The 230,686-nt window shown below is 38.2% G+C and carries 195 protein-coding genes and 1 tRNA gene (1 of these 196 cut by a window edge); 105 read left to right on the top strand and 91 right to left on the bottom strand.

What is annotated here, in order from left to right; translation table 11 throughout:
• Positions 1-99, bottom strand: the 5' portion of a protein-coding gene (locus tag C9J40_RS06430) for a DUF6435 family protein (RefSeq protein WP_006644842.1). It extends 78 nt beyond the left edge of the window; only the first 99 of its 177 coding nucleotides appear in the window; it begins with the start codon at positions 97-99; the stop codon falls past the left edge of the window.
• 154 nt (positions 100-253) lie between these two features.
• On the opposite strand from C9J40_RS06430, the gene C9J40_RS06425 reads away from it, so the two are divergent.
• Positions 254-1,006 (top strand): TatD family hydrolase, encoded by a 753-nt coding sequence (locus C9J40_RS06425; protein WP_107246221.1) that lies wholly within the window; start codon positions 254-256, stop codon positions 1,004-1,006.
• Positions 1,007-1,125: 119 nt separating this feature from the next.
• Here the strand turns inward: C9J40_RS06425 and C9J40_RS06420 are convergent, their stop codons facing one another.
• The 6 genes from C9J40_RS06420 to C9J40_RS06395 all read right to left on the bottom strand — a co-directional run bounded on the left by C9J40_RS06420 (position 1,126) and on the right by C9J40_RS06395 (position 8,429).
• A complete protein-coding gene (locus C9J40_RS06420; protein WP_107206711.1) occupies positions 1,126-2,115 on the bottom strand; it encodes a hypothetical protein in 990 nt (329 codons plus the stop codon).
• A gap of 216 nt (positions 2,116-2,331) precedes the next feature.
• Positions 2,332-2,772 (bottom strand): hypothetical protein, encoded by a 441-nt coding sequence (locus C9J40_RS06415; protein WP_107206710.1) that lies wholly within the window; start codon positions 2,770-2,772, stop codon positions 2,332-2,334.
• A 190-nt stretch (positions 2,773-2,962) separates the two neighbouring features.
• Positions 2,963-4,342 (bottom strand): D-alanyl-D-alanine carboxypeptidase family protein, encoded by a 1,380-nt coding sequence (locus tag C9J40_RS06410; RefSeq protein ID WP_107206799.1) that lies wholly within the window; start codon positions 4,340-4,342, stop codon positions 2,963-2,965.
• Positions 4,343-4,698: 356 nt separating this feature from the next.
• Positions 4,699-5,613, bottom strand: a complete 915-nt coding sequence (locus C9J40_RS06405) for a DnaJ C-terminal domain-containing protein (RefSeq protein ID WP_107206709.1) — start codon at positions 5,611-5,613, stop codon at positions 4,699-4,701.
• A 236-nt stretch (positions 5,614-5,849) separates the two neighbouring features.
• The gene (gene dnaK / locus C9J40_RS06400) at positions 5,850-7,745 is read right to left on the bottom strand and encodes a molecular chaperone DnaK (protein WP_107206708.1); all 1,896 of its coding nucleotides are present in this window, start codon (positions 7,743-7,745) and stop codon (positions 5,850-5,852) included.
• Positions 7,746-7,988: 243 nt separating this feature from the next.
• The gene (locus tag C9J40_RS06395) at positions 7,989-8,429 is read right to left on the bottom strand and encodes an Hsp20 family protein (RefSeq protein ID WP_107206707.1); all 441 of its coding nucleotides are present in this window, start codon (positions 8,427-8,429) and stop codon (positions 7,989-7,991) included.
• A 656-nt stretch (positions 8,430-9,085) separates the two neighbouring features.
• On the opposite strand from C9J40_RS06395, the gene C9J40_RS06390 reads away from it, so the two are divergent.
• Together C9J40_RS06390 and C9J40_RS06385 are read left to right on the top strand one after the other, a co-directional pair.
• On the top strand, positions 9,086-10,327 hold the full coding sequence (locus C9J40_RS06390; RefSeq protein WP_107246219.1) for an efflux RND transporter periplasmic adaptor subunit: 1,242 nt from the start codon (positions 9,086-9,088) through the stop codon (positions 10,325-10,327).
• Between the two features lie 2 nt (positions 10,328-10,329).
• Positions 10,330-13,452: an efflux RND transporter permease subunit gene (locus tag C9J40_RS06385; protein ID WP_107246218.1), complete on the top strand. Its 3,123-nt coding sequence runs from the start codon at positions 10,330-10,332 to the stop codon at positions 13,450-13,452.
• A 60-nt stretch (positions 13,453-13,512) separates the two neighbouring features.
• On the opposite strand, the gene C9J40_RS06380 is transcribed toward C9J40_RS06385, so the two are convergent.
• Both C9J40_RS06380 and C9J40_RS06375 read right to left on the bottom strand, forming a co-directional pair.
• Positions 13,513-14,805, bottom strand: a complete 1,293-nt coding sequence (locus C9J40_RS06380; protein ID WP_107246216.1) for a YadA-like family protein — start codon at positions 14,803-14,805, stop codon at positions 13,513-13,515.
• A gap of 280 nt (positions 14,806-15,085) precedes the next feature.
• Complete coding sequence (locus tag C9J40_RS06375) at positions 15,086-15,406, bottom strand: hypothetical protein (protein WP_107206703.1); 321 nt, start codon at positions 15,404-15,406, stop codon at positions 15,086-15,088.
• Between the two features lie 269 nt (positions 15,407-15,675).
• Here C9J40_RS06375 and C9J40_RS06370 point away from each other — a divergent pair, with 269 nt between their 5' ends.
• The 11 genes from C9J40_RS06370 to C9J40_RS06315 all read left to right on the top strand — a co-directional run bounded on the left by C9J40_RS06370 (position 15,676) and on the right by C9J40_RS06315 (position 24,714).
• Positions 15,676-16,041 (top strand): hypothetical protein, encoded by a 366-nt coding sequence (locus C9J40_RS06370; protein WP_107246214.1) that lies wholly within the window; start codon positions 15,676-15,678, stop codon positions 16,039-16,041.
• Positions 16,042-16,128: 87 nt separating this feature from the next.
• Positions 16,129-16,314: a hypothetical protein gene (locus C9J40_RS06365; protein WP_107206701.1), complete on the top strand. Its 186-nt coding sequence runs from the start codon at positions 16,129-16,131 to the stop codon at positions 16,312-16,314.
• A gap of 196 nt (positions 16,315-16,510) precedes the next feature.
• Positions 16,511-16,834, top strand: a complete 324-nt coding sequence (locus C9J40_RS06360; protein ID WP_107206700.1) for a metalloregulator ArsR/SmtB family transcription factor — start codon at positions 16,511-16,513, stop codon at positions 16,832-16,834.
• Between the two features lie 52 nt (positions 16,835-16,886).
• Entirely contained in the window at positions 16,887-17,606 is a 720-nt protein-coding gene (gene arsH / locus C9J40_RS06355) for an arsenical resistance protein ArsH (RefSeq protein WP_107246212.1), read from the top strand.
• Between the two features lie 4 nt (positions 17,607-17,610).
• Complete coding sequence (gene arsB / locus C9J40_RS06350) at positions 17,611-18,672, top strand: ACR3 family arsenite efflux transporter (RefSeq protein ID WP_107206699.1); 1,062 nt, start codon at positions 17,611-17,613, stop codon at positions 18,670-18,672.
• Positions 18,673-18,676: 4 nt separating this feature from the next.
• Positions 18,677-19,096, top strand: a complete 420-nt coding sequence (gene arsC / locus C9J40_RS06345) for an arsenate reductase (glutaredoxin) (protein WP_045130602.1) — start codon at positions 18,677-18,679, stop codon at positions 19,094-19,096.
• Positions 19,097-19,623: 527 nt separating this feature from the next.
• Positions 19,624-20,748, top strand: a complete 1,125-nt coding sequence (locus C9J40_RS06335; protein WP_107246208.1) for a hypothetical protein — start codon at positions 19,624-19,626, stop codon at positions 20,746-20,748.
• A gap of 507 nt (positions 20,749-21,255) precedes the next feature.
• Entirely contained in the window at positions 21,256-22,788 is a 1,533-nt protein-coding gene (locus C9J40_RS06330; RefSeq protein ID WP_107246206.1) for a phospholipase D family protein, read from the top strand.
• 182 nt (positions 22,789-22,970) lie between these two features.
• Entirely contained in the window at positions 22,971-23,525 is a 555-nt protein-coding gene (locus C9J40_RS06325) for a dienelactone hydrolase family protein (protein WP_107246204.1), read from the top strand.
• Positions 23,526-23,636: 111 nt separating this feature from the next.
• A complete protein-coding gene (locus C9J40_RS06320) occupies positions 23,637-24,200 on the top strand; it encodes a pyridoxamine 5'-phosphate oxidase family protein (RefSeq protein WP_369918800.1) in 564 nt (187 codons plus the stop codon).
• Between the two features lie 136 nt (positions 24,201-24,336).
• Complete coding sequence (locus tag C9J40_RS06315) at positions 24,337-24,714, top strand: hypothetical protein (protein WP_107246203.1); 378 nt, start codon at positions 24,337-24,339, stop codon at positions 24,712-24,714.
• A gap of 131 nt (positions 24,715-24,845) precedes the next feature.
• Here C9J40_RS06315 and C9J40_RS06310 read toward each other — a convergent pair whose 3' ends face one another.
• The gene (locus tag C9J40_RS06310; RefSeq protein ID WP_107246201.1) at positions 24,846-26,201 is read right to left on the bottom strand and encodes a DUF4397 domain-containing protein; all 1,356 of its coding nucleotides are present in this window, start codon (positions 26,199-26,201) and stop codon (positions 24,846-24,848) included.
• Between the two features lie 968 nt (positions 26,202-27,169).
• Between C9J40_RS06310 and C9J40_RS06305 the strand changes: the two genes are divergently transcribed.
• The 10 genes from C9J40_RS06305 (at position 27,170) to C9J40_RS06260 (ending at position 38,759) form a co-directional block, all read left to right on the top strand.
• Entirely contained in the window at positions 27,170-27,745 is a 576-nt protein-coding gene (locus C9J40_RS06305) for an outer membrane beta-barrel protein (RefSeq protein ID WP_107206691.1), read from the top strand.
• Between the two features lie 21 nt (positions 27,746-27,766).
• The gene (locus C9J40_RS06300) at positions 27,767-30,688 is read left to right on the top strand and encodes an Ig-like domain-containing protein (RefSeq protein ID WP_107246199.1); all 2,922 of its coding nucleotides are present in this window, start codon (positions 27,767-27,769) and stop codon (positions 30,686-30,688) included.
• Between the two features lie 616 nt (positions 30,689-31,304).
• The gene (locus C9J40_RS06295; RefSeq protein WP_107246197.1) at positions 31,305-31,910 is read left to right on the top strand and encodes a fimbrial protein; all 606 of its coding nucleotides are present in this window, start codon (positions 31,305-31,307) and stop codon (positions 31,908-31,910) included.
• 196 nt (positions 31,911-32,106) lie between these two features.
• Positions 32,107-34,485, top strand: coding sequence for a fimbria/pilus outer membrane usher protein (locus C9J40_RS06290; RefSeq protein WP_158259546.1), 2,379 nt, complete (start codon positions 32,107-32,109; stop codon positions 34,483-34,485).
• A 13-nt stretch (positions 34,486-34,498) separates the two neighbouring features.
• On the top strand, positions 34,499-35,200 hold the full coding sequence (locus C9J40_RS06285; RefSeq protein WP_158259545.1) for a fimbria/pilus periplasmic chaperone: 702 nt from the start codon (positions 34,499-34,501) through the stop codon (positions 35,198-35,200).
• Positions 35,201-35,228: 28 nt separating this feature from the next.
• The gene (locus tag C9J40_RS06280; protein ID WP_107206686.1) at positions 35,229-35,735 is read left to right on the top strand and encodes a fimbrial protein; all 507 of its coding nucleotides are present in this window, start codon (positions 35,229-35,231) and stop codon (positions 35,733-35,735) included.
• A gap of 23 nt (positions 35,736-35,758) precedes the next feature.
• On the top strand, positions 35,759-36,460 hold the full coding sequence (locus C9J40_RS06275) for a fimbria/pilus periplasmic chaperone (RefSeq protein ID WP_107206685.1): 702 nt from the start codon (positions 35,759-35,761) through the stop codon (positions 36,458-36,460).
• 47 nt (positions 36,461-36,507) lie between these two features.
• Positions 36,508-37,530, top strand: coding sequence for a hypothetical protein (locus C9J40_RS06270; protein WP_107246192.1), 1,023 nt, complete (start codon positions 36,508-36,510; stop codon positions 37,528-37,530).
• Positions 37,531-37,814: 284 nt separating this feature from the next.
• Entirely contained in the window at positions 37,815-38,000 is a 186-nt protein-coding gene (locus C9J40_RS06265) for a hypothetical protein (protein WP_107246190.1), read from the top strand.
• Between the two features lie 105 nt (positions 38,001-38,105).
• Positions 38,106-38,759: a hypothetical protein gene (locus C9J40_RS06260; protein WP_146144956.1), complete on the top strand. Its 654-nt coding sequence runs from the start codon at positions 38,106-38,108 to the stop codon at positions 38,757-38,759.
• 195 nt (positions 38,760-38,954) lie between these two features.
• Here the strand turns inward: C9J40_RS06260 and C9J40_RS22220 are convergent, their stop codons facing one another.
• The 5 genes from C9J40_RS22220 to C9J40_RS06240 form a co-directional block, all read right to left on the bottom strand.
• Positions 38,955-39,392, bottom strand: a complete 438-nt coding sequence (locus tag C9J40_RS22220) for a hypothetical protein (protein ID WP_233220302.1) — start codon at positions 39,390-39,392, stop codon at positions 38,955-38,957.
• A gap of 159 nt (positions 39,393-39,551) precedes the next feature.
• A complete protein-coding gene (locus C9J40_RS22335) occupies positions 39,552-39,683 on the bottom strand; it encodes a hypothetical protein (RefSeq protein ID WP_255418312.1) in 132 nt (43 codons plus the stop codon).
• Between the two features lie 217 nt (positions 39,684-39,900).
• Positions 39,901-41,784 (bottom strand): methyl-accepting chemotaxis protein, encoded by a 1,884-nt coding sequence (locus tag C9J40_RS06250; protein ID WP_107246187.1) that lies wholly within the window; start codon positions 41,782-41,784, stop codon positions 39,901-39,903.
• Between the two features lie 401 nt (positions 41,785-42,185).
• A complete protein-coding gene (locus C9J40_RS06245; protein WP_107206680.1) occupies positions 42,186-42,587 on the bottom strand; it encodes a thiol-disulfide oxidoreductase DCC family protein in 402 nt (133 codons plus the stop codon).
• Between the two features lie 16 nt (positions 42,588-42,603).
• Positions 42,604-43,047 carry a DUF3429 domain-containing protein gene (locus C9J40_RS06240; protein WP_107246185.1) on the bottom strand — a complete coding sequence of 148 codons (444 nt, stop codon included), beginning with the start codon at positions 43,045-43,047 and terminating at the stop codon, positions 42,604-42,606.
• Between the two features lie 176 nt (positions 43,048-43,223).
• Here C9J40_RS06240 and trmY point away from each other — a divergent pair, with 176 nt between their 5' ends.
• The 7 genes from trmY (at position 43,224) to C9J40_RS06205 (ending at position 52,314) form a co-directional block, all read left to right on the top strand.
• On the top strand, positions 43,224-43,820 hold the full coding sequence (gene trmY / locus C9J40_RS06235; protein ID WP_107206678.1) for a tRNA (pseudouridine(54)-N(1))-methyltransferase TrmY: 597 nt from the start codon (positions 43,224-43,226) through the stop codon (positions 43,818-43,820).
• Between the two features lie 403 nt (positions 43,821-44,223).
• Positions 44,224-45,684 carry a peptide MFS transporter gene (locus tag C9J40_RS06230; RefSeq protein WP_107206677.1) on the top strand — a complete coding sequence of 487 codons (1,461 nt, stop codon included), beginning with the start codon at positions 44,224-44,226 and terminating at the stop codon, positions 45,682-45,684.
• Positions 45,685-45,839: 155 nt separating this feature from the next.
• Positions 45,840-47,171 carry a DASH family cryptochrome gene (locus C9J40_RS06225; RefSeq protein ID WP_107206676.1) on the top strand — a complete coding sequence of 444 codons (1,332 nt, stop codon included), beginning with the start codon at positions 45,840-45,842 and terminating at the stop codon, positions 47,169-47,171.
• A gap of 2 nt (positions 47,172-47,173) precedes the next feature.
• Positions 47,174-48,727: a cryptochrome/photolyase family protein gene (locus tag C9J40_RS06220; protein WP_199188052.1), complete on the top strand. Its 1,554-nt coding sequence runs from the start codon at positions 47,174-47,176 to the stop codon at positions 48,725-48,727.
• 65 nt (positions 48,728-48,792) lie between these two features.
• Entirely contained in the window at positions 48,793-50,109 is a 1,317-nt protein-coding gene (locus C9J40_RS06215) for an AarF/ABC1/UbiB kinase family protein (protein WP_107246182.1), read from the top strand.
• A 219-nt stretch (positions 50,110-50,328) separates the two neighbouring features.
• Complete coding sequence (locus C9J40_RS06210; protein WP_107206673.1) at positions 50,329-51,318, top strand: patatin family protein; 990 nt, start codon at positions 50,329-50,331, stop codon at positions 51,316-51,318.
• 78 nt (positions 51,319-51,396) lie between these two features.
• A complete protein-coding gene (locus C9J40_RS06205; RefSeq protein WP_107246180.1) occupies positions 51,397-52,314 on the top strand; it encodes an alpha/beta fold hydrolase in 918 nt (305 codons plus the stop codon).
• A 96-nt stretch (positions 52,315-52,410) separates the two neighbouring features.
• Here C9J40_RS06205 and C9J40_RS06200 read toward each other — a convergent pair whose 3' ends face one another.
• Both C9J40_RS06200 and C9J40_RS06195 read right to left on the bottom strand, forming a co-directional pair.
• Positions 52,411-53,265: a hypothetical protein gene (locus tag C9J40_RS06200; RefSeq protein ID WP_107206671.1), complete on the bottom strand. Its 855-nt coding sequence runs from the start codon at positions 53,263-53,265 to the stop codon at positions 52,411-52,413.
• Positions 53,266-53,500: 235 nt separating this feature from the next.
• Entirely contained in the window at positions 53,501-54,439 is a 939-nt protein-coding gene (locus C9J40_RS06195; protein ID WP_107206670.1) for a Dyp-type peroxidase, read from the bottom strand.
• A 464-nt stretch (positions 54,440-54,903) separates the two neighbouring features.
• Between C9J40_RS06195 and C9J40_RS06190 the strand changes: the two genes are divergently transcribed.
• The 7 genes from C9J40_RS06190 to C9J40_RS06160 all read left to right on the top strand — a co-directional run bounded on the left by C9J40_RS06190 (position 54,904) and on the right by C9J40_RS06160 (position 61,905).
• Positions 54,904-55,101: a hypothetical protein gene (locus C9J40_RS06190; protein WP_107206669.1), complete on the top strand. Its 198-nt coding sequence runs from the start codon at positions 54,904-54,906 to the stop codon at positions 55,099-55,101.
• Positions 55,102-55,392: 291 nt separating this feature from the next.
• Entirely contained in the window at positions 55,393-55,827 is a 435-nt protein-coding gene (gene trxC, locus C9J40_RS06185) for a thioredoxin TrxC (RefSeq protein ID WP_107206668.1), read from the top strand.
• Positions 55,828-56,318: 491 nt separating this feature from the next.
• Entirely contained in the window at positions 56,319-57,584 is a 1,266-nt protein-coding gene (locus tag C9J40_RS06180) for a NupC/NupG family nucleoside CNT transporter (RefSeq protein ID WP_107206667.1), read from the top strand.
• Between the two features lie 252 nt (positions 57,585-57,836).
• Positions 57,837-58,463 (top strand): hypothetical protein, encoded by a 627-nt coding sequence (locus C9J40_RS06175; RefSeq protein WP_107246178.1) that lies wholly within the window; start codon positions 57,837-57,839, stop codon positions 58,461-58,463.
• Between the two features lie 232 nt (positions 58,464-58,695).
• Positions 58,696-60,510 carry a protein translocase subunit SecD gene (gene secD, locus C9J40_RS06170; RefSeq protein ID WP_107246176.1) on the top strand — a complete coding sequence of 605 codons (1,815 nt, stop codon included), beginning with the start codon at positions 58,696-58,698 and terminating at the stop codon, positions 60,508-60,510.
• 4 nt (positions 60,511-60,514) lie between these two features.
• Positions 60,515-61,417: a protein translocase subunit SecF gene (secF, locus tag C9J40_RS06165; RefSeq protein ID WP_107206664.1), complete on the top strand. Its 903-nt coding sequence runs from the start codon at positions 60,515-60,517 to the stop codon at positions 61,415-61,417.
• A 167-nt stretch (positions 61,418-61,584) separates the two neighbouring features.
• The gene (locus tag C9J40_RS06160) at positions 61,585-61,905 is read left to right on the top strand and encodes a hypothetical protein (RefSeq protein WP_107206663.1); all 321 of its coding nucleotides are present in this window, start codon (positions 61,585-61,587) and stop codon (positions 61,903-61,905) included.
• Between the two features lie 297 nt (positions 61,906-62,202).
• Here the strand turns inward: C9J40_RS06160 and C9J40_RS06155 are convergent, their stop codons facing one another.
• Positions 62,203-62,493, bottom strand: a complete 291-nt coding sequence (locus C9J40_RS06155; protein WP_107206662.1) for a hypothetical protein — start codon at positions 62,491-62,493, stop codon at positions 62,203-62,205.
• 505 nt (positions 62,494-62,998) lie between these two features.
• Between C9J40_RS06155 and C9J40_RS06150 the strand changes: the two genes are divergently transcribed.
• On the top strand, positions 62,999-63,925 hold the full coding sequence (locus tag C9J40_RS06150; RefSeq protein ID WP_107206661.1) for a cation diffusion facilitator family transporter: 927 nt from the start codon (positions 62,999-63,001) through the stop codon (positions 63,923-63,925).
• Between the two features lie 214 nt (positions 63,926-64,139).
• On the opposite strand, the gene C9J40_RS06145 is transcribed toward C9J40_RS06150, so the two are convergent.
• The gene (locus C9J40_RS06145; protein ID WP_107206660.1) at positions 64,140-65,159 is read right to left on the bottom strand and encodes a lipoate--protein ligase; all 1,020 of its coding nucleotides are present in this window, start codon (positions 65,157-65,159) and stop codon (positions 64,140-64,142) included.
• Positions 65,160-65,888: 729 nt separating this feature from the next.
• Entirely contained in the window at positions 65,889-66,584 is a 696-nt protein-coding gene (locus C9J40_RS06140) for a MaoC family dehydratase (protein WP_107206659.1), read from the bottom strand.
• Positions 66,585-66,933: 349 nt separating this feature from the next.
• Here C9J40_RS06140 and C9J40_RS06135 point away from each other — a divergent pair, with 349 nt between their 5' ends.
• Complete coding sequence (locus C9J40_RS06135; protein WP_107246174.1) at positions 66,934-68,649, top strand: choice-of-anchor I family protein; 1,716 nt, start codon at positions 66,934-66,936, stop codon at positions 68,647-68,649.
• Between the two features lie 88 nt (positions 68,650-68,737).
• On the opposite strand, the gene C9J40_RS06130 is transcribed toward C9J40_RS06135, so the two are convergent.
• Genes C9J40_RS06130 through C9J40_RS06105 form a run of 6 tightly spaced genes read right to left on the bottom strand, consistent with a single transcriptional unit; the run spans position 68,738 to position 76,785 of the window.
• Positions 68,738-70,861, bottom strand: coding sequence for a type I secretion system permease/ATPase (locus C9J40_RS06130; RefSeq protein WP_107206657.1), 2,124 nt, complete (start codon positions 70,859-70,861; stop codon positions 68,738-68,740).
• A 1-nt stretch (position 70,862) separates the two neighbouring features.
• Entirely contained in the window at positions 70,863-72,791 is a 1,929-nt protein-coding gene (locus C9J40_RS06125; RefSeq protein ID WP_107246173.1) for an EAL domain-containing protein, read from the bottom strand.
• A gap of 13 nt (positions 72,792-72,804) precedes the next feature.
• Positions 72,805-73,458 (bottom strand): transglutaminase-like cysteine peptidase, encoded by a 654-nt coding sequence (locus C9J40_RS06120; protein WP_107206655.1) that lies wholly within the window; start codon positions 73,456-73,458, stop codon positions 72,805-72,807.
• Positions 73,459-73,473: 15 nt separating this feature from the next.
• Positions 73,474-74,064 carry an OmpA family protein gene (locus C9J40_RS06115; RefSeq protein WP_107246171.1) on the bottom strand — a complete coding sequence of 197 codons (591 nt, stop codon included), beginning with the start codon at positions 74,062-74,064 and terminating at the stop codon, positions 73,474-73,476.
• Positions 74,065-74,075: 11 nt separating this feature from the next.
• Positions 74,076-75,380, bottom strand: coding sequence for a TolC family outer membrane protein (locus C9J40_RS06110; protein ID WP_369918792.1), 1,305 nt, complete (start codon positions 75,378-75,380; stop codon positions 74,076-74,078).
• A 10-nt stretch (positions 75,381-75,390) separates the two neighbouring features.
• On the bottom strand, positions 75,391-76,785 hold the full coding sequence (locus tag C9J40_RS06105) for an HlyD family type I secretion periplasmic adaptor subunit (RefSeq protein WP_107246167.1): 1,395 nt from the start codon (positions 76,783-76,785) through the stop codon (positions 75,391-75,393).
• 421 nt (positions 76,786-77,206) lie between these two features.
• Between C9J40_RS06105 and C9J40_RS06100 the strand changes: the two genes are divergently transcribed.
• The 6 genes from C9J40_RS06100 (at position 77,207) to C9J40_RS06075 (ending at position 97,599) form a co-directional block, all read left to right on the top strand.
• Complete coding sequence (locus tag C9J40_RS06100; RefSeq protein WP_107246165.1) at positions 77,207-92,140, top strand: retention module-containing protein; 14,934 nt, start codon at positions 77,207-77,209, stop codon at positions 92,138-92,140.
• A gap of 242 nt (positions 92,141-92,382) precedes the next feature.
• Positions 92,383-93,717: an N-succinylarginine dihydrolase gene (astB, locus tag C9J40_RS06095; protein ID WP_107246163.1), complete on the top strand. Its 1,335-nt coding sequence runs from the start codon at positions 92,383-92,385 to the stop codon at positions 93,715-93,717.
• A 376-nt stretch (positions 93,718-94,093) separates the two neighbouring features.
• The gene (locus C9J40_RS06090; RefSeq protein WP_107207525.1) at positions 94,094-94,615 is read left to right on the top strand and encodes a DUF2058 domain-containing protein; all 522 of its coding nucleotides are present in this window, start codon (positions 94,094-94,096) and stop codon (positions 94,613-94,615) included.
• A 356-nt stretch (positions 94,616-94,971) separates the two neighbouring features.
• Entirely contained in the window at positions 94,972-96,675 is a 1,704-nt protein-coding gene (locus C9J40_RS06085; protein WP_107207526.1) for a phospho-sugar mutase, read from the top strand.
• A 225-nt stretch (positions 96,676-96,900) separates the two neighbouring features.
• Positions 96,901-97,077: an ATPase gene (locus C9J40_RS06080; RefSeq protein ID WP_005365948.1), complete on the top strand. Its 177-nt coding sequence runs from the start codon at positions 96,901-96,903 to the stop codon at positions 97,075-97,077.
• Positions 97,078-97,284: 207 nt separating this feature from the next.
• The gene (locus C9J40_RS06075; protein WP_107246162.1) at positions 97,285-97,599 is read left to right on the top strand and encodes a hypothetical protein; all 315 of its coding nucleotides are present in this window, start codon (positions 97,285-97,287) and stop codon (positions 97,597-97,599) included.
• A 79-nt stretch (positions 97,600-97,678) separates the two neighbouring features.
• On the opposite strand, the gene C9J40_RS06070 is transcribed toward C9J40_RS06075, so the two are convergent.
• Both C9J40_RS06070 and C9J40_RS06065 read right to left on the bottom strand, forming a co-directional pair.
• Positions 97,679-97,924: a hypothetical protein gene (locus C9J40_RS06070; RefSeq protein ID WP_005365946.1), complete on the bottom strand. Its 246-nt coding sequence runs from the start codon at positions 97,922-97,924 to the stop codon at positions 97,679-97,681.
• 218 nt (positions 97,925-98,142) lie between these two features.
• The gene (locus C9J40_RS06065; protein WP_107246160.1) at positions 98,143-99,087 is read right to left on the bottom strand and encodes a questin oxidase family protein; all 945 of its coding nucleotides are present in this window, start codon (positions 99,085-99,087) and stop codon (positions 98,143-98,145) included.
• 238 nt (positions 99,088-99,325) lie between these two features.
• Here C9J40_RS06065 and C9J40_RS06060 point away from each other — a divergent pair, with 238 nt between their 5' ends.
• Entirely contained in the window at positions 99,326-100,219 is an 894-nt protein-coding gene (locus tag C9J40_RS06060) for a hypothetical protein (protein WP_107246158.1), read from the top strand.
• Between the two features lie 41 nt (positions 100,220-100,260).
• Here C9J40_RS06060 and C9J40_RS22330 read toward each other — a convergent pair whose 3' ends face one another.
• A complete protein-coding gene (locus C9J40_RS22330; RefSeq protein ID WP_255418313.1) occupies positions 100,261-100,383 on the bottom strand; it encodes a hypothetical protein in 123 nt (40 codons plus the stop codon).
• Positions 100,384-100,564: 181 nt separating this feature from the next.
• Positions 100,565-100,638, bottom strand: a tRNA-Gly gene (locus C9J40_RS06055).
• A 747-nt stretch (positions 100,639-101,385) separates the two neighbouring features.
• On the opposite strand from C9J40_RS06055, the gene C9J40_RS06050 reads away from it, so the two are divergent.
• Both C9J40_RS06050 and C9J40_RS06045 read left to right on the top strand, forming a co-directional pair.
• Positions 101,386-102,684 (top strand): lipopolysaccharide biosynthesis protein, encoded by a 1,299-nt coding sequence (locus tag C9J40_RS06050; RefSeq protein ID WP_107207530.1) that lies wholly within the window; start codon positions 101,386-101,388, stop codon positions 102,682-102,684.
• 45 nt (positions 102,685-102,729) lie between these two features.
• On the top strand, positions 102,730-103,131 hold the full coding sequence (locus tag C9J40_RS06045; protein ID WP_107207531.1) for an ACT domain-containing protein: 402 nt from the start codon (positions 102,730-102,732) through the stop codon (positions 103,129-103,131).
• Between the two features lie 16 nt (positions 103,132-103,147).
• Here C9J40_RS06045 and C9J40_RS06040 read toward each other — a convergent pair whose 3' ends face one another.
• The 3 genes from C9J40_RS06040 to C9J40_RS22115 all read right to left on the bottom strand — a co-directional run bounded on the left by C9J40_RS06040 (position 103,148) and on the right by C9J40_RS22115 (position 105,093).
• Entirely contained in the window at positions 103,148-104,140 is a 993-nt protein-coding gene (locus C9J40_RS06040) for a nickel/cobalt transporter (protein ID WP_107246156.1), read from the bottom strand.
• A gap of 19 nt (positions 104,141-104,159) precedes the next feature.
• Positions 104,160-104,804 (bottom strand): DUF1007 family protein, encoded by a 645-nt coding sequence (locus C9J40_RS06035; protein ID WP_233217767.1) that lies wholly within the window; start codon positions 104,802-104,804, stop codon positions 104,160-104,162.
• A 145-nt stretch (positions 104,805-104,949) separates the two neighbouring features.
• The gene (locus tag C9J40_RS22115; RefSeq protein ID WP_199187177.1) at positions 104,950-105,093 is read right to left on the bottom strand and encodes a hypothetical protein; all 144 of its coding nucleotides are present in this window, start codon (positions 105,091-105,093) and stop codon (positions 104,950-104,952) included.
• Positions 105,094-105,475: 382 nt separating this feature from the next.
• Between C9J40_RS22115 and lptA the strand changes: the two genes are divergently transcribed.
• A complete protein-coding gene (gene lptA / locus C9J40_RS06030; RefSeq protein ID WP_107207533.1) occupies positions 105,476-105,973 on the top strand; it encodes a lipopolysaccharide transport periplasmic protein LptA in 498 nt (165 codons plus the stop codon).
• 131 nt (positions 105,974-106,104) lie between these two features.
• Complete coding sequence (locus tag C9J40_RS06025) at positions 106,105-106,572, top strand: GNAT family N-acetyltransferase (RefSeq protein WP_107207534.1); 468 nt, start codon at positions 106,105-106,107, stop codon at positions 106,570-106,572.
• Between the two features lie 69 nt (positions 106,573-106,641).
• Here the strand turns inward: C9J40_RS06025 and C9J40_RS06020 are convergent, their stop codons facing one another.
• A complete protein-coding gene (locus C9J40_RS06020) occupies positions 106,642-107,793 on the bottom strand; it encodes an iron-containing alcohol dehydrogenase (RefSeq protein ID WP_107246155.1) in 1,152 nt (383 codons plus the stop codon).
• A 227-nt stretch (positions 107,794-108,020) separates the two neighbouring features.
• On the opposite strand from C9J40_RS06020, the gene C9J40_RS06015 reads away from it, so the two are divergent.
• The 7 genes from C9J40_RS06015 (at position 108,021) to C9J40_RS05980 (ending at position 118,063) form a co-directional block, all read left to right on the top strand.
• Entirely contained in the window at positions 108,021-108,935 is a 915-nt protein-coding gene (locus C9J40_RS06015; RefSeq protein WP_107246153.1) for an AraC family transcriptional regulator, read from the top strand.
• A 170-nt stretch (positions 108,936-109,105) separates the two neighbouring features.
• Positions 109,106-109,720 carry an NAD(P)H-dependent oxidoreductase gene (locus tag C9J40_RS06010; RefSeq protein ID WP_107207537.1) on the top strand — a complete coding sequence of 205 codons (615 nt, stop codon included), beginning with the start codon at positions 109,106-109,108 and terminating at the stop codon, positions 109,718-109,720.
• A gap of 11 nt (positions 109,721-109,731) precedes the next feature.
• On the top strand, positions 109,732-111,672 hold the full coding sequence (locus tag C9J40_RS06005; protein ID WP_107207538.1) for a monovalent cation:proton antiporter-2 (CPA2) family protein: 1,941 nt from the start codon (positions 109,732-109,734) through the stop codon (positions 111,670-111,672).
• Positions 111,673-112,173: 501 nt separating this feature from the next.
• Positions 112,174-114,315 (top strand): TonB-dependent siderophore receptor, encoded by a 2,142-nt coding sequence (locus C9J40_RS06000; RefSeq protein ID WP_233217765.1) that lies wholly within the window; start codon positions 112,174-112,176, stop codon positions 114,313-114,315.
• A 54-nt stretch (positions 114,316-114,369) separates the two neighbouring features.
• Complete coding sequence (locus C9J40_RS05995; protein ID WP_233217780.1) at positions 114,370-114,942, top strand: YfiR family protein; 573 nt, start codon at positions 114,370-114,372, stop codon at positions 114,940-114,942.
• Positions 114,932-116,941: a diguanylate cyclase domain-containing protein gene (locus C9J40_RS05990; protein WP_107246151.1), complete on the top strand. Its 2,010-nt coding sequence runs from the start codon at positions 114,932-114,934 to the stop codon at positions 116,939-116,941. The genes C9J40_RS05995 and C9J40_RS05990 overlap by 11 nt, the downstream gene beginning before the upstream one ends.
• Before the next feature lie 732 nt (positions 116,942-117,673).
• The gene (locus C9J40_RS05980) at positions 117,674-118,063 is read left to right on the top strand and encodes a hypothetical protein (RefSeq protein ID WP_107246149.1); all 390 of its coding nucleotides are present in this window, start codon (positions 117,674-117,676) and stop codon (positions 118,061-118,063) included.
• Positions 118,064-118,129: 66 nt separating this feature from the next.
• Here C9J40_RS05980 and C9J40_RS05975 read toward each other — a convergent pair whose 3' ends face one another.
• From C9J40_RS05975 to C9J40_RS05955, 5 genes are read right to left on the bottom strand one after another with little or no spacing between them, the layout of a single operon-like run.
• Complete coding sequence (locus C9J40_RS05975) at positions 118,130-118,876, bottom strand: ABC transporter ATP-binding protein (RefSeq protein WP_233217764.1); 747 nt, start codon at positions 118,874-118,876, stop codon at positions 118,130-118,132.
• Position 118,877: 1 nt separating this feature from the next.
• Complete coding sequence (locus C9J40_RS05970; RefSeq protein WP_107207543.1) at positions 118,878-120,152, bottom strand: ABC transporter permease; 1,275 nt, start codon at positions 120,150-120,152, stop codon at positions 118,878-118,880.
• A gap of 2 nt (positions 120,153-120,154) precedes the next feature.
• Complete coding sequence (locus C9J40_RS05965) at positions 120,155-121,369, bottom strand: ABC transporter permease (protein WP_107246148.1); 1,215 nt, start codon at positions 121,367-121,369, stop codon at positions 120,155-120,157.
• Positions 121,366-122,640 carry a TolC family protein gene (locus C9J40_RS05960; RefSeq protein WP_107207545.1) on the bottom strand — a complete coding sequence of 425 codons (1,275 nt, stop codon included), beginning with the start codon at positions 122,638-122,640 and terminating at the stop codon, positions 121,366-121,368. Before C9J40_RS05960 ends, C9J40_RS05965 begins: the two co-directional genes overlap by 4 nt.
• On the bottom strand, positions 122,640-123,770 hold the full coding sequence (locus C9J40_RS05955) for an efflux RND transporter periplasmic adaptor subunit (RefSeq protein ID WP_107207546.1): 1,131 nt from the start codon (positions 123,768-123,770) through the stop codon (positions 122,640-122,642). The genes C9J40_RS05960 and C9J40_RS05955 overlap by 1 nt, the downstream gene beginning before the upstream one ends.
• 575 nt (positions 123,771-124,345) lie before the next feature.
• On the opposite strand from C9J40_RS05955, the gene C9J40_RS05950 reads away from it, so the two are divergent.
• The 3 genes from C9J40_RS05950 (at position 124,346) to C9J40_RS05940 (ending at position 128,047) form a co-directional block, all read left to right on the top strand.
• The gene (locus tag C9J40_RS05950) at positions 124,346-124,984 is read left to right on the top strand and encodes a 2OG-Fe dioxygenase family protein (RefSeq protein ID WP_107207547.1); all 639 of its coding nucleotides are present in this window, start codon (positions 124,346-124,348) and stop codon (positions 124,982-124,984) included.
• Complete coding sequence (locus C9J40_RS05945) at positions 124,962-126,200, top strand: cysteine desulfurase-like protein (protein ID WP_107207548.1); 1,239 nt, start codon at positions 124,962-124,964, stop codon at positions 126,198-126,200. The genes C9J40_RS05950 and C9J40_RS05945 overlap by 23 nt, the downstream gene beginning before the upstream one ends.
• A gap of 410 nt (positions 126,201-126,610) precedes the next feature.
• A complete protein-coding gene (locus C9J40_RS05940) occupies positions 126,611-128,047 on the top strand; it encodes a glyceraldehyde-3-phosphate dehydrogenase (protein WP_107246146.1) in 1,437 nt (478 codons plus the stop codon).
• A gap of 221 nt (positions 128,048-128,268) precedes the next feature.
• Here the strand turns inward: C9J40_RS05940 and C9J40_RS05935 are convergent, their stop codons facing one another.
• The gene (locus tag C9J40_RS05935; protein ID WP_105061985.1) at positions 128,269-128,517 is read right to left on the bottom strand and encodes a hypothetical protein; all 249 of its coding nucleotides are present in this window, start codon (positions 128,515-128,517) and stop codon (positions 128,269-128,271) included.
• A gap of 559 nt (positions 128,518-129,076) precedes the next feature.
• Between C9J40_RS05935 and C9J40_RS05925 the strand changes: the two genes are divergently transcribed.
• The 3 genes from C9J40_RS05925 to C9J40_RS05915 all read left to right on the top strand — a co-directional run bounded on the left by C9J40_RS05925 (position 129,077) and on the right by C9J40_RS05915 (position 131,027).
• Entirely contained in the window at positions 129,077-129,928 is an 852-nt protein-coding gene (locus C9J40_RS05925) for a DMT family transporter (protein ID WP_107207551.1), read from the top strand.
• Between the two features lie 386 nt (positions 129,929-130,314).
• On the top strand, positions 130,315-130,515 hold the full coding sequence (locus C9J40_RS22215) for a hypothetical protein (protein WP_233220301.1): 201 nt from the start codon (positions 130,315-130,317) through the stop codon (positions 130,513-130,515).
• 29 nt (positions 130,516-130,544) lie between these two features.
• On the top strand, positions 130,545-131,027 hold the full coding sequence (locus tag C9J40_RS05915; protein ID WP_107246143.1) for a rod shape-determining protein: 483 nt from the start codon (positions 130,545-130,547) through the stop codon (positions 131,025-131,027).
• A 2-nt stretch (positions 131,028-131,029) separates the two neighbouring features.
• On the opposite strand, the gene C9J40_RS05910 is transcribed toward C9J40_RS05915, so the two are convergent.
• The 4 genes from C9J40_RS05910 to C9J40_RS05895 all read right to left on the bottom strand — a co-directional run bounded on the left by C9J40_RS05910 (position 131,030) and on the right by C9J40_RS05895 (position 133,358).
• Positions 131,030-131,716 (bottom strand): DNA alkylation repair protein, encoded by a 687-nt coding sequence (locus tag C9J40_RS05910; protein ID WP_304590045.1) that lies wholly within the window; start codon positions 131,714-131,716, stop codon positions 131,030-131,032.
• An 11-nt stretch (positions 131,717-131,727) separates the two neighbouring features.
• On the bottom strand, positions 131,728-132,306 hold the full coding sequence (locus C9J40_RS05905) for a DJ-1/PfpI family protein (protein ID WP_107246139.1): 579 nt from the start codon (positions 132,304-132,306) through the stop codon (positions 131,728-131,730).
• 271 nt (positions 132,307-132,577) lie between these two features.
• Positions 132,578-132,895, bottom strand: coding sequence for a fumarate hydratase (locus C9J40_RS05900; protein ID WP_107207556.1), 318 nt, complete (start codon positions 132,893-132,895; stop codon positions 132,578-132,580).
• Between the two features lie 229 nt (positions 132,896-133,124).
• Positions 133,125-133,358 carry a hypothetical protein gene (locus C9J40_RS05895; RefSeq protein WP_233218509.1) on the bottom strand — a complete coding sequence of 78 codons (234 nt, stop codon included), beginning with the start codon at positions 133,356-133,358 and terminating at the stop codon, positions 133,125-133,127.
• 105 nt (positions 133,359-133,463) lie between these two features.
• Between C9J40_RS05895 and C9J40_RS05890 the strand changes: the two genes are divergently transcribed.
• Together C9J40_RS05890 and ykgO are read left to right on the top strand one after the other, a co-directional pair.
• A complete protein-coding gene (locus C9J40_RS05890) occupies positions 133,464-133,721 on the top strand; it encodes a type B 50S ribosomal protein L31 (protein ID WP_006644960.1) in 258 nt (85 codons plus the stop codon).
• Positions 133,722-133,723: 2 nt separating this feature from the next.
• Positions 133,724-133,867, top strand: coding sequence for a type B 50S ribosomal protein L36 (gene ykgO / locus C9J40_RS05885; protein ID WP_005365863.1), 144 nt, complete (start codon positions 133,724-133,726; stop codon positions 133,865-133,867).
• A gap of 104 nt (positions 133,868-133,971) precedes the next feature.
• Here ykgO and C9J40_RS05880 read toward each other — a convergent pair whose 3' ends face one another.
• Positions 133,972-134,247 (bottom strand): nitrogenase-stabilizing/protective protein NifW, encoded by a 276-nt coding sequence (locus C9J40_RS05880; RefSeq protein ID WP_107246137.1) that lies wholly within the window; start codon positions 134,245-134,247, stop codon positions 133,972-133,974.
• 146 nt (positions 134,248-134,393) lie between these two features.
• Between C9J40_RS05880 and C9J40_RS05875 the strand changes: the two genes are divergently transcribed.
• The gene (locus C9J40_RS05875; RefSeq protein WP_107246135.1) at positions 134,394-135,035 is read left to right on the top strand and encodes a LysE family translocator; all 642 of its coding nucleotides are present in this window, start codon (positions 134,394-134,396) and stop codon (positions 135,033-135,035) included.
• 173 nt (positions 135,036-135,208) lie between these two features.
• Here C9J40_RS05875 and C9J40_RS05870 read toward each other — a convergent pair whose 3' ends face one another.
• The 3 genes from C9J40_RS05870 to C9J40_RS05860 form a co-directional block, all read right to left on the bottom strand.
• A complete protein-coding gene (locus C9J40_RS05870) occupies positions 135,209-135,685 on the bottom strand; it encodes a DM13 domain-containing protein (RefSeq protein WP_105061996.1) in 477 nt (158 codons plus the stop codon).
• 290 nt (positions 135,686-135,975) lie between these two features.
• Complete coding sequence (locus C9J40_RS05865; RefSeq protein ID WP_107246133.1) at positions 135,976-136,764, bottom strand: phosphoribosylglycinamide formyltransferase; 789 nt, start codon at positions 136,762-136,764, stop codon at positions 135,976-135,978.
• Positions 136,765-136,976: 212 nt separating this feature from the next.
• A complete protein-coding gene (locus C9J40_RS05860) occupies positions 136,977-137,759 on the bottom strand; it encodes a phosphoribosylglycinamide formyltransferase (RefSeq protein WP_107207561.1) in 783 nt (260 codons plus the stop codon).
• A 279-nt stretch (positions 137,760-138,038) separates the two neighbouring features.
• Between C9J40_RS05860 and C9J40_RS05855 the strand changes: the two genes are divergently transcribed.
• The gene (locus C9J40_RS05855) at positions 138,039-138,371 is read left to right on the top strand and encodes a hypothetical protein (protein WP_107207562.1); all 333 of its coding nucleotides are present in this window, start codon (positions 138,039-138,041) and stop codon (positions 138,369-138,371) included.
• Positions 138,372-138,454: 83 nt separating this feature from the next.
• Here the strand turns inward: C9J40_RS05855 and C9J40_RS05850 are convergent, their stop codons facing one another.
• A complete protein-coding gene (locus C9J40_RS05850) occupies positions 138,455-138,808 on the bottom strand; it encodes a HopJ type III effector protein (protein ID WP_107207563.1) in 354 nt (117 codons plus the stop codon).
• A gap of 67 nt (positions 138,809-138,875) precedes the next feature.
• Positions 138,876-139,268: a DUF2750 domain-containing protein gene (locus C9J40_RS05845; protein ID WP_005365846.1), complete on the bottom strand. Its 393-nt coding sequence runs from the start codon at positions 139,266-139,268 to the stop codon at positions 138,876-138,878.
• 167 nt (positions 139,269-139,435) lie between these two features.
• On the opposite strand from C9J40_RS05845, the gene C9J40_RS05840 reads away from it, so the two are divergent.
• The gene (locus C9J40_RS05840; protein WP_107246132.1) at positions 139,436-140,971 is read left to right on the top strand and encodes a phospholipase D family protein; all 1,536 of its coding nucleotides are present in this window, start codon (positions 139,436-139,438) and stop codon (positions 140,969-140,971) included.
• A 298-nt stretch (positions 140,972-141,269) separates the two neighbouring features.
• Complete coding sequence (locus C9J40_RS05835; protein ID WP_107207565.1) at positions 141,270-142,613, top strand: sigma-54 dependent transcriptional regulator; 1,344 nt, start codon at positions 141,270-141,272, stop codon at positions 142,611-142,613.
• A 91-nt stretch (positions 142,614-142,704) separates the two neighbouring features.
• Here the strand turns inward: C9J40_RS05835 and C9J40_RS05830 are convergent, their stop codons facing one another.
• Positions 142,705-143,571 carry an endonuclease/exonuclease/phosphatase family protein gene (locus C9J40_RS05830; RefSeq protein ID WP_107246130.1) on the bottom strand — a complete coding sequence of 289 codons (867 nt, stop codon included), beginning with the start codon at positions 143,569-143,571 and terminating at the stop codon, positions 142,705-142,707.
• Positions 143,572-143,865: 294 nt separating this feature from the next.
• On the opposite strand from C9J40_RS05830, the gene C9J40_RS05825 reads away from it, so the two are divergent.
• Positions 143,866-144,288, top strand: coding sequence for a hypothetical protein (locus C9J40_RS05825; RefSeq protein WP_107207567.1), 423 nt, complete (start codon positions 143,866-143,868; stop codon positions 144,286-144,288).
• 50 nt (positions 144,289-144,338) lie between these two features.
• Here C9J40_RS05825 and C9J40_RS05820 read toward each other — a convergent pair whose 3' ends face one another.
• Positions 144,339-145,445, bottom strand: coding sequence for a diguanylate cyclase (locus C9J40_RS05820; RefSeq protein WP_107207568.1), 1,107 nt, complete (start codon positions 145,443-145,445; stop codon positions 144,339-144,341).
• 328 nt (positions 145,446-145,773) lie between these two features.
• Here C9J40_RS05820 and nrdD point away from each other — a divergent pair, with 328 nt between their 5' ends.
• From nrdD to C9J40_RS05800, 4 genes are all read left to right on the top strand, one after another.
• On the top strand, positions 145,774-147,900 hold the full coding sequence (nrdD, locus tag C9J40_RS05815; RefSeq protein ID WP_107207569.1) for an anaerobic ribonucleoside-triphosphate reductase: 2,127 nt from the start codon (positions 145,774-145,776) through the stop codon (positions 147,898-147,900).
• A gap of 105 nt (positions 147,901-148,005) precedes the next feature.
• On the top strand, positions 148,006-148,476 hold the full coding sequence (gene nrdG / locus C9J40_RS05810) for an anaerobic ribonucleoside-triphosphate reductase-activating protein (protein ID WP_107207570.1): 471 nt from the start codon (positions 148,006-148,008) through the stop codon (positions 148,474-148,476).
• A gap of 529 nt (positions 148,477-149,005) precedes the next feature.
• On the top strand, positions 149,006-151,093 hold the full coding sequence (locus C9J40_RS05805) for an EAL domain-containing protein (protein ID WP_107246129.1): 2,088 nt from the start codon (positions 149,006-149,008) through the stop codon (positions 151,091-151,093).
• A gap of 106 nt (positions 151,094-151,199) precedes the next feature.
• Complete coding sequence (locus C9J40_RS05800; RefSeq protein WP_045084205.1) at positions 151,200-151,463, top strand: DUF2960 family protein; 264 nt, start codon at positions 151,200-151,202, stop codon at positions 151,461-151,463.
• Positions 151,464-151,525: 62 nt separating this feature from the next.
• Here the strand turns inward: C9J40_RS05800 and C9J40_RS05795 are convergent, their stop codons facing one another.
• Both C9J40_RS05795 and rarD read right to left on the bottom strand, forming a co-directional pair.
• Positions 151,526-151,888 carry a nucleotide pyrophosphohydrolase gene (locus C9J40_RS05795; RefSeq protein ID WP_107246127.1) on the bottom strand — a complete coding sequence of 121 codons (363 nt, stop codon included), beginning with the start codon at positions 151,886-151,888 and terminating at the stop codon, positions 151,526-151,528.
• 80 nt (positions 151,889-151,968) lie between these two features.
• Positions 151,969-152,877, bottom strand: a complete 909-nt coding sequence (gene rarD, locus C9J40_RS05790; RefSeq protein WP_107246258.1) for an EamA family transporter RarD — start codon at positions 152,875-152,877, stop codon at positions 151,969-151,971.
• Between the two features lie 273 nt (positions 152,878-153,150).
• Here rarD and C9J40_RS05785 point away from each other — a divergent pair, with 273 nt between their 5' ends.
• Complete coding sequence (locus C9J40_RS05785) at positions 153,151-153,504, top strand: DUF2750 domain-containing protein (protein WP_006644976.1); 354 nt, start codon at positions 153,151-153,153, stop codon at positions 153,502-153,504.
• 55 nt (positions 153,505-153,559) lie between these two features.
• Here C9J40_RS05785 and C9J40_RS05780 read toward each other — a convergent pair whose 3' ends face one another.
• Positions 153,560-154,324, bottom strand: coding sequence for a 1-acylglycerol-3-phosphate O-acyltransferase (locus tag C9J40_RS05780; RefSeq protein WP_107246125.1), 765 nt, complete (start codon positions 154,322-154,324; stop codon positions 153,560-153,562).
• 367 nt (positions 154,325-154,691) lie between these two features.
• Positions 154,692-155,120, bottom strand: a complete 429-nt coding sequence (locus tag C9J40_RS05775) for a GNAT family N-acetyltransferase (RefSeq protein ID WP_233217772.1) — start codon at positions 155,118-155,120, stop codon at positions 154,692-154,694.
• 276 nt (positions 155,121-155,396) lie between these two features.
• Between C9J40_RS05775 and C9J40_RS05770 the strand changes: the two genes are divergently transcribed.
• Positions 155,397-155,906: an NlpC/P60 family protein gene (locus tag C9J40_RS05770; protein WP_107246257.1), complete on the top strand. Its 510-nt coding sequence runs from the start codon at positions 155,397-155,399 to the stop codon at positions 155,904-155,906.
• Between the two features lie 45 nt (positions 155,907-155,951).
• Here the strand turns inward: C9J40_RS05770 and C9J40_RS05765 are convergent, their stop codons facing one another.
• The 3 genes from C9J40_RS05765 to C9J40_RS05755 form a co-directional block, all read right to left on the bottom strand.
• Positions 155,952-156,476: a protein disulfide oxidoreductase gene (locus C9J40_RS05765; protein WP_107246123.1), complete on the bottom strand. Its 525-nt coding sequence runs from the start codon at positions 156,474-156,476 to the stop codon at positions 155,952-155,954.
• A gap of 29 nt (positions 156,477-156,505) precedes the next feature.
• Positions 156,506-158,611: a protein-disulfide reductase DsbD gene (locus C9J40_RS05760; RefSeq protein ID WP_107246121.1), complete on the bottom strand. Its 2,106-nt coding sequence runs from the start codon at positions 158,609-158,611 to the stop codon at positions 156,506-156,508.
• Positions 158,612-158,811: 200 nt separating this feature from the next.
• Positions 158,812-159,363: a hypothetical protein gene (locus C9J40_RS05755; protein ID WP_107246120.1), complete on the bottom strand. Its 552-nt coding sequence runs from the start codon at positions 159,361-159,363 to the stop codon at positions 158,812-158,814.
• A gap of 75 nt (positions 159,364-159,438) precedes the next feature.
• Here C9J40_RS05755 and C9J40_RS05750 point away from each other — a divergent pair, with 75 nt between their 5' ends.
• A complete protein-coding gene (locus C9J40_RS05750) occupies positions 159,439-159,918 on the top strand; it encodes a glutathione peroxidase (RefSeq protein ID WP_107207578.1) in 480 nt (159 codons plus the stop codon).
• A gap of 3 nt (positions 159,919-159,921) precedes the next feature.
• Here the strand turns inward: C9J40_RS05750 and C9J40_RS05745 are convergent, their stop codons facing one another.
• Complete coding sequence (locus C9J40_RS05745) at positions 159,922-160,848, bottom strand: CHAD domain-containing protein (RefSeq protein ID WP_107246118.1); 927 nt, start codon at positions 160,846-160,848, stop codon at positions 159,922-159,924.
• A 223-nt stretch (positions 160,849-161,071) separates the two neighbouring features.
• Between C9J40_RS05745 and hppD the strand changes: the two genes are divergently transcribed.
• From hppD to rimK, 3 genes are all read left to right on the top strand, one after another.
• Positions 161,072-162,142 carry a 4-hydroxyphenylpyruvate dioxygenase gene (gene hppD / locus C9J40_RS05740; protein WP_107246116.1) on the top strand — a complete coding sequence of 357 codons (1,071 nt, stop codon included), beginning with the start codon at positions 161,072-161,074 and terminating at the stop codon, positions 162,140-162,142.
• 163 nt (positions 162,143-162,305) lie between these two features.
• A complete protein-coding gene (locus C9J40_RS05735; protein ID WP_107246115.1) occupies positions 162,306-162,767 on the top strand; it encodes an ATP-dependent zinc protease in 462 nt (153 codons plus the stop codon).
• A gap of 5 nt (positions 162,768-162,772) precedes the next feature.
• On the top strand, positions 162,773-163,675 hold the full coding sequence (gene rimK / locus C9J40_RS05730) for a 30S ribosomal protein S6--L-glutamate ligase (RefSeq protein WP_107207582.1): 903 nt from the start codon (positions 162,773-162,775) through the stop codon (positions 163,673-163,675).
• 73 nt (positions 163,676-163,748) lie between these two features.
• Here rimK and C9J40_RS05725 read toward each other — a convergent pair whose 3' ends face one another.
• On the bottom strand, positions 163,749-165,278 hold the full coding sequence (locus C9J40_RS05725) for a phospholipase D family protein (RefSeq protein ID WP_107207583.1): 1,530 nt from the start codon (positions 165,276-165,278) through the stop codon (positions 163,749-163,751).
• Positions 165,279-165,495: 217 nt separating this feature from the next.
• Positions 165,496-166,512, bottom strand: a complete 1,017-nt coding sequence (locus C9J40_RS05720; protein ID WP_107207584.1) for a Preprotein translocase subunit SecY — start codon at positions 166,510-166,512, stop codon at positions 165,496-165,498.
• Positions 166,513-166,962: 450 nt separating this feature from the next.
• On the opposite strand from C9J40_RS05720, the gene C9J40_RS05715 reads away from it, so the two are divergent.
• The 3 genes from C9J40_RS05715 to ansB all read left to right on the top strand — a co-directional run bounded on the left by C9J40_RS05715 (position 166,963) and on the right by ansB (position 169,001).
• Positions 166,963-167,409 carry a hypothetical protein gene (locus tag C9J40_RS05715; RefSeq protein WP_233217771.1) on the top strand — a complete coding sequence of 149 codons (447 nt, stop codon included), beginning with the start codon at positions 166,963-166,965 and terminating at the stop codon, positions 167,407-167,409.
• Between the two features lie 57 nt (positions 167,410-167,466).
• Entirely contained in the window at positions 167,467-167,718 is a 252-nt protein-coding gene (locus C9J40_RS05710; protein WP_107246113.1) for a hypothetical protein, read from the top strand.
• 215 nt (positions 167,719-167,933) lie between these two features.
• Complete coding sequence (ansB, locus tag C9J40_RS05705; protein ID WP_107246112.1) at positions 167,934-169,001, top strand: L-asparaginase 2; 1,068 nt, start codon at positions 167,934-167,936, stop codon at positions 168,999-169,001.
• A 99-nt stretch (positions 169,002-169,100) separates the two neighbouring features.
• Here the strand turns inward: ansB and C9J40_RS05700 are convergent, their stop codons facing one another.
• Positions 169,101-169,880: a thioredoxin domain-containing protein gene (locus C9J40_RS05700; RefSeq protein WP_107246110.1), complete on the bottom strand. Its 780-nt coding sequence runs from the start codon at positions 169,878-169,880 to the stop codon at positions 169,101-169,103.
• Positions 169,881-170,145: 265 nt separating this feature from the next.
• Here C9J40_RS05700 and aphA point away from each other — a divergent pair, with 265 nt between their 5' ends.
• Positions 170,146-170,865 carry an acid phosphatase AphA gene (gene aphA, locus C9J40_RS05695; RefSeq protein WP_107246109.1) on the top strand — a complete coding sequence of 240 codons (720 nt, stop codon included), beginning with the start codon at positions 170,146-170,148 and terminating at the stop codon, positions 170,863-170,865.
• A gap of 43 nt (positions 170,866-170,908) precedes the next feature.
• Here aphA and C9J40_RS05690 read toward each other — a convergent pair whose 3' ends face one another.
• On the bottom strand, positions 170,909-171,241 hold the full coding sequence (locus C9J40_RS05690) for a DUF3392 domain-containing protein (protein WP_107207589.1): 333 nt from the start codon (positions 171,239-171,241) through the stop codon (positions 170,909-170,911).
• Positions 171,242-171,497: 256 nt separating this feature from the next.
• Between C9J40_RS05690 and arfB the strand changes: the two genes are divergently transcribed.
• From arfB to C9J40_RS05675, 3 genes are all read left to right on the top strand, one after another.
• Positions 171,498-171,911: an alternative ribosome rescue aminoacyl-tRNA hydrolase ArfB gene (arfB, locus tag C9J40_RS05685; protein ID WP_107207590.1), complete on the top strand. Its 414-nt coding sequence runs from the start codon at positions 171,498-171,500 to the stop codon at positions 171,909-171,911.
• A gap of 130 nt (positions 171,912-172,041) precedes the next feature.
• Positions 172,042-172,491, top strand: coding sequence for a hypothetical protein (locus tag C9J40_RS05680; protein ID WP_107246107.1), 450 nt, complete (start codon positions 172,042-172,044; stop codon positions 172,489-172,491).
• Positions 172,492-172,581: 90 nt separating this feature from the next.
• Positions 172,582-173,469 carry an aspartoacylase gene (locus C9J40_RS05675; protein WP_107246106.1) on the top strand — a complete coding sequence of 296 codons (888 nt, stop codon included), beginning with the start codon at positions 172,582-172,584 and terminating at the stop codon, positions 173,467-173,469.
• Between the two features lie 87 nt (positions 173,470-173,556).
• Here the strand turns inward: C9J40_RS05675 and C9J40_RS05670 are convergent, their stop codons facing one another.
• The 4 genes from C9J40_RS05670 to C9J40_RS05655 form a co-directional block, all read right to left on the bottom strand.
• On the bottom strand, positions 173,557-174,309 hold the full coding sequence (locus tag C9J40_RS05670; protein WP_107246104.1) for an ABC transporter ATP-binding protein: 753 nt from the start codon (positions 174,307-174,309) through the stop codon (positions 173,557-173,559).
• A 1-nt stretch (position 174,310) separates the two neighbouring features.
• On the bottom strand, positions 174,311-175,354 hold the full coding sequence (locus C9J40_RS05665) for an iron ABC transporter permease (RefSeq protein ID WP_107246102.1): 1,044 nt from the start codon (positions 175,352-175,354) through the stop codon (positions 174,311-174,313).
• The gene (locus C9J40_RS05660) at positions 175,351-176,508 is read right to left on the bottom strand and encodes an ABC transporter substrate-binding protein (protein ID WP_107246101.1); all 1,158 of its coding nucleotides are present in this window, start codon (positions 176,506-176,508) and stop codon (positions 175,351-175,353) included. Before C9J40_RS05660 ends, C9J40_RS05665 begins: the two co-directional genes overlap by 4 nt.
• A gap of 251 nt (positions 176,509-176,759) precedes the next feature.
• The gene (locus tag C9J40_RS05655) at positions 176,760-177,230 is read right to left on the bottom strand and encodes a hypothetical protein (RefSeq protein WP_107246099.1); all 471 of its coding nucleotides are present in this window, start codon (positions 177,228-177,230) and stop codon (positions 176,760-176,762) included.
• 369 nt (positions 177,231-177,599) lie between these two features.
• On the opposite strand from C9J40_RS05655, the gene C9J40_RS05650 reads away from it, so the two are divergent.
• Both C9J40_RS05650 and C9J40_RS05645 read left to right on the top strand, forming a co-directional pair.
• Positions 177,600-178,199: a nuclease-related domain-containing protein gene (locus C9J40_RS05650; protein ID WP_107207597.1), complete on the top strand. Its 600-nt coding sequence runs from the start codon at positions 177,600-177,602 to the stop codon at positions 178,197-178,199.
• A gap of 292 nt (positions 178,200-178,491) precedes the next feature.
• Complete coding sequence (locus C9J40_RS05645) at positions 178,492-179,604, top strand: NADH:flavin oxidoreductase (protein WP_107207598.1); 1,113 nt, start codon at positions 178,492-178,494, stop codon at positions 179,602-179,604.
• Positions 179,605-179,655: 51 nt separating this feature from the next.
• On the opposite strand, the gene C9J40_RS05640 is transcribed toward C9J40_RS05645, so the two are convergent.
• The 5 genes from C9J40_RS05640 to C9J40_RS05620 all read right to left on the bottom strand — a co-directional run bounded on the left by C9J40_RS05640 (position 179,656) and on the right by C9J40_RS05620 (position 190,295).
• Positions 179,656-180,858, bottom strand: a complete 1,203-nt coding sequence (locus C9J40_RS05640) for an EAL domain-containing protein (protein ID WP_107207599.1) — start codon at positions 180,856-180,858, stop codon at positions 179,656-179,658.
• Between the two features lies 1 nt (position 180,859).
• Positions 180,860-184,789, bottom strand: coding sequence for a transporter substrate-binding domain-containing protein (locus tag C9J40_RS05635; RefSeq protein ID WP_107246098.1), 3,930 nt, complete (start codon positions 184,787-184,789; stop codon positions 180,860-180,862).
• A gap of 20 nt (positions 184,790-184,809) precedes the next feature.
• Positions 184,810-186,411: a response regulator gene (locus tag C9J40_RS05630; protein ID WP_107246096.1), complete on the bottom strand. Its 1,602-nt coding sequence runs from the start codon at positions 186,409-186,411 to the stop codon at positions 184,810-184,812.
• Positions 186,412-186,700: 289 nt separating this feature from the next.
• Positions 186,701-188,554, bottom strand: coding sequence for an ABC transporter ATP-binding protein (locus tag C9J40_RS05625; protein WP_107246094.1), 1,854 nt, complete (start codon positions 188,552-188,554; stop codon positions 186,701-186,703).
• 310 nt (positions 188,555-188,864) lie between these two features.
• Positions 188,865-190,295 (bottom strand): sodium-dependent transporter, encoded by a 1,431-nt coding sequence (locus C9J40_RS05620; protein WP_107207603.1) that lies wholly within the window; start codon positions 190,293-190,295, stop codon positions 188,865-188,867.
• Between the two features lie 514 nt (positions 190,296-190,809).
• Here C9J40_RS05620 and C9J40_RS05615 point away from each other — a divergent pair.
• Positions 190,810-191,496, top strand: coding sequence for a DNA alkylation repair protein (locus tag C9J40_RS05615; RefSeq protein ID WP_107246092.1), 687 nt, complete (start codon positions 190,810-190,812; stop codon positions 191,494-191,496).
• 84 nt (positions 191,497-191,580) lie between these two features.
• On the opposite strand, the gene C9J40_RS05610 is transcribed toward C9J40_RS05615, so the two are convergent.
• On the bottom strand, positions 191,581-192,075 hold the full coding sequence (locus C9J40_RS05610) for a peptidylprolyl isomerase (protein ID WP_107207605.1): 495 nt from the start codon (positions 192,073-192,075) through the stop codon (positions 191,581-191,583).
• A gap of 80 nt (positions 192,076-192,155) precedes the next feature.
• The gene (locus C9J40_RS05605) at positions 192,156-193,001 is read right to left on the bottom strand and encodes a patatin family protein (RefSeq protein WP_107246091.1); all 846 of its coding nucleotides are present in this window, start codon (positions 192,999-193,001) and stop codon (positions 192,156-192,158) included.
• A 179-nt stretch (positions 193,002-193,180) separates the two neighbouring features.
• On the opposite strand from C9J40_RS05605, the gene C9J40_RS05600 reads away from it, so the two are divergent.
• Positions 193,181-193,840, top strand: a complete 660-nt coding sequence (locus tag C9J40_RS05600; protein WP_107207607.1) for a site-specific DNA-methyltransferase — start codon at positions 193,181-193,183, stop codon at positions 193,838-193,840.
• Between the two features lie 27 nt (positions 193,841-193,867).
• On the top strand, positions 193,868-194,482 hold the full coding sequence (locus C9J40_RS05595) for a cold shock and DUF1294 domain-containing protein (RefSeq protein WP_107246089.1): 615 nt from the start codon (positions 193,868-193,870) through the stop codon (positions 194,480-194,482).
• Positions 194,483-194,573: 91 nt separating this feature from the next.
• Here the strand turns inward: C9J40_RS05595 and C9J40_RS05590 are convergent, their stop codons facing one another.
• The 4 genes from C9J40_RS05590 to C9J40_RS05575 form a co-directional block, all read right to left on the bottom strand.
• The gene (locus C9J40_RS05590) at positions 194,574-195,209 is read right to left on the bottom strand and encodes a hypothetical protein (RefSeq protein ID WP_107246087.1); all 636 of its coding nucleotides are present in this window, start codon (positions 195,207-195,209) and stop codon (positions 194,574-194,576) included.
• A 321-nt stretch (positions 195,210-195,530) separates the two neighbouring features.
• Entirely contained in the window at positions 195,531-196,172 is a 642-nt protein-coding gene (locus C9J40_RS05585; RefSeq protein WP_107246085.1) for a hypothetical protein, read from the bottom strand.
• A gap of 347 nt (positions 196,173-196,519) precedes the next feature.
• Positions 196,520-197,074 (bottom strand): hypothetical protein, encoded by a 555-nt coding sequence (locus C9J40_RS05580; protein WP_107246084.1) that lies wholly within the window; start codon positions 197,072-197,074, stop codon positions 196,520-196,522.
• Positions 197,075-197,108: 34 nt separating this feature from the next.
• On the bottom strand, positions 197,109-197,771 hold the full coding sequence (locus tag C9J40_RS05575) for a hypothetical protein (RefSeq protein ID WP_107246082.1): 663 nt from the start codon (positions 197,769-197,771) through the stop codon (positions 197,109-197,111).
• A 797-nt stretch (positions 197,772-198,568) separates the two neighbouring features.
• Here C9J40_RS05575 and C9J40_RS05570 point away from each other — a divergent pair.
• Complete coding sequence (locus C9J40_RS05570) at positions 198,569-200,278, top strand: L,D-transpeptidase family protein (RefSeq protein WP_107208399.1); 1,710 nt, start codon at positions 198,569-198,571, stop codon at positions 200,276-200,278.
• Positions 200,279-200,468: 190 nt separating this feature from the next.
• Here the strand turns inward: C9J40_RS05570 and C9J40_RS05565 are convergent, their stop codons facing one another.
• On the bottom strand, positions 200,469-200,807 hold the full coding sequence (locus C9J40_RS05565) for a cytosolic protein (protein WP_107208400.1): 339 nt from the start codon (positions 200,805-200,807) through the stop codon (positions 200,469-200,471).
• 285 nt (positions 200,808-201,092) lie between these two features.
• Here C9J40_RS05565 and sigZ point away from each other — a divergent pair, with 285 nt between their 5' ends.
• The 5 genes from sigZ (at position 201,093) to C9J40_RS05540 (ending at position 208,776) form a co-directional block, all read left to right on the top strand.
• Entirely contained in the window at positions 201,093-201,683 is a 591-nt protein-coding gene (gene sigZ, locus C9J40_RS05560; RefSeq protein WP_107246081.1) for an RNA polymerase sigma factor SigZ, read from the top strand.
• Positions 201,684-201,899: 216 nt separating this feature from the next.
• On the top strand, positions 201,900-203,573 hold the full coding sequence (gshA, locus tag C9J40_RS05555; RefSeq protein ID WP_107246079.1) for a glutamate--cysteine ligase: 1,674 nt from the start codon (positions 201,900-201,902) through the stop codon (positions 203,571-203,573).
• Complete coding sequence (locus tag C9J40_RS05550; protein WP_107246077.1) at positions 203,570-205,405, top strand: ABC transporter ATP-binding protein; 1,836 nt, start codon at positions 203,570-203,572, stop codon at positions 205,403-205,405. The genes gshA and C9J40_RS05550 overlap by 4 nt, the downstream gene beginning before the upstream one ends.
• Positions 205,395-207,224, top strand: a complete 1,830-nt coding sequence (locus tag C9J40_RS05545) for an ABC transporter ATP-binding protein (RefSeq protein ID WP_107208404.1) — start codon at positions 205,395-205,397, stop codon at positions 207,222-207,224. Before C9J40_RS05550 ends, C9J40_RS05545 begins: the two co-directional genes overlap by 11 nt.
• 28 nt (positions 207,225-207,252) lie before the next feature.
• Complete coding sequence (locus tag C9J40_RS05540; RefSeq protein ID WP_107246075.1) at positions 207,253-208,776, top strand: glutathione synthase; 1,524 nt, start codon at positions 207,253-207,255, stop codon at positions 208,774-208,776.
• 247 nt (positions 208,777-209,023) lie between these two features.
• Here C9J40_RS05540 and C9J40_RS05535 read toward each other — a convergent pair whose 3' ends face one another.
• Positions 209,024-209,683 (bottom strand): cytidine deaminase, encoded by a 660-nt coding sequence (locus tag C9J40_RS05535; RefSeq protein WP_233217823.1) that lies wholly within the window; start codon positions 209,681-209,683, stop codon positions 209,024-209,026.
• Between the two features lie 586 nt (positions 209,684-210,269).
• Between C9J40_RS05535 and C9J40_RS05530 the strand changes: the two genes are divergently transcribed.
• Together C9J40_RS05530 and C9J40_RS05525 are read left to right on the top strand one after the other, a co-directional pair.
• On the top strand, positions 210,270-210,644 hold the full coding sequence (locus C9J40_RS05530) for a cupin domain-containing protein (RefSeq protein WP_107246073.1): 375 nt from the start codon (positions 210,270-210,272) through the stop codon (positions 210,642-210,644).
• 312 nt (positions 210,645-210,956) lie between these two features.
• On the top strand, positions 210,957-211,547 hold the full coding sequence (locus C9J40_RS05525) for a hypothetical protein (protein WP_107246072.1): 591 nt from the start codon (positions 210,957-210,959) through the stop codon (positions 211,545-211,547).
• Positions 211,548-211,757: 210 nt separating this feature from the next.
• Here the strand turns inward: C9J40_RS05525 and gcvP are convergent, their stop codons facing one another.
• The gene (gene gcvP, locus C9J40_RS05520; protein ID WP_107246070.1) at positions 211,758-214,637 is read right to left on the bottom strand and encodes an aminomethyl-transferring glycine dehydrogenase; all 2,880 of its coding nucleotides are present in this window, start codon (positions 214,635-214,637) and stop codon (positions 211,758-211,760) included.
• Between the two features lie 119 nt (positions 214,638-214,756).
• A complete protein-coding gene (gene gcvH / locus C9J40_RS05515; protein ID WP_107208410.1) occupies positions 214,757-215,137 on the bottom strand; it encodes a glycine cleavage system protein GcvH in 381 nt (126 codons plus the stop codon).
• 350 nt (positions 215,138-215,487) lie between these two features.
• Between gcvH and C9J40_RS05510 the strand changes: the two genes are divergently transcribed.
• Together C9J40_RS05510 and gcvT are read left to right on the top strand one after the other, a co-directional pair.
• Positions 215,488-216,114: a helix-turn-helix domain-containing protein gene (locus C9J40_RS05510; protein WP_005365619.1), complete on the top strand. Its 627-nt coding sequence runs from the start codon at positions 215,488-215,490 to the stop codon at positions 216,112-216,114.
• Positions 216,115-216,199: 85 nt separating this feature from the next.
• The gene (gene gcvT / locus C9J40_RS05505) at positions 216,200-217,318 is read left to right on the top strand and encodes a glycine cleavage system aminomethyltransferase GcvT (RefSeq protein WP_107246068.1); all 1,119 of its coding nucleotides are present in this window, start codon (positions 216,200-216,202) and stop codon (positions 217,316-217,318) included.
• Positions 217,319-217,380: 62 nt separating this feature from the next.
• Here the strand turns inward: gcvT and C9J40_RS22110 are convergent, their stop codons facing one another.
• From C9J40_RS22110 to C9J40_RS05480, 6 genes are all read right to left on the bottom strand, one after another.
• The gene (locus C9J40_RS22110; protein WP_199188051.1) at positions 217,381-217,545 is read right to left on the bottom strand and encodes a hypothetical protein; all 165 of its coding nucleotides are present in this window, start codon (positions 217,543-217,545) and stop codon (positions 217,381-217,383) included.
• Positions 217,546-217,692: 147 nt separating this feature from the next.
• A complete protein-coding gene (locus tag C9J40_RS05500; RefSeq protein ID WP_107246066.1) occupies positions 217,693-218,802 on the bottom strand; it encodes a M20/M25/M40 family metallo-hydrolase in 1,110 nt (369 codons plus the stop codon).
• Positions 218,803-219,069: 267 nt separating this feature from the next.
• A complete protein-coding gene (tyrS, locus tag C9J40_RS05495) occupies positions 219,070-220,344 on the bottom strand; it encodes a tyrosine--tRNA ligase (RefSeq protein ID WP_107208413.1) in 1,275 nt (424 codons plus the stop codon).
• A 29-nt stretch (positions 220,345-220,373) separates the two neighbouring features.
• A complete protein-coding gene (locus C9J40_RS05490) occupies positions 220,374-221,597 on the bottom strand; it encodes an amino acid permease (protein WP_107208414.1) in 1,224 nt (407 codons plus the stop codon).
• Between the two features lie 158 nt (positions 221,598-221,755).
• Positions 221,756-223,669, bottom strand: a complete 1,914-nt coding sequence (locus tag C9J40_RS05485) for a pyridoxal-dependent decarboxylase (RefSeq protein WP_107208415.1) — start codon at positions 223,667-223,669, stop codon at positions 221,756-221,758.
• Positions 223,670-223,891: 222 nt separating this feature from the next.
• A complete protein-coding gene (locus tag C9J40_RS05480) occupies positions 223,892-225,334 on the bottom strand; it encodes an APC family permease (protein WP_107208416.1) in 1,443 nt (480 codons plus the stop codon).
• Between the two features lie 1,151 nt (positions 225,335-226,485).
• On the opposite strand from C9J40_RS05480, the gene C9J40_RS05475 reads away from it, so the two are divergent.
• Entirely contained in the window at positions 226,486-227,178 is a 693-nt protein-coding gene (locus tag C9J40_RS05475; protein WP_107208417.1) for an FCD domain-containing protein, read from the top strand.
• A gap of 156 nt (positions 227,179-227,334) precedes the next feature.
• Positions 227,335-228,516: an amino acid aminotransferase gene (locus C9J40_RS05470; RefSeq protein WP_107246064.1), complete on the top strand. Its 1,182-nt coding sequence runs from the start codon at positions 227,335-227,337 to the stop codon at positions 228,514-228,516.
• A gap of 56 nt (positions 228,517-228,572) precedes the next feature.
• On the opposite strand, the gene C9J40_RS05465 is transcribed toward C9J40_RS05470, so the two are convergent.
• Positions 228,573-228,953 carry a PH domain-containing protein gene (locus C9J40_RS05465; protein WP_107208419.1) on the bottom strand — a complete coding sequence of 127 codons (381 nt, stop codon included), beginning with the start codon at positions 228,951-228,953 and terminating at the stop codon, positions 228,573-228,575.
• A gap of 389 nt (positions 228,954-229,342) precedes the next feature.
• On the bottom strand, positions 229,343-230,449 hold the full coding sequence (locus C9J40_RS05460) for a DSD1 family PLP-dependent enzyme (protein WP_107246062.1): 1,107 nt from the start codon (positions 230,447-230,449) through the stop codon (positions 229,343-229,345).
• Positions 230,450-230,686 lie beyond the last annotated feature (237 nt).

Below are 230,686 nucleotides of genomic sequence, written 5' to 3'. Positions count from 1 at the left end.
GATATCGCCATTCCTTTGAGCATGCATGGCTTCTTCAAGTAGCATTGAGTGGCGTTTCTTTAATTTTTTAGCGGGATTATTTTTAAACCAAGAAAACATGTATATAACTCCAATAATTATATTTATATCGTATACGCAGTATGCGTAATAAAAGATTAATTAAGCTAGAGACTAACTTTAATTATGTTAAGATTTTGAATAGTAAGCGTTATTATTTTTTATTGTTTGTCTTATCTCGATTTGGAATACTACTGTGTTAATTGATATTCACTGCCATTTAGAAGGTGTATTAGCGGTCGATAGGGAGCGGTTTTTTAAGCAAAGCGGCAAAATAGGTGCCGTATCTATGACCAAGGCAAGTGCGTTAGAGTTGATACGCTTAAAACAACAATATTCAGAGCAGATTTATCTCTTTCTTGGTATTCACCCTGAGAAAGATGTCAGTGAACAAGAGATCCAAGCTGTTATCGATCTGATATACCAACATCGTCATTTATTATCTGGTATTGGTGAAATCGGCATTCCTTTTTTCTACTTAGACGAGAAAACAGAGCAAGAAAAACACCTTATTAAACAGCAGGGAAGTGAACGCTTAGCCCGTTTTGTTAAGATTGCAGCAGAGCTAGAACTACCTGTCAATTTGCATGTAGTAGAAGATGATATTCATTATGCGCTGCCTATTTTAAATACCTATCAAATCAAAGGGGCGTTGTTCCATTGGTATGAAGGCAGTGACGAAGACCTCGCCTTACTTCATCAACAAGCGCATTTCATTTCAGTAAGTCCTTGGATCTTTGTCGATCCTCATTACTTAGAGTTTGTTAAGAAAATTCCGCTTGATATGCTGTTGGTGGAGTCTGATTCGCCGTGTAAATACAATGGTGTGGAGGGGGAGCCAAATATGATCAATCAAGTGATTGACGTATTAGCAGAGCATCATCAATTATCACGGGATGTAATGGCGACACTAATCCATGAAAATACCCAACGCTTTCTGAGAATTTGAATCTGATGGTTTGCAGGTTGTTTTTGAGTGCGGATATCTAGTTGACATATGAAAAGCAAAGCCGCCTTTAATATATTAAATCATGGAATATATGAAAGGCGGCTTTTATTGTGCTGTGTTTAGCAAAGTAGAGGGTTGCGCTTGGTCGCTTTAAGTACCCCAAGTTTGCTCAATAACTGTTTTTCAATACGATTCGGTGAGCGTCTGAAATAGAACAAATACTCGGTCATAACAGTCAGTTCTGCTTTTTCATTAACCGTTAACGCATCTACGCTTGCTAGTAACAAATCAACAGACTCAAGCTCTGTTATTTCACATTGTTTCTTTTTATGAAGTTGCTCATAGAAGAACTCTAAATTGATATCACACTCTTGTTTATAGCTCTGTCTTACCGCAATTAAACGGAGTAAAGCAATAATGTAAGCTTGGCTCATCTCTTTAGCTTCAAGTTCTGCTAACTGGTTAAGTACGTACACGCGTGCCGAAATACGTAATCGCACTTCGCTAAGGGCTTTTTGTTGTACCCATGCGTCCCAAAACCCCGTAATTAAGGTAGAAACCAACGGAATGTAAACACGCACGCTACTACGTGATAGTGATTTTTGTAGTAATGCCTTGATAATAAAATTACTGAGTATGTCTTTACCGGTATACAAGGCAACTTTGATATAGCGAAATTTACTAAACTGTTTATAAGGTTTTATTCCATGAATATTCTCAACGGGCTCTGACAGCTCCATAACCGCACGCACTAATGATGCTTTCATTCTGTCACAAAACTGGTATTTAGCTGACGCACGATTGATGAGAATTGCAGTGGTAATAAATCCAACCTCAAATAGTAAAAATAATTCTAAGCTGATAAAGACAATGTTAATAACAACGAGTCTAAGTAGGTTATCTAAGGCTAACCAGTTTTCTCCGAGTAACTCTAAATAGATTTCGAAAGAAACGATAAAAAAGGTTGTGATGAATCCAATAAAAAAAGAAAGCACAACACATAACTGACACAGTTTTTTATCATTTATTGTTTTAAAGAGACCCTGAGTTATGGGTAAATAACGCTCAACACGTTTGAGTCCCCAGTTTTCAATTTTTGCTTCAATCATGTTGAATATATCAAGCTCTTATAGAACATAATAATAGGTGAGCATTTTAATTTGTTGAGGGTGAAACACATAACTAATTTCTATAAGCGGATTAAAAATACGCAGTTAGAAAAAATATCTAACTGCGATTTAAAATAATGAGTTGCTTTTAACGCATAATCACACAAGAAAAAGAATACAATGAAACAATGTTTATTGTAAGTGCTGCGTTAATTGCTACTTAGCAAGAAAACCAACGTGTGATAATTGTTTTTTTGCTGATTGTTCTGATGACTCATTTGATGATATTGGCGGTGTTTGTTCTGGCGTTTTCGCTGCTCGAGGAAGTAGACGGAACACGGGTTGACCATCTTCTTTTCTCACAAAAGCAACATCACGATAAAGTAGCTCGTTATCACTTTTAATGGCATCTAATTGTTGATCTTTAATCAGTGATAATGGGCCAATCATGGCTGTACAGTGATAGATTTTATGCTCGTAGTTATTAAATAATTTACAAGGTTGATCGAGTACAAAAGTTTCACCTGGTTCTAAATGACGGCTGTTTTCTACTGCGCGGTTGATGTCCGAGATGCTAGCAAATACTGTTGTTGATAAGCTTAATAACACAATACTCGCTAGCCTTGCTAAGGGATATTTCGATTTAAAAGTAGGCATAATGATTATCCAAACAAAAAGCCAATACCTTATTCATTTCGACTAAAATATTGGCTTTATTAGTATGATGGCTATTAAGACGGGAGTGTACTTCCGTCATGGGAAAATAAAAAGACAATTATCACAACGTCGTTTTTATTTACCACCGAGTGTTTGTTCTATAATCCAAACCCCGCCTAATTTTCTGAGTCTACAGCCCGTGAGATGCTAGCAAGTTATGGGTGTACATTGAGATACTAGCCCAGATTCGGGTGAACCAGCCGCCTTGCTGAACACTGTTGAGCGCGACAAGTGGTTCGGTTTTAATAACTTTGCCATTATAAGTGACAGTCATTTCACCTAACTTTTCACCCTTATCAACCGGTGCTTTGATGTCATGGTCAAATTGGAGATCAGTTTTCAGACCTTTTTCATCAACACTTGAAGGAAGAACCAAGGTTAATGGCTTCTCAAGACCTAAAGAGACTTTATCTTGTTGTCCTCCCCAAACGTGTTGTTCAGAAAGTTTGCTGTTTGCTGCATATAAAGTGTCTTGCTTGAAGAAGCGGAAGCCATAATTGAATAGCCCTTTGCTTTGCGCTGCGACATCATTCAGTGATTGCGTGCCCAGAACAACCGCAACCAACTTCATTGGGTTATCTGGCATTTGAGCAGAGCTTACCAGAGAGTACCCAGCGGCTTCTGTACTACCCGTTTTCATACCCGTCGCATATTGATAAGTGAACAATAAGCGATTGAAATTTGGTTGGCGGATATGATTGTATTCAAAATACTTCTGACTGAAAAAATGAAAGTATTGAGGGTAGTCGTTCATGATGTGCTCTCCGAGAAGACCAAGATCATAAGCGGTTGAGAAATGTGCTGGTGCTGGCAGACCCATAACAGTGGTGAAGTGGGTATTGTGCATACCTAACTTCACTGCCGTTGCGTTCATCATCGAAACGAATGAAGATTGCGATCCCGCGACGTAATTAGCCAGTGTTACAGCGGCATCGTTCCCCGATTCAACAATCACACCCTGAATAAGATCTTTCACTGACACATAAGAACCGGGCTTCAAGAACATTCTTGAACCACCAGTGCGCCACGCGACTTCTGGTACGAGTACTTTTGAGTCAAGTGAGATTACACCGTCAGCCAGTTTTTGCTCAACAATGTACATTAGCATTAACTTCGTGGTGCTGGCTGGGGCCATACGCATGTTGCCATTGTTGGATGCAATAATTTGTCCAGTATTGGCATCGATTAAAATGAACGCCCGTGCTTTAAGACTAGGTGGGAATACGCCTGTCTGAGCCCACTTCTGTACCATAGTTTGTGGGATCCCATTCGCACCGCCGGCTTCTGCTGGAGCAGGAGGCACTTGCACATTTTCTGGGATATTGACTTTTACGTCGATAGCACCAAAGTTATTGAGTGGAGCTTTTGCTTCTTTGTATTGTGTTGCCGCATAGTAATCACTATCAGGCATGGTGTTCGCCGCATCGTTGCTAGGCGTGGCAAATACTGTACTGGAGGAAAATAATGCAGCGATTGCTACTGCTAAGGAAAGCTGTTTAATAGTTGTCATAAGGGTTTTAAATTTACAGTTATTCACAAAAAGCGCGATATAAAAAAGCGATTAGATTGGATACTGACTTCAGCAGGTAATTACTGCCCGTTGAGTCTATCCATCACTACCACGGCAATGGTGAGTGCTTTTCCGTTCTATTCAGCTTTACGATGACTTTGGTCACGGACCGCATTATCCATAATGATGTCCTGAGCGAGTGACCTGAATACTGTTGATAGCTATAACCAATCATGGTGCTTAAGCCCTGCCTTCTCAGCAAGTCATGCGTTCCCCGTATTGGTTATAGCCCTCGTATCTTGTCTACTTCTATCCTACCAGCTGAATCATTATGGAAACCTGAACGATAATGATGTTTATGCAGCAGCAAATTCGGCAAGTAGTTCTTTTTGACGTTCACTTAGGTTTTGTGGTGTTTCAATGACTAATTGAACAATTAAATCGCCAGTGTTGCCTTTACGATCTGTGACTCCTTTGCCTTTTAGGCGGAATTTACGACCGGTTTGTGTCCCTTCAGGAATCTTAAGGCTAATCGCACCATTTAAGGTATTTACTTCAATCTTGCCACCTAATGCAGCAGTCACAAAGTCGGTAGTCGCTTTACAATGTAAATTATTACCTTCGCGCGTGTAACGTGGATGAGGGCGAATATTCATTTGAATAAATACATCACCTTGCGGGCCACCGTTGATGCCAGGGTGACCTTTACCACTTAAGCGAATTCGACCGCCATCTTCAATGCCTGCAGGGATTTTGATATTCAGCTTTTTATTTACTTGGCTTGTGCCTTCAAATACGGGTAAATCAATAACACGAGATGCACCGCTAATTGCATCTTCTAAATCAATTTCCATGGTGTATTGAAGATCTTCGCCTTTTTGTGGGCGAGTGGAATGACGGCTACCAAATCCTCCACGACCACCGCGAGCATTTGAGAACATATCACCAAATGCGCCACCAAAAATATCTTCAAAATCACCGTAACCGCCACCTTGGAAACCACCGTGATGACCGCCACCATGATGTCCACCGCCCATACCTGGGTTATCAAACGCAGCATGACCAAATTGATCGTAGGCTGTGCGCTTTTCTTTGTCGGTTAAAATTTCGTAAGCTGCTTTTACTTCTTTAAATTTGTCTGCAGCCGTTGGATCATCCGGATTTTTGTCTGGGTGAAACTTCATTGCGAGCTTTTTGTACGCTTTTTTAATTTCCTTTTCTGATGCCGTTTTGGCGACACCTAGAACTTCATAAAAATCACGTTTTGACATTAGTAACACCTCTTATCTCAACTGAGATAACTATCTGGAATATTCTTTGCTAATCATACCTAAAAACGATAGCTGATTTAAGCGTAATCAACGATTAAAGGCACAGATAGTTAGCCAAATTAGATTTACATTTTGTCTGTTGTTATTGTAGAAAAGGGCGAGAGATGTTGATCTCTTCGCCCGTCTCTATTCATTGCGATTGATTGCTACCAATGATAGCAAACTATCGTGAGTAATTACTTCACTTCTTCAAACTCTGCATCTACAACATCGTCGTCTTTTGCATTGCTCTGAGCATCAGCTTGTTGCTGAGTGTTCGCTTGAGTTTGGGCATGCTCCATTAGCTTTTGTGCTGCAGTCATCAATGCTTGAGTGTGTTTTTCAATGGCGTCTTTATCATCGCCAGATTTCACACTCTCAAGTGCAGAGATAGCTGCTTCAACGCTTTCTTTATCTGTTGCTGGTAAATTATCGCCTGCTTCAGTTAACTGTTTGCGTGTGCTGTGGATCATGTGGTCAGCTTGGTTACGCGCTGTGACCAGTTGTTCAAATTGCATATCAGCGTCTTTGTTCGCTTCAGCTTCTTGAACCATTTTCTCAATCTCAGCCTCAGTTAAACCACCTGATGCTTGAATCGTGATTTTTTGTGCTTTGCCTGTCGCCTTATCGGTTGCTGATACATTCAATATACCATCAGCATCTAAGTCGAATGTCACTTCAATTTGTGGCATACCACGAGGTGCTGCTTGAATACCTTCAAGGTTGAATTGACCAAGTGACTTATTGTGCATCGCTTGCTTACGTTCACCTTGTAGTACGTGAATGGTGACCGCACTTTGGTTATCTTCCGCCGTTGAGAACACTTGTTCAGCTTTGGTTGGGATCGTGGTGTTCTTATTAATCAATGCTGTCATCACACCACCCATGGTTTCAATACCAAAGGATAATGGTGTTACATCAAGAAGAAGCACATCTTTCACATCACCCGCTAATACACCACCTTGAATTGCAGCGCCCATAGCAACAGCTTCATCAGGGTTTACATCTTTACGTGGCTCTTTACCAAAGAAATCAGCAACGGTTTTCTGTACTAGTGGCATACGTGTTTGACCACCCACTAAGATAACGTCAGTGATATCACTTACATTCAAGTTAGCGTCTTTAAGTGCTGATTTTACAGGGCTTAAAGTACCTTGTACTAGCTCATCAACCAGTGATTCCAATTTTGCACGTGTGATCTTAATATTCATGTGCTTAGGACCAGTAGCGTCCGCAGTCACATAAGGTAGATTCACATCTGTTTGTTGTGCAGAAGAAAGCTCAATTTTTGCTTTTTCAGCGGCTTCTTTTACACGTTGCATTGCAAGTGGATCATTGCGTAAATCAATACCTTGATCTTTCTTAAATTCATCAACAAGGTAGTTGATCATACGAGTATCGAAATCTTCACCACCAAGGTGTGTATCACCATTGGTTGCTAACACTTCAAAGGTTTGCTCGCCATCAACGTTATCAATTTCGATAATAGAAATATCAAAGGTACCGCCACCTAAGTCGTACACTGCGATAGTGCGATCGCCACCTTTTTTATCTAAACCATAAGCAAGCGCTGCTGCTGTTGGCTCATTGATAATACGTTTAACTTCCAGCCCAGCAATACGGCCAGCATCTTTGGTTGCCTGACGCTGTGCATCATTAAAGTAAGCAGGTACTGTAATTACCGCAGCAGTTACTTTTTCACCTAAGTATTCTTCTGCTGTTTTCTTCATTTTTTTCAAAACTTCAGCAGAAACCTGAGGTGCCGCCATTTTTTGACCTTTTGCTTCTACCCATGCATCGCCGTTGTCAGCTTTAACAATTTTGTATGGCATAACAGAAAGATCACGTTGAATTTCTTCGTCTTCAAAACGACGACCAATTAAACGCTTAATAGCAAATAACGTATTTTCAGGATTGGTTACTGCCTGACGTTTTGCAGGTTGACCAACTAAGGTTTCACCATCTGTATATGCGATCACAGAAGCTGTAGTACGTTCACCTTCCGCATTTTCAATAACACGTGGCATGTCGCCGTCTAATACAGAAACACAAGAGTTAGTTGTACCTAAGTCAATACCGATAATTTTACTCATAAATCTTTTCCTCATTGTATCGCATTGATTAGTTATTCTTATCTGAACTATGTTCGATATTTTATTGGGGATAAGAATGTTGTTGGTTGAAGTGCTGACTTCAAGCCAAAGATCAATGCAATTTAAATATGATTTCCCGATAGGGGATGAATATAGTGAGCTATCAACCTGTCGAATTTAGGTCGAAAAAAGGTGATAGCTCTAAATATGTTATCTACTCAAGGCTAATTAATAGCGTTGAAATTATTCTTCAGTTGGCAGTGTCGCCGCTTTACCGATAGAAATTTTACGTGGTTGCATTGCTTCAGGTACTTCACGTTCTAAATCGATATGAAGTAAACCATTCTCTAAGTTTGCACCAACAACTTTTACGTAATCTGCAAGTTGGAATTTACGTTCAAAGTTACGCTCAGCAATACCTTGATAGATAAAATTTTTGTTTTCTTCAGGAGCCTTAGTTCCTGTTACAACAAGCATATTTTCATTTTGAGTAAGATCTAAGCGATCCTCAGAGAAACCAGCCACCGCCATTGTAATGCGGTAATTATTCTCGTCAGTTTGCTCGATATTGTACGGAGGGTATCCGGTTGCCTGTGCTTTGTTGTTGCTTGCTTCAACGAGGTTGAATAAGCGATCAAAACCAATAGCGTGGCGGTATAGGGGAGTGAAATCTACATTACGCATAATAACTATCCTCAATAATAAGCAATAGTCTTAGTGTCGACAGAAGGTATATAAAGTTGTCGTTTATCACTAAGTGGATCTGTCTAAGATCCGTAAAAACAAAACTAATAAGGGTTTCCCTAATAAGGCGAATCCTATTAGCATTTCGAACTCCATTTGGCAGTTCGTGTAATTAATATATGCTTCCGTGATTGTGCGGTCAATACTTTTTAATAAGTTTTTCTAATCTTTTTGTTGGTTGGTGTATAACTGATTGATTTCACAAGTTAACCATAACTAAAAAAGTTTAGCTTCTCTCTCAATATGTACGATTTACAGCTTTAATAAAGGTAAATTGGTTTATTCAAATGGTGTCTCTACACAAGAAATAAGGGTTGGAAAGTGATTTTCAAGGGGCTGTAATGCGTAAAGTTCAACCTTTAATTACTTGGGTTAAACGTTTTAAAAGTATGGTGTGTGCAGATAAAGTAGTAATGATAGATCACATAATTAACGATGGGATGTATAAATATTCAAAAATAAGAATGACATAGTGAACAAACTCACACTCTATTACGTACGGTTTAATATTACGTTTCTACTTTTGAGCATTCATCTATGCTCTACAATAGAAACAAGATCTGATTATTGAAATGCGCTGATTAGGGATTAAAAGCATGCATGTAATGGTAAGACGATTACTACCTTTGGTTATTATCGCAATATTTATTGTGGCGTCAGTGTTGTTGATAAATACCAAAAAACGCCCAGAGCAGCAAAAAGTTACAGTGCAGCCTCCTGTTTTAGAAGTGATTAAAATACAAAAACAAGATGTGCAACTCACCGTAGGTTCATATGGAATTGTTGAACCCAAGCAAAAAGCAGAAGTTGTCTCTGAAGTCGTCGGTTCGGTCAAATACATTTCTCCTGATTTTGCTGTGGGCAAGTTCGTTACAAAAGGAGAGTTATTAGCACGTTTAGATGATAGCGACTATCATGCCGATCTTGCTCAAGCTGAAGCGACATTGGCACAAGCACAAGCGAAATTAAAAGAAGAAATTGCGCGAGGGAAAGTCGCTAAAAAGATCTTACGTGATGTATCTGTGAATAAACAAACCTCTCTTGGTTTACGTGAACCGCAACGCAAACAAGAAGAAGCCAATGTAAAGTTTGCACAAGCGGCTGTAGAGCGTGCTAAACGTAATCTGACTAAAACAGAAATACGTGCTCCTTTTGATAGTTTAGTGACAGCGAAAGAAATCAATATCGGTAGTTATGTAACGAAAGGTAAGTTAATTGGCGAGTTGTATGGTACTCAAACGGCTGAAATTCGTTTACCTATCACGCCGCAATCAATGGCTTATCTTGATTTACCCCGTCTTGAAACCACAAAGATCACCTTAGAATCTCAATATAACGAAGTGAAAGTGATTCAATGGGCGGCACAGTTAGTACGTAATGAAGGTGTAATTGATAAAGATAATCGAATGATTTATCTCGTCGCAGAAGTCAACGACCCTTATAACCGTCATACATCCCTCGTTAATAACACATCCTCTTTTTCATTACCTATTTTGCAATTTGGTACATTCGTAACAACAAAGATCCAAGGGCGAAAAGTCAGTGATGTGATTAAGTTACCGCGCCACGTTGTTCGCTCTGAGCAGGTTATTGTGGTTGATGCTGATAATAAAACCACAACTCGAAAGGTGCATGTAGTCCGTTCAGATAAAGAAAATGCTTATATTATCGGGGGACTAAAAGATGGAGAGTTAGTTTCCTTAATAAGCCCTGATAGCTTAATAGATGGCACTGAAGTTACAACGGTGATGAGTAAAAGTTATTCCCCTGATATTTCACCACTAATGGCTGCCGATAAAAAAGTGGTAAATCCTAACGTCGTGAATAAGGGAGAATAGCAATGAAAGAAAAAGGATTAATTGCTTGGTTTACCCATAATCATGTTGCTGCCAATTTACTCATGTTACTTGTTATTTTAGGTGGCTTATTTTCTATTAGTTTAATTAATAAAGAAATTTTCCCCGCTTTTGCTTTGAATCGCATTATGATCACAGCAAGTTATCCTGGCGCGTCTCCTGAAGATATAGAACAAAGCATCAACATTAAAATTGAACAATCGCTCGATAATGTAAAAAACATCAAGCGGATTGAATCTGTCGCTTCTCAAGGCTTGGCTTCATTGACTTTAGAGCTTGATACGGGAGCCGATCTTGAGAAAGTGCTAGATGATGTCAAACAACAAATTGATGCCATTACGACGTTTCCAGTCAATATGGAAACGCCATTGATCAAGCGGGCTGAATTTACCAGTAATGTCATGTTCATTTCGCTTTATGGCAATCTCAATGAAAGACAATTAAAAGAATATGCCAAACAAGTTCGAGACGATATTTTACTCGAAAGCAGTGCTTCTGACGTTGTCGTTTCAGGCGTAAAAGATTATGAAATAGCGATAGATGTCTCTGAAAATGCGCTAAGAAAGTATGGTTTAACCTTTGAGCAAGTCGCGAATGTTGTTCAACAGCGATCTATAGATTTACCCGGTGGCATTATTAAAGCTAAAGATGGTGATTTATTGGTTCGAACTAACGGTCAACTGTATAGCGGTGATGCGTTTTCATCGATTGTTTTACGCACGCGCTCAGACGGTAGCCGATTATTATTATCAGATGTCGCCACTGTTTCAGACGGTTTTGTTGAAAATAGGGTTTTAAATCGTTTTAATCGCCAACGAGCCGCAGTTATTCAAGTACGAAACTTAACGGATGAAGATGCGACTAAAATCTCACATCAAGTCAGTGAGTATATAGCCAAAAAGCAAGCTCAATTACCTTCGGGTGTCTATCTCGACACCTGGGGAGATATGTCACATTATTTGGAAGGGCGTTTGAATATGATGCTTTCCAATATGCTATATGGTGGCATATTAGTCTTTGTTATTCTTGCTCTTTTTCTTGATATACGCGTTGCGTTTTGGGTCATATTAGGGATCCCATTTTGTTTCCTTGGTACGCTTTTGTTTATGCCAACGCCGTTTATTGCGGTATCAATTAATCTTATCTCGCTGTTTGGTTTTATTTTAGTGCTAGGGATAGTTGTTGATGATGCAATAGTGGTGGGAGAAAGTGTTTACAGTGAAATTGAAGACAAAGGGCAAGGCATTGATAACGTTATAGCTGGGGCGAAGAAAGTCGCTATTCCTGCAACATTTGGCGTCTTAACGACCATGGCGGCGTTTATCCCCATGTTGATTTCGGATGCGCCTCGCACTGAGTTTTTCAAAGCTATCGCATGGATTGTATTGCTGTGTTTAAGCTTTTCTTTGATAGAGTCAAAACTTATCCTTCCTGCACATTTAGCGCGTATGCGTTTAACGCCGCGGAGCAAGACACCTCATTTACTTTCACGCTTAAAATTGCGTTTTAACAATGCAGTCGATCGGTTTATAAATTATAACTATCGTCGATTTATTACCCTGTGTACGAGGCATCGCTATAGTGTCTTAGCGACGTTTTCTGGCATCTTAATGCTTGCTATCGCACTTGTGGTAAGTGGCCAATTACGATGGGTCTTTTTTCCTAATCTTCCATCTGATTATATTCAAGTAAATGTAGATATGGATGTGTCTTCTTCTGATGAAAATAACGCGCGTGTTGCGGCTCAAATAGAAGATGCATTGTATCAAGCAGATGCCAAAATATATCAAGAGCTGGGTGTGAATGTGGTAAAACACACTTTTATGAATATGGCGAATCGGCAAGATTTATTTATCTTAGCCGAGCTCCATAAAACAGAAACGTTACCGATCAGTAGCTTTGAAATATTAAAACAATGGCAAGCACAAATGCCACCTTTGGTCGGAGTGAAAAATATTACCTATGATGCCTCGATTGATCGTAAGCAAAGTGATTTACAGTTTAGTTTAAAAGGCGAAAATTTAACGCAACTTGCTGCCGCATCGAAAGCAATGCAACAACTGTTATCTGAGTATGATGGCACGTTAAATATTAAAGATGATCTCTCATCACCAATACCAGAAGTGAAATTACAATTAACCGCAGTAGGGGAAGCATTAGGCTTATCATTATCAGCATTAGCCAACCAAGTTCGTCATGCTTTTTTTGGTTACGAAGCACAGCGTGTTTTGCGTAATAATGAAGAGGTTAAAGTCATGGTGCGTTATCCGCAACAAGAACGCAGTACGATTGGATATTTGGAGAACATGAAGGTGAGATTACCAAGTGGCAAGTTTGTCCCTTTTACTGAGGTTGCCACGGCTAATATTGAATCTTCTTATACCAGCATCAATCGGGTTGATCGAAAACGATCTGTGATTGTGTCTGCCAATGTTGATAAAGCACAAACATCACCGTCTGAGATCTATAATGATATTCTGACAAATAAACTCGATACATTACAACAGCAATACCCTGATATTAAGATAGCGTTAGATGGTCGAGCAAAAGATGAAAAAAATACCAAAGGTAGTTTAATTCGTGATGCTTTACTGGCTCTTCTCACTATATTCGCTTTAATGGCGATTCCGCTGCGATCTTATAGCCAGCCATTGATTATTATGTCTGTGATCCCATTCGGTATTATCGGCGCAATAGCTGGGCACTATATTGCTGGGCTTACCCTTAATTTACTCAGTGTGTTTGGAATTTTGGCGTTAGCTGGGGTTGTGGTCAATGACTCGTTAGTGTTAGTTACCTTTATTAATCGAGCATTAAAGCAAGGCGTTGACTTACAACAAGCGGTTATTGATGCGGGGTGTGCACGATTTAGGGCGATTGTATTAACGTCATTAACGACCTTTTTTGGTCTCGCGCCTATTTTATTAGAAGATAGCTTACAAGCACAGATCGTGATCCCGATGGCAACATCATTAGCCTTTGGGATTTTATTTGCCACCGTTGTGACCTTACTATTAGTGCCATCATTGTATTTAATATTACAAGATGTTAAATCAGTAATAAGGCGGTTTTATCACTGGTGGTGGCAACCACGCACATCCGAGTAAATTGCGTCAAAGGATGGACGTGGTTACATTTAACGAGGTATTCGGTATGGATGGCCTAACCTAGAAACCAATACCGACACCAGCAGAGACGCCTGTATCATGCTCTGAGTCGTCAGATGCAGCAACAGTAATGATACCTCGTTGTCCAACATCAAATTTACCGCCTAATGCAATTGCAGATTGGTTATCGTAATTTGCCGTACCTAGGCCGATGGTATAGTGATAACCTTGACGGAAAGGGATTGCACTCATCGCCATAGCACTTGCAATACCCGCATTGGCTTCGTTATGTACTTTGTTAATATCTTGGCTAAGTTCACCAAAACGTTGATCGGTATAACTATTAGCTTTATTTAGTGTTGCTGTAGCATTTTGATCTGCATAATGGTCAGCCTTATTTACGGCATTATTAGCGTCAATATCTGCATAATGGTTAGCCTGTTTAACCGCTTCGGCTGTTTTATTATCGGTATATCCATTAGCTTGGTGTAAAGTGTTAGCCGCTGAAGTATTGGTATAACTCTTTGCTTGGTTTAATGTTGATGATACTTGAGTATCAGTATACTTATTTGCTTGTGAAATACCTTGGTGTAGCTGACTTACGTTAACCGCATCTGTTTGTGCTATACCTGCTTGTACATGCTCTAAACGACGTTGGATCTTATCGCTACCAAATGATACTTGGCCATCAGTAGAAACAGATTGATTGCCTATCGCAATAGAGCCTGCTTTACCTGATGCAGTCGCATAGTTACCAATAGTAATATCTTTTTCACCCGCTGACGCTTTAGTCCCCAGTGCCATTGAATAGTTACCGTCAGCATGGCTACTTGTACCCATAGCCATTGCATATGTACCTTTCGCGACACTACTGGTACCCAACGACGTCGTTGAATACCCAGTGGCTTTAGCACTAGAGCCAAAGGCAATAGAAGCATTGCCATCAGCATTGGCTGTAGAGCCAAAAGCCTCGGTTTGAACACCTTTTGCGGTTGCACCAGAGCCAAATGAAGAGGAACTATTGCCGTATGTTTGTGCATTAGAGCCAAAAGAGGCAGATTGATTACCTTGGCTTTTTGCCGCAATCCCCATAGCTATCGCAGCATTACCATTAGCACTTGATGAATAACCTTCAGCAACACTCGATTCCCCTTTTGCTGATGATGCGTAACCAATTGCAACAGAATTGTTACTTTGCGCAACAGAAGCACCTTGGCCCAAAATAACATTATTCGTATTCGTTGCTGCATTAGAAGAATTATCACTTAAATTATTACTTAAATTAAGGGGTTGAGCGAAAGCAGGTAATGAAAAAAGTGATATTAATAAATAATGTTTTTTATTTAATAGCATGGCATAACCCTAATAGTTTAATTTAGCGGTAGCATATACAATTTAATTAATAAAGTTAGAGTTAGGAATAGAATTAAAGTTACCAAAAATGTGATTTATGCATTGTGGTAGGGTTTATATTCATTAAATGCGAATATATATTAGTATTTGATGTTAAATGTGCCAGTTTTTTGACTTTTTAGGTGTTTTTTAAAATAAAGAAAAATATGGGTGTTTTTCAAAATTAAAAGAAAATTAATTAATCTTGACTGCAAATCTACATTTAAATTTTAGAATATATTTAATCTTTAACCTTATTTCTTTTAACAGTTAAACAAACCGAATAATCATTAATGCCATTTTCTTGACACTTGATAACATTTTCTTTTAATTTTTTTAACTCTTGTTGATTGCGGACAGAATAGACCATCCCGTTTACGCAAGAAATCGTGATCATGCCTTGCGGTGAGAATTGATAACCTTCTACTTCACTCCCACACGGGTTAAAGCCAATGCCTGCATTTACACTGACTTTTTTGGGTACAACTCTCACACTTTCAGTTACGCAACCTACCAGTAAAAAAAGACTTAAAATAATGCTTTGTGTCGTTATCAATTTCATGAGTATTCTCAGTTTGTTAATCTTGATGATGTTGTGTCTAAATTAGGATGCAGCAATGCTCAATAGAATGAATGCTAACGAACAACAATCAATGATTTTAACATCTCACTATGCCGTTTATCTATAATATGAGTTATTCATATGTTAATAAACGTTCAGCCTGATTAAACATTAGAGCCGTTTTTAATTTTTTCTAAGTTTATGAAAATATTGCGTTATAATAGATGTAATGCAAATGACGTTGTTTAAATTTAAAGGAGGAGAACTTAATGTTTAGCGATGTACTGTGGTTTGTTCCCTTCATGATTTTGTTTCTTATCTTTAATTTACTCTTTATAAGAAAACGAAAAAAGAAATCACATGGCAGTTATTTCTCTCATCTTAAAACGCGTTTGAACACTTATCAATCAATGCTAGAGAGTGAAAATGAAGAAGACGACAGTATTATTGAAGATGATTTCATCGAAGAAAAGCCGATAAAAAAACAAGGGACAAAAAAGCCTCGCCAACCTGATGCGACAGAGCCTGCGAAGAAAACAAGCCAGAGAAAAACACCACTAAGAAAGAATACCCAGATAGACAGTGACCATTGGTTAAATCAAAAAGCCAAACGAACGCCTGCCAATAAACCATAGAGGCTTGGTGTTGTTATAGGTATCACGAGAACGCTATACAGCTGCTATAGAAAAGGATAAAGGATAAAGGATAAAGGATAAAGGATTATGAAATCAAAGAATAAAGCACTCTGGGGAAGGGGGAGTTGGCTTGATGTCACGATAAGAGTGACGCTGCTATTAGCCTTTGCTTATGCGGTAAAAACGTTTCATGAATTCGTGACCATTGATCGCTGTTTAGATGCTGGGCATAGCTATAATTACATTGAAAAACACTGTAATACGATAGAGTAAACCGCTTACCACTGCCTATTGGTGGGGTATGGTTATCGTCTGATATCCCACTTTTAACTTCTCTACAATCACCTTTCCCTTCCTGAAGATTTAAATACATCAAATAAACCCTTTTTCACATTTCGTTCACTGTTGACATTAAAAGTAGATCTACATATATTAAAAATCATATATATGAAAAATCGCATGTGAATTTATGGAAACACTATCTTTCTTCAAAGCCATGGCGGATGACACTCGCCTTAAAGTACTTATGCTCCTTAGTTTGAAAGGGGAGCTTTGTGTGTGTGATTTACAACAAGCATTAGATATTAGCCAACCTAAAGTGTCTCGTCATTTAGCAGAATTACGTCGTACTGGGTTGTTGGTCGATGAGCGCCGAGCAAAATGGGTGTATTACCGACTGAATCCTGCAATACCACCTTGGATGAGCGAGATAGTTTCAACATCGTCACAAAACAGTCATCAATATTTAGAAGACTGTTTATCTCGACTCGAATCAGATTGTTCTAGTTGCTAATTACATATCGATTAGTGACAGAGTTAAAGACTATTTATACATAGGCCACAACATGGAAATTAAAGACTTATCGTTACCAAATCTTGATGAAAACCAGTTCAATGTTACGACGTCAGAAGATTTAGTTGCGCCAAAATCAACCCATAAACCACGTATTCTGTTGCTTTACGGATCATTACGTAAGCGTTCTTTTAGTAAGTTAGTGATTGAAGAATCAGCGCGATTATTAGTAAAAATGGGCGCAGAAGTCCGTATTTTTGATCCACAAGGATTACCACTACCAGATGCAGAAGATCCAACGCACCCCAAAGTCGCAGAGTTAAGAGATCTTGTGATCTGGTCAGAAGGGCAAGTGTGGTGTTCACCAGAGCGACACGGTTCGATGACTGGCATTATGAAAGCACAAATTGATTGGATCCCATTATCTATGGGGGCTGTTCGTCCAACTCAAGGGAAAACACTGGCGGTAATGCAAGTGTGTGGTGGTTCACAGTCATTTAACGTGGTGAATCAACTTCGTGTGCTGGGTCGTTGGATGCGTATGTTGACTATCCCTAACCAATCTTCTGTCGCAAAAGCGTTTTTAGAATTTGACGATAACGATCGTATGAAGCCATCAGGTTATTACAACCGCATTGTTGATGTGATGGAAGAGCTAGTGAAATTTACGCTACTAACCCGCGATAACAGTGATTTCTTAGTCGATCGTTATTCAGAGCGTGTCGAAAGTGCAGAGCAATTAATGCAACGTGTAAACCAAAAAGAAGGCTAATAAAATGGGACTGTTTGAACGTTACTTAACCGTATGGGTTGGGGCTGCCATTATTGCCGGTCTTATTCTTGGCAGTGCAATTCCACAATTATTTAGCGTAGTAGCATCGCTTGAATACGCGCATGTTAATATTGTTATTGCGGTATTAATTTGGTTAATGATCTTCCCAATGATGATGCAGATTGATTTCTCATCGATCAAAGATGTGGGTAAAAAACCGAAAGGCCTAGTGCTAACACTGGTGATTAACTGGTTAGTAAAACCATTTTCTATGGCGTTTCTAGGTTGGCTATTCTTCAAAGTTTTCTTCGCCTCTTGGGTTGATCCAGAAACCGCTTCTCAATACATCGCAGGTATGATCTTATTGGGCGTTGCACCTTGTACCGCAATGGTATTTGTGTGGAGCCAAATGACCAAAGGTGATGCGAACTACACCTTGGTACAAGTATCCGTTAACGATCTGATCATGATCTTTGCTTTCGCACCGATTGCTGCATTCTTGCTAGGTGTGACAGACATTACTGTGCCTTGGGATACCCTAGTATTATCAGTGGTGCTGTATGTGGTGATCCCATTAGTGGCGGGTGCTATTACTCGTAAAGCGCTAGATAAATCAAACGACCATTCTCGTTTAGATAACCTATTAGCCAAGCTCAAACCTTGGTCAATTATTGGTTTGTTATCAACAGTGGTTTTATTGTTTGGTTTCCAAGCTGAAACAATTATTGCTAACCCTGAAGCGATTGTATTAATTGCGATTCCACTATTGATCCAAACTTATGCGATTTTTGCCATTGCTTACTGGGCTGCAAAACGCATGAAGTTAGCTCATAACATTGCAGCACCCGCTTGTATGATTGGTACCTCTAACTTCTTTGAATTAGCGGTAGCCGTTGCGATTTCACTGTTTGGTTTACACTCAGGTGCCGCTCTTGCCACCGTTGTTGGCGTGCTGGTGGAAGTACCCGTTATGTTGTCTTTAGTATGGTTTGCCAACCGTACTCGCCATTGGTTTGATGAAAACGAAATGCCATCAAACACTATTTCAAAAGTACACGGAGAGTAAAAAAATGGTTGTTATTCACCATAATCCAGAGTGCGGTACCTCAAGAAATGTGCTGCAAATTATCCAAGATGCAGGCTATGAGCCAGTTGTGATTGAATACATTCAAGAAGGGTGGACAAAACCTCAGCTTCAAGCGTTATTTGCAGCGGCAAATTTAACCCCACGCACAGCATTACGTACCAGCAAATCACCAGCTAAAGAGCTCGGTTTATTAGATGAAAGCGTATCAGACGAAGTGATTCTAGAAGCCATGCTTGAGCACCCAGTATTGGTGAACCGTCCAATCGTATGTACGGCAAAAGGTGTAAAACTGTGTCGTCCTAGTGAAGCGGTATTAGACGTGCTAGAAAACTGGCCGAAAGGACCACTAATTAAGGAAGATGGTGAAGTCATCATCGATGCCAACGGAAACCGTCTACTGTAATTGCTTTTGCCACTACAACTTAAGTAAGTATAAATAGACATGTTTAAAGCTCTGATGAAAGTCAGAGCTTTTTTTAGTTTTTAGAATAAGACAATGCTCAATTTCTTAATTATCTCAATTTCATTAGCTGTGTTGATATATAGGGCTTTATTCATGGTTGTGTTTTTAATCCGACGGGTTAAAAACAGTTCTTACTTTTATCGAGAGCAATTAATCAATTAAAAGTGTTTTTTTGCGAATAAGTTAATGAAAATAAATGTTTTTATTTATTAGGATAATGAAAATTTGCTGTGGTCGAGCTATGGGTTTTCACTCTGCCGCACAGCGGCTTCGTTCAACAAACAATTTAAGAGTGATTCCCCACGCTTGGCTTTTTTTGGTTTGGGTCAAGTTTAGTGTCTACGGCGTCCAAGTTGAGTGTCGTTGTAGCGTGGCTCACACCTTAATGCGGCGTTATAACCCAAAGTGTCCATTTCACAATAGTTGTATGATAAAATTTCTAGAAAATAGGTTTAGGTAGATAATTGATGCTAAAAGGTTTTCTGAAGAAAAAGTCTGATGTAGTGGAACTCCTTTCTGTCGCGATGGTCGCGGCGGTTGGTGCGAGTCTTATTGCAACTTACTTATCTGAGTCGGTAGATTTTTTTGGGGAGAAATCCTCACTATACTTGGGGTTAGTGCTTACATCAGTCGTTGCAATATATTTGTTCAAAAAGTGGAAGCCTGTTGAGCCTGTAGAGGAGCATATTCAAGGATTCTTCTGTTACGATCCTGAGGTGAATTTTCCTGTTTACGTTCCTAGGTATAGATTCTCTCACAACTTATCTTCTTATCTTGAGTCTGCTTTCAACGAAAATGAGGAACTTGCTAAGCTATGGCATATTGAACCGCTTTCGCGGGTTCACGAAGTCTTCGAAGGTGAAATTCCGTCATTAAAAAGTGTATCGTTGGTAAGGGAAATTGTTGAGTATTCCGTTCTGGATATATTAAGTGGGCAATTTTTAAACTATATGCATAAGGAAGATAATGATCATTTTAAACGATACATGCACAATGATGCAGAGATACTAGCCCTCAATAACCGCTTTCTAAACCTTTTCGCTAAACCAATGAACGAAAGGGCATGCTTTCTCGATCAAGACGAGGGCGGTGAGCTCGATGGTGAACACTGGATTATTGCTGAGTGTAATGGTGCTTTGTATCAACAATTTGATTTTGCTCTCCCGAAGAACAGTACAATCAAACGCATTGAAGGTGACACTATTTTGATTGATACACCAAGAGCCAAGATTAAAATAATATCCATGTTTGATGGTAGCAATGCTTATATAGCTGAGAAATTCAGTGAGTTATATTTAGGTGTAGAGGATTTTTTAGCAGTTTCAGACCATGCGTTTGCAATCAAAGTTGAAGTTGAATTTAAGCCTCTTTCAATTATATCCATTTCAGATTGGGATAAGTATGAGTGGATTGACTCTTTTATTAAACAGCTTAAAGAAGAGTTTTCACAAGAGCTGTTCTTAAAAAATATAAATTGGGAAGCAACTCTTACTATGATTCGTGGAATTTCAAACTGGCAAAAGTTGGCAACACAAAAGGAACTTAATAGCTCAAAGTCTCAACAAGCCGAAGTAGACTTAGAAGAGCGCTAGTGGGCGTTTGAGTCAAAGTGTTATAACAGATAAGGATGTGTCGCGCAGCCGACACCTATCCGAAGTGTTGGATAAGCCCAAGCCACCTTATATAAGTAAATATTGGAAATAGCATGAAGGGTGATGCGAAAAAGAGGTCGAGCGTTATCCTTGGTGTGAACCAATCATTTTAACACGCTGATTGATAATAAAATCCTCTTTGCTTCTGAAGCGTTAACTCGATGACGCTATTTCTATTACGACCACACAGCAAACCATAATCACGTACTCGTCGAAATCCTTTTGGTAATACATAGTAAAACCGAATATTTTTAGTGTTCGATGACGAAAAGTTAACAATGCATGAAATAGATTATGGTGAAATGAGTGTGGTTGGCTTAACGGTATTTGATTGACTGTTTAGATAACTAGCTTGTTGCTGGCTATTATTAAATAATGGCAATGTAGGTGTAAAATTAAATCAAAAGCGAATGAATCGCGGCTTGCAGAATAAGGATATTGTTATACATGTCAATAAATAGAGTGATAGGTGCAAGTGTGATTTTTATCACTATTCTGACAGGGTGTTCGTCGCTGCCTAAACAAGCAGAGCATCTTGATGCGCCACTAACACCGAAATTAACCAGTGCGTTATCGACATTAAACGATCGCCACAATCCATTTATAACGCCACAAACACCAAGCGCAGTTCTGGTGCAAAATACGGGCTGGGATGCATTGGCGCAACGTCTAGCTTTGGTTGAAGCTGCCGAGCATACAATAGATATTCAATACTATATTTGGAATTCAGATAGTTCTGGTCGTTATTTAGCGAGTCGTTTAGTCGCAGCCGCTGATCGTGGTGTTTATGTGCGTGTGTTGCTTGATGATATTAACCTAAACGATCGTGAAGCACTGCTAACAAAACTCGATGCACACCCTAATATCGATATCCGCATTTTTAATCCGATCCCTACCCGTAATGCTGGCAAATGGATAAGTTTTGTAGGGGACTTTTCACGTTTAAATCGTCGTATGCATAATAAATCTTTCACTGTTGATGGTGCTTTTACTGTTGTTGGTGGACGTAATATTGGTGATGAGTATTTTGACCTTTCCCATGAACTGAACTTGCGTGATCGTGATGTATTAGCAAGTGGAAAAGTTGTCGCGGATGTTCAACGCAGCTTTAATGATTATTGGAATAGTGAATGGGCATATTCAGTTGATTTATTAAGGGATAAAGCTAAGCCACTACCACAGTTAATGCTTAACACTATTCCTGTACCTGAATATAAAAACTATCCGGCATTGCCTCAAAGCAAGAAGGCAGCCATGACGCACTTATCAACGCTGTTAAAGAAAATGATAGGAGCCAAAGCCACATATATTTCAGATAAGCCTATTCCAGATGATGTTGATAATAGTGATCAGCCAAAAGCAACGGCGCAGTATTTATCTACACTGGCGAAAAATACAAAAAATGACATCATTATTGAATCGGCATATTTAGTCTTTGATGATAAACAACTAGCAGGTTTACAGCAGCTCACGCAAAAGGGCGTGGAGATCAAAGCACTGACAAACTCAATGGCATCGAATGATCTTGTGACGAATCATTCTGGTTATGCTGGTAGACGGCAAGAGATGCTTGAAAGTGGCATGGATTTATATGAATTAAAGCCTGACGCTAAGTTATGCAAGATTGTTATTCAAGATAACGACAAATGTGCACCGAATGCGGTATACGGTTTACACGCTAAATCAGCGGTATTTGACCATCAAATAGCGACGATTGGCTCATTCAACTTCAATTTACGTTCTACCTATCTTAACACTGAGTCGCTATTGGTGATAGAAAACCCTAAGATTGCCACAGAGCTGGCTACGACCTTAGAGGGCGCAATGCAAGACACTAACAGTTGGCATTTAAGTCTGGATGATGGCGATGTGTATTGGCATTCGGGTAACGAAACATGGGACAGTGAACCGAACACTAAACAATGGGATCGTATGAAATCAGAATTATTACAGTTATTGCCAATAGAGAAGTATTTGTAAGCACTAATTTTAATAAGAGATTGCAAAGTCAGCCTCTGAGGCTGGCTTTTTGTTTTTAATGCAAGAGTTGCTCTTTTCTCTATTGTTTCACGGTTGGTTTCTAAGTTTATTTGTTACTCACTTCAGTATTAATAACATATTTATTAGTATCTGCTATGGGTTAATTATATAAAGGAGCATTTATGAAGGTTATTATTGTCACCGATATTTTTGGTTTATGTGAAACCACAGATAAGATGGCCTCATTTATTGCTCAACATACTAACAGTGTAAAAATCGTTGACCCTTATCAAGGTGTTCGCTGCGAATTTTCTAGTGAAAAAGCTGCGTATGAACAATTTATTAAAGATTGTGGGCATGATGATTACTTATCTTTAGTTTGTGAGTCAGTATTAAAAGATAAGCCTGATGTACTGATAGGTTTTAGCGCAGGCGCAAATGTTGCTTGGCGAATATCCGAATTAGTCGCATCTGATTGTAAAAGTATTCTTTGCTTTTATCCTTCACAAATACGTCATCACGTGGATATTGAGCCGAAAGTACCAACAGCGGTTATTTTTCCGAAAAAAGAAGCCTCTTTTGACGTTTTAACTATGAATACAGTACTTCTTCATCGAGTAAATGTAACGACTCAAATCATGCCTTATAAACACGGTTTTATGAATTGTTTATCTGGTGCTTATGATAAACAAGGTGAGACTATGGGGTTAGAGTATATTTTGAATGAAATTAGGTGATCTCATCGGCAGATAATAGGATGTACTTTGTATCTCAACGGATAGCCAACTAGTTTGTTTTAAACTTGGCGCGATCTCTAGTATTGAATACTTAATATGAAGGTGACTATTTTGGGTAAACAATTTTCTGAATTATCAGATAAACATGTAGAGTTTATCGAAAAGCAAAAAATCTATTTTGTTGGTACTGCCGCTGATAGCGGTAATGTGAATTTGTCACCTAAAGGTGGTGATTCATTGAGAGTCATCAATTCAAAGCAAATAGCGTGGTTAAATTTAACAGGTAGCGGTAATGAGTCTGCATCGCATGTTATTAAAAACGCACGAATGACACTCATGTTCTGTGCATTTGAAGGAGCTCCGCTCATTTTTCGAGTATATGGGAAGGCAAAAGTCTTACATACTAAAGATGAGGAATGGGGTCAGTTTGTGCAGCTATTTCCAGAAAGTGTCGCTTCTAGACAAATATTTATCTTAGATATTGATTTTGTTCAGTCGTCTTGTGGCATGTCGGTTCCGTATTTTAGCTATGAGGGGGATCGTGATGACTTGGCGAATTGGTCAAAAAAGCAAGGTGTCGAAGGAATAGAGCAATACTGGCTCAAAAAGAATCAAAAAAGTATCGATGGCTTTGAAACTGAAATAGCGAAAAGATCTGGCTTGGACGTAGAGTAATGAATTAAGCGGTTATTTCGCGCCTAATACTTCATCATACTACTCACGATATAACGTATTCATGGCCTGTTACGCTAGTATTTTGCTAGAAAACGCTCATAATCTTGCAAAACAACATTTAAAGAAGAAATTATCTATGACTGACTTTCAATATTACTTTCAGAAACTGCCATGTTTTAACTGTAAAAAAAATACAGTTAGCATTGATCTTGGTTGGTTAACCGCAGCGATGAAAGAAGATGTTATTGCACAAGCGTCTGCGATTATTGCGCAAGATAACGTTGAGCCTGAAGTGTCGGTGAACGTAACTTGTACAAAAGATGAAGCTCTTGATTATTTATTGCTTAATTTCTACGGTTATTCTGAAGAAGAGTTAGCGCATCAAGTTAAAGCTGAAGATGAACAAGAAGTAGCAGAAGAAATTGCTGAGCTTTTTGCTGATGGTGACGATGTAGGTGTATTTGAACACGAAATCGTACTGCTAAGTTGCACTGATTGCGGTATTGACGATTAGTTTAATTCAGCGTTGTAAGTATAAGGCAATGCTTTTGATAGCGTAATGCCAATGAAAAAGTCCGCAGTTAACTTATTACTAGCGCCTAGTAGTAAAAGATTGCGGACTTTTTGATATGTTTTTTAAGGTTGTTATTTGTCGACGTTTAACGCAATGGCGTTTTCAGTTGCAAATGCGGTTGCCACGTTACCTCCCGCAAGCGCTACATTGGTCGCTGTTAGCAATACATTGGTTGTCCCTGCTTCTGCCACGGCGAAATCGTAATTACCTTCACCCACGTTAAGTACAGCAGAGTCTTTGAAATTCACATTTTGTAATACCGCAGTATCGGCTGAGAATCCTGTACCGGTAGGGGCTGCGTGAATATCCACTGTGCCAGCTATTGGATTAGCATGAACGACTCTTAGTTTTGCATATGTCGCAACACTTCTTAAATCATCATCAATAATAACAGGTTCTATAGATTGAGCGGCAAATTGTCCGACGGCAAAAATGGTTGTTTCAGAGCCTGCTGCAAAAGGGGTGCCTGGAGCTTTAATGGCTTCAGGTGTTGTTGATCCAGAAGGAGTAACCGTTAAATCGTAAGTGTTCGGCGCTAAATCAAGGCTTTTAATTGTTTCATAGCTTATCGAATCAAGTCCAGACACAACATTGCCACTGGCTCTTACATCGACATCACCTAAATCAGCGACGGCATGACCAACACGCACCGTTGAGTTTTCGCCAGTGTTTCTCAGTACATTAACGGTTGATCCGTCTGCAACAAGAAGGTTGACAGGAGAAACGGCACCACCGCTTACATTGGGTACTGCTGTGACCATTAAGTCGCTACCACCATCTAATGCGATGTTGCCACTGTCATATACTACATCGGCATCAGTACTGTTACCTGCTAACGTGATCCTTATTCGGTATTCACCAGCGGGAAGTGTAACGGGGAGATTTGCATCGTCTTCTTTAAAGGTGAGATCGGAAACCGCAATTGTATCTGCACTGATACTAGGATCGGTCGTTACGTGAATATCAACACCACCAACGTTGGGGTGTCCATGTAACACATCGACGCGAATAGATTGGTCATCAGGGGCTTCATTAGACCGAGAAAGAATCACAGGCTCTATAGCATTCACATTATTTACAGCAAAGACGTCATACTGCATATCTGGTGCAAGGTTTACTGCGTTTGCTGTGATCACATCAGCGGTCGCATCGTTTGCAAGAAGTCCACGCACAATCAGATCATGACTGCCTGAATTAACAGGAAGTAATGGGCTACCTTGCTGATAATCAACGTTAGATAAGCCACTAACTACATCACCATCCATTAAAATAGAAACAAGCGGAGCATCCGCACTTGCATGCGTGACCCTTAACTGTGAAGTAGGCATTTCAGCTTGTTTTGTCTCATTTTCATCATGCGAATCGCTGTCACAACCGTTTAAGATTAATGCCGCAGTTGTAAGTAATGTAAGTGTTGTTTTTTTCATATAAAACCTCTTCCTTGCTTGATTAAGGAAAAATTTCTACGGCAATATGAATATATTGGTTCACAAGCAAAAAATCGTCACTATGCATCATTTGTCTTATTGTGAGGAATATCACTCAATAGCTATGAATTATTACTTTTTTCATATTAGAAACCTTGGATAAGTTGTTGTGAAAATTAAAAATAGATAAATATGCTTACGCTCTGTTTGTTATCATTTCTATTACATTGATCTAACTTGTTTGTATATGAAACTCATTTTTAAAAGCAACAAATTTATAAAATAGGTGATTTATTAATAAGGAAGTTAAATATTACTCTTATGAAGCGTTTTATTGGTCGCCTGTTAATTTAAATGTTCTGTATTTTATTATGGAGAGAGTCATTTATCAGGATGATTTATTGATGTGGGATTGTTACATTTATACTTTTATTTCATTAAAAATAACAATGCTTTATCACATGTTATTCTTAATTTATGTTTGTGCTTTTAAATTATTTATTAACAAATAATAAGAATAAAAATATATTATCATAATGTTGATTTATTGTTACGTTATAACATTAATAATGGGTAATGTTTGTTATTCATCCATTATTTTTAAGTAACCATATTAGTATGTGAATTTTATTGTTTTTTTTAAATAATGTCTAATTTTCTTTATTTAAATGTACAATTTTCATTTATATGCCTACACTATAAAAACATTAATAAAATGTTACGTAAATTCAAAATTACAAATAAATAAAATCTAATTTCACCGACTATTCATTGATTAATTAATAATAAGTGAAAAACTGAATTTTTATTGAATAAACAGTTATTTTCATATTATTACCATAAGTTTGAGATTGCTTCTATTAAAGATGTTGACATAAGATTATTATTGATATGCAACTTGTTTTTATTCGCAAATATAGTATTTTCTAGGTGAGAGTTATATTAGTTCATAAATTAAAAGGATTATTATGAATAACTTGAAAATATATGGACCGATGATTTTATACTCATCTTTAATTTTATTTTTTCCTACTGCATTTGCTGATACCAATAATGTTTCTAATAATTGGTATGTAGGACTAGATATCGGCAAAGGAAGTTATACCAACGCTGGAGATGAACATGCTTTATCTGTTGATCAAGATCATTGGGCGTTTGGCACGCATGTTGGTTATCAATTTAATCGGTATTTATCAACTGAAGTTGCGTACCAATACTTTGGTGAGGGAAATGCATCATATCCATTAGGAAATATTAAAGGTAACTTTCAACAATTAGTTTTAAAAGGAATTATTGGCAATTATTTAAATGATTTCTACCCATTTTTGAGTGCAGGTGTTGCTGCATGGTCAGGTAAAAGTAAAGGTTTAAGAGAAGGTACTGCTACAGGTTTTTCACCCGTATATGGCGCAGGTATTCGCTATTATATAAATTCACGATTGAATATTAAGTTGGAATATCAACGTACGGAATCAATGGGAAATAATGATATAGGGCATACCGATCATCAATTAGTTTCTATGGGCGTAAGTTGGGTATTTTAAAAGTACAAGGAAGAGCGTACTATGAAAAAGTCGTGTATACCTTTAGTTATATTATTAACAGCGTGTGGTGGCGAAGATGATGGTTTTCTCGATCAGGAAAAACCTTCGAACAATGGCAACGATACTTCTGAGTTTTTACCACCAATTACTAAAGATTATGAAATTATTACCTTTAATCAAAAAGCGATAACACTAAATCTTAATAATTTATTTTCAGACCTTGATACAGAACAGAAGCATTTAATTGTTAGCATTGGAAAAAACTTTCAAATTAAAAGCCCTAGTACATATGAATTATCGAATCATAACTTAACTTATATTCCTAATGGATTTATTGGTGAGCAGGTTATACCTTACAATGTTTTTGATGGTACATCGTCGACGATAGGCTATATCAAAATAACTAATGAGCCTTCTTCTGGCTCACCAATTACACCTGATATTATTGAAGTTCATACGCGAGATCTCATTATTTATATGGCGTCGTCTGCAACTCAATCATTTAGTCTTGGAAGTAAAGGTACTGTTATTGATTCATTATCAGGGGGATCGCTAGGTCGTATATCTACAAATGGGAATCAAATTACCTATACACCCAATATTAATGCTGATGGTGAAGACATACTTTCTTATGTTACGACAGATAGTAACGGTAAGGTTGTATCAGGTACCATTTCCATTAATGTAATTAACGATAAACCTGAACCTTTGGTGCCAATTACAAAAGACTATTTTGTTTCTATGGTTACTGGAACCGAGAAAATAATCTCATTGAATTCTGGCCCATCTAATATTTCAATAGACACAATTTATGGTGAAAAATTAGGTACAATTAGCTTTTCTGGTAGTCATTTTACCTATAAATCTATCGCCGGAAAATCAGGTGAAGATATTATATTTTACACAATGACGAATAATGATACGGGCCAGACATTCAAAGGAAAGGTTGTTATCGATCTCTCTTTACCTGCTCCCGTCACGAAAGATATTATTCTGTATGTTGATGCGGGTGAATCAAAAACATTTTCTTTGGGTGATGGTTCATCCATCAATAAGATCCAAGAAATTACTAACGAAAAGTTAGGCTCAGTTTCAATTAACGGAAGTGAATTTACCTATAATCCGTCTGAAAATAAGTACGGGCAAGATATTTTATCTTATACCATGGCTGATCCAAATAACCCGAATAAAAAACAAACAGGCAATATAATTGTTAATGTTGTACCACCTGAAAAGCCAACATTAACATATATAGGTCTTGATTTAGGTGGGGCGAGTTATGAACCTGGTGCCGAACTAACTTCTTCTTTATATTGTGAAAGGCATTGCGATAGTTATGAATATCAATGGATCATTAATGGAAAAGTGGTCGGGACTGATGAATCTTATACATTACAACCAGAAGATATAAATCACGCAGTTAAATTAGAGGTTGTTGGTGTTGATGAGTATGGACAAAAATCTAGTTCTGAGTATTCAATTTACTCTATAGCCACTGTCAATCAGATCCATAGCAATCATTATTCATTCATAGCGTCTAAAAGCCCTTCTTTAGATCCTTTTATTTCTTCATCAGATTTTATTGGTTGGGGAGCTGAAACATTAGGCGCTAAAGACCAATATATGCCAAGATCAGGAGCCGAATACAAACTCGTTGCAACGCAAATGGCTTATGTTTATGTACCTGAATACGATGCTGATGGTTGGGTGAAAGCTCCTGTCAATGCATGGGGAGATATTCGGCATGGTGGCGAGATGGGGATATATGATCCAAATTTCGGTACTAATAAACTTTATTATATTAAAGATTGTGTCGCATCACGTTTTGCATTTGCTTGTGTAACGGGTTTAGATTTTTATGATGACACTGGTGAGATACCATTTGGTAAAGTTTATACATGGTATGACCCTAATTATGACGGAAGCTATACCAAAGTCGTTGAAGAAGAGGTCCCTGAAGGTATTGACGTAATTTTTTCTGCTGAAAATGCTTTCGCTGCACTAAAAGGTGACGACCTTGTGTCTTGGGATGTTAGTGCAAACCCGACAGTATTAAAACTTAATGATGTTGTGAAAGTTTATGATTCAGGAAAGCAGGACTCAATTTGGAAAAGACGTCCTGGTTTTACCGCAGTGACTTCAACGGGGAGAATCTTCACTTGGTCAGGTGGAGAGACGTCAGCGAATGAGATTACTTTTAGTTCCGCAACTGGTACGCCTCTTAACGGTGATGATATTGTATCTGTTCATACAACCGACTCTGCATATGCTGCAGTAATGAAAGATGGCTCGGTGCAGGTATGGGGTAATACAGATGGGGGGGCGGATATTAATGGGCTCGAACATCATTTATCTTCTGGTGTTGTTGATATTTTCTCCACGTCATCTGCTTTTGCAGCCTTAAAACAAGATGGAAGCGTTATTGTTTGGGGTGATGAAAGCTGCGGCGGCAAAAATAATACAGGTGTAAACTTAACTGATATTAAAGCAATCTCTAGTACAACACATGCATTTGCCGCAATTAAAAATGATGGTTCAGTCGTCACTTGGGGAGATGTATCTGCAGGTGGTGACTCAAGTAGTGTGAGTTCCGAATTGATTTCAGGTGTTAAAGATATTGTGGGTAATAGGGAAGCATTTGCCGCTATTAAAAGTGACGGCTCTGTCGTGGTATGGGGATATAATCATGGCGGCGGTTTAATTACATCAACTGATGGTGTAACTGAACCTACAGAAAATGCTAATTTAGTTTCACGCTTAAAGTCTGGCGTAATTCATATTCAAGCAACATTATTTGCTTTTGCTGCACTAAAAGATAATGGAGAAGTCGTAAGCTGGGGACGAGATTATTTTGGTGGTGATACGAGTACTGTTGATTCAGAATTTATGCCAGATCCTAATTCGTTTTCACTTAGAGAAACATCTATTTTTGAGTCATATTGAAATTAGTATACCTATGATAATGCCCATTAATGTAGCTAGTTCATCTATAAATAAGCCGTTTTATTTTCTATATTAAATAATAATTAATGGTAAAAATATTATGTTTAAGTGTGATTTTAGTAAATCGTGAATATTAGATGATTGTTTTTACGTATGTATTAACTAAATATAATGAGTTTCGGAGGTATATATATTAAAAATCACATATTAACCTAACGCTATTGATTGCATTGTTATTTACATTGTTGCAAAAATATTGAGGTTAATATCATATTGCAATGATGAATTATTCATTGGGGGTATGTTTAGTTGATTTATGATAGCTGGTTGTTATAATAAAGACCTACAAAAAATATGGTTTTTAATTATTCACTTTAAAAGGTAACTGATCTGATGTTAATTAATCGCTCTGGTGTTAATTAATTGCTCTGGTGTTAATTAATTGCTCTGGTGTTAATTAATTGCTCTTATGTTAATTGATCGCTTTTATTTTAATTAAACACGCTGGTGTTAACTAATTTATTTTATTGGAAATAAATTTAATGTGAAAAATGAAATATTTAAAGGTAATACTTTAAATGCATTTTTGAACAACGAATATTGATAAGGATATAATATGAAAATGGATAAAAAGACTACATTAGCTTCTACTATCTTACTATCTACTGCTTTTTTTTCAGTATCAGCTTTGGCAAATCAAGGTGATGTTATATTTCAAGGAGAAGTAACGAAAGCAACATGTAATTTTGTTATTCAAGACAGTGCTGGTACAACGAATGCTTCTAACGTTGTGAATTTAAAGACAGCTACTGTTGATGAAGTAGAAGCTGGTAATGCCGAAGAAGTCGTTTTTGATATTGTTTCAGCAAAAAAAAATGATGGTTCTGATTGTTTCACTGCAGCTCATGATGTGACAGTTCTTTGGGTACCTGTTAATGGATGGGATGCTGATAATAACTTGGCTAATTTGGCGCCAAATGCATCAAAAGCACAAAAAGTTGCCGTAAGATTAATGAAAGGAGACGATGGCACTCAAATTACATCAACTGATTCACGTGTTCATTTTGAGAAAATAGCTCCAGGTACTGATGCTATTCACACACCTACAAGATATCAATTTAAAGCACAAATGGTAAAATCTACTGACGATGCGAGTACAGAACCAGCAGTGACAGCTGGTAACGTAAAATCGCAAGCTAAATTTGTTGTCGGCTATCGTTAATAAATTGGAGAAGTGCTTTATAAGTATTTTATAAGTACTTCTCAATTACTCTTATTAATAGTAATTATATTATTAATAACTTATATGTGAACATTACAGTAAGCATAATATCACAAGAACTCTATTAATTATTAGAGACCAATGATTACAAATTAAGATGGATTTAATTCGTGGTTGAAATGCGATGGAGATACGCATGCATATAAAAAATGTGATTACTATTTTAGCTGTTATGAACTCTTCTTTGTGCTTGGCACAAACTGAGTTTGATACTTCATTTATGAATGGTGGCAAAAATGTAAGATCAGATTTTTTAGACTATTCAAGTAGCAATGTTCCTGGAAAATATTTGGTTGATTTTTATCTAAATAATAAAAGTTATGGTCGTCATGTTTTAGTGATAAAAGATGATGATAAAGAATCTATTTGTTTGCCATTAACTTTATTAGAAACGTTAGATCTACCTATTAATTATGAAAAAATGATCGACGCTTTCAATCCAACAGATCATTGCTATAATTTAGAAAAAATACCGAAAGCTTCAGCTATATTTGATTTTTCTACGCAATCTTTATCGCTTCAATTACCACAACTTATTTTATTAGAAGATAATGAGTATAGCTGGGACTATGGTGCTAATGGTTTTATTCTAAATTACAATGCAAATGCAAGTCACCACTATTATCGGGATCATGGTAAAGATACATCTTCAGCATTTGTGAATTTTGATTTACAGATGAACTATGATCGCTGGGTATTTACAACACAGGCGAGTGGTACTAATAAAACAGGTATAAGATCTTCAGAATATCTTGTGTCAACAGCGATAAAACCAATAAAAAGTGCTTTCTCTATTGGTAAAACATATACCCGATCATCTGTACTCAATGATTTTAGTTTTGTCGGCTTAACATTATACTCTGATAGCTCAATGGAACCTCATAAAACGAGAGGTTATGCACCGATTATCGAAGGATTTGCTGATTCCAGCTCAACAATTACCATTAAGCAAGGTAAATATATATTACTTTCTCGTGATATCCCTGCAGGTCATTACTCTTTTAGTAATATTAACCCTATTGGAAGTAAAGATATTGTTGTGGAGGTAGAAAGTGACACTGGAAAAATTACTAAAAAAATATATCCAATGTCAACGTTACCAAATCTGCTTGCTGAAGGTGACTACGATTATAATATAGCAACGGGACGCAAAGGTGATTTTGATAACTATATTAAAAATCCATTTATATTTGCTTCTTTAGATCGTGGGTTTAGGTATGCAACGTTAAATACAGCTGTGGTTTTACATGATAAGTACCAAAGCTTAGGTATAGGAGCTGGAGTTCCTTTAAGCTATTTCGGTGCAATTTCTTTTAATGTCAATGGCTCTAGAAGCGAATATAACAAAACGGATAAAAGTCAAAAAAGAAGTCTAGAAGGGATCAACACAAGTTTACGTTATGTGAAAGATATTACAGAACGTACACATGTTCAATTTGTAGCGTATGAATACCACAGTACTGGTTATGTTGATTTTAATGGCTTTGATCCTGATTCTTATGATGAGTATGGCAGTGAGTCATTAAGAAATCGATTTGAAACAATTCTTACGCATAGTTTTGATCATTCATATCTATCTGCTTCTGGCTGGTACAGTAATTATCGAGGGATAATCGCTAGCGAATATGGTGGCAACGTATCATTCTCAACAGCATTTGAGAATGGTGTGACTGCAAGTATTAGTGGTTCAATAACATCGTCTGAATCTCTTGGTGAGGATTATTCAACGACTCTAAGTTTAAGTATTCCATTATCTTATAAAGAACGAGATATATTCACTAATTCATCAGTGACTTATTCTAAAACATCTGGGACTACCGTTAGTACCAATACGTCATTCAACAGCAGTGATAATATTTCTCATTCTGTAAGTGCAAGTGCTTCGAAGTACGAACGTTCTGCGTCATTTAGTACAAATGCCAACTTGAATCCTGTTGCTATCGGTTTTAATGCTTCAACGAGTAATAACTCAACGTCTGTTGGCGGATCTATCTCGGGCTCAGTTGCTGCTGCAGAAGGGGCTGGTATTGCTTATTCAAGCCGTCGCTCGCAAACTATAGCAATTGTGAATACAAAAGGGATAGATAAAGCTAAAGTTAACGGTCGTAAAGCTGATAACTTTGGAAACATTATTATTCCGCTTTCAACTTATACACAGAACCGTATTAATTTAAATAGTAAAGATATATCTCATGATATTGAGTTAAATAAAACGTCATATAATGTAATTCCGACTGATAAAGCAATAATTGTTCGTAAATTTGATTATAAGAAAGTGCAAAGATACTTACTTCGTGTGTTTGATAAGAATGGAACTGAATTACCATTAGGTTCACAGGTAACAACGGACGATAATGTTTATGTTGGTTTTATTGCAACACAAGGGGTGTTAATGGCAACGCTTGACTCACCTTCACATTACCTACATATCAAAACAAATACTCAAACTTGTAAAGTGGACATTTCGAAAATTAAGCCAGATCTTAATGAAGTTAAAGATATATATTGCCAATAATGTTGAGGTTTTAATGAAAAATTACTTAATATCATTTTGTTTAGTAAGTTGTATGCTACTTTCTAGCAGTGTATATGCTGGGCTTAAAATGAACAAAACGCGTTATATTTATAATGAAGGACAAGGTGATATTACCGTAAAAATTGTCAATGATAGTGATGTTAACTATGGCGGCCAAGTATGGATAGATAATCTGAATGAAATAAATACGAATAGTGTTAATTTTATTGTGCTTCCTTCAATGTTTAAAATAGTAAAAAATGGTCGACAAATTATAAGATTAAAAAAGATTGGAAATAATATAAGAAAGGATCAAGAGTCACTCTTTTTTATTAATGTTCTTGAAATGCCACCTCGTCCAAAAGATGCTCCTGATAGCTTTATGCAAATAGCGCTTCAAACAAAAGTGAAGTTGATATACAGACCAACATCATTACAAAAGACTCGTTTGGAAGCAGAAAAAGAAATAAAAATAGAAAAAGTGAATCATGGTTATAAGATAATTAACCCAACATCATATTATTTTGCTATTAGTAAAGTAATAGTGGATGGTAAATTGATTAATTTTAATAAATCCGTTGATAAAAAATTAGGATTATTTTCTCCAAAAAGTTCAATAGATCTATCTGGGATAAAGGTTAAATCTAGTTCAAAAATTACAATTTATGCACTCGATGATTTTGGCAGTAGTAGAGAATACATTATCAATGGGTAATTACTAAGACTTATTAAATGGTATTTATATGAGTGTGAATAAAATTGCTTTTGCAGTATTACTTTTATCATCTAATTACGTAATGGCACATATAGCTGAAGTAACTGTAAATATTAGCGGTAATATTATTAGTCCAGGTTGTACTGTTAATAGTAATAATGATGAAACCGTTGATTTTGAAACTGTTGATACGGGGCAGGTAATAACGGGTATTATAACAGAAACAGTGCCAGTTGTGATTCATTGCGCTAGGCCTGAAATTATTGACGGCATTAATATCAAATATGACCCTATTGATACATTAGGAAGTTCTGATGGAATACTTTCTACGAGTAAAGATGAACTTGGTATAAAACTCTTAGTTGAAGGCAGTAACTTGGTATTTGATCAAAACTACCCTGTTCCTATCGGTAATGAAACAGAATTTATCCATGATGTTACTGCTACACTGATTTACACGGGTAACGGTAATTATACAGATTTAAATGCAGGGGAGTTTACAAGCAAGTTAAGAATTACTTTAACTTATTATTAATCGTATTTTACTTAGGTTGATTCATGACATTCAAATATATTTTACATATTGGGCTATTTATACTTTTTTACAGTAGCAATTCGTTTGCTGCATTACAATTAAACGCAACAAGATATATTGTTAATGAAGGCGATAAAAGCGTTGAAATTAAGATAGAGAATATAGCAGATAAAACATACGCTGCTCAAATATGGATAGAGAACGAAAATAAAAAAGATAAAAACGTTAACTTTATCCCTATGCCTAACTTTTTTAAATTTAACAAAGGTGAAACACAAGTTGTTAGACTGCTAAATACACATAAATCGTCATCTCTTAATAATGAATCTCTGTACTGGCTCAATTTACAAGAAATACCACCTGTTGATAAGTCTAAAAAAAGTAGAATAACACTAGCTTTAAAAACAAGAGTAAAACTAATTTATAGACCTAAAGTTCTTTTAGGTAAAAGGGCTAATGCTGAGAAATTATTATCAATTGTTAAATCTAATGGAAATATAAAAATTACGAATCCAACACCTTTTTATCTAGCAGTAGTTAACGTTAAATTTAATGGTAAAGAAATAAAACTAAACAATGAGATGAAACAGCAGTTAGGTGTTTTTCCACCTGAAAGTTCAGTATTTATTAAAAACAATTATGTAGCAACAATCTCAAAATTTGAATTTGACGCTATTAATGATTACGGAACAGTCAGTCATTTTCAAGGGAAATTAGGATATTAAATACTAATTAAACGTTTTAATTATAGAATACATATTAGGCTATCAGAATGATTAAAATTAAAGGAATCATGTTGTTCCTAATTGTTACCAGTACTTTTAATGTATATGCTAATGATATTGATGTTTTTGTTAATCCAGGTAGAGACGTTGTAGTTCCAGTTGTGCTAGATGGAATTACTTTAAATAATCAATTAGTTAACAGTGAGTTCTTTTGGGCTCATGAACGAGTCGGTACTAGTGACGAATACTCACGATCTGAAACTAGAGGTAATATAACTCTTAGTATGGTAGGAACTGCATCAACATTTAGCTTGTTATTTAATGGTGGTGGAACAAATTGGAATTGTAACCTTGGCGGTAATCCACTTCCTGGTGCGTTTCCTGGCCATAATTTAGCGGGTAATATATTGCATAGATTTTGTGGAGGAGGAAGTCAACGTTTGGGGTTTCACCTCAGAAATCGGGTTTTGCGCAATAATTGGAGAGTTAACCTTCGAACTAGAGTAAATCAGGTACGTATAGTTGTACCCGCTAATGCTACCACTCAACAAGAAAGATTTTCTATTTTCCATCGAGTGCAAAGAAATAATGCTGATAGACCTATTAATGTCGGCACTGCTGATAGAATCACTGTACATATTATACAAAATACCTGTACGTTTGGAGCTAATAACGCTGATATAGATATTAATGTTGGCGATATTACACCCGGTATCGATGGACCGAGAACTCCAGTGGACCTTGATTTAACCTGTATTTCTGAAAATAATGAAGTTGGAACCGCTGTTAATGCTGGCTTATCGAATACGGAAAATACAATGTTGGCAAATTATCGTATTGAAGAGAATATAGCGAGTAATTTTAATGACAAGGCTGTAAATGTGTTCTTATTTAGACCGAATAATGTTCGTGTTAATTTAGGTCAAGTATATGATGATATATTTGAATTAAACAACTTGGAATATCAAGTTATACCAAGTCCAATTGATGAATTTGATCCTCATGATAACACGGCTGCTCAGTTTGGTGCTTTTACTCGATCATATAATGTAAGAATTGATTATTTTTAATCATGATATTGGTTTTAAAAAGGCTTAAGCTATATTTTAATAGCTTAAGCCTTTTTTTATCAATAAGTAAAGTATTCATCTTTATAGTTATTTTAATGATAAAGATAGTCTGTTTCCTTTTTGGAATTGAATGGTATCTTGTTATTCTCTATATTAATTTTTTATTACAATATAAACTGTGGTTGTTGTATATCGAGATTGTTAAATTATCTTATATTTTTAATATTAGAATATTTTAATAAAATTTAATCTTTAAAACGCTATATTTATATTGGTATTAATTAATGAATAAAAGGATTCTGTGTTTATCTTTAATTTCTTCTTTTTCACAGGATAATGAACAACATATTTATGTAAATCCGGGACGTACTGTTATTGTTGATGTCAATCTTGATGGTTATAACGGTGAGTTTGATACTGGTAAGAATCATGTTTGGAATGGCCTATCTTTAGCTAGAGAGCATAACTAGGTGTGCCAACATATAAATTTAAAGATATCCAAGCAACAATTGTGAATACATATAACCGTATGAGAATTAAGCGAAAGGGGTAGAGTTGGGGAAATATAAATAATTGTGATTATGATACAAAAAAATGTCGAAAACAATGTTCGAGCTGGTTTTAGTTTTAAAACAGGTAATGGAAGGCTTGATGGTTATAAAGCAAGTTACGATATTAAATTAACCAAGATTCAATTTGAAGTTCCTATCAGTCCTGTAAGTACAATTTATAGTATTCCGATACATACCAAAAGAACGACAAATAATAATACCTCAATAATTGATACAGATTATATACAGTTACATATTGTTCAAAATACATGTGGATTTGTTGATAGTGAATTGAATAATGATGTTGGTGATATGGCTCCCGGTGAGACTTCAAGTATGCGAGATCTAGATGCTGCTCTACAGTATACACATAGTGATATTAGTACTGGACAAGCAGGAATTTCTCCTGAACCGAATACGATGTATGCGACATATACAATGACGCCAAATGAAGTATTTGATGAAATTAACCGTGATGCAGTTGATGTTCATTTTTATCGTAATGGGTTTGATCCAATTCAGTTTGGTCATATATATAATGATAATTTATATGAGCTTAATCATTTAAAGTATCAAGTAATAGTAAAGCCGATTAAGGATTTTAATCCCCGTAATGATACCGGACCTCAGTTTGGACGGTTTTTAAGATCATATACAATAACAATAAATTATTATTAAAGTTATTATTTATAGAATTATTACTTATTTATTATTAGTCTGTGCAATAATTTATATGTTCGTTTTAAGTTAACAAAGCCAGCAATAAATGCTGGTTTTGCTATTAACCCGATGTGTTAAGTTAAGCGTTTAAGCAAGTAACAACATCTTCTGTAAAGTAGGGTTCTTGGTATCCCCAGAACATGTATTTTACTTTTAGGAAGTGCTGACTAAATGAGTGCAGCATCGGTACGATGTTGTTTCATTTTCAACTACTGCAGTTGTGTTTGTTTGCCCTATGTAATTACCGTCTTGAATGGCAATCCCTAAAGTGACGGAATACTTATTTTCATGCATCATAGCTAAAGCATGGTTTAGTTGTCCTCGACGCTTAACCATGAGATCAGGTGCACCTAATCCCACACCCATTTTTTCGCCATATCGATAAATACTTTTCAGGTAACCTTTGTCTTCCCAAGGAAGCCATTCACCGTTAACAAAGTTGGCATATTGCATGGTTGTTGAGGAAGGAAACGCCTGTTTCAAGGTCAGCATGTTTGCTTTGATACCTGTTATATAGTCTTTTTCATTAAAGCTTGGATCGGTTTTTACTGATACACCAATAGCGGTTTTTTGTAAGTTTATCCCTTCCATTTTTCGTCAAACTGGCGTCCTAATGCTTGCACTAATAGTGAGAAGGTATTTAGGTACGGCTTTATTTTCAGAATAGAAGGTTGCATCTTGAAGTTGAATAAACAGTTTTTTACCGTGCTTTTTTAGGTATTCATAATCATCAAAAATGATAGAGAAATCTTAAACGTCTTTTTGAGGTTCTAAGTCAGACCATGAATACATGATTTGTGCGCCTACAAAACGAGGTTTGTTGAGTAAAGGATGAGATTTAATGGCTTGTCTGTCTTTAGCAAAATAGACGAAATGTTTCATGTTATCACTAGCAATAGGGCAGCTTGCGCTTAAGTGTTTTTCATATTCATCTTTATAGCGATCTGTTGGGTTACCCCATGCCGCATGGTGTTAATACTGAAACAAAGTGTGAAGAGAAATGGAAATATTGGCATAGTAGTTAGCGGTATATAGAACAAAAGCTAGCATGTTATATGCTAGCTTTTGTCGTTAGTTTTTCGTTGTTATAACGGTATGTTTAGAGTTTAAAGCGACTGATTTCTTGTTGTAGTTCATGAGATAAATTTGATAGCTCAGCTGCCTGTTTGGCGGCTTCATTGGCTTCTACAGCAAGTTCATTAGAAACATCACGAATTCCCTCTGTATTACGGGTGATCTCAGATGTTACGGAAGATTGCTCTTCAGCGGCGGAAGCAATTTGTGTTGCCATATCATTGATCGTGGTTACGGCAGTCGTAATTTGTGACAAGCTTACTGCTGCTGCATTGGCATCATCAACACTGGTTTCAGAGAGATGACGACTATCCTCCATGATATTCACAGCTTGACCTGTGGTTTTTTGTAGGGTCTCTATCATTTGTTGAATTTCTTGAGTTGATGCATGCGTCCGTTGGCTAAGTACACGTACCTCATCTGCAACAACAGCAAACCCTCGACCTTGCTCACCAGCTCGGGCTGCTTCAATCGCGGCATTTAATGCCAATAAGTTGGTTTGTTCAGCAATCCCTTGAATTGTAGATAGGATAGTTGTAATGCTTTGAGCATGGTGATTTAGCTCACTGATCACAGATGTTGCCGTATCCACTTCTTGCGCTAATGTGCTGATGGATTGTTGGCTTTGGTTGACCTGTGTTGCACCGTGATTAGAAGCGGTTACCGTTTGCTCTGATGTTCTTGCTGTGTTTTCTGCGTTGGCAGCAATCTCTTGTGTGGCGGCTGCCATTTCATTGATTGCTGTTGCGACCATATTAATTTCATCTTGCTGATGCTGAATACGAGTGCTGCGCTCTTCGGCTTGTGAAGCGGTTATATGAGATTGATGATTAAGTGATTCTGAAACATGACGTAATCGAGTCACCATTTGGTGCATGTTACCGACAAACTGGTTGAAATTTAGTGCAAGCTTACCTACTTCGTCTTGGCTTCTTGGTTCTAAACGTTGTGTTAAATCACCTTCACCATTTGCAATTTCAGCCAGTGCTTTAGATACACGGTTAAGATCGCGAAGAAGATAGTTTACTAACCACGCTACCGCCATAACCACGATCAAAGTGATCACAATAGCGGTGATGATTAACTCTGTTAATAGTGAATAGTAGCTGGCTTCTTCTGTCGATTTATCCATTTCAAGGCCAAATATCCAATCACTATTTGGGATATTTGCAAAGTAAAATAGCTTATCTACCCCTTTGATTGAGATCTGCTCTAAGCGGTTTGTATTGGCACTTTGTTCAATGTTACCCATGTTTAACTGATTGCTATAATTAGCAATCGGTTTCAATAACAGTGACTTATCAGAATGAGCAAGGAAAGTTCCATTCTTTTTATCGATTAACATAGCATGAGCATTATCACCAACGTTCAAACTGATCACATCGTTAATGAGTTGATCAATTAATACGTCGGCACCGATAACACCGGCAAGTGCGCCGCTATGTCGAATAGGCTCGGCAATCGTCACTAAAAGGGCGTTAGTAATAGCGTCTTGATAAGCGGTGGTGATCACTTGTTTATTGCTGTTAACGGCATCACCGTACCAAGGGCGAGTACGAGGATCGTAATCAGCACGGTTACGTTCTGGGTGTGAACGCAGCATTTGTCCTGCAACGGTGCCGTAGTAAATATCGTCAAAACCGCCAGCATCGCGTGCTTGTTGAAGGAAAGGCACAAGATCTGCTTTTTGATAGGGTTCTTTTACTGAAGAGGTAATACTGCGACGGATATTAATCCAATCTTCAATACCGCTGGTAGCTGTGGTTGCTACGCTTTGTACGCGATCTAAGATATTTTCATTTGTTTGTTGTTGTAAATTACTGGCAGCAAGCCAAGTTAATACTGTTGCCATAAGGACAACAGCAGACAAGCTCGCGCTGATCAGCTTTTGTTTCAGTGATAGTTGCATTGTTGTCTCAGAAAATGAGGTGTTAGAAAGTGCGGCGAGTGTAAATAGTGTTTTATATATATGCACGTAAATAAATACAAAAATTAGAGGTATCACTTAAAAGAATTAAAATTGTCATTTTTATGACTGTGTGTAGTCTGATTGATGGCGTTTTATTCTAAATGTTAGGCTTGTATTGATTTTAATTTTTTTGGGAATAATTGTTTTTTGTACTTAGTACAAGAACTAAAACTCTAGCGTATATTAATAAAGAGTTGCGGCTGAATATAGTCAACCGTGATGTTAAGTTATGGATGTCGTATTGGGCTCATTCCACTGATTTATCAAAAGATAAATAACCTAATAGAAAAGTAAGATCGTGATTGAGCATAGTGTTAAACATTTAGCTTAGCTGACGTCTATTAATCAATTGAACAGCTATTACAACGGGATTTTCCGGTTAATAAATAGGAAATATGATAACGGTTTCTGGCAAAAAATAAGTATGCTTTATCTGCAACGATACGTATCACAGGAAGCCTGAGTATCTTTAACCATTTCTTTTTACCAACCAGGTTCCATGCTTTATAAGTGACATCAAGACCAAGTAAAAGCTGTTGTTCTGCGCCTATTTGAGATGAGAGTAAACCGTGTAAAACAGTGCTGGCTTTTTCTTTTGATATATCAGGAAAGCGTTGGATAAAATCAGGCGCAAGAATATCTTCAAATTGTAATTTTTGATGTTTATTAAGTTGTCGAAGTTGTTTCATTTCAGCGACGCAAAGTGGGCAACTTCCATCATAAAAGATGATCATCTTTTCCATTTTTCATATTCCCTGGTTATGTGATTGCAAATACAACCGCATGTAATCCGCAAACAAAAGTAGTTAGACGATTACGTAATTGTTGATAATACTCATCTTGATGAGCGGAGTTAAATTTTATCTCGGCGATACGAATACAGATAAACCCCAGCATTAATGCAACAAGAGCCCAAGTGTAGTGATCTGTAGAATGTAATAGCGAAAACCAAGCGAGTAGCGCAAAAAAGTTACTCAAGAGTAAAGCAAACCGACTGGTTGAATTTTCCTTGTGATTCAGGCTGTTTCCCCACATAACACCAGAAAGAAAACTAAGAATAATGGCACTGTAACTGACGAAAATGAGCAAAGCGGAAGTGTTAAAAATACGTATCTCAAGGCTGATAGCGAGTGCACTTAGGGCAAAAGGAATAAGACCTAGATAGCCAAGTGTGTGGGAGGGTAATCGAGTGATAGTGTTCATATTACCTAGTCGTCATTGATTGATTAACTTAATACGTTTAAAAATAGGAATCTGATCAATGGGGGTTACATATTGATGAAAAGCGGGGATAATACTGCGCTCGCTGTAGGTATATGATTGGTATATACCTATGTGTAGCGATGCTGGTGTCACTTTCAACTTCTAGGATATTAACTATGCGTGCTTTCGTATTAAGAGCCCGTTCTGCACCCACCGACAGTAAAATGCTATTAGCATCTGTGGGTCAAGATGCTCACACTGAAATTTTGGCTCACGTTTTAATGAATGCTATTTTTGTGGCGCAGTCTCACCGCGAAGATATTATGGTGCATTTAGTGCTTGAAAGTACGCAAGACTTTTCTCGTACCATTAGCTTTAATTCAAATGATATTACTAATTTAACGGGTTTTCATGAGCAAGCATGGTTAGATAAGATTACTCATGCGCTTGATAAATCATTAGGCATGGGTAAAGAGCAATGTCGTAATGTAGAACCGGGGATCACAGTTCGTACGATCAGTTTTGAAAAGCTGATAGTTGAACTTGCTGAAGACTACCAATTATACATGTTAGATAAGAAAGGGGATTTTGTTCGCGATATTGAACTTGCTGCGAACCCTTGTTTCTTATTAACCGATCACATGCCAATGCCGAAGAAAAGTTATAATAGCTTAAAACGCTTAGGCGCACAGAAGATTAGCTTAGGTCCTAAGATGTTATTTGCTTCTCAATGCATCGTATTAATTCATAATGAGTTAGATTTAACGCTATAACGTGTTCTAACTGTTTCTTTTATTAAAGCCGTAGCAGCGATTGTTACGGCTTTTTTGTTACATTAATGTTGTGATTTTTGTTATATAGCTCTACTGAAGATTTTAGTTTAGTGACGTGTTTTTAACATAACCTTATGAATACTTAGTTTTTTTCAAAATTGATGCTTTGTTAGAACTAAAAATGGAATGATGTTTGTTTACTGCTTGTAAATGGAATAATCTATTTCTAGTGAAGCAATGATTAAATGTCTAAAACTATGAAAAGTAAGATACTAAATATGGGGTAAGAATATGCTTGAGCTTAGAGAAGTTCAGTGTATTTTCATTCTTAAATACCCTAGGTATAAACACACCCATAAGAATGACAACCGTTAGCTAAACGGGCCTTTTTACAGGAATCAATATGCAATTATCCTCTCAGCCTAAAGGGCTTTTTCACCTCATCGCAATACAAATGTGGGAATTTTTTAGCTACTACGGCATGCGTTCGCTATTAATTCTATTTTTAACCCAAAAACTCTTAATGTCAGATGAACATGCTTATGCTCTATATGGTGCATATACATCTTTAGTTTATGTGACACCCATTTTAGGGGGTTATTTAGCAGACCGTTATTTGGGTAATTACTGGGCTGTTGTTATTGGTGGCTCACTGATGGTTGCTGGCCACATTGTATTAAGTATTCCGAGTAACGATCATACGACCTTGTATTCTGCGTTAGCATTAATTATTTGTGGTTATGGCTTTTTTAAAACTAACTCAAGCTGTTTATTGGGTGAGTTATATAAAGGTCATGAAAGCGCACGTGAATCAGGATTTTCTATATCCTATATAGGCGGTAACATTGGTTCTGCTTTAGCGCCAATTTTCTGTGGGTATGCTGCAAGCCGTTGGGGATGGCATGTGGGCTTTGCTCTTGCAGGTATTGGTATGTTTATTGGCTTAATCATTTTTAGTACGGGCCGTAAAAACTTTGCCCATGTACAAAAAGCCAATAAAGCGGCGTTAACACAAAAAACAGCAGGTATTAGTCACTGGTTCTTAATCATTCTCGGTGTCGTTGCTGCCGCGATAGGTCTTGTATTTGTACTTAAAGATTTATTAGCCGGTTACATTCTTGCCGTGATCCTTGCATTTTCAGCACTACAAATGCTGCGTTTATACCGTAAGAGTGATGCTGAAGATCGCAAGAAACTTCACTCAATTATGTACTTTATGATTTTTGGTATGGTGTTTTGGGCATTTGATCAGCAAGGTGGCAGTTCAATCAGCTTATTCATCGAGCGTAATATTGATACTGATATTTTTGGTTACCATATTCCAACAGCTTTCTTCCAATCGGTGAATCCTGTAGCCGTTATTGTGGGTGGTGCTGCGGTGACATGGTTGTGGAAAGTATTATCGACACGTCAGATCTCTGTTCGTACATTAACTAAATTAAACATGGGTTTGTTTCTCTTAACTGCGGGCTTTAGTTTGATTACGTTGTCTTCTAAGTTAGCAATGGCAACAGGTCATACAACATTCCTATGGCTATTTATTGGTTTGTTTTTCATTGGTATTGCTGAGCTATTTATTGACCCTGTCGCGTTAGCTGCAATTACGCGTATGAATCCGCAAGGAGCAACAGGTACGGTTGCGGGTATTTACATGTTAATGGGTGGTTCGGTAGCAAACTATTTAGCAGCAAACATTGCTGAGTTAACATCAACCAATACACCAAAAGGTGATGCCATTGATTTAATTACTTCTGCTGCGCAATATCACCACGTATTCCAGTCTATTTTAATAGTGACGGTTGTGGTACTGGTGATGGGATTATTGGTGAATTTTAAAAACCGTAATCAGCCAGAATTTGATTAACGACTAATTACATTTTCAGCCAGTATTATTACCTTTCTTGTTAATAATACTGGCTTTTTTATTGCCTAAATTTCTTGACAGCAAGAATAAAAATCGATCGTTATGCCTATTCGTATCGTAAATGAAGAGTCGATAAAAAATAAGGCATATAATTTATGGCGGTAAAAGCTCTTTATTGGTTTACCAATGATCTACGTTTACACGATAACCCTATACTTCATCAAGCTTACGAGTATTGTGACAACTTGCTGTGTATTTATTTTATGGAGCCACAAAAGCAGCAATTTAATCGTTATCAACTTGTCTCGGTGGGAGCCATTCGCCATCGCTTCCTGCTGCAATCGCTACAAGCACTGCAATCTAATTTAGCCACATTGGGTCAGCGTTTATTAGTGATGCAAGCCGATCCTATGGTTTTTATGCCTAAATTAATAGAACAATACGGTATTAACCTTATCTATCGGAGTCGTCACTGCGGCTGGTATGAACAACAGCAATGGCATTACCTAAAACAATGTTACCCCCATTTTCAATTTGTAGAAGTTGATACGCATACGTTGTATTCACAAAATCAACTGCCGTTTCCTCTTTCAGATATGCCAAATAGATTTTCAAAATTTCGTAAACAGATAGAGCAAAGCGTCACTGTTTTTTCGTCCCTACCTGTGCCTGATTATTTACCGCCACAACCCAATGTATATTGTTCTGGATATTTAGATATTCGAAATGTTCCCATTTTAGATAATGATCAGGTGGAGTGGCATGGTGGTGAAAATGCAGCAATGATGCATTTACAGCAATACTTTTCTTCTCGTTTACCGTCTAGTTATAAAGAGACGCGTAATGCCATAGAGGGTTGGGATAACTCAACCAAATTTTCACCGTGGTTAGCGTGTGGTGCACTATCCGCCAAAATGATTATGGCTACCTTGCTAGATTATGAAAAATACAAAGAGAAAAATTCATCAACCTACTGGATCTTCTTTGAGTTGTTATGGCGTGAGTTTTTTCAATGGCATGCGCATGCTGTTGGGCGAGATCTGTATCGTTTCAGTGGCGTGCAAAATAAACGTTTATTAAGCAGTTTTTATCCAACTCGTTTTAAACAATGGTGTGAGGGCTCAACACCATATCCTATTGTTAATGCGTTTATGAAACAGTTAAACCAAACGGGCTATATGTCTAATCGTGGGCGCCAAATAGTTGCAAGTTGTTTGGTTAATGAGCTATCCGTTGATTGGCGCTACGGTGCAGCTTATTTTGAACAACAGCTGATTGATCATGATGTCGCGGCAAACTGGGGCAATTGGCAATATATTGCAGGGGTGGGAACAGACAGTCGTGAAAAACGTTGGTTTGACTTAGAAAAACAAACACGAATATTTGATCCTAATCAGCATTTTATTCGCCATTGGCGAGGGGATGAAAACCTTAACGCCTTAGACAGCGTAAATATTGATGATTGGCCAATGAGTGGTAGAGGATAATCATGCAATCGCGCTATACAACTCTTCGTTTTATTTTAGGCGATCAACTCAATGCGAGTCATCATTGGTATCAACAACCCAATGAACATGTGCTGTATGTTATTGCAGAGCTAAAGCAAGAAACCAACTATGTTACTCACCACCATCAAAAGATCTGTGCATTTTTTGCTGCGATGGAAAATTTCGCGATTGCGCTACAACAAGCAGGACATGAGGTTTTACATTTAACATTAGACGATACTCATACCTATCATGATTTACCTGATTTAATTATTTCACTTTGTCAGCAATATCATTGCCAAGCATTTGAATATCAACAACCAGACGAATACCGATTATCGCAACAGTTAGCAACATTAAAGATTCCTGATGTAACCGTTCAAGCATGTGATAGCGAGCATTTCTTACTGACATTGGCCGAACTTGAGCAGTATATAACACCAAACAAACATCACCGTATGGAGCATTTTTATCGCGCTATGCGGAAACGATTTGATGTATTAATGGTTGAAGGAAAGCCTCAAGGTGGTAAATGGAATTATGATGGCGCAAATCGAAATAAATTAAAGGCTGTTGATATTGAAGCGATTCCTCAACCGTTAATGTTTAGTAATGATGTTAGTGTTATTTCTAAACGACTCGAAAAACACGATATCAACACAATCGGTCAATCTTGTGAGCAGCTACTTTGGCCAACAAACCGTAAACAATCACTAGCGCTACTGAGTTATTTTTGCCGTGATTTATTGCCTTTTTTTGGACGCTTTCAAGATGCAATGACCACCAAAAGTGAGTCGGCATGGAGCTTATACCATTCTCGTTTATCTTTTGCTTTGAATGCGAAAATGTTGCATCCCATGCAAGTGATCCAAGCGGCTATTGATGCTTACTCTCAGCCAGATTCAAAAATTGATATTGCCCAAGTTGAAGGGTTTGTTCGCCAGATACTAGGCTGGCGTGAATTTATTCGTGCTATTTATTGGGTCAATATGCCCCATTACGGAAAAGAGAATACGCTAGAAGCTAGCGCTTCGTTACCTGATTTTTTCTGGGATGCAAAAACCAATATGCAGTGTATGCGTCATGCGATTAAACAGTCGCTTGATTATAGCTACGCTCATCATATTCAGCGTTTAATGGTCACGGGTAATTTTTGTTTATTAACGGGGATTGCGCCGAGTGAAGTCGAACAGTGGTATTTAGGTATTTATATTGATGCGGTTGAGTGGGTAGAAAAGCCCAACACGCTAGGTATGGCGCTGTTTGCAGATGGTGGTGTGGTTGCAACAAAGCCTTATGCTTCAAGTGGGGCATACATTAATAAAATGAGCGATTATTGCTCATCATGCCAGTATGAGGTTAAAAAGAAAACAGGGCTGAATGCTTGTCCATTTAATAGTTTATATTGGCGTTTTATGGATAAACATAGAGGGTTATTAGCAAACAATCCTCGTGTAGGTATGCTATTTATTCATTGGGATAAATTAGATGATAATGAGCAATCTGTTATTGTAGAGCAAGCCGAGTATTATTTACGCCATATTAATTCACTATAAAGAAAAGGCGTGTTTAATCGCCAGTAATGACGTTGTTACACATCATCGTAAGATAAGGTTTAAGCATGAAAGATCCACATCAGTATTCAAAAGTGCCTAAAGGGCGATTATCACGACTATCGAAATTAGGCTCACTGGCGTCAAGAGTCGCAACGGGCATGGTTGCTGAAGGGGTGAAACAGTTAGCGTCAGGACATCGTCCTAAAGCCAGTGAGTTGCTCTTAACGCCGAAAAATGCTCAACGTGTGGCTGATCAATTAGCACAGTTACGTGGTGCTGCGATGAAAGTAGGTCAACTTTTATCGATGGATGCTGGTGATTTACTCCCGAAAGAATTAACTGAACTGCTATCTCGTTTGCAAGCTGATGCTAAACCTATGCCTATTAGCCAATTGAATCATGTGCTCATTGCTAACTGGGGGGAAGATTGGCAAGACAAATTTGCTCAGTTTTCGTTTTACCCTGTTGCTGCAGCATCAATAGGACAAGTTCATAGAGCAAAAACCAAAGACGGTCGAGATATTGCTTTAAAGATACAGTATCCAGGTATTGGAGAAAGTATTGATAGCGATGTACATAATGTTTCAACCTTACTAAATGTATCAGGATTGATCCCTAAGTCTATTGATGTGTCAGAGTTATTAGACGAGGCGAAAAAACAGTTACATGCCGAAGCTAATTATCAGCAAGAAGCACAATATCTTAAACAGTTTCGCCAGTTACTTTCTGATGATGCCCGCTTTTTGATCCCTGATATATACGATGATTTAACATGTGAAACGATCCTTGCGATGAGTTTTGTCGAAGGCATAGAAATAGAGCAACTGGCTAAGCAACCCCAAGCGGTACGTGATGAGGTGATGGCATTAGCCTTTACCTTATTGTTCAAAGAAGTGTTTGAATTTCGATTGGTGCAAACCGACCCGAATTTTGCTAACTATCGTTATAACCTCACAACGAATCAGTTTATCTTGCTTGATTTCGGCGCCACGCGTGAATATCCCGAGCACGTCTCTGAAGGCTATCGCCAATTGATGACTGGTGCGGTGAAAAATGATCGGGGATCTATGCTTAACGCGTTAAAACAAATAGGCTTTTTCCATCAGCACATTGAAGATGTTGCACAACAAGCAGTCGTGAATTTGTGTGTAGAAGCTTGTGAGCCATTAGCCTTTGATGGTGTGTATGATTTTGGTGCAACAGAGATGGGGAAACGCATTCGCGATGCCGGTAGTGCCTTGAGTATGAATAGTGGTTATTGGCATACACCGCCCGCAGATGCTATTTTTTTACACCGTAAATTGGGTGGTTTATATTTGTTGGCAGCCAAGCTTAAAGCAAGAGTGAATGTTCATGCGTTATTTAAGCCTTATATGAGGTAATGTTGAATAACGAGTTAAATATTCTCTGATAATATTAACTTGTATAATCACATAAAACCTAAAGTTCAAGCTGTTAATGTTTAGAAATTAGAGCGTATATTTTTACAATCAAATATTGATCGTTTTTTATTAGACATTAGACCCCTATTTGATAGTATGCCTTGCGATATTTGTATGATGAATATGCATCAAAGTATGCAGTAATCTTGAGAGAGTAACATGACAGGTAAGCATGTATCTTATGCGGTACAAAATTATGACGCATTGTCCCATAAGCCTCAGGACGTATCTAAGATAGCACTTGTCACGGAAGGTGGAGGCCAAAGAGGGATTTTCACCGCAGGGGTATTGGATTCATTTTTAGATCAGGATTTTAATCCGTTCTCACTAATGATTGGTACGTCTGCAGGATCGCTTAATTTAGCGTCTTATATCTGTGGTCAAAAGAAACATGCTTTTAAGGTGATCACAGAAGCAACAACGAATCACCATTTCTTTGACGTATATCGTTTTTTGTTTGGTCGTGAAGGGCTTGATCTTGATTGGTTAATGCAGCAAACCCAGACACGTTTTGAGCTTGATTGGCATCAAGGCCGACAGAATATGCGTAATCGAACTGTACTCGCATCAGCAAGTAATACGGTGAGTCATCAAGCGGCGTATTTTAATTTAAATACGGATAATTGGTCTTTGGCATTAAAAGCTTCATGCGCGATCCCTGTTTTAAATCGACAACCCATTTACTCACAAAATGAATATTGGGTTGATGGTGGCTTATCTGCCCCCATTCCTGTTCAAGAAGCTTATGAGCGCGGTTATCGTCATATTGTGGTGATCCGCACTGTGCCTATTGATACATCATTTGATCATTGTTGGATGAGTAATATTCGTCGTGCGTTAGGCCAATCAAAAGCCGCAGGTATGATTGAGATGTTGTTAGAGCACGAAGATAACTATAGAAAAACACAAGAGTTTCTTAGTAATCCACCTGATGATGTTACTATTTATGAGATTCATCCGCAAAAAGCACTAAAATCAAAAATGATTGGTAGTGATATGCCATCTTTAGAAGAAGATTATAGGCTTGGTTATCAATCAGGTAAGTATTTTTTAAACACTGTGGGTCGTTATATTGATATTGATGAACCTCATTGTAATGCATCCCATTTAGTGGGAGAAGAAGTCAGCGATTTATGTAAGTTTGTATAATAATTATAAGAAGTTGTCATGGTTAAACAAAATTGTGAGAGGGATTTTGTTACCAAGGAGTCGGTTTTTACACAATTAATGGTGAGTGAAGTCCATTATATGTGGCAGAAGAGGGAGCAAGGCGAATTTAAAGGTGTTGATGGAATACCGATCCGATGGATAAGTATTCGACATCCTCAAAATGAACGTTGTGTGGTCATTGTTAATGGGCGTAATGAGAGCTTCTGGAAATATCAGGAGTTATGTTATGAGTTATCTCGTAAAGGTTATGACGTGTATGCCTACGATCATCGCGGTCAAGGCGCATCAGGACGATTAACTAACGATAGTGAACTTGGACATGTAATTTGTTTTGATGATTATGTGTCAGATCTTCATTCATTTATTACAAATGTCGTTGGAAAACAAACATACAGACAACGGTTTTTATTAGCTCATTCAATGGGTGGTGCGGTAGCAACCTTATATTTAGAGCATTATCAGACTCATTTTAATGCGGTTGTTCTTAATGCACCTATGTTTGGTATCAATCTTCCTGTCCCCCTTAAATTAGTCGCATCTTCAATCGCTAAAATTATCGAGCATTATCAAACACAGCCGTCTTATGTGTTTGGATATAAGCCGTATCACGAAGCACCTTTTGAAAAAAATGATCAATGCCAAAGTCAAATACGTTACGTTTGGGCGAAGCATTTGTATCAGTGCCACCCAGAACTGCGTGTTGGTGGTCCTAGTGCACGATGGGTATGGCAAGCATTAGCTGCCGCGAAAAGCTGTATTCGGGATGTGGGACATATCCATACGCCCATTTTATTGTTGCAGGCAGGCGACGATACCGTTGTAGATAATAATTCTCATCATCTTTTTTACGCAAAATGTGCAGTGTGTGAAATGAAAGTGATCCCACATGCTCGACATGAATTGTTAATGGAAAAAGATTGCTTACGTAATCAGGCATTAGACGATACGTTAGACTTTTTTGAGACTTACAGTTAATGATTTTATGCTATTCATGCGTAAGATAAATAAAGAGCCCAGCATAACGATGAGATTATGCTGGGCTTTGTTATTTTTTAAAGAGAGTAATACTATTTACTGACAAATAAACCAAGAACGTGCATCTGCTTCAATTACCGCTTCTTTATACCAAGGTAGTGGATCAATTTCAGGTGCAATACGAATATCGCCTTTTAACTTTTCAGTCGCTAATACACTAACGCGGTTGTCATTTACACTTTGGATTTTACCTTTGTAGGTCACACCATAAGCTTCGTCTTTGGTCTTCTTATACATACACACAGTTTCACCTACGTGTGTCGCAATAAAGCCGGTTTCTTCAGTCCAAGGTTCTTGTTCCGGTGCAGGTGTTTCTTTCTCATTAAACAGTGCTGCTTGAGATTGGTTTGATGGGACAATTTTTCTATGTACAGAATAGGGTTGATAACCAAGAAGTTTAGCGCCATCAATCCAAGCGGCTTCATTGACGTCTTTATTTTCAATGACACGCATTGTAACAAATGGCCCTGTAGGACAAACATCAGCCCATAGATCTGTTGACGTAATTCGTGCTGAGAAAATAGGTGTTTCATCAGGCGTATTAGGGTGACTCACACACCAGGCATCAGTATCTTGGTTGATCATGGTGCCAGAGTTAGCTTTACATGTTTTTTTTGCTAATTGATAAAACTGATCAATATCTTGTTTCGCTTGTTCGGCACTTGCAGAGCAGTAACGATAACTTAGAGAGAAGGTTTCTTTAGGGTAAAACATACCTTTATCAACAACTGTACCTTGGCTACGTGTTGCATCAGAAGTCATAAATTGGCTAGCTATCGTTTTGAAACTTTTTTCAACTTTTGGAGCTGGCGGCGGTGGTGTTGATGAACAACCCGCAACGGTAGCAATAAGACTTGCTAGTGATACTCGGGTTAAAAGGGTTTTGCGCATTCTTGCCCCCAGAAATACTCTTCGTATATATAAATAAAAAGATAGAATTAATTATTAAGTGTATAGGGGACAACAGAACGTGTGAGGAATCAAGAAAATATTCTGTAAAATAAAATGTATTTGTTATTTTTCAATTGGTTAAGTTAAAAATAAATTACATTTTTATTTCTTTATGATTTTTAATAAAAAAATGCCCACAAATTTTCATTTGTAGGCACATTGCTGAGGCGATAGATTAACCGGCGAAAGTATTCATTAGTGTTTGTGAAGGTACAAAGTAGTGAGTACCTGTTTTTGCTTCCACAAAATCCAGTAAGCGATCGTAGTTACCATTTTCATCAGCATAAATCATTTGCTTCAATGAGATATCTAGAATTTCAGGTGAGGCGGCAAACCCGACAAACATAGTGCCATGTTCCATAGCATTACCAAATGGACGGTTCTGACGTAGCATTTTAATTTCTTGGTCATCAATAATAACTTTACTCTTATTATTGTGCGCCCAAGCGGGTTTTTGATCATCATCAAGTTCAATATCATCAAGCTTGGTACGACCAATAACTTGCTCTTGGTATTCTGTGGTTTGTTTATCCCATAAGCCTTGACGATCTACATAGCGTTGTACGGTTAAGTAAGTCCCGCCTTGATGGATATCACGGTCATTATCAACTAATACGGCATTAAAACGAGCTTCATTTTTTGGGTTTTCAGTTCCATCAACAAAGTCGATCATGTCGCGGTTGTCTAGATATTTAAAGCCTTGAATATCTTCAATTAAATTAGCGACAGGTTGAAGCGCTGCGGCAATGTATTTCGCAGCTTGAAAATTAATATCCATACGTTCAGATTTTATCATGATGAAAATATCTCCCGGTGTACTTGGGAAACTACGTTCGCCGTCAGTCATAGCAATGAAATCATGCAATAAAGATGGCGCTTGAACATCAGGAAAAACGGTAGGCCAACCTTTATTTGAAATACCAATGGTTAAAGAAAGGTTAGCTGAAGGATCTTTTTGCGCGATGGATTTTTCAATAATTTGAATTTTGGCAAAGATTTTTGTTACGTCATCATTTTCAATATTTTCTTTGAAAATAAAGGTGAGGTATTCAGCGAAAGTATTAGGGTTAGAAATAGCACCAGGTTGTGCAAGTTCAGATAATTGAGTATTCATAATAAAAACCTTTAAATTTTTTTATTACGCTACGCTTTTTATACTCATAACTATAGTATGAATAATGTAATGTTAAATTACTAAATGTGAGTGTGTAAAGTGCGACATAACATACTGACAGAAAACAGTTATTTTTTTTATCATAAGCTTAAATCAAAAATGTTGACGCATTTTATTGATAAATAGATATACACAAAATGTTGTTATATTCATGCCTTATTAATTAAAGCTTATATATAAATAGCTTGGGTCAAATATGTCTAAATATTAAACGTTTTTTATTTGCCAAGAACTTCTATTACTACGCTTGTTATTCGTTATTGACTAGTCCTTTTCAGTTGTTTTTGTAATTTTATTACATGAACATCGATTTGATCACAAAGTTAAATTTATCAGCTTAACTCCTCTAATTACCTCTGATACTAAGTAAATCATAATGACACAGGTTACTTTAGGAGGTTGTTGTGTCTATTAACTCTATCGATTTTTCAGAAATTTCTTCCGTATCATCTAAGTGGGATCACAAGGATGAGTCGGCAACCAATATTGCTGAGAGTAAAAAACAACAAGCGGCAGCAAGACGACGTATAGAGCTTCTCCGTGATATTCAAGCGAGCGGGCTTACCATTGCCGAAGCCCGTGAGTTAGGGTTATTGCATTAATTACCAGTTAAGTTATTAACGCTAATCGTATTGTGACATTGTCACTGTAGTTGTGGGAGTTCCAGAATAAGCAGTGTAATCATAATTAACTAATAATAAGTGACACTGAATGGGATGCGATGTTTGCATCCCATTTGTATGCGTTCGATATAATAGTTTTTTATCAATCTTTTTTGAGACATTCGGCTTTTGATAGTTTTAGGCTATTGCTCTAATAAGTTGAATCATATTGCTTTTTTGTCTGTAAGCGTTACAGTAAATACAGATAAAGTTTAAAGATGGATGATAACAATGACTACAATCACAACACGCTGTCCACACTGTAAAGCACTGAACCGTTTACCTTCTGAGCGCGTAAATGATGAAGCAAGCTGCGGCTCATGTAAGGAAAAATTATTCGACGGCATGCCAATTGAAGGTACTAGCGATAATTTCTCTACACTATTAGAAAGTGATAAGCCTGTCGTTGTTGATTTCTGGGCACCGTGGTGTAATCCATGCGTAGGATTTGCTCCTGTATTTTCAGACGTATCTCAAGAGCGTGATGGCCAAATACGTTGTGTGAAGATTGATACTGAAGCACAACAAGCACTCGCTGCTCAATATCGTATCCGTAGTATTCCAACAATCATGGTGTTTAAAGAAGGCAAGATGGTTGATATGCTAAATGGCGCAATGCCGAAATCGCATTTCGACCAATGGCTAAATGAAGCACTTACAAAGTAAACATTGCTCACTAATAATATATTCCCAAAAGCCGAACATTTATCGTGTTCGGCTTTTTTGTTATCAATTGAGTGCGCTGTACGATAAATCAACAGTTATGCGTTAAAGGATTTATATAAGGTATTATTTGCTTATATAGTATTCACTTGGCCTTGAAGTATGCTAATTATGAAAAATGATATTGTTATTGTGAGCAAGATCTCTATATACTCTCGCCTCGGTCAGAACAGTTAAGTTCAGCCACCTTATTTTACAAGCTGTCACCAGGGATAAGTGAACGACCCACGGAGTTGGACCGGCGTTATTTGTAGCTTGTTAATTTAGGTGACTCGTATGTTGTATTATTGGGCGAACACATTCATATTTTTAGCGTTGTATTACGTTAATCCTACCTTTTTTACTTTTTCCCCAAAAGTAATTGTTACTCAATGGCAGCAAACAGCAATACCTTCATTATTCGACACCCATTTAAAAAACAGCAGGACGAAATAATGCAGTTGTTAATTACATTAGCTGGTATCGTAGTACTGGTTCTATGCGCAGTGGCGCTTTCTGATAATAGAAAGGCGATCAATTGGAGAACCGTTGGCGGTGCTTTATTCTTACAAGCGAGCTTTGCCGCTCTTGTACTATATGTGCCCATTGGTCAGAAGATGCTAGGTGCAATGAGTGACGGTGTAGCTGGTCTTCTTAGTTTCGCTGATGTTGGTATCAATTTCGTCTTCGGTGATTTAGCTAATATCCAAAAAAGCGGTTTTGTTTTTGCTATTCGTGTTCTTCCTCTTGTTATATTCATCAGTGCTTTAATTTCTCTCCTTTATTACTTCGGTATTATGCAATGGGTAATTAAAGTTTTAGGTGGTGGTATCCAAAAACTATTAGGCACCAGTCGCGCAGAGTCTTTGGTTGCGACAGGTAATATCTTCCTTTCTCAAGGTGAGTCTCCTCTTCTTATTCGTCCATTCCTTGCAAAAATGACACGCTCTGAACTTTTCGTGGTAATGACATGTGGTATGGCGTCAGTTGCGGGTTCTGTATTAGGTGGCTATGCAGGATTAGGTGTTGAACTTAAGTATCTGATTGCAGCAAGTTTTATGGCGGCACCCGGTGGTTTACTAATGGCTAAAATTCTTGTACCAGAACAAGAAACACCAATGGAACAAACTGAGGTCGAAATGGCAAAAAGTGAGCACAGTAATGCTATTGATGCATTAGCTGCTGGTGCAATGAACGGTATGAAAGTAGCTGTTGCGATTGGTACTATGCTTATTGCTTTTGTTAGTGTGATCGCAATGGCGAATGCTGGCCTTGAAGGGGTAGGGCATTGGTTAGCAAGCATTACGGCAACGATTGGTCTTGATTCGGTATCGCATTGGTTCGCTACAACGCCACTAACTATGCAAGCTATTTTGGGATATATTTTCTCGCCACTTGCTTTTGTTATCGGTGTACCGGCGACAGAAATGATGAAAGCAGGTACTTTTATTGGTGAGAAGCTAATTCTAAATGAATTTGTTGCCTTTATGGACTTCGCAGCGGTTAAACAAACGTTATCTGAACATACCCAAGTGATCATCACTTTCGCATTATGTGGTTTTGCGAATATTGGTTCTATTGCTATTCAAATTGGTTCAATTGGTGTTATGGCACCTGAGCGTCGTGGTGATGTTGCAAAATTAGGTATTAAAGCCGTTTTAGCGGCAACATTAGCTAACTTAATGAGTGCGGCGCTTGCTGGTATTTTTATCGGATTATAAGCGTTATTAACAGCATAAAAATTTATAGCCGTAGAGTTTGCTTTGCGGTTTTTTAATACGTGCTTTTCAATAAATATCCATATCTTATTGTTATTTAATACTTATTAGTATCAGTAACAAAGAAGGAAACTATTTGATTTTAGCGCTAGAAATTAAAATATAACAAGATTTTGTGAATAATTTCCTTGTCACCATGAGTATCGACGCTTATCATTGCAATGACCTTATTTTTGTTCACTATTTTTAGGTATTATGTTTCTGACCTTTGTTCGTTTTTTGATATTAAGTATTTGCTTAGGGGCTGCGTCATTAGCTTCGGCATCTACACATATCAACGAAAATGTTCAACAGTATGTCGTGCATAATACAGTTAATCAATGCAATGAAATGGTTGTGCAATCGCACTCTGTCAATCTTAATGCGGATGTTGCACCACTTAATTGTAATGAAAATCAAATGGTTAAACATTCTTCTGGTAATGAACACCAATTAATACAAAGCAATAACAGTATTGGTTTACCTGTTTCTGTTAATAATTCAAAATTTGTCTGGAATTTCCCAATTTCTAAGCCAAATAAAAGCAGTGATAAGAATAAGCAACATCGTATTGAATTTAGCGATTACAATATTGCTTTAGGGACATCGAGCCGTTTATTAAATGCGCTTCATCTTAACCCTGAAGAAGTCTCGCCTGAATATCGATTAGCATTTGAGCTTCCTATCCTTGTTGCTGTACCACTTACCCTCGGTTATCAAGAGCCTCTGTCACCAACGGTTGAGTGGATACTCAAAATTAAATCATCTTCATCACGTATTTCAGGTTGGAAAGATACAAATCTGATCTACTCTCAATATGGCGAACAACTACAAGTTGTCTAAAATATTATTTATTAGTTGAAAATTACGATTCAGCTAATAGTAATAGCCTTTCAAAATATATTAATAATTGTCTGATTATTAAGTTCTATTTATCGTATCTGTAATTATATTGATCCTTTAAAAGTGGTCATATTTATGAGTATCTTTAACAAACTCTTGTGATAAAGGTATAATTATAGGTGTTCTATCGACTGCGACAGGCTGTCTGTTGCAAGGTACATGGCTAAATATAATGAGAAAAAAGAATACTAAACAGATTCTGAATCATTACGCAGCATGGAAATATGTTGTGTTAATTGTGACAGTTTTAATAATGTTATTAAGTGCTATTCCAACGTGGTATGGCGACAATGAAGCTGTACAAATCAGCAATAAAGGCGGTCCAATGCCGACACCTTTTGAAATTCAAAAGGTGTTAAAAGAACATGATATTGTACCGCTAAAAATTGAACAAAAGCCTGATAAAACAATTGTTGTATTAGATAACACTAAACAGCAGACGGATACTAAAGCGGCGTTAGATACACTGTTGAAAAGTGAAAAACGTTTAACGCTAGCATTAGAACCAGCAGCTCCAATGTGGCTACAAGACATGGGCTTTGAACCAATTAAGCTAGGTCTTGACCTTCGCGGTGGTGTTCAATTTCTTTTAGATGTTGATGTTAAGCAAGTTTACAAAAACCATGCTCAGCAATTAATAGATGACTTACGCGTTAATTTCCGTAAGGAAGATATTCGTGGCGGTCGTGCTGAATTAAAAGGTATGGATGAAGTTATTGTTCGTTTGCCTAGTGAGGCGGCAAATAATAAGGTTCGCCAGTTTATTCGGGAACAGTACCCACAATGGCAAGCTACCAATGGTTCTGCTGATAATCTTCTTCTTACAATTAGTGAGAAAGAGAAAACAGATTTGCGTAACCTAACCGTTCAGCAGAACTTACAAACAATGCGTAGTCGTATTGAAGAGCTTGGTATCACGGAAGCATCTGTTCAGCGTCAAGGTGAAAACCGTATTCGTATTGAACTTCCTGGTGTTCAAGATCCAGCGGCAGCGAAAAATGTTATTGGTGCAACAGCAAGTCTTGCTTTCTATGCTGTGAAAGAAGAAGGCACAGGTAGCACAATGATTCTACCTGATAAGAATGGTAATCCTATTCGTGTTAGCCGTAAGCCTGTACTTACAGGTGATCACATTGTTGATGCGCGTGCAAGTTTCGGTGAAAACGGTACGCCTGAAGTAAATATTACGCTGGACAGTGCTGGCGGTAAGATCATGTCTGATTTCTCACGTATGAATGTGGGTAAACCAATGGCGACGTCTTACAGTGAATATAGCCGTAATGCCCAAGGTCAGACGGTACAAACTAATAAGATCATCAGTGTTGCAACGATTCAAACACAATTAGGTAGTCGCTTCCGTATTACGGGGGCAGGTTCGCTAGAAGATGCACAGCAACTTGCTTTACTTCTACGTGCAGGTTCGCTTACTGCGCCTGTAACAATTGTTGAAGAGCGTACTATTGGTCCAACATTGGGTGCTGAAAACATCAAAAATGGTTTCGCTGCACTTGCTCTAGGTATGGGTGTAACACTGCTATTTATGGCTGTGTGGTACCGTCGTCTTGGTTGGGTTGCTAACATTGCACTTATTACAAATATGATCATGCTATTTGGTCTATTGGCGTTGATTCCAGGTGCGGTATTAACTTTACCTGGTATCGCTGGTTTAGTGTTAACCGTCGGTATGGCGGTAGATACCAACGTACTTATATTTGAACGTATTCGCGATATGATCCGTGATGGTCGAAGCATGGCTCAAGCCATTGACCGTGGTTTTAGCAGTGCATTTGGTACTATTTTCGATGCTAACTTCACAACAATGATCACAGCTGTTGTGCTTTACTCTATTGGTAATGGTCCAATTCAAGGCTTCGCATTGACGTTAGGTCTTGGTCTATTAACAAGTATGTTTACTGGTATTTTCGCTTCTCGAGCCATTATTAACTTGGTTTGGGGTCGTGATTCGCGTCGAAATGTAAGGGTTTAACGCAATGAAAAATTGGATTATTAAAAACTTAACCAAATTGCGTTACATGACAGGTATTGTCTCTATCGCCTTAATGGTTATCTCTATTACTTTTATTTGTGTAAGAGGTCTTAACTGGGGTTTAGATTTTACTGGCGGTGTTGTTAGTGAAATTCAAATGGACAGCCAAATCACAAACAGTGAAATTGAGCCATTAATGGATGCAGGCTTTAATCAAGATGTTGTTGTTATTGCTGCAGATGAACCGGGCCGTTGGATTTTACGTTATGCAGCGCCAGCTAAAGGTGTTGACTATCCAGAAATTACAAAAGTTCTTGCGCCGCTCCATGCCAATATACAGGTGTTAAATACCAGTATTGTTGGTCCCCAAGTTGGTGCTGAGTTGGCCGAGCAAGGTGGTTTAGCGCTATTAGTAACAATGCTATGTATTTTAGGTTATCTAAGTTACCGTTTTGAATGGCGTCTTGCTGCAGGTGCATTACTAGCGTTATTACACGACGTTATTCTTGCTGTTGGTTTCTTTGCTATGACGCAAATGGAATTTAATTTAACAGTACTTGCTGCGATCCTAGCGATCCTAGGTTACTCGCTAAATGACTCAATTGTTATTGCTGACCGCATTCGTGAATTATTGATTGCGAAACCTAAGCAAGATATTGAAACGACAAACAACGAAGCGATTGTTGCTACGTTCTCTCGTACTATGGTGACATCTGGTACCACATTAATGACTATAAGCTCACTATGGTTATTAGGCGGTTCGTCACTACAAGGATTTTCTATTGCGATGTTTATCGGTATCTTAACGGGTACTTGGTCTTCAATCTCTGTCGGTACATTATTACCAGAGTATTTAGGCTTAAAACCTGAACATTACCAACCGAAACCAATAGCTGAAGAGCCTTAATCGGAAAATGTAGAGTTGTAAAGCTGTCCTTAAGCGAGTCTTAAGGGCAGCTTTTTTTTTGCGTTAAATGTGATGTGACATGTGAAAATACCAACAATCGATTAACAATTTATTGGATAGTGAGCCAAACTTGATTTGCTGAAGTATTATCTAACAGGAGACGTTCAATGAAAAATAATATCACTGTAGTATTTGTCGCACTTATGATGCTCGGTTGTACTCATACTGCTAATAACGGAGTACGTTTCTTACCTGAACAGTATGTCAGTAATGTTCAACACGATAGCATTTATTATTATGGTTATAACCAAGGTTGCAAGTCTGTATTGGCTCAGAGAGGTCATTCGAATGCTGGTTTTAAGAAAGACTCTACATTAGATGGTTCAGACTCTCGCTTTAATATGGGATGGGATGATGGGATGCAAGCGTGTGCTACGGGAGAAATGAAAGTTATTGATGATATTAATGCTAAGAATTTATCTATTTAAAGTTGTAAATGCTGAAAATTCTAATTAATGGATAAGATGAGACCAATCTCAAATAACGCAATAAATAATTTGGTAAAAGAATATAGATGTAATAATCTTCTTACAATAAGATGCAAAATGTTCAGGTAAAAAAAAACAGATCAAATGATCTGTTTTTTAGAGTGAATAATAAGAAAGCCTAGCCGTAGTATTTCTTAATCGTTCGTGTTTAATTTGTTTCTGTGTTTCTGTGTTTCTGTGTTTCTGTGTTTCTGTGTTTCTGTGTTTCTGTGTTTCTGTGTTTCTGTGTTTCTGTGTTTATGCTGCTTTTGCATCGATAATAGAGATAACATCTCCGTTATCGAAGTTGATAGTGGTTGCAACGTTGATTTCAGGTAACAGTAAATAGGCGCAATTGGTGCCATCGTCTGTGATAATTTCAACAATAACATTAAGTTGATTTTCTAAAAAATCACTTAAGCTTATATTTTTGCAATCAATATCAGAAATATGCAGTTTTTTATAGTGTCCTCTTGAATCGTGTACCCAAGTAGTGAAATTTTGCAATTCACTTTCCATTTGATATATAAAATCTGCCAGATTTCTCATAAAACGTCCTTTATGTTGATCAATATAAAATATTGACTCACATGTTCATTATGTACAAAAAACTAAATTATGAAATATAGTCCTGAAATTTTTTATAGATAGTGTGATCTGAAATGATATTTAAGGTAATTATTACTTTTATCAACATTTTTTATCATATGATTTATAAAATATAACAAAGAATAGTTTCATTAATATTTCAAAAAGGCATGATGAATAGGTTGTTATTTGTCAAAATATATGTTTATGGAATGTTGGTAGGCGAATTATTCGGTGTGTTACATGTATAATTTTGTTAATTAGGTATAGTGAAAACAATACTTTAAGAGAATCAATTGATAACTAATACTTAATTTATTTTTACGCTGATTAATTGTCATTATCTAAATCAAAGTAAGTGAACAATTGAGTGTTTAACTTAGTATGATTAAAGAAAATTTGTCTCATTCATGAACAAAATTCGCTATTATGTGTTGGTTTATAATAGTTACTTAATTGGTTAATTATGCCTAAAACAGCAGTAAAAGTTATACAAAAAGTTACATGGATAGGATCGATCGCCAATATTAGCCTCGCATTTATCAAAATTACTATTGGTAAAATGACGGGAAGTCAGGCACTTATTGCTGATGGTGTACATAGTTTTTCTGATCTAGTCACAGATACTGCAATACTTATTGGATCGCGTTATTGGACGGCGCCTGCCGATAAAGAACACCCTTATGGTCATGGGCGTTTTGAAACGTTAACCAATATATTTATTGGTATATTACTCGCTCTTGTTGGTATTGGTATTGGCTGGGAATCACTGACGTCTATTAGTGAACAATCACATAGTCATCCTGGTATGCTGGCGTTTGCAGCTGCAGTTACCTCAATTGTCGTCAAAGAAGTGCTGTATCGCTGGACTGCAGTGAAAGCAAAAGAAATTAATAGTCGGGCATTATATGCCAATGCATGGCACCACCGCTCTGATGCTCTTAGCTCTCTTCCTGTCGCTATTGCTGTTATTGCTAATTATTTTGTACCTGAACTGCATTATTTAGATCAAATTGCCGCGCTAATTGTTACGGCTATGATTTTAAAAGCAGCGGCTGAAATTTTATGGCCTGCGGTACTTGAAATTACAGAAGCGAAAGCTGACGCTGAAATTGAAAATAAAATTCAAGCATACGCGGCAGAGGAAAGGGATATCAAAGAAGTACATGCCATTCGTAGTCGTCGTACTGGCAGTACAATTTTGTTAGATTTTCATTTACTTGTCGATCCTGAAATGAGTGTAGATAAAGCGCATACGATTGCAGAAAATTTTAAAATGCATTTACTCGAAGTGTTAGATGAAGTGGTTGATATCATTATTCACATTGAACCTTTTAACTGCCAAGAACGAATATTAAATCCTTGTTGTGATAGCTGTGATGACAATAACTAGTTAATTTTGAGGCGATAAATTTAAAAAATTAAAGAGGCGATGTTGTTGCTGCACATTACCTCTTTATTTTTAAATATATCTATTATTAGCAATATCAGCTATACACCTTCTTATAGTAGGGGATATATAATCAAGGCTACTTGGTTAATTGGGAAGATAATTAATAAGCGGCAAATATCTAAATTTAATGAAAGAATAAAGCCGCTATTAATGACTAGATAATAACCTGTTTAAGCCATGTATTAATATCGAACAGCTCGTTTTTATATTGCTCCTGCTCTACTGTTAATTCTGATATGGCGTTACTTATAGTGGCTGCATTATATTCAAGACCAAAGAGTGTTTTTTCAACTAGCTCAATAGGTGTAGGATCTAAGCTATCTGTGAACATTTTTACAGAAATGATATGACCTTTTTTAACATCTAAATGAAGTTCAACGCCTCCCCAAGAAAAGCGCTCATCAAGAGAATGCATAAACTGGGGCGTATTGCCAAAGTTCCAGTTCCAACTTGCTTGTTGTTGGTATTTTTCTTTAAATCCAGGTAAGTCTGGCAGGTTTTCTGGTGAGATATACTCAATATCTACACATTCACCATAGTGGGCAAAAAAAGAGGCTGTAATCGCTTTACATACACTTTTATGGTCTATATTTGGAAGAAGTTCATTTAGGTTGATAACGCGAGATCTGACGGATGTGATCCCTTTAGCCTCTAGTTTCTTTTTATCAGGATTTAGATAGTTAGCTAAACGTGTCAGATCTGCACTTAGAAGAAGAGTGCCATGATGAAACCCACGATCCATTGTCTCTCTATATGCAGAACCTGAAAACTTTCGATCACCGTCTTTTGTTGATACAACGAGATCGTTTCGACCTGTTGCTGCTGCGTTTATTCCAAGTTGTTTTAAGGCTGATAAAACGATCTCTGTTGAGACGTTTTTATCATATTTTGGTTTTCCTGCCATAAAAGTGAAATTAGTATTACCCAAATCATGAAAGACTGCACCGCCACCACTTTGACGACGAGCGAGGGTGATCTCATCCTGCTCCATTTTCCTAGTGTTACATTCTTTCCATGGATTTTGAGCTCGACCAATCACAACTGTATCCGCATTGCGCCATAAAAAGAGAACCTGCTGATTGGCTGGCATATTTCGGAAAATAGCGTCTTCAACAGCAAGGTTAAACCAAGGTTGTGTTGATTGAGAAATAAAAACACGTGTTGTTACGGACATTTAACAGACCTGACAATGACTAGACAATATAGTGAATTTACAGGGTAACGTTATTGAGGTAAAGCAGAGGAAGATTCTGTTTCTATTGTACAAGGAGGTGAGGTTTGGCTTAAATCGCTAAATGTAACAAAAGTAATAGTTAAAAAAAAACCAAATCACATATTATAAACTGGAAGAATATATGATTTGGGAATGATATTTATGTTTCTCTATAGAGAATTTTAATGCGTTTTATTGCTTAAAATTAGGATAACATTGCAGGTTGTCAGAACATATAGCTATTGTTGAAAGGTAAGGTTGATAACATAAATGTTAATTTTCTAACCTGTCCCTATAAAGCGTAGTTAAAGAATACTGACCTGAAAAGCAAATAATTAAAAAAGTTGAAATGAGTGCATGGCTGAAACCATGCCTCTAATCGTGATGAAAATTTATTGCTGGCTGGTTTGTGCAGAGGGCGTTGTACTTTCAACTTGTGTAACAACATCATAAGTGATGAAGTAACCCACAAGTAGAATAAGAGGAAGAAATTTAAACCACTTTTTCATTTTAATATACCGATAGTAGAGATAGCTTCTCACCATACCATGCAAAAATTTACGATAAAGAGCCATTAATGGAAAGTTAGGTTGCTTATGGAGTTCATATTATGACCGTTATTCCGAGGCTAATTTTTATATAAAAAAGCCGAACATTATGTTCGGCTTTGCGACTTATTATTCTTATTTGTTAGAAATAGAGGCGAACAACTGATTCAGCAACACAGCCAGGACGACGACATCCTTCAATTTCAACTGTAATTTCTTGCACAATTTCCAAGCCGCGTTTAATTGGCGTGACGGATTGAATTTTAGTACGAGCACGCACATTTACGCCTGATTTTACAGGATATGGAAAGCGCACTTGGTTTAATCCATAATTCACGGTCATTTTGGCTGTAGGAAATTTTTGATCTTTAGGATCGACACTATCTGTTAATACTGATAATAATGACAGTGTTAAAAATCCATGAGCAATAGTTGTTTTAAAAGGTGATTCTGTTTGTGCGCGCTCTGGATCAGTATGTATCCATTGGTGATCTTCAGTGACATCAGCAAAATGGTTAATACGTGACTGCTCGACTGTTAACCATTCCCCAACATGAATTTCTTCACCTAATGTTGCAGTTAAGGTATTCATTAGCTTTTGAGCTTCAGGGTGCATCTCAATAGGTTCTGGCTTTTCAACTTCTATAGCATTGTCATTGGCGACAGAAACCAAGCTATGATCTTTAACCCATGAAGCAATTTGGCTATTGTTTGCTTTGTTTAAGAACTCAACCCAGTAATCTCGGATTGTTGGTGATAGCCAGTCTTTAAACTCAAACTGGTGATGCGCTAAGTCTTCACGCTTACGTTTGATAAAATCGACTACTTTTTCTTTCATAGAGCATAACCTTCGTTGATATAACCCACTTGTAGGGGGGCACGTATTTTAGCGAGATATTACATCTTCACAAACTTTTTCGTGCTTTGTGTCGCATAAATTAACTCATCCGATGAGTGAATTTTAGTTAAATCAATGAAATAGCGCAATGTATTAATGATAATTCCTTTATTAAGTTACATGCTAGTCAGAAAATTAATAACTAAATTAATGACTTAATAGTATAAGTATTATGTTAGAGAATATTGCACCTTTACTCTTCGTCATAAAAACATCCTTCCATTGTAGTAAAATTTTCATTTTTGTTTGCCAAAGTGTAGTGGTTTTTTATTAATGTTAAGGATCAACTGTGAAAAAACCATTATTTGCTGGGCTATTGATTTCGTCTTTATCTATACCTTTTTCTAACGCTCAGGCTGAAAGTCAATTTGATATACATTTAATTGGACGTGCATTGCTTAATGCTGAATCGCCAGAAGGTGCAGCTGAAATTGTTGCGTACCAGAATAACAAAAAACGAATATTTGCAATTAATGGATCTGGTTCGACATCGACGGTAGAAATTGTTGATATTGCTAATACCCCCTTAAAAAAACTCAAACGAACATCTGAAGGGGTGGTTAATGGTAGTAATTTAAAATCTAGCTATACGATTGATTTAAATAAATATACAGCAGGAAATGCGAATAGTATTGCGATTGCTGAAAAATCAGGATTAGCTGCTGTTGCTATGGCTGCTAATAAAACAGGTGAAAAAGGCGTCATTGCTTTTTATGACATAAGTAAAGACATACCTGCATTTATTAAGAATGTCGAAGTGGGTTATCTACCAGATATGGTGACATTTACACCGGATGAAACCAAAGTTGTCGTCGCCAATGAGGGTGAACCATCAGGGGATTACTTAACCGATCCTGAAGGCTCTATTGGTATTATTAGTATTAATAATGGCAAAGTGGCAGATAAAGCAGAATTACTCGACTTTACTTCTTTTAATGGCAGACAATCAGAACTAGAAAAACAAGGGATGGTTTTTTCTAATCCTAGCGGTCAAACCATTAAGGGCTCGAAAATTATAACAACAGTCGCCCAAGACATAGAGCCTGAATATGTCGCTATATCGAAAGACAGTAAAACTGCTTATGTGTCGTTGCAGGAAAATAACGGTATCGCTATTGTTGATTTAGCGACAAATAAACTCACTTTAAAAGGCCTAGGTTTCAAAGATTGGTCTAAATATAAAATGGATGCATCTGATAAAGATGGCGGCATTAATATGAAGACTTATTCCGGACTCTATGGCATGTTCCAGCCTGACACTCTCGCAAGTTATAGTGTAGATGGAAAGAACTATGTCGTTATTGCAAATGAAGGTGATGGTCGCGAATATTTCTTTGATGCGAAAGATAAGGAATCATGTAAAGCACAAGGCGGAGTAGATTTTGACAAGAAAAAGGGCTGTGTGTCTTTTGTTAATGATATTCGCGCAAAAAAATTAATGCTTGCTGATAATTTTAATTATTTAAAAAATGATGAATCGGATATAGGTCGTCTTAAAGTTAATCCTCAGTTAGGTGATAAAGATGGCGATGGTAAGTATGAAGAGCTATATACCTTTGGCGGACGTTCTTTTTCTATTTTAGATAGTCAAGGCAAGATGATTTTTGATTCGGGTGATGAGATTGGACAACTCACCGCTAAAATTCACGGTAAAGCATTTAATAATGATGAAGATGAAAATGCAGGTGATGCGCGTTCTGACGCTAAAGGTGCTGAACCTGAAGCGTTAACCGTCGGAAAAGTGGGTGACAAGACATATGCTTTTGTTGGTTTAGAGCGCATGGGTGGGGTAGTTGTTTATGATATTACAGAACCACGTAAAGCGCATTATGTCGATTATTTCATTAATCGTGGTGTTGTAGAAGGCGAAGCGATCACGGGTGATTTGGCACCTGAAGGCATGACATTTGTGGAAGCAAAAAACAGCCCAACTCAAAAGCCGTTAGTGATTATTGGTAATGAAATTTCTGGCAGTATTGCGGTATGGGAAATCTCAACTAAGTAATTGTTAATAAATAAAAACGCCGATATCTTTTTTATTATATTAAGATATCGGCGTTGATGTGTGATTTAATTAAACAAGATGACGGTTATTATTGCTCTGATTTTGGCTGGCTTACATTACCTTCACGGAGTGACTTCAACACGGCATCTTTTGGACCATCGGCGACAATGCGTCCTTGCTCCATAACAATAAGTCGATCAACAATATCAAGCATACTGGTTTTATGAGTGATTAAAATCAGTGTTTCTTCTGGGGTCATATTAGTCAGTTGACGTTTTATATACATTTCAGAGCGGTTATCCATACTACTCGTTGGTTCATCCATAATCATAACGGGTGGGTTAGATAAGAATGCACGCGCAATCGCAATTGCTTGTCGTTGACCACCGGAAATAGCATGACCACCTTCACCAATTTGTTTTTCTAAACCTGCGGCATCGTGTTGTGTAAAGGCTGTCACGCCAGCACGCTCTGCTGCTAATAATATTTCATTATCACTGGCTAACGGGCGCCCCAATGTAATATTGTCACGAATTGAGCCAAAGAATAACGTGATATCTTGTGGAACACAGCCAATATTCCTACGGATATCAATATGATGAAGTTGATTAATATCAGTATCATCAATTAAAACAGAACCTTCTGTTGGTCTATATAGCCCCATTAACAAACGTTCTAAGCTTGTTTTACCAGAACCAATACGACCAATAATTGCCACTTTTTCACCAGGATTAATGGTGAGGTTAATATTTTTTAGCGCGGCATGTGTTGCATTGGGGTAAGCAAAGGATACATTATCAAATTCAATTTTTCCGCGAATAACAGGGCGATGAATGTAACGTTTGCCGTCTTCTTGCTCTAGTGGCATAGCCATCAATTGTTCAATGACCGTCATTGCTGATTTTGCTTGGTTATAACGGGTAGAAAGCAGGGCAAGTTGTACCATTGGACCAACCGCACGTCCACTTAACATGGTTGAGGCTATCAAACCACCCATAGTGAGGTCGCCATTGGCAATTAAATACACGCCTACCACAATCATTGCGACAGAAACGAACTGCTGTAAGAAACCTGCGGTATTTTGTACAGAGTCTGTTAAACGACGTGATTTTAAACTCCAGTTAGACATATGCGCGACAGCTTCTTCCCAACGGTATTGGAATTGGCTTTGTGCGCCAAACATTTTAACTGTTTCTAAACCTGATAGGCTTTCGATGAGGTTGGCATGTTTTTGCGAAGAAAGACGTGAGCCTTCTTCAATACTTTTTCGAAGTGGGCGTTGGATAAAGAAGCTATACGCCACTAATATGAGTACAGCAATCAAAGGTACTAATGCTAAAGGCCCTGCCATTATGTAGATGATCAGTAGGAATAGCAGAGCAAAAGGTAAATCGATTAATGAAGATACGGTTGCCGAGGTAAAGAACTCTCGAATAGATTCAAACTCTTGTAAGTGGCGAGCAAACGCACCAACAGAAGCTGGTTTTGCTTCCATACGAATACCCATGACACGGCTAAATATTTTTGCTGATATTAATATATCTGATTTTTTACCAGCAAGATCGATGAAATAGCTTCTCAGCAATTTTAATATCAAATCGAAGACAAAAATAACCGTAATACCAATGGCTAGCACCCATAATGAATCAAACGCTAAATTAGGTACAATTTTGTCATACACTAAGCGAGTGAAAAGGGGAGCGGCGATGGCAAATATATTGATAAGAATTGAGGCTATCAATACATCACGGTAAATATTACGAGATTCCCATAAGGTACTCCAAAACCAGTGGCCATCACGCGTTTTTAAAATTTCAGGCGAGCGTTCATCGTAGCGGAAGCGCTTTTTGACTAAAAATAACCGGCCCGTGTATTGCGCATTTAATTCATTCAATTTGATCCATTGTTCACTACCTTCATTTTGTGGCAGGACAACTTCGGCTTCACCTTTTTCTTTATCAATACTTAAAACGACACATGCGTCTCCACCTTTAAGTAGAGCGATGACAGGAAATAGAAGAGAAGAGATACTCTTCAATTCCATTTTTGTTTCTTTGGCTTGCAGTCCTGCTTTTTCTGCTGCGCGAGGTAGAAGAAAAGGAGAAAGTAAACCATCAGTTAATGGTAAATCTGCCACGAGAGCATCTGGTGAATTTGCTTGACCATAAAAACGGCTGACATATACGAGTGACTGAAGTAAAGGATCTTTCATTTTAATTCTCGTGATTCAATTGATCAGTAACAAAACCTTGGAACCCGAGGATATCCATCGCAGCTAATTTATCTTTTTGCTCAGCCGTTTCTACGCGTGTTGCAATTGTGGTGACAGAAAGGTTATTGGCCGTACGTGTGATAGATTGAAGTACATCCGTTTTTATCTGATCATCGAGTTGTGAGGTATAAGCAAAATCTAATTTAACGTAGTTTGGGCGGAGACGATTTAAATAACCAGCTGAGCTAAAGTTATGCCCGTAATTATCAATACCAAAGCGGAAGCCATTTTGATGAATGATTTCACACAGTAAAGATACATTGTCAATTTGCTTAATAAAGCAAATTTCAGGTAATTCGAATAAAACACGATCTTTAATTTGCTGTGAACTTTGGAGCTTGCTGTTTAACCAACGAATGAAACCCGTATCGTTAATACTGCTTTGTGTAATGTTAATCGCAATAGGAACAGAGGTTGGATTTCTCTCTATATCGCTAAATAATGCATCAACGATGTAGCGGTCAAAATTAGCACCTTCATTGAGTTGTTCTATCGCAGATAAAAATTGACCGGCATTAAAGCGCTGGTTGTCTTTTTGAATGTAAGCGAAAGCTTCTTTATGCAGTATTTTATTGCCAACATTGATCGCTTTTTGGAATGTGAAGTGGATAAGCTTATTGGCGATAGCTTCATCAACCAGTGCTTTCCATTGTTGCTTACCTAATGATGCCGTTTCTTTCTTCTCATGAGATTCAATCAGCGCGAGTGGTTCTTTAGGCTCTTGTCGTGCTTTGTTTAACGCATTATCAGCACTGGCTAATAATGTAGAGATTGTTTCATTGTCTGAACAAATCACAATGCCGACAGCAGCATGTAATGGTGCTATGCCTAATGGATCTGAATTAAGTTCTGAAGTCATGTTAAGCATTTTTCGACCAGTTTCGATAAGTTCTTCTTTGGTCGCGTTAGGAGATATTAAAGCAAACTCTGATTGGTTTAGACGTGCAATGGTTACATCGTCATTCGACAGTTCTTTTAAGCGAGAAGAAACTTTTTGAACTAATTGGTCACCAGCTTCATAGCCGGATTGAGTATAGCTATCTTCAATATCATCTGCTTTCAATAACGCCATACCGCCACTTGGTTTATGAGATAGCCAGGTGTTAATTTTTGATAGGAGATAACTACGGTTAGCCAAACCTGATACAGGGTCTTGATAAGCACGAATACGAAGGTTGTCTGCCTCTTGTGCTTGCTGTTCAAAGTGACTTTGAAGTTGTTGGTTCATTGAGTTAAAAGCGGTAACCACATCAGCTAGATCGCGGGTGAGAGGCATTGGAAGAGAAGATGTGAAATGCTGTGATGCCATCTCTTTTGCACTATTTTGGATCTGTTTTAACGGTTGTAATACTTTATTGAGAACAAGCGATAAAACGATTGCACCTAAAACTGAACATATAACGAAACCTAGCATGAGCTGCACGGTAGCTTTCCACAATTGTTGGTAAGCTGTAGCTGGGCTACTTGTTACTGTAAGGTTTGCAAGTTGCATCCAACCACTTGCAAGTGTTGTTGATTGCGTTATCGGTTCAATATTAATGAGGCTTTGGAACCAGCTAGGTACACCAGCAACCTTCAGAGGATACTGACGAACGATTTTCTTGTCGGAATCTAAGAGCTCCAGTTTAACTTCACTGTAAAAACTTGAGTCAAACGTTGCGCTTATCACTGATTCTGCAGCAACCATGTCTTTATTTTCAAGGTAAGGAGACAGGGCAAAACCAACAGAGCTTATTGCATTAGTTAACTCTGTTGATTGCTGGTGAACAAGATAGTCTTTTGTAGTACTGAATTGGATTGCAAAGACCGCACTGATAAATGCGAAAAATACAACCAGCATCCATAGTAAAAGCTGTCGATAAAGTGTCATTGATGTTCACTCGTTAATAAGTATTTTTAGGGCGGTGTAGTATTATTTTATTGGAACGATCACGGAGGTCGTTCCATAGGCTAAGACGTGACGCTTTTCCTGCGACTTGACTTTGCCCTCTATTTTTCATTAGCCACAACTTGCTACCATTAAAGCTGTAAATCGGTAGTAAATCTTTTCGTTGTGTTGCAGGTGAAATTTCACCTTTTAAGTTATCTAAAATTAGAGGTACAGAGGAGGGAGTAGGGTAGTAAGCGACAACCATGTGGAATTGATTCAGTTCTAAAGCTTTTACGTAAATTAATCGCAGCTTTTTATCTGGTATGCCCAGTTCTCTTAATGCTTGGTATTTGGCGATACTAAAATCTTCACAATCACCGGCACCTGCACCTACAAATTCATAAGGTGTGGCCCAGTAATCTTCTTTACCCCATAACTTCTCATCACTGATAAAAACAAATTGATTGAAAAAGTTATTAACAGCTTTCAGTTTTTGCTGTTCACTTAAGTGTTGTGAATTTTGGATGAGTGCTCGCCACGCAGTCGCTCGTTTCCCAGCTCTTTCTCCGTAAAAGTGTTCTATTTTTGCGATCTGTTGCTTGTTCGTGGCAGCGAATACATTCACTGCCACGACTAAACACAGAGCCCAGAAGATTATTTTTTTCAACGTGGATTCTATTTATTAATTTTCACGAACAGTATAGATACTCCATTCTTTCACAACGTTACCTTGAGATCCAACAACTTGAGCGACAACGCGACGGCTAAGTGCGTTACTTTCTTCAACATCTGACGCTTTCACAGGATCGCTATCACCAAAACCAATAGTTTTAATGCGAGACGGTGCAACCCCTTCAGTGATCAGTGCTTGTCGAATAGCTGCAGCACGGCGCTTTGATAACGCAACATTGTATGCCGCGTTACCAACTGGACTCGCATACCCTTTTAGTTCAATGTGTGTTTTTGGGTATTTGGCTAAAAATTCACTCATATTGCTAATGTTTTCCATATAGCTTTCAGGGATTTCTGCAGAGTCATTAGCAAATAATACGTGAATATTATTCTCTTCTGAATTTTTAACATATGTAGGACAGCCATCGTTATCTACGACGGCATCTATAGGCGTATCAGCACAGCGGTCACGCTGATTGATCACACCATCACTATCTGCGTCAAACAGATCTTTTGTTTGCTTTGCAATAGGAGGCTGCGGTACAGAGAGTGAACAACCAAATAAAGAAAAAGACAGTAAAACCGTGATTACGTATTTCATTTTTAATCCTTTTATTTAACAGACTTTGCCCAAGTTTCTGGGATCTCAACGCGCATCTCATCAAGGATTAGACCGGTTGCATTAAGAACACGGTATTTTGCTAAAATACCATCATATTCAGCTGCTAAATAAGCTTTACGTGCTTCAAATAATTCGTTTTCGGTGTTGAGTACATCCAGTAATGTACGCTGACCAATCTTAAACTGTTTTTCATATGCAATAACGGTACGTGAAGAGGCATCAACGTGCTCTTGCAAGAACAGTTTTTGTTTTTTCGCTAAATCTAGTGCACTCCAAGATAGGCGAGTACCTTCTTCTAACATGTGGTGAGCACGATCACGAATGTCTTTAGATTTGTTAATTTGGTATGCAGCACGACGAGATTTTGCTACATCACTGCCACCGTTATACAGGTTATAGCGCATTTTTAGCATGGCTTTTAGCTCATCAGTTTTACCTTCAGAGCCATTTAAGTCATCTCCCCATTCTTGTGATGCTTCTATACTAAATGATGGGTAGAACGTACCTTTTGCTTGCTTGTACTGATATTCAGCAGCGTCAATGTCATTTGAGGCAACGTGTACCACAGGGTTATTTTTCTTCGCTTTTTCTAATGCATCATCTAATGATTTTGGTAGGTAGTTCACGTCAACTTCAGGCTTTACAAGATCTTTAGGATACTGGCCAACGATACGTACAAACTGGGTGATCTTGTCTTGCAAATTGCTTTGTGCTGCCAGTAGATTTGTATTAGAACTGGCTAAACGGCCTTCGACTTGTGCTAAGTCAGCTGTTGATCCAATACCTGAGTCTGCACGTTTTTTAATGTCTGAATACATTTTTTGATGAACTTTAAGGTTTGATTCAGACAAAGCGAGTACATCTTGAGCATGAAGCACATTTAGATATGCTTCTGTGCTTTTTAATGCTTTGTCTTGTGCATCAGACAGTAATTGATAACGCTCTGCTTCTGTTTCTGACTTATTACGTTGAATATCGTTGTACGTAATCGAGCCATCCCAGATTAGCTGTCGAATGTTGATTTTCGCATTACGAGGTTTATATTCACCAGAAGGGCTTTTCGCTTTGTAATCGTCATAGCCAACACCCGCTTCAAGATCGACACTTGGTAGGTAGTCACCTTTTGAAGCATTGATCAATTGATGCTTACTTTGGAACTCATTGTAGGCACTTTTAATCTCTGGATTACTTGAGAGCGTTTCAGCTACAGCTTGTTCCAATGATTGCGCCATTACAGGCGCAGCCATACATTGAAGACCGATGAGAAGAGTAATTTTTTTTAATTTATATTTCATAGTCACTTCATTATTCTCTTAACGCGTTATGTCGCGCTTTGAGTATTGGTTTAAGAAGGTAGTCAAGTACAGAGCGTTTTCCTGTAATGATATCAACGGTGGCTGTCATACCGGGTATAATCGGTAAAGCTTCGCCATTAGGTCCCTTTAAACTACTCGCATCAGTACGAATTCTGACTTGATAGAAACTATTGCCTTCTTTATCTTGGATTGTATCTGCACTGATTGTTTCCAATGTTCCATGTAAACCACCATAGCTAGTAAAATCATAGGCACTAAACTTAATAATTGCAGGTAGATTTGGTCGTAGAAAGCCAATATCTTGCGGTGCTATTTTAGCTTCTATTAGCAAGGTATCTTCCGTTGGAACAATTTCCACAAGTGGCATGCCTGGTTGAATAACACCACCTACAGTATTGACATATATTTTTTGAATTGTGCCAGTTACCGGTGAAACCACGGTTGTTCGTTTAACACGATCTTCTAAACCAATTTGGGTTTCACTTAAGCTCCCTAATTTGTCACTGGTTTCATTTAGTTGTGCTTGAATATCTGAACGGAACTGTAATGCAATATCAATGTACTTAAAGCCAGCTTCTTGAATCGCTGCTTGCGTGACAGGGATTTGCATTTTTGCAGAGTTTAAATCACGTTTCGTATCGTTGAGTGACCGTTGTAACTTCAGTAATTCTATCCGTGGTACAACACCTTCCTCAGCTAATGGTTTCGTAATATTGTATTCTTTTAGAGCAATATTGTAGCTGTTACGTAAGTTGCTGACTCGAGATTGTGTTTCAGCCAACTCTCTTTCTTTTTGCGATGCTTGCTCAGAAGCAACAGAAAGCTGGTTTTGTAGGTTATTTAATTTGTCTGTAAATTGATTGAGCTGCCGACGAACTAATGCTGAATGTGCTTTTTTAAATGTATCATCAAAAACAGGTGGTTTACGTTCAATCGTGACACTATTTCGCCAATGCGTATTATCGGCTTTGTTGCTCACTGTAACGCTCGCAAGTAACGCATTTAAACGTTGGGAGTCTGCTTGCATAGAAGCTAAGCTTTGTGTTTTTTCTTTAAAATCGGATTTAAATTGCGTGTCATCAATTAATAATAGTGTTTGACCTTTCTTTACTTGTTCACCTTCTTTAACAAGCACTTTTTTGACAATACCACCTTCCAGGTTTTGAACGACTTGAAGTTGAGATGACGGAATAACTTTTCCGCTACCGGTGGTCACTTTATCTAACTTGGCAAAGTAAGCCCAAATGAAAGCCGTGACAAAGAATAAGATCATTACCCACAGAATAACACGAGCGCTTTTAGGGGTATTAAGCAACAATGCTGCTGATTTATCATCCACATACTCTAGGTTGTCTGCTGAAATAGAAGTGTTTTTCTTGTTCATTAGTTGTCCGCGTTAGATGCTCACTAAAGGGAAATGCTGACCGACGTCCATGTATTTTGTTATTTAAAATGGTCGTTCGCATTACAGTTTTTATACTATTTACTGTATGCTATCAACACTAGTATCATTAAGTTTGCAGGGCATTTTTTCGCTCTTATTTGTTCTTAATTGGTATTTATTATTGATATTTCTATGAAGTATGTTACAAAAGCTTGCAAAATCATAGTTGAATAATAAGAATTTTTAGCTAAATATGTCGTCAAATTATTGACGATATGTTTTTTTAAATCAATTAAAAAAATACCGTTTTTAATAGAAAACCTCTATCGATTATAAAAACATCAATTGGTGGTGCGTAACATGTTCTGTATGACTGGGATCGTTACTATCAAATTGAATAAACAAAAAAGGTTAAGAGAGTATGACTACCATTGATAATAAGAATTTAGGCATGATCAAGCTTGTGAATGGAGACGGCTTTATTCTTAAGGCTGGTGATAAAGTTCAGCCAATTATTGATGAGCATACTCTTCAACCTGATGAAATCGTTGTTACTAATGGTAACGCTAAATTTATTATTAACAATAATGGCGTTGAGCAAGTCATTAATCAGACATGCCCAACTTGCGTAGTAACAACGCCTGTAGGTGTTAAAGCAACGGATCTTAATAACAAAATCGCGTTTAATCATGAGGGAGCGGAACATACAACTTTCGCTTCTGACGACATTGATGCAATTCAAGCTGCGATTTTAAACGGTCTGGATCCTACTCAACTTTTTGAAGCACCTGCGGCTGGTAATGAATCTGCAGGTAATGTAGGCCTTAATGGATCATCTTCTGCTGCAAGTTTTATAACGATTAATTACGATAACGATGCACTTTTAGCTGAAGCTGGCTTCGATACGGCTTATGATCCAAGTCGAAATATAGATAACCTAGATCCACGGGCTATTTTAGTTCCTGATGGTGGCGAACTAGGCTCATTACTTATTACTGAGGGTGATCTCAGTGATAATACCTATCCTGTTGTTTCTTCGACATCTATTTTTGTAGAAGCGGCAACGCTTCCTCTTGAGACTTCATCGTTTGTATTTGATCCTCTCACCATCAATAATGTTTTAAATGAATTAAACAGTGAGATCACATCAGGCGGTCAGGCTGTTACTTTTGTCTACGATAAAGTAACGAATATGATCATCGGTACTCTCGATGGTCAACCTGTTATGTCTATTGCATTAGAAGCAACGTCAGAAAATGGGCGTGATGTAACGGTGACAGTAACCACAACGATTAATCAGCCACTTGACCACTCTGGTGATAATGTTTCTGGCTTAGTCAATCGTGATGGCGATCAAATCAATATTGATGTTGCTATTCAAGCCACAGATAGCAGTGGTAATGCATTAGATAAGCCAATTAATGTTGAGATTGGTGTTATCGACGGTGCAAATCCCGAATTTGGTACTGATACCGGCGTGACAATTAATGAAGGTACTCAAGCTGATCAGGTTATTGACGGAAAGGTTCCACTTGATGTTGGTTCTGATGCAATCGCAACCATTCATTTTAATGCTGAACAAGCAGGCTTAACGGCAATTACAAGTAATGGTCGAGAAACAACGTTTACCGTTGATGGTAATGTTTTAACTGTTTTAGATTCATTTTCGCAACCTGTGATGGTGGTGACCATTGCGAATGATGGTACCTACACTGTAAAAGTGACTGGGCCTATTGACCAAAACAGTGACGATATCGCGAATATTAAATTAGATGTTACTGCGACAGATAAAGACGGTGATACCGCTCAAGGTGAGTTAAATATCACCATAAATGATGGCACTGATGCTGCGGGTGGGGAACGCGTTTCTATTACATTAACGGAAGGTGATATTGACGTTGATGGGAGCGGTACAAGCACGGGTGGCGCAGATACCACTTACCCAGTAGAAAAAACCGGTGAGCTTACGCTGGTTGCGGGGGAAGATCGCCTCGATCCAACCACCGTTGCCATTGATGCGACGCAGCAAGCGGATTTAATTAAAGAGCTAAACGCAGAGCTTACATCTGGTGGCAAACCATTAACCTTTACGATTGACGCTAATGGTAACTTAGTCGGTACCATTGCGGGTACTGATACAGTTGCCGTACGAGTTGAATTAATCCCAACGCAAGTGGGTCAAAACGTTAACGTCGAAATTCAAATCATTCAAGAATTACCACTTGATCATAATCCTTCTGGAAATTCACAAGGTTTTGTTACTGTGAATGGCAGTAACATTTCAATCAATCTTCCTATTCAAGCAAAAGACACTGATGGTGATCTTCTTGAAAAACCTGCGCAAGTAGATATCACGATCAATGATGGTGACAATCCTGTTTTTGGTATTGATCTTGGAACAGAAAATCCAATTAATGAGACCGATGATCTAGGTAAAGTTGTCGATGGGAAAATCCCCCTTAATATTGGCTCAGACGAAATATCTCACATTCACTTTGATGCTGAACAACCAGGCTTAGCGAATATTACGAGTGATGGCAAACCTGTTACTTTTTCTGTTTCAGGTAATACCATTAACGTCGTTGATGCTGAAGGCAAGCCTGTAATGACTGTTACTATCGCTAATGATGGTAGCTACAAAGTTATTGTAGAAGGCGAGCTGGACCAAGATAGTCTTAATATTGCGAAAATAGAATTAAACGTCACAGCAACAGATAAAGACGGCGATACCGCACAAGGCCAATTAAATATTCAAGTAGAAGACGGTGCAATTGCCGGTGGCGGTGAGTCTGCAAGTATTACGATTACAGAAGGGGATTTAACCCCAGAAGGTAATGAAGTCGGGTATCCCGTTTCAGCAAGTACTTCTTTAACGATTACCGCTGGTGCTGACCGATTAGACCCAAGCTCGATTACGATTGATGAGAAACAACTCGAGGCTTTAAAAAATGAGCTTACAACAGAGCTTAGTTCTGACGGTAAGCCATTAACATTTACTTATGATGTAGCAACGGGCGTATTAACCGGAAGCGCAAATGGTGCAACTGTTGTTAGCGTAACATTGACAGCCCTTCAAGCAGCGAATGGTAAAGATGTTGATGTAAAAGTTACCATGACTCAGTACGGACCATTAGATCACAATGGTAATGAGATCGATGGTCTAGTCGCTAACCATAATGATCAAGTTGTTATCGATTTACCTATTCAGGTGAAAGATACCGATGGTGATTGGTTAAAAGATCCTGCAACCGTTGATATTACCGTTGTCGATGGCGAAATCCCTGCTTTTGGTGTGGATAGCAAAGCGACCTTAAATGAAGGTAAGGATGGCATTGCAACCGGTATGGGGAATATTGCGGTTGATAGCGGTAGTGATCAGGTCGTTAAGGTTACGTTTGAGGCGAACCAAGACTCCCTTAATGGTTTAACCAGTAATGGTCATGCTACAACTTATTCACTGAGTGCTGATGGCACTACGGTGACGGTGGTATTAGCGAGTGATCCATCGCAAGTGGTAATGGAAGTGACTATTGATATCAATGGTCATTACGTTGTAACGCAAAAACAACCTATCGATCAGGTCGATGATACTGCAGCTGATAATGAGAACATTGCTTTATCTGTTGTGGCAGAAGATAGAGATGGTGACGTAAGCAAGCCAGGTAATATTGAGATTACTATTCATGATGGTGCCAATGCATCAGGTAATGAGCAAGGAGCTATTACTATTACAGAAGGTGATTTAACACCTGAAGGTAATGAGCAAGGTTACCCAGTAAGTGGTAATACAACAATAGCTATTGCTGCGGGGGTTGATCGTCTTGATCCGACAACAGTGACCGTTGACCAGACACAAGTTAATGCGTTAATCCATGAGTTAACTACTGAACTTACAACAGCAAATGGTACGGCAATTAACTTTAGCTATGATGCTAAAACGGGATTAATTACAGGTACTGCGGGTGGTGAAACGGTATTAACGGTAACTGTGAGCGCGGTTCAAGCGGTAAATGGGCATGATGTTGATATTAACGTGTCTATTACGCAATTTAAGCCACTTGATCATAATGACAATGGCACCGATGGCTTAATTAAAAGCGTTGATGACAAAATTGTTATTGATGTTCCAGTCCAAGTTAAAGATACCGATGGTGATTGGTTAGACAAACCTGCCAATGTGGATATCACGATTGTTGATGGGGCGAACCCTGAATTTGGTACCGATAAAGGTATCATCATCAATGAAACCACCGACGCTGATAAAGTGATGCAGGGTCAGATCCCGTTAAATGTCGGCTCTGATGATATTCAGACCATCCACTTTAATGCGACCCAAGAGGGCCTAGCCAACATTACTAGCAACGGTCAGCAAACCACGTTTACTGTTAATGGCAATGTATTAACCGTGGTTGATGCAGACTCTAATCCTGTGATGGTAGTGACGATCGCTAATGACGGTACCTATACCGTTAAAGTAACCGGGCCTGTTGACCAAAACAGTGTCGATATTGCTGATATTAAGCTTGATGTTACCGCGACAGATAAAGATGGTGATACGGCTAGTGGTGAACTCAACATCACGATAAAAGATGGTACAGATGCGGCAGGTGGTGAAAACATTGATATCACAATCACCGAAGGTGACCGTGATGTGGATGGTAGCGGCACAAGCACAGGTGGCGCAGATACCACTTATCCGGTAGAGAAAACCGGTGAGTTAACGCTGGTTGCGGGTGAAGATCGCCTCGATCCAACTACCGTTGCCATTGATGCGACGCAGCAAGCGGATTTAATTAAAGAGCTCAACGCTGAGCTTACATCCGGCGGCAAACCATTAACCTTTACGATTGATGCCAATGGTAACTTGGTCGGTACTATCGCAGGTACTGATACGGTTGCCGTACGTGTTGAATTAACCCCAACGCAAGCGGGTCAAAACGTTAACGTCGAAGTTAAAATCATCCAAGAACAACCACTGGATCATCAGGCTTCAGGTAACAGTTCAGGTTTTGTCACTGTCGATGGTGATGACATCTCGATTAAAGTCCCCGTACAGGCGAAAGATACCGATGGCGATTGGTTAGACAAACCAGCCAATGTGGATATCACGATTGTTGATGGGGCGAACCCTGAATTTGGTACCGATAAAGGTATCATCATCAATGAAACCACCGACGCTGATAAAGTGATGCAGGGTCAGATCCCGTTAAATGTCGGCTCTGATGATATTCAGACCATCCACTTTAATACGACCCAAGATAGCCTAGCCAACATTACTAGCAACGGTCAGCAAACCACGTTTACTGTTAATGGCAATGTATTAACCGTGGTTGATGCAGATTCTAATCCTGTGATGGTAGTGACGATCGCTAATGACGGTACCTATACCGTTAAAGTAACTGGGCCAGTTGACCAAAACAGTGTCGATATTGCTGATATTAAGCTTGATGTTACCGCGACAGATAAAGACGGTGATACGGCTAGTGGTGAACTCAACATCACGATAAAAGATGGTACAGATGCGGCAGGTGGTGAAAACATTGATATCACTATCACCGAAGGTGACCGTGATGTGGATGGCAGCGGCACAAGCACAGGTGGCGCAGATACCACTTATCCGGTAGAGAAAACCGGTGAGCTTACGCTGGTTGCGGGTGAAGATCGCCTCGATCCAACCACCGTTGCCATTGATGCGACGCAGCAAGCGGATTTAATTAAAGAGCTCAACGCAGAGCTTACATCCGGCGGCAAACCATTAACCTTTACGATTGATGCCAATGGTAACTTGGTCGGTACCATCGCAGGTACTGATACGGTTGCTGTACGTGTTGAATTAACCCCAACGCAAGCGGGTCAAAACGTTAATGTCGAAGTCAAAATCATCCAAGAACAACCACTGGATCATCAGGCTTCAGGTAACAGTTCAGGTTTTGTCACTGTCGATGGTGATGACATCTCGATTAAAGTCCCTGTACAGGCGAAAGATACCGATGGTGATTGGTTAGACAAACCTGCCAATGTGGATATCACGATTGTTGATGGTGCGAACCCTGAATTTGGTATCGATAAAGGTACAACGATCACTGAAACAGAAAATGGTGCAACCGCAACAGGTAAAATCCCGCTAAATGTGGGCTCTGATGATATTGCACATATTGATTTTGCGCAGTCTCAGCCATCACTTGAAGGGATTGTATCTAATAACCAAGCAACCCGTTATGTGGTTGATGGTAATGAAATTAAAGTTGTGATTGACGGTGGCGCGAATGATGGCGCAGCGGTAATGACGATTGAAATCAATGTCGATGGTAGTTACACGGTTCATCAACATCTGCCAATTGAGCAAGACAACAGCAAAGGCGATACCGTTGATATTAATCTGGCTGTTACTGCAACAGATAAAGACGGTGATATCAGTAATACGGGTCAATTAGAGATCCATATTAAAGATGGTCTAAACCCTACCGGTGAGGGTGTTGTAGCAAACATCACGATTACAGAAGGTGATCTTGAAGATCCTAAAGCTGGCAAGGGTTACCCTGTTTCAGCAGATACGCATTTTACAGTTAATGCCACAGATGATGCATTAGTTGCTAATAGCTTGAAGATTGCTGATAGCGCACAAGTAGATTTAGTAAAAGAGCTCAATAGCTTAACGTCAAATGGTGAAGCACTGACTTTCACTGTTCACACTGATGCTAATGGTGTAATCACTATTACGGGTGTGACAACAAGCGGTCAAGAAGCGGTAAGTATTAGCATGACGCCGTCTTCATCAGCGAATGGTGATGTGACTGTTGATTTGGCCATTCATCAGGCTTTGCCTCTTGATCATGTAAAATCAAACGGTACTTATGTTGATGTTACAGGCGGTAAGATCACTATTGATGTACCTGTTCAAATGCAAGATACCGATGGTGACGCGTTAGACAAACCCGTTGATGTGAACATTACGATTAAAGATGGTCAGAAGCCTTCGTTTGGTAATGATTCAACAGCAACCTTGGAAGAAGGGGTATCAGGCACAGCAACAGCATCTGGCACTATTGATATTGATACGGGCAGTGACCAAGTCGCGAAAGTGTACTTTAAAGGTAACCAATCATCGTTGGATGGTTTAACCAGTAATGGTCATGAAACGACGTACTCATTAAGTGCTGATGGCTCTACAATCACCGTAGTATTAAAAGACAATCCATCTCAAGTTGTGATGGAAATCAAGATTGATGTTAATGGTCATTACGTTGTTGAACAAAAACAACCGATTGATCAGGTCGATGACAAGAATGCTGATAATGAAATTATTAAGCTAGATGTCGTTGCTCAAGACTATGACGGTGATAACAGCAAGCCGGGTCAGATCACGATCAATATTCATGATGGTGAGGATGCAAAAGGTGGCGAAACTGGCTCTATCGTTATTACTGAAGGCGATTTACAACCGACAGCAGGTGAACAAGGTTACCCTGTTTCAGGTGATGTTGACATTGCGGTGAAAGCTGGCGTTGACCGTTTAGATCCAACTAAGGTTTCAATCGATAGTACACATCTTTCGGCATTAATTGATGAGTTGCAGTCAGAGTTAACAGCATCTGGTTCAAAAATTAGCTTTAGCTATCACGATGGTCAGCTAATCGGTACTGCTAATGGTCAAGTCGTTCTAACGGTTGCGGTTTCAGCAGTACAGGCAGCTAATGGCCATGATGTAGACGTGAAAGTTTCCATTACTCAACATGCGCCTTTAGATCATCATGGTAGTGAAACCTCAGGTTTTGTAAGTGTTGATGGCGATAAGATTGTTATCGATGTGCCGGTCCAAGTCAAAGACACTGACGGTGATAACCTTGCCAATAATGTAAATGCGCAAATCACCATTAATGATGGTGCCGCACCTATCATTATTTCTGCTCCAGCTATCAGTGTTGATGAAGATGCATTAGCGGGTGGTTCACATACATCAAAAGATGGCGTAACAGCACTGGGTGATATTCAAGTCGATCAAGGCAGTGACTATGTGTCTAACTTTAAGGTCGATGTAGAAGCGTTTAATGCTCAAAATACCATTAAGTCAGAAGGCCACGACGTTGTTCTTGAGCAGACAGGTGTGGGTACTTATCAAGGGATAGCGAATGGACAAGTTGTCTTCACCTATGCCTTGTTACCTAATGGTCGTTATATATTTAAGCTGGAAGGGACAATAGATCATCCCACTCAAGGTGAAGATGAGTTTAAGATTGAATTTCCTGTTTATGCCGTTGATAAAGATGGTGATACCAGCGGTACAGTCAATATTGATGTATCAATTAAAGATGATATTCCATCTGTACATGATGTAACGCTAAATACGGTTGAGCACAGCACGACGACACTGGAAAATGTGATTGTGAGTACCGGTGCGGATGGTGCACAAGTCACAGCATTGATTGTTGATGGACAGCATATTGATTTATCAACATTGCCAGAGTCTGGCGGTTATCGTATTTATGAAGTAACAGAGAATGGTCAAAAGTTAGGTGATCTTATGATCAAACCTAATGGTGATACTTACTTTGCTGCGAACGATAATTTGGATCATAACCAAGAAGAGATCCTTAAAAATATTGGCTTTGAAGTAACCGATGGCGACGGTGATAAGGCACAAGGTACGATCACGCTTGAAGTGTCGGATAAAGATGCAACCTTAAGCTTGCAAAACAGCATTGGTCAGGAAGAAGACGGTCGTCACTCTACTGATCCCAACGATAATGTTGATGTAAATCGTGATGGTATTGCGATCAATATGAGCATCAATGTTGGTGATAATGATCGTGGTGAGCACATTGGCACTGTGACTATTCACCCGCAAGGTGAAGCGCATGGCGTCTTTATGTTTAACGGTCAGCCTTTAGCTGTTAATAGCGATGGTTCAATCACTATTCCTGCAAGTGCATTTACAGCAGATGCTAGCGGTGAGAATTACACCCTACAAGGCGTGACTTTTGTTCCTGCAGAAGATTTCTCGACCTCTGCAAACGGTATTAAATTTGATGTTAGTGCACAAGTGAATACCACTGATGGTGGTAACCACCCAGTAATGAATGGTGAGTTTTCGATTGATGTTCAGGGTATTGCAGATACGCCAACATGGAGTGCAAGCTCTGTTGAACATTATGTTGTTGATGAAGATGGTTCTAATGTTCAGCTAAGTGTTGTTGCTGATCTGCAAGATACCGATGGCTCTGAAGCACTGTTCTACTACATTACGGTACCAAAAGAGTACCAAGATAAATGTACATTAGAAATTGATGGTCAAACACTAGTTGAAACATCACCAGGGTCAGGTATTTACAAAGTAGATGCTGAGCAAATGAAATCTGTTGAGGTGAACCCTGCTGATAACTTTAGTGGTGATATTAAACTGTCTATCACAGCTGAAAGTAAAGAGCTTGATAACTTTGTTAATGGCCATCAGACAGCAGAATCGACTGCGAAAGAAATTGTTATCAATGTAAATCCTCAAGCTGATGATGGCACGTTAAAAGTGACGCGTGTTGAATCGAAAGAAGATGAGCGCATTGATCTATCAACGCACATTAACTTTGTGTCGTTAGATGATAATACCGATAACTCTGAGCATTTATTCCTACAAATCTCAGCACTTCCTGAAGGTGCGGTATTGTACTTAAATGATCAACTTCTGACGCCAAATGCTGATGGTGTGTATGAAATTAAATATGAAGACTTGAACGGTCTATCACTTCAGCCGCCATTAGATAGTAACGTTGACTTTAGTATCTCAGTCAATGGTGTGATCCGAGATGTTGCAACCATTACTGATGCTAATGGTAATGTGACAACGGAAACTAGCGAGAAAGTTGTTGGTCCACAATCGATTGATATTGCATTAACCGGTGTGGTTGATCAGGCGAGAATTGAATCAGAAAATTCTGATTGGACCCGTTTAGATAACGGTAAAATTGGCTTACAAACCACGATCAAAGAGGATGGTAAAGCACACTTTGATTTTAAAGTAGTATCCGGTGAGCACACCGTTGATGGTAAAACTGACGGTTCAGAAACATTAAGCGTTGTAATTTCTGGGATTCCAGATGGAGCTAAACTTTATGATCAGCATGGCAATTTGCAGACACTGGTTTATGCCGGTGAGGATGCAAATGGTCAACCAATTTATCAAGTTAATTTAGATACATTAAATGATGTTGTTATCGTACCACCTGAAAATAGCTTAGAAGACATCACGTTATATGTACGCGTTGTCGTGACTGAGAACGATGGTGCGAGCAAATCCTTTGATGGTGAGCTAGTTATTCACGTAACGCCTGACATTGATGCAACAGATTACAATACAGTATCAAAAGGCTTTGAAGATCAAGGAACCGTTGTTAATTGGTTACCGCCAGCATTTAGCGATCCACAAGAGCATATCACGGCATTAACGCTGAATGGTTTACCTCAGGGCTATCAGCTGTTTTTAGGTAGCACATTACTGGTGGCAGACGCATCTGGAAAAGTGACCTTTAGCGATAGCCAACTTCAGCAACTATTGAATGGCGCTAAGCTAACGGTTGATGCTCCAGAAGATTCAGATAAAGACATTAAGTTGACGTCTACAGTAACGGTATCAGAGACCGATGTTGATGGTGATAAAGAGACTGTAACGAAAGATATTACAGGTACTTTAGTCATAGATATTCAAGCGGTTGTTGAAGATGACGGTCATTTAACCGTTATCCATAATGGTAAAGAACTGGATACGATTGCCTGTGGTTCTGATGGCGTCATTGATTTATCAAACAATACCCATTCAGACGGTAAAATTACATGGGTAGATGATGACTCATCGAGTCAGGAAATTGTCACTCAAGTTGTGTTAGAGCCTATTCCTGAAGGTTTCGTTATTATTGGCGGTATCAATAACGGTGATGGAAGTTGGACGGTACCACAGTCAGAACTAGACAAGTTGCAGATTAAAGCTCCTGAAGGCTTCAAGGGTAAGCTTGAATTGGAGATTAGTGCTTTAGTACAAGATCAAAGTGATGATGGCGACGTTAGTAGTACAGTTGCTAAGTATGACAAGATCACACTGGATTTTAGTAATAACACTGAACTGCATGATGAAAAAGCAGCAGATATTGTCGTTGATGACAGCTACATAGTAACGGGTAGCGAAGATCAAACGTTAGATCTTGGTAAGCAATTGATGGAAAAAGTAGTACAAGTTAGTACTACTGATGGGTATCAAGTGAATGATGATTTTACTTTAGTTATAAATGCTAGCAATTTACCGAAAGGAGCCACTATTTCAGGGGCTAATTTTGATCATGAAACTGGTGAATATGTAATCAAAGTCCCTGTATCCTCAACAGGCGAGATTGATCTTTCGGGTCTAAATATCAATTTACCTAAAAATTTCGCGGGTGATTTTAAACTTGACGTTAAGTATGTCACTACCGATACCGAGAGTGGTGATTACAAAACGAAGACAGATACCATTTCTATTCAAGTTGCTCCACAAGTTGATGGACCGAAATCTGTTGATATTAACGTGGTTGAAACTGAAGGCTTAAACGGTGATAAGCAGCCAATTTCGTCTTCTGATGATAAAACAGAGCAAGTTTACAAAGATGTTGCTTATGAAGATGGGGATATTAAGCTCGATTTATCAGCGACTTTAAAAGATTCACATACTGATATTACTAATGGTGTTGAACGCATTGATTCGGTGGAATTAACGCTAAAAGACAGCACTGACGGCGTGTTCATTGATGAACACGGTAACGTGTTAGGTTCATCTATCACCATTGATGCTAGCCTGATGGGGAATATTCATTTCCGTCCAGCGCCTGATTTTAGCGGCAAAGTTGATATTGATGTGAAAACCACGGTTGTTGATACCACTGTTTATGATGAAACGGCTGGTGGCAAAGAAGTATCAGCATCAAAGACATTTGATAACACAGTGAGTTTTGATGTCGTTGCTGTTAATGACGAAGTTAAATGGCATGGTACTGAGACACCGATTGTCGGTAATGAAGATACCGCTATTTCATTAAGTGGTGTTGGTGGAACACTACAAGACAGCGATGGCTCTGAGCATATTGTTTCTATTAAGTTAGAAAATGTACCGGATGGCTTTATTGTTCAAGGCGCAACCAATAATGGTAGTGGTGTTTGGACACTTAGCGGTTCGGGGGAATCATTTGATTTAAGTAGCGTGAAAATTGTGCCACCGAAAGATTTCAGCGGTACAGTTAATATCGATATTGTGGTGTATTCAAAAGAAGAAACCTTAGACAAGCCAGCTGAAAACCGTAAAACCATCACTATTGATGTTCAGCCAGTTGCTGATAAAGTCGATACAGATGTAAACCCAAATGCATCTGGTGATGAAAATGGTTCAATCACGTTGGATTTAGGCATTAAAGCTTATGATGACGAAAACACCGTTAAGAACCCAAATTCAAATGTGCATGAAAATGGCGCGGAATCACTACAAATCACCATTACTAATGTGCCTGATTCAAGTTCATTTACATTACCGGATGGTGTAAAAGGCAGCTGTGAAAAACAAGCAGATGGTTCATGGGTCATTAAAGTTGATGGCTCTGAGCTTGATACATTGACCTTCCACCCAGGTGATGCGAACAACCAAACTGTGATTGACGGTAAAGTTTGGACGGGTGATCTAGATTTCGATATTCGTGCGGTGGATAACGGTGTTGTTGGTACAGATAGCGTTGCGGTGGATAAAACAATCCACGTTGATGTGACGCCTGATAACGATGCACCTGTAAACCATATGCCAACGGATCCGCTAACAGTTGAAGAAGATGCAATACTCGTGATCAAGAACCTGCAAGTGACTGATGTAGATAGTCATGATCATGATGCAGTAATGAACATGACGGTGACGTTAAGTGTACAGCATGGTCAATTAAGTATTGCTGATGGTGTCGATACAACAGGTCTGGTGATCAAAGGTCATGGTGATGGCACATTAACCATTGAAGGTGATATTACTAAGATCAATCAGCTATTGGATAAAGGCATCAATTACGTTGGTGATAAAGACTTTAACGGTACTGATAGCTTAACCATGACAACCAACGATAACGGTAATTCTGGTGCTGGTGGTGCATTAACAGATACCGATAGTGTTGATATTACAGTTACACCTGTTAACGATGCACCAGTGAACACGGTACCTGATGCATTTACTGTTGATGAAGACAGCAGCCATGTGATCAGTGGTCTTAAGATCAGTGATGTAGATGCGAAGGAAAATGGCGCATCAGGTGACATGACGGTGACGTTAGCAGTAGGTCATGGCCAGTTAGCGATTATTGCAACTGATACGCAAGGTTTGAATATTGTTGATAATGGTGACGGTAAGTTAGTTATTAGTGGTGATATCAATAAGATCAACACATTACTTGCTGACGGTATTAAATATACCGGTGATGAGAATTACGCAGGTAAAGATCAGTTAACCATGACTACCAGCGATAACGGTAACGCTGGTGCAGGTGGCGTATTAACGGATATCGATACGGTTGATATCACGGTGACACCGGTTAACGATGCGCCTGTTAACCATGTACCAACCAGTATTGCGGCAGATGAAGACGTTGCTACTGTTATCACTGGATTACAAGTATCAGACGTCGACTTTAATGAACTAGCCAATAATACTGGTATGTCGGTACAGCTAAGTGTGGCTCATGGTTCATTAACGATTACATTGCCAGATAACAGCCCAGTGAAAGTGGTTCAAAATGGAGTCGGTAATGTCACGCTTGAAGGTTCAATGGATGATATTAATGCCGTACTTAATAGTGGGGTAAGTTATACCGGCGATGAAAATTACAGTGGTAAAGATGAGTTAACCATTACGACTAACGATGGCGGCAATACAGGCTCTGGCGGTAACCAAGCTGCAACTAATAAAGTTGAAATTAATGTAGTTCCTAAAGCAGATGCGCCATCATTAAGTATCAGTCCGGAACATTTACAAACAGCAGCGATAAGAAGCTCTGTTGGTACCATGTTGCCACTGATTGGCTTAATTGCTGCGGCATCCGCAGATGCATCTGAAACCTTAACCGTTAAGTTAACGAATTTAGGTTCAGGTCAGGTTGTTGATAAAGACGGTAATGTTATTGGTAAAGATCTTGGTAATGGTCATTGGGAAGTGCCAGCTGACAAGGTTGATGGCTTGTATATCAAAGATCTTGACCAAGGTACGCACTCAATTAATGTTGTCGCGGTTTCGACTGAATCTGATGGCTCTTATGCAGAATCTGCACCTGTAAATATCAATATCGTTGTAGATGATTTATCGCAAACAAATAACGTTATTGGTCACAATTCAAATGTGAGTGGCGATAATCTGATCATCGACAGTACTGCAGCAGCAACGCTTTACGGTGGTGATGGTGATGATGTACTGGTTGGTGGTTTAGGCTCTGATATCCTTGTTGGTGGTGCTGGTGATGACATTCTATGGGGTGGGGAGCTAGGCGGTCATGGTGATGGGGTGAAAGATACCTTCCTATGGTCAGAAAGTGATTTCGGTACGGCAGATGCCCCTGCGACAGATAAGATCATGGACTTTGAAGTTGGTATCGATACTATCAGCCTAGGTGATGCATTAGACACGAAAGATATTCACTCATTAGCGGATTTGAATAATCGTCTGAATATCACTGAGCAAGATGGGAGTACCTTAATTCAGATCTCTAACGATCAAGATAAGGTAGTGCAGAATATCATTCTAGATGGTGTGTCTAACCATGACTTATTTGGTAGTACATCTAGTGAGATGACTGCAACGGATAAAGTGACAACGTTATTGAATAACGGCAGCCTTGAGCTTAGTAAGAACTTTGGTAATGAAGAGAGCAATGACTTAATCGCAGATAGCCAAGGTGAGTCTTTATTTGGTTTCGATGGTGACGACAATTTACTCGCGGGTACTGGAAATGACATCTTAACTGGCGGTGCTGGTGATGATCTCTTTACTTGGCATGAAACATCGCTATCTAATAGCAATAATACCGATACTATTGCTGATTTTGAGCTTGGTAAAGATAAGATTGATATCCGAGAATTGCTTGGCAATGATGATAGTGGTAAGTCAGATATGGATAACTTATTGGATCATGTAAGTGCAGGTGTTGATGATAAAGGTAATGTTAATCTTGATATCACAACAGATGACGGTAAGACGCAAAATATTGTCTTAGATAATATTCATCCGGCCCATGATCTTGGGTTAGTGGATGGGGCTTCTTCTGTTGATATTATGAATTCACTGTTTGATCACAATGCATTTAAGATAGATAGCGGTCACTAAATAGAAAAATAGAATATAAAAGCAGCCCTTAGTGGCTGCTTTTTTTTACCTAAAACTGCGTAGTTATTCATTTAATTTACAATAAGTGCAGAAAACAAGCCTATATAAAGGAAACTTACGAACGATATAAAATAATAATCTATAAATAATGACTAATTAGACATAAACGTGTTTTGTTGCGGTAAATGTAAAAATTTTGTTATGTTAATTGCTATGTATTTAGCGGATGACATGGATGGAAAATGAAAGCATTTGAAGCGAATTTTGATGGTTTAGTGGGCCCGACGCATAATTACAGCGGTTTAGCTTACGGTAATCTTGCGTCAGCTAAGAACAGCGCCAAAGCGTCTAATCCTAAGCAAGCAGCGAAACAAGGGCTGGCAAAAATGAAAACCCTTGCTGATCTAGGCTTAGTACAAGGGATCATTGCACCACAAGAAAGACCAGATATTGCTACGCTCCGTAGTTTGGGCTTTTCTGGCTCAGATAAAAATATTATCCAGCAGGTAGCAAAACATAATCCCAAGTTACTAGCATCTTGCTATTCAGCTTCCAGTATGTGGACAGCCAATGCAGCCACAGTATCGCCATCTGCTGATACTGTTGATAAGCGAGTACATTTCACCCCAGCTAATTTAGTTAATCAGTTTCACCGTTCAATCGAGCATGTGACAACAGGTAAGATTTTAAAAGCGATGTTTTCGAGTGAACAACATTTCCATCACCATAGCGCTTTACCTTCAGTGAATCATTTTGGTGATGAAGGGGCGGCCAATCACACCCGCTTTTGTCGTGAATATGGTGAAGCTGGCGTTGAGTTTTTTGTTCACGGTCGTCATGCTTTTGATAGTCGTTTTATTCAACCAAAGAAATATCCAGCAAGGCAAACCTTTGAGGCTTGTCAAGCTATAGCACGGTTACACCAATTAGATGAGCAGCAAGTTGTGATTGCTCAGCAAAATCCTGCTGTGATTGACCAAGGTGTATTCCATAATGATGTGATTGCTGTTGGTAATAGAGATTTATTGTTTTGTCACGAGCAAGCGTATGTTGATCAAACGAAAGTGTATGCAGAGTTAAAACAAAAAATGGGTGAGGACTTTAAGATCATTGAAGTGCCTACTTCGAGTGTGTCGATTGATAGTGCGATCTCAAGCTATCTATTTAACTCACAATTATTATCGTTACCTAATGGAGAAACCGTACTGGTTTTACCGCAAGAGTGTGAAGAAAATAGCCAAGTTAAACGCTATGTTGAGCAATTAGTAACGAGTCAGCAAGGCATTGATAAAGTGATGATCTTTGATTTGAAGCAGAGTATGGCAAATGGTGGAGGACCAGCATGCTTACGACTACGTGTCGTGCTTAATGAACAAGAACTGCAAGCTGTAAATCCTGAGGTGTTAATGTCAGATGATAAATTTTCTGTTTTAAACCAGTGGGTTGATAAGCATTATCGTGATCGTTTAGTTGAAGCTGATTTAGCTGATCCCAATTTACTGGTGGAATCTCGCACCGCATTAGATGAACTGACTCAGATACTTAATTTAGGCTCGGTGTATAACTTTCAACAGTGATCTTTACATAAACAAAAGGCGATAAGTTGAGTGTAAGTATTTTTTATGATGAATGAAAAAATTGTAAGGCATCTTTAAACGACGCGAGACGAAATTTTGAGAATAACTCAATTAATTAGATGATGGTGAGGTATCGCGAGTTTAATGACTAAGGAAGAGACAAAGCGGGAAATAATGCTGAACTCTACTTTTTTATTAAATTGTTAACTGTGATTTGTTAGATGAATAATCGATTCTTTAGCCATTAAGAATGGATTTAAAGTCTGCAAGTAATTTTATTGTTTAAGCTTGACCTGTTTTAGCGCTAAACGTGATAATACGGCTATAAATTAGTGTGTCTACACTGATAAATAATAATGAATGTTACGGAGTTTCAATGGCAAAGCTAAGTCTACAAGAGCAGATGCTAAAAGCAGGGCTTATAGATAAGAAGAAGCTTAAAAAGGCGGGTAAAACCACTAAAAAATCTCGTACTCAAGCGAAAGAAGCAAAAGCTGCTGTTGAAGCAAATCGCATAGCACAGCTAGAAAAAGATAAAGAGCTTAATCGCGTTCGTGATGAAGAGATCAAAGCGAAAGAGCTGGCTGCTCAAATTAAACAGCTTATTGAAATGAATCGCTTGGATCGTCAGAGTGGTGATATCGGTTACAATTTTACTGATGGTTCAACGGTTAAAAAGATCTATGTTGATAAAGTAATGCAAAATCAGCTAGTAAATGGTCGTTTAGCGATTGCACGTTACCTTGATGGCTATGAAGTAATCCCCGCTTCTGTCGCAGATAAGATTGCACAACGTGATGAAGAATCTATTGTATTAAATAATACCGTGGCTGACAGTATTGCAGATGAAGATGATCCGTACGCAGACTTCGTTATTCCAGATGATTTGATGTGGTAAGAATATCTTACTGATTAAATAGGTTCAGAGATTAAAAACCGATATAGCTAAAGCAAGTAGGCTCTTAGCGTTATCGGTTTTTTTATACGCGTTTTTTAACCTTCGTAATTGCAGCGCATCAGTATATTATTTTTATCGCTAAATCATAGAGTACTGCGCAATATTCACGCTATCGTTTGCGTGTGCAATAATTAAACACACAGATGTAAATATGATAAAAATAGCATGGTATATAATGCGAATGTTTATCATTTGTGGTTTATTGATAGCATGATGTAGTACTTAATGATGCAAGTTCTTGAACATATCAATTCGATTGTGATTCAGAAAATCATCAACATAGCAGGACAATAATAATGAATAGTGATATCGCTCGTTGGTTGGAACGCGATCCTGACCCAAAAACACGAAATGAATTAGAACAGCTTATCCAAGACAATAATCAAGCAGAGTTAACGGATCGTTTTAACGGTCGATTAGCTTTTGGTACAGCAGGATTACGCGGAGTTGTTGGTGCTGGGCCTAATCGAATGAACCGCTTAGTCATTCAAGAAACAGCGGCAGGATTGGGGCAATATCTGTTACGTTCAGTCCCTGAAGCGGCCAGTAAAGGTGTTGTTATTGGTTATGATGGGCGTCCTGATTCACAACAATTTGCACATGACACAGCATCAGTATTAACCGCACAAGGCATTAAAGTCTATTTAACGGTAAAAGTGGCACCAACGCCAGTTGTTGCATTTGGCGTGAAACATCTTCATACCGCTGCTGCTGTTGTTGTTACTGCCAGCCATAATCCTCCGCAATACAATGGCTTTAAAGTTTACTGGGAAAATGGTGCACAGATTATTCCGCCGCAAGATGCTGGAATCGCCGATGAAATTGATAAAGCGACAAAACATGAATTGTCGTATTTACCGCTAGAAGAGGCTGAAGATAAAGGGCTACTCGTTTGGCTGGATGAAGACTACTACCAAGCTTATCGCCAAACGATGAATACCAATCCGTTACTGATAAATCACACCAATCCGCAATCAATTAACATCGCTTATACGGCAATGCATGGTGTTGGTGCCGAAATGGCAGAAACATTATTAGCTGATGCTGGGTTTGACCATGTTTACAGTGTTGCAGCGCAAAGAGAGCCTGATGGTACTTTCCCTACGGTCAAATTCCCTAACCCTGAAGAAACTGGCGCGATGGATCTTGTTATTGCGGAAGCAAAAAAACACGATGCAGTATTAGCTTGTGCCAATGATCCAGATGCAGATCGCTTTGCTGTTGCTGTACGTCGTGACGACGGTGAATACCAAATGCTAACAGGGGATCAGGTTGGTACATTATTCGGCTATTACTTATTAAGCCATGCACATGCCAATCAAAACCTAGTGGGGAATACAATTGTATCTTCAAGCTTACTTGGCAAGATTGCGACGACTCTTGGAGCGCGTTATTACCAAACGTTAACGGGCTTTAAGTGGCTAACTAATGTAGCGATGGCACAACAAACAGAAGAGCATCAATTCCTTTTCGCATACGAAGAAGCATTGGGCTACACCATTGGTAGTAAGGTGTGGGACAAAGATGGTTTATCTGCATTAGTTGCGTTTGCACAATTAACCGCAGAGTTGCATGCTAAAGGGCAGACTATTTGGGATCAATTAGAAGCTATCTATCGTGAGCATGGTTTGTATATTAATGCGCAACGTAGCATTGCATTGGATCCAACCGCTGCGCCTATCGGTGATACATTACGCCATCAACCACCAACAGAGATTGCAGGGTTACCGATTGTATGCACAGAAGATTATAAGCAATCGTTGAGAACATTTAGTGATGGTACAGTTGAAGGTATTGAATTACCCGTTAGCGATGTATTGATCTATCACTTACAAGGTGGGGCTCGCGTTATTGTTAGACCTTCAGGGACGGAGCCAAAGATAAAATGTTACTACGAAGTAGTAGAGCCTATGTTACATGAAGATACCATGATTCATGCCCAGCAACGTGCTCAAGAAGCGATGGATATGTTGATTGAAAAGCACCAACAGTCATTGTAAGTAAATTGATTTAATAGAACGATGATGAGTGCGGCATTAATCGATCACCAATGATCTATTTTGCCGCATCTTTTATGCCGGTGACTGCGGCAAACAACGTAGAAGTAGTTATGCAGATTAAAGGCCATTTGGCTATGCATGTGAAACGGTAAACAAGATGCTATCGTGAAACATTTACGTGTATAATCAGCAAATAATATACTATTTAAAAGTTAGGGTTTTCCTATGCATGATTTAAATTTATCTATACCTGATGATTACGAAAAAGAGCCAGAGCTCCCTATTCCCGAGCTTGATGAGCAGAAGAAAATTGTTGCTGAATTAAAGCGATTAGAAGAGGCAGGTGAGCTAACACCAGAAATTCTTCATGCATTTATGACCGGTGAAAGAAAACCGGAATAAGTATCAACTGAGCCTCTGTATTAAGATGATTTTGTCAAATATATAGGGGCTTGATTATTTCTGTAATTATCGATAATAACAAATTGATAATATAAACAAAAAAGTCATTCAATATAGGTTCTAAGTAGTAACAAAATAGCATATGACATAAGCATTTGATTGCATTAATGTGTGCTTATTATTACGGCTGTGTGAGCATACCTATATATGTATTATGTGACCGCCAAGAATATATTTCTAAGTGGCTGGGGGCGTGCAGGTAAGTTTGATTGTTATGTTTGTATTATTTGTAAAACAAGGCATGAAGCAAGTATTGTTGCAGTGAATGCTCAATATCGTTCAGATCTGCAGCGAGTAAAAATACATTCAAAAATCCCATTATCGTTAACAGAAGATACGTTAAAGATTGGTCGGCATATCCTTACTGCTTACATTGTAAAAGTACTCGACAAAACCACAGAGCCTAAACTATTTATGCCTAATTATTTTCAATATAGATCTAAACCGAAAATACTAAAATGATAGTTAAGATGTCTTATGGTCAGTATTTAGGATCTAACGCAATAACAATATGATAAAGATCAGATCCTAAAGTATTTAATTAGTGATGTTTCACACCGTTACGAACAATATCTTTACCATTATCATAAACATCTTGGCTTAACCAGCGTCCATAAATCAACTGCTGATTCTTATCAAAAACAGCGATGAAAGGGCGACCATCAGCGTTATTTTTAGCTAAGCCAATGCCTTCTACATCTTTTAAGCCTAAACCACCATTTTCAATTGAGATAATAAAGGTTTTTAACTCTTCTAGCGTTTCAATAACGTCTTGTTCAATTTTCATTTGTTAATTACCACATAGTAAAAAAGCGTAAGCTGTTTATAAAATAACGTAGATCTAAATTTAACTCTACAGGGTAATACTCTACCTCTGATGCTTTATTTTTGAAATGGCTAGCTTTGTATCGTATAAGATTACGTTAAATAAATGAAAGTTTCACAAACGGACTGCATAGAAAATAGCCATATAAACATCATCATATGGCTGGATATTACTTAATATTAAAGGCTTTCATTGGCTATACATTGATTCGCAATATACTTTAATTCTGCCAATGGATAGCGCTTATAAAGCTCACTACAGCTGTATATCAACGTTATCGTGTGATCATTGTTACTTAAAGCTCCACGTGTGATCGTTTCAAGCCAACTTAGGTGAGGGGGAGTCGGTAATACATCACGAGATTGCGGAAGGTTTTTTCCTACCGTCGCAAAAGCGGCTGTATAACTTTGCCAAAACCATTGTAATGCTGTTTGTTGATCTGGGAAATATTGTAACAGTTCGATAAAAGCGTGAACGGCAGTAATACCATATAAGAAGGTGGAGTCACTTGTTTTACGGTAATACTCAACAACTAGCTGCAATACTTTTTCTATTGTTATATCAACAGGGACGGGAGCAAGCTTTAGATAGTTAGGATGCTGTGCCACCTCAAAAATACGCTGACTAGCATTATTGGTTTGGAATGAGCTATTTGAAAAAGCATACACCAGTTGCTCTAACTGCTGCTCTGCGTTGTATTTCTCTGTTATCGATAATGGAGTAATAAGTTGATAGCTTTGTTCCCAATAGGCTAATGCATAAGCGATCTCACGTTGCTGCTGGCTTTTTATCGCATAAGATAACCGTATCATGCATTGGAAAGCTTGTGCATTAAAACTAGCAATTAACCTTGGCATATAGGCGATGAGTGTTGCTTTAACGCCATCATTTTTAATACGTTGCTCAATTTTATCCGCTTGTTTAATAAAGGGCTCATTACGAGCGACGTTTTCAAGCTGTGCTATATATTGATGATAAAAAAGTAATATACGCTCGTCGTTAGCACCCATTTGATCAAGTGCAACTAAAGTCATTGGTAAATGATTACTGATCCCATTTTTATAGGTCGGTTGAAATTGTAATCCCGCTACAATTAATTCGTTAGTTAATAATGATGTTTTCATCTATCGCTTCCATGCAATTTACAACATATTCAATATTAGACGTTCAAAGTAAGAGTGCCTACTTTAAATCGTTTAACTGATTGAAAAATAGTCATATAAAGGAAGTTTTTGATAAATAAAAAATGAGCTTATTGGCGAGGCTTTTAGCAAAATTGATGAAATCTTATAACTGAGTAATAGCACCATACATTTGCAAACTACATTGTTCTATTAAGAGATGATTAATAGGTTGTAGTTTATGGCTTGGCGAATATTTTTAACGTTGATAGCGTGTGGTTCAATGATGGCTTGTAACAGTGATAATGAAAATGCGGTAAAAGTTAATACAACGCCAGAACCAGTACAATCAGAATCAGTTGAAGTGCAAGCGGTAGATGATAACTTGTCTGAGTCTGAGTCTGAGTCTGAGTCTGAGTTCTTGACTCAATCGGCTCCAGAACCTGAATGCGACTTAGAAAGTGTTAATTTACTCGATTTTGTTCCTTGGCAACGTGAAGAAGGCTGGTGGGTTGGCGAATATACCTTTTTAGGGGCAGATGGTGATCCCAATGTTTCTGCGAGTTGGCCATATCGTTACGATCACTATCGTGGATTTATCCATTTAGAAGTCATTGGCAACAGTATTAAGCAGCGTAACGTATTTTTGTACCCAGCTAAAAATTCATCTGAATGTGATTCTGTTGAAGATGTTGTTGGCTCTGGTATATGCGGTGATAACGGTAATGAAAAAGTCTTTAGTGCTGATCAAAGCGCGTCAGATTGTGATGGTAATTTATCTGGACCATTTGAAGCTTTTGGTATGACGCTAAGTACCACAACAACATTGATCGGTGATGATACTGTACTGTATCAAGTGCGTTTACCCGATGGGAGTTTTACCCAAAATCAGCTAACGACACTACCACCGAACGATACGCGAGTGCGTACTGCTCAAGGTTTCTTTATGGGATCATCAACATATGCGAGTTACTATCGAGAGCGTAAGGTGACAAAAGAAGAGTTTGTGCAGTTATTAGAAGAAACACGCCAAGAATACAATATATTAGAGCTTGATTATTGTGGTTATGATTCGGGTGGTAACCCAAGCAACGTATCCTGTGACGAACATTTTGGTGTGGTGTTGGGAGATTAAACATAAAGACCAACAAAACATGTTGGTCTTTATTTTTATAATTACTTAATACTGCGGCTCATTTCAACATTGCCATGAGCTTGAATCGATGTGCCTTCTGATAGTGAGTGAGCACAGCCGATAATGAATATGCTAAGAAAGGCTAATATAATCCAATTATTCATTATTTATCTCAGTTAGTCGTAGTAAGGGAGGCAACTTTACGCAGTTAAATAAAGAGATTCAAGTGGGCAGAATTTTGTGTGTATCATGAGGAAAGTCAGAGGATTAATATTAATCAAAATATTGACGTTATAGATAAGAGAATCAGTTCGTTAAAATTAGAATGCAGGCCTTGTTAAAGACTGGAGCGGATAACGGGAATCGAACCCGTGTCTTGAGCTTGGGAAGCTCAGGTAATACCATTATACGATATCCGCTCTGTTGTTTTACAATAAGTTTTGCTATGTGATGAGTCAATTAAAAAATGATGAAGAGAGTTAATTATTAACAAAATGACTTTAATAAAGAATGACTGTAACTTATAGCAATTTGTATCTGTATTATTTCGATTTCTGGTACGTATACCACATGTAATATTGGGTTATTATAAATCTCTACCAATTCCCATTACATATTTAATAATATGGAAAATCGCCGTTTAAACCGTTTAGATACTGCTTTTTTGACGTTTAAGCCGTATATAAGCAGAAAGTGAAGTAATCAATAACTGTCTTTTCTAAGCGTTAAATAGTTTACTCGGCTAATATGTGACCCATCCCTTGCAATAAGTGTGACATGCGTCACATTTAAAGGTATTATTCAAGCTCAAATAAAGAAATGTCATTGTCCTAACAAACAAATATCGTTGGGGTGGACAATGTCTTTTACATATTACAATTGTATTATCTTACGTTGGACTTCAAGAAATGTCGTTAATTACTATTAGTAGAAATAAAATTAAAACTATTCGTGATAAAATTAAAATCTGTGTTAATAATGGTGATGTTGCAAATGTTTCATTATTGTTGTCAGAACTTGAATCAGAATTAAATATTTTTGAGTCATTATACTCATCACCTAAAGAAATATAACCAATAAAGGATTAATGGATTATTATATTTACGAGAGATATTTAAAGATAAATAACGTATTATAATCAGTCTGATGATTTATTGTTTATATATATGGAAAAGCAAAATATTGCCCCGCCATCAAGTGAAGATGCTTTATCTCGATTGAAAACGGCTTTTAAAGCAGGCGCTGCCGCGACACTAGCCAGTATTTCTATTGGTTTTTTATTCAAGATTTGGCTCGCTCAGTGGGTTAATAAAGACGACTTAGCGCTGTTTAATAGTGTGATAGATATTGTATCTCTATCATTAATATTAATGACGGGTTTTCGCTCTTCTATGGTTGTGACTTACAGCCAAACGAATAATGATCGTGACATTATCAATATTTTCCGGTTTTGCTTGATCACGATTGTTCTCTTAACATGGGGAGTTGTACTTCCATACATTAAACACGAATTACACATCAACGTTGGCTATTTCGAAATGGTTGGTGTGATTTTTAGCATGGGAATGAAGGTTTATTTTACCAACTTGATAGCCATGTACCGTTTGTATGATGTGTCTAATAAAGTGACTTGGATAGAGCCTGTTACGAATGTAGCGGGCTTTGTTATTTGTTACTACGTATTGCACTTTACACCACTTGCCTCATTGTTTTATAGCATGGCATTTTCATCGCTTGTTGCTGCCCATTTTATGTATTGGAAGCGACGTAAACAAATTGCGACGAAACCAATAAAATCGGTTCAACTTGATCCTAATATGCGTAACTATGTTCGCAAAAGCTTCACTGCCTCATTAGAAGCAGGGGCGAGTATATTGATGATTTATATTACGGTTTTATTGACTATCACGCACTTTAGCTTAGATGAACTTGGCGATTTCCAAGTCGTTGTTCGTCCGATATTCACTTATATGACGATGTTATTTGTCTTTCCTATTTATCGTTTTGTTTTGCCTGAGTTAACCTTATGTATTAAGCAAGGTGATCACCAACAAGTCAAAGCAATAAGGCGTTGGATTTTTCGTCTCGCAGCAATGGTGAGTGTGACATTTTTCCTCATCATGCTTATCGGTGGGCGTGAAATTATAGGTTTTGTTTTTCCCCCTCAGTATCATGGTGCCGTTATTGTATTATTTCATTTTTCTATGTTCTTTATTTTTATGATGCTAAATGCTTACCAATTAGCCTATATAAAAGCCCATGGGAAATTCACATTAAGCTTACTCATTCGTCTTAGTGGTATCATCACGCTAATAGCAAGTTATTATTTATTATCGATATTTACTGCAAATGTTGTCGCTATTATTGTCGCATTATGTTTAGGTTATGTAATGATGTTCATTCTATCAACGATTGCTGAACGTAAAATATTAAACGGGTATAAGCTGGCTTTATCCAATAGTTAGCTTGTACTTAATATTGTCTTGGATTGATTTTAGGGAAAAAGAAAAATGGCTGGTATCACTGATTTAACTGAGCTTCTGATGAATTTACAACCAGAATTAAGCCTTACGCGTTATATTTTTTGTTGCACAGAAAATACTAATCTAGATGCTATTGCTTCTATGTCACCATTAGCGACATTTTGTGAAGAAGAAGGAATGACATTCATTTTAAGTTATGAAAGTGCAGTCCAGCATAATATTGAAATCAATAATGTGTATCGCTGTATTACATTAAAAGTACATTCCAGTTTGGAAGCTGTTGGTTTAACGGCTACTGTAGCATCAGAGCTTGCGAAGCATGGAATTAGCGCCAATGTGATGGCAGGGTTTTATCATGATCATATTTTCGTCAATGAAAATCATGCCGAGCAAGCTATGCTAGCGTTAACTGAATTATCGCAACGCTAGCATAGAAAAGATTTATTTAGAGTACTGGCGACATCCCATAGCTTTGACTATTAAGTAGCAGTAAACCAAGTCCGATGAGCAATAAGCCCCCAAATAGCTTAAATACTAATGGGGCAAATGAATGCTGGTGATCAGAGTACGCAAGATATTTTGTTACCAGCTTTTTACCCGAAAGTGTCATTGTAGCGATCGTTGAAGTCGTCAGCGCCGTTCCCACAGCCATCAGTAAAGCGCTCACTACACCTAACCAGTACATATCAACCATATTGGCAAAAAGTAGTGCTAATATCGCACCTGTACATGGACGAATACCAATACTGGCGATAATTGCAATATATTCACGCATATTGGTTGCTTGATTAATACTATCAGCATCAGCAAAGTGTTTATGCCCACAACCACAATCACTGCTATGGCTATGGCTATGGCTATGGTTATGGTTATGATGAGTATGGTCATGTTTATGGGTTTTCTGTTTGTATAATTGCCAGCTTTGTTTTAAAGCTCGGTAAGCAACAATTACACCCAGTAATAACATGGCCACGAAGCTAAGTGTGATGAATCGGTCTGCTGCGCTATTAATTTCACGCATCGATGAATTAAAAAACACCAGTAGAACGGTAACTAGCACTATAGCCACTAAGGCTTGTAAAAAAGCAGAGATAACCGTCATGATTAAGCTTGCTTTTACTTTAGCTGGGTTTGTTGCTAGATAGGTCGTTACAATCATTTTGCCGTGTCCAGGGCCTAATGAATGAAATACACCATATAAAAAGCTGACGCCAGCCAGCGAATAGATAGCAGCGGGGTTTTCTTTTGCATCATAAAGCAAGTCACTCAATTGACCGTTTATTTCACGTTGCCATTTTATGGTGCTAAGCATTAACGTTGGCCAATTGTGCCAAAGTAAATAACCGACAATAATTAAAAAAGTGGCTACAAGGGTTGCGCCTAACCAATAGTTTCCTTTGTTCGTATGAGTATGTTGCTCGGAATGATGGTGCTCCATGGAAATCCTTTAATAAGAGTTAGTCGGCTGATTGGCAATGCAGTTTTACTGTTTGAGTAAATAGTTGACCAAGTGCATTATCGGGATCGGCATCAGGTGGTAATGATTGGGCATAAAGCATTTGCTCTGGACTTGGGTTAGGCTCAACGAGGTCAAAAGTACAGACTTTGCTTAACTCTGGCGATAAGATGATGTCGTTTTTTGCTTTCCAAGACATATCAACATAGTAACTTGGTTCAAAAATAAGTAGTCGTAATGAATCTTTGGTTAGTGGCTGAGGTTTAGACAGTGGAAGTTCAAATGTGAGTGTCGCTTTAGCGCGATCTTTTGTTAATACTCCATCGGTAGCAATTTTATATTTGATTGGTTCTTGGTCATTATAAAAGTAAGTAAAATAATGCTCATTCATCATATTTTTCATTACAGAATCACCAACACGAGCAAGTGTTTCTGTTTTGCTTTCCGGCGACATATCTTCACCGTCCAGCATATATGCTGTTGTCATAGCATCAAAAGTCCATACCATTTTAAATCCTGTGATTTGTTTTTTATCACCTTGGATATAGGTTTTCATATCAATCCATGAGTGTGGATGTGCTTGGCTAGCGGTTGAAAACAAGGTTAAAGACGAAAGTAATATTGCAGGAAAAGAAATCCAACGCATAGAAAATGCAATCTCCATATTTACAAGCTTGGCACTATGTTTAAGCATCAAAGAAGACTAAAGTAATGTTATATTATAACAGTGCCCTTTGTTTGCACAAAGTGAATTCAGTGCAAATAATCTTGAGGATATATGGTAATTAAGACTAGGGTTTTAATTCTGCGAGTAAAAATGCAGAAGTGGCAATAATGATACCAGCAAAGATGGCGAGTGGTTGGTTATGGTCAAAGCCTGCAATCAGCGTTAACACTATGCCCAATGCGATATATAGCTTCTGTCTGATGATCATTTAGCACATCCAATACGATGTATTTCTTTATTAATAACACGCATCGCGGTAGGTGTGTTAACGACATGTCAAATCTTAGTTGTTAGAAGATACGTAGTTTAATTAACTGATTGATAAATGTTTTATATCGTTTAGAGTTTGAAGTTGTATAGTTCTTCAATATAAATATGTGCAGTAAGATAATCTATAAACTGGTATTTAGCCTGTAGATAGTACTAATTTTGAACTATGTGATACAGGTAAGGCTAAACTTGGTATTAGTGACCGTTTTGATGAAATAAAAAACGCCATTTCAAATTATTCATCGCTTTGCCGCTATTTGCTGATTTTCAAGGTATAATAAGCAAAGAAGACGTAAATAATAGAGTAGAAGAAACTAAGTATGAAATTAAAGCTATTTGTGGCTGGATGTATGTTGTTACTGAGTTCATCGACATGGGCTGAAAAAGCAGATACACAGCTCCCTATCCATTTGGCAGCAATTACACAAGATGTTGATGTTATCAATAATATCACAACCTTAACTGGAAAGGTTGATATCACACAGGGTGGCGTTCAGATTAAAGCGGACAAGGCCGTGATAAAGCTGGACAGCAAAACAAAAGCACTAAAGAGTGTGGAAGTTTATGGTAAACCCGCTTACTTTCATCGTGTAATGGAAGATGGAAAGGTGGTGGATGGAGAGTCGCTTTACGGCATTTATACACCAACAAATAACATGATGGTGTTAAAAGATAAGGCTAAAATAACTCAAAATGGCAGTACGATCCAAGCGGCTGAAATAAGCTATAACTTGGCTTCTCAGGTGATGCAAGCAAAAGGCTCTAAGTCACGCCAAGTGAATACTGTTTTACTGCCTGAAAATTTAAATAACCGATGAGCAAAATAAGCAGAAGTCTTTATTGCTTTTGTTTATATTTGGTCAGATTGACATAGATTTTGCACGTTGTTCAAAAACTGATCAATGATCTTATAGAAATATTAATAAAATAGATAAAGAAGGTCGCTGCAGTGGAATTAGTACAAGTTAATGCTTCAAACATAACCATTTATTTAAACTTAACTCAGGCATATGAAGCTGAGTTTTCACCACTGACGAAAAAAGTGCCTGATAATGATGGTAAATTTGCGCTTGATACGCCAATAGAAGGTAATGTACTTGGCTTTCTTTTATATTTTGATGGTGTGCCAGCGGGATTAGCAGCGATTGCTGACCATGGTAACAGTCATTATGAGGTATGTGATTTCTATGTTGTGCCTGTCTTTCGTAAAAATAAAGCAGGTCAACGTTTCGCACATAGCTTGTTTTCAATGATGCCAGGTGAATGGGAAAGTAAGCAAATTGAAGGCGCAGTTCATGCGATTGCTTTTTGGCGTCGTGCTATCGGTGCGTACACAAATGAACAGTATGTTGAAGATATTTATCACGATAGCTACTGGGGTGATGTTACTCGCCAGCGTTTTACTATTTCGGTTTAGTGATTACAAAAATAATAAAGGGAGCTAATGCTCCCTTTTTTCAAATTGTTAGCGTATTACAATATAAACTTATAATGCCGTCATTAAGATTTTACGACTTATCTCTGGCGTAATATCGTGATGTTCACTTAATGCGATCATGCCATGTTTTTTAAGGCTTTCGATAAGAACATCGATATCTTTTTCTCCTAAATCAACGTCAGTAAGTGTTGTTGGTACACCCATTTGTTTGAAAAAGGCGATGGTTTTTTCAATCGCAGCGTCAATACGTTGATCTGCTGTACCTGTTGTTAAACCAAAGATACGCTCAGCATATTGCAATAATTTTGCTTCTTTTTCTTTACGACGTACTTTCATAACAGCAGGTAATACAATGCTTAGCGTACGAGCATGATCAATACCGTAATTACCTGTTAATTCATGGCCAATCATATGTGTTGTCCAATCTGATGGAACGCCAACACCAATTAAACCATTGAGTGCTTGAGTGGCAGACCACATAATATTGGCTCGAACGGCAAGATCATCGGGTGTGGCTAATGCTTTTGGCCCTTCTTCAACTAAGGTATGCAGTAAACCTTCAGCAAAACGATCTTGGACTTTTGCATTCACCGGATAAGTTAAGTACTGCTCCATTGTATGAACAAAGGCATCAACAACCCCGTTTGCTACTTGGCGAGAAGATAAACTCAATGTTGTTTGTGGATCTAAAATAGCAAATGCAGGTTTTACGAGTGGCGAGCCAAAGAATAACTTGTCTTTACCACGCGAAACTACAGAACCACCATTACTTTCAGAACCCGTTGCAGGCAAGGTTAATACACAACCAAGAGGAACAACCTTAGTGACAGGCTCTTGCTTAAGTAAAATGTTCCAAGGATCTTCTCCCTGATAACAGGCAGCAGCGGCAACAAATTTAGTACCATCGACAACTGAACCACCACCTACCGCTAATAGATAATCATAACTTTCTGTTTTAACAAGCTCGACAGCCTTCATCAGTGTGTCATATTGTGGATTAGGCTCAACGCCTGAGAATTCTCCCCAGTTAAATCCGTCCAACGCTGCTGTTACTTGGTCATAAACACCATTTGATTTGATAGAACCGCCACCGTAAATAACCAATACTTTTTTATCTTTAGGAATAGCTTGGCTAATTGCCGCGATTTGACCTTGACCAAAATGAATACTTGTAGGGTTTTGGTAGGTAAACTTATCCATTGTAGGCTCCGTTATATCGTTGTGATATTGATATTCTAATTATTGTGTTGAGATCTCTAGTGTAGAAGCGAACGTAGGATAAACTAAATACATAATTCTCTTTATTTCTTGCCTATTTCTATTTTAGCCACCTTGCTTGATATGTTAGTTATAAGGTAAACAGGTGTAGAATGGCAAAACAATGACTGTTATGTCGATCGTTAATGAACAGGTTTGATGGATTTACAATGAGAGCTGAGCTTAAAAGAGAGCTAGCTATAGTTGCTAGTCAATTATGTGAATATTACAAAATATCAGACCAAACTAATCGGGTGCATACGTTGCTAACTGGTGTGCGATTATTTCGCATTGATCGTTACCATAAGCTGACGCCACAAATGTATGAACAAGGAATAGTTGTTATTTTTCAGGGAAGTAAAATAGGGCATTTAAATCAACATCAGTTTGGTTATGACGTTGAACAATGTCTTATTGTGTCGACATCTTATCCTATAACATGTGAAACATTTGCCTCTCAGCAAGAACCATTAATGGGGATCAATATTGATATTGATATTAATGTGATCAGCCAGTTAGTTTCTGATATGGAATTAGAATCTAAAAATTGGGGAGAGTTAGACACACGCTGTGGTGTTTCCCCTGCACCAATGACTGAGTCAATGTATCTTTGTATGTTGGAGTTGCTTAATGTTTTGCATAATCCTCTTGATGCTAAGGTACTTGGCCCCTCGATTCTCCGCCAGTTTTTCTATTACTTATTGCAAAGTGAGAAAGGCTATTTATTGGCACACTACTGCGAGCAAGACAGTTCTTTAGCTAAAATTTCGGCCGTGATCGGCCATGTGCAAAAGAATTTTGCGCAAAAATTACATGTTAATGAACTAGCTGCAATGGCTGGGATGAGCGTCTCAGTTTTTCACAAAGTTTTTAAACAAGTTGTCACGGATCCTCCTTTACAGTACATCAAAAAAATTCGGCTGAATCATGCTAAAAACTATATTTTACAAGAAGGTCTTTCAGCCAGCCTTGCGTCTCAACGAGTAGGATATGAAAGTGCTGCTCAATTTAGCCGAGAATTTAAGCGATATTTTGGTGTACCACCTAGCCGTATTGATGAAATTTCAGATTATTCACGAAAATAATCTATAGATATCAATAAATATTTAACTAAAGTTGATTGTGTAATTTCAGGTATAATCGTTATTCTTTTTAGGGATGTAACTTGTTGTTTGTATACATAGTGCGGAACTTTAGAAGCGGTTAGTTGTCACATCGTCGTCGTGGAACGAAATATTATTAAAACAGGAAAATCATGCCTGAGTCTCAACCTAAAATTCTGATCCTATTTGCCCATCCTTCGCCAAATCGTTCAGAGATCAATGTACCCTTATTTAATGCATCTAAAACTATAGCCAATGTAACGTGCGTTGACTTATATGCCGAATATCCAACCTATCGTATTGATATAGATAAAGAACAACAGCGCCTTCGTGAACATGACGTTGTTGTGTTTATGTTTCCACTCTATTGGTATTCCACCCCATCGTTATTAAAAGAATGGCAAGATTTAGTGCTTGAGTACGGGTTTGCATATGGCAGTGAAGGGAATGAACTGGTTGGTAAAAAATTTGTTTGTGCTTTGACAGCCGGAGGCCCTGAATCAAGTTATCGTAAAGAAGGTTTTAACCATTATACCATTCGTGAGTTATTACAACCTCTAGAGCAAATGGCAGAGCTAACGGGTATGGATTTTCTAGCGCCATTTGCACTTTTTGGTGCGGGCATGGCGAATGAAGAAAACCGTATTGAACAGCACATTAAAGATTGGAAACGTGTTCTGATTGCGATTCAAGATAATAAATTCAACTATGAGGTTGCGAGTAAATTATCAAAAATGAATCACAGCCTAGAATTAGTCATTAAATAGAAGAGACGACTATGACTGGATATTTTTTGCAGGCTTTCATCTATTTGGTGGCCGCCGTTATTGCTGTTCCGCTTGCTAAGCGATTAGGGCTAGGTTCAGTACTGGGTTATTTAATCGCAGGTGTGGTTATTGGCCCCGTTATTGGTTTAGTTGGTAGCGAAACCACGACGATTCAGCATTTTGCTGAGTTTGGTGTCGTTATGATGCTGTTTGTTGTCGGTTTAGAACTTGAGCCTAAAATGTTGTGGGGTATGCGTCATCGCTTATTAGGCTTAGGTGGTCTACAAGTGGTTGTTACCGCTTTAACCGTGATGGGTATTGCACATTTATTTGATATTGCTTGGTCTTACGCCCTTGCTATTGGTCTTATCTTTTCACTTTCTTCTACTGCGATTGTACTGCAAACATTCAGTGAAAAAGGGCTAAGTAAAACAGAAGGTGGAAAAAGCGCATTTTCAGTATTGCTGTTTCAAGATATTGCCGTCATCCCAATGTTAGCTTTGATCCCTTTACTGGCAGTACCTGAATTAGTGGCAAAGTCACAAGCCGTTGTGACAAAAGCTGCTGAACATCATGATGATCTTAGCCTAGTAGCGAGTCTTCCCGGTTGGGCTTATGCGATTGTAATTATTTTAGCGATCGCTGGTGTTGTAGTTGGTGGTCATTATTTAAGCCGTCCGTTATTCCGTTTTGTTGCTTCATCGGGCTTGCGTGAAATTTTTACCGCAACAGCATTGATGTTAGTTATTGGTATTGCTGCCTTAATGAGTCTAATTGGTTTATCACCAGCACTCGGTACTTTCCTTGCTGGCGTGGTACTTGCCAATAGTGAATTTAGACATGAACTTGAATCTAATATCGAGCCTTTCAAAGGGTTACTATTAGGGCTTTTCTTTATTACTGTTGGTGCGGGTATTGATTTCAACGTACTGTTTGATCAATTTGGCACAGTAATTGGCTTAACCATTGGTGCGATGTTGGTTAAGTTTATTGTTCTGTTGGTACTTTCTTTTATTTTCAAGGTAAAAGGCAGCGACCGTTGGCTCTTTGCGTTAAGTTTGGCGCAAGCGGGTGAATTTGGTTTTGTATTATTAAGCTATACCGTACAAAACAACGTTCTACCTGAGTCAATGAGCCAAACACTCTCACTGGTGGTTGCGCTATCTATGTTTTTAACACCAGGTCTATTTATTTTATATGATCGTGTGATTTTACCTCGTTTCTGCGAGGCTAAAAACGAGCGTGAAGCTGATGAAATAGATGAGCAAGGGAAAGTCATCATTGCGGGTATTGGCCGTTTTGGTCAGATTGTAAACCGACTATTGGCATCTAATGGGGTGCAAACAGTCGTGCTTGACCACTCTGTAACGCAAATTGACAACATGCGCCAAATTAATATTAAGAGTTTCTTTGGTGATGCGACGCGACATGATTTGCTTCATACCGCAGGTATTGAAGATGCAAAACTGTTTATTGTTGCCATTGATGATAAAGAACGAGCCACAGAGCTTGTTCATTATATTAAGCAAACATATCCTCAAGTACGGGTATTAGCACGTGCTTATGATCGAGGTCATCATTATTCGTTACGTTGCGCTGGTGCTGATTACGTGATCAGTGAAACATACCGCTCTGCACTAGCCTTGGGCACAGAAGCGCTGAAAAATTTAGGGGTGCATCCATTCAGAGCTGAGCAGCAAAAGGCTACATTTGTTGAAACTGAAGCCCGAAGTAAAGAGAAGCTTTATCAAACATGGTTAGAAAGTACAGAAGAAGATCGTTTTAATACCTCTTATGTGGAATTGTTTAACCAATTAGAGTCAACATTAAGTGATGTAATGAAACAAGAGCGGACTGACAAGCATACGAAGTCAGAACGTGGTTGGACGCCACCACCTAAAGTGTTTAATGATGAAGTAGAACAAGATTTAGTTGAAAAGCATGATCACTAATAGCTGATGACTATCATTTCTAAGCCATAGAAAAGGAGCTGCAAAGCTCCTTTTTAATTGAGTGAATTATTAATTAGAATATTGAATCAGTGTCGAATTTCTAGATATCACCTTTATTTATTGCGGATAATGGCTAATAAAAAATAATCTTAGAGATAATCCGGTTTCACCAATGTTAGTACTGTTAATAAATCATGAACTTAATGTTAACTTGATCGGATTATTTACATTTCGTTAAGAAAAAAATAATTCCTTTTTGGAATCAAATTAATAGTGAATTATTAATTGTTATGATAATAAATGTATATTTAACTTCTTGGATATCGCTATGTTAGCTATATATTTATCTAATTGTTACATTATAAATGAAAAAGAATATTTTTTACTATCAATTATTCCCTTGGGGTATTTTGCTGGCTATTTGAAGTTTATAAATTGTAATTATTAAAAAACAGAACTACTTTGCTAGAATTAGTTTGAGATTTCTACTTTCTAATAATTATGAAAAATTACTTAATCAAACCATCTATTTTATTTTCAGTACTTTGTTTTTCTAGCTACGGCAATGTTTCATTAGCATCTGAAATTGATGACTTGATGTCGATGGATTTAGATGACCTCACAACGCAAAGTGTGACAGTTACTACGGCTGCAAAGAAAGAGCAATCGTTAAGTGATGTGCCTGCTGCTATTTATGTTATTACCAATGAGCAAATTAAGCGCAGTGGTGTTCGTTCTATAGCTGAAGCCTTAACTTTAGCGCCAGGAGTACAGGTAACTAAAATCAGTGAATTTAATTGGCAAGTATCCTTACGTGGTTTAAACGAGGCATTATTTAACAAATTATTAGTCATGGTTGATGGTCGTAGTGTATTTAGTCCTTTAATGTCAGGGACTTTTTGGCACACTATTGATGCTATTTTAGATGACATTGATCGCATTGAAATATTACGCGGTTCTGCCGGGACAATGTGGGGGGGGAATGCAACTAACGGCGTCATTAATATCATTACTAAAAATAGTAATGAAACGTTGGGACAATTTCTTGAAGTCGCTGTAGGTGAATATAATTATAAAGAAGTTAGTTATCGTAACGGTTTTCAAATTAATGATGTGACAACAGCAAGATTATCAATGAAAGGTGTTCAATCTGACTATTACACTTTCAATGATGATGAATGGAATAGTTATGATATTTCATTTCGTACGGATTATGTTGAAGATGATCGATTTTTAACATTTCAGTTAGGCGGTTATCATACCAAGTCTGAACATTCTGATTGGTATCGTTATGAAATTTTAGAGACCCCCTTTTACCCTAATGATCCAATGAGTGCTGTCGTTGGCTATAAAGTAGGGCTAGAAGATTATTCTCGTGGTTTTTATACTAATTTAAACCTAGGTAAAACGGTTGATGATACGCAGTATGAAGCAACATTGTGGGTTGATAGTAACTCAAGAACAGAACCCTCCGCGAATGGTGAATACGATACATTTAATACAGATGTGTTAGCAATCAAGCAAATAAATCAAAATAATGAGCTGACATTAGGCTTAGGTGCGCGTTATACCAAAATAAAAGTTCCTGAGAAAAAAGCAGACTTTTACCTTGGTATGGAGCCATATCGTCGTACTAGTTCGAAGCAAATAGAACGCGAGCAAATTTATAATGTTTTCTCGCAATTAGAAACTCGGCTAACAGATAAGTTCACCTCTAGCATAGGAGGAAAAGTTGAACATTTCACTCGAAATAATACGACTGAGATTCAGCCTCAAGCGAGATTGTTGTATCGCGCTTCTGATGATCATCAATTCTGGGCGGGCGTTGGTCGAGCTGTTGTAACACCTTCCTCGGTTGATTCGACGACTGATTTATATCGATTAGGATTTGTAGTTGCACCCTTGCCTAATTGTGATGTTTCACAGCAAAATTGTTATGCCCAATATCCTATGCTTGCGTTGACGGCGGGTAATTCTGATATGGATAATGAATCGGTTGTTACATGGGATGCAGGATATAGAGGGAAACTCTCAGATACATTATCGTTCGATACAACGATTTTCCTAAGTCACTATGAAAATTTGCGGATGCTTGATAATGGGTCATGGTATTGTCGCTACGGTGAATGTGTTGATGGTTCGACACAACCTGGTCAATTAGCCGTTCACGAGTTTAAATTAGTTGATGCTATTGATGCACAAAGTTACGGTGCTGAATTGTCACTGTTTTGGCAGCCAGCAAATGATATAAATATCAATACATCATACAGTTATATTGATACTCAGGCTGAATGCAGTACAGAATATATGACATGTAATAGCTATGATAATGGCGGTTACAAAGTTTTGTATAATCTTCAGCCAAAACATTACGTTTCGTTACAAATGATGTGGACGATTAACTCACAATGGCAAATAGATGGCTGGCTAAAACATAAGAGCTCGGTATCATCATCTCTTGATTTTTATCAGCCGCCTGCAATAACGACAATGGATGTGCGTGTTGCGTGGCAATACAATCAAGATTGGCCACTGGTTGAGTTTGTGGTTGATGGTTTAGGTAGTTCAACATATGAAGATTTACCGAATAAAGTACCATTAGAAGAAACAGCGTTTTTACGTTTTTCATGGACAAAATTGTAATGAGGCGGAATGCAGAGTAACTATTTCACTCCAGGTAAAGTTGTGTTGAATAAGATGGTAGGGCTGCTTGCAAAGCCTTACCATTTCTGCCGTTTGTACTTTCTGTGTTTTACTGCTGTTGTACTTATTTGTATCTATACTTTTGCAAATAAAGCCAATGCAGATAGCGTTGCTGACTATGAAATATCTGCTGTCTATATTTACCGTTTTTCTCAGTTTGTTACTTGGCCTCAAGACGACAGAACATTAACTTATTGCACTTTAGGTACTGATAATATCGCGTTAACATTAAGCCGATTGCTGAAAGCTAAAAATAACAAGATTGTTACGTTAACGAGCATTAGTCAGCTTGCGCAGTGCCAAATTGCTTATATTTCTAGGCAAAAAGAACTGGGTTTAACTCAAATACCAATTAAAGAAGGGGTGCTGACGATTGGTACTGGTAATTCCTTTTTAGCAAAAGGAGGGATGATTGAATTACGTTCAGTCAATAATAAAATCCGCCCTGTTATTGCTATATCGAGTGCCAAAAAAGCTGAGTTAACAATAAGTTCAAAATTATTGAAAATAGCTATACTTCCTTCTCTCAATAGCCAGCAGCAGGGAGGGGAAAATCATGCGCAATAATTGGATGAATTCTCTCTCTCTTAATCAACGTCTATATTTGCCGTTAGTCTTTTTTGTTGTTGTACTTTTTATCTTATTTCAAACGTTAAGCTCTTATAAATATATAGAGAGTGAAAAGCAAAATTTAGTAAATCGAATTACGATATTAAGTACGGGTATTGGTACGAATTTAACTGCCGCTATTCAGTTTGACGACGCGACAACCGGGCAAGAGATTTTATCGGCATTTTCAGCCGATCCAATGATCGTATCTGTTTCTGTGTTAACTGCGAACGATGTCGTTTTTGCTGGATTTAACAATACCGATAATAGGCATTTACCAGCAAATGATGCAGAAGAGGTCATAGTTAAAGCGCAAGGGCATGTTTTTAGTAAACAGTATTTATATATGCAGATCCCTATCTATATAGAGAACACAGAGCTTGCAAAAATGCGTATTGTTGTGTCTCTTGATAGATTACATGCCCTTAAATCATCTCAGATAGAAATTAGCTTGTATTTATTAGTGATTTTAATTTTATTTAGTAGTTTCGTTATCCGTCGATTACGGCATTGGATGATCAGTCCTATCCGTCAATTAAATGATGCGATGATTAATGTGATTCACTTTAATCAAACTGAAGTTGTACAGCATCCTACAAGTTCGAAAGATGAGCTAAGTGAATTGATCGATTGTTTTAATACGATGATCATAAAACTGAATCAGCGTGAATTAAAAATTAAACAGACTATTTCTCAATTAGAATATGAGAAAGAATTTGCCGATGATGTGATTAGTACAGTACAGCATGCGCTGTTAGTTGTTGATCATTCTGGACATATAATATTAGCCAATGATAGCAGCTCGAAACTATTTCACGATTCACCACAAGTTCTGCAATCCCAACATATTTGTGATGTGATTAAACCGGTTGATCTTGAAAAATTTCAAGATCAATTAGATCAAACACTACAGGGCAATAAGCAGTTTAGTCATGATTTAGTTAAAACGGTTGGCATAAAGGGAACGGCAATATATCAAGTAGTGAGTCATCCGCTACAGCATAAAAACCAGACTTTATTTGCGCTAGAAGATGTGACGGAACGGAGTGTTGCAGAGCGGCAACAACAGTTAGCGGCTAAGATTTTTGAAAATAGCCGTGAAGCGATTTTATTACTCAATGGCCAAGGTTATATTGAGATGGTGAATCTCGCTTTTTGTGAATTGATTGGTCAAGAGCACGGAACCATTATTGGTAAATATTACCGTTCGGTATTAATTGAAACCGAAACACTACTGATGAGAAAAGAAATTCTAATGTCGTTGTCTTTAGATCAGCAATGGCAAGGAGAATGTTCGTTCTTTAATCGTAAGAGAGGTGTTACGACATCTTTACATTTAAAAATAAATCAACTGATTGATACTGAAAGTAATGAGAGCCAAATTGTTGTGTTGGCTTCCGATATCAGCTCAGTAAAAGAAGCACAACGTTTAGCGTATATTGCTCAGCATGATGCATTAACACATTTACCTAATCGTGAATTCTTACACCATTATCTAGTAGAAGCGCTTACTTTACCTCGTAGCGATGTAATGGCTGTACTGTTTATTGATTTAGACGGCTTTAAATTTGTAAATGACTCTTACGGCCATGATATTGGTGATAAAGTACTTCAAATTGTCGCTAAGAAATTAATGATGAGTGTTCGTCAAAACGATATTGTTACGCGCTTAGCTGGAGATGAATTTGTAGCTGTACTTAATCCGGTTAATAGTCGTGAACCTATTTTAAATATAGGAGAGCGTATTATTAACAATATTTCCCAGTCAATTAATATCAAAGGCTATAGTATTAATATTGGTGCGAGTATCGGCTGTTACTATATTGAACCTCAAGATGTGACGGGGATTGATAGTGTCTTACATTGTGCGGATATGGCGATGTATCAATCAAAGATGCAAGGAAAAGGGCGTATCACTGAGTTTAATCAGCTCAACATAGACACACTTGCCGAATAGTGGTTTAGGCAGCATTATTTTACATAGTATTAAAAAAGAGAGGGCGCAACTTTCGTTGCGCCCTTAGGTCTTACTTGCAGCCATCCTGCTACTATCGTGCTCCTTGCATCATTCCTTTGATTGCTGTAATCCTTCAGCATAATCCTTTTTTCTTCTTCCTGAAGTTGTTCCTATGGCTTCCATAACCCGTCATAACATCCTGTTATAACTCTCATCTCTTTCCTTAGAGGTGTCCTTTACTTCTTCTTGAAGTGTCCTTGTGTCATCCTGACCGGTAAATATCCTATTTACCTTTACTACTTCCAGTAGTCTCCATCACAGTCCTTGTTTGATAAACCATCCTAGTTCATCACATCTCATCCTGAGATCACCAACGTCCTTGGTTCCAATCCTGTTCCTGTCGCCAGTTCCCTCTGACACCATTAATAATAGGTAAAAGTAGGAATAGAATATAGATATAGAGAGGGAAATTTTCTTTGTTGTATCGATTAATTATTTGTATGTATTGATCTTATTTGTTTAAAAACAAATGATTATAAAAATCACATGGACACTATATTCAAATTTAAGTGTGATTGTCTTAGTTGTTTGTAAGAGATCTCTTACAAACAACTAAGCAAAAGTGAACATGAGTTTAGCGATAAATGTTTGAGTAGTGTTAAATTTTACTGGATATAAAGTTTCGCTTTTTTGATGTGGTAAAGTTAACCCACATTAAAAGAGGAAAGATACATGAGAAAAACTCTGTTGCTGGTGGGGTTATTAGTTAGTTCACATGCAATGGCAAATGATCAGGCTTTGTTTAACGTATTGGCGAAAATCGTATATGTAGAGCATGGCATGGGTAAAGCGTGGGTTATTGTTGATGATATACATTGCGATACTCATCAGCACGAAATGCAGTGTGATTATAAAGAAGTGACAGAGCAACGTACGATTAAAGAAGAATTAGCCCAACAGTTAGTGGATACGTTACAGCCTTTCATTGGTCTCGATGATATTGATAATAAAAAACTAAAACAGCTTTCTATTAAAAATGCTAAATGTTTAAAGAAATCAGTACAAAACAGTTCAGGTGAAACAAATGGTGATTATCAATATCAATGTACTATTGAAAAATAAGAAAATACGGTTTAGAACGAAAATTATAAAATAGCGAGCAAAATGCCCGCTATTTTATATTTAAGATTAAATAACTGCCGATGCTAAATGCGGTTTATAGCCTGTCTTTTTATCAGAAACTATTTGTCCATCTTTGATAGTGATAATGCGTGGCGTTCTTTCCGCTAGGCTGACATCGTGAGTGACGACAATTAAGGTTCTTCCTTGTTGGTGCAAGTCATTAAAAAGTGCTTCAATCTCTGCGCCTGATTTAGAGTCCAATGCCCCCGTTGGTTCATCCGCAAGGATAATTTGTGGATCGTTAACTAAAGCTCTCGCAATTGCCACACGCTGCTTTTGACCACCCGATAATTGATTCGGTTTATGGTGAATACGATCAGCGAGTCCTACTTGGGCTAATAAATCTGCCGCTTTTGCTCGACGTTCTTTTGTTTTTACGCCTCGGTACACGAGAGGTAGCGCAACATTATCTAATGCAGTGGCATATTCTAATAAGTTAAAACTTTGAAAAACAAAACCAATTTTGTGGTTTCTGATTTTTGCAAGTTGGTGGCTTGTCATTGATGATACATCGTTATTATCCAGCAAATATTCGCCAGATGTCGGCTTATCTAAACAACCTAGCATGTTCATCAGGGTAGATTTACCAGAGCCTGAAGGGCCAAGTATTGATAAAAACTCACCAGAATGAATAGTGAGAGAGACATTATCTAATGCTTTAACTAAATTATTTTCTTCGCCATAGAACTTACAAATATGATTAAGCTCAACTAAAGCTGTGTGTGCCGGGGAGGTACCCAATGTATTTGTCATTTTATTCACTTTGTAATGCCTCTAATGGCGTAATACTTGCGGCTTTATTCGCTGGGAACCAAGCTGCAAGAATACCAACCAGAATTAATGCAGAAATTACGATTAACATAACGGACAGTGACAACTCAGGTTTAGGGCTGCCCAAACGAGCATAAAAACCCGAATCTGAAATAGGGATTGCGTCAATGATGCTGACAAGGCCAAGCGTCATTAATAACCCGATAAAACCACCCATAGCCATCGTCATCATAGCTTGCACAATATAATGTAAACGAATATGGCTAGGCGTTGCTCCTACTGCCATCCGAACTCCAATATCACGTGTTGCGCGTTTTACACTGGCGTACATGACATTTGCAATACCTATTCCCGCAACGCCTAATGTTACAAAGCCAATAATGCCTAAGAAACTCTGTAGCCCGAGTAAAAATGAACGCATGGTTTCTTGCTGTAGCAGCATGTCATCCGTTTGAATTAACTGTTCATCAGCAATATCCGCGTTGTATTTTCGTGCAATTACTTGCCGTATAGTTTTGGCCAATTGTTCACGGTTGGCGTTGGGTTGAGGTTCTACATTAATACCTTGGATTGGAGAATTGGGATAAAAGCGTTGCCATGTCGCCAACGGCACCAATATGCTGTATTCAGAGGAAGACCCCGACTCAATGTTACGATCATCTTTTAGTACACCAATTACGGTGAAATCTTCATCACCAATTTTAAATTGTTTACCAACAGGATCGCTGTCGAGTTTTACGTCTTTATCCCAGCTAAACGCAGCTTTGTTAAATAATAGCGCTGCTGTTGTTTTCCCTAAAATAGCAACTTTTCGCTGTTCTTTTGTATCAAGAGGGTTAAACCAGCGGCTACCTGCCATTAATGTTAAATCATTGAGTTTTTTATAATTGTTTTCAACCGCAAGCGGAAACATAAAGGCTTGGCGATCTTTATAATGCGCACTTTCTTCCCATGTTGCGGTTGCTGAAACCATTTTTACTGTTGGTAATGCTTTAATAAGCTTTTGATCTTCAATGGCTAAATCAAGTGATTTTCCTTTGTAAAAATTACCATAATTAATGGATGCGACACCGGTTGATACATAAATGAGATTACCGTTACCACTGGTTGAACTGCGAATTAACCCTTGGCGTAAACCCTCACCAGCTGCGAGCATGGTACTAATACAGACTGTCGACCAAACAATGGCAAGAATAGTAAGACTTAAGCGAAGTTTCTCGGCTGACATTTCATGGAAAATTTGTTTAACAGGAAACATTGTTAGGCCCTCGCACTTAATGCTATCACTGGCGTTAAGTGTGCAGCCCTACGTGCTGGAAAAAATGCAGCTAATAAGGCAAGTACTGCTGTGATCATGAGTGTTAAAACGATAGATGTTGACGTCATTACTGGGTGACCGAGCCAATCGGGTAATGAGAGAAGATTTAAGCATTGAATGATGATGGCAGAAACGGCAATACCGGTGAGAGCTCCCACTGTCACCAATACAGCGCCTTCTACCATAAACTGCATCAAAATATGAGTAGGGGTCGCACCAATGGCAAGCCTTACGCCTATTTCGCGGGTTCTTTCTGCTACAGATAAAAACATGATATTAGCAACACCTAATGCACCTACCGCGAGTGTCATTGCACCGCTAGCGCCTAAAAATAGCTGGATACCTCGTAACAGACTGGTGTAGAAATCGGCAAAGCGGCTGTAATCTGGCATTCGTATAGCCTGTTTGTCTTTAGGATCAAACTGGTACTGTTTAGCGAAAAAGCTTTGCATTGCTGTACGTAATGCCATGCCTGAAATGCCTTTCGCTGGTTGCACTAACAGATCGGTAGGATTACTTAGCCATAAGTCATTAAATGTTGTACTTGGAATTAAGGCGGCCCGTTTAATTCTGGTAAGCCCGCTACTTTCTGTCTTTTTTGAAATACCGATCACTTGAAACGGCACACCATTGATGTTGATGTTGTCATTCAAACGAATGTTTCCGCGTTTCGCGAGACGCCAGCCTATAATGGCAACACGAGTATGGTTGGCTAAATCACTCGGTGATATTTTACGAGAGCCTAGCACTAAACGTGTGTTATTAAGCGCCAGAAAGTGATTATCAATACCAAAGACATTCCCTTTTAATTGAGTGCCGTCAATATCGGTGACTTGTGCTTTGGCATTCGAATATAAAATAGAGACTTGTTTTATTTGAGGCACCTCAGACAACGCACTTAGCTGCTTTTCCGTTGTCGTGATCTTTCTTCTCGCAGGGTATCCTTGCCACGGTTTGCTCGTTTGTGCAAAAGAGACTTTCTGTGTATCGCTCATCAGCATAGAAAAAGATTTTAAGTTTTCACGATAAAACCCTTCGCCTAATGCGACTAAGACTAAAACTGAAACAATCCCCCAGACTATCGCAATAATGGCCAATGCACTTCTCAACCTATGGGTAAGCAGTGTTTGAACGGTTTGGCTAAGCAGTGTGATCATGGCATTAAGGCCTGAGAAAGCTGAGTAATTGTTTGGTCATTGAGTTGACCTGTTAGCTTTAGCAATTCAATTCGGTTTAACCAGTATTGATAGAGAAGTTGCTGTAAGTCTTCTTTACTTTGATATACCGTATCTTGAACGTTGATAACGTCTAATGCTGTTGTACCATCAGCGCCAGAATTAAATAAAATTTCTTTAGTTTTAAGTGCCTTTTCATCGGACTTGACTTTTTCTACGCCCATTTCAACGCGTTTCCAATCCAGATCAAGTTGGTTAAAGCGTGTTTTCACATTATTTTCGAGATTAAGTTCGACTTTTCTTAATTGCTGTTTAGCTATTTGTAACTCGAGCTTAGATTGTGAAACTTTGGTTTTAATCGCGCCATTAAGATCAATCGGCACTGAAACACCAAGGTTTGCACTCATCCCTTCGCTATTATTGTCAAAGTTATTACTGTAGCCAACAGAGCCGTTAACAGTAGGGTAGTATCCCGCTTGTGCTTGATCTACCGCGAGTTGCTGACGTTTTACATTTTGTTTCGCAATCAATAATTCAGGGCTGTTATCTTTTGCTTTGTTTAACCATGCTTTTTCATCATTGACGGCCAGTGCTGGTTGGTGAAGATTTTGGCTGTCGATTTCATTGACGCGATCAGGTGTTTGGTTGATCACGATAGCGAGTTCAGACTGTTTTTCAACGAGATCTGATTGTCGTTGCAATACAGTGGTCTCAGTGCCAATGACATGCGCTTTAGCATCGTCAATTCCTGTTGACATAATCAATCCGGATTTGTAGCGCTGTTCTGTCAGTGAGAGAAGTTGTTGACTATCTTTACGTTGTTGCTCTGCAATGGTGAGCGAACGTTGAGCTTGTGCTAAAGCGAAATAAGCTTGGATAAGCTCTTCTGCCAGTGTGTTTTTCGCTTGCGTAATCGCGATTTTTGCAATAACTACATCTACTTGTGATTGATCCAATGCAGCCCAGTTTTGACTATTCCAAATCGATTGATTAAGTGAAATATTGTAGCCATTACTGTTGCCACCATCTTTAGTCCAGCCCGTTGTTGCACTCCCTTGAAGGCTAGGAAGTAATGCACTTTTGCTTAGTGATACACCGTATTGACTCTGAGTTTCTTCAAGCTGTTTAATACGGTAATCAGGATTGGTTTGTTTTGCCGCTTTCCATGCTTGATCAATCGTTAATGCGAAGCTTTGAGTGCATACCAAACCCAGTGAAAGACTCAATAGTGTGTTACGCCATAAAGCTGTCATTATAAGCCCTCGACCATGCTAGCATCGATGATACTTTGTTTAGGTTTAATGCCTGATAAGACTTCAACATTAATACCGTCTGATAAGCCTAGCTTCACGGGAATCTCTTTATAGCCTTTCGTTGAGTCATCGGCGATAAGTACAAAAGGATCATTACCTTTAAAATGCAGAGCGCGTTCAGGTACCGTCATTACGTCTGTCGCTTTTTTCAATGTGATATGTGCAGTAGCCGTAAAGCCTGAGCGTAAAGTAATATCTTTAGGAAACTGAATGTCACTGACTTCAACCGCAAAACCATTGTCAAAGCTTTGTGCTTGTTGATTATTATTACTATCGTTGTTTAGTTTTTCTGATTGCACCGCAACTTTCGTGAGTTTTCCCGCTATTTTTAGATCAGGATAAGGCGCAAGGGTTAATTCAACAGGCATTCCCTCTGTTAGTTGGGCTGCATCATGCTCACTCACCGAACCTTTAAAGATGATATTTTTCATATCAGCCATGGTCATAATTTCTGTTGCTGCTTGGTTTGATTCCGTTGAAGTGATCGGTTCACCGACATCGACTTTGACATCTAATACCGTACCGTTAATCGGCGCATAAATAATAGAGGTGAGTTTGGTGGAGCCTGCATCTGATTCGCCTTTACTCATTAGATCAGATTCTTGTTGTTTTTGTTTTAACTCAGCGGTTCTCGATTTCACATCTGCTTGTGCTTGAATATAGGCATCGAAATTAGCGGGAATAATTTTTTGTGCCGCTAAACGTTTTAAATTCGCTAATTTTATTTTGGCTGATTCCAAATCGGCTTTGCTTTTTAATAAGTCAGCATTAACACGAGTCAGATCTTGCGGTGTAGGGTTTGGACGAAGCTTTATAACGGGAGAGCCAGCCTCTACTTTGTCACCTAGATTGACATAAATTTTATCTACTATCCCTTCTATTTGAGATTTAATCTTTACCGCTTGAGCTGGCATGATTTGTCCTACCGCAATGGCTTGTTTCTCAATCGTCGCATTTTTAGCAGTCAGCATGGTGAAATGGTGTTCATCAGAAGAGGGAGCTTTAACTGCATAAATACCTAAGGCAGCAATAGCACTTAGGGTTGCAACGACAATCCAGCGTTTTTTCATAGTAATACTCTAACGGTGTAAATCGAAAAAAGGAATCTAAGTAAGACAACTATGAATAGCAGAATTCATAATTACAATGGTTAAATTTTAAATAGATATAAATTAAAAGTGTTATTTAACTGTCAAGTTATTTTTAGAGCAATAAAAAGGAAAACGATTGTTAACTAGAAAAGAACACATTGTCATTTAGCGGCAGGAGCAATATGTATAAATAGGCGTTAACCTTCCTATCAACTGATTATATTGTGCTTAGTTCTGAATTTAATTTTTTATTGTGATTATTTTACGTATAGGTTTATGTATTCACAGCTGATGATGGAATATTTTCTCCGGCTTATTAAAATATTGACATAACCGAATAAATGTAACCTGCCTTCTTTTTTTTTGATAATTAATGGATTAAACCACTGATTCTCTGTCTTGTATTAGATTAATGTTTTAATTTTATTCTTTTCTGGATTTAGGTTTTGGAATTTATGTTCTTTTTGGCTTATTTGATTGAAATTAAACACTTTAGCAATATATTATAATGTTAGTTAACGAGTTATTAACATGGATAGAGGCGAGGGTGTTTAATGGAGATAGAAAATAAATTCTTAATCGAAGCTTTCCAAGTACCGTCAAAGGTAGCAGCGAAAGTTGCTCCATTCTTTGACTTGCTCCCCCCTGACAAGTACATCAACAGCGATCATCGATTTCGTGCTTACGCGCGTTTTCAGTTTGAAAATGGAAGCATCATTAAACTTCCCCATTCAAAATTTAAACAGTCATCTCAAGTTAACCGGGTGCTCGGTGACGTTGAGCGAGACTTTTCTGATATATCACAAGACATGGTAAATACCGTTGAATTTCAGCATCTTTTGAAATCATTTATGGAACGCACTGGGGCTATAGATGATCACTCAGTTGTGGATGTTCACCAAATTCGTGTTACTTGCGACCATGATGCTGCAAGTGCACCTGCGCCAGAAGGAATACACCAAGATGGCTTTCGGTATGTTGGTATTTTCTGTGTTCAAAGAAAAAATATCTCAGGCGGATATACGCAAATCTTTGCTTCTCCAGTAGAGCAGCATCCACATATGAATACAGTGCTTGAAGAAAACCAATTTGTAATACTCAATGACGAACGCTTTTATCATTACATATCTGAAACATTATCCAATATTGAAGGGCAAAAAGGAGTAAGAGATGTCTTCGTCTTTACCGCTTAGTCAGCATGTAGATCTTCTACGTAAACAATTTCCAGCGTTAAATTGTGAGGTTGATGGTCGTCAAGCTATCTATTTTGATGGTCCAGGAGGTGCACAACAACCGCTTAGCGTGATAGAGAGTTATGGTAATTATCTTAAGCAGGGTAATACTAACCTCGGCGGTCATTTTTCTGTCAGTCGTAAAACGGTAGAGCTTGTCGATACATGTCGTGAGAAAGCGGCAGCACTTTTTGGCGCAGAGAAAAAAGAAGAAATTATCTTTGGGGCTAATATGACCTCGATGACTTTCCATTTTAGTCGTGCGATAAGTAACGATTGGAAAGAAGGTGATGAGATCATACTGAGTACTGCAGATCATGGTTCAAATCGCTCATCATGGGCGATGGCTGCTCAAGATAAAGGGGTAAAAGTTCATTATATTCCTATCTTGGATAATACTTGCCAACTTGACCTTGAAGCGTTTGAACGCCTACTAAATGATAAAACCCGACTTATTGCTGTGACTGCAGCGAGTAATCTTTCGGGTACGTTAGTCGATATTGAAAAAATAACCCGTCTTGGTAAAGCCAATGGCAGTGTCGTTTATATTGATGCCGTGCATCTTTTACCCCATAAAATCATTAACGTTGCTTCTTTAGGCGCTGACTTTGTTGCAGGCTCTGCCTACAAGTTCTTCGGCCCTCACCTTGGTGTCTTGTACGGTCGCCAACAGGCGTTAGAGTATTACTCTCCTTATAAGGTGGAGCCTGCTCCTTCATACTCACCGAATTGCTGGGAAACAGGAACGCTAAATTTTGAGGCGTTATCGGCATTCTCTTCGACAATTGATTACTTAGCGTCTTTAGGCCACGGAAGGTGTTTACGAGAACAATTAGAGAGTGGTTATGAGAACATTGGCAATTACGAGAGTTTTCTCGCGAGCAAGTTCCTGACACGTTTGAAAGACTACCCTTCAATTGAATTGTTTGGCGAGCCTAGTATTAATAATAGAACGGCAACGTTTGCACTGCGCTTTGGTGAGTTGAACCCAACAGAGGTAGCCGCTCATTTAGGAGAGCAGGAGATTTACACCTGGAGTGGTCATCTTTACGCTGATATGTTGACAGATGCACTTAAAATAACAAAAAAGGGTGGGATCTTACGTGTCGGTTTAATGCATTATAATACCGAAGAAGAAATCGAACGTTTTTTCAATGCCCTTGATCAGATACTTTAACGATTGAGTAATTTTTAATGAGAGGCCTTACTTTTCAATGAGTAATGTCTTCGTGTTATTGATACTTGATTGGGTTGCGATTTAATTATCTGTAAATTAAATAAGTTAAAAATGGGGGATGAAACATTCCCATTTTTAATGTGTCGCAGCCTTATTGACGCCATGTGTAACGATTTAAGCTCTCCATTGCTTTTACTCGTTATCAATCATGAGTGACACTTATTTTTCCTAGCTGAACAGCTAATCTCATCTTAAACGCAATCATATAAAAACTACAGCTTGAAATGCTGTGCTTTCGAGTCTTTAAAGTGGCACTAAAGACCATGACTTGAAATGCACTCTTAATGCTAAGTGGCTCCCTACAATCGCCATGAAAGCAAAAACTTAACGTGAAAAGGTCCTGAGAAAAAATGAGTCCAGAAAAGCACTTCCGAGAATGGCAAACGAGTCAAACTTACGCCGAATCTATTGCTCCTGTTTTAGGCCAACTGTACCGTCAAAAAGGTGTTGAAGTTATACTTTTTGGTAAAACATTAGTTAATGCGACAACAATCGACATCATCAAAGCTCACCGTGTTGCCAAGCGTTACATTGGTTGTTCACTTACAGTTGAACAAACGCAACCAATTATTCAGCATCTTATTAAGATGGATTTGTCACCTTGTCGTATTGATGTCGGGCGCCTCGCATATACATTTTGGGAGAGTAATGTAGATACACATGGGCTGGATGATTTCTTGCAAACAGCATTGAAAGATTCACTTGAAGATGATCCAATGACAGAGCCTCGTGATGTGGTGCTGTATGGTTTTGGTCGTATAGGTCGTTTATTAACTCGATTATTAGTTGAAAAGAGTGGGCCCGGTTATCCATTAAGATTACGTGCTATTGTGGTGCGGGGTGGAAAAGACGGTGACTTAGAAAAACGCGCCAGTTTATTACGTCGAGACTCTGTGCATGGTCAGTTTAATGGCAGTATAGTCATCGATCATGAACGTAAAGTCATCATTGTGAATGGTAACTACATTCAAGTGATTTATGCCAATAAACCGCAAGATGTCGATTACTCCACTTTCGGTATTAAGGACGCCTTAGTTGTTGATAATACAGGTGTGTGGCGCGATACTGAAGGGCTTAGCCAGCACCTTGTTTGTAGAGGTGCCAAAAAGGTGTTGTTGACCGCCCCAGGTAAAGGAGAAATAAAGAACGTTGTATTCGGTGTAAATGAAGATGTTATTGACCGTGAAGACACGATAATTTCTGCTGCAAGTTGCACGACAAATGCGATTACTCCGGTATTAAAGGCAGTACATGATAAGTTTGGTGTATTGTTTGGTCATATTGAAACAGTACATTCATTTACTAATGACCAAAATCTGATAGATAATTTCCACACCGGAGATCGTCGTGGCCGTGCTGCTTCATTGAACATGGTGCTGACATCAACCGGTGCTGCTAAAGCAGTGGCAAAAGCCATGCCTGAAATGGCAGGTAAATTAACAGGCAACGCGATTCGTGTTCCAACCCCAAATGTATCAATGGCGGTAATGAATCTTCAATTAGAGCAAAGTACCGATAAAGAAGCGTTGAACGCTTATTTACGAGAAATGGCGCTCTCTTCAACGTTATCTGCACAAATTGATTTTACTGACTCGACAGAAGTTGTCTCGACAGATTTAGTTGGTTCGCGTTATTCGGGAGTGGTTGATGGTGTTGCGACCATTGCACAAGATAATCGTGCCGTTTTGTATATTTGGTATGACAATGAGTTTGGTTATAGCTGTCAGGTTGTGCATTGCATGGAGCAGATGATGGGAGTGCGTTATAAAACATATCCTTACGTTTAATGAATAGTTTTCTTAAATCGATCTTAAAATAATAAAGATACCAGTAAAAATATAATGGTTTCACTTGCCTCTTTTTATGAAGAGGATTGCCACTTAGCGTTACTCCCCATAGTTCTGAGTGGCTTTTATTGACGAAAGAAAACAGTGAAACAACGCTTTATCGATAAAATCTGGATGAATAAAGCGCTGCGAGTCTTACATAGATAATTGCACCTAATGATTTATAACCCCATGTATGCCATGAGTTCACTCTTGATACGATTATATTCTCGATTCGTTACTTTTTGTGCTTGATAGTCGGTAGATTCTGCCTGCCCATCTTCTGCGACTTCAATTTCAAGAAAAGGTAGTTCATTGCTATTGGTCATTAGGTACAAAGCACGATTACCATCAATTTTATAGTCAAGATCAAAAGCAACAATCGTTTCCATATTGATATAGACAGTATTTATTTTAAGCGCTTTCTTCATCACATCACCTCATCCCTTTAAAATCAATATTTAAGCATTAGAATAAGCATATTCTCGATTATTTCTTCTGTCTTTATTGAGTTATGCAAACATACCTTTTGCTATTGCATAATCGTCTATACGTAAATGATAAGGGGATTTTTGTTACATGAAGATGTGTCGTACTTCGCCTTTATTTGTATTCGAAAAGAAAGACAAGATAAGAAGTTATAATATGAGTAATTTATTATTAAGTTGAACGAATGCAAAAATTTAATATAAGTCGAATAAACACTGATTTTGGCATATTTAACGTTATAGGCACTTACAATAAAAAATGTAAAGAGCTAAAGGTAAGTCAGTTATACCAGATGGGGACTGATGGTTGGTTTGAACTGGATATTAATAGATCTCCATCTGTTGTTGAAAAATTAGAGTCTTTAATAATAAACCACATTAATTAAAGAACTTTATATTGCTTTATAATTGGTGGGTATTATTTATATCTGGTTTGGGTTTATGGACTTGGTTTAGACTTTAAATCATTAATATCACAAGTATTCAAAAAGGGTTAGCAGTGATGCTGTCAATATTATGGATGATGGGTGCACTTTGCTCGTTTTGTTTAATAGCGATTGGTGCTAGAGAGTTATCTGGTGATATCACCACAGCTCAGTTAATGGCACTGCGTAGTATAATTGGGTTAGGTATTATTAGTGCTATTATCTTATATTATCAAGATAAGCGTTTATTTCAGACACAACGCTTGCGGTTACACGTATTTCGCAATGTATTCCACTTTGCTGGTCAATATGGCTGGTTATTAGGGTTAACATTATTACCCTTGGCAGAAGTTTTTGCGATTGAGTTTACCGTACCTATTTGGACTGCAATTATTGCCACGTTGTTCTTAAACGAACGCTTTACCTCAAAGCGTTTGTTCTCCTTAGTGCTGGGTTTCATTGGCGTACTTATCATTGTTCAGCCCGGTATTAAAATCATTAATAGTGCTTCGCTAATCGTACTAGGGGCGGCGATGTGTTATGCCGTATCTCATGCTTCAACTAAATCGCTTTCTACTTCAGATAAGCCATTAACTATTCTATTTTTTATGTGTTTAGTACAACTTCCGTTTGGATTAATACTGGCATACCAAGGTTGGCAATCACCCAATATCTTTGCATGGGGTTGGATTGTTTTAGTGTCTGTTTCAGCACTATTAGCCCATTTCTGTATGACCAAAGCAATGCAATTTGCTGATGTAACCTTAGTGGTTATGATGGACTTTTTGCGCTTGCCTTTAATCGCAATTGTGGGCTTTTATGTTTATGAGGAAGGGATTGATTGGACTCTCTTCTTAGGTGCCAGTTTTATGCTGGTGGGTAATTTAATGAATGTGAGTTCACCTAGAAAAGAAATGGTGAATAGCTAATGTGGTCGTTATTCGTATCTTTGAGTTATTACGTATTTCTTATTTTTAGTGGGTTATTATTTCTGATTTTGACGCCGTCTACATTGGTGTATGCAGATGCTCATAACATGTTGTTAATGATGACAATATGTACCTATATTATTCTTTTTTTGCTGTTCGTTTATTTTCTCGTAACAAATGATAGCTTTAGAACAGACGTTTTTACTCGTATAACAAAGAAAGGAAATAAGATTTTCAGTATTGCACCAGCATTCATTTTCTTTATTATAACACCGTTCTTTATTTATATTTTTTATATAAAATTGATCCCTAGTGTAATAACTGCCTTTCCTAATAATATTGCGTATCAAACTGTCGTTATTAAAGATCTTTCACAAGATAGAAGCATGCAATGGTGTATTGAGCCTGAAGAGTTTACACAGTTCATGAATGATAGTATTTGTGAGATTCCCTCTGAAGTTGGGAGTAAATTATCATTGAATGATCGCGTCATTTTAGTGGGGATAAAAACAGATCTTAGTTTTGGCTATTATGCGATGGTCGTGACGAAACCTGAATTAGACACTCCCATTAAGTATCACTTTTAACAGCTTTGATTTGAGGATAGAGAAAGGCAATGTCGTTTTTACAAAAATTTAAATGCGACCTATTGGTTGAATTGAGTGTTAAACAGTTATCTGTTCAGGTATTTGGAACGGGTGAAAGGGCGGATTTATCTCCTTATATTGCGATTGAAAATACGAAAAAAAACGTACTAGCTGTTGGTGATAAAGCAAAACATTTATCAGGTTCAAATATTACAGTAATTAATCCGTTTGATCATAAACGCTCGTTTGTCGGTGATTTTGCATGTGCTGAAAAGCTGCTGCAATATGCTGTCCGTGAAGTATTAGGTAATAACAAGTTCTCAATAAGCCCACGTATTGTGATACATCAATTGGAAAAAGTAGACGGTGGTCTCACTGATATTGAAGAGCGAGTGTTAAAAGAACTGGCGATGGGAGCTGGAGCAAGGGAGGTCTTAGTACATCATAATCAGGCTCGCATTCATGCTCAGAAAACCTCTTATGTAGCGTTTAAAAAACAATTGAGCTCGTAGTCTTACAGTGCCATTAATTTTTGTTGCGTGGTTTTATCCAGTTTTTCTAGCGCGTAGCGAAAAGCCATTCGTGTCATCGTACTGTGGTGCTGAGTTAAATATTCAATCACAGTTTCAGGATCGTGTTTAGACAGTACTTTTAGCATCCAACCGTATCCTTTTTGCACCAAGTAGTGCTCATCATTCTGGAGTAAATTCGCCACGGTTAATGGGAATAAGTCGCTGTAGTCCTTTTTGTTCATTGGATAAATCAGGATCACTGCCGTAGCGCGGCGAACAGCAAAGTTATCATGGTTTACCCACGGCAAAATTTTAGGAAATAGTGCTTTATATTTCAGTAGCAATTCACCAAAAGCATGGGTGCAAAAATCATCACAATCGTTCCAGTCAGTTACGTAAGTAAATAGCCAATGTTGGAAAGTTGTAAAGGTTTCAGGAGTATATTGCTTCCTCATTTTAAATGCCCAATCGTAAGCAATAATATTACATGCCCAATCTCGTTGTTCTAGCAATGTTTCACACACTGATAAAGTTGAATCAATATCTTGGATTTCTAATTGTTTAAAAAGCGCAGCAGAAAGGGCCCGAACCTGACTGGTTTTAATCGCTTTGGCGGGATAGCCTATTTCTGAAAGGGCATTTTTAACGGTTGATATGATCGTCATGGCGTCCTGCTTGTTGGCATTTATTGTAAATCATTTTAAGGGTATTGTTGCCAATGGTATTCCATTTGATGTGCCACTTGTTCTGCAAGCACTAAGCTGTGTAATTTTGATACGAGGTATAAGCTCATATCTATCCCTGCTGATATACCTCCGGATGTTATATATTTTCCATCACAAACCCATCTTTTATTATCTATGACATTTAGATCAGGGAAGGTTTCGATTAAAATTGGAATGTCTTCCCAATGTGTCGTAACAAACAAATGGCTAAGCAATTGGGCTTGTGCCAGTAAAAAGACGCCAGTGCAAACAGAAACAACGTGAGTTGCTGTTGTATCAATATGCTTTATCCATGCTAATACTTCTGTTTTATTCATTTCTTCAGTGTGAATACCACCGACAACGATGAGAACATCTATATGCGGGTGATCGTTGAAGCTGTAATGTGGTAGTACTTGGAAGCCACCTCGTGCTGTCACTGGAGCGGACGTTTCAGCAATGAGAAATATATTCCAATCTTTTGCATGTAAGCGCTTAGCGGTACTAAAAACTTCAAAAGGCCCAGAAAAGTCGAGAACTTCTGCATTGTCGTAAATATAAATACCGATATTCATTTTTGCTCCATGCATGAACGAACTTAAAGGAGAAAGGAACAGATATAACGTTTAGTAGAACTATCATATCGTGCAATATTATGGGAGGTAAGAGAGAAGATTGTGATGAGTGATACATTTTTGAATGTTTTAATAAAACAATGAATGACTCTGTTATTGAGTGGTTATTTGTAACGAAGTATTGGGATAGCTGAATTAGAATAATTAATGAAGTGTTAGCATAATCGAAATCATTATTTTTAACACTTCATGCTCGGTACTTAATCAGTATTTAGTTAGTGACTTGACCAATAAAAATAAATACAGCAATAACCGTTGGCATATAAGCGTATTTGAGAATTTGTTTTAATTTAAAGCTTGTTAAACGTGGTGCAAAGAGACTAAATAAAATGCTTACGTTACATAGCAGAAAAAGTCCGTATGTTTTAATGGTAACGTCGTGTGTTTTTAATAACTTAATTTGTGCGAGGATTAATACCACATTAAGAATGATGCTAAAGATGCGTGCAATATTAAACTGTGCAAGTTGCATATCATTCGTTGAATTATCTCGCTCAGTTTTATCAACAGTGTCTACTGGTTGGTTCATGAATGTACATTCCTGAATGATGATGTTTAAAAGGGCAAAAAAGCCCAACAATGGCATGATAATCAGCCATATTATTTCGATATTTTAACTAAAGAGAAAATTTGTGACACCCCTAATTATAGCTAATTTTGCAATATCAGGTTGGAAAATTAATCGCTATTACATTGGTTATTCAGATTAATGTTTAAGTTTCTCTTTTTCTGTGTTTTTTATGTTAATCATGAAGCTGTTAAAGTGTGTCATTAATGGTATTCAAAAGGTTGTAAAAGAGGCGGCGAAGAAAAAGTTCTTCTAATAATGGATTCGAAAAATCAGATTCTTTCCTATACCAAGTCGCGAGGCTTAAACTTGATTGAATGTAATTAGCAACAAGATCATGTTCTAACCCATTCTCATTTTGATGAATAAGAAAGAGATCTTCTGCTTTATAAAATGATCGGTATAAAAAAGTGGTTTCAGTCATTATCCGCATCTCGATATGAATCTTACTGATAACTATTATCATCTTTGTTGATCTTGCTTATTGTTATGTTATAACATAACCAAAAGGCAGCAAGGGAGAGTAATAATGAAAGAAGGTATACACCCAGAATATCGAACGGTGGCATTTCATGACACTGGTGCAGACAAGTACATAATGGTTGGTTCAACAATACAAACGTCAAGAACGGTTGAACTAGATGGAGAAACATATCCTTATGTTACGTTAGATGTTTCTATGCATTCTCACCCGTTTTACACCGGTAAGCAGAAGATGACGAAACGTGATGGACGTGTTGCTCGATTTAATAAACAGTTTGCGATGACAGGGCTAAAAGGGGAATAACAATGCAGGTATTAAGCTCATTAAAAAGTGCAAAGAAGCGTAGTAAGGATTGCCAAGTCGTTAAACGTCGTGGTCGCCTTTATGTTATTTGTAAATCAAATCCAAGATTTAAAGCAGTACAAGGCAAGGTAAAGAAGAAAAAGTAAGATAGCAATAGTGAAAGGATGAATCCCAACCGGCTAGGTATCATCATATTAAAATAATATATTGCATATGAAGCCCATTACAAACGTGATGGGCTTTTTGTTTATTATCGACGTTGACAACTGGTACATCCGCGACAAGCTTGTCTTGTTGATTTATCTAATAATGAACGTTGTACACGACAGTAGGCATTTTTCAATGCTCGGCGGCCTGAAAACCAATCATCAGGCTTTTCCATGATCAAATAACCACCAAAGCGCTTTACTAACGCCTCACGATTGGCATTGATAAATTTGCTGTCGTAGCTAATCTCAAAGTAATCAAGTGCCTGCTCTATAGCAGTGAAATCTTTAATAGTTGTGAGAATATCTGGTTTGGTCATGGTGTTGTCTCTATTTATTGAAAGCGCAAGGTAGCACAAAGGGAAGTAAGGTATTTTGATTTTGATCTGTATATTAGGTTGTTAATAAATTGTTTTTTTTAATTGTTTTTAACTATTGTGGAGAGTGAAAAGAAAAGGAGACTGAAATGGAATTATTTACGACCTACCTAACAGAATTAATAGCCGTTGTTACTATCACGGTTTTAACCATTATTACACCGGGACCTGACTTTCTGATTGTGGTTAGAAATAGTCTCGTTCATTCAACGCGTTCTGGGATTCTCACTGCATTAGGTGTTGCTGCTGCGATTTGGGTACATATTTTTTATACCTTAGCAGGGATTGGCGTATTGCTTTCTCAATCTATTGTTCTCTTTTCTATCGTTAAATACCTTGGTGCGGCCTATCTGCTTTATATTGGTTATAAAAGTCTAAAAAGCACAGCGAAGACAACATTAGAGAATAGTGATCTTAAAAAGAAGGATGTTAGTGCTATTGCAGCTTTTAAAATGGGTTTTTTAAACAATATGTTAAACCCTAAAGCAACGTTATTCTTCTTGAGTTTATTCACTCAGTTAGTTAGTGCGTCGACACCTATCGCTATTCAAATTACCTATGGTGCGATTGTGTCATTTACCTGTTTTGTTTGGTTTTCTCTGGTCGCAATTTTCTTAAACCGCAGTTACATTAAAAATGCTTTCTTATCAGCTCAGCAGTATATTGAAAAAGTCATGGGTGTGGTGTTAATGGCATTAGGCGCGAAGGTTGCTTTATCTAGCTCTAATTAATCTTATGATTTATTGATAGTAAAAAGCGATCTAACGATCGCTTTTTTGTTCGTATTAAAAATAAAAGCTCAGCAAGTGTTAGTTAAAAATAATATTTGGAGTGGAGGATATTAAGACTATTGTATTCAACCCATAAGAGGTTATTCGCGTCTAAAGTGTAGCTGTGTTCAATCTTATTGGTATTTAGCTGAAGTAATAAATTGACCAAAAGATTCACACCACACGATCACTGTATCGTATTCAGTGATATTAATGTTCTGAGGCACATTGACAACGAAATTATCAAAGGTTTTCACGTTTCCTACCAACACCATATTGGCTTTTTCTTGGTTAAATTCTGTTTCGGTTTCTACAAATTTAGGTGATAGGTATAGTTTATAATCAGGCCCTGGTGCGAGTTTTCCCATTAAGGTTATTTTTGTTGGTGAGATTGAAACTTTACCTTCGCCCCAATGGAGAAAGTCGCTACCAGCTAATCCTTTTGTGAACTCACCAGAATACTGGGCTTGCTTCGAAATGCGAGAGACTTCAGATTGTGTTGGTGCCGTTGGCGCAGTCAAAATAGGCAGTAAATAGATCCCTAGGGCAACACCGAATGCACCGGCAAGTAAGTGAGTGATAAGAAGTGTAATTGTCTTTTTGATAGTCATAAGTCTACCTGCGTTTAAACAATAGGTTTTTATAGGTATTGCTTAAAAATATTATAAATTCAAATTCTTAATGCTTTATTTCTAATAAATATACAAAAAGCCCATTACGAACTATCGTGATGGGCTTTACTTATTGTTATCGGTTAGCCAATGACAAATTACACACATAGAGTTATGTGTTGCTGTTTGTTTTTAAAGGTAGCGCTTTTGAATGATTAAAAATCTGCGATTCAAGTGATAAATACAAAAACGCCCTAGTGAGTAGGGCGTTGAAGTGAATAGAAAGTGAGTTAGACGGCAATGCTGTTTGGTTGTAAGTATTGCTGCCAAGCGGCTTGGTATAAATGTAATGACTCTTGACGTAGTTTTTTAATTTTCTTCTCTTCAAACTCTGTCAGGGGGCGTTTTTGATGCAGAGCTAAACGTTCAATTTTCTGAATTTGTTCGTAAATATCATGCTCTTTACCATTTTTCACATCAGAAATATCTTTTAAGTGAAGTTGTACTTCGGCAATGATTTTACTTTGTGGCAGTTCAACTAATACATTCAAATCACGGTAACCAGAAGCTGTTGGTTTTTTAAAGCGGTTTTTAACACCTACAATGGTCGCTTCTTTGCTTAGTAGTTCAAAAGATTGCACTAACGATGAAACATCGTTAGCAACGAGAGAAGCACGCGCGATATCCGTAATTTTATTCGTTTGACCATTTAGCTCTGTTTCAATTTTATGTTGTGCGCGTGCCATTGACTTAACGGCAGGAACTAATGCTTCAGTTGATGAAACTAGGCTAATGCTACGCATAAGATGTGCTAATTCAACTTGTGCTTGAGTTGATGCTTGGTACAAGGTAGTAAAGTCATCATACGGTTGTGCAATGTTATTATTTTTCCAAGATTGAATGCTATATAAACCACTTAAATCACGTTGAAATGACTTCCGGCTTGCTTGAGATAAACGGGTTGGTGATGGTTGGTCAGAGATTGTGTATGCAGGCGCAACAGCGGGTGCTGCAACCACAGAACGGCTAAGCATACAGAACAGAATAAAGCTTGTACGTAGAACAGATTTTACATCCATTAAGCAACTCCCAACGATATTGTCCTTCAATATCAAACACACAAAAAGAGTATTTAAAAGTGTTGTGTAGTTTGTCGGCGCTTGGTTTTACTTTCTGATCTGATGTTAGCAATATAGCCTGAATGGGAGGTAAACTCTGTGTCAATATTCATAAAACGATAAAAAAACCGCATAAAAATGCGGTTCTGATCACATTGTTGTATGTTGTTTTATTAGCTGGCTAGATTGAAATGCTGAGTATAAGCTTGCCACGCTTTTGCATATAGTGCCTGGGATTTTTCCTGTAAGCGTTTGATTTGCATTTTTTCAATATCATCTAGCGCTCGACGTTTAATTATCGAAATACGCTCGATGTTTTGAATGGCTTCATAGATATCATGCTCTTCACCATTTTTAATTTCTGCAATGGCTTCAAGGTGTAGTTGAATTTCAGCGATAAGCCCACTATTGCTTAACCGAATTAACACTTTGATATCGCGATAGCCAGATACTGCAGGGGAATCAAAACGGTTCTTCACTCTAACAATATCGCTATATTGAGCTAGGTAGTAATAAGCTTTCACTAAATCGCTAATGTTTGTTGCGACAACACTTCCTCGTACAACATCGGTTAGCTTATTTACGTTACCGAGTAACTCTGTGGCTATTTTCTTCTCAGCACGTTTTTGGTTTTTAATTCCAGGTAAAAAAGCCTGAGAATGGCTAGCGAGTGCGGCGGATTCTAATAGCATATTTAGCTCTTGTTGAGCTGGGTACGCGTGCTGGTATAACTTCTCTAACTGATTATAAGGCTGTGTAATATTATGCTGACGCCAGCTAGGAATTTGCTGTAGCTCTTTGATAGAATGCGGTGAATTGAATAATACACTCGTTTTATTAATGAGCTTAAAATTATGACTATTTTTTGAATGTTGAAACATCGCATCAGCAATTGTGTCATTGCTAACCGCAGAAGGTAGTAGACGATGAGTACGAGCGACAGTGTGAACAACCATTTTTTACTCCTTTAGCACAGCGCACTAGCAAATGGCAGCTAAGTCTGTGATTTATTCCTGAACGTCCTGTTCTGGCGCTAAAGATAATACTTTATTTTGAAAAGTGGTAATAAAAATGTTTATTTTTTTTAACGATAATCCAACATTGTGAGAAGGGTCATAAAACCATACTTATTGAGAGGTTAATTATGCTTTCAATGAGGGGGATAAGTTACTTTTGTTGTTTGAAGTTTGTTCAATGTGAAATTTTATAGTGTTTAATCGTAGGGATAGTAAGTAATGCAGGAAAATCTATTAATTGGCTTTATCGTTATTTGGGTTGCACTGGTTGTGGGTAGTGTAATGATATTTCAACGCGGTAAGGATGTAGCAAAAAAGCGTAAATTATGGCCAATTTATACCGTGTTTAGTAACGTCGTGATTGGCGGGTTCATTATTTATATGCAACCACCAACGGTATGGTTAGTTGCGATTCTAGTGTTATTGGTGCCATTAACATTGTTGACTATTCGTTCTACCAAGTTTTGTGATAGCTGTGGGCAGGCAACTCGCTCACCATTTTTTATGAAGCCGCCGCAGAAATGTAGTCATTGTAATAAGCCGTTAAGTTAATTTTTCAATTATTATATTAAGCAAGCCATCATCGTATTGTTCTAAGTTGATAGAGAGTAATTATCGTGATGGCTTGTTTGTGATTAAGCTTTAGCTGTTAACGGGAATGTATCAAACTGAATGCCAGACCAACCGTATTTAATAAAATGACGAATATTTTGGTGGTCGTTGTTTTCAGGATGTTCTAACACATCTTGACGGTAATATTGACCAAAACAAGCTAGCGTTTCTTGTTCTGATAGTTGATTTAATTGCGCAAAAGCAAAAATCTTACATGAACCTTCATTTGTTCCTGCATCATTCTTTAACGTATCGTCTTTTAAACCATTGTAAAATGTGGTGGCTTGGTAATCGTAATGTTCAGTGATCACTGCCATAACGTGTGCAAATTCAACGATGGTTGGATTTTGTTTAATGGTTTGAAGTAGTGCGTCCATTTACGTTTTTCTCCTATAAAAAAGGCCAGAATAACTCTGACCTTAGTATTGTAAATTCGTCCAGCGATTAACGCTGTTTTTTTGCTTGGTTCTTTAGCTCGTAATCTAACTCGTCAGGGTAGATCACTAAACCCTCTTGATCTTGAATTGGAAATACAACGATTGCCAGTTCGTCATCTTCAAGGCCATGTGTCCAACGGCTATGCCATTTGTTTAATGAAATAGCTTCTGCTTTACAATTATCCCACTCACCAGTTGCCCATGCTTCTGCAAACTCTTTATTTGGCCATACTGGTACACAGTCTTCATCGTCGGTATTAAGCATTACACAACCGTGTTCATCGATAAGGATCCAAATTTCACGGTTAGCGACAACTTCTTTAACTAAATGCTTGTAACGCTTTTCGGCATCAAAACCTTGGATTGTTTCAATTGCTGTTGCATCTAATGGCGTAGACATGGGTGTATTACCTTGGTAGTTATGTCGATTGATTGTAAGAATAAATCAAAATAGAACAGAGATCTTGTTTTATCCTACTGATTATTACAATTTTATGGGGTTTTATTAGGTTGTCATGCAAGATGAAATAATAAAGGGATTTATCTATATAGCACAAGGAGCCTGTGTTGTTTACTTACCGTTCTATTGCAACCACTGTGTCATTATCATTACTACTCTCTGGGTGTAATTGGGTTTATTGGGATGAAGATTTTGAGAGCTATCATGATCTTTCGTCATCGAATCCTTACCCGTTTCATCAAGTTGATATTTATCAGCCGGATAGCGGTGTAGGGCGCAATGACATAACAGTACTTAATAGCGGTATTGCAGCATTACAAACCCGTATTGATATGATCCGACGTGCTCATAAAACGATAGAGGTGGAATACTTTATTTTCTCGCCCGATATGAGTGGGAAAATAATCGTGCAAGAATTAGTGTCAGCAGCAAAGCGAGGAGTAAAAGTACGGGTATTAATTGATAAGTCTGCCACCGTATTTGAGTTTGATGAATACTACGCCGATGGTTTGAAAGATCATGGTATTGATGTTCGTTATTATAATGCCGCACCGCTGTATTATATTTCTACGATAAACTTTCGTAATCATCGTAAATTGTTGGTGGTTGATGGTAAAGAAGCGGTAACGGGTGGACGAAATATCGAAAATGATTATTTTGATCTTTCAGAACAATATAACTTTCTTGATCGCGATCTGCATGTATCAGGGTCTATTGTTAAAGCGATGCAAGATTCTTTTAATGCGTTTTTTGAACATGATATCAGTGAACGTTATCACTCTCCTGAAGTACCTAACAATCGTATTGAATTGCAAAAATACGAGCGTAAACAGGAAGCCGTTCAAGCCTTTCTTGCTCACACAGAAATTGAAGAGGCGACAAGAGCAAGAATAGAAGCCATCGCAAGACCGATTTTAATGGAGAAAAAGACGTATTTATGTCCTGAAACGACATTTACTTCAGACGCACCAGGAGGATCATTCTGGACGCGATTTAAAGATCCGTATAGTGATAATTATCGTTTTTTACGTAAAACTATTTTCGATAAAGTGATGACAGTCGATAACAGTTTAATATTGGCCTCTCCTTATTTACTGAATAATCGAAAATCAGAGCATTTAATGCAAATATTACTCGATAAAAATATCGATATGACGTTATACACCAATTCTTTATCCTCAACCGATGCCACTTATGTAGCGGCACAACTCTATAGTCATGTTTATGATTGGCAAGCTAAGGGAATGCATATCTATCTCCATGCTGGCGAATGGCTAAATGAAACGGCATCAGTGAGTAAAGCGGTGGAAAATGCACGGTGGGGAATGCATTCCAAAACACAAATTTATAAACGCAATGGTGATGCTCAAAATGAAGTGATGGTGGGGACGTACAATATTGATAACCGTTCTAATCACTATAATACTGAAATGGGACTTTTTTGTCGTGGCAACGATCAGCTTGTCGCTGAAATTGAGGAGAGTATTCGTTCACGAGCAAAGAATGGATACCAAATCGTAGGGAATGAACAGGCAATAGATAGTCAAAATAACCCAGTTAATGTTTATGGATCTGGTGAGCCTGATACAACAAAAATGAAATTTATGTGGTTGCCGTCATGGCTGTTTAATTTCTTATTATAATAAGAATGTAAATATAGTTATACAATACAACATAATTAATTAGATATTTAAAATGGATTTATCTCTTGTATTTATTTGTCAAAAAAAGAATCAGATAAAAATATAACATCATAAAAACAGTTATAATTAATAAATAAGATGATGAATTAGATATAATAATGTATTTTTTGCATTTTGGTATGCAAAATAAATAGTATATATTTTATTTATTTAGCGGTATTAATACGAGGCATATTATTCATTTGTTGCCTATATTATAAAAAAGAGGGGAATCAACGATATTATAAAGGTGGCTTCAATGCTAGCACAGTGTGATAAGAAAACGTTCAAAGCTAAACTCGTTGCTATTGGCTGTACTTATGAACCTTGGATTGCGTTATTAGAACAAACTGGATGGAAAACACATTGTTGTTATGACCTTCGTACTGCTGATGCCATCTTGGAAGAATATAGTCCTTGCATTTGTATTGTCGATCTTAGTAATAATGATTTTAGTTTAAATAGCATTTCTTTAAGGGCAAATAAAACCAAGCAAGTAAAATGGATTGCTGTAATTAAGAAAGAACAGCTTGGTATGGATGCTATTTGTCAATTTATAAATAATTATTGTGTTGATTATTTTTCAATTCCCATTCCATCGACGCATCTATTGGAAACTGTCGGCCATCAATTAGGCATGTTAGAAATTGAATCTAATTCTTGGACAGATGCTCAGCAAGATGTCGGTTTATTTGGTGAATCTAAATCAATTAAGCATTTGAGAGATATGGTTCGGCGTGTTGCAATGACAGACGTTAATATTTTTATTAGCGGTGAGCAAGGAACCGGAAAAGATCTTATTGCGAATTCTATCCATAATTTAAGTAAACGAAGAAATGACAGTTTTACTATGATCAATTGCGCATCAGTTATGGACGATGATGAGCAAATAGCCTTTTTAAATTCAGACGGTGAACATGTATCTGAAAACACGATAAAAGCGGGTACGGTTTTACTTAATGGTATTGAAGAACTGTCTAAAAACTTGCAACAGAAGCTTCTCGCTTATTTACAAAAACCGACTAATGACTCTTTAGAAGATACCAGAGAGTGTGATGTTCGTGTTATTGCCTGCTCTAGTGCTAATTTAGAACAAGCAATTGCGAATGAAACATTCAGTAAAGAGTTATTTTACCGACTTAATGTTTTCCATATTTCAGTACCAACGTTACGTGAAAGAGGTGCTGATATTATTGCTTTAGCTGAATATTTCTTACATAAGTATTCAAGCGAATATAACACCATTGCAACTCAGTATAATGAAGAAGCAAAGCAGTTACTTCTCCGTTATAACTGGCCGGGTAATGTACGAGAGCTAATAAATCAAGTTAAACGCGTTTCGTTATTAACAGATGGTAATGAAGTGGGTGTTGAACACTTCGACTTACCTAAGAAAATTAATATGAAGCAAAGTTTACGTAATATTAAAGATGAGGCAGAAAAAGACGTACTGGTTGCTGTATTAGAAACTCACCGTGGTCAAGTAGCATCAGCTGCAAAAGATCTTGGTGTTTCAAGAGCAACAATGTACCGCTTGTTGAATAAACATAATATTGTGCCTGATGTACGTTACTACAATGGCTCCAATTACGCGACAGAATAAAATTTGATGAACAATACCCACTTATTTAACACTTTCTCGTAGGGTGTCGGTAAGTGGGCTTTTCTTTGACTGTAGTTTACAACTTAATAAGTCATGAAGAAATAAACGGTGTAAAACTGAGGCTAAAGATAACTGGACAGTGATCACTCAATTGGTAAGTTGATACTTGCTCGAAGGAATAAGGTACCTGCTGGATAGATGAGATAGTAAAATGTTCACTACTAAAACCATGGTCAATTAATTCTTTATAACGACGATAATAGGTTTTATTCTTCTTTCTTCTTTTTGTTAAACAGTTACCTTTAACATTATGAGTAAGCCATTTTAAAGAACCTTGCTGATTATTATTGGAGAAAAAGTAAGTTTTGTTATTTGTTGTATTAAGAGATATACGATGATTAAAATCGCCAACTAAGATAAAAGGCTGCCTTTTCACTTCTTGCTGTTCTATCCATTGTTGGATTAATGTTCGTTGTAAATTCAGTGTGCGACAGGATTTTTTACGGTTGTTCTTTAGCTGTTTAGGAGTAAAGCAACCTGATTTTAAGTGTACATTCACAACGATAATATCATGCTGATTAAGATTGACTTTAATTGCTGAACCATAACGTAACTTTTGTGGGTAATACGGCTTGTTTCCTAATGCTATAGCGGGAGAGCTCAACGTGGTTATATCTGGGTGTTCTTTAACGGTAAGGTGTTTTTTAACGGCAAAACCAGTGAATTGGTTGATCCCATTAAAAACGTCGTCTTTGTTTTTGACTCTTGATGATATGTATATTTGATACTGGTCTTTAGGAACAATGCGATGAAGGCTTGAGGCACTATCGACTTCTTGAAAGGCGAGAATATCGGGTTGGTGAGTAAGAAAAATTTGCTTTAATACTTGGTAGTCTTTTGCTGTTCGTTGTATGTCGTTTTTGGGATGATCTGCTAGCCATTGAAAATTCCACGTCATTAACGTTAATGAGTGTGCATGACAAATATTAGCGAGTATGAATTGAATCGCAAAAAAGAATAAATACGGGATTATGTTCTCCTTATTTTAGGTTAATTTTTTAGCCTTATTATAATATTTATGATGAAAATTCAGTTTCACTATTCTTGGTAAACATAGTTTTCTGGAGTTAGTTATCACACCACTTGAAAGCTATTCTTAATATCGTATGCAGTGTGTTATCTCAAACAAAAATCATGAGTTATAACTTTTGTGGCATCTTACTGTCAGCTTTGTTTTAGAAAGGAATCTAAGGTGGAAATACTACTGCTTGAACCCGAAGTTTCGTGGGGGAAATTTAAGATCCTTGCGTGGTTTGCTGCTTTATCTATTGTATTGGTCTATGTTGTGCTGCGTGTAGAAGCATACATGAAATTTAAGTCATTAACCGTTAAAAGCATTGTGTTTAAGTGCTCTTTTCTACCTGTATTATTTTTAACAGTAGGCTATTTAGAGCATTTAGATCGATTTTATAGTTTTGCGATTCAACCTAATGGCAATGTTATTTTGAACTATGTCTTTCCTGAAGGGAAAAAGGTAGCGCTTGAGCCAGAAAAGGCATGGATATCTCATGATCGTGCTGGCTGCGCTGTGTATATCAAAGCGCAAGCAGAACACTATAAAAGTGTAATGTCGATACGAGTATCTAAATGTCGGCAAGCCGTTGACGCAATATGACCAAAATAGCCACAGATGGTTATTATACATAGCTCAAAGTGCGGTATTTACTAAGCAGCGATATAACAATTTCGTCCTGATTTTTTTGCATCATATAAATTGTGATCTGCTTTTTCTATAAATTGCGTTGAACGTTGGCTTTCCTCATAAGTCGTTATACCTTGGCTGATTGTCACGATATGACTGGTTTGTGAGGCGGGATGATCAATCGCTACTTTAGTTAAGTTTTCCTGAATACGTTGGGCGACTAAAATAGCGCCATCAAGGTTGGTATTTGGTAACAAAACCGCAAATTCTTCTCCACCGAAACGAGAAACACTATCTGTGCCTCGAAGCAAGCTTGCATCAATCACTTTTGCAACTAATTTTAAACACTCATCCCCCGCAATATGGCCTTGACTGTCGTTAAATGCTTTAAAGTGATCAATATCAATTAAAATTAGAGACAAAGGGATATGTAAGCGTTGGCTATTTTTAATTTGCTTCTCAAGTTCTATTTGGAAAAAACGGCGATTTTTAATTTGGGTTAATTGGTCACGAGAAGCGAGTTGATTTAACTCTTTTAGTAAACGTTTATTCTCATGTTCTTGTTGAATACGATTACTGAACCAGCGATATAGCACACGGCGTCCAGATTCAATGATGATGAGAGTGATCATAAACTTTTCAAACGAAAACAGTAATGTTAAGTGCTCATCTTTGATTGTTATCCAAGTACTCAAAGCAAGTATTGGTGTAATCGCTAAATATAAGGCATTTCGGTAGGTATAAAATCCAAGTAATGCCACCATAGTTGTCAGGTTGGCTAATACTTCAGAGAGTAAAGTGAATTGTGCATACAGGCCTAAGATTAAGATAGTTGCTCCCCAACTCAAACCATAGGTGAAGCTATAAAAGGCACTCACTAAGCGATAATTTGCAGGTTCAGTGCTGCGATTAAAATAAATGATCCCGAAACCAGAAAGTATCATTTGCCAAGTAAACTGGGCTGTTAACAAAAATGATATATCAGAGTCATTAGTGAAATGATTGAGCCATAATGTGACTAACATTAAAGATAAGATCATCAGAGATATCTTAGATGACCATAAAAAACCAATACGAAGGTTTTTATAGGTTACTTTATTGATACGCTGTGTAAGTGTTAAGCCATCCATTAAATATTCAAATCAGCCTGGTAAAAGTGTTTAATCAGTCTACTTCATTCAGCAAAAAATCAAGAATTTTTTCTCATTATTTTTACTTAAATACCAAATAATTTTATTGACAAGCGTATATGTAAATTTGCTTTTATAAAGAATTTTGTGACGCATCAGATGCATCGTTCGTATCGTAATCTCTCTTTAAAACAAATTGATTTGGATCAATGTTTGTTTTTTGAAAATCTCGCCTAATACCCACATCTTGTTGTTGCGTGTATACCGAATGCCTATATTTTGTGTTTACGTGACACTGTAATGAATATTGTATATTTAGGAGCCTAGTGTGAAACTTGTTGTGATTAAGCGTGATGGCTGCCGTGTACCTTTCGAAATGCAACGCATTAAAGAAGCGGTAATGGGTGCAGCTCAGTCAATCAATGACATGAATATGAGTGAAGTGGATGCAATGTCTGTTGCTGAAGCGACATTAGCTCAATTCCAGCATGCTGAAGAAGTAGATATTCACGCTATCCAGGACGCTGTAGAGAATCAATTGATGATTGGTCCTCACAAAACAGTTGCCCGTGCCTATATTGAATATCGCCATGATCGCGATATTGCACGTGAAAAGAAAAGCCGCCTAAATAATGAAATTCGTGGTTTGATTGAGCAAAGCAATGCATCTTTACTTAATGAGAACGCGAATAAAGACAGTAAAGTGATCCCAACGCAGCGTGATTTATTGGCTGGTATTGTTGCTAAACACTACGCGACTCAACATTTGTTGCCGCGTGACATTGTTAAAGCACATGAGTGTGGTGATATTCACTTCCATGATCTGGATTATTCTCCTTTCTTCCCTATGTTTAACTGTATGCTGATTGATTTAAACGGCATGTTGACCCATGGTTTTAAAATGGGTAACGCAGAGATTGATACTCCTAAATCTATTTCTACCGCAACAGCAGTTACAGCTCAGATCATTGCACAAGTAGCAAGCCACATCTACGGTGGAACAACCATCAACCGTATTGATGAAGTATTAGCACCTTATGTTACTGTTAGTTATAAAAAGCATTTAGAAGTAGCAAAAGAGTGGGGCATTGAAGACCCAGTTGCTTTTGCTAATGCGCGTACTGAAAAAGAATGTTATGACGCATTCCAATCACTAGAATATGAAGTAAACACATTACATACCGCAAATGGGCAAACACCGTTTGTTACTTTCGGTTTTGGTTTAGGTACGTCGTGGGAATCACGCTTAATTCAACAATCTATTTTGAAGAACCGTATTTCAGGTTTGGGTAAAAATCATAAGACGGCAGTATTCCCTAAGCTTGTGTTTGCCATTAAAGATGGGTTAAACCATAAACAAGATGACGCGAACTACGATATTAAGCAATTGGCGTTAGAGTGTGCTTCTAAGCGCATGTACCCAGACATTTTGAACTATGACAAGTTAGTTGAAGTAACGGGTTCATTCAAAACGCCGATGGGTTGTCGTAGTTTCCTTGGTCCGTATGAAGAAAATGGTGAGTTGATCCACGAAGGCCGCAATAACCTTGGTGTTGTAAGTATTAACCTTCCACGTATTGCATTAGAAGCAAAAGGGGATGAAGCGCGTTTCTTTACTTTATTAGATGAGCGTTTGGCCTTATCTCGTCGTGCACTTGATGCACGTATCTCCCGTCTTGATGGAGTGAAAGCACGTGTAGCCCCTATTTTATATATGGAAGGAGCATGTGGTGTACGCCTTAAAGAAGATGATGACGTATCAGAAATCTTCAAAAATGGTCGTGCTTCAATTTCGCTTGGCTATATTGGTATTCATGAAACAGTGAATGCACTATATGGCAATGATACGCATGTATACGACAGTGAAGAGCTTCGCCAAAAAGCGGTTGCCATTGTTCAGCGTTTACGCGATGCAACAGATGCATGGAAGAAAGAAACGGGGTATGGCTTTAGCTTATACAGTACGCCAAGTGAAAACCTATGTAGTCGTTTTTGTGCAATCGATACTAAAGAATTTGGTGTTGTTGCAGGTGTGACGGACAAAGGCTACTACACAAATAGCTTCCACCTAGATGTTGAAAAGAAAGTAAACCCATACGATAAAATTGACTTTGAGATGGCTTACCCTGATATCGCGAATGGTGGCTTCATCTGTTACGGTGAATACCCAAATATTCAGCATAACCTTGAAGCACTAGAAGATGTATGGGATTACAGCTATTCGCGTGTTCCTTATTACGGTACTAATACACCCATTGATGAGTGTTATGAGTGTGGCTTTACGGGTGAGTTTGACTGTACAAGTAAAGGCTTTACATGTCCTAAGTGTGGTAACCACGAGCCATCTAAGGTATCAGTAACACGCCGTGTATGCGGTTACTTAGGTAGCCCTGACGCACGCCCGTTTAACTTCGGTAAACAAGAAGAAGTGAAGCGTCGTGTTAAACACATGTAATTTCTATTTGAGTGCATAGTGTAACAAGATAAAAGTGCCTGAGAGGGCACTTTTTCTTTTTAAGATTATTATTTAATAAATTACTAGAGAGTGTAGGTGACCAATATGAATTATCACAACTATTACCCTGTCGATATTGTTAATGGACCGGGCACTCGTGCAAGTTTATTTGTTTCTGGCTGTATTCATCAGTGTCGAGGTTGTTATAACCAGAGTACATGGCGACTAGATGCAGGGCACTTTTTTAGCCAAGAGATGGAAGATCAGATCATTAATGATTTGAACGATACTAGAATTAAACGCCGTGGTTTGTCTTTATCTGGAGGTGATCCGTTACACCCAAACAACGTGCCTGATATTTTAAAGTTGGTAAAACGTGTCCGTAGTGAATGTATTGGTAAAGATATTTGGTTATGGACGGGGTACACGTTCGCTGAGTTAACTGAGCAGCAACAGCAAATTGTTGATCTTATCGATGTTCTTGTTGATGGAAAATACGAAGAATCTCAACGAGATCCTGCTTTGGTATGGCGTGGTAGTGAGAATCAAGTTATCCACTATTTAACTAAAAAATAATCATAATGAGAATTACATGATAATTTTGACTTACTATCGTAACTTACTGATTATTTAAAAATCCCACCTGTATAAAAAACATACGAAAAGTGTGTTTTTTCACAGCGTTAGTAAAGTTATCCACTGTTTCTGTGTATAAGTATGGGAAAAGGCAGTGTATGATTTTACCCATGCCCTATTAACGAGAATACGTTTAAAACATGTCACATTTTAATTATTACTCCTGTGGTTACATAACGGTATTTATCTCTTATTTCTTTGATATGCAGCTTTAAATAGTGTTCGAAGTATACTTTATTAACAATCTCTTACATGTTTTGTGTGAAGTGATAGGTAGCACAGTATTTTATAAATTTTCATGTATAATAAACTGATATGATTGATAGTATAATTTATTGAAATAAAATAATTAGTTAGCGTTGTTCGTGATGATTAGTTGATGTTATCAACACGAATGTTGGTATTGAGTAGTGAAATACAGGCAGCATCGAGCTGATAGTATTTATCATAATTAAATAAGAAAATAGTTATGACTGTTTACAGAGTAATGTCAGAGCTCTCGTCGAATAAATATCTTGTTGCTGTTTCGAATGTCTTTATCATGGCCTTACCGCTGGCATTAATCTCGACGTTCTGTGAACTTATAGCGGTATTCTGTGAGTACTACGGCTATGACTCATTAACTGGCACGATAAGGTATGTAGGTGAATCAACGGGTTTGATGTTTCCTATATTGATCAACTTTTATCTTGTTACATACCTCTCTTCTGTAAAACGTATCCCTAAAGGGGTCTCAATAGCCAGTGCATTAACTGTGTATTTTGTGGTGTCCTACCAATGGGGCTTTTTATCGCAAATTATGCCATTACCTAATAGTTTTCCGTTGTCGTTATTAACGGCATATATTACTTGTGGACTGATTTCTCGATTAAAGAAATTTCGTGTTTTTAGAGGCAGTGATCGCGACTCCGTCATCGACAGCTCAGCAAACATGCTACTAGGTGCGATAGTCTCCATTGGTGCATTGATAACATCCAGTCAGCTTATTTACTTTGTTGTTAATTCGGTAAGCATTTCATCTTCATTATTACCCTCGCTTGATCCTACCTCTTTTGTTGATGGCCTTATTTATGAGTTATTGCGCGGGGCGTTTTGGTCCGTAGGGATCAATGGCCATAATGTACTTCATATGTACAAAGCTGAACTTTACGATATCACTATGGTGAATATTTCAGCATGGCATAATTTTGGTGCAGATCTTAATATTATCAGCACCAATTTTTATGATTTCTTTACGGGCATTGGTGGTAGCGGCAACTTATTGAGCTTAGTTATTTGTATGCTGTTATTTGCAAAAAGTGAAGGCTATAAAGTATTAGCAAAAGCGTCCCTTATCTTGTGTCTTTTTAACGTCAATGAGCCGGTGCTCTATGGTGTGCCTGTTATATTTAATCCAATCATGATTATTCCTTTTCTGATTGCACCTGCAATTGGTTTTGTGGTGGCTTATGGGGCGATGTATTGGGGAATTGTGCCACCATTAAGTGAAATCCAAAGCTGGTTAATGCCGCCTTTATTAAGCGGCTATGTTGCAACAGGAGGGGCTATTTCTGGCGCAATATTACAGGCTGTTATCATCCTAATTGGTGTCGCGATCTATTACCCATTCTTTAAACTAATGGATAAGCGTAACCTTGGTATTGGTGTGTCCGATGTCTTCTCCAATCGCTTATTTACCAGTGATGAGATTGAAGTTAAAACACGTTTAACCAGTTTTATACCGTCTTTACATCGAAATTTAAAAGCACAAAAAGAGATCGAACGGCTACAAGCTGAAGGGGAGTTTTTACTCTATTTTCAACCTCAGGTTGATGTGAATACGAATAAGATCATTAGTTTTGAAACACTTATTCGTTATCATGATAAGGATGGAAAGATTTTACCGCCGACGTTTTTAGCCGCCTTTAATCAATTAGGGTTAATGCCAGATTTAGATTATTGGGTTTTTGACAAAGCATTACGTGCTGGCGAACGATTTGCGAAAGTGAATGAGAACATTAGATTATCGATAAATATCTCACCAGATACTGTCTTAAAGAAAAATTTTGTCCAAACGATTAAAACACATATTGAAGAGAGCTCACTGTCATTCTCTCAAATTGAAATTGAGATCACTGAAGAGTTATTGGTGCAAAATGAAGCCGATGTTGCGAAAGTCATCGATCAATTACATCAATTAGGCATTGCCGTAGCATTAGACGATTTTGGTACTGGCTATTCATCACTGGCTTATTTATCGCGTTTTGATTTTGATAAAGTAAAAATTGATCGAACACTGGTACTGAATCTAGAAACACAGCGAGGTAAAGACCTGTTTAGCTTAGCTGTACAACTCGGTAAGATCACCAATGCTGAGATTGTTGTTGAAGGGGTAGAGCATCTTAAAGAAGTTGAATTTATTCAATCTGTGGGGGTACGCTATATTCAAGGTTTTTATTACTATCGACCAATGTCGCAACAAGATGTTTTTGCTAATGAATTATTACAAGACTTTGTTTCTAATAACGATATAAATAATGATCTGACAACCAAGCAGGTAGCAGCTATCGAGGTATAGTTTAATGGTGACGGATTTATTAAATAATACCGCGTTGTTTAAGCTTCCATCTTAAAAGGATATACGGTAAATTTCGTATCCATTTTTATGCTCTACTGGGGACGTTATGTCACGCACTATTATCTATACCTACAAAAATGAAGAAAAAGAGCTTATTTTTTCATTTGATCAATACCGTAATATTCATGAAGCGGTAGCTGCTGCAGAAGGTATCGACTTAACGTCATTTCTAAAAATGGAATTGCAAGTTGAAGCAGTTTCAAATTCAAGTAAAGCTGCCCGTGACTATCGTGATAGTTATTTTCGTAAGCTAGGCTTTGGTAAAATTGCTTTAGCGAAAAAAGAAAATCGCGGTGTTGGCCAAAAATAGTTGGCAAGTAAATGAAAAAGGCTGGCTATAATCGCCAGCTTTTTTGTTCTTACTGAACGCTGTTATAACTCATTATATTTTTTCGCTGATCCATAACATTTCTCAATAGGGTATTTATCAGCATTTTTTATTATCTTTCTCTGGCAAGCCTCTAAAATATCCACATCGCACTTATCCGCTAATCGAACCAAGTACATCATCACATCCGCAAGTTCTTCTTCTAATTGCCGTTTTTTTTCAACTGAAAGGTGTTGGCTTTGCTCGGGGGTTAACCATTGGAAAATTTCTGTTAATTCACCCACTTCACCACTTAAGGCCATTACTAAGTTTTTAGGGGTATGGAACTGATCCCAATTGCGCTGTATTGCAAAGTGACGGAGTTGTTCTTGTAGTTGCTGTAGCTCTGAAGGTGGGTTTGATGACATGATAAAACGTTCTTATTTGGACAATAATTGAAGGATAAACAAAAACACCGTACAACGCACGGTGTTTACATTTAAGACAATTACGAGTGAGGCAGGGTAACGTTACGCTTTTTATCGAATAAGTTGGGTAATGCTTCAAGCGTACAAAAGATCAAACCTGCCCAAATAAGGCTAAAACTGATCGCTTTAGTATGATCAAAGACCTCACCAAACAAGAACACGGCTAATAAGAACTGTAATGTTGGCTCGATATATTGCATTAATCCAACCATTGTTAAGCTAGTACGATTTAGTGCTAAAGCGAAGAAGATTAAGGGTGCGACTGTAACTGGCGCAGAGCCTACATATAATAGGAATGTAGTCGTACCTGATGTTAACGACACACTATCACCAGAGAAGTAAAGCCACAGCATATAAATTACAGCAAAGGGGGTAAGGATAGCGGCTTCAATAGTCACCGAGGTTAATGCATCATATCTTATATACTTTTTGGTTAATCCATAGATAGCAAAAAAGCTGCCCATAAGAAGAGACAACCAAGGTAATTCCCCGTACTGCCAGACTTGATAAGCAATACCTAAGATAGCCAGAACCACAGCGATTACTTGAGCTTTTGTGAGCTTTTCTCTTAAGAAAAACATACCTAAGGCAATAGCAAATAATGGGTTAATAAAATAACCAAGACTTGCGGCAAGCACTTCACCGTGGGTAATCGCCCAGGTAAAAGCATACCAAGATACACTCATAATACAGCCAGCAACACCGCACATGAAGAACGATTTCTTATCTGCCAACAGTTCCGTAACGTTAGGTAAAGGCCGTTTAAGTAGTACTATGACTAATAACATAACAGGCACTGAAAAAATAAGTCTTAGTGCGAGTAATTCATTAATATTGGCTTGTGGCAAGAACTGATAATACAGTGGGAGAATTCCCCAAAGCACAAAAGAAAATGCCGCCAGCATATTTCCAGCACGACGAGATTGCATTGATTGACCTAACAGTAAGTGTAAATGTTTGATGTAATGTGTTGGCAAGACTTTGCCATATCGGGTGGAACAGAATGAACCTAGACGATAATCGCGACATTTTGCCATTGAATAGGTATATGTCAATATTATTTTATCTCTATATGGCATAAAAATATAAACAATATTTAATCACTGTTTATTCTGTTTTTTGTTAAACTTCATGGGTTAGAGTGCTGTGGTGATATAAGCTATGGTTGCTTGCCATTTAGGTTTACAACTGAGAGAAAATAGATGACTAAATTAACGTCAGATATCCAAGCTAACAAATTAATGTTTGTTGAAGAAACACAAAATACACGTATTGTTTGGAGCCTTCGTAATGAAGAAGGTGATTGGCTATCTGTTGCTTCATCTGAGTTTGAAGATTCGGAAGTAATGCCATTCTGGTCAAATGAAGAAGATGCGAAAGCGCAATGTGCTGATGAGTGGGCTGAGTTCCAACCAAGTGAATTGCCACTAGATATTTTCTTAGAAGATTGGATGATCACATTAGCTGAAGACGGTGTTCTTGTTGGTTTGAACTGGAACGAAAGTCTTGAAGGTGTGGAAGTTGAGCCTAGCGATGTTGCTAAGCTTTACATCTAAGCCTTAGATTGTTGATATAATTTACACCCAATGAAACTCATTGGGTGTAATTATTTTAGGCTTTATTCTCTTTTGATGTATCTTCACTCGCCAAATAAGAATCTTGCGATAATTCATTATCAAGTTGGGCGATCTTTTCTGCCATAAGTTGATGGCATTTTTCAGCTAACTGTCTTGCGTCAGTCGATTTAAATGTTTGAGTGTCGATTGGGGCTAGCATTTCAGCTATAACAGTACCGTTATCAAGTTTATTTAAATCAATCTTATTGTGTGTCGTACTGATCACGACAGGAATAATAGGTACACCTGCTTCTATCGCCATTCTAAAAGCTCCTGTCTTAAAAGGCAGCAATCCACGTCCTTTGCTTCGCGTGCCTTCTGGGTAAACCCAGACAGATAAATTTCGCTGGTGGATAGCATCAGCAACTTGCTGAATGGTATTACGCGCTTTGGCTTTATTCTCACGATCAATCAGTATATTGCCCGTGATCCAGTAAAGCTGCCCGAAGAAAGGGATCCATAATAAGCTTTTTTTCCCTAGTGACACGGTATTTGGTTGCAACATACCAGGGGTCGTAACAAAGTCATAAACACTTTGGTGATTGGATATATAGACGGCATTAGCAATATTGGCGCTGTTACTGAGTCCACGTTGCTCAACACGAACACCTGTAATTTTTTGCAATTGGTTAAACCAGCGGCAAAAGGTGTAGACATGTTTAGGTGCACGAGGTCGGTTTATTAGGCAGTAAAGTAGTGCACAACAGGTTGTAATGATAATAAAAAGGGTTGCGATGGTAATTCGAATTAAAGCCAGCACATATACTCCTTATGCTGTTTAAGTTATGTCGCATGACTACATCTTTATACATTACCTAAATAGTTATTATTGTGATAGTGTGGCTTTACAAATAATTAACATTTTATAGTGTGTTATCACGATTTATAAAAATATACGGTATCTGGTCAGATGATATATTGCTTGTTAATAACATTAACAGTTACATTTTCAATCTAGGCGTGAAGATAATCGCATATGTATTTATAGATAAGTAAATGACTGGATCTTAAATAGGATAAAAGTAAAAATTATATATAGATAATCAATACGTTATAGACGTAGTTTTTATCTCTTCTGTTGTATAAATTTTTGAGCTTACTTAACAGTAAGCTTTTTTTTTCCTTCCCTACAATAATTTTACCATGTTGTAGCGTTCGAACGTAATGTCGTCACGGATAGCAATTTCTGTATCGATTAATTCAAAACCTAGCTTGCTAAACAAGGGTAGAGAGAGTTTACTGGCTGTAACACTCAGTGTTGTTTGATGGCTTATATGTGCTATTTGTTCGAGCTTACTATAAATAGCACTCGCGACACCCAAGCGATTAAACTCAGGCCGGGTATAGAGTAAAGCAATATAATTTTTCGGATGAAGTTGACCGAACCCCATGACACTCCCTTCATTGTTAATTGCCATTATTACAGCACCTTGTGTTAATAATTTAGCAAATTCGTTTGGGTGTTTGCGCGGATAATCAGCCCATATTTTGACTTGTTGTGGATGATAATAAGCAGGCGCAATTTTTGTAATAGCGTCATAGTAAAGCTGAGACAATTCTTGCTCATAATGGGGATTATAATTATGAAATTGTATTGAGGTCATATTGTTGAGCGTATACGTTTAATGTTTGTATCTAATTTTAAGATATTAGAATTGTTATTGTTTGGAATAGGTCAAATTTATTCTGATAGTGTGCACTTTGTCCTTATTATTGGTATTATTTTAAGCCATAATCAATAAAAGTATTATCAAACGATCAGTACAGGCTAAATTTTGAAGAACGGATTTAAATATAATAAACACGCATTATTTGCATTGGCGCTTGTGTCAATGATTGGGTGTTCTTCGACTGACTCTGTAAATGATAAAACATCAAACAATAAGGCTGCTGAAACAACGTCAGTAGGCAAAAAAATTGCTGTTAGCAATGATATGTTGGAAGAAGGTTTGAAAAAGAACGCTTCTGTAGATACAGGTATGTTTGATGGTGTTTACCATTCATGGAAAGGAACACCTTATCGTCTTGGTGGAACAACAAAGAAAGGCATTGATTGCTCAGCATTTGTGCAAGTAGGTTATTCCAGTGTTTACCAAATGATGTTGCCAAGAACAACATTACAATTGGTGAAAAAGGGACGTAAAGTTTCACGTAACAGTGCAAAAGAAGGGGATTTAGTCTTTTTCCGAACGGGACGTAATACACGCCATGTTGGAATATATTTAGGCAATTCAGAATTTATGCACGCGTCACAATCAAAAGGTGTGATGATTTCACGGTTAGATAATCCTTATTGGAAGCGACATTTTTGGCAAATTAGACGTATGCCGAAACCACAATGACAATTAGATGATAAAAAGCCCAGCTACTCTAGCTGGGCTTTTTATTTATAAATATGTTGCGGCCATTACTCTAGCGAATAAACCAACAGGAGTTGTCACACCTGTCGTAGAATTAAAGACTTCGCCATTTTTAACAATAAGAATAGTAGGTGTAGCACTTATCCCTAATTGTTGGCTAATAGAACCATTTTGGTCATTAATGACAGGAAAGCGATATTCTTTACTGTTCATGTATGCTCGTAATGAACGGTCATCTCCAGAGCGAATAGCAACACTAAATACCTTTATATTCAGATCACTTTGATATTGCTGCAGCCAATTGATTGATGGACTTACAAAGCGGCAGCTTGGACACCATGTTGCCCATAAATAGAGTACAACAGGCTGTTGATAACTGAGAGTTAGCCAATCAATATCATGCTGGTTTATAGTTTTTTCTACCGAATGGTTATCAACAGAAACCGTTAAATCTTTATTTCGCCAGATATCAACCATAATACTTATTGCTGTTACTAATATAGCAGTGATAAGTATGTTTTTAAGCCATCCTTTGGCAGACGTCCTTGTCATGTATGTTATTCCTTTATTCCTTTATTCCTTTATTCCTTACTTGCTTTTTTAATTGCGTTAAGCACTTCGTCACTTGTTAAAATTACGGGCAATGGGATACCTTGAGGCGCATTAGGACCATATACAATATTAAATGGTACACCAAAACGTCCATGTGACTGTAAGAAGCCTGTGACGTAGTCAGAAGGTTTCGTCCAATCACCGCGCATTAACACGATGTTATCAGCAGATAAGGCTGAATATACGGGCTCTTGCAGTAAAACACCGACTTTATTGGCTTTACATGTGATACACCATTCAGCCGTAACATCAACAAAGACTGTTTTTCCTTCAGCAACTTGTTTTGCAATGTTATCAACGTTTAGCGTTTGCCAATGGTGGTCATCAGCTAGCGGCTTCGCCCAATGGTTTGAGGTTAAGCTACCCACGATAAGGCTACCTGCAACACCCAGTAAAAGAACTGCTGTTGTGATGATAACGGCTTTACGTCCTTTCTTACGACCTAATTGCCATAAGATAACAAGCATGATCAGTAGACCAATCACCCAAACAACCGCCGCAGAAAAGAAGCTAGTCATTAAGCTTAATAGCCAGATACTGGTTGCCAGCATCATCAAACCAAACAGCGTTTTAACCCTATCCATCCATAGACCAGGTTTTGGCAATGCGTTTGCCAGTTGTGGGAAGAGAGCAATGAGCAACCATGGTGCAGCCATACCAATCGCTAACGCGGTGAAGATGGCAAAAAGTGTCACATAATTAGCACCTAATGCAAACGCGACAGCTGTGCCTAAGAATGGGGCACTACATGGCGTTGCAAGAAGGGTGGCAAACATTCCTTGAATAAAGTGCCCAAGGTGTGAGTTATCCCCTTTGGTTGCCATCCAAGTATTGGTGTTACTTGATAAGCGAATTTCAAATAAGCCTAACATATTTGCACCAAACAGGGCGGTGATCGCAATCATGGCACCAATAAACCAAGGGCTCTGGAATTGGATTCCCCAGCCCAACGCTTGGCCTGATAATTTCATTAATGCTAAAAAGCCAGCCAATAGCCAAAATGAGGTGATAATACCTGCAGCAGAAGCGATAAATTGGGTACGGATTTGGCGTTTTTCTAAGCCTTTCGCTGAAACAACGCTACTTAACTTCATGCCTAATACCGGTAATACGCATGGCATGATATTAAGAATTAAACCGCCCAATAGCGCAATGCCAATTATTTCTAATAAGTTACTATTAGAACTTGGCACAATCACTGGGGTATCTGTTGCTGTTGCTGGGATCTCAACAGCGAGATTATTATCACCGATTGTGATTTGAAGTGGTTCACCAACAAGCTTTGGTGTACCAAACCAACTGGTCACCGGTAATACCGCATACAGTGTTTTATCTTTAATCGTAACATTCGGCGCTAAAAAAGAGGTGTCTTTAACGGCTTTATTATGTCCGTCAATCAACACATCTGGTTTTATCCAGCCAGCCTTATTTGTTGCAACCACCGTAATTGCTTTTTTGTCCTTGTTATAAGAGACAGTATCCAATGTTACTGCTTGAGACGATTTAGGTACTTGGCTATAACCCTTGTTGTATAAAAACATCGCGTCAGTCGATAAGCTGAGTTTTTCAGGGTTAAAATCAAGTGCTAATTCATAGTCAGTCAGTACACAAATACTGGTACAGGAAGACATGGTTAATTTACCTGCAAGGAATACAGGCTTATTCATGTCTTTTACATGAATTGAAAGTGGGAAAATAACATCATGTTTATAGCCCAGCGTTTCAACACCTAAGAACTCATAACGTTTTGGCATCGGCCACTGCCAGTCAACACTTTCAACATTACTAGACATATCCCAGTTTATAGATGGTGCGACACCACCTTCACCAGGCGATCGCCAATAGGTTTTCCAATCTTTATCAAGTTTAACTTCTAGCAGTCCTTGAACTGTATGGTTAGCTGTGTCTTTTTCACCCGTTAGCACTAACCTAACTTGCACAGGGGGATGCTGTGGGTTTGTTACCCACCCCGTTGTAATCTCAGTAGCCGCAAAGGTTTGACTGGAAAAAGTGATACTGAGTAATGCGCCGAGCATGGCACAGACGAAATAAGTATTGAGATATATCTTTTTCAATCTAGAACTCCGTTTTAACAATGCGCATGTCATTGCAACGATCATGAGCGTATAAATTTTATACTATGGTCTTGGTGATAAAATAGAACGGTAAAATAACGACTCTATTTCATCGAGTTAGCAAAATATTTAGATTATTAGGTGACAGTCTATTTACGTTTTGGTTCGCGTATTATCGCGATAAGTTATGCTGTCATTTCCTATTGTTGTTGCGATAACCTGAACATACGCTTTAGTTTTGTGAAAAGGCTTTGCTGCGTCGTATTTTTTCCTTGATAGTATGCTTGCAGTAACCGTTGTCGAAGCTGTTCATCTTTTTTACTGTCATTCGACTGTTTTATCTCTTCACTAATGTGATCTAACAGCGTCTCTGCTTGTTCATTAGCATAACTATAATCAATTTTATTTGCCCCTTGAACAAGCAACCATAGTAGAGTGATCAGAATATATTCATCGATATCTTGATTAATAAATTTGCTAGCGTGTTCAACCCCTACGGTTGATTGAAATACCGATTGCATTTGATGATAGGCGGTCTGTTGTTCAGTCCAACGAGACGAGGCAATGTGATGTTGTTGCGTCATATAGCCTAATAGTAACGCTAAAGGCTCTTTATCTTGTCGTTGGTGGCAAATATCATTAAATCGAGGTGTTGATTCATGAATAAAAGCATTAATAATGTTTTTCTCTTTTTCTGATAAATCAAGTTGTTCAAGGCCAAGAGAAAAAAATAAGTGTTTGAGATCTGTCATGCTATTAACTTCGTACAAAAGGACGTCCACAGAATAACATGGACAATTAGCGAGTAATAATAAATAGGAATGAGAATGACAAAAATTTATGACTTCGAGGTTAAAGCACTTTCAGGGGAAGCGCTTTCATTAAGTGCTTTTGAAGGGAAGGTTATACTCGTTGTAAATACTGCTAGTAAGTGTGGTTTTACACCTCAATATGAAGCATTACAGGCATTATATGAAAAGTATCGTGATCAAGGATTAGTAATACTTGGTTTTCCATGTAATCAGTTTGGTGGACAAGAGCCTGGAACTGAAAGCCAAATTAAACAGGAGTGTCTAATCAATTATGGCGTAACATTTCCGATGTTTAGTAAGGTGGATGTAAAAGGGCGTGATGCTGAACCTGTATTTTCTTATCTCGTAAAACAATTACCTGGTTTGCTAGGCAATGATATTAAATGGAATTTCACCAAGTTTTTGATTTCAAGAGAGGGTGAACCAATGAAACGCTATGCACCCACCACAAAACCATTTGCTTTAGAAGATGATATTATCAAGCTACTATCATAATGATTAATAAGCAGTATTTTGACTACATAGGATGACTTCATTAATCAATTGCTGCTTATTTTCTAGATGCCGTTGTTGTGCTTTTTGAAGTAATAAACCAATCGCCTTCGCACGTCTCCCCGTTGTTTTGTATTGCTCTAAATAATGATTAAGAAAGTCAATTTGTACCGAGCTGTCATTGAAGTCACCTAATTTGGCTTGTAGAAATTTCACTGTTTTTAATTTCAAACGAAGTGATAACTGTTCTGTTAATGGGTGGTAGTACTCCAAACCATAACGTAATTTTTTATATTTGATTCTCAAGCGATGAAGTTGCGCGTCAGACGTTTTTGAATCAATAGCCTTCATTGAGGTGATAATACGATTGTTTAAGTTCACGAATAGCGTGTTTATCATTTGTTGTGGTGGTGTAGATAGATCTTCCATGAGAGGCGATAGCTGCTTTAACTGTATACAGATGAGCTTATATTGCGTTTTATATTCTTCGCTTTTTAACCAATGCTTATTTTTCTTATAGGCTTTTTGGCGTTGGTGCTGCAGATCGTCAAAAAAGCGTGCCAATCCTTGATGATGCTTATGTTCGACTAAGTAAAAGTAATGCTCCATTTGCATGAGATAAACATCGAGATCGCGTTGTAAATTAGTGGGCTGCATTAAACTTTTGATAGCTAAATTCGTTTCTTTTAGTTGTTCTGGAATGAAAAGTGATTGATGGAGACTAAGTATGGCGCGTATACGGCGCATGGTAACGCGATATTGATGAAGAAATTCAGGATCATCATCTTTTACAATGCCTTTTTGATAGTTTTCACAAAAAGAGAAGCTCTGTAATACGTGAGCGCGAATAATTTTAAATAGTGGCAAAGTAGAATGAATAGGATAAACACCTGACGTTTTTCGAGGAAGCTGAAAAGTGTCTCGCTTATGCATGATTTTGCCTAACTAGTAAAATTCACTTTAAACCCTAAATATAGAACAAATAAACGTTTACAGCTGAAACATGAGGCTTATTTGTGTATGTAAATATTATGGAAACAGTACGTTACAATGAAGAATAAATTAAATGAACAATGACGAAAGATAAAACTGCCCGTTATTTTGAAGTGCTGCTAAAGCTTAAAGAGTTAACAATAAGTTTTATAGGAGTCACTGTATGTCAAAAGTATGTAATCCATTAGGCACTGATGGTTTTGAATTTGTTGAATACACTGCTCCAACAAAAGTTGGGATCACTAAGCTTAAAAAATTATTTAGACAAATGGGCTTTGCGGAAATAGCGAAACATAAACATAAAATGGTGTGGCTTTACCGTCAGGGGGACATAAACTTCATAGTTAATGGCGAGTTAGCTTCGCAAGCAAGTTCGTTTGCATTGCAGCATGGCGCAAGCGTTAATGCGATGGCATTTCGGGTGAAAGAGGTTAACAAGGCGTTAGACTATGCTATCAAGCATGGTGCAACGAGGTGCGAAAATAATGTTGGGCTTATGGAGCTCAACATTCCCGCTATTGAAGGTATTGGTGGTGCATTATTATATTTTGTCGATCGTTATGGCGAACGAGATATTTATGAAGTGGATTTTGAGTATTACCCAGACGCACAACAGCGTTTAGCCGCTATAGATACAGGGTTATTAACGATTGATCACCTTACGCATAATGTTGCAATTGGACACATGGATAAGTGGTCTGATTTTTATGAAAAAATTGCTAATTTTCAAGAAATTAAATATTTTGATATTAAAGGGAAACTGACTGGTTTAAAATCTCGCGCAATGACATCACCTTGTGGCAAAATCCGCATTCCTATCAATGAATCAAGCGATGAACATTCTCAAATTGCAGAATACTTAAAACAATATAATGGAGAAGGGATTCAGCATATCGCTTTAAGTACTAATGACATTCTTTCATCTGTGAAAAAACTTCGTCAATTAGGTGTTATCTTCATGGATACACCAGATACTTATTACGAACTGGTCAATAAAAGGATTGATTGTCACGATGAAAATATTGCATTGTTGCAGCATGACAAAATACTGATCGATAGCGATGAACATGGTATTTTGTTGCAAGTTTTCACGGGAACTGTGATTGGTCCCGTATTTTTTGAGATTATTCAACGTAAAGGAAATCAAGGATTCGGTGAAGGTAATTTTCAAGCTTTGTTCGAATCAATTGAACTTGACCAAATACGCCGAGGTGTCCTGAGCGAAAAATCTTAGCTTAATGAAAATAAGCAATTTGTTTCCCTGCTGTTAGCTATAAATTTTACATTTCTTCAATGTAAAATTTATACCAGAGGGTCTGGTTAATGTTCTCTATACTGTAGTAGTATCATTTCAAGGTATTGGGTTTAATGCTTCTATAGTATATTGGACATCTAATATGGTTAATAAAGATACAATAGTGAATAAAAATAATAAGTTTCTTGTTGGGTGGCGTGAAATTGCTACATTACCTGATCTGGGTATCAATAATATTCATGTAAAAATTGATACTGGTGCACGTAGTTCGTGCCTACATACTTTCAAAATTGAAGAATTTACCCGTGACGGTGAAGATTGGGTGAAGTTTTGGATTCACCCAATCCATAACAACACCGACGTAGAACAAATTTGTGAAGCTAAAGTGGCTGATAAACGCGTTGTAAGAAACTCAGGTGGTGATGAGCAACTGCGCTACTTTATCGTTTCTACAATTGATTTTAATGGTCAACAGTGGCCGATTGAAATTTCGCTAACCAGTCGTGATAATATGGCTTTCCGTATGCTACTAGGGCGTACAGCTATGCATGATCGTATTATTGTTGATCCAGAAGCATCTTATCTTATTAAAAATCAAGGCTAGTTGTCATGAAAATTGGAATTTTATCTCGCAATCGTTCACTGTATTCGACAGCTCGTTTGATTGAAGCCGCTGAACAACGTGGCCATGAAATTAAAGTGATCGATGCACTGCGTTGTTATATGAACATTAACTCGCAAAAACCTCAGATTCACTTTAAAGGTGAAGATTTAGTGGATTTTGACGCGATTATTCCACGTATAGGTGCATCAGTAACATTTTACGGTACTGCTGTTTTGCGTCAGTTTGAAATGATGGGTGTATATACCGTTAATGAATCTGTAGCGATAAGCCGCTCACGTGATAAGTTACGTTCAATGCAACTACTATCACGTAAGTGTATTGGTATGCCTGTGACAGGTTTTGCAAGTAAGCCTGATGACGTTAAAGATTTACTTGATATGGTTGGTGGTGCGCCAGTCGTTATTAAGCTATTAGAAGGCACACAAGGCATTGGTGTTGTTCTTGCTGAAACACGTAAAGCTGCTGAAAGTGTTATTGAAGCTTTCATGGGTCTTAAAGCGAATATCATGGTTCAAGAATACATTAAGGAAGCAGGCGGTGCAGATATCCGTTGTTTCGTTATTGGCGATAAAGTGATTGCAGCAATGAAACGCCAAGGTGCAGAAGGCGAGTTCCGTTCAAACCTACACCGCGGTGGTAGCGCAGCACTGGTTAAGATCACACCTGAAGAACGTAAAACAGCCGTTGCAGCTGCAAAAATTATGGGATTAGGTGTTGCTGGTGTTGACCTGTTACGTTCAGAGCGTGGTCCACTTGTTATGGAAGTTAACTCTTCACCAGGCCTTGAAGGTATTGAGAAAGCGACAGGTAAAGATATTGCCGGCATGATCATCGATTACATCGAAAAAAATGCAGTGAAAAAAACGACACTTCGCAATAAAGGCTAATTGAAAAATCAAGCATAAAAAAGGCGCTCAATGAGCGCCTTTTTTGTCACTATTTAATGGTTATCTTACCGACTTATAACTGTTTCTCTATTGGTAATACACCGGCCGCCCAAGCGCCCATTTTAAGCCAAATGCTACTGTCTGGCTCTGATGTATACTGCTTGCCCGTTGTATCATCATTCCATATGATCTCACCATTTTCGTCCAATGCTAAACGGTAAGCATCTTTAACTAGTGAGTTATTGATCGTGTTGTAAACTTCACCTGAGAATTTAGGTGAATCAACAATCACGCCTAACTCTGTATTTAAGTATGCAGAGCGTGGATCAAAGTTAAATGAACCGACGAAAATTTTCGATTTATCAATAATAAACGTTTTCGCATGCAAACTTGTACGAGAGCGACTTAGCCATTTGTGTTTTGTTTTATGGCCGGGTTCTACTTTTACTTCGTATAGCTTAACACCACCTTCTAGCATGATTTTACGGTATTTGGCATACCAGCCATGTACAGCGAAAACGTCATTAGAAGCTAATGAGTTGGTAACAATAGTGATGTTTTTGCCGTTCTTTGCCGCTTTAGCTAGCACTTTAGCCCCTTCTTCTGTTGGGACAAAATACGGTGAAACTAAAAAGAAATCATGCTCTGCTTTCGCGATCATCTCTGATAGCTTATGTAGCAATAAATCATCTTTACTATTCGCAATTTTATACGGTGTATCGTAAAGCAGTTCTGCATCTGTCCAGTATAGTGGTAATGTCTCTTCCATTAACTGCTGTACCATTGGGTGGTTTTTTAGCGAACTTGCATAGTCTGATGACATGTACTTAAGCTGAGCATCTTTCCACTGTGCCAGTTGTTCTTTTGTAGGCTTATGTGCTGATGAGACTAAGGCTTCAATCGGTGTTGCTGGTTTACTGTTCCAGTATTCATCAAATTGACGTGCGAATTGTGGGATCACTTTACCCAGCATAATGAGGTCGAAGTCTCCGAATTCTACGTCACTATTGGCAGAGAAATACTCGTCGCCGATATTACGTCCTCCAGTAATGGCAAACACACCATCTGCAATAATGGCTTTATTGTGCATACGGCGATTTAACCGATCAAAGTCAGTTAAGAAACTTAATGGCTTAATAGTACGGTTTGAAAATGGGTTAAATAAGCGTACTTCAACATTAGGATGAGCAGAGAGGCTTGCTAATGCTTGATCGTCACGATTTTGCATATCATCAAGTAATAAGCGCACACGAACGCCACGCTCAGCAGCTTGATATAAATACCATGTCATCAACCCACTTGTCGCATCATCACGGTAAATATAGTACTGAACATCCAGTGTTTTTTGTGCATGTTCAATAATAGCCAAACGTGCAAGTAATGCGGCTTGACCATCACCAAGAGGGTAGAAGCCTGTTTTATCAGGATGAATGCTGGTATAAGGCAAAGAGCTTTGGTACAAGCTAGTGTTGAAATTATCAACATTGGAATAGCTTGCTTGCTTTTCTAGTGATAACGGTTGAGCACAACCAACAAGTGCTAGAATACTTGTTGCGATAATAGTACGAGATAACAGCTTCTTATAATCTTTAATACGGATCATGGCTAAGACATTGAAAATAAATGTGACTGGATTCTACAGAGGAATAATTGGGTAAGCTGTAATTAAAAATACATTATGTGATCATTTTCTGCTTTTAGAAAACTAACTGATAAGAAGTGTAACAAAGTAAGAATCTATTATTATCTTGAGTCAAAAAAAGCCCGAAATAATTGCTTATTTCGGGCTGGTATTTTGGTTAATCTATCACAGTGATGCGTTAACTCGTCGTGGTTGTAAGTCCATGCCATTGGTAATGATTGTTAGGTTTTTTACTCACAATACCTTCATCCAATAGCTGTTTGAAAATACTATCAACCTCATCGGTTGAAATATTTAAAAACTTACTTACAGCGCGTTTACTGCAATTTACTTTGTTATGACTAAGCGCATCAACGGTTAACTCATAAGGGGTTTTAGGCTGTTCAGGTTCGACAATAATTTCTTCTGGCTCTTGCTCATGTACATTAACTTCTGATGTTCCAATCGTCGAAGGGTCAAAATGTTCTAGCAGTTTAGGTTGGTCAAATTCATTGTATCCTGCCATTTCTAACACTTTGTTATGGCGATACTGATGACGAAAACGATTCTCTTCACCGATTAACCCTACAAAGAATGCAGCAAAGAAATCTAATAATACTGATAGAAACACCACTAAACCTAATTGTGCAGCTTGAGGGGTTACATGTAACGATTCTGCAAGACTATCAATCAATCCTAAAACCGAGCCTTGGCTAACGACAGGAATGCTATCACGTTCCATTGCAAGCTTTTGTTGTTGCTTACGTAATTCATCATTTTGTTTTTGAATGCGTGCAACACCAGAGGCAATGCGCTCCATCTGAATGTATTTTTCTGCTGCGACGTTATTGAGATCAATTTGTTTTTCAATGGCTTCAATCTGCATGTTGAATGCATTGATTTTGCTTTTTTGAACGTTAACTTCACTTTGTGCTTTATTCGTTGCGCTGTTAATACCGCCAATAGATCCACCAATCGAAATTGCGGCAAGAACGGCGTAAAAAGTAAAAGCAGATAGTGTGCCAGTATAGTTACGACGTGCTTTACGTTCCCCAACTTCGTACCATGCGAAGAATTTTCCTAGTTCGAAAATAACCGCCAATCCACCAAAGAGAAACTTCATTAATGGATCATCATCAATGGAAAGGAATAATAGCAGCGAGAAGATGATAGAGGCGAGAATAGCTGCACCTGTGAAACTATAAACTGTCCACATCGCAAAAAATCCTTTCGGGTAGCGGATGTGACTTTTCTGATCGTAAAGCATAAATTAAGTCTGAGTAATGAGCGTTTGCTCGCTTGTCGTTATTAACGCCAAGCAAAAAAGGAGTCTATAGGATACCTTAAAATTGTTCCCAGCCCTTATAAAACCTAGCGTGTTGTGTTTTTTCGATGAAAATTTACACGCCGCTTTCATTGCTGTTTAAAATGCCACCATAGAGTGATTACAAACTAAACATAATCGAAGGTTAAATAAGACTACTGTGCAAAAAAGGGGGAATATCTAACATGATGTATAGTGGTCATTTATTGCTAAAGCTATGAGTCTTTATCCATCTTTTATATAAACTAATTAATACGGATTGAGATAAATTGTCATTATATTGACAAAAATATCTAGCATTATTTGAATAATAGGAACAATAAAGTAACCACAGGTAGTTTTGTGAAATATCAACCTCAGTCGAATGTGATGGGAAGTATCGATCAACAGGTTAGGGATAACACAACACCGATTTATTATACTGAAAGAGAACGCGTAATGTATGAGCGCTTAGGACAGTCCTATGCGTGGTACAAAATTATGGACGATGAATTATCGCTCATAGAGCAAAAGTGTCTAAGTGCTTTTTATGATACTTGGCCGCAATTGCAAAAGTTTGATTTTCAAAGTTATAAAGAAATTGTTAGTAATAAAGTTCATGTGATGTTTGAAATTCAACGTATTAAGACAAAATACCCGGCGTCAGAACAACAACAATCCTTTATAAATAACTTATTGATAAAAAGAGATTTATTGTATCCTGAATGGTTAAGAGCCAAAAAGTCTTTAGAGTATATAGAATCTGAAAAAGCCTATTTACGTGCAGTTAAAGATATCGCCCATAATTAATTATGTAAAAAGCTGACCTATACTTATTGTTAATTTAACGGTTAAGGAGGGTCAGTGATGTTCTTTACCAGTGAACATAAAATGACAAATGAAGAGCAATTTTTCATTAAGTCGCAGTATATGGGGTGCAATTTACCATCTAATTTACAATTACACCTTGCTTTAGTTTATGTTGATAATCAAACGTTTCAATGTGTTTGGGAAGCAGAATCTCTTGAAATGATTGAGCATTATGTCGATGCTCAATTAGCAGATTGTTGTCAGAGCCACTATTTTGAAGTTGATCCATTCTCAGCTATTGGTGCTTAAAAATTTGTTATTAATATAATTAATATGTTGTTCTGATGTGATGGATTAAAATATTACGTCTTATTAATGTTAATGCTTGTATTGCGTTATTCCTTTGTGTGATGAATATCGAATTATCATTTATATAAAGGGTGATTCTCTGCGCAAAAATGATTTCTATTAATAACTACTCTCAATTTATAAATATTTTGTAATAAATATCGAGAGAAGTATTAATGAAAAAGAATTTAGTTTGCTTAGGTATCTTGGTTGCTGGTTTAAGTTTTCAATCATCCCCTTTTGCTCAAGGTACTGAACTGCCTAATATTAAGATATTAGCAACGGGTGGAACAATAGCTGGTGCAGGGCAATCGGCAACAGGCAGTGCGTATACGTCAGGACAAGTCGGTATTGATGCCCTTATTAATGCTGTACCGGAAATGACAAAAATTGCCGATATCAGTGGCGAGCAAGTTGCGAATATTGGTTCGCAAGACATGAATGATCAGGTATGGCTTACGTTAGCTAAACGTGTCAATGAACTCTTAGCGAAAGACGATGTTGACGGTATTGTTATTACACATGGTACTGACACCATGGAAGAAACAGCATACTTTTTAAATTTAACCGTGAAGAGTGATAAGCCTGTTGTATTAGTGGGTGCAATGCGCCCATCAACCGCGATGAGTGCTGATGGACCTGTTAACTTATACAATGCTGTGATCACCGCTGCTGACACTGATTCAAAAGGCCGCGGTGTGTTAATGGCGATGAATGATGTGATTTTGGATGCGCGTGATGTCACTAAGACCAGTACAACAGCTGTCGATACATTTAAATCACCTAATTTTGGTGAGTTAGGTTATATCCATAATGGCGATGCGGTGTATCAACGCAGTCCAGAGCGTCATAATACGAAAGATTCTAAGTTTGATATATCGAAAGTGAAAGCCTTACCTAAAGTCGGGATCGTTTATAACTATTCCAACGCCTCTGACTTACCTGTTAAAGCGCTAATTGATGCAAAATTTGATGGTATTGTGAGTGCTGGTGTTGGTAATGGTAATATTTATAAAGGTATTTTCGAACAACTCGCTAAAGCAAGTAAAGACGGGATCATGGTCGTTCGGAGTTCTCGTGTACCTACTGGCGCGACAACACTTGCGGCAGAAATCGATGACACTAAATATGGTTTTGTTGCATCCGGAACTCTAAATCCCCAAAAAGCCCGTATTCTATTAATGCTGTCATTAACGCAAACAAATGATTATCGTGATGTACAAAAGATGTTTCAGTATTACTAGATTATATTTATTGGCTTGAGTTTCGTGTTTACGTAGGTTTTTTATAGTAAAAAGCCAGTCTTCCTGACTGGCTTGATACTCGCTTAATAACGTACTGAATTATTTAGCGTTGCTCTTTACTTCCGCAATGGCATCTTTAAGCCCCTGAGGATCGTAGCCATTAATAATGTGAACATTGTCTGTGGTTACATTATCTGTTGGCATAACAATTAATGCCGGTGTTCCTTGAAAACCTAATTTACTAAATAGCTGGAAGTTGCCTTCAAAACTATTGTTTGCATCAAACTTACTAATATCAATGCCCAACTTAGTTGCAATATCATTAACATCTTGTTTGGTTAATTTGCCTTCATCTTTACCTGAGGCAAATACGGCATTATGGTATTTACTGTAAAGGTCACTGCCTTTATGGGCAAAAATCCAGTTACCCATATCTGCCGCATATTTTGAAGCTTCCCAACGTGATGCAAAGATTGGCGTTTCTTTGAAAATGAATTTTACATCGGGGTTTTCAGCTTCAAGTTGTTTCACGATAGGTGAAATTTTTGAGCAGAACATGCATTGGTAATCAAAAAACTCAATAACGTTTACTTTGGCATCTTTAGGGCCAACATATGGTGTTTTAGCATCTTTAATAAGTTGGTCAGCATAAGCGACAACAGTTTGCTTCGCTGATTGTACCTGCTTTTCCATCTGTTGCTTTTGCAATGTTTCTGATGCTTTTACTAAAACTTCAGGGTGCTCAATAATATATTGGCTGGCAATCTTTTCAATTTGCGCTTTTTGCTCAGGGCTAAAGTCTTTATTATTAACTGCTGTTGTTTCATTACAGCCAGCTAATAGTACTGTCACCATAAGCGGTAAAATTAGTTTTTTCATTTTATCTCTATACGTTAGATAGCGTATTAATTATCACCAATTAAATGATATAGAGTATGAATGTAACCTGAATCAAATTGTTAAATATTATAGAAATGTTTATTTTTAAATAAAAAATTCAATAGAAGAAAGTGAGTTAATTAAACTGTTATATAAAATATAGATCTTATTTTTCATTATTTGAAAATATCATTGTGATGTTTTGCGCATAATTATGAATACTTTTGTTGTAAATTATTCATAACGAATGAACAGAGATCTTATTATGAAGAAAAAATTTACATTATTAGCCGTTAGCTCATTATTTGCTTTATCTACACTTTCTACAGCGGCTTTTGCGGATCCTAAAGTACCGGCGACTGATCCTGGTTATAGTACGATCCAAATAATGGAAATGGGGCAACCAAAAGACGTCCATTGGATCTCAGTTAAGCAAATTGCTGAAAAATTAAAAGGTAAGCCACCAATGGCTGTCGGCTTTGACATTGATGACACGGTATTATTCAGTACACCGGGTTTCTATCGTGGTAAGCAGGAGTTTTCTCCAAATAGTTTTTCATACCTGCATGAGCAGAAGTTCTGGGATAAAATGAACTGTGAGTGGGAGAAATTTAGTTTACCAAAGCAAATAGGTAAAGAGTTGATTGCTATGCACCAAAAACGTGGCGATCAAATTTACTTTATTACAGGTCGTACAGCGTCAAAATGTGAAATTACCACGCAATATTTAAAAGATGTATTTGGTATTAAAAATATGCATAAGGTGATATTTGCAGGATCAAGTAAAACAGAATTTACTAAAACGCCTTACATAAAAGAAAATAATATTAAGTTATATTATGGTGATTCTGACGGTGATATTATTTCAGCTCGCAAAGCGGGAGCAGAAGGCATTCGTATTATGCGAGCTGCCAACTCAAGTAACCGACCAATTGCTAAAAATGGTGTTTTCGGTGAAGAAGTCGTGACTAATTCACAGTACTAGTTGTTAATGAATTTAATAAAAGCGACCGTTATGGTCGCTTTTTTTATATATGTTTATTTCGTTGTGCCCAACAGCCAATAAAGATAAAAAAGATGCTTATAATACAAACTGACAAATAATTAGGAAGATTTAACAGCTCACGATATACCCAAGGTGATAAATTGATAATTAAAAAGCCATAACCGAAGGCATTGACGAGAATAAATACAATAGTCCTAATAATAAAATTGTAATGGGACAAATGCCTGCGTAAAAAACGATTAAAATCCCCACCGAAAACAACCAATGAACAAGCGACAATCGCGGTTGAAATATCATCTAACCAAGGACGAAGATCGTGTCCTAAATCAGATAAAAGACGAATAATGAGCTCCATGTAAGTATACTATTTCTGCTAAATAATGACGTTTGAGGGTAGTTGTGTTGATGATAAAAAACTAGTGTAGTAGTACAAACTTGCCAAGAAGATCACGGCATACAGAGATATACTTAACTGGCTTCTATTACAGTATTTAGATCCTTGTCGTGGCTCTGAGTACGAAGAAGGCATAACTATTTCTTTCCATATTGCTATATAACGATTTAACGCTCTCTATGGTAAAATTGACGTAAGAAATGCAGAGAGTAAATACATGTTAGTTATTTCAAATTCAGTCCAACTTGCCGATTGGGAAATAGAGCTTACCGCTATCCGAGCTCAAGGTGCTGGTGGTCAGAACGTCAACAAAGTGTCGAGTGCAATCCATTTGCGGTTTGATATCAATCGTTCATCCTTACCTGGCTTTTACAAAGAACGCCTTTTAAAACTATCTGATAGCCGTATCACAAAAGAGGGTGTCATTGTTATTAAAAGTCAACAACATCGTACCCAAGAGATGAACCGTGATGAAGCGTTAGCACGTCTAAAAACACTTATTCAAAGTGTTATGACAACACAAAAAGCGCGTAAAGCGACACGTCCGACGAAAAACTCACAGGTACGTCGTGTCGATAAGAAAACCCAGCGAGGGAAAACCAAAAACCTCAGAGGTAAAGTGAATTTTTAACCAATATTAATGTGACCTTTGCGGCATAAGTTGCTGTAAAGAAGTGACATTGTGATACCTAACCGAATATCTTTGCTATCAATAGCTGTGTAAATACTTTATTGCATTTATTTATTATTGGGTGGCAGGGATGTTTGAGAAAAAAACACTTCAACTTTTACAGTTGTTTTATCGTGAAACAGAGCGCGTACGTTTATTCACTTTAGACGATCTCCCGCCATTAGCTGTTGAACAGCAACAACAAATGAATCTATGGTTAGAAACCAAACGCAATTTTGAACACAATGAAATTGTGGAGCAGGTATGGTTAAAAACTTGTAGTGCAGGGTACATAACAGAGTTAAGGTTACATGATGACGGAACGCTTGATGAATACACACTATTTAATCGTCTACACACCACTGGCTATTGGGAGCTAGTAGATGGAGCGATCGAAATAGAAATTAAAAAAGCAGAGAATACCTATCGCTTTACTGTCTTTGCTAACCGTCACGCTAATATCCATTCCGCCATCGAGTACAAAAATGGCGAGCTGCATTCGTATCTTAAATTAGCGCAAACACGACCTATTAAATTCTAATCTATAGCTTTTTGGTTGATAAAATAGACTGGTATCGATGTATATTATCAGTACACTGATAAAAAGGTTTGGATATTAGGAAGGTCAAGGATGAGTAAGATAAATAAAGTTGCAGTTGTTGGTGGTACTCACGGTAATGAATTTAGTGGTATTTACTTACTCAAAAAGTGGCAAAGTGATCCCCTGCAATTAGCGCGTGAGAGTTTTTCTGTCGACACTGTCTTTGCTAACCCAAAAGCATACGGTGAAAATAAGCGATATGTTGATCATGATTTGAATCGCCAATTTGGTATTGATGATCTCGCGAATAATGAGCTGACGAGTTATGAACAGACTCGCGCTAAAGCAATTAATCAGCAAATTGGACCAAAAGGAAAGGCTAATACTGATTTTATTATCGATCTGCATAATACCACCAGTAATATGGGACCTTCGTTAATCTTACTTCAGTCTGATCTATTTAATCGTCAGTTAGGGGCGTATGTTAAGTCTAAAATGCCAAAAGCAGTGGTGGTATTTGAAGATCATACCTCTGTTGATGAGCATTTATTTCTTTGCTCAATTGCCAAGCAAGGTGTGATCGTTGAAATAGGGCCGCAACCACAATCGGTTATCCGTCAGGATGTATTAGATTGGATGGAAGCGATGACAAAACATATTTTGGATTTTGTTCATTTAAATAACACTAATGAAGTGCCTGACTTACCTGCAAGTTATGACGCTTACCGTTATGAAGAAACCCTCAAGCTTCCAGTAGATGAACAAGGGGAGCGAATTGGTATGGTTCATCAATCTGTTCAAGATAATGATTTTGAACCACTGCGCTCAGGCGACCCTATTTTCACCTTGTTCGATGGTACAGAGATTTTCTGGGAAGGGGATTATGAAGCGTACCCTCACTTTATTAATGAAGCCGCTTATTATGATAATAATCTTGCGATGTCATTAGGTAAGAAAATCGTGGTATCAACAAACTAATATTTAGCCCATATCATAAGTCATCAAATACTTGCCCGTAACAGACGCACATTGTTCTGTTACGGGCTTTTTAGTTGTTATTATTATTTAATGCGTTGTTTTCAAGACTACAATAGGGGTGTGATCAACCATAATGATATGCGAATCAACATTAAATACCGCAGAGATAAGTTCACTCGTTACTGTAGTTTTAGGTGAGCCATAATCAAATAATTTGCCGTTATGTAGTACAGCAATATGGTCGGCATATTGAAGCGCCAAGTTAAGATCGTGGATCACCATAATTACACATGCCCCTGTGCGTTTAGTATAGGAGCGAACATAATTGAGTAATCGCAATTGGTTTTGCATATCAAGTGCTGAAGTTGGCTCATCTAGCAGCAATACTTTAGGAGTGTTTATTAACGCTTGGGCAAGTCCTACCATTTGGCTTTCACCACCAGAGAGTGCTACACATTGTTTATTAGCGAGATGTAAAATCCCCATATCTTTTAATAAGAATAACCCTTGCTCTGCACTTTCTTTTTTCGCGATCAAAGACGTTGAGTGAATGTTCATTGTCGTGATCAATAACTCGAGTACCGTAACGTTAGCGTGGATACGATGCTCTTGCGGTAAATAGCCTATATCCTTTAATGAAAGCGGTTGTTTAAGGTATCGAATTTGTTCAGGATATTGTTTAAGCAGCGCAGTCATTTGGCGCAAGAGTGTCGATTTACCTGCACCGTTTTTTCCTATCAAGGCTACCATTTCGCCGCAGTGAATAGTGGGCAATGTTAAGTCATTCAAGACCGACTGTTTACCAAATGTCACTGTGACATGATTGATATCAAGGCTCATGCTAGCGTCCCCCTTTTTTAATCACAAGAAAGATAAAGAAAGGGATCCCAACAATCGACATTACAACAGTAAGAGGCAAAATGATCCCTGGCATAATTGCTTTACTCGCAATAGAGGCTAACTCTAATAATACCGCTCCAACTAAGAATGATGCGGGCAAGAAGAAGCGTTGATCTTCACCTAAAACCATACGTGCAATATGCGGTGCAACGAGACCAACAAATCCGACTGCGCCAACAAATGAAACCGAGATAGAAGTAATAATTGAAACTAACACCAAGGTCTTCATACGTAGACGTTTGACATTAATTCCCATCGATTCTGCACGTTCTTGTCCCATTTTTAATGAAGATAATCGCCAAGCATCTTTCATCATAATGATTAATACAAGGGGTAACAAAATCAGTAAGAAAACAATTTTTTCCCAGCTACCGCGATCTAGCGATCCCATTTGCCAGAAGACTAATGTTTGCAATTGGGTTTCGCTGGCAATGTATTGCATCATGATCAGCAAACTATCGTATGCAAACATAACGGCAACACCAAATAACATCACACCTTCAATTGAAATACGCTTTATCGACGAAATCCCCGCTATCAATAACGTCGTTAATAAACACATGATGAACGCCATAACAGCTATTTGATATTGTGCAGGGATAAAGGGCAGAGCAACGACATTAGTGATAACTAAAGACGCCCCGAATCCTGCCGCCGCTGAAACACCAAAGGTATAAGGATCGGCTAGCGGGTTATGCAATGTTGTTTGCATTTGTGCGCCAGCCAAGGCTAATGCTCCCCCAATAAAAGGGGCCATGAGTGACATTGGCATGCGTATATCCCACACAATGACTCGACTGGCGATAGCACTTTGGCTTGGTGTAAAAATCGCTTGGATCACTTGTGAAAAAGAGAGACCTTGTGAGCCAATAAGAACATCAATAATGACAAATAACACACTTAAAATGGCAAGGCTGATCAGTGCAATTCTTTTATTACGAGAACGAATATGGTGAGCTCTCAATTCGACTGTAATGCTGTTCACTGACTCATTGCCTTAACGTTATTTTGACCAAACTGACCACTTAGATGACGATTACCAAACTTAAGGTTCATCTCTTCAAATGTCTTTTCTGGTTGTAGCTTTGAAAAAAGTGAAGGGTGTAACCATTTTGCAAAATACTCAATCGCCACTAAGTTATAAGGCGAGTTGTAAAATGGCATATAAATCGAATAAACATTACTTTGTTGATACGCTGTTAATGCTTTTAACCATGGTCGATTCATCAAAGCCGTTGTCGCTTGTTTAATTGCGGCATGATTAGGAGAGTAACCAAGAGGAATTCCACTCGTTGCTTGACCGTCATTTGTGATCCAACCGGTGGTTTGCATAATATAAATATCAGGTTGTGAGGTGATGACTGTCTCTGGTGACATCTGCCCAGTTTCAGAACCGTTAAGTGGCGCTATCGCAATATTTTTAGCCTTAAGCATTGGGATGTAAGCACCCATATTACCATTAGCAAAAGTACGGCAGCATGAATCACTGTAACCTGCAGCTCGTTCAATAAATACTCGCGGAGTTGGTGCGTTTGGATGCTGTGCAAGTGTATCTTTTATCGCATTCAAGTGACTTGTATAGTATTTGGCGAATGCATTGCCTTGCTGTGAACGGTTAACAGCATCAGCGATAACCTGTACAGATTTCACGGTGTTTTTAAGTGGCTTTTCACGGAAATCGACCGTTAAGACTTTAATGCCAGCGTCATTGAGTTTTTTCAATAAGCCTTTATCTTTTGCCAATTTAATATTTGATAGGTCAACGATAAAAAGATCGGGCTTGGGTTTTAGGTTAATAAAACGTTCAACATCAAATTCACCAGATTTAATAAGACCAATAGTTGGAACATTTTTTAGTGAGGGGTATTGCTTAATATAACTGGCATACATGCTAGGCGCTGAAACTCGCATATCATCTCTTGCTGCAACAAGGTGCTTTGCTGCTTCTTTTTGATAAATAATTTCTAGCAATGGAAAAATTCGACTGGTTGAAAATGCAATGTTTTGAGGTTGATGATCAAAGGTAACTTGTCTACCCGCAACATCCGTTACTGTGATGGGGTAGGTGCTTGCTAAAGCGATATTGGAAACTGTTAAACCAACAGTAAGAGAAAGCAACGTTATAATGGGCGTTTTCAAAATGGCTATCCTTAAAAAATTTTAAAAATAATAATGATAACTATTATCGTTATAAATATTTTTTATTGAGAGATAAGGATCCAGCAATGAAAGATAATGAGATTTATTACTATTTATTGTTGTATCAGTTTTAGATTAAGTACAAGGGGAGAAATGGTCGTGAAACGTATAGGAGAGTAAAGATCCAAGAACATGATTATTTAAGTGTCACTAAATAGTACTTGGATCTCTTGTTGATATTAACGCTTTGATTACAATGCGTTTACTGCTGCGGTAAAACCATCAGCTGATAAGTTGAAACCTGCGATGTCAACGTAGTTTTTGGTTTGAAATAGGTCGAGAACTTGCGACATTTGTGCGCCATTATTACTGGCGTAAGCATAAGCAGTACAGGTATTATTGGTTGGATCGAAGCTAGTAGAGACTCGTAATAAGGTTTGTTTAGCAACATTGTAATTACTTAGCGCTGAAACATATTTCCAACTTTTACATACACTTTGGTTAGTAGGCATATGGTCGAGAAAGTCGATACGGGTGAGTTGATGTGAGTCATTGCTAAAGTGAAAGACATAGGTTTGATTGCCAAAATCAGTTTGAGTGATCAACTCATTTTTGGACGGGACAGCTTGGTAGGTATTATGTTGAGTGGTATCAGCAAAAGCATTAGAAATACTAAAAACAGAAAAAGTAAGTGCAACAAGTGAGGTAGAACGCTTAAACACTAATATAACTCCACGAAATTAGATTTTAATTAAAGCCTAATAACATGCCTTTTACGCATTCATAATGCAAATATTTTACTATGAAACAGCGGTATAATTAAATTCCATTTGTAGAAATAGAAGTAAAATTTAAACGATACTCAAATAGTTGTATTTCATGATTTGTATAATAGCTTTATATGTAACGCCATGTGTATTTTTCAATATAATTTCATGTGTATTAAAACGTTACATTTTTGACCTTTAAAAACAGTAAATATACTGCCATATTTTTGACTTAGTATTTTATCTCTAAAAACGTTAATTTTTTCACTTAAATAATGTTAGACAGAGGCGCAATCGTTCTTACTGGAATGGATAACCTAATTCATGGATATGACATCAATAATATTTAATGCTCTACAGCCTTTATGTTGGATTATTCCGGTTGTTTTTATTCTGTTTTTAGTAAATTCACCGTGGTTTAAAGGTCGTGCAGGTGAATTAATTGTTCATTACCGATTAAAACTTTTGCCAGCAAAACATTACAAAGTATTAACTAATGTAACCTTGCCTACTGAAAGTGGTACAACGCAAATTGATCATCTTGTTGTTTCTCAATACGGTATTTTTGTCGTGGAAACGATAAATATTAAAGGGTGGATTTTTGGTGGGACCTATCAGTCAGTATGGCAACAAGCATCGTTTAATCGCTCATCAGTATTTAAAAACCCGTTACATCAAAATGCTCAACATACTAAGACACTTCAATATTTATTGGGTGTTGATGAAACGGCATTTCATTCCGCAGTGGTTTTTGTTGGTGATTGTACTTTTAAAACCGAGATGCCTGATAATGTAGTCAAATCAGTAAGTGCAATGATGCATTATATCCATACATTTAAGGCACCGTTATTTACAGACCAGCAGTTACAGCAATGGGTTGCGAGTATTGAAAGGACATCATTTAACCCAGATCTTTGCAACTAACGGTTAAGTAAAAGTATTATGATGAGCTAAATTACTCGCAAGACTGCGCTCTATATACAGAGGGTATGTGGATATATTCCGTTTTTAAGCCAAATTATTACTTTTACGTGCTACAGAACTGCCTTTAACTTAATCCAGATTAAAGTTTTCACCTTCCTTTATCAGTACTATCCCCTCCATCTGTTCAAAGTTGACAGATATTAGAAAAAAGAACCGATACCTTGATCGTGTCGCTGTTCTTTTTGTTCTTCAATCTGATGATAAATCATAAAAAGATGTAAGAGGCTTCACCTTGAGTAATTTGTTTTCTACAACTCACATTGGTTCGATGACGTTAAAAAATCGCTTTGTACGCAGTGCAACGTGGGAAAATATGGCGACAGAAGAAGGTCATATGACAGATAAGCTTTATGCTATCTATGAAGAGCTTGCCAAAGGTGAGGTTGGTTTAATTGTCACGGGTTATGCCAATATTGTAGAAGAAGAAAAGCCGAATGCAGGCATGATGGGGATGTATAACGATTCTTTTATTGAAGAATATAAAAAGCTTACAGAGCTTGTACATCAATATGATTCAAAAATTGTCATGCAGTTAGCCTATGGTGGCACGAAAACAACCTATAATCTTGGCGAACGTGTTATTTTTGCACCTAGTGCCGTGTGTGAAAAAAGTACCCAAACATTGGGTAAAGCAATGACACAAAAAGAAATTGATTACATCGTTAATGCATTTGCCCAAGCAAGCTTACGTGCTCAACAATCGGGTTTTGATGGTGTAGAAATTCATGCGGCGCATACTTATTTAATAAATCAGTTTTTAAGCCCTTACTACAACCAACGTGAAGATCAGTACGGCGGTAGCCTTGAAAATCGTATGCGTTTCTTAATTGAAATTTACGATGCGATCAGAAAGTTAGTCGGTAAAGATTTCCCGATCCTAGTGAAATTAACCGCGACAGAATTTTTTGAAGGTGGATTAACTTTTGAAGAAACGCGTGTTATTTGTAAAAAACTGGAAGCGATTGGGGTTGATGCCATTATCATCTCAGGCAATATTCATGGCAAAGCCGATACTATGGTTGGTGAAGTGCATGATGGTTATGAGATTCAAGCGGAAGGTTACTTTAGCGAATATGGCCGTGTGATAAGTGAAGACGTTAAAGTGCCTGTTATGACTGTTGGTGGCTTAAGTAATTACTGTGCAATTGAAGCGCTTGCTGATAATACAAATATTGAATTGTTTGCGTTTTCACGTCCGCTACTGACGGAGCCACAACTGATCAAACGTTGGAAAGAGGGGGATCGCATCGATGTTGAGTGTGAAAGATGCTCAAAATGTCGAACTCGCCGTGGGAATTTTTGTGTGACCTCTAAAACGCGAAAAGCTGAAATTGCAGCATTGTAATTTTTAAGAGGGCATAAGAAGAGTTAGTGTTCAAAAACACTAACTCTTTTTTTATTCAGCGGGAGTAATAGCAAGTGAGGCGCTTTTTTGTTGCCACTGCTGATACCATTGCTCAATACTGTCATATGGCAAAGGGGGAGATATAAAATATCCCTGTGCTTGTTGACAGTGCATTTCCTGTAATTGCTTCCATAAAGCAAGGTTTTCAACGCCTTCAGCAATAGTGATTAAATCTAAGCGTTTAGTGAGTAGTAAGCATGATTCCACAATGGCTTGTGCCGTAATGCTTGTTGGTAATGCCTGAATAAAGCCAAGATCAAGTTTAAGGGAATTAAACGTTAATGTTTCTAACTGCTTAAGTGACGAATAGCCAGTACCAAAATCATCAATGGATAAAACAAACTCGTGCATACTCAAGCGTGATGCAGACTCAATGGCTTCACCGACTGATTCAAATATATCGGACTCTGTTAGTTCAAAATATAACCATTGATTTAAATCGTAATATTGTTCTTTTAATTTCAGTACGCAGTTGATGAAATGTGGATCAGCCAATGTTTTAGATGAAATATTTATCGCAATTTTTCGATTATGGAAATATGAACGATAACAAATTACGTAATGAATAATGTAAATTGCTAATTGCTTTTCTTTATTGTGCGCCATGATTTGATCAATAAACTGGTAAGCCGGAACCGTACCATATTCAGGATGCACTAAACGTATTAACGCTTCACAAGCAACCCATTCACCTGTTTCAAGCGATACGATAGGCTGAAAGTAAGGCACAAACCAGTATTGTTTAAAGGCGAGATCGATAAAGGCTTCATCCAATTTTATATCACAAGACGGTAGGCGTTCAGGTAATGCATTAGTTTGCTTTGCTGTTTCAATTAAAGCACTAATTTGCTTTAAACAGGTAGGTTTAGCCAATGTGCCTAATAAATTAAGTTTATAGTTAAGACACATTTTCTCAACACTGGCTAAGATATCTTGTTTCAAGGCGCTGGTGATTATAATAGCGCCCTTAAACTGCTGTTTTGCAATATGACCAAGAAAACTGATGCCATCCATTTCCGGCATATTTAAATCACACAACAATAACTGTGGTTGATATTGCTGCATAATTTTTAATGCTTCGGCACCGTTAACCGCGCAATGAATTTCATCATTAACAGGATCGATAATACGAGCTAACTGCGTTGTTAGCACTTGGCGCTGAAAATCATGATCTTCTATCAATAGTATGCGCATTTTAGTTACCTTTTAAATTATCGATTTGTTGAGTGAGTTGACCAACTAAAGCTATTAATGATTCATAATGGTGCTGTAAAGTCTCTATTCTATGCTGTTGAATATCCTTTTCCACATCGATGCAAAGTGCATCAAGCTGGTGGAACGTCATGACGCGAGCTGCACCTTTAATTCGATGAATAATTAAGCCTACTAATTCAATATTATTTTCGTTAATAGCCATATTCAATTCATGCTGGTCTTTAATACATGATGCAAGATACTGATCGAGCAATGTATAGGCTGTTTCACTATCACCGAAGATATCAATAAGCTCGTTAATATTAACTAAATCCGTTGTGCTTTCACTATCCGTTAACGTATTAGGGACGAGGTGCTCATATGTTGACGTGACATTGTCACAATTTCTACTCGGTAGCCATTGGTTTAATACGGTATTTAATTCATCTAATGTTATTGGCTTAATTAAATACGCATCAAATCCAATCTCTTTAAAAAATTGTTCGTTAGATAGCGCATCTGCTGTTAACGCCAATACAGGAAGAGGCTTAGCAGCTTTTATCTGTTCTTGTTTACGAATGGCTTTAACCAGCTCAAAACCATCAAGCTCTGGCATATGGCAATCTGTTAGTAATAGATCATATGAATTCTTGCTTAATGCATCTAGTGCTTTTTGACCGTTATCGACAATATCAACGGCATAGTTAAGTTGCTCTAGTTGTTGTTTAAGGATCTGCTGGTTAATAGGGTGATCTTCTGCAACCAGAATGTAACGCCCTTTTGCAACAGCCTGCTCATAGGTGTATACACGCTTTTCTGTGGTGGTTATATCAGGGTATAGGGTATTTTTACAGGTCTGTTTTGCTAGCGCTTGATAGAACAGATTCGGCAATAATGGATTACAAGAAATGATATAACCTTCCGAGGTGCTTTGAGTGAAAAAATGGCTCGGAGAGCTAATTGTAATAACGTTTATTGACGGTAAATTAGCCTTAAACCATGCTGCATCAATATTGTGATCAGTAAGCCATGTGTCTTTCACGATAATCGTATTGATTTTATTCGTTAGAATGAATGCTGGTAATTTAGCTTTATTTGCAATTGCAATTTTTGTGTATGAGCAATGCCATGATTGTAAATATAACTCTAAAAACTGCTCGTCAATATCGCCCAAAAAGCCACAATGTTTATGTAACGGCTTGACTGATTTCTTTTCAACAACAGTGAAGGGGATCGTAACACTAAATGTAGTGCCAACATTAATGTCACTTTTCGCGACAATTTCACCACCCATTAGTTGGGCTAATTGGTGGCAAATGGATAAACCTAGCCCTGTACCACTAAAGCGACGGTTACTGTTTTGCTCAACTTGAACAAATGGTTGAAATAAACGCTCTAAATCTTTAGGTTTAATACCAATCCCCGTATCAGTGATAGAGAATGTCAGCTTTTGTTCTGATGCTGATTCTTGGAGCATATCAACAGCCAGATGAATGTTTCCTTGCACGGTAAACTTAATCGCATTGTTAATAAGATTATTAAGAATTTGCGTTAAACGTACTTCATCAAACAGTAAACAGTGTGCTATGGAAGGATCGAGCCACAAGGTGAATGTAATTTCTTTTTGCTGTGCATGAATAGAGTGGGGCTGTACTAATTCATGAATAAGATCCGAAATATTATTTTCACTTGGGTTAATACTGAGCTTACCAGCTTCAATTTTCGAAAAATCTAATACATCATTGACAATGTTGAGCAAGTTACGCCCTGATTGTGATAAATTATGATGAATTTGTCGTAATTCATTAGTTTTCGCATGTGGTTCCATTAGCTCTAATAAACTTAGAATTCCGCTGATTGGCGTGCGGATCTCGTGGCTCATCATGGCCAAGAAGCGTGATTTAGATTCAGTCGCAGCCAGTGATTTCTCGTTAGCTTCCATTAGTGCTACTTGTTGTTCTTTGGTTTGCGAAATATCTAGAATAATAGTATTCCACTGCCAACCGTTTTCAACTTCCGATATTTGGCAACGTAGTTCTATCCAGCGCGGTTTAAGCGTGTTGGAATGAATTTGTAAATTAGTACTCCAATAGCCAATAGAAACTGCCTGTTGCATTGTTAAATAAAGAGATTCGAAGTCTTCACGCTGTTTCAAAATATCAATTAATAAAGCCGGATCTTCGTATAGTTTAGATGCATCACAATCAATGAATAGATTGATTTTTTCGCTAATGAATAAAAATTCAATATCAAATGGGTTTGCACTGTATTGTAAGTGTTGAATCAAAACACCATCAAAATTATTCGTTAGATAAGTTAGCTTTTGTTCGGCATTTTTCCGTTGTGTGATCTCTCGACTTAAACGACGATTCCAATAGATAATTACAGTAATAATACTAAAAATTACTGTTGTAACTATGATCGCCCAGCCAATGATTTGGCTGTAATTAACGTCAGATTTTATGGTTATAGAATGCCACTTTCTAAAACTATTCGTTAGATCTTCTGGTGGCAATGTCATTATCACTTTATTAATGATATTTCTTAGCTGAAGATTGTTATTATCTACTGCAAAATTAATTGAACGTTGGTGGTTATCCAACTTGCTAGGGACAATTTTTAATTGGCCAAGGTATTCATTTTGTAACAACACATGCGCTTGGCTAAGTGAAATAACAGCATAATCGATTTGATCATTAATCAATGCAGCAAGCATGTCATTTCTTGAATCAAAACTAATAGTTTTATTATCTGGGTATAAGTTTAAAGCAAGGTTTTTAACAAAACTTGATTTAATAACACCAATACTATTTTTAGGTGTAATTCCGTAGCTATTTCGTTTTGATATTTTATTTACAATAACCCAGCCTTCTTGCCCATAAGGCATGCTAAAAAGCAGTTCTTTTTTCCGTAATGATGACGTGGCAACGGCGCTAAGAATATGTATATCCCCTTGTGCAAGCAACGCTTTAGCTTGGGAGTAGTCATTAATATGGATAAACTCATAATTAATACCGAGCCCTGAACTCATTTTTTGAGCGATATCTTCAACTTGCAGATATAGAATATCTTCATCTTTTAGACGATTATCATCAAATTGGTAACCAATTTTTAGCGTAGCTAAAGACTCAAGAAAATGACTTTCATCGCCAGTAAGTTTAATCTTACTCGGATCCTTGAGTAGAGCAATTTGATTACTTGTCAGCCATTTATTGTGAAGCCAATTTATTTCTGTTTTAGATAGGGCAACGATAGTGCTATTGAGTTGTTTGATAATGGCACTATTTTTTATTGAACTTGCAAGATGCAACTGCTCTAAAGGTAATTGTTCAAGTATTGTTACTTCAAATGGGATCGATGGATCATTGCTTTTCAGTAGCTTATTTAAAAGAATTGAATTGCCGATGTAAGCGTCAGCCACGCCTCTTTTAACAGAATTGAGAGCGGTTTTTGAATCAGTCATTGAAATCGTGGTAATACTTTCGTTAACTTGAGGTAATAAACCACTAAGAACACTGTTCTCTTCAATGGCGATTATCTTGTCATCAAAATTTAAGAGAATATTAGAAGACGAATAGCTAAGCATTGCGTAAGGAAAAGCCAATAGAGGCTCACTAAATGCAAAAAACTTTTCTCTTTCTGCACTGTTGCTTACCCCTATGGCAACATCAAGCTCATCGCGTGCTAATGCTGTTAGAATTTCAGTCGGCGTATCATAAACAATATTTTCAATAGTGTACCCAGCGTTATGGCTGATAATTGACATATAGTCAGGTAATAGCCCTACGACTTCTTGCTTTTTATTGAGTGAGGATAACGGTGACCAATCTAATGAAAGGTATCCAACTTTTAATGTTGTTTTTTGAACATTGTCATCAGCCCAGGTTAATGAGCTAATAAATAAAATTATTAGTAAAGTAAAGTGACGCATGACTTAATTCTCATTAACGTTTAGTAAAGGCGCTGGTTGAGTACGGTATGTTTCGTTTTTAATGTTTTATACCATTCAGGTTTAATATCTTGTGACTCAAATACCCACCTTGCTTCGTTGACAGTATTTTTTTCACTAACATATAAATCGAGGTGTCCACGAGCAAATAGTTCCACTATGCAGCGTGCCAAAGTGATATCAAAACGGTACATCGGCCATAATGTAAAAAGTAACTGTCCAGCCGTCACAAATTGTTTTTGTTTTACCAACTGTAAGGTATAACTATACTCAGCACACTTGCTCTCATTAATTTTAGCCGTCTGCGCTTTTAGCCACATCTGCTTAATGACATTATGTGGTTCATTAGGTTGTAAATTGAAAATGTTGGTCAACTGCTTTACAAATTTAATTATATGAGTATGCATTGAAAGCTTAATGGCTGTACTTAGCGCAATAATAAGAAATTCGCTTGGTAATTCATTATATTCATGGTGCTCTACATAATTTAATGCATTCATAAATTCACGATACGCAATCAAATTAGAATCATTTTCAGCGGCCTGATATGCCTGTAATAAATAGATATAGGCGCGATCGTGCTTAGTGATCTTCTGCTGCTGATTAATAGAGCACCATAGTTTCTCTATCGACTGGTGCTTTTTGTTGTATTGTTGTAGCTGTACCCACACTAAAAATGCGTAGTTTTGAGGTTTATCCCAAATGGAAAAACGCAGTGAAAAACAGGCTTCTCTGATATGACGTTCGATCTCAGTGTCGTGTTGAAGACAAAACTCAATCCATATTAAACCAAACAAGCGGTAGAGATTATTACGGCTTACTTTATGCGCCGCTAACCAAAATTCATAGCCTATGCTTATACGGTTCTGTTTTAATGCAGAGCGAGCTTTAAGATCTAATAGTGTCAGGTGTTGTTGTGGGCTAGAAGAATTAATTGATGTAAGCAACGGAGTAAGCTGGTCAAATTTATTTTGCTCTAACCATAATTGCGCTAATAATAATTTAGCAGGCACATAGTCATTTTGTTGAAGTAAACTATTTAACATGACGTCAATATCGTTATAACTTGTCGCCACTTTATTTAGCAATAATCGTTTAGCCAAGGCTGTTACACTCGACCAATATTTATCACAATAAGAATAGTTTTCAATAAACTCTTGTACACCTAACCAACCCTTTGATTGGTAAGTGTTAAATACAGCATCTTCAAACTTATGCTTATTAAAATGGAGATTTATTCGCGTTGTCAGTGTTTCTAAACGAAAAGGCTTAATTAAATAGTCTGTAGGTTGGTATTCAGAAAATCCCATCAAAATTGATTCTGAATCATCTGCAGTAACAATAAAAATCAAAGGATGATGAGTGATCAATTGATTGTGGTGGAGGCGCTCAAGTAACTGAAGGCCTGTGCTGCCAAGACCTAAATTAAAATCAATAAAAATGATATCGAATACATTGCGTTGGCAAAGCTTTATTGCATCTTGTGCATTTGATGCAAAATAAATTCGTTGTGCTTCAAATTTCGCTTTCAACAGAATTAATTTAGTCGTTTGCTGAATAATTACACTGTCATCGACAATTAGAATTGATTGACTATTAACCATATAAGCTCAGAAAAGGAAAATGGATTTAAAATTTGTAAAGGGAGCGGGATGATAATAGCTAATTAAATAATCAACAAATATTCTTATGTAACAACGTGTAACTCAATTAAGCTTTTGTTTTTTGGTGAGTTATCTTCATGAGGAATGTTGTTGTTAGGCGTTTCAACGTGAATCAAGGGAAGAGTTGTATGAAAGGGGCAGTGCTATTGAATACGGATAATCTTATTATAAAAAAGAGGTCGCTAAGCGACCTCTTTTAACATCAATCACACATAGGCTAAGTTAATAGTTAACTTTCAGTGGCAAGGTGATGATTTTCTTCGCCAATGAAGCCACCAGTTTGATGTGCCCATAACTGAGCATAAATACCTTTCTGATTGATGAGCTCTTGGTGTGTACCTTGCTCAATAACCTGGCCTTTATCTAATACGATAAGACGATCCATCGCTGCAATAGTCGATAAACGGTGGGCAATCGCGATAACTGTTTTGCCTTCCATTAATTCAACCAAACTTTCCTGAATCGCCGCTTCCACTTCAGAATCCAACGCTGAGGTTGCTTCATCTAAGATTAAGATTGGCGCATTTTTCAGTAATACGCGGGAGATAGCAATACGCTGACGTTGTCCTCCTGAGAGTTTAACACCACGTTCACCCACCTGAGCATCGTAACCAATATTACCAAACGGGTCTGTCAATGTTTCGATGAACTCATGGGCATGTGCTTGTTTAGTTGCGGAAAGCAACTGCTCTTCACTGGCTTCAGGATCACCATAAAGAATGTTGTCTTTAATAGAGCGATGAAGCAAAGACGTATCTTGCGTTACCATGCCAATTTTACTGCGTAATGAATCTTGCGTAACTTTCGCAATGTCTTGCCCATCTATGCGAATATTTCCGCCTTCTAAATTATGAAAACGTAATAGCAAGTTAACTAAGGTTGATTTGCCTGCGCCAGATCGACCGACTAAGCCAACTTTTTCACCAGGTTTAATATTCAACGAGAGATGGTTGATAACATCTTTATTTTCGCCATAGTTAAAGCTTACGTTATCAAATTCAATGCCACCATTTTGCACAGCTAATGGCTTAGCGTTAGGCTCATCTTCAATTTCAACTGGCTTAGACAGCGTTTTCATACCGTCGACAACGGTACCCATATTTTCAAATAGCGCACCCACTTCCCACATGATCCACATCGACATGCCATTAATACGCAGCGCTAAACTAATCGCAATTGCAATCGAACCCACTTGAATTGCACTGTGCATCCACAGGTAAATAGAAAGGACAGAAATAGAAAAAAGTAATAAGTAGTTAGCTAATTGAACGCAAATATCAAATCCGGTAACCAAGCGCATTTGATGATGAACCGTTGCAAGGAAGCCCTTCATCCCTTTTTCGGCATAATCGGTTTCATATTTACTGTGGGAGAACAGTTTGACTGTTGCAATATTGGTATAACTGTCAACAATTCGTCCTGTCATGGTCGAGCGGGCATCAGCTTGCTCTGCTGCGACCTTCTTTAGCTTAGGAATAAAGTGAATTTGAATACCAATATAAGCGATTAACCAAGCCAACATAGGTAACATCAATAGCCAATCCGCTTGAGCAAGGATCACTAACATCGAAGTAAAGTAAACAGAGACGTAAACGAAAACATCAGCCGTTTTCATTACCGTTTCTCTTACTGCAAGAGAAGTTTGCATGACTTTAGTTGCAATACGTCCTGCAAAGTCATCTTGGTAAAACGACAGGCTTTGTTTGAGCAGATAACGGTGAGCTTGCCAACGAATGGACATTGGGTAGTTACCCAGTAACGTTTGGTGTGATAGCAATGATGAGATCAAGACTAATAGTGGCATTACGATAAGCACGACCACGGATAACCAAATTAAGGTTGTCCCGTTTTCAGCTAAGAATGTTTTAGGATCACTTGCTGCTAGCCAATCGACTAACTTACCCATAAAACCAAATAGCACAACCTCAATAATTGCAACAATAGCACTAAGTAACGCCATGCAAGCTAACGGCTTTTCAAATCCACGAGTGTAATAGCGACAAAATGCAAAAATACCTTGGGGGGGTTGTGTGGGCTCTTGCTTTGGAAAAGCGTTCGTGAAACCTTCGAAGCGTTTGAACATAGTTCACCTAGTTAGTATTGGCATTTTGTTATTAGCTGTGTAGTCGCGCATTCATAAGAAAATGAGGAAAAATATGATTTATGATTGAGCTTATTACAGTAAAACCGTATGCATGGCAGTTAATTATTTAAACGCTCTCAGTGTACGAATTATTATGAAGGGTCTCAATACGAGAATACAAATTTATAAAAATATACAAGTATGGCCAGATTTCATTTGTAATAAATGTATACCGATAAGAAAAAAAAGGTTTGTCATTGTTAGTGACAAACCTTTCATTGTTATATTGTCATGATTGTAGCGAATAGATTTACAGCTTTTTAGAGAAAACCCCACACAGCGCAATAATCGCTAAACCTAGTAACATGATGTCGCCTTTATCACTATCAAATCCAGCTTTCACACCTGAAATTGCAACAATAGCGATAGCCACTGGAATGATATATTTAATCAATACATACCAAAGGTTGAACAGTGGGAATGACACTTTTCCGTTATTGGTAATTTCTTTTTTTAGCTCACTTCGATCTAAACGCCAGCCCGCAAATAGACACACCAACATACCACCAACAGCAAGGAAGATTTTGTCAGTAAGTAAGTCAAAGACATCAAATGCGCCAGTGTCGAATAGCTTAGGACCAAAGCCACCAATAGATAGCGAAGCAAGAATACAAAGTAGCGCCATCACAATACTTGCGCTGATCACCGCAGTCACACGGCTAAAACCTTTCTCGTCAATTAAGTAGGCAACGACCACTTCCAGTAATGACACTGACGAGGTTAATGCCGCCACACTTAAAGCAACGAAGAATAAAATTGCAAGTAAGAAGCCGATGCCACCCATTTCAGCAAACAATTGCGGAACAACGACAAATACCAAACCTGGCCCTGCAGAAGGTTCCATGCTGAACGCAAACATTGCAGGGAACATAGCGATACCGGCGAGTAATGCTACCCCCGTATCCATCGCCGTAACCATAGCGGTGGTTTGTACGATATTCTCTTTTCTGCGTAAGTAACTGCCGTATGTCAGCATACAGCCCATACCTAAACTTAGTGAGAAGAACGCCTGTCCCAGTGCAGCAAGCACAACAGAACTATCAATTTTTGAAAAATCAGGCTTGAATAAAAACTCTAAGCCCGCCATTGAGCCAGGTAAGGTAAGGCCTTTGATAGACACAATGATTAAGATAATGAAAAGCAGTGGCATTAACACTTTACCTGCTTTTTCTATACCACCTGAAACGCCTCGGATAACGACAAAAATATTAAATAAAAGGTAAAGTCCCATCCAGAAAAGCGGTTGTATAGGATCAGAAATAAAGCTACCAAAACTATCGTTAATAGCCGTTGGCGTACTTAATAATCCGGTTGAAATTTTATAGATATAAGCAATGGCCCAACCACCAACAACAGGGTAAAACCCCATGATAAGTAGGCCACTTAATACCCCCATGATGCCAACAAACGTCCAACGACGATCGGTGGTTTTAAATGCGCCAACGGCAGACAAACCTGTTTTACGTCCCACTGCAAATTCAGTTAGCATGACGCTAAAGCCAATGAAAATAACGAAAAACAAGTAAATAGCAACAAACGCGCCGCCACCATTGTCGCCAGCAGTATAAGGAAACTTCCAAATGTTTCCTAAACCAACAGCAGATCCTGCTGCGGCCATAACAAAGCCAATTCGTGAACTCCAGTTTCCACGATTAGCGGTTGGAGAAGTTGATGTGTCCATAAAACATCCTGTTAATGATTGTAGTGAGTCATAATTGTTATAAATATTTAGTCTTAAATATCCTTTTCACTATGAGAAATATGAAAATCTTTGACTATAAATCATAAAATAAAAAGTTATTTAAACTGATTGAGTTTACATAATTAACATATTTATCACGCATTGGCGGGGTTGAAAATCATTAATTGTAATGAATTAGTTAATTTCTGTAAAAAAGATAGAAGTGTTATTAGATGTTTACACTTTTTAGTTTTGCACGCTGCTCAATTAATCTGTATACAAAAAATGGAAGATTGTGCTGATAACTAGTTTGCTATTGATAACCTAAAATAAAACGGTTTCGAATCGCTTGGGATTATAAAGTGTTTTATAAATTGATTGTTTAGAGTGAATATGAAACAGTTAAGCGAACAGCGTTCCATTTGGTTCGTTTATATAATAAAAAGTCAGCCAATTGGCCATAATGTGTAGTGTCATAGCGTCATTACACAGTGCAAAAGGAAAGATTCGCCCAATGTCACTTGTTATACCTATGGTTATTTATATACAGCAGCACTTAGCCAAAGTTGCAGATAAAGCGGTTGCTGCCAATATGCAACAAACACTTAGGGTAAATCAGCCTTGCTATGGGGTTAATGCCGAGCAGCGAAGTGAAATTTTTAAAGATGCGAGAGCACATACAAAAATTGATAATGCAGAAAATTATCGTCGCTTACTGCTTTGGCTATGGTCCGGTGTTTATCGTGAAGAGCGTTATTTAGCACTTGATGCTGGTGAGTATTACCATGCATTTAGAAATGAACATGCTTTTCATACTTATCAAGAAATGCTGGAAACTGTTGATGGGGTTGATATTGCTGATCGCTTAGTTGAGCAGTTAATCAGTCCTGTTGTGTTAGGGCATCGCGAATTTGAATCAAAACTAATTGAATGGCGAGAGTCTGATAATAAATGGTTGAAACGAGCGTCATTATTGGCGCATTGTCATCACCAACAGCATACCAATGTCGACTTACTGTGCGAGACTGTACTGCTATTAGCCGATGATAGTGATTATGAGGTGCAGCAAGCGATAGGGTTAGTATTGCGAAATTACAGTGAAACCGATTTCCCTTTCGTTGATCATTTTCTTATATCGAATATTGGTATATTAACGCCGCAAGCTAGGCGAGAAGCAAGAAAACTTACATTAGGTTTGTAGCGATATTTAAGCCTTTACAGTTAACGATAAAGCCCGTATTACGCTAACTCGATCATAGCGAGTTAAACGTATACGGGCTTTTTACTATTCAATGATAGTGACTTTTTCAATCACAATCGGATCACGAGGGACATCGTCATGATCGCGAACAGATAATGTTTTTACTTTTGAAATTTTGTTTACTACGTCCATTCCAGCCGTTACTTCGCCAAAAACAGTGTATCCCCAGCCCGCATTTGTTGTTGCTGTGTGATCAAGAAAATCATTGTCAGCAACATTAATAAAAAACTCAGCCGTTGCTGAATGCGGGGCATCTGTTCTTGCCATTGCGATAGTACCTATCACATTTTTCAGACCACGGTTTGCTTCATTAACAATGGGGGCGCGGGTTGGTTTTTCTTTCATTTTCACAGTGTAACCACCACCTTGGATCATAAAGCCTTTGATCACTCGGTGAAAAATAGTGTCGTTGTAAAAACCGTCTTGGCAATATTTTAAGAAGTTCTTAACCGTAACAGGCGCTTTTTGCTTGTTCAGCTCAATCGTAATATCGCCAACATTGGTGGTAAAAATAATCATCTAAAACTAACCGTGGTGTAAATTGAATCGGGCAGTATACGTAATAGTGATGCTATTTGTAGTAAAAAAGTCATTAAATATCATGGCTTAAATTGAAGGTCATTATTGATCAGCCTTAATCCTGCTTCTCTACCTTGTTGATAACCTTGATCTAATTTACTGATATCTTTAGTTAATCTTTTAATCATAAACGTTTTATCAGGTGCAATGGCGGTGATTTTGCAATCCTTTGGCGGATTATGAATAAAATACAATGCCTTATTATAGCGAGACTCTTTGGTTAAAAACTCTTGCCCAAACACGGGATTTGTTCGGAATAAGCGACGTGTTAACCATGGCACTTGTCGATTTTTAGCAAACAAACCTTGAGCATGAGATAGAATAACTGTGATATCACGTGCGCCCTTATTGTAAGCCTCGATCACTGGGATAGGATCGGCAATACCGCCATCGCTCATTTCAATACCGCCAACTTGTGGAAATTGACGGTAAATGATCGGTAGGGCGCATGTTGCAGTCATCACTTCATTTAAGTTGTTACGTGTTACTTCAACGTAGTTAGGCTCACCCGTATCGACCACCGTTGTTGTGGCGTAAAGTGGGACATTACGATTCTCATATTTGTGTAGCTCTAAAGGAAGATGACTGATACTGGTGTTCCATAACCAATCAATATCAATTAAGTTACCACCTTTAACAAAACGTCTGTAATTAATGAACTCCTTACTGCGTGCGTATTCGGTAATAACTTTATAGTTACGTTGATAACTTTCACACAGATATCCCATGAGTACTACAGAGCCTGCTGATACGCCGATAGTAAAATCAAATGGGTTGTAACTACGTTCAATAAAAGCATCTAATACACCAGTGGCAAAAATGCCACGCATTGCCCCACCTTCGACAACCAAAGCGCGTTTACTCATCACTGTTCCTTATCCTTGGTGATTTAATTATTCCATATTGGAATTAGACGATATTACCTTTAAGAATATGCACACATTTAATTCTAGATCACATTTTTATGAGTTTTTTGTTATTTAACGTATTATGACGGACATTATTTTGCGTGTTTCTCCTCCCACATATTAGATTAGGTTTGTTGATGCAAATTTTCCAAAAAGATGCGATTGAGTGGTTAACAGCTTTGCCCGATCAAAGTATTGACTTGATGATCACCGATCCACCTTATGAGTCGCTTGAAAAACACCGCTCAGTGGGAACAACAACGCGATTAAAACAAAGTAAAGGATCGAGTAACCAATGGTTTGATATTTTCCCCAATGAACGATTTGAAAGTTTATTGACGCAAGCCTATCGCGTTTTAAAACCAAACAGTCATTTCTATTTGTTCTGTGATCAAGAAACAATGTTTCACATTAAACCGATTGCAGAGCAGGTGGGGTTTAAGTTTTGGAAACCCATCGTGTGGGATAAAGTCGCGATAGGGATGGGATACCATTATCGAGCACGTTATGAATTTATTTTGTTTTTCGAAAAAGGTAAGCGAAAACTGAATAACTTATCGATTCCAGATGTATTGGAATGTAAGCGTGTTTATCGCGGTTATCCGACAGAAAAGCCCGTCCCACTATTAGAGATATTAATAGAGCAAAGTAGTGTTGAAGGTGATGTTATTGCCGATCCGTTTTTTGGTTCAGGTTCAACATTAGTGGCGGCTGATAGGTTAGCGCGTCAAGCATGGGGTAGCGATATCTCTGATTCAGCCCATCAACATTTAAAACAACGTCTATCGTCGCGATAGACGACATTTTTTAAGCTAGGAACAAACATGGCCCAACCGGGAAAGATTATTAGCTGGAATCAACAAAAAGGTTTTGGATTTATTGCACCAGATAACGGCGAGCAAGATGTTTTTTTTCATGTCTCTGCCTTGCCGGATAAACAGTGTCGTCCTCGTATCAATGAGGCCGTAACATTTCGTATAAGTAAAGATAAAAAAGGGCGCATGTCAGCAACAACAGTGACATTGACCAAAGCACATTCAGGTTTAGATAAATACACCGCACCTTTTTCAAAGTCACAGTGGTTTAGTGTTATCTTTTTGGCTTTTGTTGCGATATCAGTGGCGCTTTTTAATACCCCTTATCAAGTACTGATTGGATATTTAGTATTAAGCGTTGTGACTTTTGCGGTGTATGCACATGATAAACGTGCGGCTGAGTTAGATAAATGGCGAACCAAAGAAGCAAGCTTGCATATATTAGCCTTAGTGGGGGGATGGCCTGGTGCGTTATGGGCACAAAAGATATTGCGCCATAAATCTCAAAAACAGCCATTTAAAGCCATATTATGGGCAATGATCATACTTAACTGCGCGGCGTTTATTCTATCGTTTACCCCAGAAGGGGTGACGTTAATTAAACAAGTGTTGCAGCTAATTTAAAATAGAGCGTGATTCATTATAGTAATGAATAAGATTCTATTAATCGTCCAGCATAGACCAATGTATAATGACGTGCTGGGCGATCATTCATTTATCGAATAACAGAAATGTCGCCATCTGCATCAGCAGACCAAGTAAAGTACTGGTTACCTTTACCTGAAATAATCGCGCTACCATTTGTGATATAAGGATGAACTTCATTGATATTGTATCGGTAAGTCAGTGGCGATGTAGATTCGGTAGACCAGTATGTAGTATCGTTGTCCGCAGTATTAACCAACATACCTTTAAATGTGATTTGATTACTATTATTCATCGCCATGATGTAATCATCATCATCAGTGTTTTTATCCAGAGATAATGAAATAATTTCGCCATTTGCAATCGCGTTGTGGGTGGTAAACTGCATCGCTTCAATGGTATGAATAACAACTCTGTCAGTTTGTTTTTCTACCTTGATACGGCCTTTTGTAACAGCAATATCAATATTTCCCTGAATTTCAGGAATATAACATTCATTAGAATTACCAACCGGTAGATTCTCAGCACAGTCCTTTGCTGCTTTTGCTACAACAGTTAAGGCATCTGCAGTTACGTCTGCATAGTTTTGTAAATCAGCATGGCTCAAGTTATCAACATCAATCCCGCCGTGATTTACAACTTCATCACCAACATTACAACCTAATAATGTTGTTGTTACTATTGCCGCTAAACATAGCTTCTTCATACAAGACCTTTTATCAATATATGTATAAATACTGTGAGAGAGGGTAGGTTGTTAATAAATTGAAAGCAATCATTCGCAGTGTTAATGACTTGGTTTTGACAAAGAGATGACAGTAATGGTTGTTTTCAAATAATTTTCATGACACTTGTCTAACAGAACTGCTCAGATATTAAATGATGTTAACTGAACCTAGAAAAGTAAAGGTTACTGCTTATTTCTGCTATCGTAGCTGGAAGAAATTTATTGTTTAATAAACAATTGGTTAAATGTAAAAAAACAGCACTAGATTATAGTGCTGGTTAATGAATGCTAGGCGTAACTCTATTGAGCGGTAATATCGCCATTACTATCAGTAGACCAATTAAATGTCTGGTTATCTTTACCAGTAATTACGGCATTACCGCTGATAAGGGATGGAAGCTTGATATTGGCATCATATTTAAGAGCTAGCCCAGTTGTTGATTCAGTAGACCAATATTTTGCATCGCTGTCAGCGGTATTAATGAGCATTCCCTTAAAGGTAACGTTATTTCCGCCAGGTAGCGTTTTAAGGGTCATGTTGTAATCTTTATCAAGGTTTTCACTGAAATTAAGTGAAATGACTTCACCGTTTGTCACTGCATTTGGAGAGGTAAACTCCATTGCTTTTGTTGTATGAACAATAACAGTTTGATTTTCCTGTTGTTCAACGTCAATTTGGCCTTTTGCTACAATAATGTTTGTCGTTGTATTGCTAGCGCTAAGGTCACATTGTTTTGTCTCGCCAACAGCCATTCCATTTGAACAATTATCAGCCGCTTGCGCGATGACTGCTAATGCATCGGCAGTTAACTCTGCGTAATCTTGTTTTTGGGTTTGAGATAAATTATTGATGTCGATACCGCCGTGTTCTACAACTTCGTCACCTGCGTTACAGCCAACAAGTACTGTAGCTACCATTGCTGCTAAACATAACTTCTTCATGTAAAACCCTTTTTCAATATATGAATAAATATTGCAGAAGATGTTAGATTGTTAATAAATTAAAAGCAATCATTTGCAGTGAGAATAACTTACTTTTTACAGGGTTATGACAAAAGTCGCTATTTTTGTGGTGTTATGTCAGGTAATTGTCAGCTTAGAGGGGGAGGTTGTTGGTATTTTTCTTAGTACTTACTAGATATATTCTCTTTTAAGTGAGTGTAATGGCAAGTCGCTTAGTGCTCACAATGAGTTAGCGTAATAGCTAACTCGTTTTTGGACAAAAGTTTGTTATGCACTTTGCTCTAAAAAGTAAGGGTAACTCCAAATAATTTTAAAATATCAGTTGGTTATACGCTTTTTTCTTTTGCGACATTATGCCAATAAGCAGCATATTCAGAAGTCTTCTTAAGTATTTGATCACTTTTGAAATCACTTGGCCAAAACTGAATTAAGTATTTTTGGCCGTCGAGAGGAGGTAATAGTTCTTCGTCATCTTCCGGCTCTTCCATATTTTCATAATCATAATCGAGCTCAAAACCTTTTATGTTATAACGTACTCGATAGATTCCTTCTGGTATATTTAATGGATATTCCTCTTCATGAGCCCATTCACATAAAAGTATATCTTTAGCACCTCGTGTAAATGACACCTCAACAATCTCATCGAAGTTTTCATCTACCTCTGGCTTTGAGTCAAGTAGTTCGATTTCAAGGTTGATTAATGAGTCTGTAGGAGCCGCTGTAAAAAATAATCTTTCGCTCTGAGCAGCTCCACAGAGTCCATTTTGTTGTTTATGAAAAGGATTACTAGGTAGCAGTGAATCATCTGGGTCTTCACACTCAATGTAAAATTGACTGTATAATACAAATATATTACCTGAAAACAGGGTTTGTTGTTTCATTGAAATACGATCCTTATCTGCGTGCTTTGACTTGTTAAGGCTGCACCGCTTGCGCAATATCAGGCCTACTTTCTTTAATGAATTTCACTATGTCTGATATTTTAACTAGAAGCTCCTCAGGTGATTTCTCCGAAAACTCATTAACATTAAATATTTCTAGACTGCCATCTGGCGCCTTCATTGATTGAGATAAATTACTGACTGGATTTGCGCTAGAGTGGATTAGAAAAGGTATTACAAACGTATTATACCCCTCTAATTTCATATCATATTTAGCAAGCATCTCGGGAGGCCAATTGTTATGGCTATTAAAAGTACCACTAATAAATTGTGTGGGTATATGAATCCGTGATTTCCCTTCTGCAATTATTGGAAGCGCAGAAGGCTGCTTGGCGTGCACTAATGCGAACATAGCAAGCCAGGGTGTCGTGCCTTTTGAATTGATAAGGTATTCCGGCTTAATGGCTGCTCCATTAGAAATTGCAGGGCCAACATTTACCATAGACAGCAAGCCTTGCACTTGCCCCTCCGATAAATCTATTTCATTTGGGCTTCCTTTAGATATTCCAATGAAATACATGTGGCGCCACTCTGTCGCAGAGCTTCCTATTTCGGTTTTATCAGTCACTTCTTTCCCCTGTGCAACTGTAGAGATAAAAATAGCACTTACAAAAATTGCGATAATTCGATTTAGCATAATCTTCCTGTGTGGCCTTAACAGTATATTAATAAGCATTCTTACTTTCGCGCAAAAATATACTCATGAAATACCTTTACCATACTCGATATAATCGTTGCATATTATGAACTTGATGGCACTTTCTTACATTTATCGATTTGAAAGAGGGTGTGAAAAGTAAGAAATGTATTTAATCAGTCTTATTAAATACAAATCGAAATATTAAATTGTTTAATTATCAATTATTTATGGGTTTATCTCTGTTTTTAACGAGAAATGTTTCTTATTAAAAACGGAACTCAAGCGATAAAATCACCACGTTTCATTATAACTGTTGATATATACAGTAAATAAAACTAATCCAAAATCAAGTTAATACTGTATGAATGAGTTTTTGATCTAACAAGTTTTGGGCTAGAAATGAGTTAGAATAACTAGCGGCATTCGCGTGCACAAAAAAAGAATCAGTTCATTTCTATTATTGGTTTGCATTTAGTTTTAAATTACCGAATATCGTTCAATTTATTTCGCTTTTATTTACTATTTGTAAATAATGATTCACTGGCACTTTTGAGAAATTTATTTTAACAAAACAAACAATTAATGATCTTTACTGCATCATTTTTTATCAACCGCAATCGAACAAAGTTCAGGTTAAAATTTAATATTCCGAAAGTGTTATTTCCACTTATCGTTTTTTAGCATAAATTACTCACTATTAGTTACTTTGAAATCTTTGTCACTTTTTAATGAGAATGATTTAAATGCTAAGGAGGTAAAATTTTACTTCCTTAGTTTTAGTTAAGGAATGTTGGATGAAGTTTAGTCGAAAAAAAATAAATACATTCATTGGTTCGGTAATGGCGGTTTCGGCTTTATTGACTTGTGGCTCGGCTTTCGCTGCTAATAATGTGGCGCAACCAGATTTAGATTGGCATGTGTTAGATGGTGTTAAGATAAATAGCACTGCGTCTTTATGTCCGCAATCAACCGTAAAAGTGTGTAACGATAACATCTTAGATGCACTATATGCTGATAATAACTTCATGCCATTTTGGTTAAACCCTGCGCTTGTCAGTGCGATCATGCCGCAATTACAAGCGTTGGCAGATTCAGATACACTACCTGGTATGAAGCAGCGCCTACAAGAGTTGAAGAAATTAGAGACAAGGCAAGATGAGCGTGGCTTTGATTTACTATTAACGGATACCTATTTGGTGTACGTGGATTATGTGCACCAGTTAATGCAAGATCCTCGACCGTTATACAATTCACAGCCAGTAAAATTAACGCCTTTGTCGTTAACAATGGCGCAGAAATATTTCCCATTAACGGTTCAAAAAATCAATTCTCTTATTCCTTCTTCGCAGTTTGTTCCAACAATGGGGGTGATTAACCATTTATTAAGTTTGCCAGCTAACCCACTGGATTCAAGTGTTGTTCACTTCGATAAGGTTATTAGCATTGGTGAGCCGATCCCTTATGGCGACAAAGTTGCAACGGTGCTTTGGAATCTGGGTTATTTAACTCAGCCTGAGTATCAACAAGTTGTGGCTCAAGCAACAATTACCAATACTGGTGTGATTAACCAAGCGATCAAAGCTTTTGAAGGAAACTATGGCTTGAAGATGGACGGCATTATCGGGCCTGACGTTATGAGTCAATTAACACGCCCTTATTCAAGTTTGGTACGTCTTGCTGCATTAAACTTACAACGTGAGCGTTTTGCCCAATTAGAAGGGGATGGTCCACAAATTATTGTGAATATTCCTGATTACAAAATGACGCTATACGATAATCAAAAGCCAGTATTTGAGTCGAAAATTATTGATGGGATGCCAAAACGTCCAACCAATTTGTTTCAGTCATACATTAATACGGTTGTGATAAACCCATACTGGTATGTACCTGAAACCATTAAAGTGCAGAATACGATTCCATCGGCTAAAGCAAATCCTAATTTCTTAACGAATAGTCGTATGGATGTGATTAATAGCTGGAGTGATCGCTCTGTTGTGCCACCGAGTTCTATTGACTGGGCAACGGTAAATCCAAAAACATTTACTCATGAGTTTCGTCAAGATCCTGGCCCTGAAAATGCGCTTGGACGAGTTGCATTTTTGATGCCTGATTCATTCTCTGTGTATATGCATGATGAAGCGCAATCAGAGTATCCATTGTTTAATCGTCGTCATCGTGATTTAAGCTCTGGCTGTATGCGTGTACAACAACCACGTAAAATGGCGACACTTATTTTGTCTTACCAAAATATGCCTAACTTGCCTTCTGTTGACGATATGATTAATACCAACAACCACCGTGAGATTGGCTTGGATACACATGTGAACCTTGATGTGGCTTACTTAACGGCATGGGTAACACCGAATGGTCAGTTAGCGATACGTCCTGATATTTACGGTTACGATAGCCCTCGCGCTAAACCGATTCAGAATCAATTTATTTCGATTCCCAATTACCGCACTCATCAACGTATGGCACTGGCATTGAATGGGCAAAGTAGTTAATTCGAAAGTAGGTTTTAGTTTCGAAGAATAAAGCGCTTATTCAGCGTATGAAAAAGGCTAAGTGCAATACACTTAGCCTTTTTGCTGTATTTAATCGGGCAATATTTATAGGCTGCTGTTAATAAATGAAATGCTGACGGATGAGCGGGGAGGGATGCCAATTTTTCGATGAGTAATTACTGATCAATTTTCAGTCTATTCGGGTTATAAAGGTTTGCTCGTCATCCACAAAAGCGACAAAGCCACCGTGATAGATGAACACTCGACCGCGTCCTTCAACGAGGCAAGCAAGTTGTGGGTTCAAACCTTCTTCGTTATCTTTGCTTTGAAATGTACCTGTATCGGTGATAACACCGCGGAGTACAGGCAAATACCCATAAGTCCGCTTGGCTTGATCAATCAGGCTTAATTCGCTGGTGGTAGAGAAGCAATAAGGTATTTTACCGGCTTCTTCGATAAACATAGTTTTGAATTCTTCAAAAGCTGTGATCACCAGCCAGTCAATGTCGTTAACGTGATGGATAAACATAGAGTTTCTCGGTAATTCTGATATGCAGATTCTATCACTATCAGGGCTGAGTGGAGTAGATATTGCGCCTAAAACTAGCGAGGTATTGAGAGTGACCGTGGCGACAAGAAACGTAAGCCTGAAAAAGTAGCTCATTTTGTTGCTTTCATTTGCGCGGACATGGGATGCCTTAAATGTGACAGGGAATGGTTGCTTGAATTGTTAGATCTTTGCGCTTTACCTACTCACTATATTTCGATTATTATCGAAATATAGTGAGTAGGTATCGATAATTGAGGAAACGCTATGTTAGCAGAGTGGCTCATACACAAAGATCAACTAAGAAGTTACATAGTGAAAAAGACGGGAGATCTTGATTTAGCTGATGACATTTTGCAGGACGTTTACATCAAGGCCAGTCAAAAGATTGAACAACTAGAATCGAGAGATAAGCTCCACAATTGGTTGTATCGCATTACGCATAATACGATTATGGATTTTTATCGGACTCAACAAATTCACGAAGAGTTGCTTGACAATCAAGTGGCAGAAGAAATGTCAGCAGAGCTAATTAACCTGCAAGCGGTGGCGCAGTGTTTACGTCCAATGTTTGATTGCTTGCCCGAGAAATACCGGCAAGTGATGATTCTTGCAGAGCTTGATGGATTGTCGCAGCAGGCTGTTGCTGAACAATTAGGGCTATCACTTTCAGCAACGAAGAGTCGCATTCAACGAGGTCGCGTAAAGCTAAAAGAGATCTTAATGGATTGCTGCAACATCGAAGAAGGAGGTGAGGGAATTGTCGATTTTGACCCTGATCCAAAGTGCGTAGAGTTCTGCAAAACAAGCGCGATGAATGACGGTGTTCATCAATCAGCCCAGGTGACCACACTCTAGATGATTTCTTGAATACTGGGGCGTACAACTGCATGATTTTTACTATGATGCACTTGTGACAGCCTCATTACCTTGCCTAACAACAGCGTTTTTTCCTTGCCTTTCCCATCCACATTTTCGTCAAAAATTAATTATAAAAATAGCGAATATTTTTGCGTCTTTTTTGGTTTTATTGCGTCTTCACAGAGTGAATAACACTTTTATTGAATAAGACAAATGAAAAATAAAGCCACCCCAATTGATATAGAGACTCTGGTTGATGAGTCGCTGTTGGTATTTATAGCAAGTGATGATGTGCAAGATACACTGCAAGGTGTTCGTCGTGGTATAGAGCGTGAAATGCTTCGAGTGACACCAAGTGCTCAGCTTTCGCACCGGCCCCATCCGAAATCGCTAGGTTCCGCACTGACTCACCCATACATCACGACCGATTTTTCAGAAGCACAGTTGGAACTAGTGACGCCTGCGGTGACCGGTAGAAAGGAAACATTTAAAAAATTGGCTTCGTTACACCACTTTGTAGCTACACATTTGCCGGAAGGTGAATCAATGTGGGCGGCAAGTATGCCTCCGTCTCTACCTTTAGATAGTGATATTGCGATAGCAAATTATGGCACATCCAATGTGGGTATGGCGAAGATGCGTTATCGAGAAGGCTTAGCAAACCGTTATGGAAAAAGAATGCAGCTTATTTCAGGCATTCATTACAATTTTTCGTTACCAAAACCTTTCTGGCAGATGCTTCATGCAAATACAGAAAGTCAATTGCCGCTAGAAGATTTTATTTCTGAGCGATATTTTCATCTGATCCGCAATGTTCTACGCAATGGTTGGATCATTCCATATTTGTTTGGTGCTTCACCCGCAGCCGACAAGAGCTATCTGCGAGATAAGCCTTATCAGTTACTGCAGTTAGATAGCACGACAGATTACTTACCTTGGGCGACATCGTTGCGCTTAAGTAACTTAGGGTACGGAAGTAGTGAGCAATCTCGATTCCCGATCAGCTTTAATAGCAAACAGGATTATCTGATCGGACTATGCAAAGCATTAACTCAACCCAGTGTGCAATATTCATACTTAGCAGAGCATCAGCAGTTGAATGGTTCGGTTCTTCAACTCGAAAATGAATTATACGGTTCCATACGTCCTAAAATTGTCAATGCACAAATGCGCCCATTGGTGGCCATGTGTCATTACGGGGTGGAATACATAGAATTACGCAGTTTGGACAATAATCCTTTGTTACCGCTTGGTATTGATGAACTTCAAAGTCAATTCATCGATCTATTTCTACTTTACAGCGCATTATCGCCTAGCCCTGAAATAAGTAAGCAGGAAAGAACCTTGATTATGCAAAGGCAAGAGTTGGTCGCGACACAGGGCAGAAAGCCGAATTTGATGTTGCCTACCTTGAATGGTGAGGTGCTACTGACGGATTTGGCGAAACCACTAATGAACCTGTTAGCCAAAATGGCGACCATCATGGATGGCGGGCAGAATACTAATGGCTATGAGAAAGCCGTGATGCGTGAACAAGCCAAGTTTGATACCAGCCAGTTAACGCCTTCAGCACAGATTTTATCGGTTATGGAGCAAGAAAACCTAAACTTCACAACGTTAATGAAAAGCTATTCAGACGAGCACCAACAAGGATATTTGAGCGATACGCTCTCTGACGATGAAATGACGCAATTACAAATGCTGGCATACAACTCTTTACTTGAGCAAAAACAGCTAGAGGCAGGAAATGAAGAAAACTTTGATGAGTATTTAGCCCAAAAACGTCATATCAATTGTGAAATGCCTTCTCGGGCTGATGCCGCATTATCAATGCAAAGATATTCGATGCAATTTCAAGACAATAAAGAGCCAGCTAATCAATTATGAATATGCTTTGGAAATTAAAAGGCTACATCAAAATGTATGGCCGGCACTATCTCATTGCCCTTATCGCTTTGCAGTTGGTTGCTTTGATCAATTTGGTGCCTTCATGGCTGATCGGTCGAGTAGTCGACGGCATTAATCAAGGAACATTAGATGCACACAACCTAGTTATCTACGTCGGTGGAATCATTGTTTCGGGTGCGGCAATGTATGGTCTGCGCTTTGTGTGGCAAAGCAAGTTATATGGGGCGTCTATTGCGATTACTCGTGTGATGCGCAGTGAATTGTTTCAAAAGTTCTCACAACTTCCTCCTGCCTTTTATGCTCGCCGCAGTGCTGGTGATTTAATGGCGCATGCAACCAATGATCTTAACGCTGTTGAAGAGACTATGGGCATGGGAATTATGACGTTAGTGGACTCTTTCATCGCAGGTATAACCGTCATTTTAGGGATGATTTTTGTTGTCAGTGGTGAACTGACCGCCATTGCGCTGCTTCCCTTTCCGTTGTTAGTGCTGATCACTCGTCGTTATGGAGTGCAGCTACATAAAGCTTTTGGAAAGGCACAGTCTGCATTTTCTGATTTAACGGAAGAGACGCGTGAAACGGTATCGGGCATTCGTGCGGTTCGTACACACGGTATTTCTGGTCGTCAAGAACAACGCTTTGGACAAACCTTAGACCAAACGGTCGATGCCAATCTGACTGTAGCGAAAGTCGATGCAGCGTTCACTCCAACAATACAATTGGTTTACGGATTGTCGTTTGTGATCGCTCTTGGATACGGCGCATGGTTAATCGAACAGGGTAGTATCACTGTCGGTCTCTTTACGACTTTTACTTTGTACCTTGGTCAACTGCTGGGTCCATTTATGCAGTTTGGTTGGCAATTCAATGTCTTTCAACGGGGTAAGACCTCTTGGCGTCGGTTGGAGCATTTGTTTGCGGAACACTCGGAAGTGGTTGAGGGGGATCTAACATTAGCCAAAGATTCGGATTCAAGTATGTCATTTGATATCCGAGAATTTAGCTATGAGCAATCAAATCGAAGAGTTTTGGAGAGCGTAAAGTTTGAAGTGCCATCAGGTGGATTAGTGGGCATTACTGGGCCAACAGGCAGTGGCAAAAGTACGCTTCTGCATCTGGCTTTGCGTCAATTTAAACTTGAGCAGCCATCCAGTATTCATGTTTCAGGCATGCAAAGTGACAGCCTCACCTTTGATGCTTTGCGCAGCAAAATGGCTTGGGTTCCTCAAAAGCCGTATTTATTTTCCGGCACGATCGCAGAGAACATTGCCCTGTCAAAACCGAATGCGTCGTTGGCTGAAATAAAGCATGTGGCAGACATGGCTTCTATTCGAGCAGAAATTGAAGCGATGCCCGAGGGTTTTGATACCCGACTTAGAGAAGGCGGTACGAATCTATCGGGGGGTCAAAAGCAGCGATTAACACTTGCTAGAGCACTCCTGTCGGACACTGATATCTTGTTGTTAGATGATCCTTTCAGCGCATTAGATATAAAAACAGAGGCGCAAGTTCGTCAAAATTTAAAATCGTATTATTCTCACAAAACGATGCTGCTTGTCACCCAGCGCCTGACCAACCTTATTGAAGCTGACCAAATCTTAGTATTAAACGATGGTCAGGTGGAGGAACGCGGTTCTCATCATCAATTATTGGCAAACCAAGGTTGGTATTCCATGGTTTATCAGCGTCAAAGTCAGTTAGGGGAGAAAGGCCCGTTGGTGAGCGCAGAAGCATTGCATGCACGTTCAAGCAGTACTTTTAACGTTAACAACGATCCTGCTCTGAAGGAGATCTACCATGGGAAATAATACGCTTTATCGCCGTTTGTTAGCGTTTGCATTGCCGCACAAAGCTCGTTTTGGTTTTGCATTTGTCATGTTGGGGCTAGCGGTCAGTGCAGAAATGACAATTCCTTGGTTGGCAAAAAGTGTCCTTGATGACGTAATCGTGCCTCAGCAATTTGAATGGCAACAGCTTATCTTTTTGATTGGGCTGGTTATGTTTTTTTACGTTTTAGCTGCGGTGTTCGGGTATTTTCAGGCGGTCGCTTTTAAACACGGCGCATTGCTTGTGGTCAAAGATGTGCGCGAGCAGTTATTTCGCCATGTGCTGAACTTTCCCATTGCGACATTCGACAAGCTGCCGACGGGGAAGCTGGTCTCTTACATTACTAACGACACTGAGTCATTGCGAAATATGTTCGTGTCGACGCTACCTACCGTGGTTCAAGGAACCTTACGTATTTTAGCCACTTTTATTGCTATGGCGTTTTTAGACTGGCGTTTGATGTTATTAAGCTTGGTTTTGATCCCCATATTACTTGTGACCATGCATCTATATCGCAAGATTTCAACGCCAGTATTTGATGGCATTCGAGTTCAAGTCAGCAACATCAATGGCCAAATCAATGAGTCGTTACAGGGAATGGCGTTGATTCAAGCGTTTCGCCAGCAGAAACGCTTTCAAACCAAGTTTGAGAAAGAAAATCAAAGCTGGTTTAACTTCAGAACCAAATCGGTAGCCATTGATAGTTTGATGTTGTTGCCATTGACCCGTTTGATTGGGACGCTGACCGTAGCGGGTATTGTTGCCTGGTTTGCAGGGGCTTCAATGTCGACCGTTGTGGAAGTGGGCACCTTATACGCTTTCTTAAACTATGTTGAGCGATTCTTTGACCCGTTCCGACAGTTATCGATGGAACTGCATAAATTGCAGGTTGCTACGGTATCGTCAAAACGTATTTTTGAGCTACTAGACGATGAGTCTGAGGTTCATCATCAAGTGATGCCAGAGGTAGAGTTCAATGATAGTCACGATATTGAGTTTCGCAATGTCACTATGGGGTATGAAGAAGATAACCCCGTGCTTAAAGACGTTAGCTTTACAGCAAAAAGTGGTGAGTTCACCGCAATTGTCGGCCATACCGGAAGCGGGAAAAGCTCCGTAATCAATCTGTTAATGCGTTTTTATCAACAACAGCAGGGTGACATTTTCATTGGCGGGCAATCGCTTCGAACTCTTCCAGAAGCACAATTGCGTAAGTTGTTTGGCTTGGTATCGCAAGATCCAACCATCTTTAGTGGTTCAATTGAAGATAACATTAACTTATCTCACGATGTTCTTACCATTGATAAAACAAGTGCAAACACATTGGCGAAAAGCCGTGAGAGAGCGATTCATGCAGCCCAATTGGTGCAAGCAGACCGATTCATTCATCGTCTACCTGATGGTTTTGAACACAAACCAGGTAATGGCGGTGCCTCGCTTTCCGTTGGGGAAAGGCAGTTATTGGCGTTAGCTCGGGCGATTTCCCACGATCCGAAAATATTTCTACTCGATGAAGCCACGGCGAATATCGACAGTGAATCGGAAGAAGCGGTTAAACAGGCGCTTGATAATATCCAGGGCGGCAGAACGGTTATTGCTGTGGCACACCGGTTATCTACCATTCAAAACGCTGATCAGATTTTGATGATGAACAGCGGCAAGGTCGTACAAAGAGGCACACATCAAGAACTGATTGCTCAAGATGGCGACTATCGAGATTTGTACCTGAGTCAAAAAGCGCAAGAAGAACATGACACTCAAAACAGCACGCTTGGTTTAACCGCCGCCAGTGCAGCATAAATAGTTAATTATGACGAGCAAGAACATTATGAAAAACCACACAACGCACATCGAATCTAATGATACTGATCAAACACAATTTGTATCTGAGCAAGTGATTGAAGACATCCTTGAGTGGGAAATCATGCACGGCGTAGCATTTCGTCAGGCTGACAATACCGCAAGGCATGTTCCCTTTAGTATTGCGCCGATGACAATGGAACGTTCAACGTATGACCACCTACGTAAGGTCACGCCATTGATTGCTAAATTGGTGAGCAACGTTTCTGAAGATCATCGTTTTCTGCAAACCTCATTGAGTGAGATGGCGAAAGCCGACCCGTTCTTCGGTCGCTTAATGGAGCTCCATCAACAAGCTCATGGCGATAAAACCGCCCCTAAGCAACCTGCTCGTCAGCCGCTGTTATTAATGAGAACAGATTTTATGGATGACCGACAATACGGGGCGAAAGTTATTGAATTTAATGGCATAGCGGCGGGAATGGGCCCTTTCGGTCAACGTGCTTTCGAGCTGCATCGTTTTGTTGAAAACCAATGGAACGAGGTTTACCTAGAGTGGCTAGAAGATGATTCAGCAACACCTGCCGATAACCAAGGATTGGAACAATTAGCCCTAGGCATCGCAACAGCAGCAAAAAAGGTTCAAGCTCATTTTGCTGATTCTGACAAGAATGGTGTAAGCAAAAATCCTGATCAAAAGCCAACATTCTTAATGATCGTCCAAAAAGGAGAAGACAATGTGTATGACCAACATCTTTTGGAGGTGGCATTACATAAGTTGGGCGTTCGTACCGTTAGACGTACATTCGAGCAATTGAGCACTCAACTTTCAAGTGGTGATAACCAGCGTTTAATCCTTGATGGTGTTGGCGCTATTGATACCGTGTATTTACGCGCGGGTTACCAATATTCAGATTACTGCGCGCCAGAGTTGGATGAAGACATTTGTTGTCACACATTGAGCCAAACTCGCTTGTTTATTGAAAAGCATTACGTGGCGATGAATGCCACCATCAGTCAACAATTAGCGACGAGCAAATCTATGCAAATGCTATTAACGCAAATGCCAGCCGAAGCTTATATTCAATGGGGATTGTCCCTTAATGAAGCCCATTTAGTGAAAAGCGTGTTGGCAGAGATGAAGGCGATCACCGCAGAAAGTATTGAATGGTTTTATCAGAATGCGAATAAAAAAGAGTGGGTATTGAAGAACCAAGGGGAAGGTGGCGGTCACTGCGTATTTGGAGAGGATATTAGTGCTATTTTGCAACGACTAAAGCCAGAAGAATACAATGCGTGGACGTTAATGCAGCGCTTGTACCCACATGAACGCGACACCCCAACCATTGCCGTTCGAGATGGCAAGCAAACCTTAGTTAGCGACCTTGTTAGTGAAGTGGGGCTTTTTACTGCGCATTATCAAGGTAAGCCTGTTACTGAAAATAACGGTTATGCTGGATACTTAATACGCAGTAAGCCTGCCAGTGAGAATGAGGGCGGAATACATAGCGGGCAGGGGATTTTGGACTCGTTAGTCTTGATTAATAACTAACTATATATTCGCGATGTATCTGTTTGATGGCTCTATATCGAGCCATGTTACGAAATTAGTCCTCTATCGCGCGATTTTCCAGTACCTAGAGTTATTCGTATATTGCTAAATTAGCAAAGGCGCTAACTCAGAATTGTCCAATAATGCGTTAAGTCTACTCGTAAGCATAATGTGAAAGAATCAAAAAATGCCGTTCACACTTATGTGAACGGCATTTACCCAATAGGCTCTTTTTTCAATGACTTTATTACAATAGTTCCGGTAGTCGATTTGCCGCTCTTTCCAACGCCAGATTGACAACCTTCGTAATTTCCGGGTATTGATTATCTGAATCATCCCAATCAACATCTTCTGGTAACAGTACTTCTTCTAAAATTCGATGCTCCATTACGATCTTATTGTTTCCCAGATCAACCAGCGTGACCTCCGCATTCACATAGCCACGAGGTTTTGAAAGAGGAATAAAGCCGTAGTAATCACGCAGCGTGCCCGCAGCCATGATTTGGATAACAAGTAGATGTGTTGCTTGATACTGATCCTTCACGACAGAAACATCGTAATCGAAGTAACCTTTTTTAAGTTCATCTTTTGGAAGTTTATGTTCGTCAGTCGCTTTATAATATTCTGGGATAATCACGCTGTGGCTTCCCCGATTCTCTATCAATTTCGCAACTTTTGACTTGCCTACTTCAAACTTATCATGCGTTAGTGATTGAATATGAGATTCAACACTATCAGTCACCATTTCGTTGATAGCAAGATCAAGTAAACCTTCAGCACCTGATCGATGCGCCTGCATTTCTGGTGGTTGGACAAATGCAACTGCGATATTTTTATCTCCTCCCGTTTGCCAAAAGTCAGATGGAATATCCATTGCTTTTTTAGATACACATCCAGACAAAAGCATTACTGCTAAAGCACAACCGATAATTCTTATATATCTCATAATGTTACTTCCCTTCATTATATGAGAAAAAAAGGCTATCAATGGAATTATCAATGTACAATGTATCGTAAATTAAAAATGACAAACTGTGATTAATTACCTAATGGCAGTGGTAGTAGGGTGTATTACAATTCAAAACTTTGATCGATAAAGCAAACTTTTACATTGTTTTTTAATTCAATATGAGCCGCAGCAAATTCAGTTTCATCTCTTTTTTGTCAGGGAACACAATGTGCGTTACTGCTACTAACACTCATGTTCGACACAATAAATATTGACCACAACGTTAAGTGACTTTTCATTCCTGCAGTTATTTATGATGTGCTAATTTTTTTCCGAAAATGATTTCTGTTAAACATGAGTTAGCTATTGTGGCTAGCTTATTTTTCTGCCTCATCCTCTCATAAAGCGTTAGATGTAAAAAAACGCTATCAACCTCATAATATATAGAGATTATATCGAGTATGATGAAGGTATTTTATGCGTATATTTTTGTATAAAAGTAAGAATGCTTATTAATACACTGATTTAGATAAAGGAATTGAGTATGTCTAAAAGCACAGCAACCTATTGGAATGTATTAGCCGAATCAAATAAGAACAAGTGGGAACCGATTGAAGGTAGTTCAGGTATGCTTGAGCAATTAACGCTTGCCATAGATGAAATATCAGGAGATTACACTCGACTTACTCGTTTTAAAGCAGGCGCAGATACAAAAGAGTTTGGTGGTAAATCACATGATTATCCAGAGGAAATATTTATCATCTCCGGTAGGCTTTATGATATGGCATTTGATCAGTGGTTGGAAACGGGGCATTTTGCAAGTCGTCCACCCGGAGAAGTACATGGTCCGTTTGTTTGCGACGAGGATTGTTTAGTATTAGAGGTGTCTTTTCCAAGTCAAAGTATAAAAATCACATAACAAAGCCCATTACATCGGATGACAAAAACACGGTATTTTTGCTTAAGTGTAGCCGTGTATTTTGCTCTGTTTATGGCAGCCGTTACCCTTATTTTTCTTAATACTACCAGCCTAAATAAAGCAAATTACCTAACCCGTTTTTGTCTCAAAGTTTGCTAGAGGCCGTTAATTTGTTTGAATTCTAAAATAGCCTTACATGGTGAGCTGGCTGAATATAATGCTGATAAAACTTACAATCTGTTCAGTATTGATGGTATAGCTCATTGTCTCGTACTAATATTTAAAAATCTCTAACATAATGATTAAACTCCAATGATACTATATACAATTCTGATCGTTATATTTCTGTGCTTTGCTTGCTGGTATGACGGGTGGTGGATTTCATCACTTACCGAAGAGGAAGGAAAAGATTTATATAAAGCATTAAGTGGGCAACGTGTAGAAGATCAACCTAAAACCACGGTTAACCCCAATGCCGTTAATTTGTTTGCTAGAACTGACAATGGAAAAGCGTTTTACATGCTCAACCTTATTAAGGACAAAAAAGATCTAGAAAGTAAGGATATGGGAGCACTTGAAAGTATAGATAGAAATTACGCTAAAGTTGTTTTCCCTCTTTTATTTAAGCATGGTTGCCATCCTGTTCTCGTATCAAAACCACTCACTACTTTTTCACAACCAGCTACTGAGGAAGAGTGGGACGCTATTTTCATTATAAGATATAGAAGCAGAAGAGATCTTTATAAGATAGTAACCAATCCTGAATTTCAAAAAGCTTGGGAGTTTAAATTGGCATCTATTCAAAATACCACGGTTATTCCCTCTATTCCTGTATTACAAGGAGTAAACTTAAAGTGGATTGTTGGTTTAATATTAATTTTAATTGGATGGGTTAGTACATAAATCGTGAGGGAACGCCACGAATTATAACTTTATATTAAAGGCTTCTGCTATCTCATATCGGTATTGATAGACGTAAATTAATAAATGTTCACCCGAACAATATCGATCACGCTGTATATTTATCCCACTCATAAAAAAAGCGAACCTTGTGGGTTCGCTTTTTAATTTAGCAATAAATTAACGAACGTAATTCGTTATCTCAAATAGGCTTTAGTCTTCAATATAGTTCTCAATACTTGGGCAAGAACATACAAGATTTCGGTCGCCAAATACGTTATCAACACGGTTAACACTCGGCCAGTATTTCGCTGCTTTGGTGTGTGCTGATGGGAAGCAAGCGACTTCACGGCTATAAGCGTGTTTCCACTCTGATTCCATCATATCAACTTGGCTGTGTGGTGCGTTAACCAGTGGGTTATCGTCTAATGACCATTCGCCAGATTGAACAAGGTTGATTTCTTCTTTAATCGCAATCATCGCGTCACAGAAGCGATCCAGTTCTGCTATGTCTTCAGATTCAGTTGGCTCAATCATTAATGTGCCAGCGACAGGGAACGACATAGTTGGCGCATGGAAGCCATAATCCATTAATCGTTTCGCGATATCTTCTTCTGAAATACCAGAGGCATCTTTGATCGGGCGTAAATCAATAATACATTCGTGTGCAATACGACCTTCAGTACCACGGTATAAAACAGGGTAGTGTGGGCGAAGGCGTTCCATCACGTAGTTTGCATTTAAAATAGCAAGTTCAGTGGCTTGGGTTAAACCCTGTTCTCCCATCATCGCAATGTAAGCGTATGAGATAGGCAAAATAGACGCTGAACCTAATGCTGCCGCAGATACGGCATATTGCAGTTCATCGCTATTTGTATCTTCAACATGTCCCGGTAAGAACGGTGTAAGGTGCGATTTTACACCAATAGGTCCCATACCTGGGCCGCCGCCGCCGTGAGGAATACAGAAGGTTTTGTGTAGGTTTAAGTGAGAAACATCTGAACCAATAAAGCCTGGGCTAGTTAAACCTACTTGCGCGTTCATGTTAGCACCATCAAGGTAAACCTGACCGCCAGCTTCATGGACAAGATCACACACTTCTTGTACTGCTTCTTCATACACGCCATGGGTAGACGGGTAGGTGATCATGATGCATGACAGCGCATCACGGTGTTTTTCGATTTTGGCTTTTAGATCATCAATATCGATATTACCTAACTCATCACAGCCAACCACCACTACTTTCATTGAAACCATTGCCGCAGACGCTGGGTTAGTACCGTGCGCAGAGCTTGGGATCAAACAAACATTACGGTGGCTATCGCCATTGGCTTCATGGTAACGCTGAATAGCGATTAGACCTGCATATTCACCTTGTGCACCAGAATTTGGTTGCAGCGAGAACGCATCATAACCTGTAATTGAACACAGCATTTCAGAGAGGTTTTTAGCTAATTCTTGATAGCCTAATGTTTGTGCTTGTGGTGCAAATGGGTGCAGTTGTCCAAACTCAGGCCAAGTGACTGGGATCATTTCTGCTACTGCATTTAGCTTCATGGTACAGCTACCCAATGGGATCATGCCGTGAGTTAATGAGTAGTCTTTGTTTTCTAGCTGCTTCATGTAACGCATCATTTGTGTTTCGCTATGGTAGCGGTTAAACACAGAGTGGGTTAGGTATGCACTGCTTCGGCGACATGCTGGTGGAATAGCTGCGAACTCATCTGCGGCAATGTCATCACTGAACATCGACACTTTAAGATCTTGATTGGTAAATAAGCCAAGTAGCTGCTCGATATCTTTTGCAAGGGTGGTTTCATCAATACTGATCCCCAACTTATCGCTATATTTACGAAGGTTAATACCTGCATCAAGTGCTTTTTGATATAGCGCGTTGGTTTTAGTGCCTGTTTTGATTGTTAGCGTATCGAAGAAGTGTTGGTTTTCTAGTTCAAAACCATTATTGCGTAAGCCTGCAGCTAAAACGGCAGTAAAGTGGTGAACACGACGGCCAATTTTCTTTAAGCCTTCAGGGCCATGGTACAGGGCATAAAACGCTGCCATGTTGGCAAGCAGTGCTTGCGCTGTACAAATGTTAGATGTCGCTTTTTCACGGCGGATATGTTGTTCACGGGTTTGCATTGCCATGCGTAGTGCTTGATTGCCTTTGGCATCTTTAGATACACCGATTACACGACCCGGCATCGTACGCTTGTGTTTATCTTTGGTTGCCATAAAGCCAGCATGTGGACCACCAAAGCCCATCGGCACACCAAAACGTTGGGCACTACCAATAACCACATCTGCGCCCATTTCACCCGGTGCTTTTAATACCGTTAATGCCAGTAGATCAGATGCCACCGCGACTAATGTTTTCTTATCATGTGCCGTCTCAATGATGTCAGTAAGATCGAGTAATTCACCGTTGCTAGCAGGGTATTGCAGTAAAGCACCAAATACATCGTGTTTCGCGAGATCTTCTGCACTACCTGTGATGATTTCAAAACCAACGTATTTGGCACGTGTAGTGACAACATCTATGGTTTGAGGGTGAAGATCGGTTGAAATGAAAAATGCATTGCTTTTGTTTTTACCCGCGCGCTTACATAGCGTCATGGCTTCTGCTGCGGCAGTGGCTTCATCAAGCAGTGATGCATTAGCCAGCTCCATGGCGGTTAGATCCATGATCATTTGCTGATAGTTAAGCAGAGACTCTAAACGGCCTTGAGAGATTTCTGGTTGGTAAGGGGTATAAGCGGTATACCAACCTGGATTTTCTAATACATTGCGAAGAATAACATTTGGGGTAAACGTGTTGTAATAACCCTGACCAATATAACTTTTATTGATGATATTTTTGCCAGCGATCTGCTTAAGCTCTGCCAGCATTGCCGCTTCACTTTGTGCCTGTGGTAATGTCATCGGCTCTGTTAAACGAATGGAAGCAGGAACAGTTTGCGCTATAAGCTGGTCAATACTACCGACACCTATAGTTTCTAACATTCGCTGTTGTTCGAGTGCATTAGGGCCATTATGGCGATGTGAAAAATCATTATCGTCACTGAGGGCTTGAAGAAAAGGAGTATTGGTCATGGTTCTTTCCTGAACGTTGTCCTAGTTACCAGTGTCTGGCTTTAGGGTATTCATCGGTAATGCTGTAAATGGCAAAGCAACAAAGATCGAGTGCTGTACCCGATCTTTGTTTTTATAATTTAGTCTTCTTCAATTGAAGCAAGATAGGTTTCAGCATCAATTAATGTTGCCAATTCATCAGAATCGCTAAGTTTGATGGTTGCAATCCAGCCGCCTTCATAAGGTTCTTCATTAACCAGTTCAGGGCTGTCTTCTAAATCTTCATTAATCGCAACAATTTCACCTGTGATAGGGGCGTAAATGTCGGAAGCGGCTTTTACTGATTCCACTAAAGAGAAGGCATCACCAGCATCTGTTGTATCACCAACTTCAGGTAAATCAACAAATACCACATCGCCTAATAAACCCTGCGCATGATCAGAAATACCAACTGTCACTGTTCCATCACCGTTATCACGGATCCATTCGTGGCTACTGGTAAACTTTAATGTTGATTCCATGTTTGTACTCCTTAACCCACCGGTTATATGGTTATTTGATAAAAGTTTCTTATAGTGGAACACGTTTTCAATATCTATTGTGTGATTCTACGCAAACGTTTGCTATTTGTCATGTTTATTTGTTTCTAACATGGTTATACTAAGTTTAAATTTAGTTAATAAACGCTGATTTTCATCACTAAATCCATAATATTACCTATTTATAAATGGATTTAACGATAATGTATGCCTCATAGGTAACATTTTTTTAAAAAGATCATGACTTTGTGATGTGAGTTTTATTAAGTTTCCTATAAGAAACTATGATGAAGGTCGAGAGTTGTGGCGGCTGAGCTGAAGAAGGAAGTGATATGACAGATGAATATATCCACGATGTTTATCCATCGATGCGGATCGAAAAAACTCAAGCCGCAGAGCATATTGCGCCTTTAAAGTTAGGTGAGAGGCTAAAAGAAATTCGTGTTTCTTTAGGTCTAACCCTTGAAGAAGCCAGTAAGCGTACAGGACTTGCACGTTCAACTTTGTCAAAGATTGAAAATGAGCAAATATCTCCGACGTTTCAAGCGATGCAGAAACTCGCTACAGGTTTGGCTATCGACATCCCACAACTTTTTGAACCACCGAAAACCATCACCGCCTCGGGTAGACGTGATATTACGCGCTATGGTGAAGGTCGACCTCATCCCACTTCAACCTATGAACATGAACTGCTTGCTACGCAATTAACAAATAAAAAGATGATGCCGTTTAAATCGCACGTGCGTGCACGATCGTTTGATGATTATAGCGAGTGGATCCGCCATGACGGCGAGGAGTTCTTACTGGTATTAAAAGGTGAAATCACTTTTTTCTCTGAGTTTTATGAGCCGATTCATTTAGTCGAAGGGGATTCAGCCTATTACGACGCGACAATGGGCCACATGCTGACATCTGTTAGTGAAGAAGATGCGTTAATTCTTTGGGTGACGGCATCTTAGTGTCATCGAACGGTTTATAGCATCAACCAGTTTTATAATTACGTTACCATTTACATGGACACCAACTAGATAACGGAGTGCAACTATGTCTCAACAACTTAAGCAGACCCCATTACATGGCTTACACATTGAAATGGGAGCGAAAATGGTGCCATTTGCTGGCTATGATATGCCTGTGCAATATGGCTTAGGAGTAAAAAAAGAGCATATACATTGTCGTGATTCTGCTGGGTTGTTCGATGTATCACACATGGGGCAAGTACGCTTAAAAGGGCAACATGCCGCGGCATTATTAGAAACCTTAGTTCCTGTTGATATTGTTGATTTACCGGAAGGTAAACAGCGTTATGCCGTCTTTACCAATGAAAATGGCGGTATTGAAGATGATCTAATGGTGACGAATTTTGGTGATCATCTTTTCCTTGTCGTGAATGCGGCCTGTAAAGAGCAAGATATTGCCCATTTAAAAGCCCATTTGAAAGATGGCGTTGAATTAGAAGTGATTGAAGATCGCGCACTACTTGCCTTACAAGGTCCTAAAGCTGCGATGGTACTCGCTGAATTAAACCCTGTGGTTAGCGATATGGTGTTTATGGATGCGGCTAAAGTGACGTTATTAGATGTTGAATGTTATGTTAGCCGTTCAGGTTATACGGGTGAAGATGGCTATGAAATCTCTGTACCGAATGATAAAGCCGAAGAGTTAGCTCGCGCGTTACTGGCATTTAATGAGGTGGAATGGATTGGTCTTGGTGCGAGAGATTCACTACGATTAGAGTGCGGATTATGTTTATACGGGCATGATCTTGACCCTACAACAACGCCATTTGAAGCCAGCTTAATGTGGGCAATTACGCCAAGTCGTCGTGCTGGTGGTGAACGTGAAGGTGGTTTCCCCGGCGCTGATATTATTTTAGAGCAACTACAAACTAAACAGGCTGCAAGAAAACGTGTTGGGTTAGTGGGGCAATCAAAAGCGCCTGTACGAGAAGGGACTAAGTTGTTTGATGCTGAAGATAATGAAATTGGCATTGTAACGAGTGGAACATTTGGCCCAACGAAAGGTATTCCTGTCGCAATGGGGTATATTCAACCTGAATTAAATCAGCTTGGTGAAACAATTTACGCTGAAGTACGCGGTAAAAAATTACCGATGACAATCGAGAAAATGCCGTTTGTACCTCAACGTTACTATCGCGGCTAATTGCTTCAAAATATTACTCATTAATAGCAGGCAAAGTGCTTTTTTACGAAGTTAAGCCTGCTTTATTTGGTAGTGACTGTTTTGTATGCAGATTTAAAGAGTAAGGTGAAGCCTTCTTTCGATAGATCTTTAACGGTTAGATTTGCATCATTCAGTCGACGGTAACATTCATTTAGTGCGGTAATAAAAATGTCTTTGTCGATGGCATTATTCATTGTCTGCTTCATGGTTTATTCCTCATCACACTATAATTATTACAACATCATACAGAGAGAGCATTAATAAACACTGAATAAAAGCTGAATGAGGGAAGGGTATTTTTTTAGGAATTAAATAGCCTCTATCTAAAATGATAGAAGCTATTAATAGAAATATTATTTTTGTGTCAAGTAAGTAAATAAAAACTCAGTTATATTGGTCATATCTTCGACGGTAATAAATTCTTCCGTAGTGTGTACTTTGCTCATACCGGTTGATAAATTAACGGTTTTTAATCCTTTCTCATTAAAGATATTTGCATCACTACCGCCACCGGTAGACTTGGTAAATGGTGCTATTCCCATTTCTTTAAAGCTAGCCATGATATCAATAACATGTGGGTCATTATCAGCAATAGAGTAGGCGTTATAAGAGCGTGTAGATTGAATATCTATTTGCGCGTTATGCTTGTTTGCTGTTGTGTTGAATACATCAACCATATGCTGAACTTGTGTAGCAAGCTTATCATCGTTAAGTGAACGCGCTTCAGCGGCAAGATACAATTCAGGCATCACGATATTCGTTGCTTGACCACCAGAGACAATGCCAATGTTAGCGGTTGTTTCATGATCTATACGCGCTAATTTCATATTCATCACAGCATCAGACGCTACTGTTAGTGCATTAATACCTTCTTCAGGTGCAAGTCCTGCGTGAGCGGGTTTACCTTTAATAGTCACTTTTAAGCTTTGCTGTCCGGGAGCACTCGTTACAATCGCACCAATAGCACCGCCTGAATCAAGCACAATAGCTTTATCTGCAGTGATATATGACATATCAAAATGCTTCGAGCCTTGTAATCCACCTTCTTCATGGACAGTAAAAGCCAGCTCTATTGTTTTATGGGCTTTGTTGTTTTCTTTGATGGTACGTACCGCTTCGATGATGGCAGCAATTCCCGATTTATCATCACCACCAAGAATGGTGTCGCCTTTTGAACGAATAACCCCATCTTCAATAATCGGTTCAATATTATTGCCTGGCGTTACGGTGTCCATGTGGCAGCTTAAAACAATACTATCTTCAAGTTCACCCTCAAGCTTGGCATAAAGGTTAAAACCATTAGAAATGCTTTCAGGCACAGGTAATTTAGCAACGCTGAAACCTAACTCTTCGAGTTGTTCTGCTAAGGCTTGTGAAATCGCTTTTTCGTTTTTTGATTCGCTATCGATTTTGATGAGATCAATAAAATGAGAAATAAGGCGTTCTTGATTAATTGTTGTCATATTGCTTCTAACCACTAAATAGGAGGAATACACAGTACTCTAATAGGAATAATGGCGAGATGATGGGGGGCTAAATCAATAAAAGTAGAGATAAAAAAGAAGAAAGTAAGTGAAATGAGAGAAGTTTGAACAGGATTACGGCAATGAAAATGCCAAATAAGACATAGTTTCACATGAATGCGGGAGCGAACCGATTGTGAAACTACATAACGCTTATTTGGCATAAATCGATAAGTTAGCTGATGCTATCAGCTAACTTAATACTCATTAGCCCCAAACGATCAGGCTGTAGTTCTTTTTACCACGGCGGATCAGAGTGTAGCGACCAAAGAGTTTGTCAGCGTCTGTAAACTCATAGAATGGTTCGCTTACTTTCTCGCCATTAACCATGATTGCATTTGAGCTGATGTGTGTTTTTGCTTGACCACGAGAACTTGCAAGACCAGATTTAACTAGCACTTGTTGTAAATCATCGCCATTTTCAGCTTCAGCACTTGGCATACCATCTTGCGCTAGTTGAGCAAAATCAGATTCAGATAAGTGCACTAAATCGTTTTCAAATAGGCAGCGAGTAATGTTCTGTGCCGCTTCTAATTGCTCTTGACCGTGAACTAAACGCGTTGCTTGCTCAGCAAGAATACGTTGTGCTTCAGGTGCTTTGCCACTGTTACGATCGGCTTCTTCAATCTGTTGAATTTCTTCTTCAGAAAGGAAAGTGAAAAAGCGTAGGAAACGATATACGTCAGCATCTGCAGTGTTCATCCAGAATTGGTAGAACTTATATGGGCTTGTTTTTGTTGGATCTAACCAAACCGCACCACCTTCAGTTTTACCAAATTTAGTACCATCAGATTTTGTGATTAGCGGTACTGTCATACCGAACACTTGCTGCTGGTTCATACGACGAGTAAGGTCGATACCTGCTGTGATGTTACCCCATTGATCAGAACCACCGATTTGTAGTTCCATCCCCATTTCTTTGTTCATACTTGCGAAGTCGTAAGATTGCAGCAAGCTGTATGCGAACTCAGTAAAAGAGATACCTACTTCATCACGGTTAATTCGTTGCTTAACAGATTCTTTGCTGATCATTTGGTTTACAGAGAAGTGTTTACCAATATCACGTAAGAATGTTAGAACATCCATATTACCGAACCAGTCATGGTTATTTACCATACGGGCAGGGTTTGTTGCATTGTCAAAATCCAAGAAAGGAGAAACTTGGCGTTGGATTTTTGTCACCCAACCTGCAACTGTATCTAAAGTGTTAAGTGAACGCTCAGTCGCTTTGAAGCTTGGATCTCCAATCATACCAGTAGCGCCGCCAACCAAAGCTACTGGATTATGACCCGCTTCTTGGAAGCGCTTAAGGCAAAGTAGAGGAACCAGATGACCTAGGTGTAAACTATCAGCCGTTGGATCAAAGCCGCAATATAATGTAATCGGACCTTTTGCTAAACGTTCGCTTAAAGCTTCTTCATCCGTAATTTGAGCGATCAGACCGCGATCTTTAAGCTCTTGAATTAAATTCAAATGATTCATGTGTTCTCCAATAATCATTTTATTTACGTTTAATTAAAAATAGGTACGGCATTATTCAATGTCAGTATCTGGTTTATTATGACTTGTAGGCCAATTAATCCCACAACAAATAATACGATATTATTTGTTGCGACATTATATTCAATTTGATGTTGTTTACCACGAAGTTTTCTAAGGGCAAGAACAGGAAATAGAATCGCTAATATAGTCAAGAAAATTGCAGCGGCACCTAAAGCAGGAACAAAGCCATTCGGGTACACAAGAGTGAAAACCAAGGGTGGCAAGTAGCATAGTACCGCAGTAATTAATCTATCTTTGGTATTATTACCATGTTTAAAGGTACTTGCCAATGAATCAAATAGTCCCAATGAAACACATAGATAAGAAGTGAACATTGCGATGGATGAGAAAGCACCAATTAGATAAATTATGCTATTTTCTTGAATGAATATCTGCATTTGTTGAAGCATTACCCCAACATTTGAGCCATGCTGTGCAATATATTGAAAACTATGGTTACCAAATCGAGGTAACGAGCCGAGCATGGTTACTTCCCAAACAATGTAAACGACCAGAGGAATTAAACCGCCAGCGATAAATACATTCCGTAATGTTTTAGGATTTTCACGGCCAATATATTTCACCATGCTTGGAACACTGCCATGAAAACCAAAGGCAGTAATGAAAACAGGAATAGCAGCTAAGGCATATTTGGATGAATCGTGGATATTGACTAAAAACCGACCATGAATGAATGGAATAATAGTAATAACAAGCGTGAAAAAGATAACAATGTTAGTACTAAATAAAACGCGGTTAGCCATATCAACAGCTTTGGTGCTAATAAATACAATGGTTGCAATTATTAACGTAAATATAATCGCAATGATATGAGAGGGGACCGAAATATGAAAATAATCGGTTAAATCACTCTTGTAAATAGAGGATGCGCCTGCAATATAGGCACAAGATAAAGCATAAAGTAGCAATAATAATGATAGATTTATTACCCATTTACCAGGTTTACCAAACAGATCATAAGCAATCGCTTCAAAACCTGTACCGGTTGGGTAATTAAGACATACTTCTAATAACATTAATCCGGTATAAGTCATTACCGCCCATAAAACGGTTAATAAGATTATTGCATTATAAATACCTAAGCCTGCAGAAATTAGCGGAAGTGCAAGCATTCCTGCGCCGAGCATTGTGCCAGAAATAAGCAGTGTCGCACCAATAGCTTTTTTATTCATGACGTGTATCCTGAAAAAATACCTAATAAGATTGTTATTAGGACGTAATTAACTAGCCATCAATAACAAAAAGACGGCGATAATTAATCGAGATATTAATATCTTTCATCGTATATAGAAGAACGCCAGTCTTTAAAGACTGGCGTTTATTTTCCTTTTTAAGCAGCAGTATGTGCTAGTTTTTGTTTATTTTCTTCATCAATAATTTCACTTAGAAGACTTGTGAATACATCACGAAGGTTATTCCAGTAATTATTGAAACGAATTTCATCACGTAGGAAGTGAGTCATTACCGCTGAACGAAGAATGTAAACAGAACCTACAGTATTCCATTCGTCTTCACTAAAGCCACGGCTCTCAGCGTATAGACGAGGAGTTTGACCGTATTCTTCTTCTGATAGAGAAGTAGAAGAAGTTAGGAAGTCTTTAGTGTAAGTACGGCCTGTTGCGTAAGAGCATAGTTCGTAAATACGTTGGTTTAGGTGGTTGTGTGCTTCAAGACTATCATTGCCGATTTCTTTGAAAGTAAAGTCGACCATGTGGAAGTCAGGGTGCATTAGAGGGCGAACCTCAAAGCGACGACCGTCAATAACAAATGGTTCAGCCGTTGCGAGTTTCTTCGCAAACCAGTCAGCCGTCACGATACCACGGCCAATCACATGACCGTAACCACTTACAGTTAGTGGTACTAGGCGATGAGCAGCCCATACTGCAGCAGCAGTTGCACCTGCTTTTGAACCTTCCATGATTGATGAACCTAGAACAACTTGCTTATCCGCTTCGTTCTCGTCACCCGCTTCTTCGAATACGTAAGCGGCATGGTATGAAATCAAGTCAACAATACGCTTGTCTTTCATTGCCACTGCGCCAGCTGCGTACTGGATGAAGCCCACTTTATGTGGATCAACAGTGATAGAGTCAGCTTCTGACATGGCGTGGAATGCATCATACACTTCACGTTTTGGCCAGATAACACCTTCAGGAATGATGTCATCGCTACGATAACGTTCGATTAAAGCGTCGTATTCCATGAATTCGTTGTTGTCATCAAGGAACATAGAACGTACATAGCCACCGTAAGCAGCATCAACGTGAATGTAGAAAGATGAACCGTATTTCTCTTCACACTCTTTACGAAGTTTTATCACTTCATGAACTGCATCGATAGAACCTTCCTCGGTAGTACCCACAACAGATACCATACCTAAGATAGGTGTACCTTCTTCCATTAATTTAAAGGTTACTTCGCGCATTTTTTCAACGTCTGTACGGTAGTTACCATCAACGTCTAGTGGCACAATGTGCTCTTGACCTAGGCCAAGTACGTCCATTGCTTTCATCCATGAATAGTGCTTAGAACGTGGAACAAGGAATTTACCAAGTTTACCGGCATCAACACCGACACCACGTGCTGTTAATGCACGAACTTCTTCAAAGATACCGCGTTTTTTCAACTCATCAGTAAGATCTAAAATATCTTTAGATTTCATGTTTAAAAGTTGATGCTCAGTCATGCCTTCAACAAGGTCTTTTGACTTGTCGCATGCAGCGATTGCTAGAGGCATTGTTTTAAGGTTACGAGCAACCCAAACACCTTCGTAGTTAGCAACAGTACCGCCAGAAGTAATGTGCGCCCATGATTTATTTACATCGTAACCAAACATGCGGCATAGGTCATGACCTGCTTCTAACTCAAGCTCTGTGGTCACAGGAGAGGCTTCATGTGCACAGTTGTTTGGGTTGTAAAGCATGGTCATCACGTATGCAAGGTTTGATACCATTAGTGTATCTGCGTTCATGTGGCCTAAATAGCGAGGAGAGAACCAAGGCACTGATTTAGTTTTAAGGCGTGCAGATAATCCCTGTAAGATACCTTCTGTGCGATAAAGTGTATCGCGGAAATCTGGTTGGTGTTGCATTACAGGGTTTAGCATAGGTGCATCTTCTGGGTGGAAGTCTGAGCGCCAATGCATGTGTTCGCTAATTGCGTAATCCATCATTTCTTTGAAGAATACTTGGTTTTCTGATTTAGGACCTAGGAAAAGTGCGTCCACATTCATTTTTTCGCTCATAATAAAACCTATTTTATCTTTATATAGAAATACTATTTCTGTTTATATTTATCTGTTCGGTGAAAAATATGTCAGAAAGAAAATTAAATTAGTTTTAACAAATAATGGTTTAAAACTGGGCTGTAAATAAAGTGCAACCATCAGGAGAAGCAGAAGTAGAATAGGGAACAACTACTTCTCCTGTTTATTTGTTTTGTCTTTTTATTTGATGATAAATAAGACTTAGTTTGTGTGAGTTACTGGTGCTGCATTATCCGCTTTAGCTCGGTTTGAATATTTACCCCAAGCGTAAACAATAATTGGAATAATAATCATGATAACTAAACCAAAGAATTGGAAGTTAAAGTAACTGTTTGCAGTACCGTCGTAGCTTGATGGTGCTTGGAAGCCGAAGTAACCTGCAAGTAAACATGTAGCAATACCTAAACCTGAACAGATCCACATACCAATGTTACCGCCAGGAACTGTAAAGCTACGTTGTGCGTCTGGACGCTTATAGCGTAGGTAAATCGCAGCAGAGAACATCAGTAAGTAAGCAACGATATATACAAGAGATGTTAGACCTAGAAGCATAAAGTAGAAAGAATCTACGTTAGGCATCACACAAATAAGCACACCCACGATTGAGATTAGGATAGCTTGTAAGTAAATAAGGTTAACAGGTACACCTTCTTTATTTGTCTTTTGAAGTACTTTAGGTAGTGCACCAGCGTTTGCTGTTGCTTGAAGACCACGAACGGGGCCTAAAACCCAAGAGTTAACTTGACCTGCAAGACCGATAGCCATACATATAGCCATGATAGGTGTTAACCAGCCTAGACCCCACATATCAAAGTAAGTTTGGAATGCTTGAATAAGGCCTGCTGTCATTGAAATGTGCTTAGTTGGAATACCGATGAAGATTGCAAAAGAACCTACAACAGAAACGATAACCACAAATAATGCAACTAAGAACACTGCGATAGGGTAGTTACGTTCAGCATTTTTAACGTGAGAAACGTTAGATGCTGATACTTCCATACCCATAACAACGAATACGAAGCCAATGAATAGTGCCCAAGTCCCCTTATTTGATAAATCAGGAATAAGGTTTGCAGTTGTTAATGAAAGGTCAGTAACAATTGGGTGACCACCAACAAGGTAAGCGATAGCACAAGCTACAAGTACAAAGAAAGGTAAGAATACACCTAAAATTACACACAGAGTGGATACCCAACCCAGTGTTTTAACACCTCGCATATTACCCAATGTACATGCCCAGTAAACCACTAATATAACAGCAAGAATGTACATTTTATTTTGTGCTAACGCTGGGTCAAAAGCATAGGCAAAAATTGCACCGACAATCATCAATATGGATGTCATGCCAAAAACCATTTGAATCCATTGCATCCAGACTGCAATAAATCCCATACGTTCACCAAATGCTTCGCGAACCCAGATGAAGATACCACCATCTTCTGGGAATGCTGTTGCAAGTTCAGCGGAGACAAGTGCTGTTGGAATCATAAAGCAGATTGCAGCAGCTAATGTTAAAAAGATCGTCATCATTCCTGGCTGCGCTGTCATAGGGAGTGTACGAACACTCATAACAACCGCAGCGGTAATCATGACGAAACTGAAAACGCCAATTTTAGCGGGAGAAGCGTTGGTGGAGCTAGCCATTGTAGACCTCAAAATCTATCAGTTAAGCAGTAATGAGATAAAAACATCTAATGCTATAAAGCATGGCAAATATCGATATTTTTAATTACCACGTCCAAAAATCGATTTTTATGGTAGTGACTAACGGTAATTTTGTGAAGCGAAATTAATTCCAAATTCCGATTGTTTAATTTGCATTTTTAAGCAATTTACGAATTAGGAATAATTGTATAATGAATAAATTCAATATGCAGCGATGCACCTAATGGCTGTTTTTGGTTTTTAATGGGAGAAATGACTAACAATCCATGTTAATAGGCTGGCGAACAGAGCTGTTATTGCCGCCATGAATAACATTACAACAGGAGAAAAAATGTAGAGGGAAATATAGTATTGGTGCGATGCGCTAATTAGATGAAAAGCATAAGGCATTGTAATAGATAGAAAAGATATAGAAATCCATGTAAAGAATAACAACCATGCAGAATATGATTGGACAGTGATGAGCGTTTTGTTATGAAAATATTCATAGTGCTTAATAATAATATGTAAACTAAACAGAGGCAGAAGTGACCAAAAAATAAGCGCAAAGCTAAAGACACTATGCTGTGGGTGCCAATTAAACATAAGTATATTAATAATAAAGATGCTAATAATTGAATATGCTCGGTAAGTCATCGTTTTAAAAGAGAAATTAGATGTTTATGGGCAAGATTATATTGTGCTGTTTGAATCAATACCGCCACACCGCGCATAAAATGAAGAAGAGCCGTTATTTCTAAACATTATGGTAATAAATAGGTCGTTTAGCGCGTTTATGTGTATTTTTAACTTTTTAATATGCTATGTCCGAATTTATTTGTGCGAATGTCGATTTGTTAACTTGTTAATTTATAAGGTTAAAAATGTAGTCATCATTGTGAGATTCTATCTTTACGGTAAAAAAAGTAAACGTTAGTAAGAATCCCTTATCTTATTTAATGGTAAAGTGTTCTGGCATTATTTTTTGAATAGAATAAAACTTGAATCGTTATTCACTATTACTGTATTAAGTTTTCATTGAAAACAGGGGGGATCCCATGTTTCGTAATGTGGATATGTTTAATATTCGGTAAGATGTAAGTGATAGGATTATTCCGAATTTGTATTGTGTTATTTATGATTAAGATTAGATGGTTGGTATGACTAAAGATAATTTTGCAACCATAAGCGATAGAGTAATGTGCCAGATTAGGCATGATATCTTATGTGGTGAGTTTGAGGCTGGCCAGAAGCTGATATTGAGTGAATTAAAAGAACGCTATCAAGTTGGCGGTACTCCTTTAAGAGAAGCGATGGTGCAATTAACTTGGCAGAAGTACGTCAAGATGGAGCCGCAGAAAGGTTTTTGGGTTGCCGATGTTTCACTTGATGAGTTACGTGGGATTTTGAAGGCACGTTTAGCGCTTGGTCATGTTGCGTTAAAAGATGCGATTAAAAAGGGTGATGAAGCATGGGAATTACAGGTTTTAACCGCTTTTCATAAGCTTAACCGGTTAGATCCTGAGTCAGTATTGTTTGATTATGATGAATGGGAACTACGCCACAAAGAGTTTCATCTATCGCTTGTTGCGTGCGAAGGCTCTGAGTTTATACTTGATATGATCTCAAATGTTTATGATCAGCAAGAACGCTATCGACATTTCTTATTAAGCGCGAACTTATCACCTGAGAAACAATATCATGACAATGGTGAGCATGAAGCGCTGATGAAAGCAGTATTATCGCGTAATGTTGAACTCTCATGTCAGTTATTAAAAGAACATAGTGAGCGTTTGTACCAGATCCTTGAAAAAGCCCCTTCGTTGAAAGCGTTACTTAACTAGCCAAATGTTAAAGTAAGACATGCAACACACGATAATTGATTAAGTTATAATGCTTAACTTAATCAATTAATTAATGTTTGATTTCATTATTTCTAATGACGTTAATTAAATGAAGTGATAACTTAATTTCATTGTTATATAAATGGAATTAATTTGATGTTTAAATCGCTCTCTCCAGCCCAATTGGATCCTATTCTTTCCTTATCGATCGCATATCGAGAAGATCCGCGTGTCAACAAAATAGATTTAGGTATTGGTGTTTACCGCAATAGCCTTGGTGAAACACCGATCATGCAAGCGATTCAACTTGCTGAGAAACGCTTAATTAAGACACAAACAACAAAATCATACGTGGGGTTAGCGGGTAGTGAAGTCTTCAATCAGTCGATGATGGATCTTTTACTTTCAGGAACATCGGCACATTCTCGCGCTGCAGCGGTGCAAACACCGGGCGCGAGCGGTGCGTTACGTATGCTTGCTGATCTTATTCAAGTTGCACAACCTGATACAACCGTTTGGTTAACCAATCCGAGCTACGTTAATCATAAACCTGTAATGGAAGCAGCAGGTTTAAAGGTGAAGTTCTATCCGTATTTCGATCCTGAAACCAAGCAAGTAAATAGCGAGGCGATGCTCAACGAACTGGCTAAAGCAGGCCCTAAAGATGTGGTGTTATTACATGGTTGTTGCCATAACCCGACAGGTGCTGATATTAGTTTTGCCGATTGGCAAGCGATTACGGCATTGGCAAACAAAAATGGTTTTATGCCGTTTGTCGATATGGCATATCTTGGTTTTGGCGATGGCTTAGAACAAGATGGTGCTGGCCTTAAGTATATGGCTGACAATACAGAAGAGATGGTTGTCGCGACTTCTTGTTCAAAGAATTTTGGTTTGTACCGTGAACGAACGGGTGCTGCGATTATTATTAGTAATAGTCAGCAAGAAGCACAAAAAGCGAAAGGACGTATTCTTACTTTAGCGCGTTCAAGTTATACCATGCCACCAGATCATGGTGCGGCTTTAGTTGCTGATATTTTAAATGATCAGAAACTGACAAATATCTGGAAAGATGAATTAGATACCATGCATAGCCGTATCTTGACGCTACGCCAAGGGCTAACACAAGCGATACGTCAACGTGGTAGTGAGCAGTTTGATTTTATTGAACAGCATAAAGGTATGTTCTCTGTAACAGGTTTAACGCCTGAGCAGATTTTAACGCTACGTGAGCAATATGGTATTTATGCGGTAGGAGATGGTCGAATAAATATTGCCGGCTTACAAGAAAAGCATATCGACCACTTGGCAGATGCTCTAGTTAGTGTGTCACGATAATTAATAATAAAGCCTGCATCTATTTTGATTAGTGCAGGCTTTTTACTTATGTTCTGTTATTTACCGGCAACTTTTGCCGCGAGTAATCCTTGCATTGCGTAGACATTAGTTTTGCCATTAAACTCAAGAGTCAGTGGTTCATGTTGACCAGAAATCCATAATTTTAATTCTGCATCTAAATCGAAGTGGCCTTTTGTTTCTACGGCATACATGGTGATCGATTTGTAAGCAATAGAACGGTACTCTACTTTTTTACCTGTAATACCTTGTTTATCAATAAGGATCAGGCGGTAGTCCGTTAAAATGATCATATCGCGAACAAGTTTGTATGCGAGTTCAATATTTTCGTTTGGACCAAGGATGGTTGATAGCTCCTCAGTCGCATCAGCGATACTCATTTCACCAGCGTTGCCTAACAGTGCATTAAAAAGACCCATGTGTTCTTCCTTTTATCCTTGATAACTAAATGATTAATTTATCGATATACTGTTTTCGATTTTAATCGAATTGTGTTTTTTACACTAGCAGAAACATGACAAGGTTTGGGTGAGCTTTTCGTTAAAAGTCTGGAAAAGTATTGGATATAAAGGGAAACACTAATAGATATGTAAATGTTCCCTTTAAACATTGGTGGAGCTGTGAGTATCCAATTTCAATTGGTAACTTCGATACTGACTTCATAGATAGAGGGGGAGCGTAAATACGTTTTCAGATAAGTAAAGGTACAGTAAAAGACATTTACGTTAACAGCATACTTTAGCGCTACCTTTCTGCTCACAACGCAGCGTGAGTGAAACGCTGCGTTTTATGATATTTAAATAGAGGTTTAATCAGAACGACCACGGCCAATAATTGGGAATTGATCTATGACTTCACTTCCTCTTACGGCATACAAGGTGTTGAAATTGTTTAGCGTTGTATCGCAATGGCTTGGAAGCAATATGAGTTGTTGGCCTATTTGTAGTGGTTCATGGTTATTAATGAGGTGAATAATACCATGTTCATCTCCTCCCGATTTGTAACTAAGCATGTCGTCACTTTCTACTTTAGGCATGCCAAGATCAATAGAAAGACATTTCATACCTGCATCAATGATCGCTCGCTGTGGGGTAGGGTGGCTAATAACAGTACTTAATACTTTTAGAGTGACATCAAATTGGTTATTTTGATACTGATCATTTTCATCACCAATATCTTGATAAGTAGTATCCATAAACAAGTAAGAGCCTGCTTGAATTTCACTAAACCCTAGCCCTTGATAGGCTTCATATGTGCCCGTTCCACCACCACTCACAATCTCCGGTGCCAGCCCTTTAGGTGTTAATACGTTATTAATGTAATTAAAGAGATCTTCGACGACTGTTCTTGCTTGAGTATTTCGCTCTTGATAACCTTTTATATGCTGCAAGTGACCACTGTATGCCTGCAACCCAACATAACTTACACCATCAGAACAGTTAATTGTTTCTATTAATGAAATTAAGTCATCACCGATCTCCACGCCACAACGTTGTTGACCACTTTCTACTTCAATCATTAATTCAATACAAATTCCCGCATCTGTTGCTGCTTCTGAGATATCGATGATATGTTGCTTATGATCAATTACCTGAATAAAGCGATAGTCGGGATATTGCTGATAAAGTTTGACTAAACGTTGAATCTTATTTTTTCCGGCTATAGGGGTTGTTATTAGAATATCGTTAATCCCCCCTGCAGCCATAACTTCGGCTTCGCCAAGTTTCGCAGTACATATTCCTTGTGCTCCTGCATCAATCTGCATTTTCGCTATAGTGGGGCTTTTATGTGCTTTAGTGTGCGGTCTGAGATTTAACTGTAGAGCATCAATACGTTGTTGCATCTCGTGTATATTGTTTTTCATTTTGTCGAAATCAACGATCAAAGCTGGTGTGGGGAGTTGAGCGATATTCATTGTTAACTTTTCTCTCTTTTTATTTTTTAAGGGAAGCTGTCTTATTTTCGCCCTATTTGTTCTTGATAGCGATAATGAATTTACGAGTATATTTTTTATAGAAGTAAGAATGTAGTGGTCAACAAATACTAGCCACGGTTTTAGAGGTTAACCAATATAATCGTTCTGATTCATTCGGTGTTAATCCGCCATTATATTGATGTGGTCGTAATTGGCTGTAATAACCAATAATATATC

The organism is Photobacterium sp. GB-72 (assembly GCF_003026095.1).
GTDB lineage: Bacteria > Pseudomonadota > Gammaproteobacteria > Enterobacterales > Vibrionaceae > Photobacterium.
The sequence above is the reverse complement of the archived record's forward strand: the minus strand, read 5'-3'. Positions and strand labels throughout refer to the sequence as shown.

What these genes read in the sequence shown, in the direction of transcription:
- C9J40_RS06420 (WP_107206711.1), bottom strand. Translation starts at nt 2,115, where the DNA reads ATGATTGAAGCAAAAATTGAAAACTGGGGACTCAAACGTGTTGAGCGT.
- C9J40_RS06415 (WP_107206710.1), bottom strand. Translation starts at nt 2,772, where the DNA reads ATGCCTACTTTTAAATCGAAATATCCCTTAGCAAGGCTAGCGAGTATT.
- C9J40_RS06410 (WP_107206799.1), bottom strand. Translation starts at nt 4,342, where the DNA reads ATGACAACTATTAAACAGCTTTCCTTAGCAGTAGCAATCGCTGCATTA.
- C9J40_RS06405 (WP_107206709.1), bottom strand. Translation starts at nt 5,613, where the DNA reads ATGTCAAAACGTGATTTTTATGAAGTTCTAGGTGTCGCCAAAACGGCA.
- dnaK (WP_107206708.1), bottom strand. Translation starts at nt 7,745, where the DNA reads ATGAGTAAAATTATCGGTATTGACTTAGGTACAACTAACTCTTGTGTT.
- C9J40_RS06395 (WP_107206707.1), bottom strand. Translation starts at nt 8,429, where the DNA reads ATGCGTAATGTAGATTTCACTCCCCTATACCGCCACGCTATTGGTTTT.
- C9J40_RS06390 (WP_107246219.1), top strand. Translation starts at nt 9,086, where the DNA reads ATGCATGTAATGGTAAGACGATTACTACCTTTGGTTATTATCGCAATA.
- C9J40_RS06385 (WP_107246218.1), top strand. Translation starts at nt 10,330, where the DNA reads ATGAAAGAAAAAGGATTAATTGCTTGGTTTACCCATAATCATGTTGCT.
- C9J40_RS06380 (WP_107246216.1), bottom strand. Translation starts at nt 14,805, where the DNA reads ATGCTATTAAATAAAAAACATTATTTATTAATATCACTTTTTTCATTA.
- C9J40_RS06375 (WP_107206703.1), bottom strand. Translation starts at nt 15,406, where the DNA reads ATGAAATTGATAACGACACAAAGCATTATTTTAAGTCTTTTTTTACTG.
- C9J40_RS06370 (WP_107246214.1), top strand. Translation starts at nt 15,676, where the DNA reads ATGTTTAGCGATGTACTGTGGTTTGTTCCCTTCATGATTTTGTTTCTT.
- C9J40_RS06365 (WP_107206701.1), top strand. Translation starts at nt 16,129, where the DNA reads ATGAAATCAAAGAATAAAGCACTCTGGGGAAGGGGGAGTTGGCTTGAT.
- C9J40_RS06360 (WP_107206700.1), top strand. Translation starts at nt 16,511, where the DNA reads ATGGAAACACTATCTTTCTTCAAAGCCATGGCGGATGACACTCGCCTT.
- arsH (WP_107246212.1), top strand. Translation starts at nt 16,887, where the DNA reads ATGGAAATTAAAGACTTATCGTTACCAAATCTTGATGAAAACCAGTTC.
- arsB (WP_107206699.1), top strand. Translation starts at nt 17,611, where the DNA reads ATGGGACTGTTTGAACGTTACTTAACCGTATGGGTTGGGGCTGCCATT.
- arsC (WP_045130602.1), top strand. Translation starts at nt 18,677, where the DNA reads ATGGTTGTTATTCACCATAATCCAGAGTGCGGTACCTCAAGAAATGTG.
- C9J40_RS06335 (WP_107246208.1), top strand. Translation starts at nt 19,624, where the DNA reads ATGCTAAAAGGTTTTCTGAAGAAAAAGTCTGATGTAGTGGAACTCCTT.
- C9J40_RS06330 (WP_107246206.1), top strand. Translation starts at nt 21,256, where the DNA reads ATGTCAATAAATAGAGTGATAGGTGCAAGTGTGATTTTTATCACTATT.
- C9J40_RS06325 (WP_107246204.1), top strand. Translation starts at nt 22,971, where the DNA reads ATGAAGGTTATTATTGTCACCGATATTTTTGGTTTATGTGAAACCACA.
- C9J40_RS06315 (WP_107246203.1), top strand. Translation starts at nt 24,337, where the DNA reads ATGACTGACTTTCAATATTACTTTCAGAAACTGCCATGTTTTAACTGT.
- C9J40_RS06310 (WP_107246201.1), bottom strand. Translation starts at nt 26,201, where the DNA reads ATGAAAAAAACAACACTTACATTACTTACAACTGCGGCATTAATCTTA.
- C9J40_RS06305 (WP_107206691.1), top strand. Translation starts at nt 27,170, where the DNA reads ATGAATAACTTGAAAATATATGGACCGATGATTTTATACTCATCTTTA.
- C9J40_RS06300 (WP_107246199.1), top strand. Translation starts at nt 27,767, where the DNA reads ATGAAAAAGTCGTGTATACCTTTAGTTATATTATTAACAGCGTGTGGT.
- C9J40_RS06295 (WP_107246197.1), top strand. Translation starts at nt 31,305, where the DNA reads ATGAAAATGGATAAAAAGACTACATTAGCTTCTACTATCTTACTATCT.
- C9J40_RS06290 (WP_158259546.1), top strand. Translation starts at nt 32,107, where the DNA reads ATGCATATAAAAAATGTGATTACTATTTTAGCTGTTATGAACTCTTCT.
- C9J40_RS06285 (WP_158259545.1), top strand. Translation starts at nt 34,499, where the DNA reads ATGAAAAATTACTTAATATCATTTTGTTTAGTAAGTTGTATGCTACTT.
- C9J40_RS06280 (WP_107206686.1), top strand. Translation starts at nt 35,229, where the DNA reads ATGAGTGTGAATAAAATTGCTTTTGCAGTATTACTTTTATCATCTAAT.
- C9J40_RS06275 (WP_107206685.1), top strand. Translation starts at nt 35,759, where the DNA reads ATGACATTCAAATATATTTTACATATTGGGCTATTTATACTTTTTTAC.
- C9J40_RS06270 (WP_107246192.1), top strand. Translation starts at nt 36,508, where the DNA reads ATGATTAAAATTAAAGGAATCATGTTGTTCCTAATTGTTACCAGTACT.
- C9J40_RS06265 (WP_107246190.1), top strand. Translation starts at nt 37,815, where the DNA reads ATGAATAAAAGGATTCTGTGTTTATCTTTAATTTCTTCTTTTTCACAG.
- C9J40_RS22220 (WP_233220302.1), bottom strand. Translation starts at nt 39,392, where the DNA reads ATGGAAGGGATAAACTTACAAAAAACCGCTATTGGTGTATCAGTAAAA.
- C9J40_RS22335 (WP_255418312.1), bottom strand. Translation starts at nt 39,683, where the DNA reads ATGAAACATTTCGTCTATTTTGCTAAAGACAGACAAGCCATTAAATCT.
- C9J40_RS06250 (WP_107246187.1), bottom strand. Translation starts at nt 41,784, where the DNA reads ATGCAACTATCACTGAAACAAAAGCTGATCAGCGCGAGCTTGTCTGCT.
- C9J40_RS06245 (WP_107206680.1), bottom strand. Translation starts at nt 42,587, where the DNA reads ATGGAAAAGATGATCATCTTTTATGATGGAAGTTGCCCACTTTGCGTC.
- C9J40_RS06240 (WP_107246185.1), bottom strand. Translation starts at nt 43,047, where the DNA reads ATGAACACTATCACTCGATTACCCTCCCACACACTTGGCTATCTAGGT.
- trmY (WP_107206678.1), top strand. Translation starts at nt 43,224, where the DNA reads ATGCGTGCTTTCGTATTAAGAGCCCGTTCTGCACCCACCGACAGTAAA.
- C9J40_RS06230 (WP_107206677.1), top strand. Translation starts at nt 44,224, where the DNA reads ATGCAATTATCCTCTCAGCCTAAAGGGCTTTTTCACCTCATCGCAATA.
- C9J40_RS06225 (WP_107206676.1), top strand. Translation starts at nt 45,840, where the DNA reads ATGGCGGTAAAAGCTCTTTATTGGTTTACCAATGATCTACGTTTACAC.
- C9J40_RS06220 (WP_199188052.1), top strand. Translation starts at nt 47,174, where the DNA reads ATGCAATCGCGCTATACAACTCTTCGTTTTATTTTAGGCGATCAACTC.
- C9J40_RS06215 (WP_107246182.1), top strand. Translation starts at nt 48,793, where the DNA reads ATGAAAGATCCACATCAGTATTCAAAAGTGCCTAAAGGGCGATTATCA.
- C9J40_RS06210 (WP_107206673.1), top strand. Translation starts at nt 50,329, where the DNA reads ATGACAGGTAAGCATGTATCTTATGCGGTACAAAATTATGACGCATTG.
- C9J40_RS06205 (WP_107246180.1), top strand. Translation starts at nt 51,397, where the DNA reads ATGGTGAGTGAAGTCCATTATATGTGGCAGAAGAGGGAGCAAGGCGAA.
- C9J40_RS06200 (WP_107206671.1), bottom strand. Translation starts at nt 53,265, where the DNA reads ATGCGCAAAACCCTTTTAACCCGAGTATCACTAGCAAGTCTTATTGCT.
- C9J40_RS06195 (WP_107206670.1), bottom strand. Translation starts at nt 54,439, where the DNA reads ATGAATACTCAATTATCTGAACTTGCACAACCTGGTGCTATTTCTAAC.
- trxC (WP_107206668.1), top strand. Translation starts at nt 55,393, where the DNA reads ATGACTACAATCACAACACGCTGTCCACACTGTAAAGCACTGAACCGT.
- C9J40_RS06180 (WP_107206667.1), top strand. Translation starts at nt 56,319, where the DNA reads ATGCAGTTGTTAATTACATTAGCTGGTATCGTAGTACTGGTTCTATGC.
- C9J40_RS06175 (WP_107246178.1), top strand. Translation starts at nt 57,837, where the DNA reads ATGTTTCTGACCTTTGTTCGTTTTTTGATATTAAGTATTTGCTTAGGG.
- secD (WP_107246176.1), top strand. Translation starts at nt 58,696, where the DNA reads ATGAGAAAAAAGAATACTAAACAGATTCTGAATCATTACGCAGCATGG.
- secF (WP_107206664.1), top strand. Translation starts at nt 60,515, where the DNA reads ATGAAAAATTGGATTATTAAAAACTTAACCAAATTGCGTTACATGACA.
- C9J40_RS06160 (WP_107206663.1), top strand. Translation starts at nt 61,585, where the DNA reads ATGAAAAATAATATCACTGTAGTATTTGTCGCACTTATGATGCTCGGT.
- C9J40_RS06155 (WP_107206662.1), bottom strand. Translation starts at nt 62,493, where the DNA reads ATGAGAAATCTGGCAGATTTTATATATCAAATGGAAAGTGAATTGCAA.
- C9J40_RS06150 (WP_107206661.1), top strand. Translation starts at nt 62,999, where the DNA reads ATGCCTAAAACAGCAGTAAAAGTTATACAAAAAGTTACATGGATAGGA.
- C9J40_RS06145 (WP_107206660.1), bottom strand. Translation starts at nt 65,159, where the DNA reads ATGTCCGTAACAACACGTGTTTTTATTTCTCAATCAACACAACCTTGG.
- C9J40_RS06140 (WP_107206659.1), bottom strand. Translation starts at nt 66,584, where the DNA reads ATGAAAGAAAAAGTAGTCGATTTTATCAAACGTAAGCGTGAAGACTTA.
- C9J40_RS06130 (WP_107206657.1), bottom strand. Translation starts at nt 70,861, where the DNA reads ATGAAAGATCCTTTACTTCAGTCACTCGTATATGTCAGCCGTTTTTAT.
- C9J40_RS06125 (WP_107246173.1), bottom strand. Translation starts at nt 72,791, where the DNA reads ATGACACTTTATCGACAGCTTTTACTATGGATGCTGGTTGTATTTTTC.
- C9J40_RS06115 (WP_107246171.1), bottom strand. Translation starts at nt 74,064, where the DNA reads ATGAAATACGTAATCACGGTTTTACTGTCTTTTTCTTTATTTGGTTGT.
- C9J40_RS06110 (WP_369918792.1), bottom strand. Translation starts at nt 75,380, where the DNA reads ATGAAATATAAATTAAAAAAAATTACTCTTCTCATCGGTCTTCAATGT.
- C9J40_RS06105 (WP_107246167.1), bottom strand. Translation starts at nt 76,785, where the DNA reads ATGAACAAGAAAAACACTTCTATTTCAGCAGACAACCTAGAGTATGTG.
- C9J40_RS06100 (WP_107246165.1), top strand. Translation starts at nt 77,207, where the DNA reads ATGACTACCATTGATAATAAGAATTTAGGCATGATCAAGCTTGTGAAT.
- astB (WP_107246163.1), top strand. Translation starts at nt 92,383, where the DNA reads ATGAAAGCATTTGAAGCGAATTTTGATGGTTTAGTGGGCCCGACGCAT.
- C9J40_RS06090 (WP_107207525.1), top strand. Translation starts at nt 94,094, where the DNA reads ATGGCAAAGCTAAGTCTACAAGAGCAGATGCTAAAAGCAGGGCTTATA.
- C9J40_RS06085 (WP_107207526.1), top strand. Translation starts at nt 94,972, where the DNA reads ATGAATAGTGATATCGCTCGTTGGTTGGAACGCGATCCTGACCCAAAA.
- C9J40_RS06080 (WP_005365948.1), top strand. Translation starts at nt 96,901, where the DNA reads ATGCATGATTTAAATTTATCTATACCTGATGATTACGAAAAAGAGCCA.
- C9J40_RS06075 (WP_107246162.1), top strand. Translation starts at nt 97,285, where the DNA reads ATGTATTATGTGACCGCCAAGAATATATTTCTAAGTGGCTGGGGGCGT.
- C9J40_RS06070 (WP_005365946.1), bottom strand. Translation starts at nt 97,924, where the DNA reads ATGAAAATTGAACAAGACGTTATTGAAACGCTAGAAGAGTTAAAAACC.
- C9J40_RS06065 (WP_107246160.1), bottom strand. Translation starts at nt 99,087, where the DNA reads ATGAAAACATCATTATTAACTAACGAATTAATTGTAGCGGGATTACAA.
- C9J40_RS06060 (WP_107246158.1), top strand. Translation starts at nt 99,326, where the DNA reads ATGGCTTGGCGAATATTTTTAACGTTGATAGCGTGTGGTTCAATGATG.
- C9J40_RS22330 (WP_255418313.1), bottom strand. Translation starts at nt 100,383, where the DNA reads ATGAATAATTGGATTATATTAGCCTTTCTTAGCATATTCATTATCGGC.
- C9J40_RS06050 (WP_107207530.1), top strand. Translation starts at nt 101,386, where the DNA reads ATGGAAAAGCAAAATATTGCCCCGCCATCAAGTGAAGATGCTTTATCT.
- C9J40_RS06045 (WP_107207531.1), top strand. Translation starts at nt 102,730, where the DNA reads ATGGCTGGTATCACTGATTTAACTGAGCTTCTGATGAATTTACAACCA.
- C9J40_RS06040 (WP_107246156.1), bottom strand. Translation starts at nt 104,140, where the DNA reads ATGGAGCACCATCATTCCGAGCAACATACTCATACGAACAAAGGAAAC.
- C9J40_RS06035 (WP_233217767.1), bottom strand. Translation starts at nt 104,804, where the DNA reads ATGCGTTGGATTTCTTTTCCTGCAATATTACTTTCGTCTTTAACCTTG.
- C9J40_RS22115 (WP_199187177.1), bottom strand. Translation starts at nt 105,093, where the DNA reads ATGATCATCAGACAGAAGCTATATATCGCATTGGGCATAGTGTTAACG.
- lptA (WP_107207533.1), top strand. Translation starts at nt 105,476, where the DNA reads ATGAAATTAAAGCTATTTGTGGCTGGATGTATGTTGTTACTGAGTTCA.
- C9J40_RS06020 (WP_107246155.1), bottom strand. Translation starts at nt 107,793, where the DNA reads ATGGATAAGTTTACCTACCAAAACCCTACAAGTATTCATTTTGGTCAA.
- C9J40_RS06015 (WP_107246153.1), top strand. Translation starts at nt 108,021, where the DNA reads ATGAGAGCTGAGCTTAAAAGAGAGCTAGCTATAGTTGCTAGTCAATTA.
- C9J40_RS06010 (WP_107207537.1), top strand. Translation starts at nt 109,106, where the DNA reads ATGCCTGAGTCTCAACCTAAAATTCTGATCCTATTTGCCCATCCTTCG.
- C9J40_RS06005 (WP_107207538.1), top strand. Translation starts at nt 109,732, where the DNA reads ATGACTGGATATTTTTTGCAGGCTTTCATCTATTTGGTGGCCGCCGTT.
- C9J40_RS06000 (WP_233217765.1), top strand. Translation starts at nt 112,174, where the DNA reads ATGAAAAATTACTTAATCAAACCATCTATTTTATTTTCAGTACTTTGT.
- C9J40_RS05995 (WP_233217780.1), top strand. Translation starts at nt 114,370, where the DNA reads ATGGTAGGGCTGCTTGCAAAGCCTTACCATTTCTGCCGTTTGTACTTT.
- C9J40_RS05990 (WP_107246151.1), top strand. Translation starts at nt 114,932, where the DNA reads ATGCGCAATAATTGGATGAATTCTCTCTCTCTTAATCAACGTCTATAT.
- C9J40_RS05980 (WP_107246149.1), top strand. Translation starts at nt 117,674, where the DNA reads ATGAGAAAAACTCTGTTGCTGGTGGGGTTATTAGTTAGTTCACATGCA.
- C9J40_RS05975 (WP_233217764.1), bottom strand. Translation starts at nt 118,876, where the DNA reads ATGACAAATACATTGGGTACCTCCCCGGCACACACAGCTTTAGTTGAG.
- C9J40_RS05970 (WP_107207543.1), bottom strand. Translation starts at nt 120,152, where the DNA reads ATGTTTCCTGTTAAACAAATTTTCCATGAAATGTCAGCCGAGAAACTT.
- C9J40_RS05965 (WP_107246148.1), bottom strand. Translation starts at nt 121,369, where the DNA reads ATGATCACACTGCTTAGCCAAACCGTTCAAACACTGCTTACCCATAGG.
- C9J40_RS05960 (WP_107207545.1), bottom strand. Translation starts at nt 122,640, where the DNA reads ATGACAGCTTTATGGCGTAACACACTATTGAGTCTTTCACTGGGTTTG.
- C9J40_RS05955 (WP_107207546.1), bottom strand. Translation starts at nt 123,770, where the DNA reads ATGAAAAAACGCTGGATTGTCGTTGCAACCCTAAGTGCTATTGCTGCC.
- C9J40_RS05950 (WP_107207547.1), top strand. Translation starts at nt 124,346, where the DNA reads ATGGAGATAGAAAATAAATTCTTAATCGAAGCTTTCCAAGTACCGTCA.
- C9J40_RS05945 (WP_107207548.1), top strand. Translation starts at nt 124,962, where the DNA reads ATGTCTTCGTCTTTACCGCTTAGTCAGCATGTAGATCTTCTACGTAAA.
- C9J40_RS05940 (WP_107246146.1), top strand. Translation starts at nt 126,611, where the DNA reads ATGAGTCCAGAAAAGCACTTCCGAGAATGGCAAACGAGTCAAACTTAC.
- C9J40_RS05935 (WP_105061985.1), bottom strand. Translation starts at nt 128,517, where the DNA reads ATGAAGAAAGCGCTTAAAATAAATACTGTCTATATCAATATGGAAACG.
- C9J40_RS05925 (WP_107207551.1), top strand. Translation starts at nt 129,077, where the DNA reads ATGCTGTCAATATTATGGATGATGGGTGCACTTTGCTCGTTTTGTTTA.
- C9J40_RS22215 (WP_233220301.1), top strand. Translation starts at nt 130,315, where the DNA reads ATGCAATGGTGTATTGAGCCTGAAGAGTTTACACAGTTCATGAATGAT.
- C9J40_RS05915 (WP_107246143.1), top strand. Translation starts at nt 130,545, where the DNA reads ATGTCGTTTTTACAAAAATTTAAATGCGACCTATTGGTTGAATTGAGT.
- C9J40_RS05905 (WP_107246139.1), bottom strand. Translation starts at nt 132,306, where the DNA reads ATGAATATCGGTATTTATATTTACGACAATGCAGAAGTTCTCGACTTT.
- C9J40_RS05900 (WP_107207556.1), bottom strand. Translation starts at nt 132,895, where the DNA reads ATGAACCAACCAGTAGACACTGTTGATAAAACTGAGCGAGATAATTCA.
- C9J40_RS05895 (WP_233218509.1), bottom strand. Translation starts at nt 133,358, where the DNA reads ATGACTGAAACCACTTTTTTATACCGATCATTTTATAAAGCAGAAGAT.
- C9J40_RS05890 (WP_006644960.1), top strand. Translation starts at nt 133,464, where the DNA reads ATGAAAGAAGGTATACACCCAGAATATCGAACGGTGGCATTTCATGAC.
- ykgO (WP_005365863.1), top strand. Translation starts at nt 133,724, where the DNA reads ATGCAGGTATTAAGCTCATTAAAAAGTGCAAAGAAGCGTAGTAAGGAT.
- C9J40_RS05880 (WP_107246137.1), bottom strand. Translation starts at nt 134,247, where the DNA reads ATGACCAAACCAGATATTCTCACAACTATTAAAGATTTCACTGCTATA.
- C9J40_RS05875 (WP_107246135.1), top strand. Translation starts at nt 134,394, where the DNA reads ATGGAATTATTTACGACCTACCTAACAGAATTAATAGCCGTTGTTACT.
- C9J40_RS05870 (WP_105061996.1), bottom strand. Translation starts at nt 135,685, where the DNA reads ATGACTATCAAAAAGACAATTACACTTCTTATCACTCACTTACTTGCC.
- C9J40_RS05865 (WP_107246133.1), bottom strand. Translation starts at nt 136,764, where the DNA reads ATGGATGTAAAATCTGTTCTACGTACAAGCTTTATTCTGTTCTGTATG.
- C9J40_RS05860 (WP_107207561.1), bottom strand. Translation starts at nt 137,759, where the DNA reads ATGGTTGTTCACACTGTCGCTCGTACTCATCGTCTACTACCTTCTGCG.
- C9J40_RS05855 (WP_107207562.1), top strand. Translation starts at nt 138,039, where the DNA reads ATGCAGGAAAATCTATTAATTGGCTTTATCGTTATTTGGGTTGCACTG.
- C9J40_RS05850 (WP_107207563.1), bottom strand. Translation starts at nt 138,808, where the DNA reads ATGGACGCACTACTTCAAACCATTAAACAAAATCCAACCATCGTTGAA.
- C9J40_RS05845 (WP_005365846.1), bottom strand. Translation starts at nt 139,268, where the DNA reads ATGTCTACGCCATTAGATGCAACAGCAATTGAAACAATCCAAGGTTTT.
- C9J40_RS05835 (WP_107207565.1), top strand. Translation starts at nt 141,270, where the DNA reads ATGCTAGCACAGTGTGATAAGAAAACGTTCAAAGCTAAACTCGTTGCT.
- C9J40_RS05830 (WP_107246130.1), bottom strand. Translation starts at nt 143,571, where the DNA reads ATGACGTGGAATTTTCAATGGCTAGCAGATCATCCCAAAAACGACATA.
- C9J40_RS05820 (WP_107207568.1), bottom strand. Translation starts at nt 145,445, where the DNA reads ATGGATGGCTTAACACTTACACAGCGTATCAATAAAGTAACCTATAAA.
- nrdG (WP_107207570.1), top strand. Translation starts at nt 148,006, where the DNA reads ATGAATTATCACAACTATTACCCTGTCGATATTGTTAATGGACCGGGC.
- C9J40_RS05805 (WP_107246129.1), top strand. Translation starts at nt 149,006, where the DNA reads ATGACTGTTTACAGAGTAATGTCAGAGCTCTCGTCGAATAAATATCTT.
- C9J40_RS05800 (WP_045084205.1), top strand. Translation starts at nt 151,200, where the DNA reads ATGTCACGCACTATTATCTATACCTACAAAAATGAAGAAAAAGAGCTT.
- C9J40_RS05795 (WP_107246127.1), bottom strand. Translation starts at nt 151,888, where the DNA reads ATGTCATCAAACCCACCTTCAGAGCTACAGCAACTACAAGAACAACTC.
- rarD (WP_107246258.1), bottom strand. Translation starts at nt 152,877, where the DNA reads ATGCAATCTCGTCGTGCTGGAAATATGCTGGCGGCATTTTCTTTTGTG.
- C9J40_RS05785 (WP_006644976.1), top strand. Translation starts at nt 153,151, where the DNA reads ATGACTAAATTAACGTCAGATATCCAAGCTAACAAATTAATGTTTGTT.
- C9J40_RS05770 (WP_107246257.1), top strand. Translation starts at nt 155,397, where the DNA reads ATGATTGGGTGTTCTTCGACTGACTCTGTAAATGATAAAACATCAAAC.
- C9J40_RS05765 (WP_107246123.1), bottom strand. Translation starts at nt 156,476, where the DNA reads ATGACAAGGACGTCTGCCAAAGGATGGCTTAAAAACATACTTATCACT.
- C9J40_RS05755 (WP_107246120.1), bottom strand. Translation starts at nt 159,363, where the DNA reads ATGACAGATCTCAAACACTTATTTTTTTCTCTTGGCCTTGAACAACTT.
- C9J40_RS05750 (WP_107207578.1), top strand. Translation starts at nt 159,439, where the DNA reads ATGACAAAAATTTATGACTTCGAGGTTAAAGCACTTTCAGGGGAAGCG.
- C9J40_RS05745 (WP_107246118.1), bottom strand. Translation starts at nt 160,848, where the DNA reads ATGCATAAGCGAGACACTTTTCAGCTTCCTCGAAAAACGTCAGGTGTT.
- hppD (WP_107246116.1), top strand. Translation starts at nt 161,072, where the DNA reads ATGTCAAAAGTATGTAATCCATTAGGCACTGATGGTTTTGAATTTGTT.
- C9J40_RS05735 (WP_107246115.1), top strand. Translation starts at nt 162,306, where the DNA reads ATGGTTAATAAAGATACAATAGTGAATAAAAATAATAAGTTTCTTGTT.
- rimK (WP_107207582.1), top strand. Translation starts at nt 162,773, where the DNA reads ATGAAAATTGGAATTTTATCTCGCAATCGTTCACTGTATTCGACAGCT.
- C9J40_RS05725 (WP_107207583.1), bottom strand. Translation starts at nt 165,278, where the DNA reads ATGATCCGTATTAAAGATTATAAGAAGCTGTTATCTCGTACTATTATC.
- C9J40_RS05720 (WP_107207584.1), bottom strand. Translation starts at nt 166,512, where the DNA reads ATGTGGACAGTTTATAGTTTCACAGGTGCAGCTATTCTCGCCTCTATC.
- C9J40_RS05710 (WP_107246113.1), top strand. Translation starts at nt 167,467, where the DNA reads ATGTTCTTTACCAGTGAACATAAAATGACAAATGAAGAGCAATTTTTC.
- ansB (WP_107246112.1), top strand. Translation starts at nt 167,934, where the DNA reads ATGAAAAAGAATTTAGTTTGCTTAGGTATCTTGGTTGCTGGTTTAAGT.
- C9J40_RS05700 (WP_107246110.1), bottom strand. Translation starts at nt 169,880, where the DNA reads ATGAAAAAACTAATTTTACCGCTTATGGTGACAGTACTATTAGCTGGC.
- aphA (WP_107246109.1), top strand. Translation starts at nt 170,146, where the DNA reads ATGAAGAAAAAATTTACATTATTAGCCGTTAGCTCATTATTTGCTTTA.
- C9J40_RS05690 (WP_107207589.1), bottom strand. Translation starts at nt 171,241, where the DNA reads ATGGAGCTCATTATTCGTCTTTTATCTGATTTAGGACACGATCTTCGT.
- arfB (WP_107207590.1), top strand. Translation starts at nt 171,498, where the DNA reads ATGTTAGTTATTTCAAATTCAGTCCAACTTGCCGATTGGGAAATAGAG.
- C9J40_RS05680 (WP_107246107.1), top strand. Translation starts at nt 172,042, where the DNA reads ATGTTTGAGAAAAAAACACTTCAACTTTTACAGTTGTTTTATCGTGAA.
- C9J40_RS05675 (WP_107246106.1), top strand. Translation starts at nt 172,582, where the DNA reads ATGAGTAAGATAAATAAAGTTGCAGTTGTTGGTGGTACTCACGGTAAT.
- C9J40_RS05670 (WP_107246104.1), bottom strand. Translation starts at nt 174,309, where the DNA reads ATGAGCCTTGATATCAATCATGTCACAGTGACATTTGGTAAACAGTCG.
- C9J40_RS05650 (WP_107207597.1), top strand. Translation starts at nt 177,600, where the DNA reads ATGGATATGACATCAATAATATTTAATGCTCTACAGCCTTTATGTTGG.
- C9J40_RS05640 (WP_107207599.1), bottom strand. Translation starts at nt 180,858, where the DNA reads ATGCGCATACTATTGATAGAAGATCATGATTTTCAGCGCCAAGTGCTA.
- C9J40_RS05635 (WP_107246098.1), bottom strand. Translation starts at nt 184,789, where the DNA reads ATGCGTCACTTTACTTTACTAATAATTTTATTTATTAGCTCATTAACC.
- C9J40_RS05630 (WP_107246096.1), bottom strand. Translation starts at nt 186,411, where the DNA reads ATGGTTAATAGTCAATCAATTCTAATTGTCGATGACAGTGTAATTATT.
- C9J40_RS05625 (WP_107246094.1), bottom strand. Translation starts at nt 188,554, where the DNA reads ATGTTCAAACGCTTCGAAGGTTTCACGAACGCTTTTCCAAAGCAAGAG.
- C9J40_RS05620 (WP_107207603.1), bottom strand. Translation starts at nt 190,295, where the DNA reads ATGGACACATCAACTTCTCCAACCGCTAATCGTGGAAACTGGAGTTCA.
- C9J40_RS05615 (WP_107246092.1), top strand. Translation starts at nt 190,810, where the DNA reads ATGTCACTTGTTATACCTATGGTTATTTATATACAGCAGCACTTAGCC.
- C9J40_RS05610 (WP_107207605.1), bottom strand. Translation starts at nt 192,075, where the DNA reads ATGATTATTTTTACCACCAATGTTGGCGATATTACGATTGAGCTGAAC.
- C9J40_RS05605 (WP_107246091.1), bottom strand. Translation starts at nt 193,001, where the DNA reads ATGAGTAAACGCGCTTTGGTTGTCGAAGGTGGGGCAATGCGTGGCATT.
- C9J40_RS05600 (WP_107207607.1), top strand. Translation starts at nt 193,181, where the DNA reads ATGCAAATTTTCCAAAAAGATGCGATTGAGTGGTTAACAGCTTTGCCC.
- C9J40_RS05595 (WP_107246089.1), top strand. Translation starts at nt 193,868, where the DNA reads ATGGCCCAACCGGGAAAGATTATTAGCTGGAATCAACAAAAAGGTTTT.
- C9J40_RS05590 (WP_107246087.1), bottom strand. Translation starts at nt 195,209, where the DNA reads ATGAAGAAGCTATGTTTAGCGGCAATAGTAACAACAACATTATTAGGT.
- C9J40_RS05585 (WP_107246085.1), bottom strand. Translation starts at nt 196,172, where the DNA reads ATGAAGAAGTTATGTTTAGCAGCAATGGTAGCTACAGTACTTGTTGGC.
- C9J40_RS05580 (WP_107246084.1), bottom strand. Translation starts at nt 197,074, where the DNA reads ATGAAACAACAAACCCTGTTTTCAGGTAATATATTTGTATTATACAGT.
- C9J40_RS05575 (WP_107246082.1), bottom strand. Translation starts at nt 197,771, where the DNA reads ATGCTAAATCGAATTATCGCAATTTTTGTAAGTGCTATTTTTATCTCT.
- C9J40_RS05570 (WP_107208399.1), top strand. Translation starts at nt 198,569, where the DNA reads ATGAAGTTTAGTCGAAAAAAAATAAATACATTCATTGGTTCGGTAATG.
- C9J40_RS05565 (WP_107208400.1), bottom strand. Translation starts at nt 200,807, where the DNA reads ATGTTTATCCATCACGTTAACGACATTGACTGGCTGGTGATCACAGCT.
- sigZ (WP_107246081.1), top strand. Translation starts at nt 201,093, where the DNA reads ATGTTAGCAGAGTGGCTCATACACAAAGATCAACTAAGAAGTTACATA.
- gshA (WP_107246079.1), top strand. Translation starts at nt 201,900, where the DNA reads ATGAAAAATAAAGCCACCCCAATTGATATAGAGACTCTGGTTGATGAG.
- C9J40_RS05550 (WP_107246077.1), top strand. Translation starts at nt 203,570, where the DNA reads ATGAATATGCTTTGGAAATTAAAAGGCTACATCAAAATGTATGGCCGG.
- C9J40_RS05545 (WP_107208404.1), top strand. Translation starts at nt 205,395, where the DNA reads ATGGGAAATAATACGCTTTATCGCCGTTTGTTAGCGTTTGCATTGCCG.
- C9J40_RS05540 (WP_107246075.1), top strand. Translation starts at nt 207,253, where the DNA reads ATGAAAAACCACACAACGCACATCGAATCTAATGATACTGATCAAACA.
- C9J40_RS05535 (WP_233217823.1), bottom strand. Translation starts at nt 209,683, where the DNA reads ATGCTTTTGTCTGGATGTGTATCTAAAAAAGCAATGGATATTCCATCT.
- C9J40_RS05530 (WP_107246073.1), top strand. Translation starts at nt 210,270, where the DNA reads ATGTCTAAAAGCACAGCAACCTATTGGAATGTATTAGCCGAATCAAAT.
- C9J40_RS05525 (WP_107246072.1), top strand. Translation starts at nt 210,957, where the DNA reads ATGATACTATATACAATTCTGATCGTTATATTTCTGTGCTTTGCTTGC.
- gcvP (WP_107246070.1), bottom strand. Translation starts at nt 214,637, where the DNA reads ATGACCAATACTCCTTTTCTTCAAGCCCTCAGTGACGATAATGATTTT.
- gcvH (WP_107208410.1), bottom strand. Translation starts at nt 215,137, where the DNA reads ATGGAATCAACATTAAAGTTTACCAGTAGCCACGAATGGATCCGTGAT.
- C9J40_RS05510 (WP_005365619.1), top strand. Translation starts at nt 215,488, where the DNA reads ATGACAGATGAATATATCCACGATGTTTATCCATCGATGCGGATCGAA.
- gcvT (WP_107246068.1), top strand. Translation starts at nt 216,200, where the DNA reads ATGTCTCAACAACTTAAGCAGACCCCATTACATGGCTTACACATTGAA.
- C9J40_RS22110 (WP_199188051.1), bottom strand. Translation starts at nt 217,545, where the DNA reads ATGAAGCAGACAATGAATAATGCCATCGACAAAGACATTTTTATTACC.
- C9J40_RS05500 (WP_107246066.1), bottom strand. Translation starts at nt 218,802, where the DNA reads ATGACAACAATTAATCAAGAACGCCTTATTTCTCATTTTATTGATCTC.
- tyrS (WP_107208413.1), bottom strand. Translation starts at nt 220,344, where the DNA reads ATGAATCATTTGAATTTAATTCAAGAGCTTAAAGATCGCGGTCTGATC.
- C9J40_RS05490 (WP_107208414.1), bottom strand. Translation starts at nt 221,597, where the DNA reads ATGAATAAAAAAGCTATTGGTGCGACACTGCTTATTTCTGGCACAATG.
- C9J40_RS05485 (WP_107208415.1), bottom strand. Translation starts at nt 223,669, where the DNA reads ATGAGCGAAAAAATGAATGTGGACGCACTTTTCCTAGGTCCTAAATCA.
- C9J40_RS05480 (WP_107208416.1), bottom strand. Translation starts at nt 225,334, where the DNA reads ATGGCTAGCTCCACCAACGCTTCTCCCGCTAAAATTGGCGTTTTCAGT.
- C9J40_RS05475 (WP_107208417.1), top strand. Translation starts at nt 226,486, where the DNA reads ATGGTTGGTATGACTAAAGATAATTTTGCAACCATAAGCGATAGAGTA.
- C9J40_RS05470 (WP_107246064.1), top strand. Translation starts at nt 227,335, where the DNA reads ATGTTTAAATCGCTCTCTCCAGCCCAATTGGATCCTATTCTTTCCTTA.
- C9J40_RS05465 (WP_107208419.1), bottom strand. Translation starts at nt 228,953, where the DNA reads ATGGGTCTTTTTAATGCACTGTTAGGCAACGCTGGTGAAATGAGTATC.
- C9J40_RS05460 (WP_107246062.1), bottom strand. Translation starts at nt 230,449, where the DNA reads ATGAATATCGCTCAACTCCCCACACCAGCTTTGATCGTTGATTTCGAC.